This window comes from Croceibacterium aestuarii (assembly GCF_030657335.1).
Lineage (GTDB): Bacteria > Pseudomonadota > Alphaproteobacteria > Sphingomonadales > Sphingomonadaceae > Croceibacterium_B > Croceibacterium_B aestuarii.
The window spans coordinates 2,112,577-2,333,562 of the sequence record NZ_CP131039.1; the positions used below are offsets into that span (position 1 = coordinate 2,112,577).

The following is a 220,986-nucleotide window of genomic DNA, read 5'->3' on the forward strand; positions in this document are numbered from 1 at the left end:
ACATGACGCCGGTAACCACCACGCTCAAGGACTGGGAGACCGACCAGGAGGTCCGCTGGTGCCCCGGTTGCGGCGACTATGCGATCCTCAAGGCAGTGCAGCGCACGCTGCCGCAGCTTGGCAGCAATCCTGCGAACACGGTGTTCGTCAGCGGCATCGGCTGCTCGAGCCGTTTCCCGTACTACGTCGAGAGCTACGGCTTTCACACGATCCACGGGCGCGCTCCGGCCTTCGCTACCGGCATCAAGCTGGCCAATCCCGATCTCGACGTATGGATGGTGACCGGCGACGGTGACGGCCTCAGCATCGGCGGCAACCACCTGATGCACGTGCTGCGTCGTAACGTGAACCTGCAGATCCTGCTGTTCAACAACGAGATCTACGGCCTGACCAAAGGCCAGTACTCGCCGACCAGCCGGATCGGCACGAAAAGCCCGTCCACCCCATGGGGCTCGGTCGATCGTCCGGCGCAGCCCTGCGCCTTCGCGCTCGGCGCAGGCGCGCGCTTCGTGGCTCGCGGGTTCGACGTCAGCAAGCACCTTCCCGAGGTGCTCAAGGCCGCCCACGCCCATCAGGGCGCCGCGTTCGTGGAGATCTTCCAGAACTGCATCGTCTACAACAAGGACGTGTTCGACGATTTCGCCGCGCCCAAGGGCGCCGAGGCGCAGCAGCTTTGGCTGCAGGATGGCGAGCCGATGCTCTACGCCGGGGGCGCCAAGGGTATCGCGCTCGACCGCGAGGCGCTGTGCCTCAAGGTGGTCGACGTCGTCGATGGCGATTGGCAAGCGGCTGGAGTCATCGTGCACAACGTCAAGAATCGTTCGATTGCGCACATGCTGGTCGAGCTGCCGTTCGGAGAGTTTCCCATGGCGCTCGGCGTTCTCTACGACGATCCGCGCCCGACCTTCGAGGAAGGCGTCGATGCCGAGCGCCACCGGGCAGCGGATGGCAAGGTAGCGAACCTCGCCAAGCTGCTCAGCCAGGGCCAGACCTGGACCGTCGGCGGCACGGCGCAGGATCCGGTCTAGGGGACGACAATCAGCTTTCCTACAGGCTGCCCGCTGTGCCACGAGAGGCACATGGACAAGCGTGGAACGTGGCGGCGATCGGGAGGACTCAAGCCTTTCGTTCGCGGGCCGGGTTTTTGCCTCTGGACAGTGTCACAGGCGGCAACCTGGTGTCACCTTCGCCGCGCTCCGAACGGTCGCCGCCGCCGCGCGCGATTCGCACCGGCACGCTGAAGGATGGACAACTTCACCCATTCGCTAGTCGGCTGGGCGCTCGGTCAGACCGGACTCAAGAGGAAGACCCGCAAGGGGCTGGCAGCGCTGGTCCTCGGGGCCAACGCGCCCGATATCGACGTGTTCTTCGGCTGGGTGCCTTGGGCGCCGCTGGCGATCCACCGCGGAGCGACACATAGCCTCGTTGCCGGGCTTTGGGTGCTGCCGCCACTGCTGGCCGCGCTGCTCTGGCTTTATGATCGCTGGCAGGTGCGAAGAGGCGACAGTTTCGGGTCCGGACTGGAGATGCACTTCGGCTGGCTGCTGGCGCTCTCCTTCCTCGGCTGCCTGACTCACCCGCTGCTCGACTGGCAGACCAGTTACGCGGTGCAGCTGCTCTCCCCGTTTTCCAATCTGTGGTTCCACAACGACTCGCTGTTCATCATCGACGTGTGGATCTGGACCGGTCTGAGTTCTGCTATCTGGCTTTCGCGGCGGCGTGAGAGGGCGGGCGAGGGAAACTGGCGGCGGCCCCCGATGATCGGGCTGGCCGCGGTGCTGGTGTACATCTGCGGCAATGGCGTGGTGAGCGCGATGGCACGCGAAGCGCCGCGCAGGGAGATACCTTACGCCAAGCCGGACGTTACGGTCGTCTCACCCCCACCTGTTCTGTTTTGGCGCCGCGAAGTGATTTGGCGGCAGGATCACCTGATTTCGCGCGGAAAGGCCCAATTTGCCGCGTTTGCCCTTCAGCCAGATTCCCTGTCGGAACCCGTCCCCGACGGCATGACCGGCCCACTGGCCCGCAAGGTCCTGCTCGAAACGCCCTCGCTGGCGAGCTTTCGCCGCTGGTCGATCTTGCCGATGGCCTGGGTCAAGCGCGAGCAATGCGCGGTCACGGTGCAGTACCAGGACGCCCGCTTCGGCGAGCGGCCGGGGGCGGGGCGGCTGGGCACCTCCGCGACGGTGCCGACCGGCGCTGCGGGCTGTTAGCTTTTGTCGGGTCGAGTTTCTTCGCCTGCTCGCTCTGCGCAGCCTTCTGCGCCGGCCTGAATAGCAATGCGGCCGAGAGGAAGGCCCATCCCGCACCGCCGAGCCACCCGGCGATGACGTCGCTGGGGAAATGCACGCCGAGCCAGACTCGCGTCCAGGCGATCAGCAGGCTGACCACCAGGGCGGCGCCGATCACGGTGAAGCGGACCGACTGCCGCGCGCTGAGTGTCGCGAAGGCAAGCGCCATGGCGATGTAGACCACGGCCGAATTGAAGCTGTGCCCGCTCGGAAAGCTCGCGCCGCCCGCTTCGGTCAGATGCGGGACGATCTCGGGGCGGGCGCGGCCGACCAGTCCCTTGATGGCGCTTTCGACGAGCCAGGCGCCAACCACGGTGAGCGCGAACAGGATCGCCTCGCGCCGCAGCCTGAGGAACAGCAGCGCGGTGACCGCGCCGAGTGCGAACAGGTTGCGGAGCAGGATGCCGCCGAGCGAAGTCACGTCGCGTACCGATTCGAGCAGGAGCGTGGGGCCGCGCGGCCCAAGCCCGTCGCCCTCGCGCCAGAATAGCAAACCGAAGCGGTCGATCGAGTCCACGTGGCCGGTCTCGACCAGCCAGACCATGGCCGCGAAGCCGAGCCAGCACAGCGCCGCGACGATCAGCGCCTTGCGCCGGTCAATGCTCCAGCCGCGCGCGGGCATGGTCACGATTTCGGGGGATTTCGCCATTGGCAGGGCAACGGCACAATGGCAGGCCAGTTCCGTGCCTGAAGCCCGTCCGCAGATCGTCTGGTTGCGCCGCGACTTGCGGCTGAGCGATCAGGAAGCGTTCCGCGCTGCCTCCGCGCGCGGTCCGGTCATCCCGGTCTATGTGCTCGACGACGAAACTCCCAGACACCGCGCGATGGGCGGGGCGAGCCGTTGGTGGCTGCATCACAGTCTCGCCTCGCTCGCCACCGATCTGCACAAGCACAATGCGCAACTGATCCTGCGGCGGGGCCGGGCGGCCGAGGTGCTGGCGGCGCTGGTCGAGGAAACGGGTGCGAGTGGGGTCCATGCGCTGAGACATTACGAGCCATGGTGGCGCAATGCCGAGCGGGCGTTGGACAAAGCCCTGCCGGTGGGGGTCAAGTTCATTCGCCACGGCGGCCTCTACCTGCTGCCGCCAGGCACGGTGACAACCGCGGCGGGCGGGCCGTACAAGATCTTCACGCCTTTCTATCGCGCGCTCCGCGAACGAATGCCCCCCGGCGATCCTTTGCCGGTGCCGAGCCTGACCCTGCCGGAGAGCTGGCCTGCATCGGATCGGCTCGAAGACTGGAACCTGCTGCCGGACTCACCCGACTGGTCGGCGGGAATGCGCGCGGCATGGCAGGTGGGCGAGGGTGCGGCACAGGAGCAGCTTTGGGACTTCGCCGAGCGCGCCGGCAGCTACGAAGAGCAGCGCAACCTGCCATCGGTCGACGGATCCTCGCGGCTGTCGCCCCACCTTCATTTCGGCGAAATTTCCCCGCGGCAAGTCTGGAATGTCTTCACCCGGCGGAGCGGCGAAGGAGTCGAAAGTTTCCTGCGCGAGCTGGTGTGGCGCGACTACGCGGCCAACGTCCTGCTGCAGTTTCACGATTACCCCGAGCATTCCTACAAGGAGAGCTTTGCCGCGTTCCTCTGGCGCGACCATGAGAGCGAGGCCGCGGCCGATCTCCAGGCTTGGCAACACGGGCGGACCGGCTATCCGATCGTCGATGCCGGAATGCGGCAGCTCTGGGCAACGGGCTGGATGCACAACCGCGTGCGAATGATCGCCGCGAGTTTCCTCACCAAGCACCTGCTGATCGACTGGCGCGTCGGTGAGCGCTGGTTCTGGGATACGCTGGTCGATGCCGACTATGCCAGCAACGGCACGAACTGGCAGTGGGTCGCCGGGACCGGCATCGACGCCAGCATGTTCGTGCGCATCATGGCACCGCTGACCCAGAGCCCGAAATTCGAGGCCGCCGGATATATCCGCGAATGGGTGCCCGAGCTGACGGAGCTGCCTGACGCTGCCATCCACGATCCCTCGGACATCGAGCGTCCGGCGGACTATCCGGCGAAGATCATCGAACATCGGGCCGGGCGCGAACGGGCTCTCGCCGCATACCGCGAGCTCTAGCTTGCCGCGCGGCGCGGCGGGTTGCATATTGCCGCGCGTGAACAGGGAGATCGCCAGGGGTGGGGCGCTGCTACAAGGCGGACGCCGGTTCGGCATTGCGCCGGGATTCTTCGCACGCCTGTTCTTCGGCGGTTTTCACGCGCTGATTGACCGGATCGACGAGGGTCTTAACGAAGGTTCGATCGTCATACGCTTGCCCGACGGTTCGGTGCGCATGCTCGGTGGGCGCACTCCGGGTTTCGCCGGGGAGATCACGATCCATGACTGGCGTGCGCTAATTCGCTTCGCGCTCGGCGGTTCGGTCGGCTTCTACCAGGCGTGGGAAGCGGGCGAGTGGACAAGCCCGGACCCGGTGCCGCTGTTCGCGCTGTTTTCGGTCAACGGGGAAGCGCTCGGCGAAACCGGCCGCGCCAAGGGCCCCTATCGAGCCGCGGCGCGGTTTGCCCATTGGCTCAACCGCAACACGAAGTCGGGCGCGGAAAAGAACATCCACGCCCACTACGACCTCGGCAACGACTTCTACCGCCAGTGGCTCGACCCGACGATGGCCTATTCGAGCGCCTACCGCGTCGGCGACGACGGGCTCGAGCCGGCGCAGGTGCGCAAATGGGAGCGGCTCGCCGAGCGCATCGGCGACCCCGAAACCGTGCTTGAGATCGGCTGCGGTTGGGGTGGGCTGTGCAATCACCTCGCCGAGCGGGGGGCCAGCGTGACGGGCATCAGCCTGTCCGAAGAGCAACTGGCCTGGGCGCGCAAACGCTTTCCCGCGATCGAGTTCCTCAAGCAGGACTATCGCGATACCAGCGGGCAGTTCGATGCGATCGTCAGCGTCGAGATGGTGGAGGCCCTGGGGCGCGAATACTGGCCCAAATTCATGGATTGCGTCGCCCGCAACCTGAAACCGGGCGGACGCGCGGCGATCCAGTTCATCGCCATGCACGAAAGCCTCTTCGAGGGTTACGCCCGCAACGCCGACTTCATCCAGGCCTACGTCTTTCCCGGCGGGCTGCTGATCAAGGCGAGCGAATTCCGCGCCCTGGCGGAGGAGCGCGGGCTGTCGTGGCAGGATCAGGAGGACTTCCCGCTCGACTACGCCGAGACACTCAAGGCCTGGCGCGCGAACTTCGATCGGGCCTGCGATGAAGGCCGTCTGCCGCCAGGTTTCGACGAGCGCTTCCGCAACCTGTGGCGCTTCTACCTGATGTACTGCGAAGGGGGCTTCCGCGGCGGGGGGATTACCGTCAGCCAAGTCACCCTGATTAAGGACAGTTGATGCATTTCAGATTTGTTCCGGCGTTCGCCGCGGCGGTGCTGGCGGCCTGCACTCTCGCATCCCCGGCGATTGAGCGGACTTCGCCGCCGGCCACCGCCACGAGCCTGACGCGCGCTTCGACCGAAGTGCTGTTCTGGGACGACGCCACCCGCGCCGACCGCTTCCGCCATATGGAGGACTTATTCCCCGGCATCGAGGTTGCCCCATCGCCCCATCCGCGCACACTGCCTGCCGGCGCCGCGCTGCCGGCTACGGCATCGGGCGCGCTCGACACGTACCTCGCGCGGGGCGACATTGCCGGGATCATGGTCCTGCAGGGCGGCAAGGTCCGCTATGAGAAGTACGGTCTCGGCTTCGGCCCCGAACAGCGCTGGACCAGCTTCTCGATGGCCAAGAGCCTGACCTCGACGCTCGCCGGGGCGGCAATGAAGGACAGCTACATCAGGAGCTTGGACGACAAGGTTTCGCAGTATGTCCCGGGCCTCGCGGGTAGCGCTTACGACGATGTGACGCTCGAGCAGCTTCTGACGATGACCTCGGGCGTTGCCTGGAACGAGGATTACGCCGATCCGAACAGCGACGTGGCGCGAATCTTCGCGGTCGAACCCGACCCGGGGCAATCGCAGGTTGTTACGGTAATGAAGAAGCTGCCGCGCGAGGCCCCGCCGGGCGAGAAATGGGTCTACAAGACCGGCGAGACCAACCTTGTCGGTGAGCTGGTCGAGAAGGCGACCGGACGGACACTCGCTGAATATGCCAAACAGAAGGTGGTCGATCCCGCCGGACTGGCGGGCAAGCTATTCTGGCAGACCGAGCTGACCGGCGGCAACGTCGGCGGCTGCTGCATCGAGCTGTCGATGCGCGACTATGCCCGTTTCGGCCAGTTCGTACTCGAGGGTGGGCACGGCAGCGTGGCGTCCGATTGGCTGGGCCGGGCCGGGGCGCCGCATGTCGATTTGGGTCAGGGTTTCGGCTATGGCTACCAGTGGTGGACTTATCCCGCCGGGGCGTTTGGCGCAGTCGGTATTTTCGGGCAGTCGATCACGCTTTTTCCCGACGAGGAGTTCGTGGTGGTGATCCTCGGTAACTGGCCAAAGGCAACGGGCGCAGACCTCACTGGCCCGCGCACTGCATTGCTGGCGCAGGTCCACGCGGCCTTGGCCGCGGAATAATTGTCAGCCGCCGTACGTCCCGTCGCCGCGGTAGCGGGCCAGGATGTTGTCGTGAACGATGGGGCTGAGCAGGCTGGCAAAGGCGCAGCCCGCCATATTGTCTTCCCACCAGATCACTTCTGCCTGGAGCGATTCCAGACCGGGCAGGGTCAGCCAGCACACGGTGCCGGCGTGTACCCGGCTCACCGCCGTGCAGCAAAAGCCCGACAGCGAAAGGTCGTGGACCACAGTCTGGAAGGCGCGACCGCCCGACTGGCGAAACTGTGCCGGAATCGAAAGCTTGGTGCGCGGAGCGCTGCGATCTTCCTGCGCAGCGATTTCGTAGCGACCAACGACGTTCTGCATGCTCATCGCAAGCGTCCCTTTAGCGATGCCCCCACGGGCCCATCGGGGTCCGCGAAGAGGACTCTTGCCTGATTTGCTTACCAGGTTGCTACCAGACGCAGTTAACGCGAATTTTCCACCCTGATCCGCACCCCGCTGGAGAAGTCCTCGGCGACGAGAGCCACGATGCGTTTGGCCACTTCCTCGGGTGGCTTGACCGTCTGCGGATCCTCGCCCGGGTAGGCGCGGGCGCGCATCTGGGTCCGCGTGGCCCCCGGATCGACGATCGCGACCCGGGTCTCGGAAATGCGCTCGACCTCATGGGCATAGGCGGACAGCAAGTTGTCGAACGCGGCCTTGGTGGCCCCGTACGCGCCCCAATAGGCCCGCGGGTCCTTCCCGACCGAACTGGTGAGGCCTATCACCCGCGCCGCCTCGGCACGCTTGAGCAGCGGGTCGAAGTTGGCCAGAAGCGCCTGCGTCGCCAAGACATTGAGCGTCAGGGCTTTGTTGAACGCGCTCTGCTCGATCTGCGTCACCGGCGTCAGCTGCGGCAGCAGCGCGGCATTGATCACAAGCACGTCGAGCTGGTTCCAGCGTTCGGAAATGGCGTTGGCAAGACGGGCGATCGAATCGCTTTCAGCCAGGTCCATCGGCGCGATCGTCGCGGTCCCGCCGGCCTGGTGGATCGATTCTTCGACGGCTTCCAGATCGCGTGCGCTGCGTGCGGTGAGGACGACGTGCGCCCCGGCCGCGGCGAGTGCCTGCGCCGTCGCCGCACCAATTCCGCGGCTCGCGCCGGTGACGAGCGCCACGCGCCCGGAAAGCGGCTTGTCGTCGGCCATCAGGCGACCTTGTTGACGGGCAGGGTGAGCTGGGCGGCCTGGCGCCGGCGCCCGTCGAGATCGGTCAGCGCCGTCGGGTAATCGCCGGTAAAGCAGGCATCGCAGTACTGTGGGCAGGCATCGTTGCGGCCAGCCAGCCCGACGGCCCGATAGAGCCCGTCGATCGACACGAAGGCGAGGCTGTCGGCCTGGATGAACTCGCACATCGCCTTGATATCCATCCTGCCGGCGAGCAGCTTGGACCGCTCGGGGGTGTCGACGCCGTAATAGCAACCGTGGCCGGTCGGTGGGCTTGCGACGCGGAAGTGCACTTCGCGGGCGCCGGCGTCGCGCATCATCTGCACGATCTTCATGCTGGTCGTGCCGCGCACGATCGAATCGTCGATCAGGACGATGCGCTTGCCTTCCACCAAGGCGCGATTGGCGTTGTGCTTGCGCTTGACGCCGGCGTTGCGGGCGCCGTCGGAGGGCTGGATGAACGTGCGACCGACATAGTGCGAGCGAATGATCCCGAGCTCGAAAGGAATGCCCGATTCCTGGCTATAACCGATCGCCGCGGGCACGCCGCTGTCGGGCACCGGCACGACCAGATCGGCCACGACCGGCTCTTCCTTGGCCAGCTCCACCCCTATCAGCTTGCGCGACTGGTAGACCGAGCGGTCGTTGAAGATCGAATCCGGGCGGCTGAAATAGACATGCTCGAAGATGCAGGGGCGCGAGGGACGCTCTCCGAATGGACGATGGCTACGCACGGCGCCGTCGTGATCGACCTCGATGAACTCTCCGGGTTCGACCTGGCGGACGAACTCCGCACCGATCACGTCGAGCGCCACGGTCTCGCTGGCGAATACGGTTGCGTCGCCGAGCTTGCCCATGACCAGCGGGCGAATGCCGAGCGGATCGCGGCACGCGGCCATGCCGCGCGGCGTGCAGATGACCAGGGCATAGGCGCCTTCGACCTGCAGCAATGCGTCGATCAACTTGTCGAGCATCGTGCGCTGCGTGCTGGTAGCGACGAGGTGAATGATGACCTCGGTGTCCGAGGTCGACTGGAAGATCGAACCCTTCTGAACCAGGTCCTGCCGCAGCTGGCCGGCGTTCGACAGGTTGCCGTTGTGCGCTACGGCGAAGCCGCCGCTGGCGAGATCGGCATAGAGCGGCTGGACGTTGCGCAGACCCGCACCCCCGGTGGTCGAATAGCGGACGTGGCCGACGGCCATCGTGCCGGGCAGCTCGGCAATCGACTCACCGCTCGAGAAGTTTTCCGCCACGTGGCCGAGGCCGCGGCGGGTGTAGAACTCGCGCCCGTCGAAACTCGTGATGCCGACGGCTTCCTGACCGCGGTGCTGCAGCGCGTGGAGGCCGAGCGCGGTCGCGGCTGCCGCCTCGGCACCGCCAATGATGCCGAAAACGCCGCACTCTTCCCGCAGCTTGTCGCCGTCGAGATCGTTCAATTGATGCGTGAGGTTCATCTGTACCCGCAATGGTCGCCAGCCGCGCGCTTCCAATGGCGATTGGACCGTCGCATTACAAGTGCATTGCAATCGAAAGGTGTGGGGCAAGCGAGGCAATTCTGGGGCGGCTCGCTAACACGGAGCCCCTCGCTTCCGCCGGGGAGTTGTGGCGGAAAGCCGCCCCCCGGGACGGCTTTCTCCAGCCAAAACTGGTCGGGGAGAGAGGATTCGAACCTCCGGCCCCTGCCTCCCGAAGACAGTGCTCTACCAGGCTGAGCTACTCCCCGACCGGTGCCGCCGGACAGGTCCGGGGCAAGGCAGAGGCGGCCCTATAGGCAGCAGCGGACAGGGTGGCAAGCGGGCAATTGGGGTGGTAGCGCAAAGATCATGGCGAGCACCCCGCACCCGGCCGATTCTGCCCCTCGCGAGCACTGGGAATGGTCCTACCTCGAACTCATGCGGCGCATCTGGACCGAGGGCGACGAGCGGATCGACCGCACCGGTGTCGGCACGCGGGCGCTGTTCGGTACCCAGCTGCGCTGCGACCTCTCGCAAGGCCGCGTCCCGTTGCTGACCACCAAGCGCGTGTTCTGGAAGGCCGCGGCGCGCGAGACGCTGTGGTTCCTGACCGGCGAGACCAACATCCGCCCGCTGCTCGAACAGGGCGTGACGATTTGGAGCGACTGGCCGCTCAAGAAATACCGCGAGGCCTCGGGCGAGGATATCGCGCAGGAGGATTTCGAGCGGCGCATCGTCGAGGACGCCGATTTTGCCGCCAGGTGGGGCGATCTCGGCCCGGTCTACGGCAAGCAGTGGGTCGACTGGCCCACCTTTGAGCCGGCGGGCAACGGGTTGTTTCGGCCAGGTCCCGGCTTTAACCAGGTGGCCCAGGCGGTCGAGAGCCTGCGCACCAATCCCGGAAGCCGTAGGCACATCATCGAGGGCTGGAACGTTGCCGAACTCGACCGGATGGCCCTGCCGCCTTGTCACAAGACCTATCAGTTCCACGTCGCCGGCGACCGGGTCTCCTGCGTGCTCTACCAGCGCAGCTGCGATGTCGCGCTGGGGCTGCCGTTCAACCTGTTCGGCGCGGCGTTGCTGACACGGATGATCGCCCAGCAGGCCGGCTACGAAGTGGGCGAGCTCGTATGGATGGGCGGGGACACGCACCTCTATCTGAACCATGCCGAGCTCGTGGAAGAGCAACTTGGCCGGGAACCCTCGGGCGATCCGCGGCTTGCCATAAAGAGGCGACCCACGTCGATTTTCGGCTACCGGTTCGACGACTTCGAGGTGACGAATTATGCCCCGCAGGGCGCGCTTCGGGCGCCGGTGGCGGTGTGAATTCGACGGTCGCGAATCCCATCGGCGAGCGAAGTTGACGGTATCGTACGAAACTAATATTATGTCGCCTCCGTAGAATTTCGTTTCTCGCGTTGGCGAGAGTTGGGAGAGCAGCATGGCGAAGCAGGGTGAAGGCGGCGGCTACAACCGGCCGCGGCTCGCACTGCACGTTCCGGAACCGAAGTTTCGGCCCGGCGACACGGTCGACTTTTCGCATATCCCGGTGCCCGAGGCGGGCGCTCAGCCGCGGCCCGACGAGACCTGCGCGGCCAGCGAAACCAACCCGCTGTGCACCGCCCTGGTGCGCGTGCTGGGTGATGACAACAAAGCGCACGGTCCGTGGGATCCGCGGCTATCCCCCGACAAGCTGCGCGAGATTCTGCGCGACATGGCGCTGGTCCGCGCCTTCGACGAGCGGATGTATCGCGGTCAGCGGCAGGGCAAGACCAGCTTCTACATGAAATGCACCGGCGAGGAGGCGACCTCGGTCGCCGCCGCGCATGCGCTGGCCAGCGACGATATGGCGTTCCCAAGCTATCGCCAGCAGGGCGTGCTCATCTCGCGCGGGTATCCGATGGTCGAGATGATCAACCAGATCTACTCCAATCGCGGCGATAAGCTGAAGGGCCGTCAGCTGCCGATCATGTATTCGAGCCGCGGCTATTCGTTCTTCACCATCAGCGGCAACCTGGCGACGCAGCTGCCCCAAGCGACGGGTTTCGCGATGGCCAGCGCGATCAAGGGAGACAGCCGCATCGCCGCCGCGTGGGTGGGCGAGGGGAGCACCGCCGAAGGCGACTTCCACTCCGCGCTGACTTTTGCTGCAGTCTACAACGCGCCCGTCGTGTTCAACGTCGTCAACAATCAGTGGGCCATCTCGAGCTTTTCCGGCTTTGCCGGTAGCGAGCGCACGACCTTTGCCGCGCGGGCCATCGGTTACGGAATCGCCGGCCTTCGCGTCGACGGCAACGACCCCCTGGCGGTCTATGCCGCCGAACGCTGGGCTGCCGACCGCGCCCGGTCGAACAACGGCCCGACCCTCATCGAATATTTCACCTACCGCGCCGAGGGCCATTCGACCTCCGACGACCCCAGCCAGTATCGCAGCGCGCAGGAGCGCGAGGAATGGCCGCTCGGCGATCCGATCATGCGGCTCAAGCTGCACCTGATCGAACTCGGCGAGTGGTCCGAGGATCAGCAGAAGGCGATGGACCAGGAACTGGCCGAGGCGGTCAAGGCCGCGACCAAGGAGGCCGAAAAGAACGGCATCCTCGGTCACGGCATGCACCACCCGTTCCACACCATGTTCGAGGACGTGTTCGAGGAATTGCCGTGGCACCTGGAAGAACAGGCCGATCAGGCGATCCGCGAGAGGAAGATCAAATGGCCACAGCAGTAAGCGGGGACGACGTCGTCAGCCTGTCGGACGCCCCGACCCGGCCGATGAACATGATCGAGGCGATCAACGACGCGCTCGACATCATGCTCGAGCGCGATCCGGATGTCATCGTCATGGGCGAGGACGTAGGCTATTTCGGCGGCGTGTTTCGCGCCACCGCCGGCCTGCAGGACAAGTACGGCAAGACCCGCGTGTTCGACACGCCGATCTCCGAATGCGGGATCATTGGCGTGGCGGTGGGAATGGGCGCCTACGGCCTCAGGCCGGTGCCGGAGATCCAGTTCGCCGATTACATCTATCCGGGGCTCGACCAGCTCATCTCCGAGGCGGCACGGCTACGCTATCGCTCGGCCGGCGAGTTCATCGCCCCGATGACCGTGCGCACGCCCTTCGGCGGCGGCATCTTCGGCGGGCAGACGCACAGCCAGAGCCCTGAGGCGATCTTCACCCACGTTTCGGGCCTCAAGACCATCGTCCCGAGCACCCCCCACGATGCCAAGGGCCTGCTGATCGCCGCGATCGAAGACAACGACCCGTGCATCTTCTTCGAGCCGAAGCGGATCTACAACGGCCCCTTCGACGGATATTACGACAAGCCGACCAAGCCGTGGAAGGATCACCCCGACGCCAAGGTGCCGGAAGGCTACTACTCGATCCCGCTCGGCAAGGCGCGAACCGTGCGAAAGGGCGAGGCACTGACCGTGCTGGTCTACGGCACCATGGTCCATGTCGCTGAGGCCGTGTGCCGCGAAAAGGGCGTCGATGCCGAGATCATCGACCTGCGCACGCTCGTCCCGCTCGACATCGAGGCTGTGGAAAAGTCCGTGGAAAAAACCGGGCGCTGCCTGGTGATACACGAAGCGACGCGCACATCCGGCTTTGGTGCCGAACTGGTCAGCCTGGTGCAGGAACGCTGCTTCTACCACCTCGAAGCACCGGTCGAACGCGTGACCGGCTTCGACACCCCCTATCCCCACAGTCTCGAATGGGCCTATTTCCCCGGTCCGATCCGCATCGGCGAGGCGATCGACAAGCTTCTGGAAGCCTGACGCATGGCACGATTCACTTTCAACCTCCCCGACATCGGTGAAGGCATCGCCGAAGCAGAGATCGTCGCCTGGCACGTGAAGGTCGGCGACATGGTCGAGGAAGACGGCCGCCTGGCCGACATGATGACCGACAAGGCGACCGTCGAGATGGAGAGCCCGGTCTCCGGCAAGATCGTCGAGGTCGCGGGCGAGGAGGGCGATGTGATCGCCATTGGCAGCCCGCTGGTGGTCGTCGAGACCGAAGGCGAAATTCCGGAAGAGGTCGTCGAAGCCAACGAAGCGGTGGCCGAGGAGGCCGATGCCCCCGCGCCGAAGGCCGAAGCGGTCGAGCAGCGGATCGAGGTCGAGACTTCCGACGCCAGCGATGCCGAGGATGCGATTGCTGCGGAAGCGGCACCGCCAGAACCCGTTCGTCCTGAGCCTGTCGAAGGACGAAGTGCGGAGCCACAACCGTCGCAAGTTCGCGGTTCGACAGGCTCACCGCGAACGGAGAAGGACAAGCCTTCTCCGGCAAGCGGACCTTCCTCCGGCGCCAAAGTCCTCGCCAGCCCGGCCGTGCGCCAGCGCGCCGCCGAACTGGGCATCGATCTTGGCGAAGTGCGCCCGGCCGAGGACGGCCGCGTGCGCCATGCCGACCTCGATGCCTTCCTGTCCTACGGCGCGAGCAAGGGCTTTGCACCGGCGGGCAAGGCGATGCGCGACGAGACCATCAAGGTCATGGGCCTGCGCCGACGCATCGCCGAGAACATGGCGGCATCGAAGCGCAACATTCCGCACTTCTCCTATGTCGAGGAATGCGACGTCACCGATCTCGAGAAGCTCCGCGCCGATCTCAACGCCAATCGCGGCGCCAAGCCAAAGCTAACCTTGTTGCCGCTGCTGATCACCGCGATCTGCCGCGCGCTGCCCGAATTCCCGATGCTCAACGCCCGCTATGACGACGAGGCGAACGTGGTGCAGCGCTATGGCGCGGTGCATCTCGGCATGGCGACGATGACCGACAACGGGCTGATGGTCCCGGTGATCCGCGATGCGCAGGCGCGCAACCTGTGGCAGCTGGCGGGCGAGATCGCCCGTCTCGCCGAAGCCGCGCGCAACGGCACCGCGAAGTCCGACGAGCTCTCCGGCTCGTCCCTGACGATCACCTCGCTCGGCCCGCTTGGCGGCGTCGCGACCACCCCAGTGATCAACCGCCCAGAAGTGGCGATCATCGGCCCCAATCGCATCGTCGAGCGGCCCATGTTCGTGACCGACGGCATGGGCGGCGAGCGGATCGAGAAGCGCAAGCTGATGAACATTTCGATCAGCGCCGATCACCGCGTGGTCGACGGTTACGACGCCGCGGCCTTCGTCCAGGCGGTCAGGAAGTTGATCGAAACGCCGGTGCTTCTGCTCGCCGACTGAGGTGATATAGTCGCGGCATGTCCCGCGACCCGCGCATCGACGCCTATATCGCCAAGTCGGCCGAGTTTGCCCGGCCGATCCTCGCCCACTTGCGCAAGGTGGTTCATAAAACCATCCCGACGGCCGGCGAGACGATCAAGTGGGGCATGCCGCACTTCACCTACAGGGATAAGAACGTGGCCGGTATGGCGGCGTTCAAGGCGCATTGCGCGCTGACCATCCACGGCGAGGGCCGGCACGGCGACTTCGAGGGAATGGGGCAGATCGGCAAGGTTACGAGCTTGGCAGACCTTCCGCCCGACGATGCCATCGCCGCAAAGCTACGCGAGGCCGTGACCCGGATCGACGAGAGCGGGAGCGCGGTCAAACGGCCAGCCAAGGCCATAGCGCCGCAAGACTTGCGCGTTCCCGAGGACTTCGCGGACGCTCTTCGCAAGAACCCCGCGGCTGAGGCGACATTCGAGGGTTTCCCGCCGTCGCAGCGACGTGAATACCTCGAATGGGTCACCGAGGCGAAACAGGATGCGACTCGCGCCCGGCGTCTCGCGACGTCGATCGAATGGCTTGCCGAAGGCAAGCGCCGGAACTGGAAATACGAGCGCTGAGCGCTAACGCACGATCGCGCTATAGCTGAGCCGGCCCGAGCCGGCGCCGATGCGCCATCGCAAGTGCGTGACCGCTTCGGGCTGGACTTCGGCAGCGCCGCGCCAGGTGCGGCCGCCGTCGATCGAAACCTCCAGACGGTCGGAGCTCGCGCGTTCGAATTGCAGCCTGGCGGGGACCGCGCTGGTCACCGTGTAATTTCCCCGCGGGGCGTCCCAGCGCATGACCGTAACCACGCGTTCTCCGCGCGTAAAACGCACAGAAGGCTCCACCGTGCGTTCGGCGCCGATGCCGCGTTCGACGAATACAGCGCTTTCCAGAGCTAGCGGAGGCGTTTGCGCCCCCAGCGGAGCGGCGGCCAGCAACATTGCGACAGGCCCCTCAAATCGCATGGTTACCTCCGTCTGCGGCCCGCTGGGGGCGCGGCCGCAGCAATGGCAAGAAGAGGCGAAAATATGGTTAAGGAAGAGCTTGTCGGCCCGCCACCACACGATAATTTTCGGGGGTGCCGGAAGCGCTGTTGACAGCCCCCAGACCCTCCACTAGACGCGCGGCTCCCAAGAGGCGCTACCGCCGAAATGCGCGGGTGTAGCTCAGTTGGTTAGAGTATCGGCCTGTCACGCCGAGGGTCGCGGGTTCGAGTCCCGTCACTCGCGCCACTTGGGACATTTTCCAATTCACGATTGATGGTCGGCGCAGAAATAGGCCGTTCGACCGCTCACTTTGGCGGTCCTGATCTTGCCGCCGCACAGTGGGCAGGACGTGCCTTTTTCGCGGTGCCGCACGAGGTAGTCATCGGGGAGTTTGCTGTAATCGGCCTCCGCCGAAACCGCCGCGGATAACAGCGTGCGCATGGCATCGAACATTTGCTCGAGTTGTGCCCTCCCGAGGGCGGAGGCTTTGTGCTGCGGGGCAATGCCGATGCGATAGAGAATCTCGTCCGACCAGAGGTTGCCGACACCCGCGAGCTTGTGCTGGTCGAGCAGCGCACCTTTCACGGTCCCGTTGGTACTGCCAACCACCGCACAGAACCCGTCGCAGTTCATGGCAAGGGCGTCCGGCCCAAATCCCAGCCGATCCAGCTCCGCTTGGGGGTTGTCGACGACGCGCAACCAACCGAGCTTGCGCGGACAGCGGAACGCGAGGCGGCGTTTTCCCTCGAAGCGGATGACGAACTTGGTGTGGTCGGGGGGCTCCTCACCCGCGTCGAAAGGCAGCAGCTTGCCGCTCATGCCGAGGTGCACCGCAATCCACGGTCCGCTTGCGCTGCCGGCAAAGACCAGCTTGCCGTGGCGCTGGGTGGCGGTGAACTGGTGTCCGGCCAGCCGCTTGCGCTCGTTGTCGCCGGGCAGCTCGATATAGCTGGTGTCGTCGCCGAGGTCCGCGGCCTCGATCGTGCGGTGCAGGCAGCTTCGTTCGATTCGCAGTCGGTTCGCTTCCGCTTCGGGCAGTTCGGGCATGCGAGCGAAACAGGGCTGGGCAGGCCTCGGTTCCGAATCGTCCTTCTAGCGCCCGGTTTCCATCCAGATCAGGAAGCGCTTGAGCGGCAGCAGCCAGGCGACGCCGAGGACAATGTAGACGATGGTCTGCGCCCATATTGGAAGCTGCCCGATCCACTGCGACGCCCAGGCCACGCCGAGTGCGTAGGCGGCCAATCCCGCCAGCAACATGAGTATGCCCAGCGGAATGCGCAGAGTCGGTTCCGTCCTCACGTGAACGGCCCCAGGACGCGGGTGGGAGTGACCACCGCGGTCAGGTTCATGTCATGCGGTTCGATCGGCAGCTCGGGCACTTCCTGCATGTCCCAACCCATGCCGATGCGGATGACGTCGGGGTGCGCCCCGAGCCACTTGTCGTAAAAGCCGCCGCCCTGGCCGAGCCGCTCACCGCGCGCCGTAAAGGCGACCAGCGGCATGAACAGCACGTCGGGCTGGACCACGGGTGCATCCTCGCTGCCCTGCATCAGCCCGAAATAGCCCTTGGCCAGATCGCTCTCGGCATAGGGATCGCTATGGGCGCGGAAGATCATCGGCGTCTGCAGGTTCACCAGCCAGGGCAGGGCGATGGTGTGCCCGCGTTCGTGGAAGAACTTCGCATATCCGCTTGCCGGGGCTTCGCCCGGATCGGCGCGGTAGAGCCCGATCACCGCCCTATCGGGCACGAGTTCGAGCACCGCCGCGGGCGGGCGATGGAAGACCAGGGCGCTGACGGAGGCGGGCAGGCTCGCGGCGTGCTCGCGGCGCGCGCTGCGCAGCCGTTTGCGGATTTCGGCTTTCTGCTGGGCGGGATCTGCAGTCATCCGCCCCCGCTAGCCGGAAATGGTGAGTGGCGGAACCACCATGGGTCGTTTGCCTCAGAATCCTCCGACGCCTTCACGTCAGGTGGGAGCCATATACCCCGGTCCCCAGGACGAACCCGGTCGCCAGGGCAGGGACAGCTCCCTTGGATTGCTTATAGCCCCGGGGATTTTGTTGCGGCTCGTGCCGGGCAGTCCCGCCGCGCTTTAGATAGGGTGGAACCGTCCGCTCGGCAATGGCCGGATGCTACCAGCCGCCCCCACCACCGCCGCCACCGCCGCCGCCCGAGGAGCCGCCACCCCCCGATCCGCTGCTCGAACCGGGCGCAGTCGATGCCGAGGCGATGCTGCTGGCGAGCGTACCGCCCATGGCTCCGGCAAAACGCGAGGGATTGGACCAGACATTGCCGGAACCCGTATACCACGTGAAGGTGCTGCCCTGTCTCGACGGGTCGTTTTCCGCCGCGGCGAGGACGTCGGCGAACTTGTCGGCCCAGCGGTTTTCCACGTCTAGCGCGATCGCATAGGGCAGATAGCGTTCGAACAGCTCCGGCGTCTTTTCCGGGGGATGCATCGATTCCAGCCGCTCTTCCTCGGTGATCGACAGGTACTGCTCGAAGCCTGCGATGCGGTCCATCATCGCGCGGCCCTCGCGCGTGGGTGCGCTCATCCACGAGAACGCCGAGAAAACGAGCGGCAGCGACAGCAGCGGAAACAGAATCCAGGCCCAGGTCGTGACAGGTTCTGCCGCGGCCAGATTGAAGAAGATCAGGCCGGACAGGACCACGCCGAGCACGATGGGGGCAATGCCGAGAAACAGGCTGCCACGCATGCGGTGCAAGCGCTGGAACAAAAGCCACAATCCTCCAGCGATCAGGGCAAGGCCGATCAGGGCCAGCACGCGCTCGCCGTATCTCGCAAGGGTGTCGGATACGGCTATCGTGGCTGCCACGAGCCCCATCGACACGAGCAGCAACCCAAGTCCGGCCCAGGCCCACGAGAGGTTGCGCCGGAAGGTGACGCCCTTGTAGGCAGCTTCCAGCCCTTCCTGCAGCGCGCTTCCGGCAGCGCTGAAACGGGCATGATTCTCGTTGTCCATTTCGATCGTGTCGCTGCCCGCGAACAGTTCGGTCAGCATGGCCTCCTCGGGAGCGGCCAGGTCGCCGCTTCCCCCCGCGCGTGAAAGAGAGGTCTTCTTCCGCCCGAAAATTCCCGTTTCCGTCTCGGCGATCTTGAGCCTACGCGCCACGCCGCTCTCGACGACTGCCGCAGCGAAGCAGCGATTGTCGTACCCCACTTCCCTCACGTAGCGCATTGCTGCGGCGGAAAGACCGTCGGGGGGCGTGAATAGCGGCACGACGGTGCCCGCTCTTGGGCCGCGTCCGGCACGCTTCCAGGCCAAGAAGAAGTATCCCAGCAGCCCGATCAGCCCGGCCAGCGCCGCCACGCGCGGGGCGTAGCGCTCCAGCAGTTGCGCGCTGGCGGACGGGGTGGGAGGCGCTTCAACCACGCCTTTGGGCCAGCGGACCGCAATGGTCATGCCTTCGTTGGGGCCGAGCGGGGCGGTGGTCTGGAAGGTTATCGTCCCGGGTCCTTCGGCGACAACCTCGGCAGCGTGTCCGGTCGCGTCCTGCGGGCCGGTATAGACGGCTCGCTCCGGGCCGAATGCGACGGGCTCCGGCAGTTGCACGCGGGCTCTGGTGCGGTCGATCGGGAATACCCAGCCAGTGCCGGTGACGTTCCAGTAAAGCTCGTCGTAGCCGTCGAAGAAACCGAGCTGCCCCGTGGTGGAGTAGGCAATTTCATAGGTGTGCGTGCCCGGTTCGACGTCGGTGTCGGCGCTGCCCATCCTCACGCGCATGCCATTGCCGACAGATTCCGTTTCGTAGGGCGCGGCCTGTCCGTCGAGCGTGACGCTGGTCACCTCGAAGCCGACACGAACCCGCCGTCCCGACGTCGAATAAAGCGTGGGGAAATCCCGGTAGATGCCGTGCCGAATCCGGTCGCCTTCGGCGCGGATCCGGATCGTCTCGCTTACATCGAGCGCGCCAGAGCGGCGCACTTCGATGTCGCTGTTCCAGGCCAGGATCCGCTCGTCGGCCGAAGCCGCGCCCGGCAGAACGACGGCCAGCACGGCGAGCAGGAGACCAAGAAGCCGCATGGCGGTGCCGTCAGCTTTCGGCTGCGCCGAACCTGACCTGCGGCGCGTGCTGGATCGAGGCGTCGGCGTCGGTGTAGAATTCCGCCTCGCTGAAACCGAGCGGCCGGGCGAAGAGCACGTTAGGAAACGACTGAATCGAGCTGTTAAGGTCCCGCACGGTGGCGTTGTAATAGCGCCGCGCGCCTTGCAGCTGTTCCTCGATTTCGCTGAGTTCGCTCTGAAGCTGGCGGAAGTTGGCGTCAGCCTTGAGCTCGGGGTAGGCCTCGGCAACCGCCATGAGCCTGCCGAGCATTCCGGTGAAGGCGCTGTCGGCCTGGGCCGTGGCGGCGACGCCGCTGGCGTTGGTGGCATCGGTGCGATGCGCGGTAACCTCGGTCAGGACGCCCCTTTCATGCGCGGCATAACCCTCCACCGTGCTTACGAGATTCGGCACCAGGTCGGCGCGGCGCCGCAATTGGACGGTTATTCCGCTGAACCCTTCCTTCACGAGCGCGCGCAGGCGGACCAGGCGATTGTAGATCGCCACGCCCCAAACGAGTGCGATAACAACGATCGCCGCAATGATGATTGTGGTCAGCATGTCGGTCCCCCTCCCCAGTTGCCGTCAACTCCCAGTCGCGCGCGGCCAAATCGAACGGATGCCCGGCGGCTCAGCTTGCCGAGCTCTCGAGCTGCGATGCAAGATGTTCGAGCTTGTCGGCGAGCGCTTCGAGCGGTGCGGCGACGTCGGGCCGCGAATTGTTCAGCTCGAAGTTCTCGTCGGCGAGCAGCAGCGCGGCATAAAGCAGGCAGCGCGCCTCGGACTGGCTGGCGAGCCCCGGCATGTCGTGGATCTTGCCGTCGATGATCGAGGCGAGCGTCTCGATATGCGCTTCCTCGCCCGCGCCGCAGGCGACGGTGAATTTACGCCCCGCGATATCGATGGTGACATTGCTCATTGTTCGAGTTCCGCGATCAGTCTGTCGAGTTCGCGCAGCGCTGCCCCGGCTTCGCTGCGCAAGGCGGCGTGGCGGCGTTCGAGATCGGGGTCGCCGGCGGACGGGTCGGCGGAAGACGGGCGCGCGGCAGCGTCCTCGATCCGGCGCGAGGCGGCCTCAATGCGGGCCAAGGCTCGACTGATGCGGTCCCCGTCCATGGCGCGGATGCTATCCAATGGAGCCAGCTTGCGCAAAGCCTTGGACGCAAAAGCTGTGAACAGTTCTGGCCCGCTTGCGCGATGCGCGACGGGGCATTGCTTGACGCACGGCGGGCCGTCCGCAAAGGAGGCGGCGCGCGCCGAATCGAGCCGACCTGTCCCACCAAACCGGCGCCCAGCAGGAGCATATCTGCATGAGCCTCGATCCCGCCAGACTCGCGCCTATGGCCAACGCCATCCGCGCCCTGTCGATGGATGCGGTCCAGGCCGCCAATTCGGGGCACCCCGGGATGCCGATGGGTATGGCCGACATAGCCACCGTGCTGTGGTCGAAGTACCTGAAATTCGACCCCAAGGCGCCCGACTGGCCCGATCGCGACCGCTTCGTGCTCAGCGCCGGACACGGCTCGATGTTGATCTACAGCCTGCTCCATTTGTCGGGCTACGCCCATCCGACGATGGAGGAGATCGCAAATTTTCGCCAGCTTGGCAGCCCCTGCGCCGGCCACCCGGAGAACTTCCTGCTCGACGGCGTCGAGGCGACGACCGGGCCGTTGGGGCAGGGACTGGCGATGGCCGTGGGCATGGCGATCGCCGAACGCCATCTCAACGCAGAATTCGGCAGCGATCTTGTCGATCACCGCACCTGGGTCGTCGCCGGCGACGGCTGTCTGATGGAGGGCATCAACCACGAGGCGATCGGCCTTGCCGGCCATCTCGGCCTCGGCCGGCTCATCGTGCTGTGGGACGACAACCGCATCACCATCGATGGATCGACCGAACTTTCGACGAGTGACGATGTCGAGGCGCGCTACCGCGCCGCAGGCTGGCACACGGTGCGCTGCGACGGGCACGATTACGCAGACATCCAGTCTGCAATCGACGAGGCCGTGGCAGACGAGCGGCCGTCGCTTGTCGCCTGCAAGACGATCATCGGCAAAGGCGCGCCCAACCTGCAAGGCACCCATAAGACACACGGCGCCGCGCTGGGCGAGGCCGAAGTCGCCGCCACGCGCGAGAACCTAGGCTGGAGCTACGCGCCATTCGAGGTCCCCGAGGAAATCCTCGGCCACTGGCGCGAAACCGGCGAGCGGGGTGCCGAGACGCGCAAGAAGTGGGAAGGGCGCTTCTCCGCTTCGGACAAGGGCTCCGAACTGTCCCGCCGCATGGCCGGTGACCTGCCCAAGGGCTTCTCGCTCTCCGGCTACATCGCCAAGCTCTACGCCGATCCCAAAAAGGTCGCCACGCGCAAGGCGAGCGAAATGGCGCTCGAGGTCATCAACGGCTTGGTGCCCGAGACGGTTGGCGGCTCAGCCGACCTGACCGGTTCGAACAACACCAAGACCAGCCAGACCCACGGCATGACTGTCGGCAACTACGGCGGACGCTACATCTACTATGGCATCCGCGAGTTCGGCATGGCCGCGGCAATGAACGGCATGGCGCTGCACGGCGGGGTCATCCCATATGGCGGGACCTTCCTGATCTTCAGCGACTATTGCCGCAACGCCATCCGCATGGCCGCGCTGCAGCAGATTCGCTCGATCTTCGTGCTGACCCACGACAGCATCGGGCTGGGCGAGGACGGACCGACCCACCAGCCGGTCGAACAGGTGATGAGTTTGCGTCTGATTCCCAACCTCAACGTCTACCGCCCGGCCGACGTGGTCGAAACTGCCGAGTGTTGGCAACTAGCGCTCGAAGACAAGGATACGCCGGCGGTGCTCGCGCTGACTAGGCAGAACCTGCCGCAGCTGCGTCACGAGGGCCACATGCTCAGCGGCAAGGGAGCCTACCGCCTGCGCGCTGCCACAGGCGGGCGCAAGGTCGTGCTGGTCGCTTCGGGCTCGGAGGTCGAACTGGCCTGCGCCGTAGCGGAAAGCCTTGAGGAACAAGGCGTCGGTGCGGACGTCGTGTCGATGCCCTGCATGGACATCTTCGATCGACAGGACGCCGCATATAAAGCGGACCTGCTCCCCGCCGATGCGCTCAAGGTCTCGATCGAAGCCGGCGTCACCCAGGGCTGGGAACGCTACACAGGTCTGGACGGCCTCAACATCGGACTCGACCGCTTCGGCGCCTCGGCCCCGGCCGACGACCTGTTCGAAAAGTTCGGCTTTACGGCTGAGCAAATCGTCCCAAAAATTCTCGACAAGTTAAACGGTTAACAGGAGTTCCTCCAATGACGACGAAGGTGGCGATCAACGGGTTCGGGCGCATCGGGCGGCTCGTGGCACGGGCGATCCTCGAACGCGACGACCACGATCTCGAGCTGGTTTCGATCAACGACCTCGCGGACACGAAATCGAATGCGCTGCTGTTCGGCTTCGACAGTACGCACGGCCGTTTCCCGGGCACGGTCGAGACCGATGGAAACGATCTCGTCATCAACGGCAAGCGCGTCCACGTTACCGCCGAGCGCGACCCGGGCAAGCTGCCGCATAAGGCCAACGGCATCGACATCGTGCTCGAATGCACCGGGTTCTTCCAGTCCGACGAGGCGAGCCGCCCACACATCGCCGCCGGCGCCCGGAAGGTGCTGATCTCGGCCCCGGCCAGCGGCGTCTCGAAGACCATCGTATTCGGCGTCAACCAGGACACGCTGACCGCGGACGACGACATCGTCTCCAACGCCAGCTGCACCACCAACTGCCTCGCTCCGGTCGCCAAGGTGCTCAACGACACCGTCGGCATCGAGCGCGGCTTCATGACGACGATCCACAGCTACACCAATGACCAGCGCATGCTCGATCAGATTCACAAGGACCTGCGTCGGGCGCGGGGCGGAGCGCAGAACATCATCCCGACCACCACCGGCGCGGCCCGCGCGGTCGGCCTCGTTCTGCCGGAGCTCAAGGGCAAGCTCGACGGTTCGTCGGTCCGCGTGCCGACGCCAAACGTCAGCCTGATCGACCTCGTCTTTACGCCCTCGCGCGATACGACCGAGGACGAGCTCAACGCCGCACTCAAGGCCGCAGCCGAGGGCAAGATGAAGGGTGTGCTCGATTACACCGACCAGCCACTCGTCAGCAGCGACTTCAATCACTACCCGGCCAGCTCGACCGTCGACAGCCTCGAAACCGCGGTGCTCGAAGGTAAGCTTGCCCGCGTCGTCAGCTGGTACGATAACGAGTGGGGCTTCTCGAACCGGATGATCGACACCGCCGGGATGATGGCCTCGTTCCTCTAAGGACGCGTTATGGCCGGCAGGCTCGACGGAATCGCCAGGCACGCTGCTCCCAAGGGGCCGATGGAGACCGTCGACCATGTCACGGTCACCGTGGCCGAGGGCGTGCGCGGCGATTTTCGCGGCGGCCTCGCTTCGACGAAGGCAGGTCACAAGCGGCAGGTCTCGCTGATCGAGGCGGAAAGCGTCGCCGAAGCTTTTGCAGAGGCCCACGCCGCTCTCGACTGGTCGGATTGCCGCCGCAACCTGCTGGTTTCCGGCCTGCGACTGCCGCGTGCAGCGGGCGCCAGGATAGCCATCGGTGGGAGCCTCGTCATCGAGGTTACGATGGAATGCGATCCGTGCGACCGGATGGACGCGCTCAAGGACGGCCTGCGCCTGGCCCTGACGCCCGACTGGCGGGGCGGGCTGCTCGGCCGGGTAGTGAGCGACGGCGAGATCGCTGTCGGCGACGCGGTTCGCATAATCTGATGTCTTATTTGCGGTTCGTGCTGAACCTCTCGAAGCACGTCCGCGCCACGCCCTTCGATCAGCTGAGGGCGAACGGAGTCTTGTGATGGCGAACTTTCGTACCCTCGACGACCTCGGTAACATCCGCGGCAAGGTCGCGCTGGTGCGCGTCGACCTCAACCTGCCGATGAAGGACGGCCGGGCCACCGATTTGACCCGCGCCGAAGCGGTTGCGCCCACCATTCTCGAACTGGCCGATGCGGGCGCCAAGGTCCTGCTTCTGGCGCACTACGGCCGCCCCAAGGGCGAGAAGCACTCGACGATGTCGACCAGCTTCGTCCAGGGGGACCTAGAGCGCGTGCTTGGCCGCGAAGTCATGTTCATCCCCGAGGTCTCCGGTCCGGTCGCGGAGCAGTCTGTAGGCATCCTGCGGCCCGGCGATATCGGCCTACTCGAAAACACGCGCTTCTGGCCTGGTGAAGAGAAGAATGACCCGGAGTTTGCGCGAGGCATTGCCGCGCTGGGCGATTTCTACGTCAACGACGCGTTCTCTGCCTCGCATCGCGCCCATGCCAGCACCGAGGGGCTGGCGCATCTCTTGCCGGCCTACGCCGGGCGGGCGATGGAAAAGGAGCTCAAGGCGCTCGAGGCGGCGCTCGGGAACCCCGTCCAGCCCGTCGCCGCGGTAGTCGGCGGGGCCAAGGTCTCGACCAAACTGGCCGTGCTCGAACATCTCGTGGGCAAGGTCCAGCAGCTGATCATCGGCGGCGGCATGGCCAATACCTTCCTCGCCGCGCGCGGGGTCGATGTCGGCAAGAGCCTGTGCGAGCATGAGCTGACCGGCACGGCCGAGGAAATCATGGACGCGGCCGACAAGGCCGGCTGCACCGTGCATTTGCCCTATGACGTCGTGGTGGCGAAGGAATTCGCCGCCAATCCGCCGAGCCTGCGCACCTGCAACGTCCACGAGGTCGCCGCCGACGAGATGATCCTCGACATCGGCCCGCTTGCCACCGAAGCGTTGGCCGACGTCTTGAAGACGTGCCGGACACTGGTCTGGAACGGTCCGCTCGGTGCGTTCGAGATACCGCCGTTCGACGCGGCGACCGTGGCGCTGGCGAAGACTGCGGCGGCGCTGACCAAAGAAGGCTCGCTGACCTCGGTGGCAGGCGGCGGCGACACCGTGGCGGCGCTCAATCACGCCGGGGTGGCAGATGACTTCACCTACGTCTCGACCGCAGGGGGCGCCTTCCTCGAATGGATGGAAGGCAAGGTCCTGCCGGGCGTGGCGGCGCTCGCGGCCTAGCTCAGGCCGTTCGGCTTGCCCCGCTGTCAAACGCCAGGAACAGCACCAGCGCCACGCTGCCGAGGCAGACACCAGTTAGAGCCGCGAAGTGCCAGCCACCGGCGGCATAGGTGGCCGACCCGATGACCGAGCCGAAGGCGCCGAAGAGGAACATGACCGTCATGTAGGCGGAATTGATGCGTCCGCGGGCGTCTTGCGAAAGGGCGAAGATAATGCGCTGGCCCGTGACGTGGTTCACTTGCGTGGCGGCGTCGAGCACGACTGCGACCACCGCGAAGCCGAGCAGACTGCCTGCGGCAACGGTCCAGTCTGCTGCCAGAAAGGATGCAGCGGTAACGGCGAGGGCCGCAAGCGTGCTTCGCCAGGCGAAGCCACGGTCTGCGAGCCGCCCTGCGTAAGGGGCCACCAGCGCACCGCCGGCCGCGGCGAGTGCGAAGAGGGCGATGCCTTGCTGCGAGAAAGAGAACCTGTGAATCAGCAGCAGTGGCGCTGCGGTCCAGAAGAGGTTGAACGCTGCAAACAGCAGCCCCTGGTAGGCGGCGCGCATTCGCAGTGGATGCCATTTGCGCAGCTGCAAAAAGACCGATGCGACGAGCGCGCTATAGGCCATCCGCGCTTCGGGCTGGCGCCGGGGGCAGGCGGTGAATAGCGCGATGCCGATCGCAAGCATCAAGCCCGCCGAGCCGAAGAACACCGCGCGCCAGCCGAACAGGTGTGCAGTGTAACTTGCCACGGGGCGGGCCAACATGATTCCGCCGAGCAGCCCGCTCATGACGAGCCCGATAACGTGGCCCTGCCGTTCGGCCCGTGCGAGGTGCGAAGCGAGCGGCAGGAGCACTTGCGCCCCGGTCGAACAGAGCCCGGTTACAATCGAGGCGACGAGGAACGTGGCGGCATTCTGCGACAGCGCGATCGTCAGCGAGCCGAGACCTGCGCCAATGCAGGCGACGAGCGCCAGCCTCCGGTTCTCGACCAGGTCGGCGAGCGGGACGATCAGCAGCAGGCCGATTCCGTACCCGAGTTGAGTCAGCGTGGTGACGAGACCGGCCAGTGACGTGTCGAGACCGATTTGCGGCCCGATCTCGTCGATCAGCGTCTGCGCATAATAGAGATTCGCCGCCATCGCGCCGCAGGCGAGTGCGAGCACCCAGACCAGGCCGGTCGGGAGTTCGCTTCGACCGTCGTGTCTGCTGCGCGCCATCGTCTGCCAGTGGCCGCTCCGTATCGGGGATGCAAGCCGTCAGGGTGCAAGCGCTTTTTTGCTTTCCCGCGGCCCCGCAGATATGCCACCGGCCAGACACATCGTCATTTCATTTGCGCGGTCCCGGACGAGAATCGCGCCACAAGCGGAGAGCAATTCGTGAACAAGCAGGACATGACCGCCAAGATGGCCGCAGGCAACGGCTTCATCGCCGCGCTCGACCAGTCGGGCGGCTCCACCCCGAAGGCGCTACGTGGATACGGTGTTTCGGATGACGAATGGTCCGGCGACGACGAGATGTTCGGCAAGATCCACGAGATGCGCAGCCGCATCATCACCAGTCCGAGCTTTGCGAACGGCAAGGTCATCGGCGCGATCCTGTTTGAAAAGACCATGGACGGCACCGTCGCAGGCAAGCCGACCCCGCAGGCGCTGATCGATCGCGGCATCGTGACGTTCATCAAGATCGACAAGGGCCTCGAAGACACTGCCGACGGTGTTCAGCTCATGAAGCCGATGCCGGGTCTCGACGCGCTGCTCGCTCGCGCCAAGTCCCTCGGGGTATTCGGCACCAAGGAACGCTCGGTGATCCACGAGGCCAACCCGGCCGGCATCGCCGCTGCCGTGGCGCAGCAATTCGAGGTCGGCCGGCACGTCATCGAACAGGGGATGATGCCGATCCTCGAACCGGAATACACCATCACCGCCGCCGACCGTGCGGAGGGCGAGAAGATCCTCAAAGCCGAGATTCTCAAGAACCTCGACGCCTTGCCCGACGGCGAGCAAGTCATGCTCAAGCTGTCGATCCCGGTGCAGGCCAATCTTTACGCGGAGCTCATCGCACATCCGAAGGTGCTGGCGGTGGTCGCACTGTCGGGCGGCTACTCGACTGACGAGGCGTGCGAAAAGCTGGCGCAGAACAAAGGGATGATCGCCAGCTTCAGCCGCGGTCTGCTGCAGGACCTGCGCGCGCAGCAGAGCGATGACGAGTTCGACGCCACGCTGGGGGCGGCGATCGACCAGATCTACGCCGCCAGCGTCGCCTGATCCTCAGCGCGATTCGTAGACGAAGCGATATTCGCCCGGCTGGGTTTCGTGATCGGTGGTCTTCTCGGGCAAGCCCGACACCAGGGCGATGACCCGGCCGTGCGTTCCGTAGGTCTCGCCGAGCGTGATGTCCGCCGTGTCCCGCCATCCGGCGCCGTCGATCCGGGTCGTCACGATGAGGCGGCCCGCCCACACGCACCGGGCGTTCATCGGGCAGCGGCTGTCCTCGACGACCTTCATCGGCGTGGCGACGACATTCCCCACGTGCACCGGATGGCGCAGCGCGACGGGCGTGCCCTCGGCGGCGGGCGTTCCCTCGACGATTGGTGCGTCGGGGATTGTCGCGCAGGCCCCCAGAGAGGTCGACGCAATGGCGAGGGCGGCAATGGCGAAAGGCTTGTTCATCGACCCTGAGAACGCTTTGCGTGCTGACCGTTTCCTGAACAGCAGCGCGCCCGTCAGGATCGATCAGCGAACCGCTTGACGCACCATCGCCCGCAGCGTCTGCGCGTCATGAATGGCGTGGCCCTCCAGGTCGTTGTTGAAATAGGCCCATACGGGCCGCTGCTTTCGGACTTCGGCGGCGATCCAGTCCGCACATTCGAGCAGCGCCTCGTCGGGATAGCGCCCGCAGTATTTTCCTTCGCCGCCGTGGAACCGCAGATAGGCGACAGGCCCGATAGCGACGCGCGGGCTCGCCGACCCGGGCATGTCATGCGCGCAGTAGCTCGCGCCGTGCGCTTCCAGCAGAGCGAAGACTTCGTCGCAGTGCCAACTGGAATCGCGAAATTCGAACACGTTGACGGTATCGTCGGGCAATAGCTGGAGGAAAGCTTCGAGCCGTTCCAGGTTGATCTTGAACCGCGGGGGCAGCTGGTAAAGGATCGGGCCTAGCGCGGGCCGCAGTGCGTCGAACGAGTGCATCTGACGCTGGAGCGGCTCCTCGCAGTCCTTCAACTTCTTCATTTGCGTCAGGTAGCGATTGGCCTTGACCGCATAACAGAACCCTTCGGGCGCCTGACGACGCCAGGCTTCGAAGGTCTCGGGCGGTGGGAGCCGATAGAAGCTGTTGTTGATCTCGACCGTATCGAACTCGGCGGCATAGAAAGCGAACCAGCGCTTGACGGCGAGCCCTTCGGGATAGAACAGCCCGCGCCAGTGCTTGTAGATCCAGCCGGAACAACCGACCCGGATCGGCGCATTAGGAGGAGCGGTTTGAGCAGCCACAGTGGAGCAAATGCCCCCCGCGAGCTTTCGTGCCAGCTTTACCTCATTTCGCCGCTCGACGTTGCCGGGCGGTTCCCGCAGCGGCTCGAGCGCGCGCTCGATGCCGGCGAGGTCGCGGCGTTCCAATTCCGCGTCAAGGATATCGACCAGCACGAGGCTGCCCGCCTCGCCGGGCCCTTGCAGGAGATCTGCGCGGCGCGCGACGTGGCGTTCATCGTCAACGATTCGATTGCCCTGGCCAAACGCCTCGGCGCCGATGGCGTGCATCTCGGACAGAGTGATGGCAGTGTGGCCGAAGCCCGCGAGGAGCTCGGGCGCGAGGCGCAGATTGGCGTCACCTGCCATGCCAGCCGTCACCTGGCGCTGGAAGCGGGGGAGGCGGGGGCCGACTACGTCGCTTTCGGCAGCTTCTTCCCGAGCGCGACCAAGGCGAGCGAGCACCGGCCCGGGCTCGAGCTTCTCGAGTGGTGGCATGCGATGATCGAGATTCCCTGCGTGGCGATCGGCGGTATCACTCCTGGTAACTGCGCCCCGCTGGTTCGGGCGGGCGCCGATTTTCTCGCCGTGAGCCACGCGGTCTGGGGCCGTGACGAGACAGAGGCGGTCGAGGCGTTCCACGAGGCAATCCGCACCGCAGGTTAGGCTGCGAGGATATTTTCGCCGCTCCACCCGTTCCAACTGCGAACGAGGGGCCGGGGCGGCCCCTGTACTACGTGGAGAATTCCCGCATGCGTCATCTGATTGCCGCCGCTTCCGTCCTCGCCCTGGCTGCCTGCGGAATGAATGGAACCGACGATACGGACGAGAAGGAACAGTCGGCAGTGGCCGATCACATGTCGGTGGAGGAAAACGGCGCCGATGCGATGCACTCGAACGACCCTGCGCCGGGTGAGCAGGCGTCCGTCGACATCCCCGATCCGGAGGATCGACCAATCATGCAGGCGCAGGTCGTGCTCGACCGTCACGGTTTCGGCCCTGGCGTGATCGACGGCAAGATGGGCATGAGCACCAAGAACGCCATCGAGGGCTTCCAGGAAGCCAACGACCTGGAGGTGACCGGCAAGCTTGACGAAGCGACCAAGACGGCGCTGGCGCAATGGAACAACATACCTGCGACGCGTGTCGTGACGATACCGTCGGACTGGGGCGACAGGCAATACCGCGACGTTCCCGACAGCCCTGCCGAACAAGCCAAGTTGCAACGCCTCGGCTACGAGAACCTCGACGAGCGGATCGCAGAACGCTTCCACACCACGATCGACACCCTCAAGATGCTCAATCCCGATGGACGTCCGGCAGGTGCCAAAGCCGCCCCGGCCTCGCCGAGCGCGGCCTCGCCCACCCCGACCCCGACCTCCACATCGTCCGCAGGGGAGGATGTGGGGACGCAGGAGCAGGCGTCGTACTTCACGGCGGGGCAGCAGATCCGCGTGCCGAATATCGGGGCCGACCGGATCGATGGCAGCTCGATCAGGGACAAGGGCTGGCAGGCGACGCTGCAATCGCTGGGTGTGGGAACACAGCAGCCCCACCTCGCCAAAATCGTCGTCGATAAGTCCGGCGATTGGCTCAAGGGATACGATAAGGACGGCAAGCTGGTCGTCGAATTCACCGTGACCTCGGGCTCGAGCCACGATCCCCTGCCGATCGGGACGTGGGGCATCACCGGCATCTCCCACAATCCTTCTTTCTCTTACGATCCGGACCTCTTCTGGGATGTGCCCGACAGCGATGCGAAGCAGAAACTCCCGCCCGGCCCGAACGGACCGGTGGGTGTCGTGTGGATCGATCTGACCAAGGAGCATTACGGAATCCACGGCACGTCCGCACCGGAAACGATTGGCCGGGCGCAGAGCCACGGCTGCGTACGATTGACCAACTGGGATGCAGCGCGGCTTGCGCAGATGGTCGATACCCAAACCAAGGTCATCTTCCAGGCCTGACCCGTGAACGCTCTCGACCGCCTGCTGACGATTGCGGTAACCGCCACACTCACGTCGGCAGCCTGGATCCTGTTTGGAAGCAGCTTCGTCATCAAGTCGGCGGACGAGGCGGCGACGACCGCCGGTACGCCCCTGAAGCCCGGGCCGCCGCCCGCACCTGCGGTGAAGTCTCTCGATCGAGAGGACATCCAGCCGCGCGGGCGCGCTCCGGCAGGAGGACTTCTCATCCCCGTACAAGGGGTGAAACCGGACGACCTCGGCGATACCTTCAGCGACGTGCGCGGCGGCGCAAGACTTCACGAAGCGCTCGACATCATGGCGCCGCGCGGCACCCCTGTTCTTGCGGCCGCAGCCGGGACGGTCGAAAAGCTGTTCAAGTCGGAAGCCGGCGGCAACACGATCTACGTTCGCTCCCCCGACCGCCGCACGATCTATTACTATGCGCACCTTGACCGCTATGCACCGCGTCTCGCCGAAGGGCAGGCCGTCAGCGAGGGCGAGGTCCTCGGCGCGGTGGGGTCGAGCGGCAACGCAAGCCCGGATGCGCCGCACCTGCATTTCGCGATCATCCAGACGACGCCCGGCTCCGACTGGTGGGAACCGGCGACTGCCATCGATCCCTATCCGCTGCTGGCAGGGAGGTCGCGAGGTCCTTAGCGGCCAGTGCGGATGCAGCGCAGTCGCGTCGACTTGCCGTCTGCGCCGAGCGCGCGCAGGAAATTGTCGCCGACTACGAGATAGGTCTCGCCGCTGCGCGGGCCGCTGGTGAAGCGGATCACGTCGCCCTTGCGCAGATAGACACCGTTGCCTTGGGCCGATTTGTAGCGGCTGGCGCTGGAGATGCGGAAATCCTTGCTCGGCACGCGGACGCCGGCCGCGCCGGCGGCAGTGCCGGGCATCTCGCAGCTGTAACTGCCGCGCGTGGCGGTCTCGACCGGACCGGACGCGGCGACCGGGGCGGCGGTCAAAAGGGCGATCAGGGGAAGTATCGTACGCACGGCGCTGCGCATAGCACGGGCGCGTTGCGCTTGCATGAACTGTCGTCTAGGGCGCGCGGCAATCCAATCGGCTCTTTCACAAGGCAGGCACCGGCCATGAAAATCAGTGGCGTGGACATTCGTCCCGGCAACATTCTCGAATACGAAGGCGGCATCTGGAAGGTCGCCAAGATCCAGCACACGCAGCCGGGCAAGGGCGGCGCCTACATGCAGGTCGAGATGAAGAACCTGCAGGATGGGCGCAAGACCAACATCCGGTTCCGCAGCGCCGACACGGTCGAGAAAGTCCGGCTCGACACCAAGGACTATCAGTTTCTCTACGAGGACGGTGACATGCTCGTGTTCATGGATAAGGATACGTACGAGCAGATCACCTTGCCTTCCGACCTGCTCGGGGATGCTCGTCCCTTCCTGCAGGACGGGATGGAAGTCATGCTCGAGCTGTGGGACGAAAAGCCCATCAGCGTCGAGCTTCCGGCCCAGATCGAAGCCACCATCGTCGAAGCCGACGCGGTGGTGAAGGGTCAGACGGCCTCGTCGAGTTACAAGCCGGCGCTGCTCGACAACGGCGTGCGCATTATGGTCCCGCCGCATATCGGCACCGGTACGCGGATCGTCGTCGACGTCTATGAACAGGCCTACGTCGGGAAGGCGGGCTAGGATTTCATGGCTGCCATTTCCGGCCTCATTCGTGTGATGGAAAAGGCTGCCCGCAAAGCGGGCGGCAAGCTGCGCCGCGATTTCGGGGAAGTCGAGCACCTGCAGGTCAGCCGCAAGGGGCCGAGCGATTTCGTCTCCAAGGCGGATCAACAGGCCGAGCGCACGATTTGGGACGAGCTGCGCGTGGCCCGGCCCGACTGGGGTTTCGTGCTCGAGGAAGCCGGCACGATCGAAGGGGACCCGGGCAAGCCGCGCTGGATCGTCGACCCGCTCGACGGCACGAGCAACTTCCTGCACGGCATCCCGCATTTCGCAGTCTCGATCGCGGCGCAGGAACCCAAGCCCGACGGCTCGGGCTGGGGCGACGTGGTTGCCGGCGTCGTCTACCAACCCATCACCGACGAGACGTTCTGGGCCGAAAAGTCCCGCGGCGCGTGGCTGCAGGACGCGCGCCTGCGTGTGTCGGGGCGCAGCCACCTGTCCGAAGCCCTGATCGCGACGGGCACCCCCTATCAAGGCCATGGTGATTTCGCCGAATGGGCGAAGGTTTTTGCCGCGGTCGGCCCCAATGTCGCCGGAATTCGCCGTTTCGGCTCGGCCGCACTCGATCTCGCCTGGGTCGCCTCGGGCCGCTACGACGGGTTCTGGGAAAGCGATCTCAGCCCGTGGGATACCGCCGCCGGCTGTCTGCTCGTGCGCGAAGCCGGTGGCTTCGTTTCCGATTATCGAGGGCGGTCGCTGCCGATTTGCGACAAACAGGTCGTCGCCGGAAACGATACGGTTCACTCGCGGCTGCACAAGCTGGTCGCTGGCGCGCTCAAGGCATAGGGCAACTACCTACGGAAGCGCCAAGGACGGCTTAGGTCCGCTGGCTTAGCGGCCCTTGTCCCGTCAAGAGAGTCGCAACTCATGGCCACGTACCTGGCTTCCGTCTGTCTGCTGCTTGCCGTGATTTCCGCGGCGAGCCTGTGGTCGTGGCGGAAATCGCGGATTGCCCTGTCCAGAATCGAACGGCAGACCTGCGAATTGGAAGCCGCGGCGCGGCACTGCCCCCTGACGGGCCTGGCCAACCGCGCTGCGGTCTGCGAATGGCTCGTTGCCGCGCTGGACGAACCGCGCTGCCGCCCTGCGGTGATTTCCCTCGATTTCTGCCCTCTCGCCCCGGACGGAGAAAGCGAAACGAAGTTGGTGCGCCGCGTTTCCCAAATCGCTGCGCACATCGTTCCGGAAGACTGGCTGCTCGCCCGCCTTGCAGCGGGGCGCTACGTCGTCGTTCTTGGCGGTTCGCTGGAGACGGGCGATCTCGTCACGCTCGCTCGCAGTGCCTGCTCTTTGCTCGGGACGCTCGTCGCCGATTCGCAGCAGCTTCGCGTCGGCGTCTCGATCGCGCGCACCAGCGATACGCCGGACAGCCTGATCGACCGTGCGCTAGTCGCGCAGGCCCGGCATGCCGGTGGGAACGCGGTCGGGTTGACCTTCTCCGATCCCGAGCTCGTGGGCGAAATCGAGCAGCGCGCTGCTGTCGTCCATGAGCTTAAATCTGCCATTGCGGCCGGGCGCATCGAACCGTTCTTCCAACCCCTGGTCGAGCTCGGTTCGGGACGAATCCTCGGATTCGAGGTCCTCGCTCGCTGGCGCGACGTCGAAGGCAGACTCCGGATGCCGGGTGATTTTCTTCCGCTTGCAGAGGAAAGCGGTCTGGTCGGCCCGATGTACGCTTCGTTGCTCGCCGCCGCCGCGGCGCACGCGCGACAATGGCCGTCCGGGTGGAACTTCGCGCTCAATCTCTCGGCATGCCAACTCGCCGAAGAAGGCCTGGTGCAGCGAACCTTGCGAACGCTGGACGATGCCGGCGTCGGGCCGAACCGACTCGAGCTTGAGATTTCCGAGCGCGCACTCTGCGCCGATCCTGAGCGGGCCCGCAAACTGGTCGATGAGCTGCGAGCACACGGCGTCGGGGTGACGCTGGACAACTTCGGCTCGGGAAGCCTGCGCTTGCGCGACCTCGCGCGCTTTTCCTTCAATCGCATCAAGCTCGATCCAGCCAATAGCGCCGGCGGGGAAGGGGGGCATCCCGGGGTCGAGATCGGCGTCATCGTCGCGGCGGCACGGCATCTGGGTGTGCCCGTGCTCGCGCAAAGGATTGAGACGTATGCTGGCGCTGCCGCAGCCCGGGTCCAGGGCTGCGCGATTGGGCAGGGTTACCTGTTCGGTCGCCCCGATCGGAAAACGGACTGCTTCCGCCTCGATGGCGCGCTCGCCCGGCCAATGGATTTTGCTGCCTGAGTCTCCGCGCTGCCCTTCAACCGTTGTGCCGCCGCGCGCACTCGGCTAATCGCCCGCTCGTTGCGGTGGCCCCTGTGGCGGAATTGGTAGACGCGCTCGACTCAAAATCGAGTTTCTTACGAAGTGCCGGTTCGAGTCCGGCCAGGGGTACCAGCCACCGCATCTGCCGGAAATTGCTGCTCCCGCGCGGGATGCCGGGCGAACTTCGCTTGTCGAGTGCCGCGCCGACTTTGTAAGGCCGCGGGATGATACCGTTCCCTTCGTACCATGCCCTCGCGGCGATGATCGTCACGCTCGGTATGTTCGTCGGTTTCGCGCGCGGCCGCCTTTCGGCGGAAATCGTATCGCTGCTGACCATCGCGGTGATCGCGGTCGGCATGTACTTTTTTCCAATGCCGCACAGCGAGCCGAGCGACGGCCTGGTGCTGGCGTTCTCGGGGTTCGGGCATTACGCGCTGATCACCATCTGCTCGCTGATGATCATGGGGCGAGGTCTTGTCGTAACCGGTGCGCTCGATCCGGCGGCGCGCTTTCTCGAACGCGTTTTCCGGTTCAACCAGCAAGTCGGGCTGCTCTTTTCGCTCGTCGCCGCAATGGCGCTGTCGATGGCGGTCAACGATACGCCGGTGCTGGTGCTGCTTCTGCCGATCTTCGTCGGACTCGCGGCGCGGGGCGGTCTCCCCGCCTCGAAAACGCTGATCCCGCTGAACGCCGCGGTGCTGATCGGCGGCATGGCGACGACCATCGGCACGTCGACCAACATTCTGGTCGTGTCCATCGCCCGGGACCTCGGCATGCGCCCGATGAGCGTGTTCCACTTCACGCCGATCGTGGCCGCCGCCGCCGTGGTGGCTCTGCCCTACCTCTGGCTGGTCATGCCGCGGCTCTTGCGCGACAACAGCCCCGACGACGTACAGGCCCACCGCCGCTTCGTGACCCGGCTCCGTATACCGGCCGGTAGCGACTTGGTCGGCAAGCATTTCGACGAGGTTATCGGGAAGCTGCCCGACGACTTCCGCTTCGAGGAGCGGCCCGACGGACCGTTTCAGGCCGGTCAGCAACTGGTGGTTTCCGGCACGCACGATGCCATTGCGGAGGCAGGGCGCGTGCTCAAGGGTCAGGTCGCTCCGGGATGGGTCATCGACCGCATCCGCCGCAAGGGCAGCGACCTGGGGGAAGACGTTCGCGTCGTCGAGATGGTCGTCACCGGGGATTCGCGCCTCATCGGCCGGACCCTCGCCACCTCTGGCATTGCCGACCTCTACAACATCGCAATTCTCGGCATCCACAAGCCGGACAGCATGCTGCGCAACCAGCCGGGCGATCAACGCGGCGAACTTCGCATGGCCGAAGGCGATGTGCTGCTGGCGATGGGCCTCGATGACAACCTGCAGGAATTTGTCTCCAGCGACAGTTTGCTGATGCTCGAGGGCGGGCGCGAGATGCCGCGCCGCTCCAAGGCGCTGCTTTCGGCGGCGATCATGCTGTTTTCGGTCGGGATGGCTTCTGTCGGGTTGCTGCCGATTGCAATTGCCGCGCTGGGCGGGGCAATCCTGATGTTTGTCACGGGGTGCGTGAAGTTCGACCGGGTCGGTCGCGCGCTGTCGGGCAAGGTCATCGTCCTGGTCGCGGCGAGCATTGCAGTCGGACGCCTCATTTTAGAGACCGGGGCAGCGGCGTGGCTGGGGCAGGCACTGTCGCTGGGCTTGCAGTTTCTACCGCCGGCGGCGGTACTTGGCGCCATCATGCTGTTCGTCACGCTGCTGACCAACTTCGCATCCAACGCCACTGCCGCGACCGTGGGGACCCCCATTGCCTTCGCCATCGCGAGTCAACTCGGCCTGCCGCCGGAACCGCTCGTGCTGGCGGTGCTGTTCGGCTGCAACCTCTGCTACGCGACGCCGATCGCCTACCAGACCAACATGCTGATCATGGCCGAGGGCGACTACAAGTTCAGCGACTACATTCGAACCGGGGTGCCGCTGGTGCTGCTGATGACCGCGACGCTTTCGGCGCTGCTGGTGTTCACATACGGGCTTTGAACTAGCGGCGTCCACTTACCGGATTGGGGTAGTGGTAAGGGGGGCAGAAATAGTTCGGAAAGACGGGGTAGGGATCGATCGGCTCGTCGGGCGGGAAGTCGCCGAATTCGCTCAGCAGAGGGCTCGCTTCCTTGGCCCAGCCTTTGTCATAAGGGGTGTAGAGGACCTGGTAGGCCTTCAGTTTGGCGATTTTCCACACCCCATCTTCCTTGACGTAGGCATTCTCGTAGATCGCCTCCCCCCACATCGCATGGTCGCCCATCTGGCCAACCATCATCAGCGCTCGCAATCGGCCATTGCCGTGCATTCCGTCGGGATCGACGTGGATGACCGGCTGAAGCTGCATGTGATTCATCAGCAGCCCGTCCTTCGGCGGACCGAAGTGGCGCATGTATTCGCGGATCCGCTCGTGGCCGATGAAGCGGCCGCGGCCGTTTATTTCCAGCACGGCGTCGCGAGCAAAGAGGTCGGCGACGTGCTCCCACTGGCTCTTGTCGACGTAGTATCCATACATGCGCTGGAGGTTGGCTATGGCCAGATGGTCCTCGGCCGCCTGGGCGCGCCGTTCGACTGCCTCCAGCCGCTGTGCCAGGTCTGCTACCGTTGACTCGAGATCCATGTGTGCCTCCTCCGATCGAGGAAGGACATAGCGCGCGCAGGAGGCCGGCGCGAGGGGAAGCTCCTAGCGTCCAACCGAGCCGCTGCGGAGACGCGAAGCGCCTTCCAGCGAGGTCTTGCGGACGTCGGCACCGGCAGTGTTGACCGCGGCTGCCTGGGCGAGCTCGGTGCGCTCTTCGGGCGTGAATTGCGAAAGATAGTCGGGACCGTATCCGGCGTCTCGCAAGTTCCGGTCCCCGGCGAGCGGCCCCGAGCGGGCGAAGACGCTACCCGCTGAGCTGGCCGCGAAGCCGGGTCCAGACGAAGTGCCCCAGACCCCGCCCGGCTGTTGCGGCGCCGTAGTGACCGGTTGGCGGTTGGCCTCGGTCTCGAGCTGTGTGCTTCCCCGGTCGTTCGGCTGTTCGGCCCGACGGGCGACGGCCCCGGCCCCGCTACCCTCGGCCAGCATTGCCAGAAGACCGGTTGCGACCACGGTGATGACCGCGAAGTGACGATACATCTGCGTGGACGGCGGCTTTTTCTTAGCGCGGTGGGACATTGGCATGGCTCGGCGTTCCTACTCGGAGCGAGTTAACCACCCTGCGCGCGAAAATGGTTAAGACCCGCTTACCATCCTTGGGGGAACCGCTCGCCTGTCCGGTCCGTTTGGCCGCCAATCAACAAAGGACAAGGTCATGACAGAAGAACGCATTACCGAGGTTCGCACGCCGGAAGGCGATACGCATACGACGCATACCACCGTCATTTCCGACGAACCGAGGCGCGGCGGCAGCGGATGGCTCATCGCCATCGTGCTGCTCGTTGCGGTGGTGGCCGGCCTGTGGATTTTCTCGACGATGGGCGGCGCCGAAATGGCCAAGGACGACGCAGTGGCCCAGGCCGCCGACGACGTCGGCAATGCGGCCAATTCTGTCGGCGATGCTGCGAAGGAGGCTGCCGACTCTGTAGCGAATTGAACCCGGCTAGCTTCCTTGAAGTGCAAGAGGCTGAATTTGCAGCAGATTATCGTGCAGTGTAAAATTTACCGACATTTCATCACTCCCCTCTAATCCGGTGACGCCCGCAACCTGCGCGGGCGCCGCCGGTGGGAGCGATGATCCGCCTGTTCAAACACTACATTCCGCACGCCGTGCTATTGCTCGGCTTGATCGATTTCGCCCTCCTGCTGCTGGCGAACGATCTCGCGTGGAAGCTGCGAGCGGAACAGATCGGAACCGACGCCGGGCTGCTGAGCGAGCGGATGCCGGCGTTGATCGGCTTTGCCGTCGTGACGCAGACGGCGCTGATCGCCGTCGGGATCTTCGGCAGCGAAGCGCTACGCTCGCTGCGATTTGCCGGCGCGCGGCTGCTGGTCGGGGTCAGCCTGGCCGTACTGCTGCTCGCCTTTGTCGAATTTGTCCTGCCCGGCGAGACCTACTGGCGTTCGACCTTGCTTTACGCGATGATTCTCGCGCTCGCGCTGCTGTTCGCCAACCGCGTGGTGGTCGGCGGCCTGCTGGGAGCCAACGCCTTTCGCCGCCGAGTCCTCGTGCTTGGCGCCGGACCGCGCGCTCTGCGTCTGCGCGCGCTGAGCGAACGGCCGGGGAGCGGCTTCGCGATTGTCGGTTACGTGTCGATGGGCGGCGGTCACCTCGCATTCGAGGGCGCGATTCCGCGCGCCGCCATTCCCGACCTTTCGCACCACGTGCAGGCGCTCGGCGCGACAGAGGTGGTCCTGGCGATCGAGGAACGGCGCAACGCATTGCCGCTCAAGGACCTGCTGCGGGTCAAGACTGCGGGGGTCCACGTCAACGACTTCTCCAGCTTCATGGAGCGCGAAACAGGACGAGTCGATCTCGACACGCTCAATCCCAGCTGGCTGATCTTCTCCGACGGTTTCTCCTCCGGCCGGATGATATCGAGCTTCGCCAAACGGGTGTTCGACATCCTCGCCAGCGGCTTGCTGCTGCTGCTGACCTTCCCGTTCATCGGCCTCTTTGCCATTCTGGTGAAGCTCGACAGCGCCGGTCCGGCATTCTTCCGGCAACAGCGCGTCGGCCTTTATGGCGAGCCATTTTCGGTCATCAAGCTCCGTTCGATGCGCAGCGATGCCGAAAAGGACGGAGCAAAGTGGGCCGCGAAAGACGATCCGCGCATCACGCGGCTCGGCAGGTTCATTCGCAAGGTCCGGATCGATGAATTGCCGCAGACCTGGAGCGTGCTCAAGGGCCACATGAGCTTCGTGGGGCCGCGGCCGGAAGTGCCCCAGTTCGTCGCCGATCTGGAGGAGAAGCTGCCGTTCTATGCCGAGCGGCACATGGTCAAACCGGGCATCACCGGTTGGGCGCAGATCAACTATCCCTACGGTGCCTCGGTCGAGGATGCGCGGGCCAAGCTGGAGTACGATCTCTATTACGCCAAGAACTACACCCCGTTCCTCGATATCCTGATCCTGCTGCAGACCTTGCGGGTGATCCTCTGGCCGGACGGTGCGCGATGAACGGTCCGGTGGTCGGCCCGCTCGAACTGGTCGCTTACCTGCTGTCCGCGCTCGGACCGCTGGTCTTGGCGACGTGGCTGCTCGCGCGCCGCGCGCAAAATGCGTGGTCGCACGGCGCAACCGCCACCGCACTGGCGACCATGGCCGCCTGGGCGCTGGCCCGGCCGGTGTTTGGGCCCGACGCGATGTCGGCGCGGCTCCTGCTCAGCGCGAGCTATCTCGCCTGGCTATGGGCGCTCTACCGTATGTTCGCTCGCGATGGGCGTCACGAGAGCCTGGGCCCAATTCGGCCGGTGGTGCTCGCGCTGGGCTTCGTAGGCTTGATGCAAATCGCTCTTGCGCTGGCCGTCGTGGGCGAGCCGAGCGCAGCGGGGACCGGAGAACTGGTCCGTCTTGGCATCGCTTTCCGGCTGCTGTTTTGCGCAGGTGCGCTGGTCCTGGTGCACAATCTCTACACCGGGGCTTCGCTCGCCGCCCGGCGCGAACTGCGCTGGCCGGCCGCGGCAATGGCGCTGATGTGGTTCTACGACCTCAATTTTCAGACCCTGGCTTTTCTCGAGCAGGGTCTGCACGCCACTCTCGCCGGCTTCCGCGCATTGATACCGCTGGCCGTGACGCTGCTGCTGGCGATCGGTGCCCTGCAGCGCACGCCCGAGCAAGCGTTCAGCCCTTCGCGGGCCTTCGCCTTCCGGTCGATCTCGCTGCTCGTCATCGCCGGCTATTTCGGGCTGATGGTCGTGGCGTTTCGCGGCATCGCCATCGCCGGCGGCGAAACAGCCGGGCTGTTGCAGATCGCGTTCCTCGTGGTCGCAAGCGCGGGTGCGCTGGCACTCCTGCCATCGAAGCGCCTGCGCGGCTGGCTCCACGTCACCGTGACGAAAAATCTCTTCCAGCACCGCTACGACTATCGCGAGGAATGGCTGCGTTTCACCCGGACCATGGGCGACGGCGACGCGGGGACAATGCCGCTGCGTGAGCGGGTGATCCAGGCCGTGGCCGACGTGACCGACAGTCCCGCCGGGCTGCTGCTGGCGCCGGGCGAGTATGGCAGTCTTTCGCTCGCAGCGCGCTGGCAATGGCCGGGAACCGAAATCCCGGCCGAGGCGATGGACGTCGCCGGGGCACGCTTCTTCGCCGACAGCCAGTTCATCCTCGACCTCGATCATTGGAGAGCGGGCAAGAACGAAGATATTCCGGATGCCGCGGTGCCGCGGTGGCTCGTCGACGAGGCGCGGGCGTGGGCAATGGTGCCGCTGCTGCATTACGACCGCCTCCTGGGCATCGTTGTGCTCGCGCGACCGGCCTATTCGCGCACGCTCGACTGGGAGGATTTCGACCTGCTGCGCGTGGTGGGTCGCCAGCTCGCTAGCTATCTTGCGGAGGAAGCCAGCCAAGACGCGCTCGGCGAGGCGCAGCGCTTCGACGAATTCAACCGCCGCATCGCGTTTGTGATGCACGACATCAAGAACCTTGCCAGCCAGCTTTCGCTGCTCGCACGCAACGCCGAAAAGCATGCCGACAAGCCGGCTTTTCGCGCCGATATGCTGGTGACCCTCAGGAACAGCAGCGACAAGCTCAACACCCTGCTTGCGCGCCTCGGCCGGTACGGGGGCCAGGGCGGGGAGCAAGTCGGACCGGTGCCCGTCCGTTCGCTGCTGCAGTCGATCGCCGAACGTTACCGCGCCCAGCACGCCGTCATCGCCCTGCCGGGCGGCGAGTTCATAGCCCTTGCGCAGCCCGACGCACTCGATCAGGCCCTTGTGCACCTCGTTCAGAACGCGGTCGACGCCAGCCGGGACGATACCGCGGTTCTTCTCGACGCGCGGTCGGAGGGAATGGATGTCGTCATCGAAGTGAACGATTCGGGTAGCGGCATGAGCCCCGAATTCGTTCGCACCACGCTGTTCAAGCCGTTCCATTCCTCCAAGCCCGGTGGGTTCGGCATCGGCGCTTACGAGGCGCGGGAGACGATCCGCGCCATGGGCGGCAAGCTCGAAGTCGAAAGCCGCGAGGGGCTTGGCACGCGTTTCGTCGTGCGCCTCCCGCGCCTGCTCGGGGATGTGCGAATTCCCGCAAGCTACAATGTGAAAGCTGAGGTGGCATGATGGTGGAACAGCTCCCCAAACTCCTGATCGTCGAGGACGACGAGGGGCTGCAGGCGCAGCTCAAATGGGCCTACGACGATTTCGAAGTGATAATCGCCGGCGATCGCGATAGCGCGATTACCGCCTTGCGCGCCGAGAAGCCGGCAGTGGTGACGCTCGATCTCGGCCTGCCGCCTGATCCCGACGGGACCAGCGAAGGCTTTGCGGTGCTCGACGAGATCATGGCCCTCAAGCCCGACACCAAGGTCATCGTGGCCAGCGGTCACGGCGCGCGCGCCAGCGCGCTGACCGCCATCGAGCGCGGAGCCTACGATTTCTACCAGAAGCCCGTCGACATCGAGCAGCTCGGCTTGATCGTCCGGCGCGCGCTCAACCTCCATCATATCGAGGTCGAGAACCGCAAACTGGCCGAGCGTTCCGGTGACAGCAATCGCGTGCTCGGCGGTCTCATCACGGCAGCACCGGAAATGGTCCGCGTCGCCCGCACCATCGAGCGCGTCGCGAACACCAAGGCTTCGGTCATGCTGCTCGGGGCGAGCGGCACCGGCAAGGAACTTCTGGCGCGCGGTCTGCACGACGCGAGCGATCGCCGGGGCGGCAATTTCATCGCCATCAACTGCGCGGCGATTCCCGAAAGCCTGCTCGAGAGCGAGTTGTTCGGACACGAGAAGGGCGCCTTTACGGGCGCAATCAAGACCACCGAAGGCAAGATCGAGCTTGCCGGCGGCGGCACGCTGTTCCTCGATGAAGTCGGCGACATTCCGCTTCCGTTGCAGGTCAAGCTGCTGCGCTTCCTGCAAGAGCGTACGATCGAGCGGATTGGGGGACGCAGGTCGATTTCCGTCGACACCCGCATCGTCTGCGCGACGCATCAGGACCTTGAGGCGATGATCGCCGACGGGCGCTTCCGCGAGGATCTCTATTATCGTCTCGCCGAAATCGTGGTGAGGATACCCAGCCTAGCCGAGCGTCCCGGCGATGCCGCGCTGCTCGCCAAGGCGTTTCTCAAACGTTTCGCTGGAGAGATGAACCCGCAGGTCAAGGGCTTCGCACCCGACGCTTTGGCGGCGATCGGCGACTGGTCGTGGCCCGGCAACGTCCGCGAGCTCGAAAACCGGGTGAAGCGCGCGGTCATCATGGCCGACGGCAAACTGATCAGCGCCGCCGACCTCGACCTCGGCGGCACCGAGGATGGGGAGTGCGAAGCGCTCAACATCAAGAGTGCCCGCGAGCAGTCCGACCGGCGCATGATCCGCCAGGCGCTTGCCCGGGCCGACGGGAATATCTCGAGCACCGCCAAGCTTCTCGGCATAAGTCGGCCCACGCTCTACGACTTGCTCAAGCAGTATGACCTGCAGGCTTGAGCGGATCTGGCTGGCGCTGCTCCTCGCCTGCGCGGCCATCCCGGCGCTCGCGGGTGGGGGCGGCGACCCGCTGACCACGGCGCGCGAGGCGATAGCTCGAGGCGACGGTATCGCCGCCGAGGTTGCCGCGCGTCGGGCCATGGCCGAGGGGGCGCCGCGCAGCGCGGTGGCCGCCACCCTGGGCGAAGCCTATGCGCTCCAGGGAGAAACCGGCAAAGCGCTGCAATGGCTCGAGCCCGGCGAGTTCGACCGGTCGAGCGCCGAATCCGGCTTCCGCGCGCTCGGCCGCCTCAAGACCGAGCGCGGCGAATTCGGCGAAGCGGCCGAAGCCTTCGACCGTGCCATCGCGAGCGGTGCGCGAAGCTCGGGATTGTGGGTCGATATCGCCCGGATGCGCTATCGCAGCGGTGAGCAGCACATTGTCGGCGATGCGATCGACCGGGCGCTCGCCCTCGACCCGCGCGATCCCGACGCCCTGTCGCTGCAGGCCCAGCTGGTGCGCGATTCGCGCGGCCTGGTCGCGGCGCTGCCGTGGTTCAAACGCGCCGTCGGGATCGCGCCCGACGACGTCGCCCTGCTGGGCGACTACGCTGCGACCTTGGGCGAGGCCGGCCGCTACAAGTCCATGCTCAGGGTGGTCCGCCACATGTTCAAGCTGCAGCCGGACAATCCGCGCATCTATTACCTGCAGAGCGTGCTCGCGGCGCGCGCCGGGCAGGACGACCTCGCCCGGCGCCTTCTGTGGCGCGCCGGCGACGACAGCGCGGCGAGTCCGGCCGGTCTCGTGCTGGCCGGGGTGCTCGAATATCGCACCGGCCACCCGGCGCTCGCGGTCGAGCGGTTCGACGAACTGGCACGACTTCAACCTGACAATCCACTCGCCGCAAAACTGCTCGCTCGTGCGCTCCTCGCAAGCGGGGACCTTTCGGAGACGGTATCGCGGCTGACTCCGATCGCGAGCCGAGACAACGCTTCGCCCTATGTGCTGACGCTACTCGCGCGCGCGTACGAACAGCTCGGCCGCCGCGCCGACGCAGCGCCCTTGCTCGATCGCGCGGCGCAGGCTGCACCGTCGGCGCTGGCGGCCTATCCGTTCGGCGCGGCCGGCGAAGACGCGTCTTTCCGCTGGGATGCTACTGCGCGTGCCGATGCGGGCGTGGAGGAACTCAGGCGCCTGCTCGGGACCGGTCAGCTCGATGCGGCGACCGCTCTTGCGCGGGACCTCGACGCCCGCTTTCCCGGCGCCGTCGATATCGAGAACCTCAACGGCGATGCCGCGCTGCTGACCGGCAGGCCCGCTGCCGCACTGCAATACTATGCCCAGGCTGGCGAGGTCCGGCGCACGACGGCCATGATCCAGCGGGTCGCCAAGGCGCTGACCATGCTGGGGGATGCGAAGGCCGCGGACCGCCTATTGGCCGGTTCGCTGGCGCTCGATCCGCGCAACCATGTTTTGGCGGCGCAACTCGGGCGGCGGCTTGCCGCGCAGGGCAAATGGGCGGAGGCTGCCACTTTGCTGGGTCATGCGGTCCGGCTCGGCGGAGGGCGCGATCCACGCCTGTTGAGCGATCTCGCCCGGGCACAGATCGAGACCGGCGCGGCCGACGCGGCACTGACCAATGCGCGCGAAGCCTACCGCATCCAGCGCGCTCTGCCGCAAACGACTGAAGTGCTTGCTGCTGCGCTGGCAGCGAAGGGCGAGGGCGGGGCGTCCGTCTTGCTTGCCAAGATCGACCGGCAGCGCAGTTCCACCGCGTTCGCCGCCCGCTAGCGCGGCACTGCGCTGGACAGCCGGCCTGCGCTTCGCCAATCGCCGCCCATGCCTTCGCTGGGCCCCCTATTGCGAATCGACCCGCTGGTTCGGCTCCTGCTGCTGGCGATCGTGCTCGCTTCGCTGCTCCCGGTGTCCAGCGCCTGGCGGCCGGTGGCGCAAGGCGTCTCGAATGGGGCGGTCTTCCTGTTGTTCCTGCTCAACGGTCTGCGCCTGCCGCGCGCCGACGTGCTGCGCGGGATCGGCCACGTCCGTTTCCTCGTGCCGCTGGTGGCGTGGTGCTTCGGCGCGATGGCGTTGGCCGGTTGGGGACTCTCACTGGTCCTGGCGGGCTGGCTTCCCTCCGTCGTGGCGCTCGGCTTCTGCTACCTCGGAACGCTGCCATCGACGGTACAGTCCGCGACCGCTTACTGCTCGCTGGCCGGGGGCAATGTCGCCAATTCCGTGGTCGCCGCCGCGCTGCTCAACATTCTCGGCGTGTTCGTCACCGCTCTGCTGTTCTCGCTGCTGGCGGGAAGCGAGGCAGCGGCGTTCGACTTCGGTGCGCTCGAAAAGGTCGCGCTGATCCTGCTGCTACCGTTCCTGCTCGGGCAGATCGCGCAGAGCCGCTTCGGGCACTATGTGCGCGAACACCGGCAGCTTGCGACGTGGATGGACCGGACGGCAATCGCCATCGCCGTTTACGTCGCGTTCTCCGGCGCGGTCGACGAGGGCCTGTGGACGCGTGTCTCTTTCGGAGACTGGGTCGTGCTGGCCGGCGGCGTCGCGCTGTTGCTGTTGTTCGCCTTCGGCGGGGCCTGGGCGCTGGGCGGAGCGCTTGCGCTGCGCCGGGCAGACCGCATCGCCTTTCTGTTCTCCGGGGCGCAGAAGTCGATCGCGATGGGTGCCCCGCTGGCCAGCGTGCTGTTTCCCGCCGGTGTCGCCGGGCTCGTGCTGCTGCCGGTGCTGGTCTACCACCTGCTGCAGCTGGTGCTCTCGGCCCCGCTTGCCGCGCGGCTCAGCCGGGGTTGACGCGGTGGCGGCGATTGTGCCGCACCGACCACCACAGCGAAATGCCGATCAGCACCGCGCCGATCAGCCCGGTCACCGTCTCGGGAATGTGGAACCGCGCCGAGAGCAACATGATCGCGCCAAGTGCGAGGATCGCCCAAAACGCGCCGTGTTCGAGATAGCGGTATTCAGCCAGCGTTCCCTTCTGCACCAGCATGATGGTCAGCGAGCGGACGAACATCGCGCCGATCGACAGACCGAGCGCGATGACCACCATGTTGTTCGACAGCGCGAAGGCGCCAATCACCCCGTCGAAGCTGAACGAGGCGTCGAGCACGTTGAGATAGAGGAACCCGCCGAGCCCGGCGGAAACGACCGCGCCGTGCGCTCTGGCCGTCTCTTCGCGCATTTCGAGCAGCGTGCTGATCCCTTCGACCGCGACGAAGGTCACTATTCCGAGCATACCCGCGACTAGGAAGGTCAACGCCTCGTCGTCCGGCAGCATCAGCGAGATGAGGAACATCGTCACCAGCAGCAATGCGATCTCGACCGCAGCAATGCGCGAGAACTTGCTCAGCTGTTCCTCGATCCAGGCAAGCCAGTGCACGTCCTTGTCGGAATCGAAGAAGAACTTCGAACCGACCAGGGCGAGGAAGGCGCCGCCGAAGCCGGCAATGCCGACATGCGCAGAGGAGACGATCCGTTCGTATTCGCGCGGGTTGTTGAGCGACAGGTTCACCGCCTCGAACGGGTTGAGGCCCGCGGCGATGGCGACGATTGCCAGCGGGAAGGCAATGCGCATGCCGAACACCGCAATGGCCATGCCCCACGTGAGGAAGCGTTTTTGCCAGATCTCGTCCATGTCCTCGAGCACGGTGGCGTTGACCACGGCGTTGTCGAAGCTGAGCGACACTTCGAGGATCGACAGAACGGCGATGATCCACAGCATCCGCAAGGTCGCCGAAATGCTGCCGGTCGCGGACCAGCCGTACCACAGCCCGAGGGCGAGGCAGACGAGGGTGAAGACCAGCGATCCGCGAAAGTATTTCAGCATGATGCCGCGCTTTCGGAGGTCACATCGCCCGGACGGCATTGGCGCAATGCCGGATTGGCCGTCTTATCGGCGCGGAACTCACGGCCCCGCAACAGTGACGACAATCCCATATCGCAAAGTGAATCCATGGCCGCGGCGTTGGCACGGATCGAGGGTCGTAGGAAAGCGATTTTCGGCCCTATTCCGGGCGGTAGCACTGCTCGGGGCCGGGGAAGCTGCGGGCGCGCACTTCGTCGGCATAGGCCGCTGCTGCTGCCGAAATCGTGGCCGCGACGTTCTCGTAGCGTTTCACGAAACGCGGGACGCGCTCGAACATGCCGAGCATGTCTTCGGTGACGAGGACTTGGCCGTCGCACTGCGCTGAGGCGCCGATGCCGATGGTCGGGCAGGCGACCGCGCCGGTGACCGCGATGGCGATGTCCTCGAGTACGCCTTCGATGACGATGGCGAAGGCGCCGGCCTCGTCAAGCGCGCGGGCGTCGGCGACGATCTTCTCCGCCTCGGCATCGTTCTTGCCGCGTGCGGCATAACCGCCGAGCACATTGACCGCCTGCGGGGTCAGGCCAACGTGGCCCATCACCGGGATGCCGCGCTTGATGAGGAATTCGACCGTCGGGGCCATCGCCTCGCCGCCTTCGAGCTTCACCGCCGCCGCGCCGGTCTGCTTGAGCAGCCACGAGGCGCTCTCGAAAGCCTTCTCGGGCGATGCTTCGTAGCTGCCGAAGGGCATGTCGACGCAAACCACCGCGTGGTAGCTGCCGCGCACCACCGCGGCGCCGTGGTTGGCCATCATCTCGAGCGTGACCGGCACCGTGGAAGGCAGGCCGTAGATCACCTGACCGAGCGAATCCCCGACCAGCAGCAGGTCGCAGTGCGCGTCGAGCAGTTGCGCCTGCCGTGCGGTATAGGCGGTCAGCATGACGAGCGGCTCGCCCGTGACTCCATCCTGCTTGCGGGCGCGCAGCTTCGGCACGGTCAGCCGCTTCATGGGCTGCGGCGTGGGGTTGGCGCGGCTCGTCGAGGTGTCGAGCTGAAAGGTCGTGGACATGGAGGTCAGCCATAGGCCGGCTATCAAGCCGGGGAAACCCCGCACATTTCGCCTTGCCAAGCGAACTGCCCGCGTTAGCGTGCCGGGCCATAGAGGGAGGCGGGCCGCGCGCGGCCGCCCAAGAAGGGATTTTCTATGATTTTGGACCGGGTCAAACCGCTGGACGCCATTCTTGCGGCAGCGGAGAAGAAGTCGCTCAAACGCACCTTGGGCTGGTTTCAGCTGATGCTGTTTGGGATCGGCTGCGTCATCGGCACCGGCATTTTCGTTCTTACCTCGGTAGGTGCGCAGAAGGCCGGTCCGGGACTGATGCTTGCGTTCGCGATTGCCGGCGCCGTCTGTATCGTGGCGGCGCTATGCTACGCGGAAATCGCGGCGATGATCCCCGTCGCCGGAAGCGCCTATACCTACAGTTACGCGACGATGGGCGAGTTCTTCGCCTGGACCGTAGGCTGGGCGCTGATCATGGAATACGCCATCGCCGCTTCGGCGGTGTCGGTGGGCTGGTCGGGATATTTCTCGGGCACGGTGCTAGGAGGGTTGGGGATACACCTGCCGACCTGGCTCAGCGCCGGGCCCCTCGCGCTGGGCGGCGTCGAGGGCGGATTCATCAATCTGCCCGCATTGGTCATCGCCTTGCTGGTGACCGCACTGCTGGTCATCGGCACGAGCGAGAGCGCCAAGGTCAACGCGATCCTGGTGCTGATCAAGGTCACCGCGCTTACGGCGTTCGTGGCCATTACCCTGACGAGCTCGGAATTCGATGCCGAGCGGTTCAACCCGTTCCTGCCGGCCGGCGTGTTCGGCGGCTTCGGCACGGGCGTGGGCGCGGTCGGCGCGGCGGCGACGATGTTCTTCGCCTATGTGGGGTTCGACGCGGTTTCGACCGCGGCGGAGGAAACCAAGAACCCGCAGCGCAACGTACCGATCGGGCTGGTCGGGTCGCTGCTGTTTTGCACGGTGTTCTATATCCTCGTCGCCGCCGGGGCGATTGGGACCATCGGCGGCACGCCGATCTTCGATCCGTCGGGCACGTTCCCGCTTGAAACCGGCTCACCGGAACTGGCGCGCCAGTGCGCGATGCCGGAATATGCCCAATCGCTGGTGTGCTCGAAGGAACCGCTCGCGCACGTGCTCAAGGTGTTGGGCTTCACGGGAATCGGCAACCTGATCGGCCTGGCCGCCTTCCTCGCGCTGCCGTCGGTCATCTTGGTGCTGATCTTCGGCCAGACCCGCATCTTCTTCGTCATGAGCCGCGACGGCCTGCTGCCCGAAAAGCTCAGTTCGGTGCATCCGAAGTTCCGCACTCCGCACGTCGTCACGCTGATCACCGGCGTGGCGGTGGCGATTGCCGCGGCGTTCTTCCCGGTCGGACAGCTGGCAGACATCTCGAACGCCGGCACGCTTTACGCCTTTCTGATGGTCGCGGTGGCGGTGCTCGTGCTGCGCAAGACCGATGCGAACCGCCCGCGCTCGTTCCGGGTTCCCGCGGTCTGGGTGATCGCGCCGCTGACGATCTTCGGCTGCGTGTTCCTGTTCCTCAACCTGCCCGCCGCGGCGATGCTGTTCCTGCCTGTCTGGGGCGCGCTCGGCCTGGTGGTCTATTTCCTCTATAGCCGCAGCCACAGCCATCTCGGCCGCGGGATCGTGGAAGTCGTCGACGACGTCGCCGGCGAGGAGACCCAGGTGCCGATCCACCCGCCGAAGGACTGACTGCAATGAAACGGGGCCGCCTCTTGGTGGAGGCGGCCCCGACGCGGTGACGAACGCGTCCCGCTTTTATCCGGCCCTGGCAGCGTTGCGGTTGACCGATGTTCTAGAGCGTCGTTTCGGTGTGTTCCTCGCGGGCATCTTCGGTCACATCGAAGCCGAGCAGCATTTTCACGTTGTCGGTGAAGCCGAGATCGCTGTTCCAGATTTCGGCCTGGCCGAGGTCCATGCGCAGCATGATGAGGTTGGGATCGTCCTTGCCGTCGAACCATGCTTCGATGACGGTGTTCCACTGCTTGTCGCGCCGTTCGCGGCTGGTTTCCTCGCTCAGGGTGCCGGTGAAGCGGGCGAACATGTCGTGGCCCTTTCCGGCGAAGGTCGCAGTCGCCGGCCCCATTGCGGCGAGCGGATGGTCGCGGCGGGTGAAGAACCAGATTGTGCCGTTTGCGTCCTCGTCGAGCTGGGCCGTCATCGGAACCGCGGTGGCGGGATCGGCGTTGCGCTGGAGGAACAGGAAGGGGCTGTCGGCGAGGGCCGACCAGAAGCTGTTCTTCAATTCCTTGGTATCGCTCATGTCTGTCTCCTTTGCCCGTCCAACGGAGGGTCCGAGAAGATGGTTCCGCCGGGGGCGGCGGGGCGAAGCCGGGCTGCGCCCGATTGCCATGCCGCCGAATAGGGAACATAACAAGAACACAGGAGTCGATTCGTCATGGACCTTTCCACCTTGCCCACTGCCGGCGGGCTCTCTTCGCTCGGCGAGCGCGCACGCCGCTGGCGCCCGGGCCTCGCCGGTGCGCGCCATGCCGAGGTTTTTGCCCGCGGCGGTGAGGGATGCGGCGCGGCGGCGGCGCTGGCGCTGGCGCTCGACGGACTGCGGGCGGACGGGGCGGAATGGGGCCAAAGCGACAACGATCAGCGCGCCGTATTGTGGGTGCAGGATGCCGCCGCCATCCGGCTCGGCGGAAGGCCCTATCGCCACGGCTTGCCCGATGGGCTGCGCCGCCGATTGATTCATGTCGCGGCGAAGACGCCGGAGGACGCGCTGTTCGCGCTGGAAGAAGGCGTGCGCTGCCGCGACATGGCCTTCGTGCTGGGCGAGATTGCCGGCAACCCGCGCGCGCTCGATTTCGTCGCCTCGCGCCGCCTTAGCCTCGCGGCGGAAAGGCATGGCGTGCCGCTGTGGCTCGTGCGGCTTGATGCGGCGCGCGATCTCAGCTCGGCGCGAATGCGCTGGGATGTCTGTTCGGCCCCGTCACCGCGTCCGCGCTGGAACCCCGCCGCCCCCGGCCGCCCGGCCTGGCGCGCCGAGCTGTTCCGCGCCCGCTCTCACATTCCCGGAGAATGGATGCTGATGGATGGGCCCGGCGGTCTCACTGCGGAATCTTCGGCAGCCGAGCCGACTCATGGCGACACCGGTTCCGGACGGGCGGAAGACCTGCGGGAAATGACTCAAAACCGCTCGGCCTGAGGCTGCCCAAGGCACGGCCGTGGTATCCCCCAATCCTTCCCGCCGGATCATGTCGATCTGGCTGCCCCGCCTGGCGATCGATCGCTGGCGGCAGGCCGAAGGCCTTCAGGAAGGGCAGGGGGCGGACGCCGAGCCGCTCGTCCTGATTACCGAAACCGCGCACGGGCCGCGGATCAATGCCGCCAACCGCGCTGGGCTGCAGGCCGGGGCGCAGCCGGGCATGATGGTGGCCGACGCGCGCACGCTGTGCCCCGCGCTGAAAACGCTGCCGAGCGACCCGGCGGGCGATCGCGACTTCCTCGAACGGCTTGCGCTGTGGGCGCGGCGCTGGGGTCCTTGGAGTGCGATCGATCCGCCCGACGCCGTGCTGGTCGACGTGACCGCGGTGGCGCACCTGTTCGGCGGCGAGGATCGCCTGCTGGCCGATGCGGCCGAGCTGTTCGGCCACCGCGGCCTCACCGCGCGTCTCGCCATCGCCCCGACCGCCGGGGCGGCCTGGGCGCTGTCGCATTATGGGCAACAGTGCAGCATTCTTTCTCCCCCGGTCGAAGTGAATATTCCGGCGATGCTTTCCGATCTCCCGGTCGCCGCGCTGCGTCTCGATGGCGACGTGCTGACCGTGCTGCGCCGCCTCGGGCTCAAGCGGCTCGGCCAGCTCGAGGGGATCGGGCGCGACGCGTTGCAGCGCCGTTTCCGCACCCGCCGCGCGCCGGCGGCCAACCCGTTGACCCGGATGGACCAGCTGCTCGGCCGCGTGCCCGAGCCGCTGCTGCCGGTTGTCCCTGTGCAAATCCCGCTGGTCCAGCGCCGCCTGCTCGAGCCGATCCGCCACCGCCCGCTGCTCGACACCGTGCTTGCCGACCTCGCTGCCGACATGGCGCGCGAACTCGAAGGGCAGGGGCAGGGCGCACGGCGGCTCGAGCTGGGGCTATGGCGGGTCGACGGCGAGGTGGTCGTGCGCGCGCTCGAACTCGCCGCCGCGACCCGCGACGCCGCGCACATCGTCCGCCTGTTCGCCGCCAAGATCGACGACGTCGATGCCGGGTTCGGGATCGAAATGGTCCGCCTGCGCGCCAGCTGGGCCGAGCCGCTGGCGCTCGAACAAATCGATATCGAGGCCGCGGCCGAGGAGCACGGCACCAGCCTCGCGGCTTGCATCGACCGCCTGGCCGTGCGGCTCGGGCCGAAAGCGGTGCGCCGCCCGGTCCCGCGCGCCAGCCACATCCCCGAACGCGCGCAAGGCTGGCAGCCGCCGCTCGAACCCGAAGCAGCCAGCCAGGGCGAACTCGCCTTCCACGCCCGGCCCCTGAAGCTGCTCGACCGCCCCGAGCCGATCGCCGTGCTCTACGCCAGCCCCGACGGCTTGCCGCAACGCTTCCGCTGGCGCGGCGCGGTGCACGAGGTCGCTCGCGCCGAAGGCCCCGAACGCATCGCTCCCGAATGGTGGCGCGAAACCGGCCGTGCCCGCTTGCGTGACTACTACCGCGTCGAGGACGGCGAAGGCCGGCGCTACTGGATCTATCGCCTCGGGCTGGCGGGGGACGGGCGCGGCGGGCCACCCGACTGGTTCATGCAGGGGCTGTGTGGGTAGTTACCGCACCGGCGCTTCCCCGTTCACCGTCACCCGGTGCATCACCCGCCGCTCGCCGGCGTAGTCGTTAAGCGCATAGTGCAGCGTGGCGCGGTTGTCCCAGAAGGCGACGTCGCCGGCCTGCCAGCGCCAGCGGCAGGTGAACGGCTCGCGGGTCGCCTGGGCCATCAGGTAGTCGAGCAGCGGAGCGCTTTCCTCCTCGGTCATGTCGGCGAAGCGCGGGGTGAAGGCGCCGCTGACATAGTAGAGCATGCGCCCGCTTTCGGGGTGGGTGCGGACCAGCGGGTGCGGGTGCTCCCAGTGCGCCGCCGAGGTGGGCGAGGAACGAACCGAGCTGTCCTTGCCCCAGTCGAGCGCCTTCTCACCGTAGATCTTGGCGGGGGTGTGCATGACGACGAGGTTGTCGATCAGGCGCTTCATTCCCTCCGATAGATCGTCGTATGCGAGGTAAAGGTTCGACCACAGCGTGTCGCCGCCGACTTCGGGCACCTCCTTCGCATAGAGGATCGAGCCGAGCGGCGGTTCGGGCAGGTAGGTGACGTCGCCATGCCAGGCGCCGCCGAAATTGCGCGTGTCGGTCGGTTCCTGCCGCACCTCGATGATGTCGGGATAGTCCTCCATCCCCTCGACCTGGTCGTGCCGGCCCAGCGTGCCGAACCGCTTGGCGAAGGCGAGGTGCTGTTCGGGCGTCTTTTTTGTCCGCGAAAGAAGATGACCAGGTGTTCGACCAGCGCGCGGCGGATTTCGGCCACCGTCTCGTCGTCGAGTTCGGCCGCCATGTCGACGCCGTCGACCACCGCACCGAGCGACGCCGAGTAGCGGGTGACGCCGATGCGGCGGTAATCGCTCCACTGACCCTGCGGGGTGATCCGCCGTCCGACAATTGCGCTCATACAACTACCGCCTTGCGCTTGGGTTCGATCTGGCAGTCGACGATGAATGCCGCGGCGAAAATCATCACCGCAATCACCGCCAGAGTGACGAAATACCAGACGAAATTGGTGCCGAGATTCATCAGCCAGCCGCCGCCCATGACCATGGTGATCGACATGACCCGGCCCGAAGTGATGACGAAGCCGATCCCGCCGGCGCGGCAGGAATGCGGATAGCCCGAGGCCATGACGACGTAGAACACCGTGATCATCATGCTCACCAGCCCAACGGCGAGTCCTTCGAGCAGGATGATCGTCTCGCGCTGGACGGGCGTGGGTGCGCCGTCGAGCCCGCCGACCATCACGCCGAGCGCGACGATCGTCGCGAGGATCGCCGCCGCGCCGACGACCGTCACCGTTCGCGAACCGAACGTGCGGGTGGTGAAACCCGCCGAAAGGCCGCCGACAATCGAGAGAATGCCTTGCCAGAAGCTCGCCCGCAGCGCCTGGTCGAGCGGAAAACCGGCAGAAGTCAGCAGTTCGGGGGTCCAGTTGAGAATGCCGTAGACCAGCGTCGTCGTGGCGGAGAAGCTGATGACCATGCCGATGTTGAGCCGCAGGTTGCGGCGGTGGAAGACCCCGACCAGCTCGCCTTCGGGGACTCCGGCCTCTTGCAGCGATTCGGGCAACAGCTCGATATCCGCGGCGATGACCCGTGCGGCGCTCTTCTGTGCCGCCGCACGCTTGCCACGCGCCAGCAGGAACGAGGGCGGCTCGCGCAGGACTAGCACGATCAACACGCCCAGCACGATCGAGACGAGGCCGAAGATGGTGAATGCCCCGCGCCAACCATATGCGGGCAGCAGCAACGGCATGACCGCGGCGCTGATCGAGATGCCGACCGGGATGCCGACCGACAGGAACGAGACGGCGTGCGGACGCCACTTTTCCGAGACCCAGTCGCTGACCAGTGCCAGCGCGTTCGGATAGGCGGCGCCGAAGCCGAGCCCCCCGAGTACGCGCACCGCGGTCATTTCCCAGACCGTGTTCGTATGCGCCGCGATCATGGTCGAAGCGCCGAAGATGAGGCACGCGATGAACAGGGTGCGGAGCCGGCCGATCCTGTCGCCGAGCATTCCGCCGAAGAACGAGCCGAAGCCCATGCCGAACAGCGAGGCAGCCAGCGCCGGGCCGAACGATGCGCGGTCGATGCCCCATTCCTCGAGGATGACCGGGGTGACCAGCGATAGCGATTGCAGGTCGATCCCGTCGATGACCAGCAACGCCAGCCCGAAAATCATCACCACGACCTGGAAAGGCCTGAGCGGCCGGTCGGCGATCGCCGCGCTGAATGTCGACTGGCGCATGTGCTCTCCTCTTCCCGGAGCGAGTGTGTCAGCGGTTTTTGACTTCGTCCACAGCAATGCGCCGGGCGTAGGGGCTAGGCGAATCCGCCGTGAGAACATATAAGGAACAAATGTATTCGCTCGAGTCCCGTCCCAAGCCATGCATCGATCTGCGGCCCGGCGCGTTCGATGAATGTGAACATGCAGGCGAAGGAAGGAGTCATGACCGGGACAGACGAGGACGATGTGCGGCCGACGTCGCTGGCAGCTATCGACAGGGCCATTCACCAATGTCGGCGCTGCCCGATCGGCCTGCTCGACAACACCGCGGTGATGGGCGAAGGGCTCAAGCGCTCGATCCTGATGGTGGTGGGCGAGCAGCCGGGCGACCAGGAAGACCGCGCCGGCAAACCTTTCGTCGGTCCGTCCGGGCAATTGCTCGACCGCTATCTCGCCGAGGCCGGGATCGACCGCGAGGCGACCTATGTCACCAACGCGGTCAAGCACTTCAAGTTCGTCCAGCGCGGAAAGCGGCGGCTGCACCAATCGCCGACCAGTGGGGAGATCGACGCCTGTCGCTGGTGGCTCGACAGCGAGCTGGCGGTGGTGCGGCCGAAGGTCGTGCTGGCGCTTGGCGGCAGTGCGGCTCGCGGCGTGCTCGGCAAGAGCGTAACGATTTCGCGCACCCGCGGCCACCCAATCCCGCTCGACGGCGGCGGCGAGGCCTGGGTCACGGCCCATCCCTCGTATTTGCTGCGCCTGAGGGACGCGAAAAAGCGCGAGCAGGAGCGGCTGTTCAGGGCCGACCTCGCGGCGGTCGCGGAGCGGCTGGCGGAGCTTTCCGCATGATCGTCATTTTTCCTCGTCTGACTGAGGGCTGAAAGTCCGTCGGTCATGCCTGAATCCTCCGCCAGTCCCGACAAGCGGACCATCGAGCTCGATCCCTCGTCGGTAGAGCCGCCGGCGCGCGCGCCGTTCGTCGAGCTCGGCCTGATCTCGTGCTTCAGCTTCCTGCGCGGGGCTTCGGACGCGGTCGACCTGGCGCTCACGGCCCATTCGCTCGGCTACGATGCGATCGGCATTGCGGACGCCAATTCGATGGCCGGGGTGGTGCGCCTCCATGTCGAGGCCAAGACGCTCAAACTGCGCCCCCTGATCGGCTGCCGGATCGAGACGGTCGAGGGGCTCGCCTTCCTTGTCTATCCGACCGACCGCGCTGCCTACGGCCGGCTGTGTCGCCTGATCTCGGATGGGCGAATGGGCACGCTCGACGGGGGCTGGCAGGAAAAGGGCGTGTGCGAGATCTCGCTGGCGATGCTCGCCGCGCATGCCGAGGGGGTGCAGCTGATTCTGCTGCCGCCGGCGGATTTGAACCGCGAGTTCACGATTGCGGTGAAGAGCAACATTATCCCCTTTCGTCACCCCGGCCCCCGAGCCGGAGGCCAGCTTCCCTCGAACGCCGCTCCGGAAGAAAGTCGGGTCCCGGATCGAGTCCGGAACGATGAGGAAAGAGGGGCGATGTTCGTGGGCCCCCTCGCCGATATCCTCCCCCACCTGACCCGGCAGCTCCCCACGATGCGCCACCTCGCCGCATCGTATCTTTACCGCGGCGACGACATTGCCCGGATCGACCGGCTTGACGCCTTGGCCCGGGACAACGGTCTCAGTCTGTTGGCGACCAACGACGTCCACTATCACGTGCCCGATCGGCGTCCGCTGCAGGATGTGATGACCGCGATCCGCAACAAAACCACCGTGGCGCGGGCCGGACACCTGCTCCACGCCAATGCCGAGCGGCATCTCAAGGGGCCGGAGGAAATGATCCGCCTGTTCGCCCGCTGGCCGCGGGCGATCGTTGCCGCGCGCGAGGTCGCTGACGCCTGCAATTTCAGCCTCGACGAGCTGCGCTACGAATATCCCGAAGAGATTCACCCTGGCGGCATGACGCCGCAGGAATACCTCGTGCAGGAAACCTGGGCCGGGGCGGAGCGACGCTATCCCGAGGGGGTGCCGGCGAGCGTGCGTCAGACCCTCGAACGCGAACTGGCACTGATCGGCAAGCTTGAGCTGGCGCGCTATTTCCTGACCATCAAGGACATCGTCGACTATGCCCGCGGCTGCGATCCGCCGATTCTGTGCCAGGGGCGCGGTTCGGCGGCCAATTCAGCGGTCTGTTACTGTCTCGAGATCACCAGCGTCGATCCGGCGCGCCACGCACTGCTGTTCGATCGCTTCATCTCCGAGGAGCGCAAGGAGCCGCCCGATATCGACGTCGATTTCGAGCACGAGCGGCGCGAGGAGGTGATCCAGTACATCTATGCCAAGTACGGCCGCCACCGCGCCGGGCTGTGCGCCACCGTCATCCACTACCGCCCGCGCATGGCGATCCGCGAGGTCGGCAAGGCGATGGGGCTGAGCGAGGACGTGACCGGCGCGCTGGCGCGTACGGTGTGGGGCGGGTGGGGTAAGGAAATCGGCGAGGCGCATGTTGCCGAGATTGGCATGGACCTGACCGACCCCTACCTGCGGCGCGTTCTCAAGTTGACCGAGCAGATGATTGGAATGCCGAGACATTTATCGCAGCACGTCGGCGGGTTCATCCTCACCCATGGGCCTCTGACCGAGACGATCCCGATCGGCAACGGCGCCATGCCCGAACGCAGCTTCATCGAGTGGGACAAGGACGACATCGATGCGCTCGGCATCCTCAAGGTCGACGTGCTGGCGCTCGGTATGCTGACCTGCATCCGCAAGGGCCTCGATCTCCTGGCCGAGCACCACGGTCGCAGCCTGACGCTGGCCACGGTCCCGCGCGAGGACCCGGCGGTTTACGACATGCTGTGTCGGGCGGATTCGCTCGGCGTTTTCCAGGTCGAGAGCCGTGCGCAGATGAACATGCTGCCGCGCCTGCGCCCGCGCCAGTTCTACGATCTGGTGATCGAGGTGGCGATCGTGCGTCCCGGGCCGATCCAGGGCGACATGGTCCACCCCTACCTCAAGCGCCGCCGCGGCGAGGAAGCGGTCGTTCTGCCCGCGCCCGACCCGCGCCACGGCCCGCCCGACGAACTCTCCAGCATTCTCGAACGCACGCTGGGCGTGCCCATCTTCCAGGAACAGGCGATGAAGATCGCGCTCGACGCGGCCAAGTTCTCCGGGACCGAGGCCAATCGGCTGAGAAAGGCGATGGCGACTTTCCGCAGCAAGGGCATGGTCCACGAACTGGAGCAGCTGATGGTCGGGCGCATGGTCGAGCGCGGTTACGATCGCGATTTCGCCGAACGCTGCTTCAACCAGATCAAGGGCTTCGGCGAATACGGCTTTCCCGAGAGTCACGCCGCCAGCTTCGCCCATCTGGTCTACGTCTCGAGCTGGCTCAAGTGCCACTTCCCGGCGGCCTTCGCCTGCGCCTTGCTCAATTCGCAGCCGATGGGCTTCTATGCCCCGGCGCAGATCGTCCGCGACGCGCGTGAGCACGGCGTCACGGTGTTGCCGGCGGACGTGAACCGCAGCTTCTGGGATTGCACGCTGGAGGATTTGGGAGAGGAGCCGCGCGCCTGCTTCGACAAGTTCAGCACGAACGGATGCAGGGAAGACGAAAAGCAACCTCCGTTCGCCCTGAGCCTGTTGAAGGGCGTTGGCGAAACGCCGGAGAAGGGCCCTGTCGACCGCAATATCGCCTTGCGGCTCGGACTGCGCCAGGTCGACGGGCTGCCCGAGCACGTTGCCGCCCGCCTCGTCGCCGAGCGCGAGGAACGCGGGCCCTATCGCGAGGTTGCCGATTTGCGCGGCCGGGCGGGGCTCTCGCCGGCCCACGTCGAACGGCTCGCCAACGCCGACTGCTTCGGTTCGCTCAAACTGCCGCGGCGGCAGGCGCTGTGGGATGCGCGCAGCCTCGTCGCCGGACCCGACCTGCCGCTGTTTGCCCATGCCGCGGCGCGCGACGAGGGCGGCGAACGGGTCCGCACGGCTCTGCCGCACATGCCGCTCTCCGAAGAGGTCGTGGCAGATTATCAGACCACCCGGCTCAGCCTCAAGGCGCACCCGATGGCGTTCCTGCGGGCGAGCCTCGCCGAACGCGGCTTCGTGCGCGCCTGCGATCTGCGCGCACGCAAGGTCCGTTCGATGGTCCAGGTCGCCGGCGTGGTGCTGATCCGCCAGCGCCCGGGGAGCGCCAAAGGGGTGTGCTTCATCACGCTGGAGGACGAAACCGGGGTCGTGAACCTCGTCGTCTGGCCCGACCTGATGGAGAAGCAGCGCAAGGTGGTAATGGGCAGCCGCCTGATGGAGGTGCGCGGACGGGTCGAATACGACGACGAGGTGATCCACGTGATCGCCCACCATCTGGTCGATGCGACGCATGAGCTGCATAAACTGTCGGACGACCTGCTCAAGCCCTCGCTCGCCAATGGCGATCATTGCAAGAACCCGCCGGGCAAGCTGGGCCCCCGCGATGTCGATCCCGATGCGAAGGCCGCCGAACCGTGGGAAGAACCCGGACCGGGCAACCGCGATTGCGGTTACCACCGGGGGCATCCGCGCGATGTGCGGATCATTCCCAAGTCGCGCGATTTTCACTAGGCGCGATGAATGCAAGGTCGCGGTGAAGTGCCAGCTTGGGGCAAGACCAAAATCGGCGCACAATCGGCCGCGCAGGCCTGCTATACCGGCAGCCATCGCCAAACCGGAGAGGCGCCGGACCATGCCGAGAACCAGAACCGCATTGCTTTCCATCACGCTGCTGGCGATGTTGGCCGCTCCAGGCTCCGCGGCGGCGCGGCAGGACATCGTCGATGCGCGTGGCTGGCCCACACTCGACACCGCGAAGCAGGCCGGCTGTACGGCGCAAGTGCGCGGCAACGGCAAGATCTACCGCATTGCCGGGCAGGGCTTCGCGCCCGGCGCGCCGGTCTATTTTCACCTCGTCAACGACGGGATCAAGCCGGTGGAATACCGCGACATCGCCGACGGCAGCGGTGTCTGGTCGCGCTATTACGTTCCGTTCCTGTGGCACCACCGGGGCGAAACGGTGCGTGTGACGGTCGCCAGCGGCAAGTGCACGCTGGACCTCACCTTTGCCTGGCAAAGGGAGGATCCCAACCTTCGCTGACCCCGCATGGGGCGGGCGGCCCATGATCGACGCCGAAAAGCTCGTCGCCTTCGCCATGGTCACGGCGCTTACGAGCATCGTCCCGGGGCCCTCCATGCTGTTCGTCATGACCGAGACGCTGTGGCGCGGCGCCCGGTCGGGCTTTGCCGCGCTGGTCGGGATGCAGCTCGGCTACCTGTTCTGGTGGGCGCTCGCGGCGCTGGGCTTCAGCACGCTGGCGGCGCGCTTTCCCGCCGCCTTCCATGGTCTCGCTATCGGCGGGTCGCTCTACCTCGCCTGGCTTGGCATCAAGGCACTGCGGAATGCCGGCAAGGCAGCGGGCGAGACGATCGAGCCCGCCCATGCCGTCACGCGCCATGCCTTTCGCGACGGTGTATTCGTGGCGGTCGGCAATCCCAAGGCGCTGGTCTACGTCGTCGCGCTGCTGCCGCCGTTCATCGAACAGGGCCGGCCGCTGATCCCGCAGCTTGCCGTGCTGACGGTGATCGGTACCGCGCTCGATCTGCTCGTCGGCGCGATCTACATCTACGCCGGCAAAGGTCTCTCGCGGGCGATGGACCGTCCGGGCACGCGGCTGTGGATCGACCGCGGGGTGGGGGCCGCCTTCATCGTCATCGCCGCGGCAATCCTCGCCGAACTGCTGGCCGGATAATTTCGCGTGGCGCGGGACGTTTGCGTTCTGCGCGCAAATCGGGTCAACAGGGGCAGGGCGCGCCGCATACATTCCGGAAGGAAATTACGCATGGCGAGCACGGCAGATATTGGGGTCTTCCGCCCGCTTACGGAAAACCCGTTCATGCGGCTCGCCACCGTCTTCGTGTTCTACATCTTCGAAGGCGTCCCGATGGGACTGTTCTACGTCGCGATTCCGGCCTTCATGGCCAATACCGGGGCAGGCACGACGGAAATCGCCACCGTGGTCACAGCGTTCTCGCTGCCGTGGACGCTCAAGCTGATGAACGGCTTCCTGATGGACCGCTATACGTTCCTACCGATGGGCCGCCGGCGCATCTGGATCGTCGGCTCGCAGTCGGTCATGGCGCTGAGTCTGCTTATCGCGGCGTTCTTCAATCCGGTCGGAACCGACACCGCGCTCCTCTCGGTGCTCGCGTTCGTCGTCAGCACGGCCACGACATTCCAGGACGTGTCGATCGATAGCCTCGTGGTCGACATCATGAACGAGGACGAGCAGGCCAAGGCCGGCGGCATCATGTTTGGAGCTCAGACCTTCGGCATGTCGGGCGCCACGGCGGCGGGCGGATACTTCCTGCACAAGTACGGGTCCGGCGGCGCGTTCATTGCCGCTGCAGTGTTCCTGTCGTTCGGCGTCCTGTTCGCGTTACTTCTGCGCGAGCGACCGGGCGAGCGCCGCCTGCCGTGGAGCGAGGGTCGGGCGCATCCGCGCAATCTCGATATCAAGATCGACGCCTGGCTGCCCCTGCTGAGGCAGAGCTTCAAGGCGATGACCGCGCCTGCCAGTCTGATCGTGGTGCCGTTCCTGCTGGTCCGCAACGTGCCCGCGGGCATCTACGACGTCTTCAACCCGGTGCTTGCGACCCGGTATGTCGGCCTTTCGACAACGCAGTACACCAACATAACCTCGCTCAGCAGTCTGGTGGCAGGAATCGTCGGGCTGCTCGTCGGCGGCTACCTCACGGCGAAGATAGGTAAGCGCCGGGTGCTGGCAACGATGTTCGTCCTGACCGGGACCTGATCCTGGCCGCAGGCCTCCTGCCCACTTACTGGACTGACCCGGCGGTCCTCTACGCGCTCGTCTGGGGCATCGACATGTTCGGGATTTTTGTCGCCATCGCGATGATTCCGCTGGCGATGCAGGTCTGCACCCCGTCCGTGGCCGCCACCCAGTTCACGATCTATATGGCGCTGGCCAATTTCGGCCGTCCGATCGGGGCGTGGATCGTGGCCACCGCCAATTCAATCGACACCGAGTTGATTTTCTTCACCATCGGCCCGCTCATGCTCGCCGCCGCCCTAGGAACGATGTTGCTCAAGCACGGCGAGGCTTCGCAAGACGTCGAGCGGGCGACCGCTCACGGGGCCGGGGCCGGCCCGGCGGACAACTGATCAGGCGGGGTCGAACGAATACCCGGCAGAGCGCACGGTACGGATGGGGTCCTTGCTGCCCGGGAGCTCGATCGCCTTGCGCAGACGGCGGATGTGGACGTCCACCGTGCGTTCCTCGATCTCGCTGCCGTTGCCCCAGACTGCATCGAGCAACTGGTGGCGCGAGAAGACGTGGCGCGGGTGTTCCATGAAGAACGCCAGCAGGCGGTACTCGGTGGGGCCCAGTTTGAGCTCCTGGCCGCTTCGCGCGACGCGGTGCGCGGCAGGGTCGAGCCGGAGGTCGCCGAGTTCGATCGCTTCCCCGGCCAGGGCGGGCCGGACTCGCCTCAGAACGGCTGAGACGCGGGCGATCAGTTCGCGTGGGCTGAACGGTTTGGTGACATAGTCGTCGGCGCCGGTCTCGAGCCCGCGAATGCGGTCGTCTTCGGCTTCGCGCGCTGTCAGCATGATGATCGGCACGCCGGCGGTCGCCTTGCTGCGGCGCAGGCGGCGGCACACCTCTATTCCGCTGGTACCCTCGATCATCCAGTCGAGTATGACCAGATCGGGGTTGTCTTCCTCGGCCATCATCAGCGCCTCGTCCCCGTCGGACGTGGTGCGGACGTCGTACCCTTCCTTTTCGAAACGGTATTCGAGCAGCTCGGCAAGCGAACTGTCGTCCTCGACAAGCAGGAGCTTTGGCTGGGGCATGGCGGCCTAAGACAACAAAATTGTGACGCCTGCGTGACAAATCCGCGGCAACGAACGGCGCCGATCAATCGCCGCTGTCATGTTCGTCCGGCGGATATTGCCCGGTGGCGGCGTAATGCACCATCTCGGCCACGTTGGTCGCATGATCGCCGATGCGCTCGATATTCCGCGCGATGAACAGCAACTGCGCCGCGCTGCTGATGGTCTTGGGATTCTCGACCATGTGGCTGACGAGATTGCGGAAAATGCTGTCGTAGAAGGCATCCACCTTGTCGTCGGTGGCGATCACTTCGCGCGCCAGGACCGGGTCGCGGGCGGCGAACGCCGTGAGCACATCGTGTACCATTTCGGCGGCGACCTCGGCCATCGCCGGCAGCAGTGTCAGCGGTTCGAAGTGATGGCGCCCTTCGATCCGCCCGACGCGCTTGGCGATATTCTTGGCGTAATCGCCGATCCGCTCGACGACTCCGGCGATTTTCAGCGCGGCGATGATCTCGCGCAAGTCGTCGGCCATCGGCGCGCGCAGGGCGATGACGCGGACCGCGAGCTCGTCGACCTCGCTTTCCAGCCGGTCGAGCTTCTTGTCGCGCTTGACGACGCCGGAGGCGAGCTCTTCGTTGCCGCTGACCAGCGCCTGCATCGCTTCCTGGATCGCGACTTCGGCCAGCCCGCCCATCTCGGCGATCAGGCCGCGCAGACGGGTAATGTCTTCGTCGAATGCCTTAACCGTATGTTCTGCGACCATCAGCCGTACCTGCCTGTGATATAGTCCTTGGTGCGTTCCTTACTCGGATTGGTAAAGATCTGCGATGTTTCACCATACTCCACCATCTTGCCGAGGTGGAAGAAGGCTGTTCGCTGCGATACGCGGGCGGCCTGTTGCATCGAATGGGTGACGATGACGATGGCATAGCGACCGCGCAGTTCGTCGATCAGTTCCTCGATCTTCGCGGTGGCAATCGGATCGAGCGCCGAACACGGTTCGTCCATCAGGATGACTTCGGGATCGACGGCGATGGCCCGGGCGATGCATAGCCGCTGCTGCTGGCCCCCGGAAAGCGCAGTCCCCGAATCGTCGAGGCGATCCTTGACCTCCTCCCACAATCCGGCGCGGCGCAGCGATTTCTCCACGATCGCGTCGAGCTCTGCCTTGCCCTCGGCCAGTCCGTGGATGCGCGGCCCATAGGCGATGTTCTCGAAGATGGTCTTGGGGAACGGATTGGGCTTCTGGAACACCATGCCGACGCGGGCGCGCAGCTGCACCACGTCCATGCCCGAGGCGTAGATGTCCTCTCCGTCGAGCTCGATGCAGCCTTCGACCCGTGCCGTCGGGATGGTGTCGTTCATCCGGTTGAGCGCGCGCAGGAAAGTGGATTTGCCGCACCCGGACGGCCCGATGAACGCGGTGACGAACTCGGTCGGTATGTCGATTGAAACCGAATCGATCGCCTGCTTCGAACCGTAATAGACGGATACGTCGCGGGTCCGCATCTTGGCGGTGGTGGTTGTCTCGGTGGTCACCATTTCTTCTCGAAGCGGTTGCGCAGGTAGATGGCGAGGCCGTTCATGACCAGCAGGAACAGCAAAAGAACGATGATCGCGGCACTGGTGCGCTCGACGAAGCCGCGGTCGATCTCGTCGGACCACAGGAAGATCTGCACCGGCAGCACCGTAGCCGGGTCCGTGAAGCCGTCGGGGGGCGTGGCGACGAAGGCGCGCATGCCGATCATCAACAGCGGCGCGGTTTCGCCCAGCGCCCGGGCCATGCCGATGATCGTGCCGGTGAGGATGCCGGGCAGGGCGAGGGGCAGGACGTGGTGAAACACGACCTGCACGGGGCTCGCGCCGATCGCCAGCGCGCCGTCGCGAATGCTCGGGGGCACCGCCTTGATCGCGTTGCGCCCGGCGATGACGATGACCGGCATAGTCATCAGCGCCAACGTGAGGCCGCCGATCAGCGGCGCGGAGCGCATGTTGGGGAACAGCCCGAGGAACACCGCCAGGCCGAGCAGGCCGAAGATGATCGAAGGGACCGCCGCCAGATTGTTGATCGACACCTCGATCACGTCGGTCCAGCGGTTCTTCGGAGCATATTCCTCGAGGTAGAGCGCGGAGAGGACACCGACGGGGAACGCCAGCAAGAGGGTCACGATCATGGTCAGGATCGATCCCTTGAGCGCCCCCCAGATGCCCACCTGCTGCGGATCGGTGGCATCCGACCTCGCGAGAAAACCAAGGTCGAGGCGATCTTCCAGCTTGCCCTGGTCTGCGAGTTGGCGGGCGAGCGGCTTCAGGTCCAGATGGCCATCGCCGCCATAGGCATTGGCGAGATCGTCGCTCGCCGGCAGCCAGAGCACCGCTTCCTTGTCGAGCAGCGAGGGATCGGCGATGATTTGCGAGGCGGCGTTGCGCCAGGCATCGCTGTTGAGCTCGGCATAGCCCTCTGCACCGAGCGAGCGATTGCCGTAGAACTCGATGACCGCGGGCAGGCCCTGGGTCTCCAGCGCACGAATTTTTTGCGGCCCGGCCTTGATGTTCGGATCGAGGCTGAGGGCGGCCTGGCGAAAGTCGACCTTGACCGCGAGTTCGGTGCGCTGAAAGCCGCCGATGCCGTTCAGGGTCATCGTCACTAGCAGCACAAGCAATACCGCGACCGAAAAGATCACGGCCGAAAGGCCGAGGAGCTTGAAGCGCTTCTCGGCGGCATAGCGCTGGCGCAGCCGCGCCTCGTAGGCGCTCGTGCGGGTGGGGGCGACGTGTTCACTCATAGGCTTCACGGAACCGTTTTACGACGCGCAGGGCGAAGAAGTTGAGGCCCAGCGTGACGAGGAACAGCACGAAGCCGAGCGCGAAGGCGCTGAGTGTGGCCGGATGATCGAAGCTGCCTTCGCCGGTGAGCATGGCGACGATCTGGTAGGTCACCGTGGTCATGGTCTCGAGCGGGTTCGCGGTGAGATTGGCCGCGGCGCCCGCGGCCATGACCACGATCATCGTTTCGCCAATGGCCCGGCTTATCGCCAGCATCACGCCGGCAACGATGCCCGGCAGGGCGGCCGGTACGAGGACGCGGCGAATTGTCTCGTTGGTCGTGGCTCCCATCGCCAGGCTGCCGTCGCGCATGGCCTGGGGAACAGCGGCAATCGAATCGTCGGCCATCGAGGAAACGAAGGGGATGATCATCACCCCCATCACCAGCCCGGCCGCCAGCGCGCTTTCGCTCGAGGCATTCTGGATCCCGATCGCCATCGCCGCATCGCGGATCGCCGGGGCGACTGTCAGGGCGGCGAAATAGCCGTAGACCACAGTCGGTACTCCGGCGAGAATCTCGAGGATCGGTTTCAACCAGCTGCGCCAGCGCGGATCGGCGTATTGTGTCAGGTAGATTGCGCTCATCAAGCCAAGCGGAATGGCGACGATCATGGCGATGATCGCGCCAATGTAGATCGTGCCCCAGAACAGCGGGATGGCGCCATAGCGCGAAGGATCGGGGTTGGCTGCGTTGGCCATGGGGTCGGGCCCCCAGTGCAGCCCGAGCAGGAAGTCGATGGGGGAGACCATGCCGAAGAAGCGGACGGTCTCGAAAACCAGGCTGAGGAAGATGCCGAGCGTCGTCAGGATCGCCACCAGCGAGGCGAGGAGGAGCATGCCCATGATGATGCGCTCGACCTTCGTGCGCGCCGCGAAGTCGGGCCGAACCCGCAGGAAAGCGAGCCCGCCGAACAACAGGCCGATCGCCAGCGTGCCTGCCACGCCGATCAGGCGATAGCGCGCGATCGCTTCACGAAACGGCTCGACCAGGTCGGCGGCCCCGCGGTTGAACACGGTCTGAGAAGCGCCGGTCGCGACCCCGCGCGCCTCCGCCAGGATCGTTTCGCGCTGCATCCCGAACTCCGGGAGCTGGGCCGCCGCCGGGTGCGCCAATACCGATTGCATAACCAGATTTGGCGCGACCACGCTCCAGACGCCGATGAACAGCATGACCGGGATCGCAATCCACAAGGCGACGTACCAGCCATGGTAGCTCGGAAGCGCCCGCATCTGGCCCTTCGGCGACGCGCTCTTCAGGCTCCACGCGCGAGCACGCGCGGCGAGCCATCCTGCCAGTGCCAGTCCCAGACCAACCAGAAGGAGGGTTGCCCCCGACATTCTATTCCGGTTCCTTAAACATGGTGCCCGGAGCCGAAACAGGAGTGGCGCGGCAATGTCCAGCAGATAACCGGCGCGGCCTAGGCCCTGTGCGTGACAGTATCATGTCTGCTCCCCCGCACCTTCTCCGACCATCGGCATGCGGACAGTTACAGTGGTGCCTTGTCCCTGCTTGCTGGCGATGTCGAGGCGGCCGCGGTGCCTTTCCACGATATGCTTGACGATGGCCAGACCGAGCCCGGTTCCTCCCGCAGCGCGGCTGCGGCCCGGGTCGGTGCGATAGAATCGGCGGGTCAAGTGGGGTAGGTGCTGGGGCGCGATACCTTCGCCTTGGTCGCGGACCTGCAGCGAGGCCATGCCGCGTTCCGACTTCTCGAGCGTCACGTCGACCATTCCTTCCGGATCGCCGTACTTCAGAGCGTTGTCGACCAGGTTGCGGACGACTTGCTCGAGCTGTTCACTGTCGCCGCGCACGATGAGCTGTTCTTCGGGCAAGTGCAGCCTGACGCGCTCGAGCCGCTCCGGACCGGCACCGTCGCGTGCCGCTCGTTCGACGAGGATCGCGAGATCGATCTTGCTGCGCGGCTGATCGTGTTTCTCGGCCTCGACGCGCGACAGCGACATGAGGTCGTCGACCAGGCCCTGCAAGCGCTTGGCCTCCCGCAGAACCGTGGCGTGGAACTTGGCGGCCATGTCCTTGTCCGCCTTCGCGCCCTCCTCGACGAGCGTCTCGACATAGCCGATGATCGAGGCGAGCGGGGTGCGCAGCTCGTGGCTGGCATTGGCGACGAAGTCGGTATGCGCGCGGCTGATGTCGGCCTCGGCGGTGCGATTGATCAGTTCGATGAGCCAGTAGCGTCCGTCGATCGGCTGCCGGGTCATCTGCCAGGAACTGCGCGGTCCGGTCAGGCCCTGAACCGTCACGCTGCCGCCTTGCTGGCGCCCGAGCAGATCGACCGCCGCCGGGTGGCGGAAAGCGACGCGCGCGTCCTGGCCCACGATATGCCGGCCGAGAACCTCGCGCGCCTCGGCATTGGCGATCACGATGCGGCTGTCGTCGAGCAGGAGGAACGGAATGCCGGAGTGCTCGATCAGCTCGCGCATCCCGTCGCGCGTCAGCTGCATGTCCCCCTGGGGAGCGGGAATGCGCTGGGGCGGAGGGATGAGGAGAAAGACTGATCCGATCCAGACGATCACCACGCCGAGCGCCAGAAGGACATCGACGCCTTCGAACAGCAGCACCGCGCCGGCAGCCAGCGCCAGCCCTATCCCGGGCCACGGAATCGAACGGGTCTCGTCCATCGCGGCGGAGCGTTAGACACCCCGTGCCGCGGGCGCCAGCCCACCTGTCGCAAATCTGTCATGAGATGGTGACCCCTACGGGAATCGAACCCGTGTTTCAGCCGTGAGAGGGCCGCGTCCTAACCGCTAGACGAAGGGGCCAGTGTCTGGCCTTCTGCCACCGATGGTGACCCCTACGGGAATCGAACCCGTGTTTCAGCCGTGAAAGGGCCGCGTCCTAACCGCTAGACGAAGGGGCCGCATCGGATGCGTGGCGGCGCACTTAGGGGCGGCTGCGCGCGCGGTCAAGCCTGCTGGGTCGTGCGTCGCTCAGTCGGCCCAGGCGGCATCTTCGAGGTGCAGTTCGGCCTGGGGCCGGTTCCCCCAGTCGTCGATCTTGGCGCGCCCGGCGAGCCACAGCCGGCGGCCTTGCGCGCCGTGCAGCAGCGCCTGCCCCATTTCGCTTTCGGCGGCGCGGAAGGCGATGGCCTTGAACGAGGCGCCGTCGGCACCCCCGGCGATCAAGCGAACGTGATCCGTGCCGACGGTGTCCGCGCGCACCAGGCGGATGGGGCCGACGGCGATGCGCGGTGCCGGCCAGCCGACTCCGAAGGGACCGGCCTGCTCGAGCGTCTCGACCAGTTCGGGGGTGAGCCCGCGCGGCGCGATTGCCAGGTCGAGCGTCGTCGTCTGCTCGGCCGAAGCGCGCGTCACCGCGGCGCCGAGCTGGGCATCGATCCAGTCCGCGAATTCCTCGAGCCGCGCCTCCTCGACGGTCAGGCCGGCCGCCATGGCATGACCGCCGCCGGCTACCAGCAGGCCCTTGTCCTTCGCGCCGATGATTGCCGCGCCGAGGTCGACGCCGCTGATCGACCGGCCCGATCCCTTGCCCAGGTTTTGCTCATCGAGCGCGATAACGATGACCGGCTTGCCGGATTTCTCCTTGATGCGGCCCGCGACGATGCCGATCACGCCCGGGTGCCAGCCCTTGCCGGCCAGGGTTATGACCGAACGGTTGTGCTGCCGCTCGAGCTGCAGCTCGGCAGCTTCCTGCACCGCCGCCTCGATTGCCCGGCGCTCGTCGTTGAGAACGGAGAGCTGTTCGGCGATGGCCCGCGCCTCGTCGGGGTCTTCGGTCGTCAACAGCCTCACCCCCAGCGTCGACTCGCCGACTCGCCCGCCGGCATTGATGCGCGGGCCGAGCGCGAAACCGCAGTCGCTGCACGCCGGCGGGCGGGTGAGACGGCTTGCGTCGATCAGGGCGGACATGCCGACATTGCGCCGCTGGGCCATGATCTTGAGCCCCTGCGCGACGAAGGCGCGGTTGAGGCCGCGGATCGCCGCGACGTCGGCCACCGTGCCGAGTGCCACGAGGTCGAGCAGGGCGAACAAGTCCGGCTCCTTGCGAGCGTCGAAAAAGCCCCGCCGGCGCAGCGTGCGGACGAGCGATACGGCGAGAAGGAAGGCGACGCCGACAGCCGCGAGATGGCCATGAGTGGCTGCCTCGTCGGTTTCGTCGAGCCGATTGGGGTTGACCAGCGCGAGCGCCAGCGGGAGATCGGCCGCGCACTTGTGATGGTCGACCACGATGACGTCGACCCCGGCATCGCGGGCAGCGGCAAGGGCCTCGAAGGCCATCGCCCCGCAATCGACCGTGACGATGAGACTCGATCCCTCGGCGCCGAGACGCACCAGCGCTTCGCCGCTCGGCCCGTATCCCTCGAGCAGGCGATCGGGGATATAGTACCCCGCCCCGAGGCCCAGATCGCGCAGCAGGCGAATCAGCAGCGCGGCGCTGGTCGCGCCGTCGACGTCGTAATCGCCGAAGATCGTCACCCGCTCCTGCGCCAGCACCGCTTGGGCCAGCCGGTCCGCTGCAACTTCCATGTCGCAGAAGATCGCAGGATCGGGGAGAAACTCGCGCAGCACCGGGGTCCGCTGCTTGGCCAGGTCTTCCCGCGCCACGCCGCGACCGAGCAGCAGCTGGTCGACGATGCCATCGAGATGTCCGGTCAGGCTTTCGCCGATTTCCATGTTGCCGGCGCGCCAGCGCCAGGTCTTTCCGGAAAGCGAGGTCGCGATGCCGAGAACTGCCGGTTTGGTGGCCATCGGCGGACTCTAGAGCAGATGCGAGCAGCGAGGAAGAGCGAGGGGAGGGCTGTCGACAGAACGATGTCGTTGGGAAATTGCACCGATTTGGATGTATTACAGTGCTTTACCACTGGACCCGCCTGCAGTTTGAGGCCACAAATCGCGCCGGGGATGGGAAGCATTGACGAATTCACGCGCGCCAGGTTCGATGTCCGGCCGACCGCCGGCGGTCTCGTTACTGTTTGCAAGCGGCAAGAGACCGACTGCGAAGGCGATTGCCGAGCATCTTGCTGAGATCGAAGGAATCGAGCTGGCTTTCCAGGCCGACGCCGGTCGTGATTCGCCAGCCTTGCCGGCCCGGACCCAACTGCTCGCGAACGGCCTGACATTCGACATCGTCGGGCTCGCACCGGGCCCCCCGGCCGACAGGCCCCACCGCCGCAGCGACAGCCACGTCGATGGTTCCGATCTCGATGTTTGCACCGCGATCACCATCATGCCTGGTGCGCATCTGGCCGGGGGGAGGCGCATGGCTCCGGTGCTCAGATCGATGGCGTGGTTGGCCGCCGCGTGCACCGATCTTGCCGGCGTCGAGGCTGTTGTCTGGCAGGCCGCACGGTGCTGGAGCAATCCGAGGGATTTCCGCAAAGGCATCGAGAGCTGGATTGCCAACGGTGATTTTCCGGGACTGTTGCTGACGTCGCTCGCGCCCGCACCCGACGGCGGATTGCACAGCGAGGGTTTGGCGCTGTTCGTTGGCCAGGACCTGCGTATCGAGCCCGATCTCGCCAAGGATCTCGACGCGGCAACGCGGCTGGCGTTGCGCCTTTTCGATTATCTCGGCGAGCGGGGGAAAATCGTTAAGACCGAAAGGGTTGCCGGTCCGGCCGGAGAACGGCTCGAGCTTTCCCCCTCGGCGAATCGACAATTCGTGCGCGTCAGCCGCGGTTGATGGGGCAAGGGCGGAACGGGAAGCTCCGTGGTCGCTGTGAGTGGGCGAGCGTGGACCGAACCGTGGAGGCGCACGGAGGTTTCTTTCGCTTGATAGCGAAGCTCGTCACGCGCCGAGCAACCGGGCTTTCGCGGCCCGGTATTCGCGTTCGAGCCGGTCGACCAGCTCGCCTGTCGTGCCGACCGATTTGACCGCGCCGATCCCTTGGCCGGCGCCCCAGATATCCTTCCACGCTTTCGCGGAGCCGCCTCCGGCCCTGTTCAGATCCATCGAACTCGCGTCGCCTTCGGGCAAGTTGTCGGGGTCGAGCCCAGCTGCCTCGATCGAGCCGCGCAAGTAGTTGCCATGGACCCCGGTGAAGTGGCTCGAATAGACGATATCGCTGGCGCCCCCCTCGACGATGGCCTGCTTGTAAGCAGGGATGGCGCGCGCTTCCTCGGTGGCGATGAAAGGCGAGCCGATATAGGCGAGGTCCGCGCCCATGGCCTGTGCGGCAAGGATCGCCCCGCCGTTGGCGATGGCCCCCGAGAGGATCAGCGGCCCGTCGAACCATTCGCGGATTTCCTGGACCAGCGCGAAGGGTGAAAGCGTACCCGCGTGACCCCCGGCACCGGCAGCGACCGCGATCAATCCGTCGGCGCCCTTCTCGATCGCCTTGCGGGCGAAGCGGTCGTGGATGATGTCGTGCAATACGATCCCGCCCCACGAATGGACCAGGTCGTTGATCTCCTCGCGTGCGCCCAGCGAGGTGATGACGATTTTCGGCTTCCATTTGGCTAGCAGCCGCGCATCCTCCTCGAGCCGCGCGTTGGCGCGATTGACGATCAGGTTGCAGGCGAACGGCGCCGACGGCCGCCCGGGATGCGCGCCGTCGTGCGCCGCAAGGGCCTCGGTAATCTCGTGCAGCCATTCGTCGAGCTGTTCGATCGGGCGGGCGTTGAGCGTCGGAAAGCTGCCGACTACACCGGCGGTGCACTGGGCGATCACCAGGGCCGGGTGCGAGATGATGAACAGCGGTGCGCCGATCACCGGGATGCGCAGTTTTTCGAGACAGGCGGGCAGGCTCATCGGCGTTCACCAGTGTTTCGGACTTGAGGGGAGCGCTTCCTTGGCACATGGCGTTGCCGCATGACAGGCCGGATCATCGCCGTGGCCCGCGACGGGGCCCACCGTTTCGCCAAGCGACGCTGCGACAGCATCGAACTCGTCGCCGGGCTGGGGGTTTCCGGCGACGCTCATAGCGGTCGCACCGTGCAGCACCTGTCGCGGATTGCGAAGACGCCGGGTGCGCCGAACCTGCGGCAGGTCCACCTGATCCATGCCGAACTGTTCGATGAACTGGCGCAGCAGGGCTTCGCCGTTGCGCCTGGCGAGCTGGGCGAAAACGTCACGACCCGCGGCGTCGACCTGCTCTCATTGCCCCGCGGAACATTGCTGCGGCTGGGCGGTGAGGCGGTGATCGAACTCACCGGCCTGCGCAACCCGTGTGCCCAGATCGACCGGAACATCGGCAAGGGCGCCATGGCCGCCACGCTCGAGCGCCGCGCCGATGGCTCGCTGGTTCGCAAGGCGGGCGTGATGGCGGTAGTGGTCGAGGGCGGCGAAGTCCGAGCGGGCGAGCCTCTCAGCGTGATCCACACGCCGAAAGATCCGCAGCCGCTGGAGCCGGTTTAGGGCGTGCTTAGTCCGCTTGCGTTTCGGAGAGGGATTGGTCCTGCGCGTCATCCTCGGCTCGGTCCGCCTTGCGGTCCAGATCTTGTGCGGCGTCGCCTGCGGCCTCGGCGCCCTTGTTGAGGACCTGCTCGGTATTGGCCGCGGCGTCGGCGGCGGCCGACTTGGCCGCTTCTTCGGCGCTGTCCTGCGTGCGTTCGGAGCAGCCCGCGAGGGCGATTCCCGCGGCGGCGGCAGTGAGGAGGAGGATGCGCATGACGATGTCTCCTGGATGATGTTGTGCCTGCTCAACGACGCGCGGACGCAGGCGGTTCCTCCGCCGCGAGGGCGCGCCGCTATTCCGCGCCTTGGCTCGCCCCGTTGGCCGCGCTGATGATCGCTCTCACGCTGGCTGCCGCTACGTCCTCGTCGATCCCCACGCCCCAGACGGTGCGGCCGTCCGTTGTGCGGCATTCGAGATAGGTTGCCGCGCGCGCATCGCTGCCGGTGCCGAGCGCATGCTCGACGTAATCGGCCACCTCGAGCTCGAGCCCGAAGGTTTGTCTCAGCGTCGTCAGCACCGACGAGATCAGGCCCTTGCCGCGGCCCGAAACCCGTTGCGGCTTGCCGTCGACCTCGATCGTCCCGGCGAACAGGCGGGTGCCGTCGGTGGCGCGGGTTTCCTCGAAATCGACGAGGCGAAAGCGGCGCTTGTCGACCTTGACGAAGTATGCTTCGCGAAAGGTCTGCCAGATATCCGCGGCGTTCAGCTCGCGGCCGAGTTCGTCGGCGAGGCGCTGGACATGTTTCGAGAAGTCCGCCTGCAGCTTCTTCGGCAGCTTCAGGCCCTGGTCCTGTTCGAGCACCCAGGCAAAGCCGCCCTTGCCGGACTGCGAATTGACCCGGATGACGGCTTCGTAATTGCGTCCGAGGTCGGCCGGATCGATTGGCAGATAGGGCACGCGCCACAGCTCGTCGTTGCGCCGTTCCTGTGCGGCGAAACCCTTCTTGATCGCGTCCTGGTGGCTGCCGGAAAAAGCAGTGAAGACCAGCTCGCCGCCATAGGGATGGCGCTCGTGGACAGGGATCTGGTTGCAGTACTCGACGGTCTCGATGACCTCGTCGATGTTCGAGAAATCGAGGCCCGGGTTGATCCCTTGCGTGTACATGTTGAGCGCCAGCGTCACCAGACAGCAGTTGCCGGTGCGTTCGCCGTTGCCGAACAGGCATCCCTCGATGCGATCGGCGCCGGCCATCAGACCCAGCTCCGCCGCGGCCACGCCGGTACCGCGGTCGTTGTGGGTGTGCAGCGAGATGACCGCGCTCTCACGGTTCGGCAGGTTGCGGCAGAAATACTCGATCTGGTCGGCGTAGATGTTCGGCGTCGCCGCCTCGACCGTGGCCGGCAGGTTGAGGATGATGGGATTTTCGGGCGTCGGCTGCAGGACGTCCATTACCGCCTCGCAGACGGAAATCGAGAAATCGAGTTCCGCGGTCGAAAAGGTTTCCGGCGAATACTGGAAGTGCCAATCGGTGTCGGGCCGCTTCGCCGCTTCGTCGCGCATGACCTTTGCGCCTTTCATGGCAACCTCGCGCACCTCGTCGGGCGTCATGCGGAAGACGATTTCGCGCCATGCCGGGCTGACCGCGTTGTAGAGGTGGACGATGGCCGAGCGCGCGCCTTCGAGACTTTCGAAGCTGGTGCGGATCAGGTCTTCGCGGCTCTGGGTGAGGACCTGGACCAGGACATCGTCGGGTATGCGCCCCGACTTGACCAGGCCGGAGATGAAGTCGAACTCGGTCTGTCCGGCGCTCGGGAAGCCGACTTCGATCTCTTTCAGCCCGACTTCGACCAGCTGGTCGAAGAAGCGGTTCTTCTTCACCGCATCCATCGGGTCGACGATCGCCTGGTTGCCGTCGCGCAGGTCGGTCGAAAGCCAGCGCGGCGGGGACGTAATCGTACGCGAGGGCCACTGCCGGTCGGGCAGAGGCACCTGGGGGAAGGGCCGGTACTTAACCGAGGGATCGCTCAGCATCGCCATCGCAATTTGCCTTATCGCATCAATGCCGCGCGGCAAGCGCCAGCGCGGACAATTTCGACTATCGGGTGGTGAAGGGCCCTTAGGCGGGCGCCGCGCCGCGTGGGCGCAGGCAGTGGGTCGCGCCTAAGGGCGCGTAAGTCGAAGCAGCGACAGGAGCTCGCGGCGGATCATGCGGGTAGAGATAGGCGAAGGCGGTTAAGAAATCCAGTGCGAAAGGGCGGCGCGCGAACGCGCCGCCCGATCTGAATGCTTACTGCTTCTCGAACGCGGTGGTGATCGTCAGGTCGACCTCGTCGCCGACCATCGGTACGAACGTCGCGAGACCGAAGTCCGAGCGCTTGATCGTGGCCGATCCCTCGAAGCCGACGGTCAGCTTGTTGCCCATCATCGAATTGCCCGCACCGGTGAAGACCGCATCGATGGTCACCGGCTTGGTCACGCCGTTGAGCGTCAAGTCGCCGGTGATCTTGGCTTTCGTCCCGTCGACCTTCACGTTGGTCGAGACGAAGTGAGCCGGCGCCGGATTCGGGCCGAAGAAGTCCGGCTTCTTGCCGTCCTGCCCGCCGCGCAGCAGGTGATCGTGGAAGCCCTGGCTGGCGACGGTCGGGTTGATCGGGACCGTCGCTTCGACCTTGGCTCCGGCCAGGTTCGCCGGATCGATCATGAGCGTTGCGTCGACATCGCCGAAGATGCCGAAGTAGTCGTTGAAGCCGAAGTGATTGTAGCGGAAGCCGATCAGCGAGTGGTTCTTGTCGGTCTTGTAGGTTCCCGCCAGGACGCGCTTGGTGTCCATCTGGCCCGGCAACTGCGGCGGCCCGTTCTGGGCTTGAAGCGAGGTAAAGGCGGCGAGCGTGACAGCGCCGGCGAGGACGGTGGCGGTGAGTTTGCGCATGTGTGAGTTCTCCCGTGAAAAGTTGCCGGGATTCTGGCGATGGTTTTTGACATTGTCCACTGCGAAGATTGGCTGCGTAAGCTTCTGGTTCCGCAAGGCCAGGGCACCTGCCTTCGGGGCGAATCGCAATCGGCACTCCATCCACCAGGCGCTGGAACGAAAGGCGGTTCCGCGGCCTCTTGAACCCGCGGGCAATGCATCCTAGATTGCGAATGCGGGCCGGGCCCCTCTGGCGTATCGGATTCTTCAATCCGCGCGTGATGTCGGACCGCATCGGGTGTCCCCGGTGCGAGGTTCGGCTTCCCCCCTTCCTCCGAACTCGAACCGGGCGACACTCGATTGAACCAACGCGTTCACGAGGAGTGCACGATGAGTCCCAAGGTTTTCAGTCTCCTGCAGAAACACCAGCGCCTCGACGAGGAGCTGCGGATCGAACAGGTCCGCAAATGGCCGGATCATTTCCGGATTCGCAGGCTCAAGAAGCTCAAGCTGGCGGTGCGCGACGCACTGCGCGACGTCGCCCGGCCGCGCAATCCCACCCGGGCCTGACCCGGCTAGGTGCGGCCCGCTCTCGCTAGTGGGCCGCACCTAGCCTTCAAATTGGATCCGGGCCCCTCTGGCGAGCGAGCCGTCGCCCGCGATGTCGGAACCTGCGCTATCCCACGCCGCCGACGGGCGGCGCATCGATACGTGGATTGAACGATGGAATTCCTGATGCTCGATTGGCTGGGAAAACCGGTCTGGATGTGGCTGTTCTTTATCACAATTGTGCTCGCCTTGCTCGTCATCGATCTCGGCGTCATGCACCGCAAGGAGCGTGAAATCGGCGTGCGCGAGAGTTTGGCGATGTCAGCCTTCTACGTCGCGCTCGGTCTCGCATTCGGCGGTTGGCTGTGGTGGTACGCGGGCGCGGATGCGGGCCTAAGCTACGTTACCGGGTTCGCGATCGAGAAGAGCCTGGCGATGGACAACGTCTTCGTCATCGCGATGATCTTCGGCTACTTCGGCATCCCCCGTCTGCACCAGTATAGGGTGCTGTTCTGGGGCATTCTGGGCGTCATCGTGCTGCGCGCGGTGATGATCGGCTTCGGTGCCGCGGCGGTGCAGCAGTGGGGCTGGGTACTCTATCTCTTCGCGGCGTTCCTGATCGTGACCGGCATCAAAATGTGGCTGACGGCCGACAAGCAGTACGATGTCGGTGGCTCGCCCGTGCTGCGCTGGGTGCGTCGGTGCTTCCGGGTGACGGACACGCTGCACGGGCAGAATTTCTGGGTCAAGCTGCCCGATCCCGCGAGCGGCAAGGCGGCGTGGTTCATGACGCCGCTGTTCCTGACGCTGGTCATGATCGAGTTCGTGGACGTCGTCTTCGCGGTCGATTCGGTGCCGGCGATTTTCGCCATCACCACCGATCCGTTCATCGTCTACACGTCCAACATCTTCGCCATCCTCGGCCTGCGTGCGCTCTATTTCGCGCTCGCGGCGATGGTCGAGCGGTTCCACTACCTCAAGTATGCGCTGAGCGTGCTGCTGGTGTTCATCGGCTCCAAGATCTTGCTTGCCGATGCGCTGGGACTTGGCAAGTTCCCCCCGGCGGCCTCGCTGGGGATCACGTTCGCGATCCTCGCCGGCGGCGTCGCCTGGTCGCTGTGGAAGACGCGCGAGAAACCGGCGGCGGCTTAAACAAAAAAGGGGGAGCGGCAAACCGCTCCCCCCGGATTCGTCCGCATCTCGAGCCGGGTCAGTTGCGTTCCTGGTCGACCAGCTTGTTCTTGCCGATCCAGGGCATCATCGCCCGCAGGCGGCTGCCGACCTGCTCGATCGGATGGGCCTCGGCGGCCTTGCGGCTCGCCTTGAGCTCGGGCTGGCCGGCGCGGTTGTCGAGCACGAAGTTCTTGACGAAGCGGCCCGACTGGATGTCCGCAAGCACGCGCTTCATCTCGGCCTTGGTGTCATCGGTGATGATCCGCGGACCGGTGGTGATATCGCCGTATTCGGCGGTATTGCTGATCGAATAGCGCATGTTGGCGATGCCGCCTTCGTAGAGCAGGTCGACGATCAGCTTGGTCTCGTGGAGGCACTCGAAATAGGCCATTTCCGGGGCGTAGCCGGCCTCGACCAGCGTTTCGAAACCGGCCTGGATAAGGTGGGTGATGCCGCCGCACAGCACGGCCTGTTCGCCGAAGAGGTCGGTCTCGCATTCCTCACGAAAGTTGGTCTCGATGATGCCCGAGCGGCCGCCGCCGACGCCGCTGGCGTAGGCGAGGGCGACATCGTGCGCATTGCCGGTGGCATCCTGGTGAACCGCAATGAGGCACGGAACGCCGCCGCCGCGCACGTATTCGCTGCGCACGGTGTGGCCCGGCCCCTTGGGCGCGATCATGATGACGTCGATGTCGGCGGGGGGCTCGATCAGGCCAAAGTGGATGTTGAGCCCGTGGGCGAATGCCAGCGCGCTGCCCGGCTTCATATTGCCCTTGAGGTCGTTCTCCCAGATCGCCGCCTGGTGCTCGTCAGGCGCGAGGATCATTAGAATATCGGCCCAGCCGGCCGCGTCCTTGTTGCTTAGGACTTTGAATCCGGCGGCTTCGGCCTTCTTTGCGCTGCCCGATCCGGGGCGCAGAGCGATCGCGACCTCCTTGACCCCGCTGTCGCGCAGGTTCTGCGCATGCGCGTGGCCCTGGCTGCCGTAACCCAACACGGCGATCTTCTTGTCGGTGACCAGATTCAGGTCGGCGTCGGCGTCGTAATAGACTTTCACGTCACTTCCTCATTCTCTCGTCATCCCCGCGCAGGCGGGGATCCAGTGCGTTTGGGTGGTCCCTAGCTGGATTCCCGCCTTCGCGGGAATGACGAAGTTGCTTTTACGGATGAGAGATATTCTAGGCCCCCTCGGCGCCGCGCATCATGCCGACGACACCGCTGCGGCCGACTTCGACCAGCCCGAGCTCGCGCATCAGGTGGACGAAGCGGTCGATCTTCTCGCTCGCGCCGGTCAGCTCGAACACGAAGCTCTCGGTGGTGGTGTCGATGACGCTGGCGCGAAACACATCGGCGATGCGCAGCGCCTCGACGCGCGCCTCGCCGGTGCCCTTGACCTTGACCAGCGCGAGCTCGCGCTCGACGTGCGGACCGGCGTCGGTCAGGTCGGTGACCTTGTGCACCGGCACCAGCCGCTCGAGCTGGGCGATGATCTGGTCGATCACCGGCGGCGGACCGTTGGTGACGATAGTGATGCGGCTCGTCGCGTGGTCCTCGGTGATGTCGGCCACGGTCAGGCTGTCGATGTTGTAGCCGCGCGCGGTGAACAGGCCGGCGATCTTGGCGAGAATGCCCGCCTCGTTGTCGACCAGAACCGCCAGCACGTGGCGTTCGGATTCACGCTGTTGGATCTTCATCACACCAGCGCCTTCGCTTCGTCGTCCATCGTGCCGCCGACCATATCGCCGTAGAGCAGCATTTCGGTATGCGCCGCGCCGCTCGGGATCATCGGGAAGCAGTTGGCCTCCTTCGACACCTGGCAGTCGACCATCACCGGCCCGTCGTGCTCCATCATCGCCTTGATCGACGCGTCGAGGTCGGCTTCTTCAGTGATACGGATGCCTTTCCAGCCATAGGCTTCGGCCATTTTCACAAAATCAGGCAGACTGTCGCTGTACGAGTTCGAATAGCGGCTCTCGTAAGTCAGTTCCTGCCACTGGCGGACCATGCCCATGTACTCGTTGTTGAGGATGAAAACCTTGATCGGCAGGCGGAACTGGCTCGCGGTGCCCATCTCCTGGATGTTCATCTGGATCGAGGCTTCGCCGGCGATGTCGATCACCAGCTTGCCGGGGTTGCCGAGCTGGGCGCCGATCGCTGCGGGCATGCCGTAGCCCATCGTGCCGAGCCCCCCGCTGGTCAGCCAGCGGTTGGGCTTGTCGAAGCCGAAGTACTGCGCCGCCCACATCTGGTGCTGGCCGACCTCGGTGGTGATGATCGGGTCGAGGTCCCTGGTCAGCGCGAAGAGGCGTTCGATCGCCAGTTGCGGCATGATCGAATCCTTGCGCGGCGGGTAGGCCAGGCTGTCGCGCGCACGCCAGCCGGTGATGCGCGCCTTCCACTCGGTCAGGTCCTGCCGCTTGCGGTTGCCCCAGGCCTCTATCAGCTGGTCGAGCACGATGCCGCAATCGCCGACGATGCCGAGGTCGACCGGCACGATCTTGTTGATCGAGCTACGGTCGATATCGATGTGAATTTTGGCCGAATTGGGCGCGAACGAGTCGAGCCGGCCCGTCACCCGGTCATCGAAACGGGCGCCGACCGCGATAATCAGATCGGCCTGATTCATCGCCATGTTGGCTTCGTAGGTGCCGTGCATGCCGAGCATGCCGAGCCAGTCCGGGTGTTCGGAAGGAAAGGCGCCCAGGCCCATCAGCGTCGAGGTCAGCGGTGCGCCGGTCAGCGCTTGCAGCTCGCGCAACGCATTGCTGGCGTGCGGTCCTGAATTGATGACTCCGCCGCCGGTGTAGAACACCGGAGCCCTGGCATTGGCGATGAGATCGATCGCCTCGGCAATTTCGCCCGCGGTGCCCACCGTGTTGGGCGTGTAGCGCTTCGGTCGCTGCGCCGGCCCGTCGGACAGCGCCGCGGTGGCGACCTGGACGTTCTTGGGAATGTCGACGACGACCGGGCCGGGACGGCCGGTAGTGGCGATCTCGAACGCCTCGTCGATCGTCGCGGCGAGGTCCGCCGGGTCTTTCACGAGGTAGTTGTGCTTGGTGCAGTGGCGAGTGAGGCCGACGGTGTCGGCTTCCTGGAAGGCATCCGTGCCGATCAGGTTAGTCGCCACCTGGCCGGTGATGACCACCAGAGGAATCGAATCCATGAAGGCGTCGGCGATGCCGGTGATCGCGTTGGTCGCGCCCGGTCCGCTGGTGACCAGCACGACGCCCGGCTTGCCGGTGGAGCGGGCATAGCCCTCGGCGGCGTGCGCCGCGCCGGCTTCGTGGCGGACGAGGATGTGGCGGATGCGGTGATCGCCGAACAGTTCGTCGTAGATCGGCAGTACCGCCCCGCCGGGATAGCCGAACACGAATTCGACCCCCTGCCGTTCGAGGCAATCGACGAGTATCGCAGCGCCGCTGCGTTCTTCGGACACGACTGGCATTCCTTTTGCTGTTTGCGACCGACCTTGGAGGGGAAAAGATTGGCCCGGCGCGATTGGTATCGTGCCGGGCCGCTCCTCTCCAACTCCTGTCACGGGTTCAACCGTGCTTGGAAGAGCGGCTAGATGACATTAAATGTCATGTCAACTGTTAAAATGCAAATAATCTTTCAAAATGTGCCTCCATCGAGCATCTTTCCGATTGGCAGCGCGGCCATTCTTGCGATGGCTGGTTGCGGAACCAGGTGTATTGCCGCTTGGCGTAGTTGCGCGTCGTCTGCCGGCCACGGGCCACTGCCTCCTCGCGCGACCACTCGCCGCGCAGCATCCCGGCGATCTCAGGCACGCCGATCGCCCGCATCACGGGGCTGGCTGCGGGGAGATCGCGTTCAAGCAATGTCTCGACTTCTTCCACCGCACCGTTCTCGAGCATCAGCGCGAAGCGCCGGTCGCAGCGTTCGAACAGCCATTCGCGCGGCGGCAGCAGGACCAGCGGGTGGAGGTCGATCACCGGGCCGATCCCGCCGACCCGCTGCTGTTGCCAGTGCGCCAGGGGCTTGCCGGTCGAGCGAACCACTTCGAGCGCGCGGGCGACCCGGGTAGTGTCGGCGGGCTTGAGCACAGCGGCGCGCTGCGGGTCTTCTGCGGTCAGGGCGGCGTAGGCCGCGGCGACTGGCAGGGCCCGGACCGCAGCCCGCACGGCCGGGTCGATCCGCGGCACCGGAGCAATGCCGTCGAGCAGAGTGCGGATGTATAGACCGGTCCCGCCGACCAGGATCGGCACTTGCCCGGCAAGGTGGGCATCCTCGATCTCGCGCTTGGCCCGGGCGGCCCAGTCGGCGGCGGAACAGGGTTCGGCGCCGTCCCAGGCGCCGAACAGGCGGTGCGCGACGCCGCGCGTCTCCGCTTCGCTCGGACGGGCGCTGAGGACCCGCAGGTCGCTGTAGACCTGGGCGCTGTCGGCGTTGATCACCACACAGGGGCGATCCAGCGTGAGCGCCAGCTCGATGGCCAGATCGCTCTTGCCGCTCGCCGTCGGCCCTGCAATGAGCGCGACCGGTTTTGTGGAGACGTCCCCTGTGCTCATAGCCCGCCTGATAGCAGACCCGGCCGGACTGGAAACGCGCCTCGACGCGGCAACCCGCGCGCTCGAGGGAGAGGGGCTCGAACTGTCCGCCGCGCAGATGCTCGATTTCTGCGGCGACGTGCTCGAAATGCTGCTGCCGGGCGGCGATGCCGAAGTCTTGCGCCGGGTGATAGACGAGCATTTCGCTCCCTCCGACGCTATCGTGCTGGAGCGGGCGTTTGCCGTTCCGCACCTGTTCGTCTCGGACATGGATTCGACGATGATCGGGCAGGAATGCATCGATGAACTTGGGGATTTCGCCGGTCTCAAGCCGCAGATCGCGGCGATTACCGAGCGGGCGATGCAGGGCGAGCTCGATTTCGAGAGCGCGCTGCGCGAGCGAGTCATGCTGCTCCGCGATCTGCCCGAAGCGGCAATCGTCGAATGCCTCGACACCCGCATAGAGCCGATGGCCGGCGCGCGCACGCTGGTCGAAACGCTCAAGAGTCGAGGCTGCCGCACGGTGCTGGTCACCGGCGGGTTCCACCAGTTTGCCGATCCTGTAGCCGAACTGCTCGGATTCGAGCGCGTCGTCGGCAATCGCCTGGCGACCGAAGGCGGCAAGCTGACCGGCGGACTCGAAGGAGCGATCACCGACAGCTCGGTCAAGCAACGGGTCCTGCTCGAGGAGGCGGCCGAAATTGGACACGACGTGGTGACTCTCGCCACCGGCGACGGGGCGAACGACATCCCGATGCTGCAGGCTGCGACCTACGGGGTGGCTTTCCGGGCCAAGCCCAGGGCCCGGGCCGCCGCCAACGGGTGGGTCGATCGCGGCGACCTGACCTCGATTCTGAAATTGCTCGGCATCGACGAAAGCGAGTGGGTCGCGCGCTAGGTGGGGGCGACCCGCTTGCGCATCGGCTGCACCTCCCAGCGCGAGAGGCTGCGCCAGACCCATTCGAAGGGTCCGTAGCGATAGCGCTCGAGCCACCATTTCGACCACAGCAGCATGATCGCCCAGACCACCGGCACCAGCAGCCAGGCCTCACCGCGCGACACCTTGCCGTAGAGACCGCCGAACGTGCCGTAGAACACCAGCGTGCCGACGATGGTCGAGCCGAGGTAGTTGGTGAAGGCGGCGCGGCCGACCGCGGAGAAGTGATCGGCGATTGCGCTGCGATGGCCGAACAGCAAGATGATCAGCGCGGCATAGCCGACCGCTCCGACCGAGTGGAAAGGACTCACGAAAAGCCGGGTCCAGGGATAGTAGGTTACCGGATCGAAATCGGCCTTGATCGAAGCCACTGCGCCGTAGGTATGCAGCGCGAGGTCCGGCACGAGGCATGCCGCGACGACGATCCAGTAGCTTCGCCTGCTCCATGCTCCTGTGAGGAATCCTGACTTGTAGGCCGCCATGCCGAGCAGCATGAGGCCGAGCGTCTCGATCCCATAACCGAAGACGCCTTCGAACGGCTCCCACCGCACATCCTCCCGGGTCGAGGCTGCGACGTGTGCGGGGATCGATGCGTGGCTGGCTTTGTCCTCGGCGATCTTCCTGGGCAGGTCGGGATCGGGCGCCAGCAGCTGCGCGATCCGCTTTTGCTCTTCGGACGTACCTTCGCCTGCCCGCACCCGTTCAGCCATCAGCATCTGCGGGATGACCCCGGCGAATTGCGATACGTTGACGAAGAGCAGGATGGCGATCGAAAGCAGCAGCAGCCACTTCTTGTCGAGCCGCCAGAACAGGTACGCGATCATCCCGACCATCGCGTAATTGGCCAGGATATCGCCCCACCACAGCAGGTAGAAGTGGGCAAGACCGAAGCCGAGCAGCACGATCATTCGCGGATAGTGCACCTGCCAGCCCGCCTTGCCCGCGGCCACCCCGCGCTCGATCACCAGGATCGTCGAGGCGCCGAACAGGATCGAGAACAGCGACCGCCAGCGCCCGTCGACCAGGATTGAGTTGAGCGCCCACATCAGCTTGTCGTAGCCGTGGTCGAACCCGTAATCGGGTGGGTAGAAATAGGCGCTTTCGATCATCGCCATGCCGACGACGTTGACCGAAAAGATGCCCATTACGGCGACGCCGCGAATGACGTCGAGCGTCAGTATCCGGTCCGGCGAAGTCGATGCCATCTGCGTTACCCCTCATGCCCTGCGCGCGCGGTCAACGAGCGGTGTATTACTTCAGTAACACGATAAGTGAAAGCTCCATTGGCGAGGGCATCGCAAGATGGCGTGCCGTTAGCTCGCCATCCAGGTGCGAAAGAAGCTTTCGTACGCCTCTTTGAGGTCATCGAGGGGAATGCCGAACAGCGTGTCGCCGCCGACCGTGCCGAGGCGGCGAAAACCGACCAGCGCCGTGTCCTCGTTTTCGGTGCCTGTGGCGAGGGCACGATTGAGCGCATCGGTATCGGGGACGGTGACGATGTAGCGGCCCTGGTCCTCCCCGAACCACCATTGCGCTTCGGTGTAGTCCGGATGCTTTTCGATCTGGGCGCCGAGTCCGCCCGCCATGGCCATCTCCGCAAGCGCGATGGCGATGCCGCCATCCGAGACGTCGTGCACAGCGCTGACCAACCCGTCGGCAATGAGGTCGCGCACGATTCCCCCGGCGGCTTTTTCCAGCGTCAGGTCGGTAGGCGGGGTGCGGCCCTCGTCGCGGCCGTGGATTTCCTTGAGCCACAGCGATTTGCCGAGATGCGAGCGTTCCGGATCGGGTGTCGCCCAGGCCTCGGGCCAGATCAGGTAGATCGCTTCGCCCGCCGCCTTGAAGGGCATGGTCATCATGCGGTCGTAGTCGTCGATCAGTCCAACGCCGCCGATCGCCGGGGTCGGCAGGATCGCGCTGCCCCCGCCAGTCGCCTTGCTTTCGTTATAGAGGCTGACGTTGCCGGACACGATCGGGAAGTCGAGCACGCGGCAGGCCGTGCCCATGCCTTGGAGCGCGTGGACGAACTGGGCCATGATCTCGGGCCGTTGGGGATTGGCGAAGTTGAGGCAGTTGGTCACGGCCAGGGGTCTCGCACCGACTGCGCAGAGATTGCGATAAGCCTCGGCAATCGCCTGTTTTCCGCCCTCGTAGGGATCGGCGAAGACATAGCGCGGGGTGCAGTCGGTGGTCATTGCCAGCGCCTTCCTGGTGCCGTGGACGCGGACCACGCCCGCGTCGCCGCCTGTCTGCAGCGTGTCGGCTCCGACCTGGCTGTCGTACTGCTCGGCAATCCACTTGCGCGAGGACAGATTGGGGCTGGCGAGCAACTTGAGCAGGTCGCCGCCGACGTCGTCGGTATCGGGCCGGTCGGTCATCGGCGCGATCTTGGCCCAGGTCTTGTACTCGTCCTTCGACAGGCACGGACGGTCATACTCGGGTGCGTCGTCGGCGAGCGGGCCGAGCGGGATGTCGCAGACCACCTCGCCGCCGAACTCGAGCACCATGTGCCCGGTGTCGGTGACTTCGCCGATGACCGCGAAATCGAGCTCCCACTTGGTGAAGATCGCTTCGGCCTCGGCCTCGCGGCCGGGCTTGAGCACCATCAGCATGCGCTCCTGGCTCTCGCTCAGCATCATCTCGTAGGGGGTCATGCCCTCTTCGCGGCACGGCACCTTGTCCATGTCGAGGCGAATGCCGGCGCCGCCCTTGCTAGCCATCTCGACACTCGAACTGGTCAGCCCGGCGGCGCCCATGTCCTGGATCGCGACGATGGCGTCGGTCGCCATGAGTTCGAGACAGGCCTCGATCAGCAGCTTCTCCGTGAAAGGATCGCCGACCTGGACGGTCGGACGCTTCTCCTCGGCATCCTCGGCGAAGTCGGCACTGGCCATGGTCGCGCCGTGAATCCCGTCGCGGCCGGTCTTGGAGCCGACATAGACGATCGGATTGCCCACGCCGGTCGCGGCCGAGTAGAATATCTTGTCCTGGTCGGCGACGCCCACGGTCATCGCATTGACCAGGATGTTGCCGTCGTAGGCCGGGTCGAAGTTGGTCTCGCCGCCCACCGTCGGAACCCCCACGCAGTTGCCGTAGCCGCCGATGCCCGCGACGACGCCCTGCACGAGGTGCTTCATCTTGGGATGTTCGGGCCGGCCGAAGCGCAGCGCGTTGAGGTTTGCGACGGGCCGGGCGCCCATGGTGAACACGTCGCGCAGGATGCCGCCGACCCCGGTCGCCGCGCCCTGGTAGGGCTCGATGTAACTGGGGTGGTTGTGGCTCTCCATCTTGAAGATTGCCGCCTGGTTATCGCCGATGTCGATGACCCCGGCATTCTCGCCCGGTCCGCAAATCACCCATGGCGCCTCGGTCGGCAGCTTCTTGAGGTGGAGGCGGCTCGACTTGTACGAGCAGTGTTCGGACCACATGACCGAGAAGATGCCCAGTTCGACCAGGTTGGGCTCGCGATTCAGCCGCTGAACAACGATGGCGTATTCTTCGGGGCTGAGGCCATGCTCGGCCACGATTTCTGGCGTGATCTCGGTCATGGGTGCGCCCCATATCGGGCAAGCGCGATTCTCGCCAGCCCCGCGCCGCTTGACCGCACCGGGTATCCCCGCCAAAGCGCAAGCCATGGCGGACGAGGGCGAAGACCTATCGAAAATGAGCTTCGAGCAGGCCCTGAAGGCGCTCGAGGACGTGGTTCGGCAGCTCGAGGGCGGCGAAGTTCCACTCGACGAATCGATCGATCTCTACGAACGCGGCGAGAAGCTGCGCAAGCACTGTCAGGCGCGGCTCGATACGGCACAGGCGCGGATCGAAAAGATCGTCCAGGGCCCCGACGGCAGGGCCGCCGGGGCCGAGCCCTTCGACGCGGAGTAGGCGGCGATGGGGCTCGTGCTAGCCAGCGACATCCTCGCCAGGGCATTCGAGCGCATCCAGCGCGAGGTCGACGACTGCTTCGACGGGTTACTGCCGCTTCCGGACGACGCCCGCGCGCCGCTCATTGAAGCGATGCGCTACGCCGTGATCGGCGGCGGCAAGCGTGCGCGGCCGCTGCTGTTGACGGCAACGGCGGAGATGTACGGCGTCGCTCGCGACTGCGCCGTCCTTACCGGCTGCGCGGTCGAGGCGATCCATGCCTATTCGCTGATCCACGACGACCTGCCGTGCATGGACAATGACGACGTGCGCCACGGCAAGGCGACCCTGCACCGCGAGTACGACGAGGCGGTCGCGGTACTGGCCGGGGACTCGCTCCACGCGCTGGCGTTCGAAATCCTCGCCATGCCGGAAACCAGTTCCGATCCCTACGTTCGCACCGAACTGGTCTATACGCTGGCTGGCGCGAGCGGCGCGAGCGGCATGGCCGGCGGGCAGATGATGGATATCGTTGCCGAAAGCGAGAATTTCGATCTCCACACTGTAACCCGGCTGCAACAACTCAAGACCGGCGCTTTGCTTGGCGCAGCCGTCGAAATGGGCGCGATTCTCGGCCGCGTGCCGGAGGAAGGCAGGGCCCACCTCAGAGCTTACGCTCGCGACATCGGCCTGGCCTTCCAGATCGCCGACGACCTGCTCGACATTAGCGGCGACGAGGCCAAGGCGGGCAAGGCGCTGCGCAAGGACGCCGACGCCGGCAAGGCCACTTTCGTCAGCTTGATGGGAGAGGAAAAGGCTCGCGATCAGGCGCAGGCACTCGCCGCGCAGGCGGTCGGTCATCTCGCGCAGCACGGCGAGGAGGCCGACATCCTGCGCGCTCTGGCGCGGTTCGTCGTGGAGCGCGACCGGTGAGCACCGAGGCGAACGAGCGGATCGGGCTCTATCCCGGGACCTTCGATCCGATCACGCTCGGGCATGCCGACATCATCCGGCGCGGCAGCAAGCTGGTCGACACGCTGATCGTCGGGGTGACCACCAATCCTTCCAAGGACCCGATGTTCAGCCCCGAAGAACGCATCGACATGGTTCGCAACGAAGTCCGACGGCTGGGGGTGGAAAACGTTGTCGTCGAGGGCTTCAACGCGCTGCTTGTCAAATACGCCAGAAAAAAGGGCGCGACCGTGCTCATCCGCGGCCTGCGCGCGGTGGCCGACTTCGAATACGAGTATCAGATGGCCGGCATGAACCAGCAGCTCGACACGAGCGTCGAGACGGTCTTCCTGATGGCGGACGTAAGCCTGCAGCCGATCGCCAGCAAGTTGGTCAAGGAAATCGCGCTGTTCGGCGGCAACGTCGCCCCGTTCGTGAGCGCCGAGGTCTCCAAGTTGATCGAGGCGCGGGTGGCGACGCTCGGCAGGCGCGGCGACTTCTGACAGCCGGGGTTATCGCGTAATCGTTCATTGCAGCGTCAGTCGGCAGCCGATACTGGCCTCGCACCCTAGGATATTCACGGTACCACGATGATCAAAGCCCTTTCCTCTGCCATTCTGGCGTTCTCGCTCGCGTTCGCGCCGGCCCTTGCCGCTGCGCAGGACTCCGCGCCCGACAACAGCGCCACAGCGGCCGCCACGCAGAAGAAGATGCGGATTTCGGTGGATTTCGACCAGACCAAGGACCTCGAGGACATTCTCTACCTCGACCTTTCGAATGGGCAGCGGGTAGCGATCCGACTGATGCCCGACTGGGCGCCCAACGCGGTCGAGCGGATCAAGACCCTGACCCGGCAAGGTTTCTATGACGGCGTCATCTTCCACCGCGTGATCGACGGTTTCATGGCCCAGACCGGAGACCCGACCGGAACAGGGCAGGGCGGCTCCGAGCTTCCCGACCTCAAGGCCGAATTCAACCCGCTGCCGCACGTGCGCGGCACGGTGTCGATGGCCCGCGCCGACGATCCCGATAGCGCCAACAGCCAGTTCTTCATCATGTTCTATCCGCGCTTCGCGCTCGACAAGCGCTACACCAACATCGGCCGGGTGATCGACAACATGGCAGCGGTCGATGCCATCCACCGCGGCGAGCCGCCGTCAGATCCGACGTGGATCGTCCAGGCCTCGATCGCTTCGGATCACAAGCCGCAGAAATTCCCGCCGGCGAGCGCGCCGGCCCAGGCCAGCGTTCCCGCCTCGACAGCCGCCGTGGCGGCCGCTGGCGACAACTAGCCGCTCATCCTCGCGCTCGCGCGGCGACATCGGGGATTTTCTCCGCTAGGGGCGCGGCCATGAAGGTCGACCTCTTCGATTTCGAGCTCCCGTCCGAACGCATTGCGCTGCGCCCGGCGCGACCGCGCGACGCCGCCAAGCTGCTCGTTGCGGAGGGCGCCGCGCCGTTCGCCGACCGGAAGGTACGCGACCTCCCGCAAATCCTGCGCAAGGGCGATGTGCTGGTGTTCAACGACACCCGCGTCATTCCCGCCCAGCTCGAGGGTCGGCGGGGTGAAGCCAAGATCGGCGCCACGCTGCACAAGCGCGTCGATCTGCGCCGCTGGCAAGCTTTCGTCCGCAATGCCAAGCGACTGCGCCCGGGCGACACGATCGACTTCGGCGAGGGTGTGTCTGCTGTGGCAGAAGCGCGCCATGGCGACGGCAGCTTCACCCTGGCCTTCGCCGGGGACGAGCCGGTCGAAGCCCTGCTCGAACGCGCCGGGACCATGCCGCTACCCCCGTATATTGCCGGCAAGCGGGGCACCGATGCGGCCGATCGCAGCGATTACCAGACGATGTTCGCCCGCGAAGATGGAGCCGTCGCGGCGCCGACGGCCGCACTGCACTTCACGCCAGCTCTGATCGAAGCGCTCGACCGCGCCGGAATCGGCCGCGAAACGCTCACCCTGCATGTTGGGGCGGGGACGTTCCTGCCGGTCAAGGCCGACGACACGGCCGACCACGCGATGCATGCCGAGTGGGGCCGGATCGACGCGGAGACCGCCGACCGGCTCAATGCCGCGCGCCAGGCCGGCGGACGGACCATTGCGGTGGGGACCACGAGCCTGCGCCTGCTCGAGAGTGCCGCCGGCGGCGATGGGCTAATTCGTCCCATCGAGGGCGACACGGCAATCTTCATCACCCCCGGATATCGCTTCAAGGCGATCGACGGTCTTATGACCAATTTCCACCTGCCCAAGTCGACGCTCTTCATGCTGGTCAGCGCACTGATGGGGTTGGAGCGGATGCAGGCGGCCTACTCCCACGCCATTGCCCACGATTACCGCTTCTACAGCTACGGCGATTCCTCGCTGCTGATCCCCTGAGGCTTGTATTCCCCACCGCCGCCGCCATGTTCGCCGCGGTGACTGAACCGATTCTCGAGATCCGCGGCCTGGCCAAGACCTACAAGGGCGGCGTTCGCGCGCTCGACGGGGTCGATCTCGACATTCGCAAGGGCGAGATATTCGCACTGCTCGGGCCCAACGGCGCCGGCAAGACCACGCTGATCGGCGCCGTCTGCGGGCTGCTCAATCCGACCGAGGGCACCATACACGCTTTCGGCATGGACGCCGCGCATCACTGGCGCGAGGCGCGCAAGCGTATCGGCCTCGTGCCGCAGGAACTGGCGTTCGACATGTTCGAAAAAGTCGGGCGTGCCGTCGCTTATTCGCGCGGCATGTTCGGCAGCCCGGCCGATCCGGCGCGGATCGAGGAAGTGCTCCGCTCGCTCAGCCTCTGGGACAAGCGCGGCAGCCGGATTCGCGACCTGTCGGGCGGGATGAAGCGCCGGGTGATGATCGCCAAGGCGCTAAGCCACGATCCCGACCTATTGTTCCTCGACGAGCCGACGGCCGGCGTCGATGTCGAGCTACGCCGCGACATGTGGCACCAGATCGACAAGCTGCGCGCAAAGGGGACGACCATCATCCTGACGACGCACTACATTGAGGAAGCGCAGGAAATGGCCGACCGGGTCGGCGTGATCAACAAGGGCAAATTGCTGTTGGTCGACGACAAGGATGCGATCATGGCCAAGCTCGGCCGCACGGCCGCGCATTTCAGCTTCGACACACCTCTCGCCGCCATTCCGCGGGCGCTTGCCGATTATCCGCTGTCGCTCGACGAAGGCGGCACCAAGCTCATCTACCGCGGCGGCGATGGAACGGGGACGGGCAAGCGCGAAGTCGCCGACCTTGCCCGTGCCCTGGTCGCAGAGGGGCTGATGTTCACGGGGATCGAGACGGCCGAATCCAGCCTCGAGGACATCTTCGTGGGTCTCGTCGAAGGCAAGGAGGGCGCGCGATGAACGCCCGCGGCGCGCTAGCCATCCTGCGCAACGAACTCTCGCGGTTTTTCCGCACCGCGTTCGGCTCGATCCTCTCGCCGGTGCTGACCACATCGCTCTACCTAGTCGTGTTCGGCGCGGCGATCGGCAGCCGGATGGACCCGAGCCAATTCGGCGGTTCGTCATACGGCGCTTTCATCGTGCCCGGCCTGCTGATGCTGACCTTGCTCAGCGAGAGCACCTCGAATTCGAGCTTCGGCATCTACATGCCGCGCTTCACTGGCGCGATTTACGAACTGCTCAGCGCGCCCGTCGGGGTGCTCGAAACGCTGCTCGGATTTGTTGGAGCTGCGGTCCTGAAGTCGCTGATAATCGCCGGAATCATAATGGTGACGGCGCTGCTTTTCGTCGATTATTCGATCGCCCATCCGGTACTGGCATTCGGCTACATCATCCTCGTCGCCGCGGCCTTTTCGCTGTTCGGGTTCATACTCGGCATCTGGGCCGACGGGTTCGAGAAGCTGCAGATCGTGCCGCTGCTGATCCTCACTCCGCTGACCTTTCTCGGCGGGACATTCTATTCGGTGAAAGTACTCGCCGAACCCTGGCAGACGATCACCCAGTTCAATCCCATCTTCTATCTTATCAATGGTTTGCGCTGGACCTTTACCGGCAGCTCGGATGTGCCGATCGGCCTCGCCTTTGGCATGACCGTGGGTTTCATCGCGCTGTGCATCACCGTCATCGCGGTGATTTTCCGCACGGGGTGGCGACTGCGCGGCTGACGCGCTAGCGGGGGCGCATGACGAGCCGACTGCCTGCCTACGCCGCCCTGCTGACCGGGCTTTGCCTGTCAGCGCCCGCCCGGGCGGAACTGCCCGGCCCGGTGAAAGCGATGATCGAGGCAGCCATCGCCAAGGGCGACAAGGCCCAAGTCGCCACCGTGGTCGAGTTCGCCAAGGAAACCAATCCCGACGACGTCGCCGAGATCGACGCGCTGCAGAAGCAGTTCCTGGCCGGAGTCGCGGAAAAGGAAAAGGCCCGAACGCTGGCCAGGCAAGAGGCTATCCGCTCGGCGGGCCTGTTCGACAACTGGCACGGCAAGGGCGAGGTTGGCGCCAACCAGTCCTCCGGCAACAGCGAGAACATCGGTGTGAGCGGGGCTATCACGCTCGAGCGCAACGGGATCGACTGGCGGCACAAGCTGCGGTTGCGCGGCGACTACCAGCGTTCGAACGGGGCGACCTCGCGCGAGCAACTCCTGGTGGCCTACGAGCCGCAATACCGGCTGTCGCAGCGCGCCTTCGTTTATGGCCTGGCGCAATGGGATCGCGACAAGCTGCAGGGCATCGACGGCCGCTACTCCATGTCGGGCGGACTGGGTTACAAGGTGCTCGACGGTACTGCGGTGCAACTCGCGATCAAGGCGGGACCGGCTTTTCGCCATACCGAGTACAGCGCCGACAGCCAGACGAGCCGATTGGCGGCCTTGTTCGGTTACGATTTCGGCTGGAAGATCAGCGATCGGCTTGCGCTATCCCAGAACAGCAACATGGTTGCTGCAGGCGGGAGTTCGGGAACCGTGTTCGTCGATTCGCGCAGCACGACCTTCGATATCCTGAGCGCGCTCGAAGCCAAGGTCAGCGACCGCCTGACCACTCGGCTCTCCTACGAGATCAAGTACGATTCGAATCCGCCGCCAACGAAGGTGAAGACCGACACGATCTCGCGCTTCACGATGGTCTACGGCTTCTAGCCTCACCATGCCCCGCTTCGCCTTCACCATCGACGCCACCTGCGGCAAGGCGCGCACTGGCCGCATCGCCATGCAGCGCGGCGAGATCCGCACGCCGGCGTTCATGCCGGTCGGCACAGCGGCAACCGTCAAGGCGATGAAGCCGGAGACGGTGCGGGCAACCGGCGCCGACATCATCCTCGGCAACACATACCACCTGATGCTGCGCCCGGGGGCCGAGCGGGTGGCGCGGCTCGGCGGGCTGCACGCGTTCATGAACTGGCCGCGCCCGATCCTCACCGACAGCGGCGGCTACCAGGTGATGAGCCTCAGCGAACTGCGCAAGCTGACCGAGGAGGGGGTCGAGTTCCGCAGCCACATCGACGGTTCGAAGCATATGCTGACGCCCGAGCGTTCAATGGAGATCCAGCGCCTGCTCGGCTCCGACATCGTCATGGCCTTCGACGAATGCCCGCGCGCCGACCGTCCGCGCGATGAGATCGCCGCGAGCATGGAGCTGTCGATGCGCTGGGCGAAGCGCAGCCGCGATGGCTTCGACGCCGGCGGGGCGCACGCCGAGGGCGCAGCGCTGTTCGGTATCCAACAGGGCGCGCTCGACGAGCAACTGCGCCGGATTTCGGCCGAAAAGCTTACCGAGATCGGCTTCGACGGCTATGCCATCGGGGGTCTCGCGGTGGGAGAGGGGCAAGAGGCGATGTTCGCCACGCTCGATTTCGCGCCCGGCATGCTCCCCGAGGCGGCCCCGCGCTATCTCATGGGGGTGGGCAAGCCCGACGACCTCGTCGGCGCGGTGGAGCGCGGGGTCGACATGTTCGACTGCGTGTTGCCGACCCGCTCCGGCCGCAACGGGCAGGCCTTCACCTGGAACGGTCCGCTCAATTTGCGCAATGCCTTTCATGCAGAGGATACCGGCCCGCTCGACGAACGCTGCCGATGCGACGCCTGCGGCACATATTCACGGGCCTACTTGCACCATCTGGTCAAGAGCGGCGAGATGCTTGGGGCCATACTGCTGACCGAGCACAACCTCACCTTCTACCAGCAGCTGATGCAGGCCATGCGCGATGCGATATCGCAGGGCACGTTTGCCGAATTTGCCGCACGGTTTCGCGGGGGCTACCTGGAAAAACGCGATCGAGTGTGAAGTTTAGCGTTTGCGCAGATACCGCATGCCGATAGATTGATCGGTGACGCCAAGAGGAGAGGGCCATGGCCGCGAATACCGATCGCCGCTCATTGTTGAATGCGGGCGCCGTGCTGGCGGGAGCAGCCGCGGTTGCGGCGCCCGCGCAGGCGAAGGATGCGCCCGCATCGAACTGGTCGCCGACGCTCGACGCGCTTGACGACTGGATGGACAAGCCCGGCACCCGGCACCGCGTCATCTACGATACGACCGGCGCTTCGGCTGCCCGGAAGGGCGCGCATTTCGCCAACAACTTCTACGTCGCCAACAAGAGTGCGTACGGGATCCCGGAGTCCGAACTGGCTGTCATTCTCGTCTTGCGGGCCGAGTCGACGCCGTTCGGTTACGGCGACACGGTGTGGAAGCGATACGGCAAGACCTTCGCAAAGCTGATGAAGTACGATCCCAAGCAGACGAACGAAGCCGAGCGCGGGAATCCGCTACTCTCGGGCGGCGATAACGAGATGGCGCCATCGCTGGCGCTGCTCGCAGCCAAGGGAGCACGGTTTGCAGTTTGCGGCATGGCGACGCACGGCATCTCCGGCATGCTCGCCAAGCAGGCCGGCGAGGATGCTGCCGAAGTCGAAGCATTCATCAAAGCGAACCTCGTCCCCGGAGCGGTGGTTGTCGCTGCCGGAGTCGTCGGCGTGAGCCGGGCGCAAGAGCGCGGCTATACCTTCACCTATGTCGCAGACTGATCGAGCGCCCGAGCGGCCCGAACGTGGCGGGTTCTTCCGCCTGGCGGGACCGGTCTTGTTCGGCGTGGTCATGCTGGCGGTGCTGTTCATATCGCTCGGCAGGAATTCCGAACCGAAGAGTGCGCCGGCACCTGCGCCGGCCTCCGATGCACCGAACCTCGAGGCGGCCGATTTCTCGCCGCCGCCCGAATCCGCGATTCCCGACGGGCCGGACGGCGATTCGATCCGCCGCGGCGAGCAGCTTTTTCGGCAGACCGGCACTTATGCCCGCGACCACGTCGGCAGCGCGCTGACCTGCAACAATTGCCATCTCAACGGCGGGCGCGAGGCCAATTCCTCGCCGATGTGGGCGGCATGGGGAATGTATCCGGCCTACCGCGCCAAGAACGACCGCATCAATACGATGGAAGACCGGATCATGGGCTGCTTCATCTATTCGATGAACGCCCAGGCCTCGCCCAGCGGCAAGCCGCCGCCCGCCGGCGATCCGATCTACAAGGATCTCGAAGCCTACTTCCTGTGGCTCGCTACAGGGGCGCCGGCGCGGACCGAGATGAAGGGGCGCGGCTTCCTCAAGCTTGCCGACCCGCCGCTTCCCTACGACCCCGAGCGCGGCGCCAAGGTCTTCGCCGAGAACTGCACCGCCTGCCACGGCGAGAACGGGGAGGGCATGGCCGATGCCGACGGTGTCTACACCTATCCGCCGCTGTGGGGCGATCACTCGTTCAACTGGGGGGCGGGGATGGGGCGCATCGCCAACGCCGCCGGGTTCATCAAGGCCAACATGCCGTTCGGTCAGGGCTATTCGCTGACCGACCAGCAGGCCTGGGACGTCGCCGCCTTCGTCGACGCCCACGAACGCCCGCGCGATCCGCGCCAGACCGCCTCGATCGAGGAGGCGCGGGTAAAACACCACAAGTCGGGCGACTACTACGGAAAGGTCGTGCTCGGTGACCTCCTAGGCGACGGAAAGCCCTGACCCGAGACTCGCGCTCTCGTCAGCTGCATGCGGCAACGCGCCCGAGGCCATGCGCAACCTGATCTGTTCTTCGGCGGCCTCGGCCGGCGAGGCCCGAAATTCGAGCACGGTTCCGCGATAGGCGTAGAATTCCCCGGTGCTGTCGAGATAGCCCGCTCCGATCCTGCTCGCCTGGGCCTGTGCTTCCTTGAGATCGGAGTACCATTTTCCGCGGCGATGTCGGGTAATGTAGCGGAATTCCGTCATGGCGTCAGACAAACGCCCGTGATCCGAACGGGTTCCCCGGCAAAGCCCTGAAACCTATGAACAAATGATACAAAAAGGGGCGGCCCCGCGGAGCCGCCCCTTGATGTCTGGCTGGCGCCGGATCAGCGCGAGTAGAACTCGACGACCAAGTTGGGTTCCATCGTCACCGGGTAGGGTACTTCGTCCAGCGTCGGAACGCGGCTGAAGGTGACCTTGTCGGTGCCATCGGGCGAGACGTAGTCCGGAATGTCGCGCTCGGGCAGGCTCTGCGCTTCGGCGATCAGCGCCATGTCCTTGGCCTTGTTGCCGAGGCTGACGACGTCGCCAACGAGAACCTTGCGGCTGGCGATGTTGCACTTCTCGCCGTTCACGCGGATGTGTCCATGGTTGACGATCTGGCGGGCGGCAAAAATTGTCGGCGCGAACTTGGCGCGGTAGACGACCATGTCGAGACGCTGTTCGAGCAGGCCGATCAGGTTCTGTCCGGTGTCGCCTTTCATGCGGCTGGCGGCCTTGTAGGTCGCTTTGAACTGCTTTTCGGTCACGTCCCCGTAATAGCCCTTGAGCTTCTGCTTGGCGCGCAGCTGCAGGCCAAAGTCGCTCATCTTGCCCTTGCGGCGCTGGCCGTGCTGGCCGGGACCGTAGGAGCGCTTGTTTACGGGAGAGTTGGGACGACCCCAGATGTTTTCACCCATCCGGCGGTCGAGCTTGTACTTGGCGCTCTTGCGCTTCGACATGACGTCGTATCCTTCAATCTGCTGTCGCTACCCCTGTGGCAGCGCTTCAACCCGGCATCGCACCGCACGGCCATTTCGCCATGCGCGGCCACCGCTTCACCGGGGTGCGGAGCCAATTGCGAGCGGCGCCATTGGCCGCTCAAGCCAGCTATGTCAAGTGGCTGAAGCCCGCACGGTTAGCTTCCTCCGAGCGGATTCTGCCCCGGAGGGGCATAACCAGATTGCTTGCTCGTGTACTCGTCGACGTTCTTCTTAGTGTTGGCGTAGAACTCGCGCCACTCTTCCTCGGTCTTGCAGACACGATTCTTGCGGATCCGCGACCCGGTCGCACCGTCGGTCTTACAGATCAGCTTTTCCTTCGCATCCTTGCCGGAATGATCGTCTTTCGCAGCCACCGGCGCGGCGACTGCCGTCATCGCGAGCGTGGCGGTGAGAAACAACATGGCCTTCATTATACCCTCCATATTTCGCGACGACCATAGCGTTGGTGCTCCGGAATGGCCAGCGGACCGAGTCAATTGTTACAATTTGCGATGAACATAGCGGGAGCGAATTCAATCGCGATTATCGGATATTACGGCTGTTTGACTTTTCGCTTTTCCGGCCCAGTGCGGAAAGGACGCCGCGTAGCGTCCTGATTTCGAGATGGTTCCAGCCTGGCTTGGTCAGCACGCCGCGCAAGGTGCGCCGGGTCGCGGACGCCCGGCTCGCAGGTCGGAAGTAGCCGGCCGATTCCAGCAGTTCCTCGAAATGTACGATGAGGCCTTCGAGTTCGTCCTGCGGGGCGGGCGGAAGGAGGTCCTCCGCCGTAGGCTGCACGAGCGTCTGCGTCTTCGACCACTCGTAAGCGCACAGGATCACGGCCTGGGCAAGGTTGAGCGAGCCGAACTCCGGATTGATGGGCACCGTCACGATCGTTCTGGCCAGTGCAACGTCATCGGTTTCGAGACCTGAGCGCTCGGGCCCGAAAAGGATCGCGCTGCGGCCGCGATTGCTTCCAGCCATCTCGCGTGCCGCCTGCTCGGGGGTCAGCACCGGCTTGGTGACTCCGCGCTTGCGCACGGTCGTCGCGTAGACATGCGCGCAGTCGGCCACTGCTTCCGCTACAGAGGAAAAGACCTGGGCTTTCTCGAGCACCACATCGGCGCCACTCGCGGCGGGGCCGGCGGAGGGATTGGGCCAGCCGTCCCGCGGCTCGACCAGGCGCATTTCGGCGAGTCCGAAGTTGAGCATCGCGCGCGCCGCCTTGCCGATGTTCTCGCCGAGCTGCGGACGGACCAGCACGATGACCGGGGCGTCATCACTCTCCTGCATCAGCCAGGTCCGACATCGCGGACGCTGCTGGCGAATTCCTCGAAGTCCCTGGGCTCGCCGAAATCGCGATAGACGCTGGCGAAACGTATGTAGGCGACCGAATCGAGCTGGCGCAGCCCGTCCATCACCATCTCGCCGACTCGGTTCGAAGGAATTTCCGCATCTCCCATGGTTTCGACCTGGCGCTGGATACCCGAGACGAGTTGGTCGATCCGCTCCTGCTCGATTCCGCGCTTGCGACAGGCGAGGGCGACCGACTGCTCGATCTTACCGCGCTCGAAGGGTTCGCGCTTCCCGTCGGATTTGACCACGGTGACTTCGCGCAGTTGCACCCGCTCGAACGTGGTGAAACGCGCCCCGCAGCTTTCGCATTGCCTGCGGCGGCGGATCGCGGTGTTGTCCTCGGTGGGCCGCGAATCCTTTACCTGGCTATCGTCATGGGCGCAGAACGGGCAGCGCATGCCTTACGGGCGCAATCTCTTGTAGAGCATGAACCCGGCACCGGCGACGAGTCCAATCGGCCAGGTCACGACCGGCAGGAGACCCGCGGCAAGCGCCCCGACGGCCGCGCCGGTCAGCACGGGCTTGGTGGACGGATGGTGCATCCCTTCCTTGGCCATGCCCTTGATTTCTTCGCCCGCTTCGGAGAGCAGGTCGTCGCGGTGGGGCGGACGGTTCGGATCGGTCATCGGACTTATCTCCCGGGATAGACGGGAAAGGCGGCGCAAAGCTCGCCAACCCGGCGGCGGACGCTCTCTTCTACCTGAGCATCGCCTTCGTCGCCATTCCTCGAAAGCCCTTCGACGACTTCTGCAATCAGTCCGCCGATTTTCCTGAATTCGGCCGGGCCGAAACCGCGGGTCGTCCCCGCCGGAGTGCCGAGGCGCACGCCCGAGGTGACGAACGGGCTGCGGGTGTCGAACGGGATGCCGTTCTTGTTGCAGGTGAGAAAGGCGCGGTCGAGGCCGGTTTCGGCGGCCTTGCCGGTCACGTCCTTGGGGGTCAGGTCGACCAGCATCAGGTGGTTGTCGGTCCCGCCCGAGACGATCCTCAGGCCGGCTTCCTCGAGACTGGCGGCGAGAGCCTTGGCGTTCTCCACGATCGAGGCGGCATAGGTCTTGAACTCGGGCCGCAGCGCCTCGCCGAAGGCGACCGCCTTGCCGGCAATGACGTGGACCAGTGGGCCGCCCTGCATGCCGGGGAAGACCGCCATGTTAAGCGGCTTGCTGAGCTCCTCGTCGTTCCACAGGATGATGCCCGAACGCGGACCGCGCAGGCTCTTGTGAGTGGTCGTGGTGGTGACGTGGGCGTGCGGGATGGGCGAGGGATGGGCGCCGCCGGCGACGAGGCCGGCGAAGTGCGACATGTCGGCCAGCAGGTACGCGCCCACCTCGTCGGCAATCGCCCGGAACGCGGCGAAGTCCCAGTGGCGCGGATAGGCGGTGGCGCCGGCGATGATGAGCTTGGGCTTGTGCTCGTGGGCGAGGCGGCGGATCTCGTCCATGTCGAGACGCTGGTCGTCCTTGCGCACGCCATAGGGCACGGCGTTGAACCACTTGCCGCTCATGTTGACCGGCGAACCGTGGGTCAGATGGCCGCCCGACGACAGGTCGAGCCCCATGAACGTGTCGCCGGGATTGAGCAGCGCGAGGAACACCGCCTGGTTCATCTGGCTGCCCGAGTTGGGCTGGACGTTGGCAAATTTGCTGCCGAACAGCTGCTTGGCGCGCTCGATGGCCAGCGTCTCGACGACGTCGGCATATTCGCACCCGCCGTAGTAGCGGCGGCCGGGATAGCCCTCGGCATACTTGTTGGTGAAGACCGAGCCGGTCGCCTCGAGCACCGCCGGGCTGGTGATGTTCTCGCTGGCGATCAGCTCGATACGGTCGCGCTGGCGGGCGAGTTCGTTGCGGATCGCAGCATAGACCTCGGGGTCGGCCTGCTCGAGGCTGTCGTGCCAGAAGTGGCCCAACGTCTCGGACATTACAGGGCGGGGGGCTTCTTGGGCGGTGCTCATTCAGGAATCCTGCGGGGAATGGGAGAGTTTTTCGACCCGGCGAACGTGCCGATCGCCGCCGAACTGGCCGACAAGAAACGATTGTAGGCACGCTTTCGCCATGTCCAAACCTATCAGCCGCGCGCCCATGGCGATCACGTTGGCATCGTTATGCTCACGGGCGAGCGCTGCGGAGTACGGATCGGAGACCAGCGCGCAGCGCACCGCGGCGTTCCTATTCACGGCAATCGAAATGCCGATGCCGGAGCCGCACAGGGCAACGCCGCGTTCGGCATCACCCGAAGCCACGGCGCTTGCGAGCTTGTAGCCATAGTCGGGGTAATCGACGCTGTCCGGACTGTTCGGTCCAAGGTCGAGCACCTCGTGCCCCCATTCGCGCATCGCGTCCGCAAGCGCCGCCTTGAGGTCGAGCGCCGCGTGGTCGGAGGCGATGGCGATCTTCATGCGCCGCACATAGTGATTCGCGTCGCCCGGTGCCACCGCAAACGGGCTTTGTCCCCGACGAGGTGAGCTATAGGGTGGCAATCGAGCAGGAGGGGGAACCGCTATGGACTACCGCTATCTCGGCACAAGCGCGCTCAAGGTATCGCCGCTGTGCCTCGGCACGATGATGTTCGGCGGGGCGACCGACGAGACGGTGGCCAGGCGCATCGTCGACAAGGCGCGCGGACAAGGGGTCAACTTCCTCGACACCGCCGACCTCTACAACGCCGGAGCGTGCGAGGAGGTCGTCGGCCGTTGCATCGGCGGCGACCGCCACCACTGGGTCGTGGCGACCAAGTTCGGCTACAACATGAGCGGCGAGCCGAACGAGGGCGGACAATCGCGCAAGTGGATTTTTCAGGACGTCGAGGACAGCCTGCGCCGGCTCGGCACCGATTTCATCGACGTGCTCTATTTCCACCGCGCCGATCCCGGCGCGCCGTTCGGCGAACCCCTGCGGGCGATTCGCGACCTGATCGCGCAGGGCAAGGTGCGCTACTACGGCGTCTCCAACTTCAAGGGCTGGCGCATCGCCGAGGTCTGCCGGACCGCCGATGCGCTGGGCATGGACCGCCCGGTGTGCAGCCAGCCGCTCTACAACATCGTCGACCGGCTCTCGGAGGTCGAACAGCTTCCGGCGGCCGGTCATTACGGGGTCGGCGTGGTGCCCTACAGCCCGCTCGCCCGCGGGGTGCTTTCGGGCAAGTACGATCCCGGCAAGAAGCCGCCGAAGGATTCGCGTGCCGGCCGCGGCGACGTACGCATCCAGCAGACCGAATGGCGCGAGGAATCGCTCGAAATCGCCCGCAAGATCGCCAGGCGGGCGAAGCAGAAGGGGCTTTCGACCGTCGCCTTTTCAATCGCTTGGGTGCTGAGGAACCGCTTCGTCAGTTCGGCCATCGTCGGGCCGCGGACCGAGGAGCAGTGGGACGCCTACCTGCCCGCACTTGAGGCCACGCTCGACGCCGAGGACGAGGCGTTCGTCGACGCCCTGGTGCCGCGGGGTCACGCTTCCACACCAGGTTACACCGACCCAGCCTATCCCATAGAGGGGCGGGTCTTACGCTGATTATCCAACGCGAAAGTTTGCCAGCGTTCGCTGATTGCAGGTTAGTGATTGCCGCTTATGCTGCGGCGCGGCGCTCGACGACGGCGGGCGCGGTTTCGGTTAAACCTAGCGAGATCAGGCAGAACAATACTCCGACCGCCGCCAGCAGCCAGGGCAGGATGCCGAGGCCGAGACTGTCGGCGGCCATGCCGACGAGCACCGGCATCAGCCCGGCGCCCAGGATTTCCCCGACGCCGGCGTTGAAGCCCATCGCGGTTCCCCTGAGATGCGCCGGGGCGGACTCGCCCGGGATGATTGCCATGATCAGCGCCCCGGTGCCGGCGCCACCTGCTGCGGCGAGCAACGTGCCGCCGAACACTATCGGCGACGAGCCTTGCGCCAGCGCCATCATCAGTGCGCCGACCACGGTGATGGCGTAAGCCGCGAAGATGATCGGCTTGCGCCCGTACTTGTCCGACAGCAGCGGGCAGACGAAAGCGAAGAACACGCCGACCACGCCGACGCCGGTCATCGCCGCGCCCATCGTCACCGCGTCCATCCCGGCGACGTTGACGAGGTAGAGCGGGCCGAAGCCGAGCAGCGAGGCATAACAGGTCATGTTGAGCGCCGCGAGGAGGACCGCGAAGCGGATGTTGCGGACCTTGAGCAGCGGCCCGATCGCACCCTTCGGCGTATCGCTGGTCCGCGTGTGCGGCGGATTGCGGATCAGCAGCCAGATGGCGCCGGCCATGATGAGCCCGGGAATGCCGGCGACCCAGAACGCCTCGCGCCAGCCGAAAGCGGCGCCGACCCCGACGATAACCAGCGGCCCGAGCAGCGGGATGGCCTGCAATCCGATCGTGGAAGTCATACCGACCGCCAGCCCGCGCCGCCCGGGCGCCACTTCGCTCGTCACGATGTGGAAGGTCAGCGGCGGCAGCCCGCCCTCGGCAAATCCCATCAGCATGCGTGCCGCGGCCAGCGTCAGGAAACCGAGCGCCAGGCCCGAACTGATCGAGGCGAGCGAAAAGACCGCCGTCGCGATGACGAGGAGCAGCTTGGCCTGGCCGGTCACGTCGGCGGCGCGGGGCAGGGCGAAGCTCGAGAGTGCCCAGCCCACCGCAAGCGCCCCGGTAATGAGGCCGACCTGAGTGTTGTCCAGTCCGAATTCGGGCTGGATCATCGGCGCCAGCAGGCCGAACGCGGTGCGGTCGAGGAAAACGATTCCGATATTTACACCCAGCAGCCCGACCAGCAGCGTCTGGTAGCGCCCGCTCGGCGCGGCCGACTTCATTCCCACGTCCACGGCTGTGGCCATAGTCCCTCTCCTCTTGCCCGCCGCCTGCGTATCACGCAGGGGCAATTTGCGCGCTTCAAAAATGCGCGGCGGTCGCTTCGGTGGCCGGGATCTTCCGGCCGCGGATCAGGTCGGCGGCCTTCTCGCCGATCATGATGCACGGCAGGTTCGTGTTGCCCGAGGTGATCGTCGGCATGATCGAGGCGTCGGCGACGCGCAGGCCTTCAATTCCGCGGACCCGCAACTCGGCGTCGACCGCTGCCTGCTCGTCAACCCCCATCCGGCAGGTTCCAACCGGGTGCGAGCGGGTCGCGGCGTTGCGGCGGATATAGTCCGCGAGGTCGTCCTCCTCGCCGCCGGGTTTTACTTCGCGGACGATCATGCCGGCCAGCGGTCCCCGCGCGTAGAGGTCGCGGCTCACCTGCAGCGCGCGGATCATGCCGGCGAGATCGTCCGGCTCAGCGAACATGTTAAACTGGATGCGCGGCGGGTCGCGCGGATCGGCCGAGCGCAGCTTGATCCAACCGCGCGATTTCGGCTGCAGAAATCCACAGCGCGCCGAGAGCCGGGCCGGGAAGGATCGCTGTAGCCCCGGCAGCCACATCCGTGCATCGCCGCTCATCGGCAGGCACATCATCTGCACGTCGGGACGGTCGAGGCCGGGCAGCGTGCGGACGAACAGGTTGGCCAGCGTGCCGGTCTGGGCGAACGGGCCATCCTGCCGGGCGAACCAGCGCATCGCCGCCAGCGCCGCGCGGTCGATGCGCAGATGCCGGGTCAGGCCAAGGTTCTCGCGCAAGTCGTATTCGTTGATGATGTTGGGATGTTCGATGAGATTGCGGCCGACGCCGGGCAGGTCGTGGACCGGCTCGATCCCGATGGCGCGCAGCTCGTCGGCCGGGCCGATCCCCGAGAGCAGCAGCAGTTGCGGAGTGTTGATCGCTCCGCCGCAGGCGACGATCTCGCGTTCGGCCCGCGCGACCTCGCCCCGGCCGTATTCGACCGCCACCGCGCGGCCTCTTTCGACGAGGATGCGGCGGGCGAGCGCGCCGGTGACGATGGTCAGGTTGCCCTGCCGCGCCGCGGGCCTGAGGTAGGCTCGCGCCGTGCTCGACCGCGCGCCGCCGCCGACGGTCGATTCCATCCGGCTGATGCCGTCCTGCTCGGCGGAATTGGGATCGGCGTTGAAGGCTATTCCGGCGTCCTGCGCGGCGGCCAGCGTCTCGTCCCACAGCAGGTCCGGCCCGCCCATCGGCTCGATCCGCACCGGACCATCGCCGCCATGCCATGCGCTTGTCCCGCGCCAATGGCTTTCGAGCCGCCGGAAATAAGGCAGGACCTCGGCGAAACCCCATCCCGAGAGCCCCATCGCCGCCCAGTCGTCGTAGTCGCGGGGGTTGCCGCGGATTGCGATCATCGCATTGATCGAGGAAGTTCCGCCGAGCGTGCGCCCGCGCGGGACGGGCAGGGTGCGGCCGCTTAGCCCGGGCTCCGGCTCGCTCACGTACTGCCAGGTGCCGATCCGCCCCATCGCCAGGCGCGGGAACGCCAGCGGCATGGCCTGCAACGGGTGGCGGTCGGGCGGACCGGCCTCGATCAGCAGGACGCGCACGTCTGGCTCCTCGCTCAGCCGCGCGGCGAGCGGTGCCCCGGAGGAGCCCGAGCCGATGACGATATAGTCGTACCCTCCTGCCATCGCCGTCGTTGTGCCCGCGCCGTGGAACCTCGTCCATCCCGCTCGGGCTTCTCGGCGAGCAGGCTGCGACGAGCGGTTACACTTTGCGCCAATTTGCCGCCCCTGCGGGACAATGCTGCGACAGCGGCGGCTTATGCGAGTAACATTGCAGCAGTAGGAGAGGATGCGATGCACAAGGCATTGGTGGTTTCGATCCTGGGCGGAACGGCGGCAATCGCCCTGTGCGCCGCAAGCGAGGGATCGGCGGCGCAGCCGGATTACGAAAAGTTTGCCGGCATCTGGGAAGTCAGCCCGCACCGGCCGGGCCCGGCCCCATTCGGCGGGGAACGACGCAGGCCGGCGCCGGGCAGGCCGGGGCAGGGCGGCGCGCAGCCCGGAGGAGACGGACCGGAAGGCGACGACGGCCGGGAACTCGGCGGGCCCGATATCGAGGGCCTCGACCGCGGCGACCGCATGACGTACAGGCAGATGACACCGGCAGGGAAGGCAGCGTTCGAGGCAATGGACCCGCATGACCTGCCGGCCAACAACTGCCGGTCCAACGGTCTGCCTTCACTGATCGCGATTCCGGATGTTCAGCAGTGGTCGTTCGACGGCGACGTGCTGACGATCCACTACGCGGACTTCAACACCCGCCGCACAATTCACCTGAACGGAGCGGCGGCGCCCGCCGGCCAGCACACGATGTACGGCTACTCGGTCGGTTCTTTCGACGGCGGAGTGCTGACCGTCACGACCACCGGCTACACCGCCACGCCCGGCGGTCTCGGTCGCAATGCGCCGGGCAGCGCCTCGCGCAGAACCGTCGAGACCTATCGCCTGTCACCCGACGGCCAATCGATCGGCGGCACGCTGACGGTGCATGACCCGGAGTACCTGACGCACGATCTGGTCCTGCCGATCGCGCTGACCCGAAATGCCGATCTCACCTCCATCGAAGAGGTGCCGTGCGACGTCGGGGCCTCGCAGCGCTACCTGGAATAACGTCAGCGCGACGGCTTAACGAGAAAGGCCCTCGACAATCTCCTTCATTGCGTAGGGCTTGGTGATAGTCGGAACGGCCTTGAACTCCTCCGGATGCAGCGCATCGCCGTATCCGCTCGCGAAGACGAAACGGGTGCCCTGAGCCATCAGGGCCTGCGCCACCGGGTAGCTCTTTTCGCCATGAACATTCACGTCCAGCACCGCGGCGTCGACGGTGTTTTCTTCGAGGGCCTTCAGCGCATGGGCCACCGTGGAGGCGAGAAGCGGCCTCGCGCCAGCATCCAGCACAAGGTCCTCCAACACCAGGCCGATGATCGGTTCATCTTCGACAATGAGGACTGTCAGTCCGGCAATGCTCAAGGCTCGATACCTTCCTGCGCAGATATGATGCGGCAATGCAGGCCGCCCGGCGAGAAATCGAGAGACACCGAAGTGCCGCCGTCGCCGGTCAAGCCGCGTTCGATCAGACGAGTGCCGAAGCCGCGCCGCTGGGGCGGAGTGACCTCGGGACCGCCGCTTTCACACCAATCGATCTTGATCGCGGCAACGCCATCGTCTCGTTCGAGCGTCCAGACGACGTCCACCTTGCCGACGTCGTTGGACAGCGCCCCGTACTTGATTGCATTGGTCGACAGCTCGTGCAGCGTCATGGCGAGCGAAACCGCGGTCTGCGGAGGCAGCGAAATGTCTGGTCCGCTCAACGTAAACCGCTCGATGTCGGCGCCGGCGCTCGCTTCGATCGAGCTGCGGACCATCTCGCGCAGCTTGGCGGATTCCCAGTTGGTCTGAGTCAGCAGGCTGTGTGCGGCTGCCAGCGCCGAAAGCCGCGCGTCGAACGTAGCCCGTGCGTCGCCGGCATCATCGATCTGGCGGAAGGATTGGGCGGCAAGCCCTTGCACGATCGCCAGGGTGTTCTTCACCCGGTGGTTGAGTTCGTTGATCAGCAGCTTTTGCGCCTCGGCGGATTCGACCTGCTCGGTCACGTCGTGTCCTTGGACGAAAATCCCCGTCACGGCACCGCCGGTGGCAAAGATCGGCTGATAGATGAAGTCGAGGTAACGTCTCTCGGCGCGATCCTCTGCTTCGTTCTTGAGCACCACTTCAACCGCATGCCCGGCATACGCCTTCCCGCTGGCATAGACCTTGTCGAGCAAATCGACGAAGCCCTGGCCCACCACTTCCGGCAGTGCCTCGGCAACCGTCTTGCCGACGATGTCTTCCTTGGAAACAAGTCTAAGGTAGGCGTCGTTGGCAAGTTCGAAGCGATGATCGTGGCCGCCAAGCAGAGCCATGAATCCGGGCGCCTGCTCGAACAGCGAGGTGAGGCGCTCCGCCTCGGCGCTCAGATCGAGATTTCGCGCCTGCACCGCATTGGCGCGTTCGACCAGCCCCTTCTCGTCCCGCAGGCGCCGCAGACCGTGGAGTTCGGTAACATCGACGGTGTGCTGGAGGATGAAGGCGACGTCGCCTTTCTCGTCGAGCAGGGGAGTGTGGGTGGCACTCCAGTAGTGCTCCTCGACGCCGCCGTCCGGATTGGGGATGTCGTAGCGGATGAGGGCGATTTCGTCGGTCTCGGCGCTGTCCAGGACGCGCTCGAACGAACCGCGCAGCAGTCGGTGGCTTTCCGAACCTGGATCGCTCGGAAAGGCGTCGAACATATTGCGGCCGATGATCTCTTCGCGCCGGCGCATCGTGACGTCGAGGTAAGCCTCGTTCATCCAGACGATGGCGAAGTTCGGATCGAGCACGACGTAGGGATTGGGCGAGCGCGAAAACAGCGTCTCGAAGTCGATATTTATGGAATAGTCCCCCTGCAGTGCTGCGGAGTGCGCAGCTACTCCGCAAACGGAAAACCGGGCAACCGTGTTCCGGTTCCCGATTTTACCGATCAAGTGGAGCGCGGGGGCGAGCCCGCGCCGTTCCTACTGGTCGAGGAAACTGCGCATCTTGCGGCTGCGGCTCGGGTGCTTGAGCTTGCGCAGCGCCTTCGCCTCGATCTGCCGGATACGTTCGCGGGTGACCGAGAACTGCTGGCCGACTTCCTCTAGCGTGTGATCGGTGTTCATGCCGATGCCGAAGCGCATGCGCAGGACGCGCTCCTCGCGCGGGGTCAGGCTGGCAAGGACGCGGGTGACCGTTTCCTTGAGATTGGCCTGGATCGCCGCGTCGACCGGGATGACCGCGTTCTTGTCCTCGATGAAATCGCCCAGATGCGAATCCTCCTCGTCGCCGATCGGCGTTTCGAGGCTGATCGGCTCCTTGGCGATCTTCATCACCTTGCGCACCTTCTCGAGCGGCATGGAGAGACGCTCGGCCATTTCCTCGGGCGTGGGCTCGCGGCCCTGCTCGTGGAGGAACTGGCGGCTGGTGCGCACCAGCTTATTGATCGTCTCGATCATGTGGACCGGGATGCGGATCGTGCGCGCCTGGTCGGCGATCGAGCGGGTGATCGCCTGCCGGATCCACCAGGTGGCGTAAGTGCTGAACTTGTAGCCGCGGCGGTACTCGAACTTGTCGACCGCCTTCATCAGGCCGATATTGCCTTCCTGGATCAGGTCGAGGAACTGCAGCCCGCGATTGGTGTATTTCTTGGCGATCGAGATCACGAGCCGCAGGTTCGCCTCGACCATTTCCTTCTTGGCGATGCGCGCTTCGCGCTCGCCCTTCTGGACCATGTTCACGATGCGGCGGAATTCGCCCAGGCTCATGCCGGTGGCGGCCGCGATGTCGGCGATCTCGGCGCGAATGCGCTCGACCGTCTCGGCTTCCTTCTCGGCGAAGGCAGCCCACTTCTTGTCTTTCTTCGCCATGGCGGCGAGCCAGGTCTCGTCGAGCTCGTTGCCGACGTATTCGTTGAGGAAGTCGAGCCGCTTGACCTTGTGGCGTTCGGCCAGCCGGAGCATCTGCCCGCCGAGCGCGGTCAGGCGCCGGTTGAAGGCGTAGAGATTGTCGACGAGATATTCGATCTTTGTCGCGTGGAACTGCACCGATTCCACCTCGGCGGTCAGCTCCTCGCGCAGCTCTTCGTACTTCTTTTCCTTAGCGGCCGAGAACTCCTCGCCGCGGCCGAGCACATCGACGCGCTCGCCCTGGATCTTCTCGAATTTCTTGAACAGATCGGTGATGCGGGCGAAGCGCTCGAGCGCGTCCGGCTTCAGCGCCGCCTCCATCTGCGCGAGCGACATGGTGTTGTCTTCCTCGTCGTCTTCCTCGCGGCGACGCTTGGAGGCACCATCGCCATCTTCGTCCTCGTCCTCGTTCTCTTCCTCGTGATCCTCGACCTCGTCGTCCTCGCGGATCGAGGGGCCGGCGGTGGCTTCGGAAATCTCGCCGTCGTCGTCGTCCTCGGCGCCTTCCTCCATCTTGTCGACGGGCGGCTCCTTGGACAGCATCGCGTCGAGATCGAGAATCTCGCGAAGCTGCATTTCTTCGTTGTTGAGCGCTTCGGACCACATGATGATGGCGTGGAAAGTGATCGGGCTTTCGCACAGGCCCATGATCATCGTGTCGCGACCGGCCTCGATACGCTTGGCGATGGCGATCTCGCCTTCGCGGCTGAGCAGCTCGACCGCGCCCATCTCGCGCAAGTACATGCGCACCGGGTCGTCGGTCCGCTCGGTCGAAGCGGCCTTCTTCTTTTCGGGGACGTGCTGGCTGGCCTTGGGGCCGTCGTCGCCGGACTCGTCGTCATCGGCGGCGTTGATCTCGTCGGGACCGTCGTTGGCGTCCTCTTCCTCTTCCTGCGCGTCCTCGTCGCTTTCGACGATGTTGACGCCCATCTCGGAGATCGCCGACATGACGTCCTCGATCTGCTCGGAAGACAGTTCGTCCTCCGGCAGCGCCGCATTGAGCTCGTCTACGGTGATGTAGCCCTTGCGCTTCGCCTTCGCGATGAGCTTCTTGATCGATGCCTCGTTGAGGTCGATCAGCGGCGCATCGTCGTTGTCGTTCTTGCTGGGCTTGGTGGTCGTTTCGTCCGACGCCATCGCTTCGATCAATCCGTTTCTTGTTCGCCGACAGACCGTTGGGCCTGCCCATCGTTATTGTTGTCTGCCGGTCCGGCGGCGCGCTTCCGGGCCATTTGCCCGAGTCGCGACTCGATTTCCAGCTTTCGTTCGCGCAGCCGTTGCTGCTCGGCGAAAGCGCCTTCGGGATCGGTGTCGAACCGTGCCGTCGCCTCGGCAATGGCCGCCTCGAGTGCCGGCCTTTCGACCAGCAAGGCGACCGCTTCGGCCAAGTCCTCGCGCGCGGCGTCCGGATCGGAACCTTCCATCAGGAAGGAGAAGCGGGCTTTATCCGGCGGCGGCGCGACGGCCTCAGTTCGCGATATGGTGTCGCCGCGCCCGGCTTCAAGCGCCTCCGAAACGTCGAACAGGAATTCGATTGCGGGGGCAGCATCCGGAGTAGCGCGGGCGAGACGTGCCAGCGCCTCCGCGTGCCGGGCGATTTCGCACGGGTGTCGGGCGAGGCCGGCGAGAACCGCGCGGGTGAACTGGTCGCGCGACTGGCCCGAGACCCGGCGCAGCTCGGTCGTGTCGGAGCGCGCCCGTACAGCCTGCGGACGGGCACTGAACTTGCGCGGCTGGAACTCGCGCCTTGGGAAGGCGAACGCGGAATAGCGCTCGAGTAACTCGCGGCGGTACAGCGCGCGAATGTCCTTGTCGGCGATGGTCTCGGCGAGGTCGATCAGGCGCTGCTTGAGCCCGGCCTTGTCTTCGGGAGAGTCGAGCGGCTGGGCATCGCGCTCGTAGTGCCACAGCATGTCGAGCAGGCTTTGCGGTTTGTCCAGCAGCCGCTCCATCGCCGCCTTGCCCCGCTGGCGCACGAGGTCGTCGGGGTCGAGCCCGGCGGGCAGGGTGACGAAAGCCAGCGAACGGCCGGGCCGAAGCAGCGGCAGGGCGCGGGTGGCGGCGCGTATCGCGGCGCGCTGTCCCGCCGCATCGCCGTCGAAGCACAGCAGCGGCACATCGACGAGCCGCCAGAGCAGTTCGATCTGGTTCTCGGTCAGTGCCGTGCCCATCGGCGCCACTGCTTCCTCGATGCCGGCCGCCGCCAGCGCGATCACGTCCATGTAGCCCTCAACCACGACGATTCGCCCGCTCTGCCTCGAAGCCGGTCCCGCGCGATGCAAGTTATAGAGCGTCCTGCCCTTGTCGAACAGAACAGTTTCCGGCGAATTCAGATACTTGGGAGCATCAGTTTTCACCCCGTCGAGAATGCGCCCGGCAAATCCGACGATCCGACCGCGGATGTCGTGGATCGGCAGCATCAGCCGGGAGCGGAAGCGGTCGTAAGGTTCCTTGCCCTCGACCTCGATCCTCAGGCCGGTCTCCAGCAGCATGGCGTCATCGAACTGGGCCAGCGCCTTCTTTAGGGCACTACGGTCGTCGGGCGCCAAACCGAAGCCGAACTTTCGTGCCGTCGCCGCGTCGAGGCCGCGCCGTGCCAGATATTCCCGGGCGCTTTTGCCTTCATCCGATAAGAGGTTGTTTTCGAACCACTCCTGCGCCGACGTCATGACGTCGTGCAGCGTCGTCCGGCGTTCGGCTCGGGCCGCCTCGCGGGGGTCGGGCTGGGGCACGTCCATTCCGGCCTGCGACGCCAGCTCCTTGACGGCATCCATGAACGACAGCCCGCGCTGGTCGGTCATCCAGCGGATGACGTCGCCATGCGCGCCGCAGCCGAAGCAGTGGTAGAAGCCCTTTTCGTCGCTGACGGTGAAGCTCGGCGTCTTCTCGTTGTGGAAGGGACAGCACGCCTTCCACTCGCGCCCGGCCCGCGTCAGCTTGGTCGTGCGCATGATGACGCTGGACAGCGTCACCCGGTCGCGCAGTTCGTCGAGCCATTGCGGAGAGAGCATCGAACGACCCTATAGGCCGAGACGGGCCGGCGCTAGTTGGCGGGTGTCTCCACCACCGGCTTTTCCTTGGGCGGGAAGGGACCGGTGCCGAGCGCGGTCGAACCGTCGGCTTCGAACTGGTAAGCTTCCCGCGGGCCTTCGGGCGGCAACGTGGACTGCCAGTAAAAGGTGATCGTCTCGCCGGCCTTCCAGCCGTCGCCGCCAATGACCCGCCAGACCAGAGCGCCGTTGTCGGAGGCGACGTCGATCTTGCCGTCCTCGCCCAGCGCGGCCTTAGCCTCGGCCGCGTCGTAACCGACGAGGTTGGCGAACCCGGCCGCTGCGCGCGCGGTGCGGAACAGGGTCGCGCTTTCGACGCCCTTGGCCGGGGTGACTTCGTGGACGTAGGTGTAGACCGTGTCGGCGGGCAGGTCGTCCGGCTTGCACGCGCTTATGCCGTCGGGGCAGGCGACATAGCTGGTCACCTCGGCGAGCTTTTGTCCTTCGAGCGAAAAGGTGCTCTCGATCTCCGGCCCGCGCGGGCCGTCGATCTTCGGGCCCAGCGTCAGTTCGGCGAAATCGGCCGGGACGAGGGTCTTGGGCTTGTCGGGCGTCGGGATCGCGCTCGGCGTGGGCGAGGGCGCGGGAGCGGGTTCGCTGGAGCAGGCCGCCAGCGCCAGGCACACGAAGGCGGCCGACCCGCGTCTCATTGCAGTGCTTCCTTCACCCAGCGGCTGGCCCGGCTCATGTCGAGCACCGTGCCGTGACGCGCCTTGAGCTCGCCCATGACCCGGCCCATGTCCTTCATTCCCTCAGCGCCGATCTCGGCCTTGATCGACGCGATCGCCGCCCGGGTCTCGTCCTCGCTCATCTGGCGGGGCAGAAATTCCTCGATGACCGCGAGCTCGCCCTTTTCCTTGTCGGCCAGTTCCTGCCGTCCGCCGCTCTCGTACATCTCAATCGATTCGCGGCGCTGCTTGGCCATTTTCTGCAGCACTTCGACAACCAGCGCGTCGTCCTCGACCGGCTTTGCGCTGGTGCGCAACTCGATGTCGCGGTCTTTGATCTTGGCGAGGATCAGGCGGACGGCGGCAAGGCGATCCTTCTCGCCGGCCTTCATGGCCGAAATCTGCGCCTGCTTGAGATCGTCGCGAAGCATCGGGTAACTTTCTTGTCAGTGATACGGATTGCGGCCGGAATAGCGGGATAAATCGCGCTTGGACAGGTTGACGCGAACCGGGGCGACCTCTAGCGCCCACGACTTAGCACACATCGCCGGAAAACCTGACTCGGAGCGCCCCATGGCCGACCCCGCCAACACGCCTGCACAACCCAAAGGGGCGACCGGCGTTCTGATCCTCGCGGACGGCACTTTGGTGTGGGGCAAGGGCTTCGGCCACGTCGGCGCCGCCGTCGGCGAAGTCTGCTTCAACACCGCGATGACCGGTTACCAGGAAGTGATGACCGATCCCTCCTACGCAGGGCAGATCGTCACCTTCACCTTCCCGCACATCGGCAACGTCGGCGCCAATGCCGAGGACATCGAGTCGAATGTCGAAGGCGCGGTGGGATGCGTGGTGCGCGAGGATCCCACGGTACCGAGCAACTTCCGCTCCGAGCGTAGCTTCGACGACTGGATGAAGGGCCATCTCAAGATCGGCCTTGCCGGCATCGACACCCGCGCGCTGACCCGCCGCATTCGCCTCGCCGGGGCGCCCAATGCGGTCATCGCCCACGATCCCAAGGGCCATTTCGACATTCCGGCGCTGCTGAAGCAGGCGAGGGACTGGCCGGGGCTCGAGGGCATGGACCTCGCCCAGCGCGTGTCGCGCGAGAAGAACGAGGGCTGGGAGGGCGGGCCGTGGACGCTCGGCGCCGGATACGCGGGCGCGCAAAAGGACGGCCGCCCGCACGTCGTCGCGATCGACTATGGCAGCAAGGACAACATCTTCCGCAATCTGGTGAAGGCCGGCGCCTGGGTGACCGTGGTCCCGGCCAAAACCTCGTTCGAGGACATCATGGCGCTCAAGCCCGACGGCGTGTTCCTGTCGAACGGCCCGGGCGATCCGGCGGCGACCGGCGAATACGCGGTGCCGGTAATCCGCAAGCTGCTCGACGCAGACGTGCCGATCTTCGGCATCTGCCTCGGCCACCAGATGCTCGCCATCGCAGCGGGCGCGAAGACGGTGAAGATGCACCAGGGCCACCGCGGCGCCAACCACCCGGTCCAGCGCGTCGGCGGCGTCTGGGACGCGACCGAGGACCTGGTCGAGATTACATCCATGAACCACGGCTTCGCCGTCGACGGTGCGACCCTGCCCGCAGGCGTGATCGAGACCCACCGCAGCCTGTTCGACGGCTCCAACTGCGGGATTTCGATCAGCGGCAAGAAGGCCTTCGGTGTGCAGTACCACCCCGAGGCGAGCCCCGGCCCGCAGGACAGCTTCTACCTGTTCGAGAAGTTCGTGGGGATGTTGTGATGGAAAACGAAACAGCTTCCTCGTTGCCGATGGTAGCCGGGTTAATCCCGAGCGAGTGGCTGACCCTCTTAGCAATCGTGTTGGGTCCCATCATCGCGGTTATCATAACGTTGGTCGTCGAGGCTCAGCGCCGGTCTCGGCAGCAACGCCTTGAGATTTTCCGAACGATCATGACGACACGTCATTTGCCCGGTGATGCGCGTTACTCCAGTTCAATCAACCTCGTGCCGGTTGAGTTCAACCGAAACAGGGCGGTCGTTGAGGCTTATAACGACTACATCGAAGAGACCCGCTTCAAGCCTCAGGCGGGTGATGAAGAAAAGAAATTCCGGCTCTTAGCCTCAAAGCAAACCAAGCTGATTGCCGCGATGGCCAAAGATCTCGGATTTCGTCTCAGAGAATCTGATCTCGAGGTCCAAGCATACGCCGCTGACGGCTTCATCCAGCGTGACAATATGGTTCTCGACGCTTTGACAGGATCCGCGAGGTGGCGGAAATCTTGAAGGTTCAAACCCGGATCATGATTGGAGACCCAGCCGCTGGGGACGCGCCAGTCATTGCCCAAACCGACGAGGCTGAAGAAGGCCAATAATGCCCAAACGCACTGACATCTCCTCGATCCTCGTCATTGGCGCCGGTCCGATCATTATCGGCCAGGCCTGCGAGTTCGACTATTCGGGCACCCAGGCGATCAAGGCGCTGAAGGAGGAGGGCTACCGGGTCATCCTGGTCAACTCCAACCCGGCCACCATCATGACCGATCCGGACATGGCCGACGCGACCTACGTCGAGCCGATCGTGCCGGAAATCGTCGCCAAGATCATCGAGAAGGAGCGACCCGACGCGCTGCTGCCGACGATGGGCGGGCAGACCGCGCTCAACTGCGCGCTGAAACTCGACGAGATGGGCGTGCTGGAGAAATTCGGCGTCGAGATGATCGGCGCGCGCGCCGACGCCATCGACAAGGCCGAGAACCGCCAGCGCTTTCGCGAGGCGATGGACAAGATCGGCCTCGAATCCGCCCGCTCGGGCACCGCACACTCGGTCGACGAGGCCTTCGCGGTGCTCGAGCACACCGGCCTGCCGTCGATCATCCGCCCCAGCTTCACCCTCGGCGGGACGGGCGGAGGCGTCGCCTACAATCGCTCGGAGTTCGAGGCCATCGTGCGCTCCGGCCTCGATGCCAGCCCGACCAACGAGGTGCTGATCGAGGAATCGCTGCTCGGGTGGAAGGAATTCGAGATGGAGGTCGTGCGCGACAAGCACGACAACGCCATCATCATCTGCGCGATCGAGAACGTCGACCCGATGGGCGTCCATACCGGGGATTCGATTACAGTCGCCCCGGCACTGACGCTGACCGACAAGGAATATCAGATCATGCGCAGCGCGAGCATCGCCGTGCTGCGTGAAATCGGCGTCGAAACAGGCGGTTCGAACGTGCAGTTCGCGGTCGATCCCAAGTCCGGGCGGCTGATCGTCATCGAGATGAACCCCCGCGTCTCGCGTTCCTCGGCGCTGGCCTCGAAGGCGACCGGCTTTCCCATCGCCCGCGTCGCCGCCAAGCTGGCGGTCGGCTACACGCTCGACGAGATCACCAACGAGATCACCGGCGCGACCCCGGCCAGCTTCGAGCCGACCATCGACTACGTCGTCACCAAGATTCCGCGCTTCGCGTTCGAGAAGTTCAAGGGCGCCAAGGCCGAATTGTCCACCGCGATGAAATCGGTCGGCGAAGTCATGGCGATCGGCCGCAACTTCAAGGAATCGCTTCAGAAGGCGCTGCGCGGTCTCGAAACCGATCTCGACGGCTTCAACCGCCAGGTTGCGCTCGAAGGCTGCACGCGCGATGAAATCACCGCGGCGCTGTCGAAGCAGACGCCCGACCGCATTCTCAACATCGGCCAAGCCTTTCGCGAAGGCTTCACGGTCGAGGAAGTCCAGGCGATCACTCACTACGACCCGTGGTTCCTGCGCCATATCGAGGAGATCATCTACGAAGAGGCGATGATCGGCCAGCACGGGCTACCCAACGATGCCGCCGAACTGCGCCGGCTCAAGGCGATGGGCTTCTCGGATAGACGCCTGGCCACGCTGGCGGTCCGTTCGGTCGGGGTGGCGGGCGGCCTGGGCGAGACCCAGGCGCGCCGCTCGGGCCTGCTCCACGATGCCCTGCGCGCCATGGCCGGGGCGACGAGCGAGGACGAAGTGCGCCAGTTGCGCCAGAAGCTCGGCGTGTTCCCGGTCTACAAGCGCATCGACAGCTGCGCCGCCGAGTTCGAGGCTGTCACGCCCTACATGTACTCGACCTACGAGGCGCCGAGCTTCGGCGAGCCGGAGAACGAGGCCTGGCCGAGCGATCGCCGGAAAATCGTCATCCTCGGCGGTGGCCCCAACCGCATCGGGCAGGGCATCGAGTTCGATTACTGCTGCGTCCATGCCTGCTTCGCGCTGAGCGAAGCCGGCTTCGAGACGATCATGATCAACTGCAATCCGGAAACGGTCAGCACCGATTACGACACCTCCGACCGGCTCTATTTCGAACCGCTGACTGCTGAGGACGTGCTCGAGATTCTGCGCGTCGAGCACACCAAGGGCGAGCTGGTCGGCGTGATCGTCCAGTTTGGCGGACAGACTCCGCTCAAGCTCGCCGGCGCGCTCGAGAAGGCCGGCATCCCGATCCTCGGCACCAGTCCCGATGCCATCGATCTCGCCGAAGACCGCGAACGCTTCGCCAAGCTGGTCAACAAGCTCAAGCTCAAGCAGCCCGACAACGGTATCGCCTATAGCCGCGACGAAGCCGCCGCGGTGGCCGCCCGGATCGGCTATCCGGTGCTGTTGCGGCCGAGCTATGTGCTCGGCGGGCGGGCGATGGAAATTGTCGATTCCGAGGCCCAGCTCGACGATTACGTCGCCACCGCGGTCCACGTCTCGGGCGAGAGCCCGGTCCTCGTCGACCAGTACCTGCGCGACGCTATCGAATGCGATGTCGACGCGCTGTGCGACGGCGAGCAGGTGGTCATTGCCGGGGTCATGCAGCATATCGAGGAAGCGGGCGTCCACTCGGGCGACAGCGCGGCAACTCTGCCGCCTTACAGTCTGCCCGACGAGATCATCGCCGAGATGGAGAAACAGGCCGAGGCACTGGCCATGGCGCTCGGCGTGGTCGGCCTGATGAACGTCCAGTTCGCGGTCAAGGATGGCGAGGTCTACCTGATCGAGGTCAATCCTCGCGCCAGCCGCACCGTGCCTTTCGTGGCCAAGGCAATCGGCACGCCGATCGCCAAGATCGCCGCCCGCGTGATGGCCGGAGAAAAGCTCGCCGACCTGCCGCCGATCAACTGGCGTATCGGCTACATGACGGTGAAGGAGGCGGTTTTCCCCTTCGCGCGCTTCCCCGGCTCCGACCCGGTGCTGACGCCCGAAATGAAGTCGACCGGCGAAGTCATGGGCATCGACCGCGATTTCCCCACTGCCTATATCAAGTCGCAGCTGGGCGAGGGGACGCGCCTGCCCAAGTCGGGGGTATTGTTCGTATCGGTCAAGGACAGCGACAAGCCGCACATCGTCGAGCCGGTGAAGATGCTGATCGATCTCGGCTTCAGCATCATCGCCACCGGCGGGACCGAAACCTTCCTCTCCGAACAGGGCGTGCCGGTGGAGCGGGTCAACAAGGTCGCCGAAGGGCGCCCGCACATCGTCGACAAGATCATCGACGGCGAGGTGGCGCTGATCTTCAACACCACCGAAGGCTGGCAGAGCCACAAGGACAGCCAGTCGATCCGCGCCAGCGCACTGGGGGCCAAGGTTCCCTACTATACCACCGCCGCAGCATCGGCGGCGGTTTCGCAAGCGATTGCCTCGGTGGAAGCGAGCGAGCTTGAAGTGCGTTCGTTGCAAGACTATTATAGCTCAAACTAGTCACTCCTCCCCGACATTTCCGCAACAAGTTCTGCTCCTTTTTGAGCGGTCAGGGTGGTTTTGACGGGGCCTGCTGGAAAGACAGGGACCGAAATGGAAAAGTTTCCAATGCTGGCGGAAGGCTATGAAAAGCTGACTGCCGATCTCAAGGCTCTCCGCGCCGAACGGCCCAAGATCGTCGATGCGATCGAAGAGGCGCGTGCGCACGGCGACTTGTCCGAGAATGCCGAGTACCACGCGGCGAAGGAACGCCAGGGGCAGGTCGAGGCGCAGATCGCCGACATCGAAGACAAGGTCAGCCGGGCGCAGATCATCGATCCGACCTCGCTGTCGGGCGACCGGATCGTATTCGGCGCCACCGTCACCGTGCTCGACGACGACGACAAGCCGTGCCGTTACCAGATCGTGGGCCAGGTCGAGAGCGACGCCAAGAAGGGCCGGATTTCCTACGATTCGCCGATGGGCCGCGCGCTGATCGGCAAGTCGGTCGGCGACGAGGTCGAGGTCACCGTGCCGAGCGGCGACCGCTTCTACCTGGTCGAAAAAATCGAGTTCATTTGAACGCGCTTGGCCGGGCGGGGCCGGCGATGTAGCTAAGGCGCATCGCCACGCCCCGAGAGGTTTTCCCCGTGCCCGTACCTCCAGTAGCTATCGCCCGCCGCAGAATCGTCGCCAAGTTCTTTGCAGCCGACGCCGTTCGGCCGGAGGATGCGATCATTTTCGAGCCGCGCCGCTTCCTTCAGGAGCGGGTGTTCGAGCGCTTTCTCGATGCCGGGATCGTCAAGCGCGCCGGTAACGGCAAGTACTGGATCGACGTGCCCGCCTACGGAGCCTACCGCCGCTCGCTGCGCAAGCGCGCGCTCATGGGGGTGGGGATAGCGTTGGGAGCCGGGGCTGCGATACTCGCTATCGGAAACTGACTTATTTTCCGGGCAATTCCGGCTCGAGCAGTCGATGCAGGTGGACGATGACGTATTTCATCTCGGCGTCGTCGACGGTGCGCTGGGCCCATCCGCGCCAGGCTTCTTCCGCTTCGGCATAGCTGGGATAGAACCCGACAACGTGGATATCTTTCAGGTCCTGGAACTCGGTGCCCATGGGATCGGCCACGCGGCCGCCCATGACGAGATGGAGGAGCTGTTTGTCAGGCATGCCGGTTCCCTTGCGAAGCGTGAATCGCTGTCACCCGCTCCTTAGGGGATCGAACGGCCGCCGCAAGTGGGACGCTCCTCAGTTGAGGCGGGCGCGAATCGCCTTGCGCACCGACTTGCCGCCCTTGACCACGCTATCGAGCGCCTCGCCCGCGTAATCGGCGGCTTCGTCGCCCAGGTCCCGAGCGCCTCGGCCAAGGCTGCGGCCGGCTTCCTCGAGCCATTCGAGCCCTTCCTTGCCGCCTTCGCCCGCCGCTTCGAGCGCCTTTGCGGCATAGGCCAGGGCGAGTTCGGCGCCGATCGTGGCTAGCCCGGCGACCTTGGTGCCGCCCTTGGCCGCGGCGCGGCGCGGGCCGCGGAACATCCCGGCGATGATGACACCGGCGGCGAGGCCGCCGACGACCGTGGCCACGGGGTGTTCCTTGGCGAACGCTGCGACCTTATCCTTCGCCTCGATGGCGGTCTCGCCGGCGCGGTCCAAGAAGCTGCTTTCGCGCTCCTCGTTGCGCGCCTCGGCGGCGGCGACCTTGTTCTTCAGGGTCTCGCGCTTGGCATCGGTCATGTAATTTCTCCGTTGAAGATCAGTCGTCGTCCGAACGATCCGCGTCGCCGTCCGGTTCCGCTTCGTCGCTCTCCAGGCCGAACAGGTCGGCCAAGCCGTTGAGGATCGGAACCCGGGCAAACCAGATCGCCACCGCGGCAACGGCGGCGCCGATCTGGCCCTTGTTGCTCTCGGCGTAGTCGACTGCGTCGTCGACCATGTCGAGCGCGCTGTCGCCCAGGCGGTCGGCGATCCGGCCGCCGACCCCGCGTGCGGCCAGGTCTTCCTTGATGAAGCGCAGGTCGGCCTGGAAAACCGCTAGAGCTGCGTCGCGCAGCGCCCTGTCGTCGGCCAACTGGCGTTCGAGTGCGCTCATGTGCCCGCCGATCCGTCGCTACTCAGCGCGTTCATGATGCGCTGCCAGCGCGTGGCGGCCATTCTGCCGAAGACAAGCGCGAGAATGAATTCCGCTCCGACGACCACCGCACTCGATCCCCAAGGGGTGAGCACCGGGGCCAGGGCAATGATCAGGCCGACTGTGAGGCCGATCAGGGCGATGAAACCGAAAGCCCCGGCAATCGAACCGTAGATCGCCGCCGACTTTGCCCCGTCGAGGACGAAAATCGCGCGGCTCTTCTGGAAATGCGCTTCGGCTTCGAGATAGGTCTTGCCGTCCTCGACCAGCGTTTCGATGTCGTTGAGCAGCGAGCGTGCCGCGGCGCGCTCCTCCGCATCCGACGACGCGCGGTCGCCCTGCGCATCGGCCACGCCGCTCACGCTTCCACCGCCCAGCGGCGTGAGGCGTACGTCCTCCCCGGACTCCACCGGCGACTACTTGCCGCGGAACAGGCGGGCGAGGAAGAAGCCCGCGATCGCGGCGATGCCGACGGCCTTACCAGGGTTGCGGCGGACGGCCTCGCGGGCGTCTTCGCTCAGTTCCTCGACGCTCTTGGAGTCGAGCTTGGCGGCGGTCTCCTGCAAGGAGCGCGATGCGCTACGTGCGTAATCGCCGTATTTCGGGCCCAGCTTCTCGTCGAGCGTGGCAGCATTGTCCGCCACGGCCTTGCCGAGCGAGGACAGCGCGTCACTCGTCTTGGCCTTGCCGTCGCGCGCCAGTTCGCCGGCCTTGACGCGGGCCTGGGCGTAATAGTCTTCGCCCTTGGCCTGGACCTCGCCCTTGTAACCTGCGCCCCGCTGCTTCGCTTCGGCCGTCAGCGCGGCTGCGCCGGCCTTGGCTTCGTCGAGCGCGGCATTGAAGCGCGACTTGGCTTCCGCGGTGTTGCTCGTCGGTTTTGCGACCTCGGTCGCGGCGGGCTTCTTGGCCGCGCGCGGCTTGGTCGTCTTGGGAGGTGTCGTAGCTGCTCCAGCCATGTGTATGCCCTTTCGTGTTATCCCCGTGGGGCTCGAATACTATTGCTGTGCCGAACGGCAAACCCCGCCCGACCCTCGTAACCCCGAACGCGGCTTGCACCGCATTGTTCCGCGGTATAGGCGGCGCCGGTCGCCCCCGACATGGGTAGTGTCGTACCCGAATACAACACCGGACCGGAGCCTGCCAGACATGACCGCGATCATCGACATCCACGGCCGTGAAATCCTCGACAGCCGGGGCAATCCCACGGTCGAGGTCGACGTCCTGCTCGAAGACGGCAGCTTCGGCCGCGCGGCGGTGCCCTCGGGCGCTTCGACCGGGGCGCACGAGGCGGTCGAACTGCGCGACGGCGACAAGAACCGCTATCTCGGCAAGGGCGTCCTGAAGGCGGTCGACGCGGTCAACGGGACGATTTCCGACACCCTCCTCGGCCTCGACGCCGAAGACCAGCGCGACATCGATATGGCGATGGTCGCGCTCGACGGGACCGACAACAAGAGCAAACTCGGCGCCAACGCCATCCTCGGCACGAGCCTGGCCGTGGCCAAGGCCGCGGCCAATGCGCGGGGCCTGCCGCTCTACAGCTACATCGGCGGCGTTGCGGCGCACGTCCTGCCGGTGCCGATGATGAACATCATCAACGGCGGCGAGCACGCCGACAACCCGATCGACATCCAGGAATTCATGATCATGCCGATCGGCGCGCCGACGCTGGCCGAGGCGGTTCGCTGGGGCTCGGAGGTGTTCCACACGCTCAAGAAAGGCCTCGCGTCCAAGGGCCTGGCAACCTCGGTCGGCGACGAAGGCGGCTTCGCCCCCGACCTCGCCAGCACCCGCGACGCGCTCGACTTCATCATGGCCTCGATCGAGCAGGCGGGCTTCAAGCCGGGCGATGACATCGCCCTCGCGCTCGACTGCGCCTCGACCGAATTCTTCCGCGGCGGCAAGTACGAGATCAGCGGCGAGAAGCTGTCCCTCGGCGGCGAGGAGATGGCCCGCTACCTCGCCGACTTGTGCGACACCTACCCGATCCGCTCGATCGAGGACGGCATGAGCGAGGACGACCTGGCCGGATGGAAGGCTCTGACCGACCTCATCGGCGAAAGGATTCAGCTGGTCGGCGACGACCTGTTCGTGACCAATCCGAAACGCCTCGAGATGGGCATCGGCAAGGGGCTGGCCAATTCGCTGCTCGTCAAGGTCAACCAGATCGGCACGCTCACCGAGACGCTCGAGGCGGTCAGCATGGCCAACCGCGCCGGCTACACCGCGGTGATGAGCCACCGCTCGGGCGAGACCGAGGATTCGACCATCGCCGACCTCGCCGTTGCCACCAACTGCGGCCAGATCAAGACCGGCTCGCTGGCGCGCTCGGACCGGCTCGCCAAGTACAACCAGCTCATCCGCATCGAGGAAGAGCTGGGCGATGCGGCGGTCTATGCCGGCAGGAGCTGCTTCGGCCGCATCGGCGGCTGAGCGCTTCTCGACCGGCGGCCCATTGCTTCGGACGAAAGGCGTTTCGCAGAACTCCGCCTTGCGCTAGGCGGTTTCACGCGAAACCGTTTCCTCACTGCCCGGAGTTCCCGATGAAATCGCCCGTTCTCGCCGCCCTCCTGCTCGGCACCGCCACCGTCATGCTCGGCCCGGTTGCCTGCACCCAGGCCGCCGACCAGGATCAGGCTGCGGCCCCTTCGCCGGGAACCGAGATCGGCATCGAGCCAGGCTGGATGGACACCTCGGCCAAGCCGGGCGACGATTTCTACGCCTATGCCAACGGCAACTGGTCGCAGGACATTCCGGCCGACCGCTCGAGCGTCTCCGCCTTCTGGCTGGCGCAGCAGCAGACCGAGCGGCAGATGGATTCGCTGGTGCAGGACATTCTCGCCTCCGACCCCGAGCCGGGCAGCAACGAGGCTTTGCTCAAGACGTTCTACCAAAGCTTCACCGACACCAAGGCGATCGACGCCGCCGGGATGAAGCCGGTCCAAGCCGACCTGCAGCGCTTCGAAGCGATCGCCGACAAGCAGCAACTGGCCAAGGTTCTCGGCAGTCAGGTCCGCGCCGACGTCGACGCGCTCAACAGCACCGATCTCGAAACCGAAAACCTGTTCGGCGTCTTCGTGACCCAGGCGCTCAAGGGCGGCGAGGTCGTTCCCTACCTGATGCAGGGCGGCCTGGGCATGCCGAGCCGCGAATACTATCTCTCCGACGATCCCAAGATGGCCGCGCTGCGCAAGCAGTACCGCAGCTATATCGAGGATCTCTTCAAGGCGGCGGGACTCGACGACGCCGCAGCACGCGCGCAGCGGGTCTACGACCTCGAGATCAAGATCGCCAAGGCGCACGAAAGCTACGAAGAGCAGAACGACTGGACGACCGGCGCCGGGCTGTGGTCGCAGGCCGATTTCGCCGCCAAGGCGCCGGGGATGGACTGGCAGGCCTTCTTCGCCGGGGCCGGGCTGGGCGATGTGAAGACCTTCGACGCCTTCGATCCCGAGGCCACACCGCGCCTCGCCGGGCTGGTCGGCTCCGAGCCGCTCGCGGCCTGGAAGGACTGGCTCGCGTTCCACCAGATCAATGCCAACGCCGCTTACCTGCCCGGCAAGATCGACCAGCTGCATTTCGGGTTCTACGGCACCGCGCTGCAAGGCAAGGAAGCCCAGCGGGCGCGCGACAAACGGGCGCTCGATGCGATCGACACCTATCTCGGCGACGCGATGGGCAAGCTCTACGTCGAGCATTTCTTCCCCGCCTCGTCGAAGCAGCGCATCCAGGGCATGGTCGAGGAGATAAAGGCCGCCTTCGTCAAGCGGCTCGACGGCATCGACTGGCTCGATCCCAAGACCCGCGAGGAAGCCAAGAAGAAGGTCGCGGCAATGGAAATCGGCGTCGGCTATCCCGACACCTGGACGACCTACAGCGGCGTCGACCTTCAGCCGGGCGGGGCCTATGCCAACAAGCAGGCGCTCGAAAAGCTGCACTACCGCCAGCAACTCGCGAAGATCGGCAAGCCGCAGGACAAGGGCGAGTGGTGGATGAACGCCCAGCTGGTCAACGCGGTCAACCTGCCGGTGCAGAACGCGATCAATTTCCCCGCCGCGATCCTGCAGCGCCCGTTTTACGATGCCAAGGCCGACGCGGCTTCCAACTATGGCGGCATCGGTGCGGTGATCGGGCACGAGCTGAGCCACAGCTTCGATTCCTCGGGCGCCGATTTCGACGCCACCGCCGCCATGCGCAACTGGTGGACCGACAAGGACCGGGCGGCCTTCGACAAGGCCGGCGACAAGCTCGCCGCGCAGTACGATACGTACGAACCGTTTCCCGGCGTCCACGTGCGCGGCCGCCAGGTGCTGGGCGAGAATATCGCCGACGTTGCCGGCCTTGTCGCCGCCTACGACGCCTATCGCTCCTCGCTCGGGGGCAAGGAGGCGCCGGTGATCGACGGCCTGACTGGCGACCAGCGCTTCTTCATTGCTTACGCGCAGAGCAACGCGAACAAGACGCGCGAAGCGCAGTTGCGCAAGCAGATCGCCACCGACGGCCACGCCCCCGCCGCCTACCGCGCGCTGACGGTGCGCAATCTCGATGCCTGGTACAAAGCCTTCGGCGTCGAGCCCGGAGACAAGCTCTACCTCAAGCCCGAGGAGCGGGTCACGATCTGGTGATCGGCGGCGCGGACCGGCAGGCCCCAGCCCGCCGGTCGCCCTGACCTGCGCAGCCAGGACCTGCGGCAGCTGAGAATCCTATCGCAGTTGTCCCCTCAATCTCACCCTGAACTCGTTTGGAGTTTATCCCTTTCAATCATGTAATCCAAGATGTAGTGTCCCGAGCCAATGGGCAAGGGGGATTCGGGAATCGTGGCGAAGGTGGCAACCTGGGCGGGGAGAGCCGTGATCGGCACCTTCCTGTTCATAAGTGGTGTCGGGCCGCGAGAGGCGCATTCCAATGTCAGCCATTGGCTTGACGTGATTGGCTGGCAGTCGGCTTCTCAGGCAACGAGAGGGCTTGTCGTCCACCCAGCGATCATGTGGGCCTGCGCCATTCTCCTGTTGCTGTCGTTCGCGCCGCAAGCCGGGCGCGCTTTCGCAGCGACCGGGTGGCCAGCAAAGCGGCCGCAAAGAACCACCCCGGAGGAGGAGGCGCGGGCGTTGGCGCTCAAAGGAAACACCATCGTCCGGAGGCTAAATTTACATTGGCACTCGATGATTGCTGCGGAACGATTAGACCCTCTTGGGGGCGTAATAAGTGACGCGATTTCGCTAATGATCACGTATGAAAAATGTGGCCTTACGGTTCCTAATCTGTCCGGCTTGGAAGAAATGGAGCGCAAAGCGATGGCAATTATGGAGTATTTTGAGCGGATGACCCCGCTCTTGCGTGATGGCCACATAGACGAGGCGAGAGAGGTTGCCTCGCACGTAGCTCAGCAGGTGGCTGAACCTTGACCGACGATCCTAGTATCCGCTTTCACAAACTCCTACGCGCGATGCTGGGACCACGCGCGTTACCAGTTCGCCGCCGCGTTCCAGCATCCCAAGAACGCAGGTCTTATTGCCCTTGTAGCCCTAGCCTTTGCCCGAAACCGAGCCACCGATCAGCGTCTCGTCGATTTCGACATGCGAGCCGGAACCGCCAAGGGGATCGTCGCTGTCGAACGCCGCCATGTACTTGCGGATTTCGTGGCACATGCGCCACGCGGTCTTGTAGGTCACGCCGATCTGGCGCTCGACTTCCTTGGCAGCAACGCCGTTCCGGCTAATCGAGAACATGTGCATCACCAAAAACCAGTCGCGCAGGGGAGTGCGGGTGCGCTCGAAAGGCGTTCCGGCCATCGGCGCAATCTGATTGCCGCAATGCTCGCACGAATAAACCTTGCGGGTGCTGACGCGATAATAGTGCGCGTCCTTGCCGCATTTTGCGCAGATGTGACGGTCGCCATAGCGCGTGCGCATGAGGTGTTCGAGACAGCTATCCTCGGTCGGAAACTGGTCGAGGAATTTGCGGAGGGGGATGGGCTTGCTCATACATATTGTATAGCAGGGAGCCCTACATGACGCAATGGGATAATCCCCAACTCGTTTCAGGGTCCATTTCTCGCCACGCGGAAACCGCGCCGGTGAACATGGATGCTGAAACAGGTCCAGGATTATGCTCGGCAGGGGAAGTCCTGAACGGCCAACGCCGGCGAGCGGTCAGCGCGTGACGACGAGGCGGTAGCCGGCGTCGAACTCATCGAGCGTCAGCAGGTCTCCATAGCGGCGCCGCCACGCCCCGCTCGCGAGGTCGTCAGTCAAGCGCGCCAGGCCCGGTTCCAGCCCGGTGAGGACATGGAACGTCGAACTGCCCGAACGGACCTGCGGATCGAGATAGGCTTCCGGCCGCCGCCAGTAGGCGTAGAGGAACCCGTCGCTGCAATCGTGCGGGATCGGCACAGTCTGGACGTCGATCTCGCCCAGCGCGCGGCGATAGTCCTCGAACGGGATCGTCTGCCCGGCATCGAGCGCGCGGATCTCGGGCAGGTAATCGCCGAGCCAGGTGCCGGGGTGGCCCTGCTCGAAGGTCAGGACCGCCACCGGCCCGCGCGCCACGCGGCGCATTTCGCGCAGGCCCTGCAGCGGGTCGGTCCAGTGATGCACGGTCAGCACGGCCATCGCCGCATCGAACGAATCGTCGGGGAAGGGCAGGGCCTCGGCGCGCGCCTGCACCACCGGAGCGCTGCCGGCCGGGCGCTGGGCGATCATCGCCGCCGAGGGCTCGACCGCTGTGACCTCGCGCCGTGTCGGCTCGTACGATCCGGTTCCTGCACCGACGTTGACGATGGTTTTCGCATCGCCGAGCGCCGCCTCGATCCGGGCGGCAATGCGCGGGTCCGGCTTGCGCAGGTTGGCGTAGTCGAGGCCGATCCGGTCGTAGAGCGGCGCGGCCTCGCTCATGACCGCAGGATTTTTTCCATCGCTCGCCCTTTGGCGAGTTCGTCGATCAGCTTGTCGAGCTGACGAACGCGCTTTTCGCCTTCGTCCTCGATCTCCTCGACGCGAATGCCGCAGATCGCACCGGTGATTCGCTCGCGCGCCGGATTGAGGGCAGGGGCCTCGGCGAAGAACGTCTCGAAGTCGTTGCCCGACGCGGCCTGGCGTTCGAGGGCGGCCTTGTCGTAACCGGTCAGCCAGGCGATCACTGCCTCGACCTCCTCGCGCGTCCGCCCCTTGCGCTCGGCCTTGGCAACCAGTGCCGGATAGACTTTGCCGAACTCGAGCTTCTTCGCCTCGCGCCGCGCCATCACGCGCCCTCCCTTTCCTGCTCCTCGATCTCGTGCTCGACCTGCTTTTCGATTCTTTCCTCGATCGGCGCGACGCGCTCCATCACCTCGCGGTTCTTGCGGCTCAGCAGGTACTGCCACACGCCCCAAGCGTTGATCAGCAGGAGAATCGCGTTCATCGCCGCGATCGGCAGAGCGTCTTCGGTCAGGCCGGAAACGATCCACGTCACCGAAACCGCGCAGAACAGGACGAAGCCATAGCCGGTGACCTTGCGCCCGAGGTCGGCTGCGATCAGCCCCGCGGCCATCATCGTGCCGATCGCGGCGACCCATTCGAGCGGTCCGTTCATCGGGACAAGCAGCGCTCGACCGTGCGTCTTGTTCCCGGCCACAGGGGACCGAATGTGCACAGTGCGATGTGAATCCGGTAGGAAATCGCGTTGCCTGGATCCACGCCAACCCGCCGCGTGCGCGCGCCGAAGTCTCCGGCCGGTGCCGCTCGGCGCGTGCTGGGTGCCGTTGTGCTGTCGCTGTGTGCCGGTCTGCCCCTCGCTCGCGGCGAGCGACAGGGCCCTCCCGGGAGGCGGCCCGAAGCCACTATTGCAGCGCTGCCGTCAGCCGTTCGACTTGCGCGTCCGACAGCTCGAGCCGGGTGAACTCGAGGTTCGCCTGGAGCTGCTCGACCGTCCGCGCGCTGGCGATCGGGGCGGGAATGCCCGGCTGGCGGACGAGCCAGGCCAGGGCGATCGCCGGCAGACTTGCGCCGGTCTCGGCAGCGATGCGGTCCATTTCGGCGAGAACCGGCTTGCCGGATTCCTGGTAATCCTTGACCCGGTAGGCGCGGTCGCCCTGCGCGAAGTCCTCGTCGTTGCGGTACTTGCCGGTCAGATAGCCCGCGGCGAGCCCGAAGAACGGCAGCATGGCGATCCCGCGCGACGTGCACAGCTCCTGCAACTCCGCCCCGTAGGCCTTGCGCGCGACGAGGTTGTATTCGTTCTGCAGCGCGGTGAACGGGGTCGCGCCCCGCGCATCGGCCGTTTCGAGGGCGGCAGCGAGGCGCTCGGCGGTGAAGTTCGAAGCGCCCAGCGCGCGGACCTTGCCGCTCTTGACCGCGCCGTCGAAGGCATCGACGATCTGGCCGATGTCGAGCTGCTCGTAGTCGCGGTGCGCATAGTAGAGGTCGAGATAGTCGGTCTGCAGCCGTTCGAGCGAGGCGCCCAGCGACTGCAGGACTTCTTCGGGCTCGTAGAGTGTGGGATCGCCGTCGGAGCCGATCTGGATCGGGACCTTCCGGCTGAGCATGCCGGTCTTGGTGTGGATCTTCATCTCGCCGCGTACCCCGCGGCTGGCGAGCCATTCGCCGATGAAGCTCTCGGATTCGCCGCCCTTGTGACCCGGGATCCACGCCGAATAGACGTCCGCCGTGTCGATCATCCGCCCGCCGGCCTCGTAGAAGGCGTCGAGCACGGCGAACCCGTCGTCGCCCTTGGCGGTCCAGCCGAAGACGTTGCCGCCGAGGACGAGCGGGATGCCGGCGATGAAGGTCTGGTTACGCTCATCCTGAGCTTGTCGAAGGGTCAACGGAATTTCTCCTGCAGTTTCAGCAGTGCCATGGCGGCTTCGGCCGCGCCTGCCCCCTTGTTGCCCTGCTTGGGATCGGCGCGGGCCACGGCCTGGGCTTCGTTCTCGACGGTCAGGATGCCGTTGCCGACGGCCATTCCGTCCATCGTCAGCGCCATGACGCCGCGTGCGCTTTCGCCGGCGACGATCTCGAAATGATAGGTCTCGCCGCGGATGACGACGCCGAGGGCGACGTAGGCGTCGTAAAGCTCGGTTTCCGACGCGAGCACGATCGCACCGGGAATTTCCAGCGCTCCGGGCACGGTGACGATCTCGACCTTGTGGCCCTGCGCCGTTAGCGCCTCGCGCGCACCGGCGATCAGCATGTCGTTGAGATCGTCGTAAAAGCGGGCTTCGACAATCAGGAACTTGGCCATCAGGCGTCTCCGGTTTCGATCGGTTCTTCGCCGACGATGGAAAGGTCGTACCCGTCGAGCCCGACGAGCGAATGGGTGGTATTGGTGAGCAGGACCATGTCGTGCACGCCGAGCTCGGCCAGAATCTGCGCGCCCACGCCATAATCGCGCTGCTCGGCCGGCATGGCCTCCGGATCGCGCGGCCCGGTGCTTTCGAGATTGTCGACCAGCCGCGTCAGGAAGCCCGGGTTGGGGCGATTGATCAGCACGACGACGCCGCTGCCTTCGGCGCCGATGCGGCGCATCGCCCCCTCGAGCAGCCCGGCGCGGTCGGTGTCGTGCGCGAAGATGTCGTCGAAGAACGACAGCGCGTGCATTCGCACCAGCGTCGGCTTGGCGGGATCGATGCGGCCTTTGACGAGGGCGATGGTCTCGGTCTTCGTCGCCTTGTTGTAGAACGTAATCGCCCGCCAGTCGCCGCCCCAGCGGCTGGTGAAGCGCGCTTCCGCCTTCTTTTCGACCAGATGGTCGTGCTTGCGGCGATAGGCGATGAGGTCGCGGATGGTGCCCATCTTGAGGCCGTGCTTGCGCCCGAAGCGGATGAGGTCGTCGAGGCGGGCCATCGAGCCGTCCTCGTTCATGATCTCGCAGATCACGCCCGAGGGGTTGAGACCGGCGAGACGGCTGATGTCGACCGAGGCCTCGGTATGACCGGCGCGGATCAGCACGCCGCCTTCGCGGGCGACCAGCGGGAAGACATGGCCCGGCGTCACGATGTCGTCGGCACCCTTGGACGAATCGATCGCCACCGACACGGTCCGCGCGCGGTCGGCGGCGCTGATCCCGGTGGTGACGCCTTCGCGCGCCTCGATCGATATTGTGAAGGCGGTCTCGTGACGGGTGCCGTTCTTGCGGCTCATCGGCGGGATGCCGAGCGCCTCGACGCGCTGCGCGGTCAGGGCGAGGCAGATCAGGCCGCGGCCGTGGGTGGCCATGAAGTTGATCGCGTCCGGCGTCGCCATCTGCGCCGGGATGATCAGGTCGCCCTCGTTCTCGCGGTCCTCGTCGTCGACGAGGATGAACATGCGCCCGTTGCGGGCCTCGTCGATGATCTCCTCGATTCCGACGAGCACCGGCGTCTCGTCGTTCTCGGCCAGGAAGCGCTCGATCTTGCCTAGCGTCTCGGCCGTGGGGTTCCACCCCTCCTCGGTGCAGTCGCGCAGGGTGTTGGCATGCAGACCCGCAGCCCGCGCCAGCCCCGCCCGCGACATCCGCCCGCGACTCACAAGATCCCGAACCCGCCCAATCGTATGTGCATTCATTCCCGAAGCGAATATCACATTTCGATGTGAGGGCAAGGCGGAAATCACATCGAACCGGCCCGTACTTCAATCACCCACAACTTGCCACTCCGCGCGCATCGCTTCATGTAGGAACAGTGACCGACAGCCCGCAGCCCGAAGCCGACTTACTGGAATCGTTTCGCGCTGCCATGCGGCACGTCGCGGCGACCGTTTATGCGGTGACGACAGGATCGGTCGGGGAGCGGCACGGCATCCTGGCGACGGCGGTCAGCTCGCTGAGCTTCGAACCTCCATCGCTGCTGGTTTGCATCAATCGGGCTGCCTCTTTGCATGAACCGCTGGCCTGCGCCGAAACGTTCTGTGTCAACGTGCTGGGAATGGCCAATCGCGACGTCGCAGACGCTTTCGTCAGCAGTCGAGGCGAAGAGCGCTTCGTGGTGGGAGAATGGGCTGAAATGCACGGCGTTCCCGTCTTGCAAAGCGCCCAGTCGAGCTTCGTTTGCCGGACAGCTCATCGGCACGAGTTCGGCACCCACACGATCTTCATCGGCGAGCTGCTGGCGTGCCATCACCGCGCCGACGCGCGGCCCCTGACGTATTACGACAGACGCTATATCGATCTGGATGCGACCCCCGCGGAAGATTAGCTCGACGAAACGCCCCCGCTAACGCCGGGCTAGAAGGTGCCCTGGCCAGCTTGGCGCGCCACCGGCCAGATATTCGTCAATTTCTCGTTCGAGCATTGCTGCACGGTCTGCCGGCGAGGCGTAAATCCGGCTGCGGAACAAACCGCCGCCTATGGTTTGCCCGAGGTGCGAGCGCCAGAACGCGACAGCCGCGCGCGGGTCGTAGCCGGCGTTGGCCAGCAGATGGACGCTCAGCCGGTCGGCTTCGATTTCCGCCTCGGCGTTGAGCCTGCGGTCGCGGCCGAACTGCCCGCCGAGCCCTTTACTTACATTCTCCGAGGCAAGGCGGTCGCGGTGATGCAGCACGGAATGCGCGAGTTCGTGCGCGAAGACGACCGCAAGCTGTGCGTCGCTGGTCTTCTGCGCGAGGCCCAGACCGATCTGGATCACCCGTCCGTCGGAGCGCGCTTCGGTTCCACCATCTGCCAATACTTCAACCAGCGCACGGCATTGCGGCAATGGATCGAGCGAGACGTCCCGCGTCGCTCCGGCGTGCGTGACCGTAAGCTGCAAACTCTGTCCCGCTGGGTGGTCCGCCAACATTGCGAAGGCGGAATCTCGGAGCGGCATTTCTGCCAGGTCCGGAAGTTTGCGCACAGCGACGCCGTCTACCGCAACAAGTCCGTCTCCCTCGGCGATCCCTGCGCGGGCAGCGGGGCCGTCGGCAAGCAGCACGGCAAATGCAACATCGGCAGCGAAGCCGGGGTCGGCGTCCGTCGCGTACTGGTCGCGGCTCTGCAGCGCTGCCCCGAGGGCAGGAGCCAGCCGGTCGCACATGGCGGCGTTCGAATCCTGCAGTTTCTCCGCCACTGCGAGCAGGCGCAAGTCGGCGGCTCGAAGCGCGGCCTGCGCGCTTGCGCTTGACGGGAAAAGCAGCGCCAAGGCACCGGCTAGACAGATAGTCGCACGGGCGGGCCATTTCATCGAGATTGTTGAGTCTGAAGGTGCGGATGCGTTAAGCAATGTTTCACCAATGTCGGTCATTTGGCGCTGGCTCGCAATGCAGATCGCTACGGCGGGACGGCGTTGTTAGTAAAGCCAAGTTTTTTGTGCGTTGCAAAATCAGCACACCGGTTCGATAGGCCGGTTTCGAGCATTTGACCGGGTTGACGGAACGCGTAAACGAACATAACGAAGCTACGAAGCAAAGGAAGGGCAGCCAAATGATTATTCGTAATTCGATTACCGGCCTTGCCGCTGCCGGTCTGATCCTGGGATCGACGGCTGCTGCAGCGGCTCCTGCATCGGCCGATCGCGCCGGTTCGAAGGTTTCTTCGTCCGAGAAGCTCGCGGGAACGGGGACTTTCACCCTGCTTCTCGGTCTCCTCGTCGTCGCGGGCGTCATCGCGGTCGTCGCCTCGAACGACAACAACGACGCGCCGACCAGCCCGTAGTTGGTGGCTACAGAATAAAGAAAAGCGGCGGGCTTTGCCCGCCGTTTTTTTTTGCCAGTGCCGCTCAGCTCAGCGACTGACGTAGCTCCCCAATAGACCGCGCGCCCATCATCGCCATCGTTCGCACCAACTCGGTGCGCAATATCTCGAGTGCGCGCTCGACGCCGGCCTGACCGAATGCCGACAGACCGTAGAGCGGCGCCCGCCCGACCATGACGAAGTCGGCGCCAAGCGCCAACGCTTTGGCGATGTCGCTGCCCCGCCGCACTCCGCTGTCGAGGATTACCGCAGATCGGTTGCCCACGGCTGCGACGATGGCGGGAAGGGCGTCGATCGATGCAATCGAGCAATCCAGCGCTCGGCCACCGTGATTCGATACGACCACCCCATCCGCGCCCGTGTCGAGCGCCCGGCGGGCGTCGTCCGGGTGGAGCACTCCCTTGAGGATGAACTTGCCCGGCCAGCGCCGCCGAAGCTCGCTTACGCCCGCCCAATCCAGATCGTCCTGCTTGAAGAAAGCCCCCGGCATCGCGCCCTGGGTCACTTTGGCCCGAAGCTGGTCGGGCAGGTTCGCCTGGGTCGGGATTCCCCCCGACAGCGCGTAACGGCCCATGACGCCAGTCAGCCAGCGTGGGTGCAGGAGGACGTCTGCAATATTGCGCGGATTGAGCTTGAACGGCGTCGCGAAGCCGTTGCGTAAGATGTATTCACGATTGGGCGGCACCGGCAGGTCGAGCGTAACCATGAGCGTGTCGCAGCCCATGCTGGCCGCTCGATCCATAACCGCGTGCGACAGGGCGCGGTTCTCCCACAGGTAGAGCTGAAACCACCGCCTTCCGCCAGCGGTGGCGATCTGCTCGATATCCATGGTGCTGGCGCTGGAAATCGTGAAGGGCACTCCGGCCTCTGCGGCCGCACGGGCAAGGGCAAGGTCGCCTTCGTGCCACATCATTCCCGCTGCCCCGGTGGGAGCGATGGCGAGCGGCAGCGGCGCCGAGATGCCGAGGATTTCGCAAGCGGTGTCGATCTTATCGACCCCCCGCAGCACGCGCGGCCGCACCGTCAGGGCATCGAACGCGGCGCGGTTGCGCGCCAAACCTAGCTCGTCCTCGACCCCGCGTTCGAGATATTCCCACACCCCGAGGGGGAGCCGCCGCCGCGCCTTCTTCCGCAAGTCGGCGATATTGTGGCAGCCAAGGTGCGCGGCCATGACCGTCTTCAACCGCGTCCGAGGAACGGCAGCTTGTTCTGCACCATCAGAGCTTCGTAAAAGTTGAGGTGGTCGGGCATATCGCACATGTGGACGATGATACCCGCCGCTTCCTCGGGCGTCGCCGCGAAGTTGTCCGGCAACTTGACCGAACCGGGCATGATCTCGGTCGCCACGATACCCGGGTGGAAGATCGACACGGCGATATTGTGATCGCGCCCGTCGAGCGCCAGCGCATGGGTCAGTCCCGACAGGCCGAACTTGCTCGCGGTATAGGATGGACATTCGCTGCGCGGCACTTTTGCCGAGATCGAGCCCACGTTGACGATCCGCCCGTGGCCGCCCTTCTTGAAGATCGGCCACGCGTATTTCGAACACAGGAATGCGCTCGTGAGGTTGGTCGCGATGACATTGTTCCAGTGTTCGAGCGAGGTCTCGTCAACCGGGGTGTTCTCGGCAATGCCGGCATTGTTGACTAGAACGTCCACGGTGCCGAAGCTCGACACGGCCTCCGCGAAAAGATTTTCGACCGCAGCTTCGTCGGTCACGTCGGTGGTCACTGCCAGCGCCTTGCCACCCATGTCCTCGATCTTCCGGACCAGGCCCGAAAGCCGCTCGGCCCGGCGAGCCGCGAGCACGACCCGTGCGCCCTTGTCGGCGAAACCGAGGGCACAAGCCTCGCCAATTCCCGAACTGGCGCCGGTTACCACGGCGACGCGGTCTTTCAGAATGCTCAAGCCATTTCCCCTCGATTGGTGCTGAGGGTCCGCTTAGCCAAGCTCGGGTCGGCAGGAAACCGTCAATCGGCAAGAGGGAAAGTGGTGGACGCACTAGGGCTCGAACCTAGGACCCGCTGATTAAGAGTCAGCTGCTCTACCAACTGAGCTATGCGTCCACATGCCGATTTCGGCAGACCCGCGAATCGCGGAGAGCGGCTCATATAGCTGGGCTTTCAAATCAGGCAAGGCCTGTGGAGCCGCCGCGCTTGCTGCTGCGGTCGATCATCATGAGGGTGCCGACGCAAATCATGTTGGTCATCATCGATGAACCGCCGTGGCTCATGAAGGGCAGGGGGATTCCGACCACCGGAGCAAGGCCCATGACCATCATCAGGTTGATCGCGACATAGAAAAATATCGTCGCCGTCATTCCCGCTGCGAGCAACTGGCTGAAGCGATCGGGTGCGCGGCGCGCGACGTTAAGTCCCCAGCGCAGCAGGATGCCGAACACCAGCAACACGAAAAGCCCTCCAATCAGGCCCCATTCCTCCGCCATTGTGGCAAAGACGAAATCGGTATGCGGCTCCGGCAGGTAATCGAGGTGACTCTGCGATCCGTTGCCGAATCCCTTGCCGGTTATCCCGCCTGAGCCGATTGCGATCTTCGACTGCGTGATGTGATAGCCGGCACCGAGAGGATCGCTTTCCGGATCGAGAAAGGTTGTCACGCGGTTACGCTGGTAATCCTGCAGGACGAAGAAGTAGGCAAGCGGTACCGCGAGGATGCCGGCCCCTGCGGCCCCTGCGAACCACTTGCCAGGCAAGCCGGCGAGGAACATGATCACCACGCCGCCGAACATGATCGCGAGCGAAGTGCCCAGATCTGGCTGCAGCAAAACGAGCCCGGTAGGGATACCGATCAAGAGGGCGGGGGGGACAAGCGGGCGAAACTGGCTGGTCATGCCAGCCGGTAGCTGGTGATAATAGGTCGCCAGTACGAGCACGATGGTCGGTTTCATCAGCTCAGACGGCTGAAGCACGAGCGGGCCGATATTGAGCCAGCGCTGGCTGCCCCCTCCAACTTGGCCCACGATTTCGACCCCGAGGAGAAGCAGCACGATGATCGCGTAGAGCGGGTAGGCCACCGTTCGCGCCAATTGCACGGGCAGGTACGAGATAGCTAGGGCAGCCGCGAGGAAAAGGGCGAAGCGGATCAGCTGCGAGGACGCATAAGGCGACATCGAGCCTCCGGCGGCCGAGTAGAGCACCGCGGCGCTGAAGCAGACCAGCATCGTCAGAGGGATCAACACACGCCACGGCTGGTCGGCGATGATCGGGGGCAGAATCTGCTGCTTCATTGCGGTGCCGCTCCAGCAGCGGCGGTACCGGGCTCGGCGCCGGGTTCGATCGCCCCCGTGTTTGGCTGCGCGGGGAGGACGGCGGCGCGCGCTTCCGCGTCGACCTTCTGCGACACCGTAACGAGATCTTCGGGGGCCGGCGGAACGTCAACCCCTGATGCGGCAGCGAACCGGGCGTACTGCGCGTCGAGCCGTTGCTGCGCCGTGCCGCCCCATTGTGCTTCGAAGCCGTGCAGCGTCTCGAGCGCTTTTCCCGGATCGAACAGGTAGGTCATCACGTCGCGGGCGACGGGGTAGGCGGCGCCAGAACCGCCGCCGTGCTCGATGACCACGGCGCAGGCATAACGTGGATTGTCGAACGGGGCGAAACAGATGAAGAGGCCGTGGTCGCGATACTTCCATTGGCCGCCTTTACCGCCGCCGACGTTGAGGCTGACCACCTGGGCGGTTCCTGTCTTTCCGGCCAGCAGGACATCGTCGATCGGCAAGCGGGCGCGGCCGGCAGTGCCGGGGCCGTTGACCACGTCCTTCATCGCATTTTGGATGATCTGCACGTGGTCGCCGTGGAAGTTCATGTTCTCGAAGTGCGGCTGCTTACCGTCGAGCAGGAGTCGGGGCATCACCTTGTTGCCCGTGGCGATGCGCGAAGCGTAGACACCCAACTGCAGCGGATTGAAGAGCATGTAGCCTTGGCCGATCGTGGCGTTGACGGTGTCGAAGGCCTGCCATTCGCGCCCGTACTTCTTGAGCTTCCATGCGGGATCGGGAACCGTGCCATAGAACTGGCTCGCGACCGGCAGTGGGAATTCCTGGCCCAAGCCCACCCGGCGGGCCATGGTGGCAATGGCATCCATCCCCATCTGCTGCGCAAAATAGTAGAAATAGACGTCGCACGACTGGTAGATGCCCTTGGACATGTTGACCCGGCCGTGGCCGCGGCGGTTCCAGCAGTGAAACACCCGGTTGCCCACGCGCAGGCCGCCGGTGCACACGGTCGACGCCTCAGGATCCAAGCCCGCTTCCAGGAAGCTCATCGCCACCATCGGCTTGACGGTCGAGCCCGGCGGGTAGAGTCCCTTGAGTATCTTGTTGCGGAGCGGAACGCGCTCGTCCTGGCTCAGCATTTGGTATTCGACACGGCCGATTCCATCGGAAAAGCTGTTGGGATCGAAGCTCGGCATCGAGGCCATGCACATCAGGTCGCCGGTCTTGCAGTCGATCACCACCACCGAACCGGATTCAAGGCCTAGCCGCCTCGCGGCATAGTCCTGCAGCGGGCCGTCGATGGACAGCTTGATCGATTGACCCTGGACATCTTCGCGCGTCTCGAGATTGCGCACGATGCGCCCGCTCGCCGTCACTTCGGTGCGGCGCGCGCCAGGTTCGCCGCGCAGAACCTGCTCGAACTGCTTTTCGAGCCCGTCCTTGCCGATCTTGAAACCGGGCGCGAGCAGGAGCGGGATCGGCTCGTTCTCGTATTCCTCGCGCGAGGCCGGGCCGACATAGCCAATGAGGTGCCCGACGGCCGGGCCGGTGGGATAATAGCGGCTGAAGCCGCGCTGGGGGATGACACCGGGCAGTTCGGGCAGGCGCACGCTGACCGCGGCGAAGCGGTCGTAGTCGAGACCGCTGGCAACCGGGACGGATTGGAAACTGGCTGACTTGTCGAGCTTGGTTCTCAGATCCGCGACTTCGTCGGCGGAAAACGAAAGGAGATTGCCCAGCACTTCCACCGTACGCTCCTTGTCGATCACCCTCTCGGGCAAGATATCGACGCGGAAGTCGGCCCGATTGGAGGCAAGGGGCGCACCGTTGCGGTCGAGAATCCAGCCGCGACGTGGTGGAATGAGCGTCAGGTTTACCCTGTTGCTCTCCGCCTCCATCTCGTACTTTTCGTTCTCGGCCACCGCGATATAGCCCATGCGTGCAGCGAGAAGCAGGCCAATGCCGCCCTGGACCGCTCCGACCACGAAGGTCCGGCGATCGAAGGTCTGACGGAGCGAAGAGGCGCTGTACTTTGCCACGCCTCGTTCAGCGGACCCGGCGGACGCGAAACAGGCGCATTCTATCCAGTTGCGACACCATGCGAGCAATGATGGGGTAGGTAAGCAGGGAGAGCAAGAACTGCGGCAACATGGCGGAAAGCTGTTGGAAACTGACTTGTGCGCCCGAAAACAGCGCTGCCAGAACGAGATAGGCAGCGAGAAAGCCCGATGCAACGAACCAGTCCTGCCAGAATCCGCGCCAGGGAAAACGCATGTCGAGCAGGTCGAGGCCGATCAGCGCCAGCGAGAAGAGCAGTATCCCGCTGCCGAAGGGCTGGCCGGAAAACAGATCGTCGAATGCACCGAGCGGTAGCCCGGCCCAGAGCGGCAGCAGGCCCGGTCGCAACTGCCGCCATGCAAGCATGATCACGAAGGCGATGGGCGGGAGGAGGGGAGCAGGCGCAATGATCGGCAAGAGCGGCGTCAACGAGCCGAGAAGAATCGATACCCATGGCAGACCGAAGGCGAGTGCCGGCGAATGGTCACGATTGATCTTGCTGCCAAAAGCATCTTGCCGAGCGCGCGGGTTGATCGGGTTGATCATTCGCTCTCCGCCAGGCTCTTCTCGGGCGGAGTGCGCAATAGCTCGACCGCTTCCGGCTTCCACACAGGTTCGATGCTGACGAAATCGGTGGCCGCGGGATTGCTCAGCAGGCGCGCAATGGCGCCGTCCTTGTTCGGCTCCTCGACCACTGCGACCGGAATATTCGGCCGGAACAGCCCGCCGGCACCGGAGGTGACGAAGACGTCCCCCTTCTTGAGCGGGTTGATACCCAGGTTGATCAGCCTCAGGCGCAAGGAGCCGTCGGGACGTCCCTCGGCGAAAGCGACCACGTCATCGGTGGCGCGGCGCACCGGCACCATGCTTTCGCTATCGGTGAGCAGAAGGACGCGGGCGCTATGGCGACCGGTTTCAAAGACACGCCCCACGAGACCCATCGGTGAAACGACCGGCATTTCCGGTTTCACGCCATCGGCGCTGCCCGAGGACATGTAGGCGAAACGCCGGGTGCTCGACGAGGTCGAGCCGATCAGCCGGCCGAGAGCCACGGGCTCAACTTCGCTCTCGCTCAGGGCGAGCGCGGCCTTGAGTCGCTTGTTTTCCTGGGCGATGGCTTGGGCTTCTACCAGTTTGACCCGCGCGACCTGCATTTCGCGCTCAAGCGCAGCGTTCCGGCTGCCGGCGCGGTAGTAGCCCGCGATGGCCTCGAAAAAGTTCCTGCCGCCGGTCCGTGCGGAGGCGCCGGCCTCGCCGGCGGATGAGGTCGCATCGACCGCCATCGACCGCAGGCCCGATATCGCCTGCGGCTGCCATAGGGAAATGATCAGCAGCGCCGCGCCCAGAAGCGCGCCGACGCTCGCCAGAACGTATGCCGTGAAGACGCTCAGTTGCGCCTTGCGGTTCGTGCCAGAGCGGTTCGAGGGCGGAGCCATTGCCGCCTAGCCTCCTTGCAATTCCGGAAGGTCAGGCGGTCATCAGCACGCCGCGATAGACCGGATCCTCCATCGCCCGCCCGGTACCCAGCGCCACGCACGAAAGCGGATCTTCCGCCACGCTGACCGGCAGGCCGGTTTCTTCCTTCAGGTGATCGTCGAGACCGCGAATGAGCGCCCCGCCGCCGGTCAGCACGATGCCCTGGTCGACAATGTCGGCAGCGAGTTCCGGGGCGGTGTTTTCCAGCGCGATGCGCACGCCTTCGACGATCGCGCCGATCGGTTCGCTCAGCGCTTCGGCGATATGGCCCTGGTTGATGGTGATTTCCTTGGGAACCCCATTGACGAGGTCTCGCCCCTTGATGGTCACCGCTTCGCCCACGCCGTCTTCCGGCACCGTGGCGACGCCATAATCCTTCTTGATCCGCTCGGCCGTCGCATCGCCGATCAGCAGGTTGTGATGTCGTCGCACGTAGGAGACGATCGCTTCGTCCATCTTGTCGCCGCCGGTGCGGACCGAGGTGGTGTAGGCGAGACCGCGCAGCGAGAGCACCGCGACCTCGGTGGTGCCCCCGCCGATATCGACGACCATCGAACCGACGGGTTCGGTCACCGGCATGTCGGCGCCGATCGCCGCGGCCATCGGTTCGAGGATCAGGAAGACTTCCGAGGCGCCGGCGTTGGAGGCTGCGTCGCGGATCGCGCGGCGTTCCACCGAAGTTGAGCCCGACGGCACGCAGATCACGATCTCGGGATGGCGGAACATGCTGGTGCGCTTGCCGTGGACCTTGCGGATGAAATGCTTGATCATCTCCTCGGCGATTTCGATGTCCGCAATGACGCCGTCGCGCAGCGGGCGGATCGCCTCGATGCTGTCGGGCGTCTTGCCCATCATCAGCTTGGCGTCGTCGCCGACGGCTTTGACCCGCTTGATCCCGTTGATCGTTTCGATCGCCACGACCGACGGTTCGTTGAGCACGATCCCCTGATCCTGCACGTAAACCAGCGTGTTCGCCGTGCCGAGGTCGATCGCCATGTTCTGGGATCCGAAGGAAAAGAGGCGCGTGAAGAAAGAACTCATCGGAATTCCCGTATTTTTCCGGGCTTTGCCGCGGAATGTTGGTGTGGGGCTGGACCGGTCGGGCCGGCGCGTGGCGCCCCCTTAATGCAATGCCCCGGCAAACACCAAAAATTTGTAACTCAATCGACGGGTTTTTACCCCGCTCGGCTCGAATTTCGTGCGTCCTGCCGTTAGATTGCACGCTATGCCGCAAATTCGCCGCCTTCCGGAGACGCTCGTCAACCGCATCGCTGCGGGCGAAGTCGTCGAACGCCCGGCATCGGCGCTGAAGGAGATCCTGGAAAACGCCATCGATGCGGGAGCCACCCGGATTGCCGTGTCCCTCGGCGAGGGCGGCCTGGGCAAAGTCGAAGTCACCGATGACGGCTGCGGTATGGATGCGGACCAACTGGCCCTCGCGCTCGAGAGGCACGCGACCTCCAAGCTGCCCGACGATGCCATCGAGAAGGTGGTCACGCTCGGCTTTCGCGGCGAAGCGCTGCCATCGATCGCCAGTGTCGCCCGGCTGACGATAGAGAGCCGGGTGCGCCAGTCGGTACAGGGCTGGCGCCGTGTGACCGACCACGGTGCGGTGGTCGACGAGGGTCCGGCCGCCTTGCCGCCGGGCACGCGCGTCCGGGTCGAGCAGCTGTTCGCCAAGGTCCCCGCACGGCGCAAGTTCCTGCGCACCGAGCGCAGCGAGTACGCCGCCTGCCTCGATATCGTCAGGCGCCTGGCGATGGCTCGACCCGATGTCTCGATCCGCCTCGAGCACAACGATAGAACCATTTTCGACCTGCAGGGCGGGGAGGGGTTGGCCTCGCGCGTGGCGATGATCGTCGCGAGAGAACTGGCAGACAATTCGGTCGCCATCGATCTTGAGCGCCCGACTCAGAGCGGGACGATGCGGCTCACCGGGATCGCCGGCTTGCCGACCTACAACCGCGGGGTTGCGGATCACCAATATCTGTTCGTCAATGGCCGCCCGGTGAAGGACCGGCTGCTCGTCGGCGCTGTGCGCGGTGCCTATGCCGACATGCTGGCGCGCGACCGCCACGCAGTGCTGGCGCTATTCCTCGAACTGCCAAGCGAAGAAGTCGATGTGAACGTCCACCCGGCCAAGACGGAGGTGCGTTTTCGCGATGCGCAGGCCGTGCGCGGCTTCATTGTTTCGGGATTGCGGCAGGCGCTCTCGACCGGCGATCGTCGCAGCGCTCAGGCGCCCGACGCGGGCGCGATGGGGCGGTGGCAGGTGGAGCCCGAGATCGCCCCCGCGCTCGGTTCGATCTTTGGCGGGCGCGACTGGTCGGCGCCATCTCACCATGTCCGCTCGCCCGGCACGCCCTATCACGGATCGGACGCGCAGGTCATGGACGCTCCAATCGGCCGGGCGGAAGCGGCGGAGCCAATCTCGGACGATGCCACACAGTATCCCCTCGGCGTGGCGCGCGGACAGATCGCCAGCACCTACATCGTCGCCGAAGCGGCCGATGGGCTCGTGATCGTCGACCAGCACGCAGCGCACGAACGCCTCGTGCTCGAACGGCTCCGCGCGGCGGGCGCGGGCGACAAGGTCGCCGCCAGCCAGGCGTTGCTGATTCCCGAGGTCGTCGAACTCGACGAACCAGCCTGTGACCGGCTCGACGAGCAGGTCGATAGATTTGCCGAATTCGGCCTCGTAATGGAGCGTTTCGGACCCGGCGCAATGCTCGTGCGGGCCCTGCCGGGCGCGTTCAAGGGCGGCGATCCCGAGCGCCTGCTCCGCGACCTCGCCGACGACATCGCCCAGCACGGCGAAGGCTTGCTGCTCGGTGAAAAGATTGAGCATGTTCTCGCGACGATGGCCTGCCACGGCTCAGTGCGCGCCGGGCGTACGTTGGGCGTCGCGGAAATGAACGCGCTCCTGCGCGAGATGGAACGCACTCCGCGCTCGGGCCAATGCAACCATGGCCGGCCGACCTGGGTCAAGCTGTCGATGGGCGATGTCGAAAAGCTCTTCGGGAGGCACTGATGCGCCGCGCGGTTCCCCTCCTGCTCCTGTTGCTTGCCGGCTGTGACCGTTCCCCCGCCGGCGATAAGTCCGGTCAGCCGGTCGCCCCACCGGCCCAGTCGCTGGCGCTGCAGTCGATCGGCTTTCCGGACATCGAGGCGAACGACCTCTATGGCGCAAGCTGCGCTTATGCATCGGGCAAGTCGATGGCCCCGCTCGTCATCGCATTCGACGACGAAGCCGTGATCAAGGTCGATGGGCAAATTCAGCGGTTCAAGCTCGATCCGCAATGCACTGAGGTGAAGCTCGGCACCGGGTCACGCTACCTTGCCGACCGTCAGGTGCTCGATCTCGCTATCGAAGGCGAGGGCAAACAAGTGGGCTACGAAACCGTGAATTACGCCGGCTCGGTCAAACTCAGCACGGCAGATGGGCGGGTTCTCTATAAGACCAGTGGCGCGGTGCAGTGCGGCAGTTGATCGCTCGTCGTCAGCGATGCGACGATCGGCCCAGAGCGCGAGAGAGGATCGCAGCTCTGGATGAACAACTCGCCACGCTCGAAACTGCCAGAACATCGCTCGACAAGCTTGCCGACGACTGTGCGAAGAACGAGGCCGGGTTATGCCGATCCCTGCCGCTTTTCGATCCGGGCTAACTAGCGAAAGCTTGGCTTCAAGCCTTCCGAGCCGAAGTCCGGTATGATGCGGTAGCGCGATACGGCCATGCTGAAGGCACCGAACAGCATCAGCCCGATACAGACCGCGGTATAGGCGATGCCGCTGCCGCGCAGGCTCATGAGCGCTTCGCCAAGTCCGCTGACCTGCGTTCCGCTGTCGAACCAGGCCGCCTTGACGATCGACCAACCGACCAGGGCGAAGACCACTGCGCGGGCGCCGTATCCGGCGCGCCCGACCGGTTCGATGGCGCCAGGGGCACGCGAACTGACCCGGTGCATGAAGCTCGCCGTTATCGCGCCCTTCGCCTGCATGAATGCGGCCGCGAGGAACCCAAGGCCTACCGCACCGACCACGACGCTTCCCAATGTCCAGTCGAGGACCGTCGCCGCCGCTTGTTCGCTCTGACCGGAATCAGCGGCCTGTTTGGTGCCTTGCGCAAACTGAAACGCCGCCAACGCAAGGATTGAATAGGCGACCGCGCTTGCTGCGTCTCCGATGCGCTTGGCGACTCCCGTGGTGTCGGTGCCACGGTGCTGCACGTCGCCCACCGCGGAGGCGAGCTTGAAAACAACATACGCTACCAATCCCAGGGCAATCAGATAAAGCAGGGGCGTCCCCAAAGGAACGTCCTGCAACATGTCGAACACCGCTTGGTTGCCCTCGTCCGGACGGGCCCGGGTACCCAGCGCCATATAACCGAGCAAGAAGTAGGTCAGCCCCCGCGAGGCATAGCCGAGCCGCACCAGCCAGCGAAATTTTTCCGACTTGTCGACCAACTTCCGCTCCATCGTTGTTTGCTTTGCCAGCCCAACGGCGGAGGTTTGGAAAAGTGCCCTAACGCAAGCGCTTGACGTAGAGTTGGCCGTTGCGGCGCTCGAGTTTGAAGTTGTCGCTCGCTGCCTGGACCAGGTCGGACAAGCGCTTGTAGCCGTGATTGCGGACGTCGAAGCTCGACCTGTTGCCGGCAAGTTGTCCGACTTCCTGCAACTTGGCAAAACCATCCTCATCGCGGTTCGCCGCTTTCCAGGCCGCGCCAAGCAGTTCGATGATTTCTGCATCGACCGGGTCGCTGTCGGACTTTCCGTCATCCTTGGCGGACGTCTTGATCAGCTGGTCGACGTCTATGTACCGGGTGCAGGCCGTCTTGAAGGCCTCGGGCGCCTTGGCGCTGCCGAAACCGTAGACGATCAACCCGTCCTGCCGCAGCCGGGTGACAAGCGGGGTAAAGTCGCTGTCGCTGCTCATGATCCCGAAGCCGTCGACCTTGCCGGCGTTGAGCAAATCGATGGCATCGATTGCCATCGCGATATCTGTCGCATTCTTGCCCTTGGTCAGGTCGAACTGTTGCATCGGCTGCAGGCCGTAGCGATGCGTGATCTTGTTCCAGTTGCTGAGTGCAGGCTTGGCCCAGTTGCCATAGGCGCGGCGGATGTTCACCTGGCCGAGCTCGGCCAACACCGTCAGAACCGGGTCGATACCCGCGTGGCTGGCGTTGTCGGCATCTATCAACAGGGCGATATTCTTGAGTTCTGCTTCGGGCATCGCGGCTATGTGGCCGCCGGCCCGCCCCATGGCAAGACGTCAGGCTGCTTTGAACTCGCCGGAACTCTCATCGAGCAGATGCAGGACGCCGTCCGAAATAGCGAAGTAGGCCCCGCGTAGGGTGACTTCGCCGGTCGGCTCCTTCTCCTGAATGCAGGGAAATGTGCGCAGGTTGGCAAGGCTGACCTTGACCGCGGCCAGCTCCATCGCCCGCTCGGCCTCGCGTCCGGACGTGCCAAGCTTTTCGGCGATGGGTTCGCGCACGTCGTCGAGCATGTCGATCCAGTGGGCAACGAAGCCGCCTTCGCCGAGGCGATTGCCGTGCAGGTCCTGCGTCAGCGCCGCTTGGCAACCGCCGCACATCCCGTGGCCCAGGACGACCACTTCGCGCACCTTGAGGAACTGAACGGCGAATTCCAGTGCGGCGGAAACGCCGTGGCGGCCGGGATTCGTTTCGAACGGCGGGACCAGCGCGGCGACGTTGCGGACCACGAACAGCTCGCCCGGGGCGACGTCGAAAATCTGCGAGGGATCGACCCGGCTATCGGAGCATGAAATTACCATCGTCTTCGGCGACTGGCCTTCTGCCAGCGCGGCCCATCGTTCGCGCTCCTCCTCCCAGTGGCCTTCGCGGAAACGGCGGTAGCCTTCGAGGAGGCCGAGCAGGGGAGAAGAGTCGCTTGTCATGCCCCGGCCATGCCGCGCGGCATTGCCTCTTTCAAGTCACATCCCTAAGTGCACCCGCATGAACGACCTAGCGTCCGCACCTCGCCCAGAGCGGCAACGCAAGCCCGACTGGATCCGCGTCAAGGCGCCGGTCAGCAAGGGCTACAACGAGACGCGTCAGTTGATGCGCGATCTCAACCTCAACACGGTTTGTGAGGAAGCCGCTTGTCCGAACATCGGCGAGTGCTGGACCAAGAAGCACGCGACCGTGATGATCCTCGGCGACGTATGCACCCGCGCCTGCGCGTTCTGCAACGTCAAGACCGGCATGCCGCGTATCGTCGATCCGCTCGAGCCCGAGCACGTCGCGACCGCCGCGGCCAAGCTGGGCCTGGAACACATCGTGGTCACCAGCGTCGACCGCGACGACCTCCCGGACGGGGGCGCGGGGCAGTTCGTCAAGGTCATCGAGGCGCTGCGCCGCGAAACACCGGGCACGACGATCGAAATTCTTACGCCCGACTTTCGCGGTAAGATGCGCCCCGCGGTCGAGGCCATCTGCGCGGCCGGTCCCGACGTCTACAACCACAACCTGGAAACCGTGCCGCGGCTCTATCCGACGATACGTCCGGGGGCGCGCTACTACGCCTCGTTGCGCCTGCTCGAGGAGGTCAAGGCGCACGATGCGGCGATTTTCACCAAGTCCGGCATCATGCTCGGTCTGGGCGAAGCGCGGCTCGAGGTGCACCAGGTCATGGACGACATGCGCAGCGCCGATGTCGACTTTCTGACCATGGGCCAATACCTGCAGCCGACACCGAAACACGCCAAGGTCGAGGAATTCGTCAGTCCGCAAGTATTCGATGCCTATGGTTCGATAGCTCGCGCCAAGGGTTTCCTCCAAGTTGCCTCGAGTCCGCTAACACGGTCGAGCTATCATGCCGGCGACGATTTCGCCGAGATGAAAGCTGCACGCGAAGCCAAGCTGGCAAACCAGCGGGTCTGATGCCGGGAATTCGCGAGACCCGGCGGCTGCCGTACAGCTGCGAGGAGATGTTCGACCTGGTGGCCGATGTCGAGCGCTATGGCGAGTTCCTCCCCTGGGTCGTCGCCACGCGGGTGAAGTCCGACAGCGAGACGGAAATGGTCGCGGATATGCTCGTGGGCTTCAAGGCACTGCGCGAAAAGTTCACTTCCAAGGTCTTTAAGAAGCGCCCGAACGAGATCGAGGTCGTCTACGTCGACGGCCCGTTAAAGGATCTCGACAACACCTGGACATTCGAGCCCACCGGCGACGGCGGATGCGAAATCCACTTCTGTGTGGATTTCCAGTTCAAGAATATGATGTTCGAGGCGCTGGCCGGACAATATTTCGATCGCGCGTTCCGCAAGATGGTCGCTGCATTCGAAACCCGCGCTGAAGAACTTTACGGCAAGAGGAGTTCGAGCGCGCAGAGCGTCGCCTGATAGCGCACGCCGCTGCGGTCCTCGTTTTCGAACAGTCTCGATTCCGCTTCGCGTTCTTCGCTGTCGCGCAGCGCGCGTGCGAATACGACCGTGCCGACCGGCTTGTATTCGCTTCCCCCCTCGGGGCCGGCGATGCCGCTGATCGCGACCGCCACGTCCGCATCGCTATGGGCCAGGGCTCCCTGCGCCATAGCGTAGACGCAAGCGATGGATACGGCGCCGAACGCATCGATCACGTCGCTGGAAACCCCGAGCGATTCTTGCTTCGCCTCGTTGGAATATGTGACGAATCCGCGGTCGAGGACCGCAGACGAGCCAGGAATCTCGGTCAGCGCGGCCGCGACCAGGCCGCCCGTGCAACTTTCGGCCAAGGCGATCTTGCGTCCGATCGCGCGGTTTTCCTCGATCACGCGGCGCGCGAGGGTGATGACGTCGTCGGGAAGCATGGATTGGCTCATTTCTTGCCCGCTGGGCAGGCCAAGGGCTTCTCATCCTTGAGAGCCAGGACAGCGATCACGCCGGCAAGGTCCCCGAGCTCGGAAGGGTCCAGCGGGGAGATCGCTTCGGCCACCCGTTCGATGCTCGAACACGATCCGGGTTTGATGCTTTCAGCAAGTTTCTGCTGGATGAGCGCGTCGACAAGCGGGCGGATCGCTTCGTCCGGCAAGTCGGCCAGCGCGGCAATGTCCTTGTCCTTGGAGCCGCCGGCGATCTTGAGCAGGGCGCTCTTTGCACCTGGCCAAGTTGCATCCTTCTCCACGGCGTAGCGCGACGCCAGTTTGTCGCCTCGAGTTGCGAAAAACCCGTTCGACGCAAGCGATTGCGAACAACGGACGCGGGAAGCAGCGATGGCTTGCGGCATGGCATAGCGAACCATTGCCGACACCTCTGATTCAGAAACACATGGCGTCACGGCGACAGTCTGCGCGCCCGCCGAAGTGGCCAGGGCGAGCGATGCCAGCAGCGCCCCGATCGAATATTTGGTCATCATTGGTCTTGATTCTCTCGCGAATAAAGCGTTGCGACCGCTTGCGCGGCAATTCCTTCGCCCCTCCCGGTGAATCCCAGTCGTTCCGTCGTGGTCGCCTTGATACTCACCTGCGACCTATCGACGCCCAGCAATTCAGCCAGCTTGCCGCGCATTGCCTCACGATGTGGGCCAATTTTGGGCGCTTCGCAAATCAGGGTGAGGTCGACATTGCCCACCGCATAACCGGATTGTGCCGCCAGGGCGACGGCATGGGCCACGAAGCGGGCGGACGGCGCGCCTTTCCATTGCGGATCGCTTGGGGGGAAATGATCGCCGATATCTCCCAGGGCAGCCGCGCCCAGAATCGCGTCGACGACGGCATGCAGGCCGACATCGGCGTCGCTGTGTCCGCACAGGCCCTTGTCGTGCTCGATACGCAGCCCGCAGAGCCAAAGTTCCTCGCCCTCCGCCAGTCGGTGGACGTCGAAACCGGAGCCGGTGCGCATCATGGCAGCGCCACTGCGGAAGTCCCGCGAGTAGGTCAATTTGTGAAGTCGTTCGTCGCCCTCGATCATTTCCACCTCGACTCCGTGTGCCTTTGCGACCTGGGCATCGTCTCCGGCATTCGGTTCGCCCTGCCAGGCACGATGTGCGGCAAGGATCTCGGTGAAACGAAACGCCTGCGGCGTCTGCACCCGCCACAATTCCTCGCGAGGCGCCACTCCGGTCATCATTCCCGAGCGGCCGATAGCAAGACTGTCGACGACCGGAAGGACTGGAATGGCTCCGCCGAAACGCTCCAACGCTGCCAGCAAGCGGCCGACCACGGCGGTCGGCAGGTCAGGCCGGGCAGCGTCGTGGATCAGCACGGCGGGGGCGGGGGAAGGCGTCATCGCCTCCAGCGCAAGGGCGACCGATTTCTGTCTCGTCGCGCCACCTGCCACGAGCCGAACTGCTTCGATGCCGGTTAGCGCCTCGCCGGCTAGGTCTTCGTAGTCGGCGGGAATCGCGACGGTGATTGGCTTCGCCCCCAATCGTGCAAACGTTTCGACCGAGTGCCGTATCACCGGCTTGCCGCGCCAGCGCGCGAATTGCTTCGGCACACCTTGTCTAGCGCGCGATCCCCTGCCAGCGGCGACGACGACAGCGGCGAAAGGCGGGAGGCTGGCCATCAGCCGCGCGCCTACCGCCTTGCAGCACTCCTCGCAATCCACTATGCGGCTGCCCATAATTTAGGCATTCCTTCGAATGAGCGCGCTTCCACCCCCTCCGCCCATGCGGCCGATAAAGGTCGGCCCAGTGCAGGTAGACTGCCCGGTGCTGCTGGCGCCGATGACCGGCGTGACCGATCTACCCTTTCGCACGCTCGTGAGGCGCTACGGCTCTGGCCTCAACGTCACCGAGATGATCGCCAGCGAAGCCGCCATTCGCGAGACGCGCCAGTCGGTTCAGAAGTCCGCGTGGCACCCGACCGAGGAGCCGGTTTCAATGCAGTTGGTCGGCTGCGACCCCGCCTCGATGGCCGAGGCCGCGAAGCTGCAGGAGGGGAGCGGCGCGGCGATCATCGACATCAATTTCGGCTGCCCGGTGCGCAAGGTCGTCGGGCAATATGCCGGCTCGGCACTGATGCGCGAAGTGCCGCTGGCTATCCGCCTGATGGAAGCTACGGTGAACGCTGTCTCGGCGCCCGTCACGGTGAAGATGCGCATGGGGTGGGATCACCAGAGCCTGAACGCCCCGGACCTGGCGCGCATTGCCGAGGATCTGGGGGTCAAGATGATCACCGTCCACGGACGCACGCGCAACCAGATGTACAAGGGCTCGGCCGATTGGGCCTTCATCCGCAAGGTGAAGGACGCCGTGTCGATTCCGGTTATCGTCAATGGCGATATCTGCGGTGTCGAAGACGCCGCCCGGGCGCTCGAACAATCGGGAGCCGACGGCCTGATGATCGGGCGTGGCGCCTATGGCCGGCCCTGGTTGCTCGGTCAGGTCATGCACTGGTGGCGCACTGGCGAGACTCTGCAGAGTCCCGGCTTCGGCGAGCAATACGAGACGCTGGTAGAGCACTATCGAGCCATGCTCGATCACTACGGGCGCGACGTCGGCACGAAAATTGCCCGCAAGCACCTCGGTTGGTACACCAAGGGGATGCACGGTTCGGCGGAGTTCCGCCACAAGGCCAACTTCATCGACGATGCCGATCAGGTGCTCGGCGAGATCGACCGCTTCTACGAGCCGTTCCTGCGGCAACGAGCGGCGTGAACGACCCGCTCGACGGCGCGCCGGGCGCCGACGCGCAGGTTGCCGGTCTGATCTTCGGGTGGCTGTTGCTTGATGAAAATCTCGTAATCCAGTCCGCCAATCCGGCCGCCGAAGATCTGCTGGGAGCCTCCGCACGCAGGATGATCGGGCAACCGCTCGGCGCCATCATCGACTTTGGGCCCGAGGGAATGCTCGAACGATTGGCGGAGCCCGATGCGCAGCTGACTGCGCGCGGCGTCGATATTCAGGTCGGCGACCGCGAGCTACGCGTCAACCTGACGCTATCGGAGATCGCTTCGCATCCGGGTTGGGGCGTTCTCACACTCTCCGACACCGGCCACGGCGAACGGATGGCGGACGACGAGCGCCCCGCACCGCTGCGGGGCCCGGCAATCCTTGCGCACGAAATCAAGAATCCGCTCGCCGCCATCCGCGGAGCGGCGCAATTGCTGGCGAAGAAGGTGGGGCCGGGCGACGTGGCAATGACCGCCCTCATTACCGACGAGGTCGATCGCATCGCGCAGCTCATCGACCGAATGCAGAAGCTCGGGCGCGAGCAACCCGAACCTGTGGCCCCGCTCAACCTGCACTCGGCAATACATCGCGCCTGCGACACAGTGTTCGCGGCAAACTGCGGTGACGTCACCCTTCGCGAGGAATTCGATCCTTCTTTACCGCCGGTGCTCGCCAACGAAGGGGCCCTGGTGCAGGTCCTGGTCAACCTCATTGCCAATGCCCGGGATGCTTGCTCCGGCGAAGCCCAACCCGAGGTCGCCATTCGCACGCGCTTCGTCAGCGGCATGGTACTCAATGTCATCCGCCTGGGCCGCCCGGTCAAACTCCCGATAGAAATCCAGGTCAGCGATAACGGTCCGGGTGTCGATCCGGGATTGGCCGACTATATTTTCGAACCGTTCGTGTCGAGCAAGGCGAACGGCCAAGGCCTCGGCCTCGCGCTCGTTCGCAAACTCGTCCGCGACATGGACGGACGCATCACGCACGAACGCGACGAAGGTGCCGGACTAACCCATTTCCGCATCCACCTGCCGATGGCACGCTAGGAAGGGGAGACATAATGAAGAAGGCCGCGCTGCTGGTCGAAGACGACGAGGCGATCGCCAAGGTCATCGTCACCGCGCTCGAAAACGACGGGTTCGAAGTCGCCCGGTGCGATAGCGTGGCGGGCCGCGATTCGCTGCTTGCCCAGCGCCATTTCGACGTGATGCTGACCGACGTCTTGCTGACCGACGGCGACGGTATCGAAACGCTCGGCCGCGTGCAGAATGCGTGTCCGGACATGCCGATCATCATCCTGTCGGCACAAAATACCCTCGATACGGCCGTGCGAGCAACCGGGACGGGAGCGTTCGAATATTTTCCCAAACCGTTCGATCTCGATGAACTGGTCAGGACGGCGCGACAGGCAGCGGGGAGCGGTAGGCGTGGCGGGATTGATCAGGGCGACGCCGCGGAAGGGCTGCCCCTGATCGGGCGCAGCCCGCCGATGCAGGAAGTCTACCGGATGATCACCCGGGTCCTGAACAACGACCTTTCGGTGTTGATCCTAGGCGAATCCGGCACCGGCAAGGAACTCGTCGCCGAGGCGATTCATCAACTCGGCCATCGCAAGGCCGGCCCCTTCATCGCGGTCAACACGGCAGCGATCCCGCGCGAACTCATCGAAAGCGAGCTCTTCGGCCACGAGAAAGGGGCGTTCACAGGCGCGGTCACACGGTCGATAGGCAAGTTCGAACAGGCCAGCGGCGGCACTTTGTTCCTCGACGAAATTGGCGACATGCCCGCCGAAGCGCAGACGCGCCTCCTGCGAGCGCTCCAATCCGGGCAAATACGCCGCGTCGGCGGGCGAGAGGAGATTGCCGTCGACGTGCGCATCATCGCCGCCACCAATCGCGATTTGGCGCCGATGATAGCCGAAGGCTCGTTCCGCGAAGACCTCTTCTACCGGCTCAACGTCGTACCTCTGCGCCTTCCACCGCTTCGAGAAAGACCGGGGGATGTCGGCGCGCTCGCCCAGCATTTCCTCAGACAAGCGGTGGCCGAGGGCCTCCCTTCGCGCGCATTCACCGACGAGGCGATCGATATTCTGGCGCAGCAGACGTGGCGGGGAAATGTGCGCGAATTGAAGAACCTCGTCTTTCGTGCGGCGTTGCTGGCCCGGGAAGAGGAGATCGACGGCTATGCCATTTCCAGTCTGCTCGAAACAAACGCTCCGGCTCAGGGCGGCGGTATTGCCGACTTCGACAGTGCGCTACGCGCCTGGCTGGCTGCGGAACGTCCGGCCGAGGGCGACCTCTACCATGCGGCCCTTGCCGCATTCGAGCGTCCACTGTTCGCGCTTGCCCTGCGGAGGACCGGCGGAAATCAGCTCCGCGCCGCCCGCCTGCTCGGCATTAATCGCAACACGTTACGCAAGCGGTTAAGCGATCTCGATATCGAGCCGGAGCGGTTTTCTGCCGCGGATTGAACGCTCAAGCAAAAACTCCTTGCAAATCTGCAACAGTGACGTTGTAAGCTTGCAACGTGGCTGAGGTCGTCCCCCATCCGCCTCCTTCACGGACCAGGCATTCACCCCGCTGGTGGAGACGCGCGCTAGTCACGTCGCGCCGGATGAACCTGTTTTTCTGGCTCGAAGTCTTCGCCGCGGTCGTGCTGGTCGGGATGCTCGCCAGTTCATGGCTAGCCCTGAGACGCAGCGGAGAAACCAGCGATCCGCTGCCTTCGCTGCAAGCTGCCGCCCTTCTGGTTGGTACGCTGATCCCAGCGCTGGCCCTGGTGGTCTTGTGGGGCCGCCGCATGGCCATTCGCCGTGCCGGCGACAGCAGCGCGAGGCTGCACGTCAAACTGGTGTTCTTCTTTTCCTTGGTCGCCGCCGTGCCGACGCTGCTTGTCGCCGTTTTCGCGTCGATCCTCTTCCAGTCGGGCGTCGAATTCTGGTTTTCCAGCAGCAACCGCGGGATCCTTGAAGATGCAAGCCGGTTGGCACGCGGCTATTACGACGAGAACCAACGCTCGCTCGCAAACAATACGACGACGATGGCCGGTGACCTGCGTTACGTGATCGAGCGGATTCCGCTCACCAGCCCCGATTTCTCCGAACAGTGGGTTGGGCAGATACTTCAGCGCGAACTCAGCCGCAGCGCTATCGTGCAAGTCGGGCGTGATGGGGAAATGGTCATTCCCGCAATCGTCGACCCGGACGACGGCGAGCTCGTCAAGCGAGCGGTCCGCAATGCACTTCCGGCTCTTCGTGCCGGGGAGGGCGTTGTCGTGGCACTGGGACAGGACCGCGTGGAGGCGGTCACGCCGATCGACCGCGACGCGGGAATCTACCTCTACAATGCTCGCAACTCGGACGCGCTGGCGCGCAACCAGTGGGAACGCGCCCAGTCGGTCCTCGCGGCCTACGACCAGCTGACGGGACAGGCCCGCAGCAGGCAGCTGCAGTTCAACGTGGCCCTGTTCGCGTTTTCGCTCGCGCTCGTCCTGCTCGCCGTGTGGTTCGCCTTGCGATTTGCCGATCGGCAGGTGCGTCCGCTGACCGACCTCGTCGCCGCGGCACGCCAGGTCGGCGGCGGCAATTATGCCTTGCGGGTCGAGGGTCGCACCGGACCCGACGAAATCGGTCTGCTCAACCGCGCCTTCAATCGCATGACCGGACAGATCGAACAGCAGACCGCGGCGCTCGTGGGTGCCAACAAGCAACTCGCCGAACGCCGCGCGTTCATCGAGACGGTGTTGCAGTCCATCACGGCGGGGATCGTTTCGGTCGACCGGGCGGGCGAAGTGCAATTGATCAACACTTCGGCGCAGCAACTTCTCCTCGGCCGCACCGGACCTTCGGCCGTGGGGCGCAAACTCGAAGACATTTCGCCCGAAATCGACGCGTTGATGCGCAGTGGATCCGATCACGGACTGGTCCAGAAAAGCCATGAGGGCGAACTGTTGACGCTTGCGGTCAGGCTCGCTCCGGCCGCGAACGGATGGGTCATCACCTTCGAGGATATCACGCGCCAGCTGATCGACCAGCGGCAAGCGGCCTGGTCGGACGTCGCGCGGCGCATTGCCCACGAAATCAAGAATCCGCTCACCCCGATCCAGCTCGCCACCGAGCGACTCAATCGGCGCTATCGGAAGCAGATCGAACAGGACGTCGAGCTGTTCGACGAGCTGACCGGCACGATCATCCGCCAGGTCGGCGACCTCAGGAAGATGGTCGACGAATTCTCCTCGTTTGCGCGTCTGCCCAAACCGGTGTTCCGGCAGGAAGATGCCGTCGACCTGGTGCGGCAGGCGATGTTCCTGCAGGAAGTCGCCAGGCCCGAAATCGATTACCGGTTCAGCGCCCCGGAGCACATGCCGTTACTCGCGTGCGATCGGCACCAGTTCGGGCAAGTCATGACCAATGTGCTGAAGAACGCGGCCGAAGCGATCGAGGCAAGGCGCAAGGATTCCGAGCCGGACTATCGCGGCAGGATCGGTGTGGAGGTCGGGCTTAGCGATCGGTTCTTCAGTGTAACGGTTACGGACAACGGCGTCGGTTTACCAAGCCACGGCAGCGATCGGATCCTCGAGCCTTACGTGACGACGCGGGAGAAGGGCACCGGACTGGGCCTGGCGATCGTCAAGAAGATCATCGAGGAACACGCCGGAGACATGACTTTTGCGAGCAACGGGGATGGGGAGGGCACCACGGTAACCCTGCGCTTTGCGCGCGATCCGGTTGCCAACGGCAAGGCCGAGGCAGCCGAATGACTATCATGGAGAATACATAATGGCGCTCGACATCCTTGTAGTCGACGACGAGCATGACATCCGCGAGCTGGTCGCCGGGGTCCTGAGCGACGAGGGCTACGAGTGCCGCACGGCTGGCGACAGCACCAGTGCACTCAAAATGATCGACGAGCGTCGTCCCAGCCTCGTGCTGCTCGATGTCTGGCTCCATGGCAGCCAGATGGACGGTTTGGAACTGCTCGACGAAATCAAGCAGCGCGAACCCGCGCTTCCGGTGATCATATTCTCCGGCCACGGCAATATCGACACGGCAGTCTCCGCGGTCAGCCGAGGGGCCATGGATTTCATCGAAAAGCCGTTCGAAGCCGAACGCCTGTTGCTGCTCGTTGCCCGCGCTACCGAAACCGAACGGTTGCGGCGGGAGAACGAGCGATTGCGCGAAGGCTTCGTCCAGACCGACGAATTCACAGGCAACTCGAGTGCGATCAACGCAGTGCGCGCAACGCTCAAGCGCGTGGCGGGCACCGGAAGCCGCGTGATGATCACCGGGCCGGCGGGCGCCGGCAAGGAAGTCGCCGCGCGGCTGCTCCACTCATGGAGTCCGCGGACGGACAAGGCCTTCGTCACCGTCAACTCGGCTCGGATCACGCCCGAGCGCTTCGAGCAAGAGCTGTTCGGGGAAGAAGAAGACGGCAAGCTCGTTCGCGCCGGCCTGCTGGAGCTGGCGAATGGGGGAACGCTCTATCTCGACGAAGTGGCCGATATGCCGGCGAGCACGCAAGCCAGGATTCTGCGCGTCCTGACCGACCAGAGCTTTGTCCGCGCCGGCGGCAATCGCCAGATCGGAGTCGACGTGAGAGTCGTTTCTTCGACCTCGCGCGATCTCGAAAAGGAGATAGAGGAAAAGCGCTTTCGCGAAGACCTGTTCTATCGTCTCAACGTCGTCCCGGTTGCGATCCCTCCGCTGGCCGAGCGGCGCGACGACATTCCCGCGCTGGCGGAGCATTTCTTCACCCGTTACGCCAGAGAACAGGGTGTGCCGGCTCCCGGCGTCGCTCCGGAAGCGCTCGCCGCGTTGCAGGCTTACGACTGGCCGGGGAATGTTCGCCAACTGAGAAACGTCGTCGAACGCACCGTCATCCTGGCACCGCGCGATCGACTTGAAACGATCGAGGCCGATATGCTCCCGGACGAAGTAACCGGTCGGTCCGCTGACAGTGGGCAGAGCATCTCGGCCTTGATGGGCGTGCCTCTGCGCGAGGCGAGGGAAAGCTTCGAGCGCGAATATCTGCGGATCCAGATCCGCCGGTTCTCCGGCAATATATCGAAGACTGCCGGGTTCATCGGGATGGAGCGGTCGGCCCTTCATCGCAAGCTGAAGTTGTTGGGAATGGGCGACCGCGACGGTTCGAGTTGACATTCGGTTCAGGAACCGCATCAACTGTCACAGATTGGAAAGACTGACTCTCTAGCAGAGGGCAGAGTTGGACCATGGCCGGCCCGGGAATCCGGGCCAGAATGCGGTCGCCCCGATGCGGCCGCCAATAACGAAGAAGGAAGAATGGCCCATGAACAAGCCGACCCTTTCCGCGCGGCCGCGCGCTCCCCGGGAAACAGCAGCACCCGATCCGGCCCCTGCGGCTGGCAACAAGGGCGCCAACCTCCAGGACATGTTTCTCAATCACCTGCGCCGCGAGAAGATGCCGGTGACGATGTTTCTGGTGAAGGGCGTAAAGCTGCAAGGCATTGTCACTTGGTTCGACAATTTCTCGATCTTGCTGCGGCGGGACGGCCAATCGCAGCTGGTCTACAAGCACGCCGTCTCCACCATCATGCCCAGCCAGCCACTCGACGCGGGCCAATTCGCCACCGGACCGGACGCGCAGCGCAAACAGCGATTGCTGCAGGACGTGTTTCTCAGCCGCGTGCGCGAGGCGACGGTGCAAGTGACGATGTTTCTGGTCAACGGCGTCATGCTTCAGGGCCGGATTGCCGCCTACGACCTGTTCTGCATTCTCCTCGAACGCGAAGGTTTTGTCCAACTGGCCTACAAGCATGCCGTGTCGACAATCCAGCCAGCGGCGCCGGTCGATCTGACCAGCGAGTGGGATGACGAAGACGGGGGCAACGACTCCTGAGCTTCGATGATGAAATAGGGGAAGTCTCCCGGGGCGCGCGAGCGTTGGTGCTGTGTCCCGACATCCGCGGTTCGCGCAACGACCAGGATCCGGAGTCGCGCCTCGAAGAGGCCAAAGGGCTAGCGCTGGCAATCGGCTTGGTCGTGGCGGATGCCGAGATTGTACCGGTGCGTGAAGTGCGCCCGGCGACTTTGTTCGGGCAGGGCCAGATCGAGCGTATCGCCAGCAATTGCGAACTGCACGAAGCCGATCTCGTCATAGTCGACGGCGCGTTGTCGGCTATCCAGCAGCGCAACCTCGAGGAAAAGCTCAAGCGCAAGGTCATCGACCGAACGGGTCTGATTCTCGAAATCTTCGGCGAGCGCGCGGCAACGGCGGAGGGCCGCTTGCAGGTGGAACTCGCGCACCTCGACTATCAGCAGAGCCGGCTGGTCAGGAGCTGGACCCACCTCGAGCGCCAGCGCGGTGGTTTCGGGTTCCTCGGCGGCCCAGGGGAAACGCAGATCGAGGCCGACCGCCGCATGATCCGCGACCGAATGGCCCGGCTGCGCCGAGAACTAGAGCAGGTCAGGCGAACCCGCGCCCTGCACCGCAAGCGGCGCGATCGGGCCCCGTGGCCCGTCGTCGCCCTCGTCGGGTACACCAATGCCGGAAAGTCCACGCTCTTCAACCGTTTGACCGGTTCCGATGTCATGGCGGAAGACCTGTTGTTTGCCACGCTCGATCCAACCATGCGGGCGATCTCACTGCCCGGCGTCGAAAAGGCCATATTGTCCGATACCGTGGGATTTATTTCCGACTTGCCAACCCAGCTCGTCGCCGCCTTCCGCGCCACGCTCGAAGAGGTCACCGAAGCCGATCTCATCCTTCACGTACGCGACATCGCCAATCCCGACAGTGCGATGCAGAAGCGCCAGGTCCTTTCCGTGCTTCAGGACCTCGACGTCATCGGCGGGGAGGGGGGCGAAACCTCGATTCCGATACTCGAACTGTGGAACAAGTGGGACCTGCTCGGTGCAGACCGCAGCGCCGAGCTCGCCCCGCTTGCGGATGCCGATCCCGACATATTGCCGCTTTCGGCCATTAGCGGTTTCGGCATCGATGCAGTGCTCGCCCGGATTGGCGCCATTCTTACCGAAGGCGCCAAGGTCCACAGCATCACCCTGCCTGCCGGCGACGGCGCGCGCATCGCATGGCTGCATGCGCATGGCGAGGTTCTCGACGAGGTCGAGGCGGGAGAAGGGGAGCGCGGACCGCTGCGCCGTCTCGACGTACGCCTCAGCAAAAAGGACCTCGGGCGTTTCGAGACCCTATGAGCCGAGCTTGGGTTCGCCGCGTTTGACCAGTTGCCAGAGAGCTTCCTGCTCATCGAGCGACAGGCCGGCGAACGTCTGCTGCCCGCCCGCCGCATGTTCCATCGCCCTGAAGCGTCGCTCGAATTTGGCATTTGCCTCGCGCAAGGCATCTTCGGGCGCGATGCCGTAGGCGCGGACCAAGTTCACGGCGGCAAACAGCAGGTCCCCCGCTTCCTCCACCTGTTCGCTGGGTTCCGCTTCGGCAAGCTCGATCATCTCTTCGGCGAGCTTTTCGGCCGGTCCGATCGCGTCGGGCCAATCGAAGCCGGCTCTGGCAGCTCGCTTTTGCAGCTTGTCGGCGCGCATCAGCGCCGGCAGCGCGCGCGCGACGCCGTCAAGTGCGCTTTGCGCCCCGCCGGAAGCGCGTTCCTCCTCCTTTAAGGCTTCCCAACCGGGAGATTCCGCAACGTCGCCAAAGATGTGCGGGTGCCGCGCTTCCATCTTGTCCGAGATAGATCGCGCGATGTCGGCGAAATCGAATACCCCGGCTTCTTCAGCCATCCGCGCATGGAACACCACCTGGAGCAAGAGGTCGCCGAGTTCGTCGCGCAGTGCGAGCATGTCCTCGCGTTCGATAGCGTCGGCGACTTCGTAGGCTTCCTCAATCGTATAGGGTGCGATCGTCGCGAAATCTTGCGCGCGGTCCCATTCGCACCCGGTTTGCGGATCACGCAGGCGCGCCATGATCGAGAGGAGGCGGTCTAGCTGGTTCGACATACTACGACGATAATATATATTATGTTAATTACAAAAGAGGATGGCGGCACCCTTCAGGCCCCCATGGTCCGAAAAACTATCGCGACGACAACGAAAATCGATGCCCAGATAAGCACATAAAGCAGGACCTTGCGCCCGGAAACGCGATAGGATCTGAAGCCGGCCACCGCCAGGATCAGCCAGCCGACGAGCACGATGATCGACAGGACGTCAGGTGTCATCCGAGATCGATCTCAAGGCCGTCGTATCCCACAATCACATCGTCGGGCGTCTCAGCCGACAAGGTTGCGTAGTCCATGCTCTTGTCGAGATGCGTCAGCACGGTCAACCTGGCGTCGGTTCGAGCGGAAAAATCCAGAGCCACATCGAGACTTGCGTGGGTCGGATGGTTTTCGCGCCGCAGACAGTCCGTAACCAGGATGTCCACGTCCGAAAAGAGCTCGACCATCTCATCAGTAATTTCGCAGAAATCCGTCGTATAGCCAATAGACTTGCCATCGGTTTCGAACCGGAAACCCGTGGTGTTCATATTGCCGTGCGGCATCTCGCAGCTGGCGACTCCAAAGCCTGCGACAATCTTGACGCGATCGAGCGTCTCGAGCTGGACGATCGAGGGATAGCCGTACTGGCCGGCGAAGACATAGCTGAAGCGCTGGCGCAAGCGCCGGACGGTTTCGGTCGAGGCGTAACCAGGCAGCGCCGCATCGCGCCCGAACCGCATCGGTCGCAAGTCGTCGATCCCGTGGCAGTGGTCCGCGTGATCGTGCGTCCACATCACGGCATCGACCGAGAGTATGCCGGCGCTCAGGAGCTGCTGGCGCAGGTCCGGCGAGGTATCGACCAGAATGCGCTGGCTCGCGGCGCTTTCGACGATGATCGACACCCGGGTTCGGCGATTCTTGGCTTCGTTTGGATCGCACAGGCCCCAGTCATTGCCGATCCGCGGCACCCCAGTCGAGGTGCCGGAACCAAGCATGAGAAGCTTCACGATCGAGTCTTCTTGAACAATCGGTGGAAGTTGTTCGTCGTCGTCTCGGCAATCGTTTCAACCGTTTCGCCGCGTAACTCGGCGACGAATTCGGCGGTGCTGCGCACATAGGCCGGCTCGCACCTCTTTCCGCGGTAGGGCACGGGCGCCAGGAACGGGCTATCCGTTTCGACCAGGAGGCTGTCCGACGGGATTTCTTTCGCGAAATCCTGCAGTTCGCGGGCATTCTTGAAAGTTACGATACCCGACAGCGAGATCGTCAGGCCGAGGTCGAGCATCTGGCGGCCGAACGGCGCCGATCCAGTGAAGCAATGGATAACCGCCGGGAAAGCCCCCTTCCCCAGTTCCTCGCGCAGAATCTGGTAGGTATCGTCCTCGGCATCGCGAGTGTGAATGATCAGCGGCAAGCCTGTTTCGCGCCCGACGGCGATGTGCGTGCGGAACAGCGCCTGCTGCACGGCCCGGTCCGACTTGTCGTAGTAGTAGTCGAGCCCGGTCTCGCCGAGGCCAACCACGCGCGGGTTGCTCGCAGCTTCGCCCAAGGCCCCGGCGCCCAGATCTGCATGCTGGTCGGCTTCATGCGGATGGATTCCAACCGTAGCCCACACGTCGCTCTCGCGCTCAGCCGTGCCGACGACCCGGTTCCATTCGCTCTGCCTGGTGGAAATGTTGAGGAAGCCGCCAATCCCCGCCGCCCGGGCCCGATCGAGGACACCCTGCTGGTCCTCGGCTAGGCCTTCGTATTCGAGGTGGCAATGACTGTCGATGAGCATCACGCGTCCGCCTCTGCAGGCATTTCGATCCGCGGAAACAGACCTTTGGGCTTTACGAGACGGAAGTCGCTCTCGGCCAGCTGCGGATACCAGTGCGAACGGATGCCTTCAAAATCGCGCAACTCGGAGGCAAGGCCCATTGCGTCGAGCAGCTTTGCCGAAGTTTCGGGCATGACCGGCTGCACCGCCACTGCGAGCTGCGCAATCACGATGTACAGCGTCGCCAAGACCGTCTGCATCCGCTCGAAATCGGTCTTGCGCAGCGCCCACGGAGCTTGCTCGTCGATGTAGGCGTTGCAGGCGTAGACTGCGCCGATCCAGGCCTCGAGCGCCTGAGCGAAGGCGAGCGTATCGTAATTTGCCGGCATCTCCTGAAAGATCACCCGGTCGACGTGCCCGAACAACGCGGTGTCCGCGTCGGTGTGGCCAGAGATCGGCGGAACGACCCCGTCGCAGTTCTTGAAGATCAGCGATAGCGTCCGCTGCGCGAGATTGCCGAAACTGTTCGCCAGTTCCGAATTCGACCTGTTTACAATTGCTTCGACCGAATAACTTCCATCCTGCCCGAAGGTGAACTCGCGCAGCAGGAAATAGCGCAACTGGTCGACCCCGAAGCGATCGGCAAGCTCGTGCGGATCGGTCACATTGCCGAGCGACTTGGATTCCTTCTGGCCGCGGTTGAGCAGGAAACCATGGCCGAATATCGCTTTCGGCAAAGGCAGGCCGGCGCTCATCAGGAACGCCGGCCAGTAAACTGCGTGAAAACGCACGATGTCCTTGCCAATGAGGTGGACATCGGCGGGCCAGAAGGTCGCGAAGTCTTCCGTCTCGTCGGGATAGCCGAGCCCGGTCAGGTAATTCGTCAAGGCATCGACCCAGACGTACATGACGTGGTCTTCGGTGCCGGGAACGCGCACACCCCAGTCGAAACTGGTGCGGCTTACCGAGAGGTCGCGCAGTCCCCGCTCGACAAAGCTGCGCACTTCGTTGAAGCGCGTCGCCGGGCGCACGAATTCAGGGTTGTCGCGATAGAACCGCAACAGCGGCTCCTGGTATTTCGAAAGCCGGAAGAACCAGCTTTCCTCCACCGTCCATTCGACGGGAGTGCCCTGCGGCGAAAGCTTCTCGTCCCCTTCCCCCTCGGTCAGCTCGCTCTCGTCGTAGTAAGCCTCGTCGCGGACCGAGTACCAGCCCTCGTAGCGGTCGAGATAAAGGTCGCCGCTCTTCTCCATCGCTAGCCAGATCGCTTGGCTCGCGCGGTGGTGCTCGTCCTCGGTGGTGCGGAAAAAACGGTCGTAGGAAATATTCAGCCGGTCGAACAGAACGCGAAAGTGGCTCGACATCTCGTCGGCCAGTGCACGCGGCGTAATGCCGAGGTCGCGCGCCTTCTGCGCCATCTTCAGGCCGTGCTCGTCGGTTCCCGTCTGGAACCGCACCTTGCGTCCGCGCATCCGCTGGAAGCGCGCAGCGACATCGGCCGCTATTGTTTCGTAGGCATGACCGATGTGCGGCTTGCCGTTCGGATAATGGATCGCCGTGGTGATGTAATAGGGCTCAGCCATGGGCCGGCTCCCTACGGGTGCCGAGGGCGGCGAGCAAGCTGCCGATTTCCATCACTAGGAGACCGGGGTCGAAATTGTAGGTCGGCGCCTGCGCCGAAAGGACGCATAGTTCGGTGTGCGCTTCCGCCAGCGCAGGAAGGGCAGGAACCTCGGTTGCATTCATGGCATCGGCGACCACCGCCCTGGCGAGTTCGATGGCGGCCATTTGTTGCTGCCGGTCGGGACGTGCACCGATGGCTTCCGCCAATCGGCCGCGGATCGTGAAATCCTCGTCGCCCTCGCGAACGAGCCGCTCCATGAGCTGGTGAAGGTCGCCGAGACCCAGTTTGACGAAATCGAGCGCTGCACCCGGGGAACCGGCGGCGGCGGCAATGGCCGCCATGCGGGTTTTCTGATCTGCCTGTGGCACTTCGCGTTGTAGGATTCTGTCGATCTCCGATGCTTCGACGAGCGGGAACCGAAGAATCCGGCACCGCGAGCGGATGGTCGGCAGCAACCGTCCGATACGATGCGCGATGAGCAGGAAGAAGGTGCCCGCAGGCGGCTCCTCGAGGCTTTTGAGCAGCGCGTTCGAGGCGTTGGGCTCCATGTCGTCGGACGGGTCGATGATCACCGCTCTGCGCTCGCCGAGGGTGGGCCGGGTCGTGAGCCGCCGTTGCATCGCGCGTACCTGGTCGATGGTGATGTTGCGCTTGCTCTCGAAGGGCTTTCCCTCGTCGCGCTTTGCCGCTTCCTTCTCATCCTTCGGCAAATGCGTCAGGACGATGATGTCGGGATGATCGCCGGTTACTGGGCCGCCGACCAGTTCACGCGCGGCGGCGAGGGCGAAGGGGCCCTTCCCTACACCCCGGCGGCCGGACAGCAGCCAGGCGTGGTGCATTCTCTCCCCGGCGAGTGCTGCACGCCAGGTGCGCCAAGGCTCGTCGTGCCCGACGTATTCCATCAGCTGCCGGCCAGAAGCGGTTGGATTGCCTTAACGATGGCTGCCTGGGTGGCGCCGATCTCACCTGAACCGTCTATTGTCGCAAAGCGATTAGGTTCAAGGTTTGCAAACCGCGCGAATGCGTCGCGCACCCGGCGATGGAAGGCCCCATCGCGGCCGCCGATGCGATCGCTTTCGCCGCCGTCGCGGCGCGCCAGCCGCTCGGCTATGTCACCCTCGGGTACGTCGATCAGGATCGTCAGGTCGGGCAGCAGACCGTTCGAGCCGAACCGGTGCAATTCCATGATCGCCTCGTCGTCAAGACCTCCGCCACCGCCCTGATAGGCACGGCTCGAATCGAGGAAGCGGTCGCTCACTACCCACGCGCCGCGGTCCAGTGCCGGGCGGATCAGCCGCGCCACATGGTCGGATCGGGCCGCTGCGAAAAGCAGCGCTTCCGCCTCCGCCTCCCACCCGTCGCCGGAAGGATCGAGCACGAGACCTCGGATAGCCTCCCCCCCGGGGGTTCCACCCGGTTCGCGCGTTACGACGACCTCGAAACCCTGCCCGCGCAGGTGCTCGGCGAGCAGTTTCGCCTGTGTCGACTTGCCGGCGCCTTCGCCGCCTTCGAACGCAATGAACCGCCCGCGCGCCATCAGAACAGGCCCGCAACACCGTTGCGTAGACGTTGCCAGGCGTTGGCCGGATCCACAGCTTCCGCGGCGACGAGCGGAACGTCGTGTGGCTCCTGACCCGGAACCGTAACGCGCAGCGTGGCAATCCGCTCGCCCTGCTTTATCGGCGCCTCGACCGGGCCTGTGTAGCGTAAGGAAAAACCCGCGCGCGACCCCGGTGAGCGCGGCAGATTGGCGAAGACTTCTGCTTCCGTGCGGACCGGCACGGCCAGCACCGAGCCATCCTGCACCTCAACCTCGCCAATCGCTGCACCCGCAGGGAGCAGCCGTTCGCTGGTGAAGTTGTCGAAACCCCATTCCATCAGCCGGCGAGCGGCACGATTGCGGATCGGGGCGGTCGGAGCGCCGGCGAGTACGAGGGTCAGGCGACGTCCGCCGCGCACGGCGGAGCCGACGAAGTTGTAACCTGCCTGCCGGGTATAGCCGGTCTTTATGCCATCGGCGCCGGGCACCACGCCGGTGATCGGATCGTGGTTGTTCTGGGTAATCTCGTGGAAGCGCAACTGCTTGTGCCCGATGAAGCGCTTGTAGAGCTTGGGAAACCGGGTCGTCAGCGCTTCCGCCAGGATGGCGAGGTCGCGGGCGCTGGTCCAGGTTCGCCCCTCATCGGGATAGCCGTTCGGGCTCCCGAAGTGACTGTTGCGCATGCCGAGTTTACGGGCGTTCTCGTTCATCAAGGCGAGCCAGCCGCTGTCGCTCCCCGCCGCAGCGCGTCCGACGGCCACGGCTCCGTCGTTGGCGGAGACTGTCGTTACTCCGAGCAGAAGCTGGCCGATGGTCAGCTCGTCTCCCGTTTCCAAGAAAAGCGTCGAGCCCTCCCCGCCCCACTCGTCGGCGAGATCCTTGTCGATAACGACCTTGCGGTCGAGCGACAGCTTGCCGCGGTCGATCAGGTCGAAAGCGGTGTAGACGGTCATGATCTTGGTGACCGATGCCGGAACAAAGCGCCGATCGGGTTCGCGCGAAAACAGCGTTTGGCCGGCCGACTGATCGACGAGCAGGGCAACGGGGATTTCCGGATCGACCGGGCTCTCGCCCTCGGCCTGCCTGCCAGACTCCAGGGTCTCGGGCGGCGCGGAATAGGCTGTCGTCGCCAGCAGCGCAGTGCCCAGAATCGTCGCAATAAAGTGTTTCAATCTCGCTCCCACCGCCGGGCGATGGAGCCCGGCGCGTCAGCCGTTGGTGAAGATTCGTGCCCCGCTATAACCCGCGGCCCGAACCTTTGCGAGGCTCGCCTCGGCCTGTCCCCGGGTTGAGAACGGGCCCGTGCGGATGCGGTAGAGCGAACCGCTCTGCGTAACCTGCCCACCAATCGCCTTGGCCACCCGCTGGGCATTGGCGAAGGAGCTGAGTGCGGCCGCCTGCACGACGTAGACACCGTCGCTGGCCGGTTGAGGCCGCGCTGCGGGGGGCTGGCGCGGTACCGCGGTCTTCGGGGGCAAAGCCGAAGCCTGTGACGACCGGCTCGCTCCCTGGGGAGCCTGAGCCCGCTCGAGCGGCGGAAGTGCCGGGGCGGTCACTGTGCGCGGCGGGCTGGCGGTGGCTTGAGCCGCAAGCGGCGCCGATGGCGCAGGAGGCCGGCCCGCTACGCTCGGTGCGACTGGTACGCTGGCAAGCGGTTTGGGGGGCTCACTGCGCGTAAGTTGCGCCGATCCGCTCTGCGGCAGCCTGCGTTTGAGCACCGCGAGCAAAGCTTCGGGCGTATCCATGCGCGGCGGAACGTTCCGCTTGGCGCGCAGCATGGCGCGCTCGTCCTCCGGCGGATTGACCCGGCGCACGCGGACCGGCGCGCCAGGGGCAATGCCAAGCTGCGCAAAGGCGGCAGGCGAGAGCGCGACCAGGGCATCGCTGTCCATCGGACCGCGCCGCTCTATCCGGACCAAGACGGTCTTGCCGCTATCGAGCGAGGTAACCTCGACATAGCTCGGCACCGGAAGCGTGTGATGCGCGCCCGAAACGCCTGCGGCCTCCTCGGCGGCGGCATAGCCGACTTCGTCGTAATTGAGCGTGTCGCTGGGCGTGAAGAGCGTCGCGCCGATGCGGTAGGGATCGCCCACGACCACGGGGTAGTCGGCCGCCGGACCGATGCTTGCGGATTGATAGGCTGCTCCGCCGGGCGCCGAAGCGACGTCGCTCTCAGCGCCTCCGGCGCAGCCGCTCAGCGCGGCCGAGGCGAGGGAAACCAGACCGATGCACAGGGCATGGCGGGGGAAATGATCAACGGGCAATCTCATCTGCAAGCAATCCCACACTCATCGCGTAGTAATTCGAACAGTTATATTCGAGGATAACCCTATAATTCTGCGTTAAGAGGTAAGCGGGCGCCGCGGGTCCATCGGGTTCGAACAGCGATGCGATCACGTCGTCGGCGATGGCGGCCTGCGGAATTACCCCTCTTTCGCGCCATTCTCTGACGCTCATCCACTTACTGTGGCGGATGTGAACCCGCGGGCAAACCGGCGAGACGAGATTGCTCTCGATGGCACCGCGCTCGACGCTGTTAGGGGCATAGGCGCGCACGCCCCAGGGCTGGCCTTTGCGCCAGCCGGCGTCGCGGAAGTAGTTGGCGATCGACGCCAGCGTATCGGCCTCGTTGTTCCAGATGTCCGCCTGGCCGTCCCCGTCGCCGTCCTGAGCAAGCCGCAGGTAGACGCTCGGCAGGAATTGCGGGTTGCCGAAAGCGCCGGCCCAGCTGCCGACGAGACGGCTGCGCGGGACGCCGCGGTCGACCATCTTGATGGTGTCGATCAGTTCGGCTTCGAACAGATCGCGGCGGCGCCCTTCCCACGCCAAAGTCGCCAAAGCGCCGGGCAGGTCGAACCCGCCTTTGACCGCGCCGTAGCTCGTCTCGTGGCCCCAAATTGCCAGCAGGATCGGTGCGGGCACGCCGTACTCGCTTTCGACCCGCCGCGCGATCGGCCCAAGTTGCGCGTACATGCGCTGCCCCTGCTCGATCCGCGCGCGAGTGTTATGGCTCGCGATATAGGGAGCAAGCGGGGGGAACCCGCTCACGCTGCCGCCCGACGAGAGGTTGCCGCGATCGAGCGAGATTACTCTCTGGTTCGGCTCAAGCCCATCGAGCACCATCCGAATCGCGGACTCGCTTGCGCCTTCGGCCCGCGCCTTGGCGGCAACGAGCTGGAGATAGGAATCGAACGGCAGGTCCTGGGCATCGGCGACGCCGCCGACTGCGAGCAGGGCCAGGAGCGGAGCGAGACGAACGGGAAGCTTCATGCGCGCCACCCTCGCACGCCTCGCCCGAGCTGTGAATCCCCTCCGCTCTGAAATGCGCCGAACCGCGGCCCCGTTGCGCCTAGTCCTTGAAATCCGGGTGCATCTTCGGGTTCTTCTTGAGCATCTCGGCGAAAGAATCGAAGCCGCAATTGTCGTCACCGAGGCAGTTGGTGACGGTGTGGACGTAGCGAATCTTGCCGTTCTCGATGCGGAACAGGTGGCTGTCCGGCCGTTTGTTCGGGCCCATCTTGAGGAACACGTCGACCGCGCCGATCACCGGGTCGATGACGTACTCCCGATCCGTCATGTCGATGTTGTCGGGCACACCGACGTTGCAGGTCTCGGCGGTGGTGTAGACCGAACCTTCGAGCCGGTTGCACGGCGTGCCCCATGGCACCTGCACGGATTTGTCCTTGAACAGGTCGAGATAGGCATCGGCCGCGGCCTTGAGCTCGGCCGGGGTGTTGCGCTTGTCCTCCGGGATTTCCGACCACTCCTCGCGGCGGGCGTATTCGTAGGTGTACTTGGCGTCGAACAACCAGTCGCCCGTGGTCGTGGAGATGACCTCGAAATTGCCGGCATTGCCTCCGCGAGCGCCGAACTGCACGGCGATTACGTAAGGTTTCTCGCCCTCGTAGCTGACCAGTTCGAGGAATACCTTGCACTGGTCCGTATCGAGCAGCGCGCGGTGGAAATTGACCGGCATCGCGGTCGAGAGCGTGCCCTGCGACATCGTCGAGAGCTCGCCGTTCTCGTGATAGGTCACCCAGTTGCCCATCGGGATGTACAACGGCAGGCCCTCGGTCTGAGCCTTGACGTACTTGTCGGCCATCTCCTGCAGTTCGGCCCGCGTGCACGTTCCCCCGAAGAACTGCGCCGCGGCGGGACTCGCCGTCGCCATCGTTGCCGTCGCGACCACGACGGCGGCCAATTTCGAAACCTTCACTTCGCTCTCCTCAGCAGAGTCTTCATCTGTTTGCCCACCGCCGACGCTTTATTGCGAGGGGGTGACTGCATGAACGTGGCGGATCTTGCCGTCCTCGATCCGGAAAATTCGTGAATCCTGAGGACCCTCGGCCTCGCCTCGGTTGGACACCACGGCGACCGCGCCCTTGGCTTCGTCGACGGTGAACTCGCGGTCGACGAAGGCCGCGCCCGGCGCAGGTTCGCAATTCGTGCTGTAGGCGCCATTGTCGATCCTGTCGCACGACGGTGCGAGCGCTACGTCGGCAGCGCCGCCGCCAGCGCGATCGAGATAGGCGTTGGCCAGCGCCAGAAGCGCTTGGCGCGTGTCCCGCTTGCCGGCCGGGATTTCGCTCCAGTCCTCCTTGCTCGCATACGCATAGGTCTTCTTCGCGTCGAAGTTCGCATCGCCTTCGCGCACGACGGTCGAGCGGATCTGGCCGAGGCCGTTGAAAGTCCAGGCCAGCTGCGTGGTCACGACATAGGGCACGGGCTTGAGAATCACGCCGTGCACCAGCACGTGACAGGTGCCGGTGTCGACCAGGGCGAGATGCCAATCGAAGTCGGACGGCTGCGAGATAACGCCGGTCGCAGTGGAGACGAGCTGGCCGTTTTCGCGGTAGTCGACCCATTCGCCGACCGGCAGGGTAAAAATCGAACCCTGTTTTTGTCCCTCGACATACTTGGCGGCGATGTCGTCGAGCGTGTCGCGCGAGCACTGGCCTTGCGCTGCGGCCGACGAGGCCGCGCCGAGCGAAACCACGGCGCAGGCCGCCGCGATCCCTGTCCTGACACCCTTCAGGTTCATGTCGTCGATCCTCTCTCCCTGCCGCGCGGGTCGGCGTGCGACAGCCCGATTGATTTTGTCTAATTGATCGTAGAACCAGAGTCACGGGTGACAAGTCCGCATTTCGGCGATAGCCGCGGCACGGACGGATGGGTGGCCGAGTGGTTTAAGGCACCGGTCTTGAAAACCGGCGTGGGTTCACGCTCACCGTGGGTTCGAATCCCACCCCATCCGCCAACCCTCTGTCAGGCCAGCTGGTCGTCTTCCTCGGGAATCCGCTCGCCCTTCTGCGGTTTGAACCCTCCCCACCGCGGGGCCGGCCCTTGCGCGGCGTGGCGCCGGCGATGATCTAGGCTGGGATTGCTGCTCGAGAGGTCGAACAGCAGGACGTCTTCGTGGGTCTCATATTCCATCGCTGCTCTCCTCATTCCCGAAATGCCGCAACGGCGGGGCGGTTCCGGGGCGAGAAAGGCAAATGCGACGAACGGTTTACCGCGCTCAGATATGCAGCGCGCGGCCGTATGCGGCGAGCACCGATTCGTGCATCGATTCGGAAATTGTCGGGTGCGGGAAAATCGAATTCATCAGCTCCGCCTCGGTGGTCTCGAGCGTCTTTCCGACGACATAGCCCTGGATCATCTCGGTAACCTCGGCTCCGACCATGTGCGCGCCGAGCAACTCGCCCGTCTTCGAGTCGAACACCGTCTTGGTGAAGCCCTCGGCCTCGCCCAGCGCGATCGCCTTGCCGTTGCCGATGAACGGGAACATGCCGACCTTTACTTCGTAGCCGGCCTCCTTCGCCTTCGCCTCGGTCAGGCCGACGCTGGCGATCTGCGGATGGCAGTAGGTGCAGCCCGGGATGTTGTTGCGGTCGAGCGGGTGCGGGTGGACGTCCTTGTTACCCAGTTCCTTCGCGATCGCTTCGGCGGCGGTGACGCCTTCGTGGCTCGCCTTGTGCGCCAGCCACGGCCCAGGGACGCAGTCGCCGATCGCCCACAGGCCCTTCGACTTCGTGCGGCCGTAGGGATCGATCCGGATGAACCCGCGGTCCATCTCGACCAGGTTTTCCAGTCCCACATTCTCGGTGTTCGGGACGATGCCGACGGCCACGATACAATGGCTGAATTCGGCGGTCTGAACCTTGCCGTCCTTGCCCTTGATCTTCGCGCTGACGCTCTTGTCGGAAACCTTGAGTTCCTCGACCCCGGCACCGGTCAGAATCGTCATGCCCTGCTTAGTCAGCGATTTCTCGAGGAAGGCGGAGACGTCCTTGTCCTCGACCGGCACGACGCGGTCGAGCATTTCGACCACGGTCACCTCGGCGCCCATGTCGTTGTAGAAGCTGGCGAACTCGATGCCGATCGCGCCCGAGCCGATGACCAGAAGCTTGGTCGGCATTTCGGGCGGGGTCATTGCGTGGCGGTAGGTCCAGACGCGTTTGCCGTCGGCAGGAGCGAACGGCAGGTCGCGAGCGCGGGCGCCGGTGGCGACGATCACGTGCTTGGCGGTGATCTTCTCTTCGCCCTTCTCGCCTTTCACGGTCAGGCTGTTCGGGCCGGTCAGCGTGCCCGTGCCCATGTGCACCGCGATCTTGTTCTTCTTCATCAGGTGAGTGACACCGGCGTTGAGCTGCTTGGCGACGCCGCGGCTGCGCTTCACGACCGCCTCGAGGTCGGCCTCGATCTCCTTGGCCTTCAGGCCGTAATCGCCAGCGTGCTGCATGTAGTGGAATATCTCGGCCGAGCGCAGCAGCGCCTTGGTCGGGATGCAGCCCCAGTTGAGGCAGATACCGCCGAGCAGCTCGCGCTCGACGATCGCGGTCTTGAGTCCGAGCTGCGCGCAGCGAATCGCTGCGACGTAGCCGCCGGGCCCGGAGCCAAGAACGATGACGTCGTATTGTTCAGCCATTTACCTTCAACCTGTCGCTACGCGTGAGACATGGACCGGGTGTTACACGGTCCAGGGGAGAAAAAATTCGTCCCGCTGCGAGCGCTGCGACGAGCGCGGCGAAGCGGCGGGAATCCGGGCGGACACGAGACATGGGCGGGAGATGGACGTTTCGCGCCGTGTAGGAAAGCAGTTTGCCTGCCTGTCCTGTCATCGGCTGCGGCACTCCGCCGGCGCATTGGCCGCCACCAGGCGCTCGTCCCTGAACGCGGTCACCGCAAGGTGCGAAGCGAGCTCGGCCTCGGGCTGGAATTCGAACCTGCCGCCGTTGTAGATCACCGGCTTTGCAAGCGAGGGGATGTCGAACCCGTGGTGCGCGCCGGGATAGTGCATGACGGTAAACTTGGCCGGGTCCGCCGAAGCCTTGACGAAGGCATCGAGCCTGGCTGGCGAGACCAGCTGGTCCTCGTCGCCCTGCAGCACCAGCACCGGCACCTTGGCGGCGAACCCTTCCCCCGAACCGGGAAGCGCCGGGTAGAACCCGATCGCGCCGATCAGGTTGGCCGGCGGTTCGGCAGCAAGTTGCATCGTGCCGTTGCCGCCGAACGAGAAGCCCATCACGAAGCCCGGGCATTGCAGGTCGAGCCAGCCCTTGGCCTTCGCAGTGGCCAGCGCGTCGATGGCGACCGCCTGCTCCATCTTCGGGGGAGGAGCCTGCCCCGCCCCGGGGATCAGCGGTGCGGCGGCCTGGTAGTGGAGCACCAGGACGTCGTAGCCGGCCTCGTTCCACTCCCTGGCAACGTCGAAATAGAAGTGCCCGTCGCCAAACACATCGATCCCGCCGCCGCCTGGCAGCATGAGCAGCCACGGATGCGCCGCGCCGGGCGTCTTGGCTTCGCTCGGGTAGTAGTGGCTGGCCGCGGTCTGCGCATCCTGCGCCGGCGCGGACGCGGCGGTGAGTGCAAGAGCAAGCGAGGCGACAAGAGCAAGTTTCATCATCGCCTCAGCGCTCGATCACCCGCGGGCGCTTGTCGGCGTCGACCGCGACGAAGGTGAAAATCGCCTCGGTCACCTTGACCGCGTCGTCCTCGTGCCGGTGGCGGCGCCAGGCTTCGACCGCGATCTTCATGCTCGTGCGGCCGATCGACTGGATCTCGCAATAGACCGAGACTTCGTCCCCCACGGTGACCGGGTGGTGGAACTGCATCCCATCCATCGCCACGGTCACCGCCCTGCCCTTGGTCCGCCGCGCGGCGACGAGCCCGCAGGCCGAATCCATCAGGCTCATCAGCCAGCCGCCGAAGATGTCGCCATAGGCGTTGGCGTCGGCCGGCATGGCGGTGACGCGGATGGCGGGGTCGCGAAATTCAGTCAATTCGCGCTCCTTGCGATCAAGCCACCAGCCCCAACGGCTTCTCGCACAGTTCCTTGAACACCTTCATCAGCTCGGCGCCGTCGGCCCCGTCGATGGCGCGGTGGTCGAAGCTGCCGGTGGCGCTCATCACGGTGGCGATCTGCAGCGCGTCGTCGACCACGTAGGGGCGCTTCTCGCCTGCGCCGATGGCCATGATCATCGCCTGCGGCGGATTGATCACCGCCTCGAACTGCTTGATACCGAACATGCCCATGTTGGAGATGCTGGCGGTGCCGCCCTGGTATTCCTGCGGCTGCAGCTTGCCCTCCCGGGCGCGGCCGGCGAGGTCCTTCATCTCGGCGGAGATCTGCGACAGCGACTTCATACCCGCATCGACGATGATGGGGGTGATAAGTCCGCCTTCGATCGACACCGCGACCGAGATATCGGCGCGGCTGAACTTGAGCAGAGTATCGCCGGCGAACTGCACGTTGCATGTCGGAACGCGAAGCAGCGCCTTGGCCAGCGCCTTGATCAGCATGTCGTTGACGCTGACCTTGACCCCGTCGCCCTCGAGCGCGGCGTTGATCTGACTGCGCAGCTTGAGCAGCGCGTCGAGCCGGATGTCCACGGTGAGGTAGATGTGCGGGATCTGCTGCTTGGATTCGGTGAGACGACGCGCGATGGTCTTGCGCATGCCGGAGAGCTTTTCGACCTCGTGCGGAATGCCGAAGTCCTGAGCCGCAGCGGGCGCAGCGGCGGGCGCTGCTGCTGGCGCCGGTGTTGCGGCGCCGGGCTTGGCGCCTTCGACGTCGGCCTTGACGATGCGGCCGTTCGGCCCGCTACCGGTGAGCGAGGCGAGGTCGATACCCTTGTCGGCCGCGATCCGCTTCGCCAGCGGCGAAGCGATCACGCGGTCGCCGCCGCTCGTCGCCCCAGCGGAAGCTGGGGCCGCTTTCGGCTTGGCAGGAGGCTGCTCGGTTTCGACAGCGGTCCCAGCTTTCGCTGGGACGACGGATTCTTTCGCAGCTTCCGCCTTGGGCGCCGGGGCCGGCGCGGCATCGCCGCTTGCCGGCTTCACTTCGGACGGATCCTCGCCCTCTTCCGCCAGCGTCGCGATGACGGTCCCGACCTTCACGCCCTCGGTGCCCTCGGCCACGGCGATGTCGGCAATCGTGCCTTCGTCGACCGCCTCGAATTCCATCGTCGCCTTGTCGGTCTCGATCTCGGCCATGATGTCGCCGGAACTGACCTTGTCCCCCACCTTGACCAGCCAGCGGGCAAGCGTGCCCTCCTCCATGGTCGGCGAAAGTGCGGGCATCTTGATGGCAATCGGCATGGGTTCGCGTCGATCCTGTCGGTCGGTCCTTGTTTGGCCCGTCTCTGGCGAATTCGCAGGCCATCGGCAAGGTTCTTGCTAGCGGCGGTTTCGGCAGATACCACCGGCGGCCGGGGGACGAGAACATATGCGGGTCTATCTGGCGATCATCGACGAGACCGAGGAAGCCCACCTGGCGCTGCGCTTCGCCGCGCGGCGTGCGGCCGACACCGGCGGGTCCGTGCACATCCTGGCACTGGTCCCGCGCCAGCAGTTCAGCGCCTTCGGCGGCGTCCAGGCGACGATCGAGGAAGAGGCCCGCGACCGCGCCGAGGTGATGGCCAATTCCGCGGCCGGCGAACTCTTTTCCGAAAGCGGCCGAATGCCGCAAATCGCCGTGCGAGTCGGCGAAGGGGTGACCGTCATCAACGAATATCTCGACTCGCACCCCGAGGTTGCCGCGTTGGTCCTCGGCGCGGCCAAGGAGGGCAACCCAGGGCCGCTCATCAGCCACTTCTCGGCCCATTCGGGTTCGCTGCGCTGCCCGCTGTTCATCGTGCCCGGGGGCCTGGGCGAAGAACGGATCGACGAGCTGAGCTAGTTTTTTCCCCGCGATGGGGGAAAGGTCTACCGCTTCTTGCCCTTGCCCTGATGACGGATGTTGCCCGGGCGGCCGCGCTTGCCTTGCGGGCGGCGCGGCTTGTCCTTCCCGTCCTTGGCTTTCGGCCTGCCCTGCCCCCTGCCCTTCCTCTCCGGGCGGTTACCGCGCGGTTCGATCCTGTCACCCTTGCCGTGCGGCAATTCGAACTTGAGCGCGCCGGTCAGCGGGTTGGCCTCGCCGAGCCGCAGCTCGAGCCGCTGGCCGACGACGTATTTCTCTCCGGTCTTTTCGCCGATCAGCGCCTGTGCGGCCTCGTCGTAGCGGAAATAGTCCTGGCCGAGGGTCGAGACGGGGACCAGCCCATCTCCGCCGAAGCCGAGGATCGTGGCGAAGAAGCCGAAGCTCTGCACCCCGGTGATCCGAGTCTCGAACACCTCGCCGACCTTGCCGGCCAGCCAGGCGGCGACATAGCGGTCGATGGTATCGCGTTCGGCCTCCATCGCCCGGCGCTCGGTCACGCTGATCAGGTCGGTGACCTTGGAAAGGTCGGCGCGGTCCTGCTCGGACAGTCCGCTATGCGCGGGGATGCTCCCCTTTGGGGCGGGCTGCTCGAGGTGAAAGCTGTCCACCAGTGCGCGGTGAACCAGAAGGTCCGAATAGCGCCGGATCGGCGAGGTGAAGTGGGCATAGCTGCCCAGGGCGAGGCCGAAGTGACCGGCGTTCTGCGGGCCGTAATAGGCCTGCGTCTGGCTGCGTAGCACCGCCTCCATCACCAGCGCCTTCTCCGCCGGGTCGGCAACGTCCTTGATCATGCGATTGAACAGGCCGGGAGTGATGACCTGGCCGAGCGCAAGGTTCTTGCCGATCGACTGGAAATAATCCTTGAGCGACAGAAGCTTCTCGCGCGTGGGCGGCTCGTGGATACGGTAGACGACCGGGCTGGCCTTGCTTTCCAGCGCCTTGGCCGCGGCCACGTTGGCGGCAATCATGAAGTCCTCGACCACGCGGTGGGCATCGAGCCGTTCGCGCACCGCGATCTCGGCGATCTTACCCTCCTCGTCGAGCACCACCCGGCGCTCGGGCAGGTCGAGATCGAGCGGGTCGCGGTTCTCGCGCGCCTTGTTGAGCAGCTTCCACGCGCCCCACAGGTTGCGCAGCTGGACCTCCTCGCCCTCCCCGTCGAAACGCGCCTGGGCATCCTCGTAGGCGACGACCTCGGCAATGCGGACCAGGGCGCGGGTGAAGCGGAAATCCTTCACCCGGCCGTGCTTGTCGATCGACAGGTGGCACGCCATCGCCGCGCGATCCTCGCCCTCGCCGAGCGAGCAGACGTCGGCGCTGAGCACTTCGGGAAGCATGGGAACGACACGGTCGGGAAAGTAAACCGAGTTGCCGCGCTTCCTCGCCTCGCGGTCGAGCTTGCTGCCGGGGCGGACGTAGAAGCTCACGTCGGCAATCGCGACGATGGCGCGGTAGCCGCCTTCGCCGTCGGGTTCGGCCCAGATCGCATCGTCATGATCGCGCGCGTCGGCCGGGTCGATGGCGATGATCGGCACATCGCGCAGGTCCTCGCGCTTGTCCTCGCTCAGCGGCAGCTTCGCCGCCGCTTCGGCCTCTGCCAGCACCTCTTCGGAGAAGACGTGGGGGATGCCGTACTTGTGAATGGCGATGAGGCTGTAGGAGCGCGGGGCGAGCGGGTCGCCGAGCACTTCGGTCACCTTTACTCCCGCCTTGGCCCCGCGGCCGATCGGCTCGGCGAGCACGAGGTTGCCGGTCTCGGCGGCTCCGATGTCCTTGACCGGGCTCGACGTGCGAATGCGCTTGTCGACTGGCGCGAGCCAATGCCGGCCCGATGCATCGGTCTCGATCACGCCGAGCATCGACTGTTCGGCAGCGGGCAGCTTCTTGATCGGATGCGCGCGCCAGCCCTTGCCTGCTTCCTCGGTCCGGGCGAGGACGCGGTCGCCCTTCTTCAGCGCCCCGCCCTTCTTGCTCTCGACGATCCGCACCCGCGGCGGCGGCGTTGCGTCGTCGGGCTCCCAGGTGTCGGGGATCGCCAGCGGATAGCCCTCCTCGACGTCGACCACGCGCAGCACGGTGACCTTGGGCAAACCGCCCATCCGGTGATAGGCGCTCTTGCGACCGTCGATCAGGCCCTCGTCGGCCATGTCGCCGAGAAGCTTCTTGAGGGCGATCTTCTCCTGCCCCTTGAGCCCGAAGGCACGGGCGATCTCGCGTTTGCCGGCTGGGCCATCGGCGGTGCGAATGAATTCAAGGACCTGCTCCTTGCTGGGCAGGCCATGGGCTTTCTTGCGCTGTTGCATCGGCGCGATATGGCGAGCACGCAGCCTCGGCGCAAGGCGACGGGCGGTCGGCGGGTGGCGGCGGGCTTCATTTGCAAGTCAGCTTTACGTTTCTATGGAAACCGCATTCTTCCCTCAGGAAAGCGCACCTTGGCCGATGAAATCCTTGCTCTCCGGCGCCCTGCTCGCCGCCACTGCCCTCACCGCAGCTCCCGCCATGGCCGCTGACGCCAGCGCGCTCGGCACGATGGGAACGGTGCTCGCCACTGCGGCAAGTCCGGACGAGATCGCCGCCAAGTGCAAGGTCTATGTCGACGAAATCGAGCGCCGCAAGGCGGAGCTGGCGGGAGAGACCGGGCCGGCGTCGATCGGCGGGACGCTCGAGCGCTACGACGCGATCGTCGGACTGCTCAACGCCGGACTTGGCGAATTCGAGCTCTACAAGCAGGTCATGGCCGACCAGGAGCGGCGCGACGCCGGCGGCGCCTGCGCTGTCGAGCTGGCCAAGCTGGCCAGCGAACTGAGCCTGTCGCGCCCGATCTATGAGCGGCTAAAGGCGATCGACACGACCGAGGCCGATCCTGCCACGGCCTGGTATCTGAAGCGGACGCTCGGCGACTTCGAACGCGCCGGCGTAGCGCTCGACGCCGACAAGCGCGGCCATGTCCAGGCGCTCAACGAGGAAATCGCCAAAGTCGGCGACGCCTTCGACACCAACATCGCCAACGCCCGCAAGGTCATCAAGGTGAAGCCGGAAGAGCTCGCCGGCCTGCCGCAGGACTACATCGACGCGCACAAGCCGGGCGCCGACGGCCTGGTGGAGATCTCGACGGACTATCCCGACTACCAGCCGGTCATGGCCTATGCCGATAGCGACGCCCTGCGCCGCCGGCTCAGCGAAGCCTACATGCAGCGCGCCTATCCGGCCAACGACGTCAAGCTGAAGGAGCTGTTCTTCCTGCGCCAGCAGCTCGCCGATCTGCTGGGCCGGCCGAACTACGCCACGCTCGTGCTCGAGGACAAGATGGTCGACAGCCCGGCCAAGGTGCAGTCGCTGATCACCGAGATGGCCGAAGCTGCCCGCCCCGCGGCGATGCGCGACTACGCCAAGAGCCTCGCCGTACTCAAGACGATCGAGCCCGGAGCCGACAAGGTCGATTACTGGCAGGTCCAGTGGCTCAAGGGCAAGGTCCAGCAGAAATACTACGACTACGATCCGCAGGAGGCGCGCAAATACTTCGCCTACAACGACGTGCGCGACGGCATTCTCAAGCTGACCGAAGACCTGTTCGGGGTCGAGATTCGTCCGTGGGACACGCCGACATGGGACCCGCTGGTCGAGACCTATGAGATGGTCGACCACGGCAAGGTCATCGGCCGCTTCTACTTCGATTCACACCCGCGCCCGGGCAAGTACACCCACGCCAACATGATCCCGATCTACCCCGGCGTGGAAGGCAAGGCCCCGCCGGTAGCGGCGCTGGTCATGAACCTGCCGACCGGCGATCACTCGACCGGACTGATGGAACATCGCGACGTCGAGACCTTCCTGCACGAATTCGGCCACATGCTGCACGGCATGTTCGGCGGCACGCAAGAATGGTTCGCGCAGAGCGGGGTGACGACCGAGTGGGACTTCGTCGAGGCCCCCTCGCAGATGCTCGAGAACTGGGTCTACGACTACGACACGCTGGCCAAGTTCGCGCGCGACAAGGATGGCAAGCCCATCCCGCGCAAGCTGGTCGAGAAGATGAACAAGGCGCGCTATTTCAACCTGGGCATGGATGACATGACCCAGCTTGGTTATGCGAACATCTCGCTTCAGTTCCACCAGAACCCGGTACCGAGCGACCTGGGCGCGGCGACGCGGTCCTACTACGACAAGTACGCCACGATCCCGATGCCCGGCTACGTGCAGATGCAGGATTCGTTCGGCCACCTGAACGGCTATTCGGCCATCTACTACACCTATCGCTGGTCGAAGGTCATTGCCGACGACCTGTTCACCCGGTTCCAGGCCGATGGCTTGCGCAATGCCGGGACTGCCGCCGAGTACCGCGCCAAGATCCTGGCCAGGGGCGGCACCGCTCCCGCGGCGGAGCTGGTCCGCGACTTCCTCGGCCGCGACATCAGCCTCGATGCCTACAAGGCCGACGTGGCCAAGGACCAGTAAGGCGGAGGGTCAGTAGGCGCGGGCGACGTAGATCCGTTCCACGGCGGGCTGGCCGGTGAACAGGCAGGTGCCGTTCGCCGGCTCCGCATCGAGCGGCACGTTGCGAAAGGTCAGCTTGCGGGCCTTGAGCAGTTCGACGACCTGGTCGAGCGCCGCGCCCTCGGGCCGCGACCACTGGACTTCGGCCCAGCCCGGATATTTCCGGCCGGCACTGTAGAAAGCGTCGAGCGCTTCGATGCTCTCGATGTCGCGGACGATGTTGGCTTCGCGCCGCTGGCGGGCCTCGGTAAAAAGTACCTGTTGGATCTGCTCCAGCATGGCTGGAGCGTTGTTGGCGAATTCGTCTTTCGCGGTGAAGGCGAAGGCGGGCTTGCCGTTCTGCGCGTTCCACAGCGCATCGCGCCCCAGTACGGCAACCTTGCCGTTCTCCATGTCGCGCGGGCCGACCTCGACGATCACCGGGGCCCCCTTGCGGACCCAGTCCCAGCGCTTGGCAGCAGCCTTGCCCGGCTTGGCGTCGAGCAGGACGCGCAGCGGTTCGCCAAACGCCGATTGCTGCAGCAATGTTGCGCGCAGCGACGCACAGTAATCGAGGATCGCCGCGTCGCCATCGTCCTCGCGCAGCATCGGCACGATGACCACCTGGAACGGCGCCAGCGCCGGCGGCACGCGCAAGCCGTCGTCGTCGCCGTGAGTCATGATCATCGCCCCGACCATGCGGGTCGAAACGCCCCAGCTGGTGGTGTGGCACAGTTGCTGGGCGCCCTCGCGATCCTGGAAGCGGATGTTTGCCGCATCGGCGAAGCTGGTGCCGAGATAATGGCTGGTGCCCGCCTGCAGCGCCTTGCCGTCCTGCATCATAGCCTCGATCGACCAGGTGCCGACCGCGCCGGGAAAGCGCTCGTTGGCCGGCTTCTCGCCGACGATGACCGGCAGCGCGACATCCTCTTCGGCAAAGGCGCGGTACATTTCGAGCGCGCGCAGCGTCTCGGCCATCGCGTCCTCGCGCGTCTCGTGCGCGGTATGACCTTCCTGCCAGAGGAATTCGCTGGTGCGCAGGAACATGCGGGTACGCATTTCCCAGCGCACCACGTTGGCCCACTGGTTGAGCATGAGCGGAAGGTCACGCCACGACTGGATCCAGCGGCTCATTGCATCGCCAATGATCGTCTCGGACGTCGGCCGCACGATCAGCGGCTCTTCGAGCTTGGCTTCGGGATCGGGGATCAGCCCGCCCTTGCCGTCGGCGATCAGGCGGTGGTGGGTAACGACCGCCATTTCCTTGGCGAAGCCCTCGACGTGCTCGGCTTCGCGGACGAAGTTGCCGAGCGGGATGAACAGCGGGAAGTAGGCGTTCTGCACGCCCGCCGCCTTGATCCGGCGATCCATCAGCGCCTGCATCCGTTCCCAGATGCCGAAACCCCACGGCTTGATCACCATGCATCCGCGCACGCCCGATTCCTCGGCCATGTCGGCGCTGGAGACGACTTCCTGGTACCACTGCGCGAAATCGTCGTCGCGCCTGTTGGTCAATGCGTGGCGAATGGCCGTCACGAGGAGTTTTTCCGAATCTGTTTCCGATAGAAGTGGCAGGCAGTGGCCCGCCGCAAGCTATTTGCCAAGCTCGTCGAGCTTCTTCTGCATCGCTGCCATCTGCTTCTTGAGCGCATCGAGCTCGCTTTCGGCGCTACCGCCGGCCGATGTCGGTTCGGCATTCGCCTTGGGCATGAAGGCGCTGGCCGCAGCCTTGAACATGGCCATGTTGGTTTCGGCGAGCTTGCCGAAGGCCTCGGGCCCGACGCTGGCTTTCCAGGCGTCCTGCAGCTTCTGCTGGTTGGCGCGGAAGTTGGTCATCGAAGCTTCGAGATACTGCGGCATCATCGACTGCATCGAATCGCCGTACATGGCGATGAGCTGGCGCAGGAAACTGATCGGCAGCAACTGCTCGCCGCTCGACTCCTCGTCCATGATGATCTGCGTCAGGATGGTGTGGGTGATGTCGTTGCCGGTCTTGGCATCGAGCACGACGAAGTCGGTGCCCTGCCGCGTCATTCGCGCGAGATCGTCGAGCGTGATGTAGCTTGAGCTGCGCGTGTTGTAGAGCCGCCGGTTGGCGTACTTCTTTACGATGACCGGATCTTCGGCCGCTGGTTGTGCGGTTGCCACGACCTGATGTTCTCCGTGTACGATGAGCGCCCCAACGCATTTAGCACTTGCAGCGAGTGCAGCGCAACATATGCCTCAATTTATTGCCGAGAACCGGTTGCCGAGGGTGGTCAGCAGTTCGTACTGCGACATGCCCGTCTGGCGCGCGACCTCGGGTAGGTCGAACGGGACGTCGAGCCAGTCTCCCTCGGCGAGTTCCGGCGCAGCGCTGCAGTCGACCACCACCATGTCCATCGAAATCTTGCCGAGCAGGGGCAGCTCGGCGTCGCGAAACTGCAATGCGCCCTGCGCAGCGCGACTGCGCAAGAAGCCGTCTGCATAACCGAGCGAGACGGTTGCCGCCCGGGTCGGCTGCTCGGCGGTCCAGGCGGCATTGTATCCCACCCGGTCGCCGCGGTGCAGGTCACGCAACTGGATCACCGCCGCCTGCGGAAATGCCACCTGGCGGATAGCGTCGGCAAGTTCTGGCCGCGGCACGCCGCCGTAAAGTGCCAGCCCCGGCCGGGTGAGATCGAAGGCATAGGCCGCGCCCAAAGCAATGCCGGCGCTGTTGGCTATGCTGCGGCGCTTGTGCGCGACATGGCCGGCAAGCTCGCAGAACAAGGTGCGCTGCGCCTCGTTCTGCGCACTGTCCTCGTCGGCCGAGGCGAGGTGCGACATCAGCGTCTCGACTTCGAGCCGGGCAATTGTTTCGTCCCCGATCTCGGATGGCGGCAGTCCAAGTCGGTTAATGCCGGTATCGAGCATCAGGTCGCACGCACCGCCCCCGCCTTCGAGCCACAGGCGCGCCTGGCGCACGCTGTTGATCACCGGCCGCACGCCCCGGGAGCGGGCGAAGGCGACGTGCTCCGGAACGTGCGGGCCGTGCAGGACCGCGAGTTCGCCCGGCCCCGTGTGCGTCAGGACGGGCTCGACCTCGCTCCAGTGGGCGACGAAGAAGTTGCGGCACCCGGCGGCGCGCAGCACCGGAACGACGCGCTGAGCGCCGAGGCCGTAACCATCGGCCTTGACCGCGGCGCCTGCAACCGCAGCGCCCGACAGCGCGTCGAGCGTGCGCCAATTGCCGGCGAGCGCCGCTTCGTCGAGACGAAGGCGGAGGGTGCGCGGGCAGGTTTCACTCATTCGTTGACGAAATCGCGTGGCGGCCCGTCGCGCAGACCCCACCAGGCGACGGCGAGACCGAAAGCGACCACCGCCCAGGTGTACCACAGGCCCGAATAGGGGTTGCCGCTCGTGGCGACGATGTAGCTCGCGATCAGCGGCAGAAACCCGCCGAGGTAACCGGCGCCAATGTGATATGGGATCGACATCGAGGAATAGCGGATCTGCGGCGGGAACATCTCGGCCAGCAGCGCCGCAACCGATCCGTAAGTCAGCGCCGAGAGCACGCCCATGACCAGCACCAGCGCGACGATGCCGAGGACGTTCGCGAGCGGCGGAGACTGCCGGGAAAAGTCGTAGCCAGCCGCCTCGAGCGACGACTTTACGAGATCGCCCCGCGCTGCTGCGTCATCGAACAATGCCGTCGGTATCGCGAGGTCGGTTCCCCCGATGCGCAGCAAGAGCGGGGACGGCCTTTCGCTGTCGAGATCGATCGATCTGCCTCGTGCGGCCCCTCGCTCGTCGACGTTGTAGCTCACGCCCAGCGACGTCAGATCCTGCAGCACGCGCCCGCAGAGGCTCGCTTGCTGATTTGCGAACGGATCGTAATTGCAGTCGATCCCGTTTACGACGACCGGGGCCTCCTCCGCACTTCGGGCAAGACCCGGATTGGCCAGCGATCCCATCGCCCAGAACGTCGGAAACAGCAGCAGCAGGGTGAGCACGCTGCCGATGATGATCGGCGTCTTGCGCCCGACCCGGTCGGACCACTTCCCCACCACCACATAGAACGACATCGCGATGAGCCCGGCGATCATCAGCACCCATTCGACGAGAGTCTCGTCCATCCGCATGGGTCCGCGCAGGAACGACAGCCCCGAGAAGAAGGCAGTGTACCAGATCGTCGTCAGGATCCCGGTCACGCCGAACAGCGCGACGAAAATGCGCTTCTTGTTGCCCGGGTAGGTGAAGCTGCGCACGAACGGGTTGCCGGAGAGCTCGCCCGCCTCCTTCATCGCCTTGAACACCGGGCTTTCCGAAAGCTTGAGACGCATCCACAGCGAAATGGCGAGCAGGACGAGCGAGAGCAGGAAGGGAATGCGCCAGCCCCATGCGGCAAACTCTTCCGCCGGGATCAGGGCGCGGCAGGCAAGCACGACGGCGATCGACAGCACGAACCCGCCGACCACGGCAGCCTGGATGAAGCTCGTATAATAGCCGCGCTTTTCCTTGGGCGCGTGTTCGGCGACGTAGATCGCCGCCCCCCCGTATTCGCCGCCCAGCGCCAGCCCCTGCAGGATGCGCAAGACGATCACGATCGCCGGCGCCACCAACCCGATCGACGCTGCCCCCGGGACCAGCCCGACACCGGCCGTGGCCACGCCCATCAGAGTGACGGTGATGAGAAAGGTGTACTTGCGCCCTAGTCGATCGCCAAGGAAACCGAAGAGAATCGCACCAAGCGGGCGGAAACCGAAGCCGACGGCGAAGCCGGCCCAGACGAGCAGCAATTGCAGCGTCTCGTTGTCGCTCGGAAAGAAGGCCGCGCCAATCAGGCTGGCGAGCGTGCCGTAGATGAAGAAATCGTACCACTCGAAGATTGTGCCGGCCGAACTGGCGGCAATCACGAGCCGGATTTCGCTGACGCTCGGTTCGTGCGTGGCAATCGCGGCGCTGGCCATGTCGGTTTCCCTCGTCCCCTGCTCTGACCCCCCGATTAGCGGGCGGGCAGAAGACTGCAAAGGGCATCGCGCGCCGCCGTCCACGGCAGCATGATCGCGCCGTGGCGTGCCGGATAGTCGCGTGCAGCGGCGATCAGGGCCAGTTCCGGCCAGTCAGGCACCTCACCGCCCTCCACCAGCCAGCGCTCGATTCTCTCGCTGGCCGCGGCGATTTGCGTTGCAGTCCGGCCAGCAGCCGAGCGCGCGAACAGTGCCGCAGCGGCCTGACCGACGGCGCAGGCCCGCACCCGCATGCCAAGGGCGTCGATCCGCCCGGCGTCGTCGACGCCAAGGGCCATGTCGAGCGTGCTACCGCAGCTCTTCGAACGTGCCGAACCGCGCAGCGGCAGGCTGTCGTCGAGCGGATGCTCGGCGAGTTCGACTGCAAGGGCGAGCAATTCCGGTGTGTAAAGACGCTCGGCGCCGGCCACTACTGTTCGCCGCCGATCGCGTCGCCTTGTTCACGCAGGAGGTCGCGCCGCTCCTGGATCAGCTGAACCATGGCCTCCGAAGCGGCGTTGACGAAAGTGTAAGTGCGCGCTTCCTTGATCCACAGCGGCCGGCCTGTCGGGCCCCAGATCGTGTCGTAGCCCAGCACCACCAGCGAGAAGGCGATGATTACGATGATCACTCCCTTGATCGCGCCGAAACCGAAGCCCAGGACGCGGTCAATCGGCCCGATCACCGACCCCCGCGAAGCCTTGCCGATATTGCCGGCAATCACCTTCATCGCCGCGTAGGGAATCAGCAACAGCAGCGCGAAGGCGAGGATCGCCGCGCTGGTCGGCGAACCGATGTAGTCGAACAGGAACTGGGTGAGGTCAGTGTGCAGGTAGCGGATGGCGAATACCGCCAGCACCCAGGCTAGGAGCGAAAGCACTTCCTGCAGAAAGCCGCGCGTGAACCCGCCGATGGCCGCGACACCCACGATCACCAGGACGATAATGTCGAAACCCGTCATTGGCGCTGATCTAAGAGGCCCCGATTATCCGGTCAACGAGCTTGGGCAGTCGATCGGCCGCTTCATAGCGCAGCGCTTCAGGCGCCGGACCGATGTCTCCCGGTCCGCACGCCGCATCGAAGCCGAGCTTGGCCGCCTCGCGGAGGCGGAGCCCGGCATGCGCCACGGGCCGAACTTCGCCGGCCAGCGAGACTTCGCCGAACCACGTGCTGCGTAGCGGCAGCGGCTTGTCGGAAAGCGCCGAGACCAGCGCCGCCGCGACCGCAAGATCGGCCGCCGGGTCGGACAGGCGATAGCCGCCCGAGACGTTGAGATAGACTTCGGCGGAGGAGAAATTGAGCCCGCAGCGTGCTTCGAGCACCGCCAGCAACATGGCGAGACGGCTCGAATCCCAGCCCACCACGGCGCGGCGCGGCGTCGCGCCCGATTGCAGCCGTACGATCAGCGCCTGGACTTCGACGAGCACCGGGCGCGTGCCCTCCAGCGCGGGGAACACTGCACTTCCGGCAATCGGCGCCTCGCGGCCGGTGAGAAAGAGCGAGGAGGGGTTCGGGACTTCTTCCAGCCCCTGTCCGGCCATGGCGAAGACGCCGATTTCGTCAACCGCGCCGTAGCGATTCTTGAGCGCGCGCAGGATGCGGTACTGGTGGCTGCGCTCGCCCTCGAAGCTCATGACCACATCGACCATGTGCTCGAGCACACGCGGCCCCGCGATCGTGCCGTCCTTGGTCACGTGACCGACCAGGACCAGCACGGTGCCGCTTTCCTTGGCGTAGCGAATCAGCTCGAAGGCGCAGCCCCGCACCTGGCTGACCGTGCCCGGTGCGCCCTCGATGGTGTCGGAATGCATCGTTTGGATCGAATCGATGACCAGCAGCGAGGGCGGTTTCCCCTGCCCGAGCGTGGTCAGGATATCGCGCACCGAGGTGGCCGATGCGAGCCGGAGCGGCGCCTTGGCATGGCCGAGCCGTTCGGCGCGCAGGCGCACCTGTCCGGCCGCTTCCTCGCCGCTGACATAGACGACGTCGGCGCCGTCCTGCGCGAGCCTGGCCGAAGCTTGCAGCAGCAGCGTCGACTTGCCGATTCCGGGATCGCCGCCCATCAGGATCGCCGCCCCCGGGACCAGCCCTCCGCCGAGGGCGCGGTCGAATTCGGGCAAGCCTGTCGAGCGGCGCTGCAGCGTTTCGCCCGGCGCGTCGAGCGGGACGAACTCGATCGGCCGGCCGCCGTTCGACAGGTCGTGCTTGGCTGAAAAGACGCTCGCCGGCGCATCCTCGATCAGCGAGTTCCACTCCGCGCAATCGGGGCACTGGCCTTGCCAGCGGTGCGACACCCCGCCGCACGCCTGACAGATGTAGCGTCGCTTGGTCTTTGCCATGGTCGGTCCATATATATGGAACAAATACGGAACGCAATTGCCTTTGCCGGCGCCATGCGGCTAGGCCCTGCGCGATGCGGCAGAAGGAACTTCGGATTGCGCTGATTTGCTACGGCGGGGTCAGCCTCGCCGTCTACATGCACGGGGTCACCAAGGAGGTGTGGAAAGCCGCGAAGGCGAGCCGCGGGCTGCATGCCGCCGAAGCGCCCTCGGGCGGGACCGAGGCGGTCTATCACGAACTGCTCGGCGAGATCGAAGACCGCGACGGAATCCGGCTGCGGGTCTTTTCCGACATCCTCGCCGGAGCCAGCGCGGGCGGCATCAACGCGGTGTTCCTCGCCCAGGCGATTCATTCAGGGCACAGCCTCGAGCCGCTGACCGACCTCTGGCTCAAATCGGCCGACGTCGACGCGCTGCTCGATCCGGCGGCGCGGCCGGGATGGAAGTTCTCCAAGTACTGGGCGCAGCCGCTGGTCGAATGGGTGCTGAGCCGACCGGGCAACGCCGTTTCGGAGAGCGTTTCTCCCGAAACGCAGGCCGAAGTGCGGCGCAAGGTTTCCCACTTCATGCGCGGGCGCTGGTTCGAGCCACCGTTTTCCGGGTCCGGCTTCTCCCGCCTCATTTACGACGCGTTGCAGGCCATGGCCGAAGGCGATGCGGGCCCACCGCTTCTGCCGCCAAACCACCCGCTCGATCTCATGGTCACGGCCACGGATTTCCGCGGCTTTCTCGAACCGCTACATATGCACAGTCCGCCGGTGGTCGAAGAGAGCGAGCACCGCCTGCAAATCCAGTTTCGCTCGCGCGCGCCACTCGCGGGCGGGAAGGACCTTGCCGACCTGCTCGAGCTGACATTCGCCGGTCGCGCCACGGCGAGCTTCCCGGGCGCGTTTCCGGCGCTGCAACTCGGCGAAATCGACGCACTGGCCAAAATTTGCGGCAGCGACTGGCCCACCCGCCGCGCCTTCCTCGAACGCGTCATGCCCGTGCACGTGCGCAACGGCAACGAGGCCAACGTATCGCTGATCGACGGTTCGGTGCTGGTCAATGCGCCCTTTGCCGCCGCCATCGCCGCCCTGCCCGCGCGCCCGGCACAGCGCGAGGTCGATCGGCGTTTCGTCTATATCGACCCGCGCCCCGACCGCTTCGACGCCCTCGCCGGCCGACAGAACGAGCCGGTCAGCTTTTTCGGGGCCATTTTCGGCTCGCTCTCGACCATCCCGCGCGAGCAACCGATCCGCGACAACCTCGAACTGCTCGAACAGCGCAGCCGCGAAGCTGAGCGCACCCGGCAAATTGTCGCCGGGCTGCGCCCCGAAGTCGAGGCGGCGGTCGATCGCCTTTTTGGACGCACCCTGTTCCTCGACCGGCCGACCCCCAGGCGCCTGTCGGGCTGGCGGGCGCGTGCCCAGCAGGCCGCGGCCGAAGAGGCCGGTTATGCCTTCGGCGCCTATGCTCAGTCCAAGATCGCGGGGATCGTCGAGCGAATGGCGCAAATCGTCATGCAGGCAGCGCCCAAGCTGGCCCTGGCCTCCCCCAACCCGATCATCGCGGCGCTTCGGCGCGAGATGGCCGAGCGCGGGCTCGAGCGATCCGGCACGCCCGGCGGCGGAGCGACCGACGAGACCATCGCCTTCCTGCGATCACACGACCTGAGCTTCAGAGTGCGCCGCCTGCGTCTGATCGCGCGGCGTCTATCGCGAGACTGGGAATCGGATCCGGCAATTTCCGACGTCGCGCTCGATGAGGCGCGCGAGCAGATCTACGGCATCCTCGCCATCTACTTCGCCCGCGACGGGCTCGATGCCCTGGGCGACGACTTTCCTGCGCTCGCTGCCGAGGTTCTGTCGAACCCCGGTGCGGTGCTCGACGCGCTCGCCGAACGCCGCGCGCTCGCTGCGGCGGACGTCGAGGCCGAGGTGCTGCTGACCGCCGCGCTGGAAGCCATGCCGAAAGATCTGCGACGCAAGACGCTGCTGACCTATCTCGGCTTCCCGTTCTATGATGTCGCCACCCTGCCCCTGGTCCAGAACGAGGGACTGACGGAGTTCGAAGGCGTCAAGGTCGATCGTATCAGCCCCGACGACGCCCGCACTATCCGCGAGGGCGGCGCCCGGACGACGCTGCGCGGTACGGAGTTCTACAATTTCGGCGCGTTCTTCAGCCGCAGTTACCGCGAGAACGACTATCTCTGGGGTCGCCTGCACGGAGCGGAGCGGATGATCGACCTGATCTGCTCGACGGTCGCCGACTTCGATCTTGCACGGTGCCGCGAGTTCAAGCGGCGTGCGTTTCTCGCCATCCTCGACGAGGAAGAAGCTCGGCTGACTGCCGACCCGGGCCTTGTCGCGCAAGTGCGCAAGGAAGTGCTGGCGATCACGCCCGCGGGGTGAGCCTTCGTGCGGTGTGGCGGCGCACGGTTGCAGGAGCTATCCGCCGAAGGTGCTGCGGATCTTCTCGAAGAAGCTACGGTTTTCCGGGCATTCCTCGCCGGTTTCGGTTTCGCGGAACTGTTCGAGGATCGCCTTCTGCTCCTTGCTGAGCTTGGTCGGCGTCTCGACCACAACCTCGACCACGAGGTCGCCGCGGCCGCGACCCTGCAGCACCGGCATTCCGGCGCCGCGCTTGCGTAGCTGCTTGCCCGACTGGATTCCCGCAGGGATGTCGATTGCACTGACTTCGCCATCGAGCCCGGGGATCTCGATCGTGTCGCCCAGCGCCGCCATGGTGAAGCTCACAGGAATACGGGTGAACAACGTCGTCCCTTCGCGCTCGAACAGCGCGTGCGGCGTAACGTGCATGAAGATATAGAGATCGCCGGCGGGTGCGCCCTGCGGACCGGCCTCGCCCTTGCCGGCAAGACGGATGCGGGTTCCGGTATCGACGCCTGGAGGCACTTCGACGGTCAGCCGCTGCACCTTGTCGACCCGCCCTTCGCCGCGGCATTCGCGGCACGGGCTCTCGATGATCTCGCCAGTGCCGTGGCAGTTGTGACAGGGCTTTTCGATGACGAAGAAGCCCTGCTGAGCGCGGATCTTGCCGTGGCCGCGGCACAGGTTGCAGGTTCTCTTGCCCGTGCCGGGGGTCGCCCCGGTGCCGCCACACGGGTCGCAGGCGACCGACACCTCGACCTCGATCTCGGTATCTTTGCCGTGGAAGGCCTCCTCGAGCGTAACGTGCATATCGTAACGCAGGTCGGCGCCGCGTCGCGGCCGTGCGCGCGCGCTGGCCCCTCCGCCGCCGAAAGCGCCGCCGAAAATGGTCTCGAAGATATCGCCGAGATCGGCGAATTCGGCGCCGCCGAAGCCTTGACCGCCGCCGGGCCCGCCGTTCTGGAACGCGGCATGGCCGAAGCGATCGTAGGCGGCGCGCTTCTGCGGATCCTTGAGGCAATCGTAGGCGACGCTGATCGCCTTGAACCTGGCCTCGCTTTCGCCGCACCCGGGGTTGCGATCCGGATGATGCTCCATCGCAAGCTTGCGATAGGCAGCCTTGATTTCCTTGTCGTCCGCGGACCGCGAAACGCCAAGAAGTTCGTAGAAGTCTACTTCAACTGACATGGTGATGATCCCGCCCTAGACCGGGCCGCCACCGGTGCGGAAGCACCGATGGCGGCCAAGGTCCGCACCAGGCGTCTCAGCCCTTGTTTTCTTCGTCGACTTCGGAGAACTCGGCGTCGACGACTTCTTCGTCGCCGCTGCCCTGCTCGCCGCCGGCGTCACCGGCCGGAGCTTCGGCCGACGCGGCCTGCTCCTGCTGGTAGATCTGCTGGCCCATCTTCATGGCGAGGTCGGTCAGCGCCTGGCTCTTGGCCTTGATCGTTTCGACGTCGCCGCCTTCGATCGCGGTCTTCGTCTCGGCGACGGCAGCTTCGATCTCGCCCTTGAGGCCGGCGTCGATCTTGTCGCCGTGCTCTTCAAGCTGCTTCTCGGTGGCGTGGACCAGGCTGTCGGCGTTGTTCTTAGCCTCTGCCGCTTCCTTGCGCTTCTTGTCCTCTTCGGCGAACTTCTCGGCATCCTGGACCATCTGGTCGATGTCGGCGTCGCTGAGCCCACCCGAGGCCTGGATGCGGATCTGCTGTTCCTTGCCGGTGCCCTTGTCCTTGGCAGACACGTTGACGATGCCGTTGGCGTCGATGTCGAACACGACCTCGATCTGCGGCACGCCGCGCGGCGCCGGGGGAATGCCGACGAGGTCGAACTGGCCGAGCAGCTTGTTGTCCGCGGCCATCTCGCGCTCGCCCTGGAACACGCGAATGGTCACCGCCTGCTGGTTGTCCTCCGCAGTCGAGTAGACCTGGCTCTTCTTGGTCGGGATCGTCGTGTTGCGATCGATCATGCGCGTGAACACGCCGCCGAGCGTCTCGATGCCCAGCGACAGCGGGGTCACGTCGAGCAGGAGCACGTCCTTCACGTCGCCCTGCAGCACGCCGGCCTGGATTGCCGCGCCCATCGCCACGACTTCGTCCGGATTGACGCCGGTGTGCGGCTTCTTGCCGAAGAACTCTTCGACCACTTCGCGCACCTTCGGCATGCGGGTCATGCCGCCGACCAGGATGACTTCGTCGATACCGCCCTTTTCAAGGCCGGCGTCGGCCAGCGCCTTCTTGCACGGTTCGAGCGTGCGCTTGATGAGATCGCCGACCAGCTGCTCGAGCTTGGAACGGGTAATCGTTTCGACGAGGTGGAGCGGGGTCGAGCTGCCGCCTTCCATGCGCGCGGTGATGAACGGCAGGTTCACTTCCGTCTGCTGGCTGGAAGAAAGCTCGATCTTGGCCTTTTCGGCCGCTTCCTTGAGACGCTGCAGCGCGAGCTTGTCGTTCCGGAGATCCATGTTCTCCTTCTTCTTGAACTCGTCTGCCAGGTACTCGACGATGACGCTGTCGAAGTCCTCGCCGCCGAGGAAGGTGTCGCCGTTGGTCGACTTCACCTCGAACACGCCGTCACCGATCTCGAGCACCGAGATATCGAAGGTGCCGCCGCCGAGGTCGTAGACCGCGATGGTCTTGCCGTCTTCCTTGTCGAGGCCGTAGGCCAGCGCCGCCGCGGTCGGTTCGTTGATGATGCGCAGGACTTCGAGGCCGGCGATCTGGCCGGCGTCCTTGGTCGCCTGGCGCTGCGCGTCGTTGAAGTAGGCGGGAACCGTGATGACCGCCTGGGTGACGGTTTCGCCGAGATAGCTCTCGGCCGTTTCCTTCATCTTCTGCAGAATGAAGGCCGAAATCTGGCTCGGCGAATAGTCTTCGCCGCCGGCTTCGACCCAGGCGTCGCCGTTCTTGCCCTTGACGATGTCGTAGGGAACGAGACCCATGTCCTTCTTGGTCAGCGGGTCGTCGAACCGCCGCCCGATCAGGCGCTTGATCGCGAACAGCGTGTTGTCCGGATTGGTGACCGCCTGGCGCTTGGCCGGCTGGCCGATCAGGCGTTCGCCGTCCTTAGTGAAGGCGACGATCGAAGGCGTGGTACGCGCGCCTTCCGAATTTTCGATGACCTTGGGCTTGCCCCCATCCATCACGGCGACGCACGAGTTGGTGGTGCCGAGGTCGATACCGATAACTTTGGCCATGGTTTCCCCAATTCCTCTTCAAGTTGGACGCCGCTCGGTCGGTCTCCCGTCCCTGGCAAGACCACTCGGCAGCTCGTTAAGAACTTCGATTACGCGGCGGATATAGGTGCGGTTTCCCTTGGCACAAGGGATGTACAAGCCTAGAAAATCGCCTTCGGAACGGGGGAGGAATGACAATGAAATCGCCACTTTTGACCAGTCTTGCACTTGGCTTGAGCACCTTGGCGCTTGCCGCTTGCGGCGGCGGCGACTCGACGGAGGCGACCGCAGACGATGGCTCCAAAGAGGGTATTTCCATCACCGACGGGCGCCTCGTGCTGCCGGCAGTCAAGGGCAACCCCGCGGCGGTCTACTTCACGGTTCATAACGACGGCGACCGCGATGCCTTCGTTCGCGCGGCTACCGTGAAAGGTGCCCAGAGCACCCAGTTGCACGAGATGACCACGGCCAACGGTTTCGAGGAAATGGGCGAAGCGACGCAGATCGCCGTGCCGCGGGGCCAGGCTGTGGAATTCAAACCGGGCGGCATCCACGTCATGGCGTTCAAGCTCGACGACACCCTCAAGAAAGGCGACACCACCGAGGTGACGCTGACCTTCATCGGCGGGCGCACCGCCGCCTTCCCGGTCGAGGTCCTCGCCGCGGGCGACGCGCGATAGAAACGGGCGGCGCCTCCTGCCCGGTGGGCGGAGAGCGCCGCCTGACCGAGGGCGAAGTTGCGCTCGCGCGGAGCATGTTCGGCAGCGCCATCGACTATGCCAAGGTCACCATCCGGCGGCGCAAGTTCTTTCCGCTGCAGCCCAAGCGGGTGACAATGGCCCCGCGAGGCCACCTCCATTTCCACCCGCTGGGCGACGCCTATTGCGACGACTTTGCGCAAGTGTCGATCCTCCGCCAGGGCCATTTCATCCACGAGATGACTCACGTCTGGCAGACGCAGCAGCGCGGCGATTGGTACCTGCTGCTGCACCGCCATCCCTTCTGCCGCTACGACTACAGCCTCAAGCCCGGATGGCGGCTCGAGACGTATGGAATCGAACAGCAAGCCGAGATCGTCCGCCATGCCTTCTTGCTCCGCGGCGGGGTCCGGTTGGCCGGCTGCACGGATGCCGGAGCCTACGAATTGCTGGTCAACTTTCCTGGGGCGGCCTGAACCGGCCACTTGAGCTAGTTCGTTTCACTTGTTACTAGCGTCGCCATTGATCCGGGCGGCCCAACCCGCGCCCGGCGCGATGGTTCAATCATGCAGCTATCCGACTACGGCATGTCGCGGGCACGCGGCTTCCTCTCGCATTATGAAATCGACGCAATCGGCCTTCCGGCCATGTTCAACGGCGCCTTGCAGGCCGCAAACAACCTGTCTGCGCTGCTCACCACGGGCCGCGTGCGCCACTGGCTCGGCGAGCTGGCCGACCCCGGCCTTGAAGACTGGGCCCGCGAAGCGCCCGAAGAGGAAGTCCGCACGGCGATGGTTCACTACTCGTTCCTCGTTCAGGCCTATGTCTGGGGGGAGGACGAGCCGCCCGAATTTCTCCCCGCCAACCTCGCCCGGCCCATGGTCGCGGTCGCCGACCGGCTCGGACAGGCGCCCCTGCTGCCCTATTCGGGTTATGTCCTCGACAACTGGTACCGTCTCGACAAGGGCGGTCCGATCGACTTGTCCAACGTGGCGATGTTCCAGAATTTCTACGGCGGCGTCGACGAGAACTGGTTCGTGCTGGTCCACGTGGCGATCGAGGCCGAAGCGGGGGTGCTGCTCGACAACGCCGCTAAGCTCGTCGCAGTCGCCAGACAGGGCGATGCTGGCGAAGCCGAACGACTGCTGATCGAGATGGATGCCGCATGGGAGCGGATCTACGGCCACTTTGCGCGAATGCCCGAGCGCTGCGACCCATACATCTACTTCAACCGCGTGCGGCCCTATATTCACGGCTGGGCCAACAACCCGGCGCTCAACGGCGGGCTGGTCTATCAGGGCGTCGAGAAATTCGGCGGCGCGCCGCGAGCCTTTCGCGGGCAGACTGGCTCCCAGTCGAGCATCGTCCCGGCGATGGACGCGCTGTTCCAGGTCGGACACAGCGACGACCCGCTCAAGCACTTTCTGACCGAGCTGCACGAATACCGCCCGGTGGCGCATCGCCGTTTCATCGAAGATCTTGCCGCGCAATCGACTCTCCGCGACTTCGTGGCCGCTGCGAAATCGCCGAGTTTGACACTGGCCTTCAACGCCTGCGTCGAGCAGGCCGCGCGCTTTCGCACCAGGCATCTCGAATACGCCGCGAGCTACATCAATAAACAGATGACCGACAAGGCCGGAAATGACCCCGACGTCGGAACCGGCGGGACGCCCTTCATGAAGTACCTGAAGAAGCACCGCGACGAAAACCGGGCGCAACTGGTTTAGCCCGGACCCTCGCGGCGTCTTGCGCATTGGAGGTGCATGGCATCGGGAAGAAAGCTGGCAATCTACGCGGCGCTCGGCGGCAATGTGGCCGTCGCGATTACCAAGTTCGTCGCCGCGTTCATTGCCGGCAGTTCCTCGATGCTCACCGAGGGAATCCACTCGCTGGTCGACAGCGGCAACGAGGTGTTGCTGCTGTACGGCGAGCACCGCGCCGAGCGACCGCCCGACGAGCTACATCCGCTCGGCTACGGCCGCGAGGTGTACTTCTGGAGCTTCGTCGTCGCGCTGCTGATCTTTACCGCCGGCGCGGGCGTCTCGGTGTACGAGGGCATCCTGCACATCCTGCATCCCGAGATGCTGGAGAAGCCCCTGATCAACTTCGCGGTCCTGGGCGCCTCGATAATCTTCGAGGCGGCCTCGATGTATTTCGGGCTCAAGGAATTCCGCAAGTCGCAGCGCAAAAACGAAGGCGCCTGGCGAACCTTTCGTACGAGTAAGGACCCGACGATATTCGTGGTGCTGCTGGAAAATCTCGCCGCCCTGATCGGACTCGTCATCGCTGCAGCATTCATCGGCCTCACGGTGCTGACAGGAAATCCGGTCTATGACGGCATCGGTTCGGTTCTCATTGGGCTGCTGCTCGGCGCCGTTGCCATAATTCTTGCCATCGAGTGCAAGCACTTGCTCATTGGAGAGCGAGCCAGTCCGCAGCTGCAGAAGGCGCTCAAGCAGTTCGCCGAACGAGAAAAGGGCGTCTGTCTAGTCAACGAAGTGATCACCATTCACCTATCGCCGAAAGACGTCGTGGCAATGCTGAGTCTCGACCTCGAAGACGAATTGCCGGTGGGCGAGGTGGAAGGAATCTCCCAACGCATCGAGCAGACGATCAAGGCGCAGTACCCCGAGGTGCGACGAATCTTCATCCGCCCGCAATCGCGCCATGAGGCGGGAGCGGAGCTGGCGGCACTGCGGAACAGCGCCGCTCCCGCCTGAGCCTGCCGCAACGCCCGGACGGCGGACCTCATTTTGCTTCCTTGCGTTGGGCATGCATGGCGTCCGGCGGAAAACTGGTTCTCTTTGCGGCCTTGGGGGCCAACTTCGCCATCGCAGCGGCAAAGTTTACCGCAGCCGCGGTTGCCGGCAGTTCTTCCATGCTCACCGAGGGCATCCACTCGCTCGTGGACAGCGGGAACCAACTGCTGATGCTCCACGGCCGCAAGAGGGCGAAGATCCCTCCGGACGACAACCATCCTCTGGGCCACGGCCGGGAGGTCTATTTCTGGGGTTTCGTGGTAGCGCTGCTGATCTTCACCGGCGGCGCCGGCATGTCGATCTACGAAGGCTACGTGCACATCCGCAATCCCGAGATGCTGAGCCGGCCGCTGGTAAATTTCGCCGTATTGGGTGTCGCCGCGGTCGCGGAGAGCATCTCGCTCGTCTTCGCCGTTCGCGAATTTCTCGCGAAGAAGAAGCGGGAAGAAGGCTGGTGGGAAGCGGTGCGCAGCAGCAAGGATCCGACGATTTTCGTCGTGCTCATGGAAGATAGCGCAGCCCTTGCGGGGTTGTTTGTCGCTGCTGCGTTCATCGGGCTCACGCTCCTCACCGGCAATCCGGTTTGGGACGGAATTGGATCGGTGATCATCGGGCTGATCCTGGGCGGCGTGGCCATACTCCTCGCCACGGAGAGCAAGAAGCTATTGCTCGGCGAACAGGCGAGTCCCGAGGTTCGCCAGTCGATAAGGAACATCGCCGGCTCGGCGCGCGGGGTATGCCAGGTGAACGATGTCATCACCATTCACCTCGCGCCGGAACAGGTGGTCGTACTGATCAGCCTCGATTTCGAAGACGACCTGCCGATCGACGAGGTGGAAGGCGTTACCGAGGACATCGAGCGGCGAACCCGCGCCCATCACCCGCAAATATTTCGCTTTTTCGTCCGCGCCCAGTCCCGCGCAGCCGCGGAGGCCGAGCGGGAGAAGGTGTCCGAAGCTGCCACGAACCCGATCGAACCCGGCTGATGCATCCTAGAAGGAGCCGGCATTCGGCAGACTTGCTGGAAAGTGGCCGCGCGCGAGAGCGCGGCCCCACCCGGCGAAACTCAGCTTAGCGCGGGTCGGCGGGATAGCCCCGCGTCCCGAAGCAGTCGTCATCAAGATAGCCGTTGCTGTTGTATCCGTCGCAGCCGTCGTTCTTGTCGACAAAATAGCCGGCAAGTCCGCCGGCCGCCGCCCCGGCGAGAGCGTAAGTCTTGATGTCCGCGCCCGTGAGGGCGGCGAGGCCGGCGCCTGCGGCGGCACCGCCCAGTGCGCCTTCGGCGGCATAGTTGTTGGCGCAGGCGCCGAGGGTCAGGGCCGATCCGAGGAGGACCGGGGCAAGCAACTTGCGGGTATTCATGATCTTAGCTCCGTTTCTCCCTGTCGGGGTAATTACGGGCATCTTCTGCCATGGTTCCTCGCCCCGGGCGGAAAGGAATTGCGTGATGGACGGAAAGGCCGGAATATGCCTGCAGGAGAGTGCCATGCCCCATGCCGTCGACCATCATGCCATCCTCGCCCGCTACCGCGACGCGCGCGGTCGCGAGCGCAACATCTGGGACCGGATCGACCCGCCGCGAACCGCGCATCTCGTTGTCGACATGCAGAACGGCTTCATGGAGGAAGGTGCGCCAGTGGAAGCGCCCGAAGCGCGCAACGTGGTCGAGGAGATCAATCGCCTGAGCCGGGCGATTCGTGCCGCGGGCGGGCACAATGTCTTCCTGCGCTTCACCACGCCCGCAGACGGCCCGATGGCCTGGCCGGTGTTCAACGAGCGCATGGGGGCCGGCATCGGCGCGCACCGCGACGCCTTCCAGCCCGGCGCGCACTACTGGCAATTATGGGAAGGGCTGGACGTCGCGCCCGAGGATGCGCTGCTCGAAAAGCACCGTTTCAGCGGCTTCACCCCCGGCACCAGCGATCTCGACGCCCACCTGAAGGCGCGCGACATCGACACGCTGATCATCTCGGGCACGCTGACCAACTGCTGCTGCGAGAGCACCGCGCGCGACGCGATGCAGCGCAACTACAAGGTCATCATGGCCGTCGACGCCTGCGCCGCGCTGACAGACGCAGCGCATGCGGGGACGCTCGATTCGATGGCGCTGGCCTTTGCCGATCTGCGTTCGGTGGCCGAGCTGGAAGCGATGCTCGCGCCGGCCGCCTCGCAACGCGAGACAGCCTAGTCGGGCTTCTTCGCCACTCCAACCATTGCCGGGCGCAGCAAACGGTCCCTGATCATCCAGCCGGACTGCATTTCCTGCACCACGGTGCCTGGCTCGGCTTCGTCGGAGGAGACTTCCATCATCGCCTGGTGCTGGTTGGGATCGAGCGGCAGCCCCATCGCGGCGATGCGGCTGATGCCGTGCTGGGCGAAGACCTTCTCCAGTTCGCGCTGGGTAGCCTGGATGCCCTGCACCAACCCCTTGAACTTGCTGTCCTCACGCAGATCCTCGGGGATCGCCTCGACCGCGCGCTCGAGATTGTCGGCAACCGAGAGGATATCCCGGGCAAACCCGGTGGCGGCATAGGCCCGCGCGTCGGAAATGTCCTTTTCCGCCCGGCGGCGCACGTTCTGGGTGTCGGCGCGAGCGTAGAGGACGTCCTGCTTGGCCGCTGCGAGTTCCTCGCGCAGCCGGGCCAGTTGGTCATCCTCGCCGGCCTTGGCGTCCTCGTCGAGCAGGTCCTTGTCGACCATCTCTTCCGGAACGCCCTTCAATTCCTCTTCCACCGCGGCGTCGCGCGGCTTGTCATCGTTGCTCATGAAGTCCTGTTATCCGATCAGTTTGCCCAGCGAACGGGCGGTGAAATCCACCATGGGAACGACTCGCGCGTAATTCAACCGCGTCGGCCCGATAACGCCAAGCACGCCGACGACGTTCCCCTCGCGGTCGCGGTACGGCGAGGCGATAACCGACGAGCCGCTGAGCGCGAACAGCCGGTTTTCGCTGCCGATGAATATGCGAGTCGCCTGTGCCTCGCGCGCCGAATCGAGCAGCCCGGCAATCGACTGCTTGTTCTCGAGGTCGTCGATGAGCGAGCGGACTCGCTCGATATCCCCAAGCGCGGTCTCGTCGAGCAGGTTGGCCTGCCCGCGCACGATCAGCACCGGGCGGCGCTCCGCATCCTCGCTCCATACCGCCAGCCCGCGCTCGACCAAATTGCGGCTGACTTCGTCGAGCTGGCTGCGGCCCGAGGCGATCTCATCGCGCATGGCCCGCGCAGCCTCGGCCAGCGTGCGCCCGGCAAGCCGCGCCGAAAGATAGTTGCTCGCGCGTTCGAGAGTCGCCGCCGCATGAGGCCCGTCGAGTGCGACGACGCGGTTTTCGACTTGCCCGTCCTCCCCAACCAGGATTGCCAGCGCTCGCTCGGCCGAGAGCGGCACCAGGGTCATCTGGACGAGGCGCGGCTCGCGGCGCGGGACCAGGACCATGCCCGCGGCGCCCGAGAGATCGGAAAGCATGGTGCTGACCTGTTCGAGCGCCTGTTCGATCGGTCCCGGCGAGGACAAGCGACGCTCGATCGCCGCGCGCTCGTCGGCGCTGGGCTCGGCCACCTGCATCATCCCGTCGACGAACAGCCGCAAACCGGTCTCGGTCGGCATGCGCCCCGCGCTCGTATGCGGCGCCGCAAGCAGGCCGAGCGACTCGAGTTCGGCGAGGACCGAGCGGATGGAAGCAGGCGATAGGTTGAGCGCGCCCTCCCCCGCGAGCGTCTTGGACCCAACCGGCTGCCCGCTGGCGAGATAGTTCTCGACCACGAGACGGAAAATCTCGCGGGTTCGCTCATTCAGTTCGGAAACTGGGGGTGACGACATGACAGGGACCTATCTAGCCGCTAGGCGAGCACGCGAAAAGGAGAACCCCATGCGTCCATCCGGCCGCGCGCCCGACGAAATGCGCGTCATCACCATCGAGACCGGCTTTACCAAGCATGCCGAAGGCTCGTGCCTGATCAGCTTCGGCGACACCAGGGTTCTTGTCACCGCCAGCGTCGAAGAGCGCGTCCCGCCGTGGCTTCGCGGCAAGGGCCAGGGTTGGGTCACGGCCGAATACTCGATGCTGCCGCGCGCGACTCATACCCGCGGACAACGCGAGGCGGCCAAGGGCAAGCAGAGCGGCAGGACGCAGGAAATCCAGCGCCTTATCGGGCGCTCCTTGCGTGCCGTGACAGATATGGCAAAGCTCGGCGAACGCCAGATCACGCTCGATTGCGACGTCATCCAGGCCGACGGCGGCACCCGCACCGCCTCGATCACGGGCGCATGGGTGGCCCTGCGCCTCGCGGTCGACAAGCTGCTCAAGGATGGGAAGCTGAGCGAGGACCCGATCACCGCCAAAGTGGCGGCGATTTCCTGCGGTATCTACCACGGCACGCCAGTGCTCGATCTCGACTACGTCGAAGATTCGGGCGCCGATGCCGACGCCAATTTCGTCCTGATCGAAGGCGGCCAGATCGCCGAGGCGCAGGCCACGGCCGAAGGCGCCACATACGACGAGGAAGGCCTGCTGCGCCTGCTGCGACTGGCCCAGATCGGCTGCGCGCAGATCTACAAGGCGCAGGGAGAGGCGGTCGCCAAGTGACCCGCCGCATCGGCTCGGCAAAGCTGGTCATCGCCACGCACAACGCGGGCAAGCTCAAGGAAATCGCCGCACTGCTCGCCCCGCACGGCGTCGAGTGCATCTCGGCTGGCTCGCTCGGCCTGCCCGAGCCGCCGGAGACCGGCCGGACCTTCGTCGAGAACGCCCTGATCAAGGCCCGCGCCGCCGCCGAAGCCTCGGGCATGGTCGCGCTCGCCGACGACAGCGGACTGTCGGTGGCGGCGCTGGGCGGGCGGCCCGGTGTCTACACTGCCGATTGGGCCGAGCGGCAATGGTTCGAAGGCGATCCGGGGCGCGACTGGTACATGGCGATGGGCAAGGTCGAGGGCATGCTCCAGGCCAAGGGGGCGGAGACGCCGCGCGATGCCTGGTTCACCAGCGTCCTGGCCCTCGCCTGGCCCGACGGCGAGCACGCCGTTTACGAAGGCCGGGTCGATGGCGCGCTGACCTGGCCGCCGCGCGGCACCCTGGGTTTCGGCTACGATCCGGTGTTCGTGCCGGAGGGGCGCGAAATGACCTTCGCCGAACTCGATCCGGCGGAGAAGCACCGCATCAGCCACCGCGCCGATGCCTTCGCCAAGCTGGTCGCGGACCAGTTCGCAGGGTAAGCTCGGGCGATGGCCCGCGCGCTCTACATCCACTGGCCCTTCTGCCTCGCCAAGTGCCCGTACTGCGACTTCAACTCGCATGTCCGCGGCGGCATCGACGTGCCCGCTTGGCGCGAGGCGATGCTCGCCGATATGCGCCACGAGGCGGGAATAGCTGCGAACGAAGCTCTCGATTCGGTGTTCTTCGGGGGCGGAACACCCTCGCTCATGCCCCCTGCCCTCGTTGCCGACCTGCTTGAAGAGGCCGAGCGGCTGTGGGGCTTCGCACCCGGGATTGAGATCACGCTCGAGGCCAATCCCTCGTCGGTCGAAGCGGCCAACTTCCGCGATCTCGCCGCCGCCGGCGTGAACCGCGCGTCGCTCGGCCTCCAGGCGCTCGATGACCGAACGCTGCGCTTCCTCGGGCGCCTTCACGACGCAGAGGAGGGCCTGAACGCGCTCGAGACGGCGCAGAGCGCGTTCGAGCGGGTCAGCTTCGACTTGATCTACGCCCGCCCCGGCCAGAGCGCCGAGCAGTGGGCTGCGGAACTCGAACGCGCGCTTGGCTTCGGCACCGGTCACCTTTCGCTGTACCAGCTGACCATCGAACCGGGCACGCGCTTCGCCACCGACGTTCGGCAAGGCGCCTTCAGCCCGCTCGACAACGACCCCGCGGCCGACCTGTTTGCGCTGACCCGGGAGATGACCGAGGCCGCGGGGCTCCCCGCCTACGAAGTGAGCAACCACGCCCGCCCGGGCGAGGAGAGCCGCCACAACCTCGCCTACTGGCGCTACCGCGATTATGCCGGGATCGGTCCCGGGGCACACGGGCGGCGCGGCGGCGTGGCGACCTTGCGGCACAAGAAGCCGGAGAACTGGCTCGCCGCCGTCGCGGAGACCGGAAGCGGCCTCAAGGACGAACGCTCCCTCGCCTCGCGCGAACAGGCCAGCGAGGCGCTGCTGATGGGCCTGCGGCTTGGCGAGGGGGTGGACCTTGCGGACCTGTCGCGGCGGTTCGGCATCGCCACGGCCGACCTCATCGACCGCGAGAAGCTCGCCTTTCACGAACGCCTCGGCCTGGCCTGGAGCGACGGCGCGCGGATCGGCGTCACGCCGCACGGCATGCCGCTGCTCGACGCGCTGCTCGGGGAACTGGTACCCGCCGCGCTGGTCGCGGCATGAGCGGGGCCGACCTGCTCGAGGCCTGGCGCGAGCACCTCACCAAGGGCCGCCGCCGCTCCCCGCACACCGTGCGCGCCTATTGCGCCGCCGCCGCCCGGCTAATCGCCGCGACGGGTGCCGAGGAATGGCCCGAAATCGCCGCGCTGGATGGACGTTCGTTGCGCGGCCAGCTCGCCGCCCGGCGGGCCGACGGCATCGGCAATGCCTCGACCGCGCGCGAGCTTTCGGCACTCAGGGGCTTCATCGCCTTCGCCCGCGAACAGACCGGGCAAGCCGACGCCGCCGCCCCACGCCTGCGCGGGCCCCGGATCAAAAAGGGCCTGCCGCGCCCGGTTACCCCCGACGATGCAGAGAACCTTGCCGACTGCGTGCACTCGCTCGCCGCCGACGACTGGATCGGCGCCCGCGACCGCGCGGTGCTGCTGCTGATGTACGGCAGCGGCCTGCGCATCGCCGAGGCGCTATCGCTGACCGCCGCGGCGTTGCCCCTGGGCGAGACTCTGACGGTTACCGGCAAGGGGGGCAAGCAGCGCGTGGTGCCCGTTTTACCGATCGTGCGCGAGGCTGTGGCCGACTATGCAGGCCGCTGCCCCTGGCCCCTGAAGCCGGACGAGCCGCTATTCCGCGGCGCCCGGGGCGGACCGCTCGGGCAAGGCATGGTCCAGAAGGCGGTGGCCAAGGCTCGAACTATGCTCGGCCTCCCGGCCACTGCCACGCCGCACGCGCTGCGGCACAGCTTCGCCACCCACCTGCTCGGCAACGGCGCGGACCTCAGGAGCCTGCAGGAACTGCTCGGCCACGCGAGCCTGGGCTCGACGCAGATCTACACTAAGGTCGATGCGGCGGTCCTGCTCGACACGTATCGCAATGCGCATCCGCGTGAGCGGGACTAGCGGCGATCCTCGCGCGGCTTCCAGGTCGCCACGCGGTAGATGTACCATGCGGCCATTGCGACGATCAGCGCAATCACGAACCAGTTGGCGTAACCTTCGTATTTCGTGATTAGCGGCGCGAGCCGCCGGCCCCCCTCGATCAGCACCGCATTCCAGATTGCCGACCCGGCAAAGGTGAAGACCAGGAAGCGCCACAGGCTCATGTGCGAAAGGCCCGCAGGAAGCGAGACGATGGTCCGCAGAAACGGCGAAAAGCGCAGCGCGAAGACGACCCACTGGCCGTGACGCTGGAAGAAGCGGGCGGCCTTTTCGACGTCCTCGAAGTCGACGGTGAACCAGCGGCCGTGCCGCTCGATGAACTCGCCGAGGCGCTGATATCCCCATTTATTGCCAATCCAGAACCAGAAGTAATTGCCGACGGTAGCGCCCGCCGTGCCGACAACCAGCAAGGTCCAGAATTCCATTTGCCCGCGCGCGACCAGGACTCCGCCCAGGCCCATGATCACTTCGGAGGGGATCGGCGGAATGACGTTTTCGAGCGCCATCAGCAGGAAGATCCCGAGGTAGCCTCCCTGCGCGATAGCCTGGATGATGAGATCGTGCATTGGAGTTTCAACGGGCCGGCGGGAAAAAGGTTCGCACCGCCTGCTCAGCCGTTGGGCCACTCGTCCGTATCGTGGTCGGGATGCTGACGATTTGTGACGCGTATCGCGGCCGCCCAGGCTTCCTGGCCTGCGCTCTCGGTTTGGCCACCGTCCTCCACGTCGGGAAGAGGCTTGAGCCACGACACACGCGCCTCGGTCCCCACTTCCGCGATTGGCGGAAAGTCCGACGGATCGTCTAGCGAGCCGATCGTGAGGTTCGTGCGTCCGGTGTTGCCACGGTAGAAGAGCGGTGTGCCGCACCTCTCGCAAAACCCGCGCTCCACATGCTCGGAACTGCGGAATATTGCGGGCTCGCCGCGAGTGAAGGTCAAAGCTGGGTTGGGAGCGGCAACGAGAGCAGCAAAGACGTTGCCCACCGCTTTCTGGCACATGCGGCAGTGGCACAGGTGTGAATTGTCGAGCATTTCCGTAGCCCGGTATCTGACAGCACCGCACTGGCACCCGCCGGTGACGGTCTTTGAAATTCGGTCCACCGCTTCGCTCCCGTCTACAACCGTGCTTCGATGGCATCCCAGATCAGCGCCGCCGTATCGGTGCCGTTGAACGCGTCGATGGCGACGATGCCGGTCGGGCTGGTGACGTTGATTTCCGTCAGCCATTTGCCGCCGATCACGTCGATGCCGACGAAGATCAGGCCGCGCTTCTTGAGCTCGGGCCCCATTGCCGCACAGATTTCCTCTTCGCGCGCCGTCAGTTCGGCCTTCTCGGCATAGCCGCCTTGCGCAAGGTTGGAGCGGAACTCGCCCTTGCCCGGCTTGCGGTTGATAGCGCCCGTGACAACGCCGTCGACGAGCACGATGCGCTTGTCGCCCTCGGAGACTTCGGGGAGGAACGGCTGGACCATGTGCGGCTCGGGCCAGGTCTGGTTGAAGACCTCGAACAGCGCGGAAAGGTTGGTCCCGTCGGCGCCAATCTTGAAAATCGCCTTGCCGCCGTTGCCGTGGAGCGGTTTCACCACCACCGCGCCATGCTGCTCGAGGAAAGGCCGTACGTCGGCGATATTCCGCGTCACCAGCGTCGGCGGCATGAAGCGCGCAAAATCGAGCACGAACATCTTTTCCGGCGAATTGATGACCCAGTGCGGATCGTTGACCACCAGCGTTTCGCCCTTGAGCCGGTCGAGCAGCATGGCCGCGCTGATGTAGCCGAGATGGAACGGCGGATCCTGCCGCATCAGGACGACATCGATGTCTTTCGCCAGATCGATGCGCTGCGCTTCGCCCTGCCACTCGAAGTGATCGCCCTCGACCCGGCGAACGTGCAGCGGGCGGGCCCAGGCGGTGATCCGGCAGTTCTCCCAGGTCAGGCTGCGCACGTCGTAGTGCCACACGCTGTGCGCCCGCGCCTGCGCGGCGAGCATCAGCGCGAACGAGCTGTCGCCGGCAATGCCAATGCTCTCGATCGGATCCATCTGGACGGCTACTCTAAGCGGCACTTGCCTCATCCCCGTTCATCGTGAGCCTGTCGAAGGGCGGAGGCGCGGCGTTCATGGTGCGACAGGCTCACCACGAACCGGAACCGGCAGCGCTATGGCTGCCAGGCGTTGACGATGTGGCGCGGCCAACGCCCGGGCGCAAGCAGCAGCACGTCGATGCGCGGCAAATCTCCGGCGCGCAGGAAACGATGGGCCGTCGCCTCGACCGCGGCGGCGACGCGGCGCAGACGCCAGGGATCGATCGCCTCGTCGAGCTCGACCGCCGTGCGGCGCCACTTCACTTCGGCGAAGACGACGGTGCGCCCGCGCCGGACGACGAGATCGATCTCGCCGCGCGGGGTCTTCACCCGCCGAGCGAGCACGCGGTAGCCGTGGAGCCGCAGCCACAAGGCGGCGGAGCGCTCTCCCCGCCGGCCGCGGCGCTCGGCTTCGCGGCGGTTCACTTGAGCTCGAGCGCGCGGGCGTAGAGCGCTTTTCGATCGAGCCCGGTCGCCTTGGCCACCGCTGCCGCCGCCTGCGACGCCTTGTGTGTCAGCAATGCCTCGCGCAGCAGCCCATCGGCATCCTCTGCGCTTGTTCCACCCTCGCCCGGCGGGCCCACCAGCAGGACGATCTCGCCGCGCGGCGGGTGCGCGGCGTAGTGCTCGGCCAGCTCGGCGGCGCTGCCGGTGCGACATTCCTCGTAGAGCTTGGTCAGCTCGCGCGCGACAGCGACCTCGCGGTCCGGCAGCGTCTCGCCGATGGCGTCGAGCGATTTCGCCAGGCGCGGCGCGGTCTCGAAGAACACGAGCGTCGCGCGCAGGCCGGCCAGTTCGGCGAGCATTTCGCGCCGCGCCTTGTCCTTCGCGGGCAGGAACCCGGCAAAGAGGAAGCGATCGTTGGGCAGGCCCGACAGCGTCAGCGCCATGACCGGGGCGCTCGGCCCGGGGAGGCTGGTCACCGGAATGCCCGCCGCGCGCGCGTCGCGAACCAGACGATAGCCCGGATCGGACACCAGCGGCGTACCCGCATCGCTGACCAGCGCCACGGCCCGCTCGCGCATCGAATCGATCAGCTTCGCGCGGTCTCTTTCACCGGCGTGGTCGTCATAGCGCCACAGCGGCTTCGAAATCCCGAGATGCCGGAGCAGCTTGGCGGTGACGCGCGTATCCTCGCAGGCAATGGCATCGCAGCGGCCAAGCACGTCGACCGCGCGCCGCGTGACGTCGCCGAGATTGCCAATCGGCGTCGCGACAATATAGAGACCGGCATCGAGAGGTTCGGGAGGAGGGTCGCGCTCTTCGCTCACAACGAGCCTTGTGGACCATCCGCAGCAGGAGCGGCAAGCATGTTCGGTAACTGGAAACGCCTTCTATCCGTGGGCTTGCTCGCGCTGACACTCGCAGCGTGCAAGATCATCCCCGGCGGCGGGCGGCCTCCGGTCGTCACGCCCACGCCCTCGCCCGGGTCCGAGCAGCCGGTTTTGCCGACCGACGAGACGCGCCACCGCGTGGCGCTGCTGGTCCCGCTTTCGGGCAGCAACGGCGAAGTCGGCCAGTCGATTGCCAACGCCACCACGATGGCGCTGCTCGACACCAACGCCGCCAACCTGCGCATCACGACCTACGATACCGCGACCGGAGCCGCGACCGCGGCGGCGCAGGCGATTCGCGACGGCAACAAGCTGATCCTCGGGCCGCTTCTCGGCACCGATGTCACCCCTGTCCTCGCCCAGGCCCGCCCGGCGGACGTGCCGCTCATCAGCTTTTCGAACGACACCTCGGTCGCCGCTCGCGACGTCTTCGTGATGGGCATCATGCCCGAGCAGTCCATCGCCCGGACGGTCGATTACGCCATCGGCAAGGGGGCCAAGCGCTTCGCCGCCATCGTGCCGAACGGCGAATACGGCCGCCGCGCCGAAATCGCCCTGGCCAACCGCGTCTCGGCCAGCGGCGGGGTCCTCGTCGCCACCGAGCGCTACGACCGCGGCAATACTTCGATCATCAGCGCGGCCGAGCGGCTCAAGGCGCGCGGCGGGTTCGATACGGTCCTGATCGCCGACGGCGTGCGCCTGTCGGCGCTGGCGGCGGGATCGCTCAAGGATGCCGGCGTGGCTCTGCCCCGCCTCCTCGGCACCGAGCTATGGAGCGGCGACGACGACCTGACCCGCGCCTCGGCGCTGCGCGGCGCCTGGTTCTCGACCGTCTCCGATGCGCGCTATCGCCAGTTCGTGACGAGCTACAAGACGCGGTTCGGCGAGCAACCCTATCGGATCGCCACTCTGGGATACGATTCGGTCCTGCTGGCGCTGCGCATCGCCCGCGACTGGAAACCGGGCCGCGATTTTCCGACCGCGGAGCTGCTCGACGACGGCGGATTCCTCGGCATAGACGGGCCGTTCCGGTTCCGCCGCGACGGCGTGGCCGAACGGGCGATGGAGGTCCGGCAGGTCGGCAACGGCACCGTCTCGGTGGTCGACCCGGCGCCGTCGCGCTTCTGACGATCCTCGGTTCGGCGGAAAACCGCCGCGCCGAGCTTGAACCGGCGAGAATCCGCGCCCTATAGCAGTTCGATGCCAGACGACCTGTTCGACAAGCTGCCCGCCGGCGGCGGCGATTACGACGCCTCCTCGATCGAGGTGCTGGAAGGGCTCGAGCCGGTCCGGCGGCGCCCCGGCATGTACATCGGCGGGACCGACGAACGCGCGCTGCACCACCTCGCCGCCGAAGTGCTCGACAACGCCATGGACGAAGCGGTAGCCGGCCATGCCAGCCGCATCGAGGTCACGCTGGAGGAAGGCAATCGCCTGACGATCAGCGACAACGGCCGCGGCATGCCGATCGACGAGCATCCCAAGTTCCCCGGCAAGTCGGCGCTCGAAGTGATCATGACCACGCTGCACTCGGGCGGGAAGTTTTCCGGCAAGGCCTATGCCACCAGCGGCGGCCTGCACGGCGTCGGCGTTTCGGTGGTCAATGCCTTGTCCTCCGATAGCCGGGTCGAGGTGGCGAAGAACAAGGAAGTCTTCGCGCAGTCCTTTTCGCGCGGCATCGCGCAGGGCAAGCTGGCGAAGGTCGGCGACACGCCCAACCGCCGCGGCACCACGGTCAGCTTCACGCCGGATACCGAGATTTTCGGCGATCGCCAGTTCATCCCCAAGCGGCTGTTCAAGCTCGCCCGCTCGAAGGCCTATCTCTACGCGGGGGTGGAAATCCGCTGGAAATGCGCCGCCTCGCTCGCCTCGGAAGAGGTGCCGAGCGAAGCGGTGTTCCAGTTCCCCGGCGGCCTCGCCGACCACCTCGCCGAACAGATCGGGCAGCGCGAATGCGTGACCAGCGTGCCCTTCGGCGGCCGGCAGGATTTCCCCGATGAGCAGGGCCGCGTCGAGTGGGCCGTGGCCTGGCCGCTGTGGTCGGACGGAGCCTATTCTTGGTACTGCAACACCGTGCCCACGCCCGACGGCGGCACCCACGAGCAGGGCATGCGCGCGGCGCTGGTCAAGGGCATCCGCGCCTTCGGCGAGCTGGTCGGGCAGAAGAAGGCCAAGGACATCACGGCCGACGACATCGTCACCGGCAGCGAAATCATGCTCTCGGTGTTCATCCGCGATCCGCAGTTCCAGAGCCAGACCAAGGACCGCCTGACCTCGCCCGAAGCCGCGCGGCTGGTCGAGAACGCGGTGCGCGACCACTTCGACCATTTCCTGTCCGACAACATGGAGCGCGGCCGCGCGCTGCTGGGCAGCGTGATGGAGCGGATGGACGAGCGCCTGCGGCGCAAGGCCGAGCGCGAGATCAAGCGCAAGACCGCGACCAGCGGCAAGAAACTGCGCCTGCCGGGCAAGCTCACCGACTGCAGCGGGGAAGGCAAGGGCGAGACCGAGCTGTTCATTGTCGAGGGCGACAGCGCCGGCGGCAGCGCCAAGCAAGCGCGCGACCGCAAGACCCAGGCGATCCTGCCGATCCGCGGCAAGATCCTCAACGTCGCCAGCGCCACCGCCGACAAGATCCGCGCCAACAGCGAGATTGCCGATCTCACGCTCGCGCTCGGCTGCGGCACGCGCAAGGACTGCGACCCGGAAAACCTGCGCTACGACCGCGTGGTCATCATGACCGACGCCGACGTCGACGGCGCGCATATCGCCACGCTGCTCATGACCTTCTTCTTCCAGGAAATGCCCGAGCTGGTGCGCCGCGGCCATCTGTTCCTCGCCCAGCCCCCGCTCTACCGCCTGACCAACGGCAAGGAGAGCCACTACGCCAAGGACGAGGAGCACCGCCGCGAGCTGGAAGAGACGGTGTTCCAGGGCAAGAAGGTCGAAGTCTCACGCTTCAAGGGCCTTGGCGAAATGAACCCGGCGCAGCTGCGCGAGACGACGATGGATCCCAAGAGCCGCAGCCTGATCCGCATCACCCTGCCGGCCGAGCACGAACAGCGCTACGCCATCGCCGAACTCGTCGACCAGCTGATGGGCCGCAATCCGGAACATCGCTTCAACTTCATCCAGAACCGCGCCGGCGAGCTCGACCGGGATTTGATCGATGCTTGAGCCCCGCGGCGGCAAAGGGGTGGAAAGCGGACGGATCAATCGCCGCCAAATCGGTCCCAGATGAATGGGCTCTTTCCCCTCTTGTGTGACCGCAAAACGCGCCAACCCTGTCCCACGCCCAACGCGATCACAACGCCCAAGACTACAAGGAGCGACATGCTCATCTGGGAATATTGCAGCAAGGGGCTAATGACCACAATGGGTCGTTAGCCGACAGTCCGCTCTGAAGCTGCGCGGCGGCACCGGTCGCCAAGTTGCAAAGCCCGAAGCGCGCCCGGCATAGCGCGGAAAAAAAACACTTTCCTACAAGCACCGAGATCGGGCTTATGATCGGGATGAACCGCAACTCACCCCCGATCGCCCTCGGCCCTCTGACAGGCCGCCCACCCCGTCCCTCGCCGCGCGTGCCTGCGTTCTACCCCGTGCCGCTGCGCGCGATCCATAATGGCTGGTCGCCCGAGCGGCAGGCGCATTTCATCGGCTGGCTGGCCGAGACAGGCTCGGTCAGTGCGGCCTGCGAACGGGTCGGCATGAGCCGCAAGGGCGCCTACCAGCTGCGCAAGAAGCCGCATTCGGAAAGCTTCGCCGCGGCGTGGGACGCCGCGCTCGGCTGGCCGGTGCGAAAGGTGACGGCCGACGAGTGGGATGTGCTGGTCCACGGCACCCTGTACGAGCCGCGCTTCCGGCGCGGCCGCTACATCGGTTTTCGGCGGAAATCCGATGCGGCCGGTCTATCCCGCATGCTCAACGGGCTCGCGCGGCAGCCGCGCAAGGTGTGGCCCTGAGGGTTGCACGTTTTCCCGCGAAAACTGGTTTTTCGGAACCCTGAGGGTAACACCAACCTGCCGAATTGGAGCCATCGTACGTCGATACGAGTGCCGCAAGAATTGTCGAAGCGTCCGGCTGCGTCTGGGCGTCATATTGCTCACGAATTGCTCACTTGCCGAGGTCACGGCGGGCGGTCAGCGCATGGGGCATGACTCAGCCAAGACCCTCATCGTCACACACCCGTTTCGCCCGCGTACGCGAGCGGCTCGAGGCATACGCGCCTCCGCCGGGCTGGCCCGCCTGGATCTATGAATTCGCGCTGTTCGGGTTCAAGCAGGGCTGGGCCTGCCTGTTCGGCGCGTCGATGCTGGCACTGCTGCTGGCGACGCACCTGTTCTACCCCGACCATGCCGCCCTCGCCCGCTACGATTTCCTGACCCTCGCGGCGCTCGCCATCCAGCTCGCCATGCTCGGTTTCCGGCTCGAGACCTGGGACGAGGCCAGGGTGATCTTCGCCTTCCACGTCGTCGGTACGGTGATGGAGCTGTTCAAGACCAGCGCCGGATCGTGGATCTATCCCGAGGACAGCCTGCTCAGGATCGGCGACGTACCGCTGTTTTCCGGCTTCATGTACGCCTCGGTCGGCAGCTACATCGCCCGCGTCTGGCGCATCTTCGATATGCAGTTCGAGCCTTGGCCACGGAGACCCTGGCCGCAGCTGCTGGCGGCGGCGATCTACGTCAATTTCTTTGCCCACCACTGGCTGCCCGACGTTCGGCTGGCCCTGTTCGCCGCGATGGGCCTGCTATTCTGGCGCACGCGGGTCTATTTCACGGTCTGGCGCAGGCGCCGCTGGATGCCGCTGCTGCTGGGCTGGTTCCTCGTCGCGCTGTTCATCTGGTTTGCCGAGAACCTTGGCACTTTTGCCCGCGCCTGGAGCTATCCCGACCAGGCTGGGGGATGGCATCCGGTCGCGCCGATGAAGCTCGGCGCCTGGTACCTGCTGATGTACATCAGCTTCGTGCTCGTCGCGGCGGTGCATCGCCCGGTGGGCGAGAGGCCGATCAGTCGAAACTGTAGGCCAGCTCGACGTCGCCCCAGCGGCGCCCGTCGATGACCAGCGGGACGTAGACGTTGCGCACCACGCGGTAGGTCCGTCCGTCGCCCTCGTGGCGATAGACCGCCATCATGTAGGGATCCGCGCTCGCCTTGGCCTTCTGGTCGATGGCGTCGAGAATCTTGCGGCCGTTGCGGCAGAACTGGGTGTCATGAGCCACATCGCCGGTCGGCGGGCGCGAATGCTTCGAAAGGTGGGTCGGCAAGAAGCCGTTCATGTCGGTGCAGGCGCTTGCGGTAATCCGCGGGTCGGCTTGACTGAAGCGGTCGAGCATCGGCTGCCAGACGCGGTCGGCCCAGTCGTTCAAACGCGTACGGAACCGCTGCGGATTGCTCCCGGCGATCTCGCGATAATCGCGGTCGAACAAGGCCTCGGCGCTCAGCTCTCCCGCGGCGATCGCCTGCTCGGTGCGCTCGGCCACTTCGCGGGCATAGCCCTGCGCGCGTTCGACCATCGCACTGTCCTCGGGGGAGAGGCCGGCCTTGACCAGCGCATCGAACATGCCGCTGGCAGTCAATTCGAGCGCCTCGATCCGCTGCTGGGCGTGGCGCAGCCGGTCCTCGTTGTCTTCGGCCGCCTGGTCGTAATCGGCAACGACCTCCCGCACCTGGTGGACATGCGAACTGATCGTGCCGGTATTGCGGGAAATCTGATCGTTTTGCCTGTCGACCTCGACGATCAGGTCGCTGACGGTCTCGATGGTGCGTTCGATGCTGTTGACCGAGGCCTTGGCCTGCGCGCTCGCTTCGGCGCCGCTCTTGATCCGGTTGACGACCTGATCGCCCTCCCCGGCCAGCGTGTCGATCGTGCGGGTGATTTCGTAGCTGGCGCGCTGTGCGTCTCCGGCCAGGCTCTTCACCTCGTTGGCGACGACCGTGAAGGTGCGTCCGGCCTCGCCCGCACGGCGCGCCTCGATCGCGGCGTTGAGTGCGAGGATGTTGGTCTTGTCGGCAATCTGCTCGATCTCGCGCGACGAGCGTTTGACCTGCTCCATCGCCGCGGCGAAACCGGTGACGTGGCGGGTCAGCGTCTGCACGGTGTCGAGCAGGTCGGTGATCTGCGAGAGCGAAGTGTGGATATGCTTGCGGCCTTCGCCGAGGCGATCGATGGCCCGCTGCGAAAGCAGGCGCGCCTCGTCGCAGGCGTCGGTGACCTTTTCCTGATCGGAATCGAGCGCCTTGACCGTGCCTTTGAGCGCGTCGTGCCGGACGCGAAGCGCGGAGAACGATTCGAGCACCTTTTCGACCACGCCGGCCACGTCCGAGCAGCCCACCGTGACTTCCCCGCAGTGATGCGAAATGCCATCGATACTCGTATTGCTGCTGCCACCTGGAATTGCGACGTGTTCCATCGGGGTCCGGACCTTTCCTTCGTTCGGTCACGGCCTAGGACGACGTGGTTACCTCCCTCTTAAGCTGGAGGAATATTTCTCTCTACTATCGGGAGATTGCGCGAAATCAGAATTCGCGCGGGACCTCGGCGAAGATCTTCTTCACGGCCGGACGGGCGTTGATCTGCTCGATCCACCGCAGCAGGTGAGGCGTCTTCTCCTTGCTGACGAACTCGGGAAAACCGAACTGCATGCCGTTGGCGGTCGAGAAATTGCAGATATCCGCCAGCGAATAGACCTCGCCGGCGAGCCATTCATGGTCGGCGAGGTGGTCGTCGAGCTTGCGCACCGAGACGCCGATTTTGCGCATTTCCTCGTCGATCATGTCCTGCGGAAAGCCCTGGCGTGCGCGGCGCCATTTGACCTGCTGTTCGGGCACCGGGATCTTCTTGACCATCTCCTCGAACTCGTCATCCGAGAGGTGCTGGACCATCTTGCCGACATGGCGCTGCCAGCCGATCGTCGAAACGCACCAGCAGAAATATTCGTCGACCCACTTCGTCCATATGCGCATTTGCGCGACGTCGTAGGGATCGCTCGGCCGCAGCTTGACCTCGGTGGGGTGCGCGTCCTCAAGATATTCGCAAATCACCGTGCTCTCGGTGACAATCCGGCCATCATCGTCGAGCGCGGGGACCTGGCCGCGTGGGTTGATCTTCTTGTACCAGTCCGAATGGTGTTCGAACTTGCGCGGGTCGAGCAGCTTGTGCTCGAATTCCAGTTCCTTCTCATAGAGCGCCATCATCGGCTTCAAGGAATTGGCGCCGGGTCCGAAGCTGTAGAACGTAAGCATGAGAGTCTCTCCAAGGTTGCGATAGCTTGTGTAGCGCATGTCGGACGGAGTCAATTTGGCCTTGGCATCGTGTGGTGCTATTTTTGCGACCTCGAAGGAGAGGTTGGATGCGCAAAATTCTCGCCCTCGCGGCACTGACTGCCTGCACCGCAGGCTCGCCTCCGCCGTCAGGCGGTCCCGTGCCCACGATCGAACGGCTTGAGGGTCCCTCCGCGGCCGATTCTGCCAACTGCCGCGACAAGGTCTATCGCGTGCGTGAAGAACGCGGGTTGCCAGCTCTGGACAAGAAAGGCGCCGACCCCGCCGAACCGTTGTTCATCGCGGCGGTGGACAAGCGGATCGACGGCTGCGCAGTCCTGGTGATGCGCAACGACACCAGCGACATCCGGCCGCTGCCCGAGCCCGAGGCGCCGGCCATGCGGCCGGCTCAGTAGAGCAACAGGTCCGCAACATCCCCTCGCCATTGCGCTTCCCCGGGCGAGGCGATGGCATCGAGATCGCCCGGACCCGCGGCGGGATCATCGACCCATTCGCGCAGGGCCGGTCCGCCGTTGATGACGTCGATGGCCAGCCGATCGAACTCGTACTCGTAGGGAAAGTCGCGCCAGATCCCGTATTCCGGGTAGAGATTGCGGATCGCCTTGAAGGCAAGCGCCTGGAGCCGCCACGGCTTGAACGCGCCGTGATCGTAGAACTTGCCTTCGGCGTGGATCATCAGCGCGTTGCACAGTTCGCCGGCGTGTTTGTGGAACGTCGGCGTGAACCAGCAATCGCGCAGCGCGCAGCCCTCGAGCCATTGCGGAGCGATGCGCTCCATTTCTGTCCTGACCTGCGCGGCATCGATGTCGGGGGCTCCGAAGAGGACCTCGAGCGGGCGGGTGGTGCCCCGCCCCTCGCTCAGCGTGGTCCCTTCGAGCATCACTGTGCCAGCATAGGCCCGAGCCATGTTGACGTTGGCGGCATTGGGGCTCGGATTGATCCAGATCCGATCGTCGGGCCACCCGTACCCTGGCGCGGCCTCGGGCAGCCAGTAATGCATCTCGACGACCCGGTAATCGACCTCGAGGCCGAAGTGACGAACGAACCAATGGCCCATCTCGCCCATGGTCAGCCCGTGGCGCATCGGCATGGGTGCAGCGCCGACGAAACTTTCCTGTCCGGGCTGCAGCAGCGTCCCTTCCACCGGGCGCCCCGCCGGGTTCGGGCGGTCGAGCACCCACACGGCCTTACCGTGCTTGGCCGCTTCCTCGAGCAAGTAGAGGAGCGTCGTAACGAAGGTATAGATGCGGCAACCGAGGTCCTGCAGGTCGAACAGGAAAACGTCAGCGCTGGCCATCATCTGCTCGGTCGGACGGCGCACTTCGCCGTAGAGACTGAAAACCGGGATGCCGTACACGGGATCCTGTTCGTCGGCCGTTTCCACCATGTTGTCCTGCTTGTCCCCCTTGAGTCCGTGTTGCGGGCCGAAGGCGCTGGTCACGTCCACGCCGGCAGCCATCAGCGCGTCGAGCGAATGGACGAGATCGGCAGTAACCGACGCCGGGTGGGCGACGAGGCTCGCGCGCCGTCCGGACAATTGCTTCAGGAGATCCGGCTCGGAAACGAGCCGGTCGATACCGAATTTCATGACACGGCGGGTGCCGCAAGCGTGGCAGTGAAGCAAGCCGGATCGTGGAAATCGGGCTTCAGCCCATTGTGCGCCAGCGCCCAATAGGAAGGGCGCCCGCCCTCTTCCTCGATGACCATCGCCAAGCCGGCCCTTTCGGCCCCGCCGGCGATTGCCATGGGCAGAAAGACCGTCTGAACGTAGACGCTCGCGCCGGTATCGTGCTTTATCTCCGGCCAATCGCGCAGCGACGCTTCGCCGTCGCGGTTGCGGTAACCGGAAAAGGCGTATCCGGCCCACTGCCCGCTCGGCGAGAAGTTGAATTCGCGATAGTGCCCGCCGCCGTCATAAACGAACAGCTCGCAGCAGGTGGTCTTCCAGAGTTCGTCGGCCCGACCGATGCCGCGATAGGGGGGTATCACCAGATCGGTGCAACCGTCGACGCGGTACCGCAGCATGAGCCGCCCGTTCGGCAATGGCGCGACGCGGACCCTCACGCCCTTCACTTTTCCTGGCTGGAAGGCCGGATGGGGTTTCAGATCGTACGTTTGCAACCCTCGCCCCCCGTGCTAACCGCCCGCCGCGATGACATACCAGTCCGACCTCCTGCGCCTGCTCGAAGAGCGCGGCCATATCCACCAAGTAACCGACCCGGTGGCACTCGATGCGCTCGCGAGCAAGGAGATCGTCACCGGTTACGTCGGCTTCGACCCGACCGCGCCGTCGCTGCACATCGGCAATCTTGCCTCGATCATGCTGCTCAGGCGCGTGCAGCAGGCCGGGCATCGGCCTATCGTCATCATGGGCGGCGGCACCGTCAAGGTCGGCGACCCATCGGGCAAGGACGACATGCGCAAAATGCTGTCCGACGAAGCTCTGCGCTCCAACATCGCCTCGATCCGGGACAGCTTCGGCAAGATCCTGCGCTTCGACGACAGCGAGACTGGCGCTTTGCTGGTCAACAACGACGACTGGCTGAGCCAGCTCGGCTACATCGAACTGCTGCGCGATGTCGGCAGGCACTTCACCATCAATCGCATGCTGACCTTCGATTCGGTCAAGCTGCGGCTCGACCGCGAGCAGCCGCTGACCTTCCTCGAATTCAATTACATGATCCTGCAGGCCTACGACTTCCTCAAGCTGTCGCGCGACTACTGTTGCAAGCTGCAGCTTGGCGGCAGCGATCAGTGGGGCAATATCGTCAACGGCATCGAGCTCGGCCGGAGGATCGACGGCGAAGAGCTTTACGGGATCACCGGGCCCCTGATCACCACGGCCGACGGCAAGAAGATGGGCAAGTCGGTCACCGGGGCCGTTTGGCTCAACGAGGACATGCTCCCGAGCTACGACTTCTGGCAATACTGGCGCAACACCGACGACCGCGATGTCGGCCGCTTCCTGCGCCTGTTCACCGACGTGCCGCTCGACGAGATCGCACGGCTCGAAATGCTCGAAGGCAGCGAGATCAACGCCGCGAAAGTCGTGCTCGCGAACGAGGTGACGAAGATGGTCCGCGGAGCCGATGCGGCCCAGGCGGCGCAAGACACCGCCGCTGCGACCTTTGTCGGCGGCGGACTTGGCGATGACCTCCCAGTGCTCGACGTCCCCGTGGACGGAATCCGGCTCGGTGCGGCCTGCACGGCAATCGGCTTCACCGCCTCGGGCGGCGAGGCAAAGCGCAAGATTGCAGAGGGAGCGGTGCGCCTGGACGATGAACCGGTGAAGGATGCCGGTTTCCTGATTTCTCTCGCCCCCGGTGAGGAGCGCAAGCTTTCGCTCGGCCGCAAGCGCCACGGGATTCTTCGCAGAAGCTGACCGCTCCGACCTTTACCGTTTATCCAGCATTTGCTGGCAAAAGCTCCGTTCCACGCAGCAAACGGAGGGGACGTGGCTCTATGAGCGGCGCACAGCTTTCGGTCACCGACCAGCGTCGCGCGACGCGCCATCCGGTCGATTTCCCCGTCATTGGCGAACATCGCGCCCGCGGTGACCTGCCGCTGCACGTCAGCAATATATCCGCCCATGGGTTCATGGTCGACGCGGCTCCCGCTCTCGAGCGCGGCGACCGAGTGATTATTCGCTTGCCGCACATCGGCCGCATCGAGGCTTACTGCATCTGGATTTCCGACGATCGCGCCGGTTTCCAGTTCGAACGCATCATCCGGCTCGACGACTTCGTGTCGATGATCGAAGCGCTGCAGCCCAACCCGCGCCTGCGGCGTCGGAGCTAGAATTCGGACCTAAAGCGCGGCTCTGCGCCGCAATAGTTTCAGCCGCTTGGCAGGTGCCGGCGCGCCTGCCATGGCAAAGCCGTGAGCGAGCCCACGTCACCCCTGCAGATTGGCGACTACCGACTCTACTGGCTGGCGCGGCTGTTCGCCGTCTTCGCCACCATCTCGATGGTCGTGCTGCTCGGGTACCAGGTCTACGACGTGGCCCGCAGCGACTATGGCATGGCGCGCCCGGAAGCGGCGTTTCAGCTCGGCCTGCTCGGCTTGGCGCAGTTCGTTCCATTGCTGCTGCTGACGCCACTGGCCGGGATTGCCGCCGATCGCTTCGACCGCCGCCGGGTCGTGCTTGCCGCCAATCTCACCGATGCCCTGATCGCCACCGCACTGGCAGTTCTGACCTGGCAGGACGCACTCAATCTGCCGATCCTGTTCACGCTCGCCGCGATGCATGGCGGAGCGCGGGTCTTCAACGGGCCAGCGCTGAGCGCCATCGCGCCCAATATCGTCCCGGCGAAACTGCTGCCGCGCGCCATCGCGATGGGCTCGATCGCCTGGCAGGCCGGTTCGGTCAGCGGGCCCTTCATCGGCGGCTTGCTGTTCGAACGGATGAACGCCCTGCCGCATTTCCTCAGCGCCTTCTTGCTGCTCGCTTCCGGACTGCTGATCTCGCTGGTGCGGCCGGTGCGAGCGAAACACGAGGGGCCGCCGCTACACCCGGTGCTGCAAATGGTCGAGGGCTTCCGTTTTGTAAAAAGGGAGCGCTTTCTCGTCGGTTGCATTACGCTCGACCTCTTCGCTGTCCTGCTGGCCGGGGCAACGGCGCTGCTTCCGGTCTATGCACGCGATATCCTGCAAGTCGGTGCCGACGGGCTGGGCCTGATGCGCGGCGCGGTGGCGTTCGGTGCAGCCGGAATGGCACTGTTCCTCTCGTTCCGCCCGCTTGAGCACAATGTTGGGGTCAAGATGCTGTGGGCGGTCGCAGTATTCGGGCTCGTGACCTGCGCTTTCGCCGTATCGACCAACTTCCTTCTGTCGCTCGGCCTGCTCGCACTGCTCGGCTCGGCCGACATGATTTCCGTGTTCATCCGCTCGAGCCTGGTCCAGCTCTATACGCCCGACACGATGCGCGGCCGCGTGTCCTCGATCTCCGGCCTGGCGATCTCCGCGTCCAACGAACTCGGCGAATTACAGTCGGGTATTGCCGCCGCGTTGCTTGGCACGGTGGGCGCGGTAATATTCGGCGGCGTTGGAGCGATAGCGGTGACCGCGGCCTGGGCGTGGATTTTCCCGGAACTTCGCCATGCGCGGACATTTGCTGCTAAGTACGACGAGCAAACTCCGGAGAGGGAGATCACGACATGAAGGCCGACAACGTTCTCGCCACCATCGGCAACACGCCGCACATCCGGCTTGCGCGCCTGTTCCCCGACCACGAGGTCTGGGTGAAGAGCGAGCGGGCGAACCCCGGCGGGTCGATCAAGGACCGCATCGGCCTGGCCATGGTCGAAGCGGCGGAGAAGGACGGAAGCCTCAAGCCCGGCGGAACGATCATCGAGCCGACCAGCGGCAACACCGGCATCGGTCTGGCGATGGTCGCCGCGGTGAAGGGCTACAAGCTGATCCTCGTCATGCCCGAATCGATGAGCGTCGAGCGCCGCCGCCTGATGCTCGCCTATGGTGCGAGCTTCGACCTGACACCCAAGGAAAAGGGCATGAAGGGCGCGCTCGAACGCGCAGCGGAACTCGTTTTCACGACACCCAATTCGTGGATGCCGCAGCAGTTCGAAAACCCGGCGAACATCGCGGTTCACGCCCGGACCACCGCGCAGGAAATCCTCAAGGATTTCGCCGACGCCCCGCCTTCGGTGCTGATCACCGGCGTCGGCACCGGGGGCCACCTCACCGGCTGCGCCGAAGTGCTCAAGAAGGAATGGCCCGAACTCAAGGCCTATGCGGTCGAGCCGACTCTCTCGCCGGTCATATCCGGCGGCCAACCCGGCCCGCACCCGATTCAGGGAATCGGTGCCGGCTTCGTCCCGGAAAACCTCCACACCCGCGCAATCGACGGTGCAATTCAGGTCGACCCGGAAGATGCGAAGGAAATGGCCCGTCGCAGCGCCCGCGAGGAAGGTTTGCTGGTCGGTATCTCGAGCGGCGCGACGCTCGCCGCGATCCAGCAAAAGCTTGCCGATCTCCCCTCCGGCGCCCGCGTTCTCGGTTTCAATTACGACACCGGCGAGCGCTATCTCTCGGTGCCCGACTTCCTGCCGGTGGAATAGCGCGGAACCCCCGCGCCGCGCGGCCACGGGACGCCGAATGAGATTTACATTTTTGTTACAGAAGGAGATAGAGAGCGCTCTCCTGAACCTCTAGCCTTGCCTGCCACGCGCAGACCCGAAAGGTCCTTCCCATGGCTGCGCCGAACACTGCTCCCGCCAAGCCGATCAATCGCATCCAGGAGAACCTGCTCGCGCGCAACGAGCGGCGCCTGCTCAACTGGCTTTGCGCCCGCATGCCGCCGTTCGTAACCCCCGACCGACTGACCTGGACCGGCATGGTCGGCGCGATCTGCGTCTTCGCGGGTTACGTCGCCAGCAATCGCGGCGACGCCTGGCTCTGGCTCTCGATCGCGGGGTACTTCGTCCAGTGGTTCGGTGATTCGATGGACGGCAGCCTGGCCCGGTTCCGCAAGATCGAGCGGCCGCGGTACGGCTATTTCCTCGATCATTCGTGCGACGGACTGGCCACCGCGCTGGTGGTCGTCGGCATCGGATTGAGCAAGTACGTCCTGCTGGAAGTGGCCCTCGTCGCACTGGTAGGTTACCTGCTCCTGTCGATTCACGCCTTCCTGTCGGTCCGCGTGCTCGGCGAACTCAAACTGTCCTATCTCAATGCCGGGCCGACCGAACTTCGGCTGATCCTGATCGCGCTGACGCTGGCGATGATGGCGTTCGGCTCGCAGCCTGCGCTGTTTGGCATCCTGACCTGGTTCGACGTGTTGGTCGGCGGGATCGGCAGCCTGCTTATCGTTCTGTTCGTGCTTCAGACCGCGATTACCGCGCGGCGGCTGGCGCGTGACGAACCTCCGATCGACTGGCGCGGCTAAAGCGCCGCATTCCTCTTGCCCTTGGCACCACCGATGTTACCTTTTGCCAAATGCAAAAGAGGGAGCGGGCAATGCGGAACAAATTATGGTGGGTCATTGCGGCCGCGATCCCACTGACGCCAGCCGCGGCACATCACTCGTTCGCGATGTTCGACAACAGTCGCTCGATCACGCTGCACGGGTCGGTTACCAAGTTCCAGTGGACCAATCCCCACGCATTTCTCGAGGTCGACGCCGAACAGCCGGGCGGCGGGACGAAGCACTACACGCTGGAAATGACGAGCCCGAACATGATGAGCCGCGGCGGCTGGACCTCGCGAACCATCAAGACGGGCGATAACGTTACCGTCTACGTCTCGCCGCTGCGCGACGGGAAGCCTGGCGGGCTGGTACTCGAAGTCGTGCTGCCGAGCGGTAAGCACATGCTGCCCGGCGTCCCCAACGCCGCGCGCTACAAGCGGACCGAGGGATGATGCGCCGCGTCGTTGCCGCCCTACTCGCCGGCGCGGTCGGCGCCTCGCCCGCCGCCGCCCAGTCCGCTGCAGATCATCCTGATTTCTCCGGTTCGTGGTGGCGTTATCCAGCCTACAGCGGCGATCCGGTCGATCCGCGCTATGCCCCCACGCCCATTCCCGATCCGCCGCT

At 65.3% G+C, this 220,986-nt stretch carries 222 protein-coding genes, 7 tRNA genes, 1 other RNA gene and 1 pseudogene (2 of these 231 cut by a window edge); 105 read left to right on the forward strand and 126 right to left on the reverse strand.

The window, feature by feature from the left end; all coding sequences use genetic code 11:
- Both Q7I88_RS10430 and Q7I88_RS10435 read left to right on the forward strand, forming a co-directional pair.
- On the forward strand, nucleotides 1–1,028 hold the 3' portion of the coding sequence (locus Q7I88_RS10430) for a 2-oxoacid:ferredoxin oxidoreductase subunit beta (protein WP_305095856.1). It extends 7 nt beyond the left edge of the window; only the last 1,028 of its 1,035 coding nucleotides appear in the window; its start codon lies beyond the left edge, outside the window; its stop codon occupies nucleotides 1,026–1,028.
- 216 nt (nucleotides 1,029–1,244) lie between these two features.
- Nucleotides 1,245–2,213 carry a metal-dependent hydrolase gene (locus Q7I88_RS10435; protein ID WP_305095857.1) on the forward strand — a complete coding sequence of 323 codons (969 nt, stop codon included), beginning with the start codon at nucleotides 1,245–1,247 and terminating at the stop codon, nucleotides 2,211–2,213.
- Here Q7I88_RS10435 and Q7I88_RS10440 read toward each other — a convergent pair.
- Nucleotides 2,116–2,940 (reverse strand): phosphatase PAP2 family protein, encoded by an 825-nt coding sequence (locus Q7I88_RS10440; protein ID WP_305095858.1) that lies wholly within the window; start codon nucleotides 2,938–2,940, stop codon nucleotides 2,116–2,118. The two genes, Q7I88_RS10435 and Q7I88_RS10440, sit on opposite strands and share 98 nt — an antisense overlap.
- A gap of 34 nt (nucleotides 2,941–2,974) precedes the next feature.
- On the opposite strand from Q7I88_RS10440, the gene Q7I88_RS10445 reads away from it, so the two are divergent.
- From Q7I88_RS10445 to Q7I88_RS10455, 3 genes are read left to right on the forward strand one after another with little or no spacing between them, the layout of a single operon-like run.
- Nucleotides 2,975–4,363, forward strand: coding sequence for a cryptochrome/photolyase family protein (locus Q7I88_RS10445; RefSeq protein ID WP_305095859.1), 1,389 nt, complete (start codon nucleotides 2,975–2,977; stop codon nucleotides 4,361–4,363).
- 37 nt (nucleotides 4,364–4,400) lie between these two features.
- Complete coding sequence (locus Q7I88_RS10450) at nucleotides 4,401–5,636, forward strand: SAM-dependent methyltransferase (RefSeq protein ID WP_305095860.1); 1,236 nt, start codon at nucleotides 4,401–4,403, stop codon at nucleotides 5,634–5,636.
- Nucleotides 5,636–6,808, forward strand: a complete 1,173-nt coding sequence (locus Q7I88_RS10455; protein WP_305095861.1) for a serine hydrolase domain-containing protein — start codon at nucleotides 5,636–5,638, stop codon at nucleotides 6,806–6,808. The genes Q7I88_RS10450 and Q7I88_RS10455 overlap by 1 nt, the downstream gene beginning before the upstream one ends.
- A 3-nt stretch (nucleotides 6,809–6,811) precedes the next feature.
- On the opposite strand, the gene Q7I88_RS10460 is transcribed toward Q7I88_RS10455, so the two are convergent.
- The 4 genes from Q7I88_RS10460 to Q7I88_RS10475 form a co-directional block, all read right to left on the reverse strand.
- A complete protein-coding gene (locus tag Q7I88_RS10460) occupies nucleotides 6,812–7,159 on the reverse strand; it encodes a PilZ domain-containing protein (RefSeq protein WP_305095862.1) in 348 nt (115 codons plus the stop codon).
- Nucleotides 7,160–7,254: 95 nt separating this feature from the next.
- The gene (locus Q7I88_RS10465) at nucleotides 7,255–7,977 is read right to left on the reverse strand and encodes an SDR family NAD(P)-dependent oxidoreductase (protein WP_305095863.1); all 723 of its coding nucleotides are present in this window, start codon (nucleotides 7,975–7,977) and stop codon (nucleotides 7,255–7,257) included.
- Nucleotides 7,977–9,449, reverse strand: coding sequence for an amidophosphoribosyltransferase (gene purF / locus Q7I88_RS10470; RefSeq protein WP_305095864.1), 1,473 nt, complete (start codon nucleotides 9,447–9,449; stop codon nucleotides 7,977–7,979). Before purF ends, Q7I88_RS10465 begins: the two co-directional genes overlap by 1 nt.
- A 192-nt stretch (nucleotides 9,450–9,641) precedes the next feature.
- Nucleotides 9,642–9,718: transfer RNA gene (locus Q7I88_RS10475), tRNA-Pro, on the reverse strand.
- 100 nt (nucleotides 9,719–9,818) lie between these two features.
- On the opposite strand from Q7I88_RS10475, the gene thyA reads away from it, so the two are divergent.
- The 5 genes from thyA (at nucleotide 9,819) to Q7I88_RS10500 (ending at nucleotide 15,232) form a co-directional block, all read left to right on the forward strand.
- Nucleotides 9,819–10,775 (forward strand): thymidylate synthase, encoded by a 957-nt coding sequence (gene thyA, locus Q7I88_RS10480; protein WP_305095865.1) that lies wholly within the window; start codon nucleotides 9,819–9,821, stop codon nucleotides 10,773–10,775.
- Between the two features lie 115 nt (nucleotides 10,776–10,890).
- Nucleotides 10,891–12,174, forward strand: coding sequence for a 3-methyl-2-oxobutanoate dehydrogenase (2-methylpropanoyl-transferring) subunit alpha (locus tag Q7I88_RS10485; RefSeq protein WP_305095866.1), 1,284 nt, complete (start codon nucleotides 10,891–10,893; stop codon nucleotides 12,172–12,174).
- On the forward strand, nucleotides 12,159–13,223 hold the full coding sequence (locus Q7I88_RS10490) for an alpha-ketoacid dehydrogenase subunit beta (protein WP_305095867.1): 1,065 nt from the start codon (nucleotides 12,159–12,161) through the stop codon (nucleotides 13,221–13,223). Before Q7I88_RS10485 ends, Q7I88_RS10490 begins: the two co-directional genes overlap by 16 nt.
- A gap of 3 nt (nucleotides 13,224–13,226) precedes the next feature.
- On the forward strand, nucleotides 13,227–14,627 hold the full coding sequence (locus Q7I88_RS10495; RefSeq protein ID WP_305095868.1) for a dihydrolipoamide acetyltransferase family protein: 1,401 nt from the start codon (nucleotides 13,227–13,229) through the stop codon (nucleotides 14,625–14,627).
- Nucleotides 14,628–14,644: 17 nt separating this feature from the next.
- A complete protein-coding gene (locus tag Q7I88_RS10500; protein WP_305095869.1) occupies nucleotides 14,645–15,232 on the forward strand; it encodes a YdeI/OmpD-associated family protein in 588 nt (195 codons plus the stop codon).
- Between the two features lie 3 nt (nucleotides 15,233–15,235).
- On the opposite strand, the gene Q7I88_RS10505 is transcribed toward Q7I88_RS10500, so the two are convergent.
- Complete coding sequence (locus tag Q7I88_RS10505) at nucleotides 15,236–15,598, reverse strand: hypothetical protein (protein WP_305095870.1); 363 nt, start codon at nucleotides 15,596–15,598, stop codon at nucleotides 15,236–15,238.
- 214 nt (nucleotides 15,599–15,812) lie between these two features.
- On the opposite strand from Q7I88_RS10505, the gene Q7I88_RS10510 reads away from it, so the two are divergent.
- A tRNA-Asp gene (locus Q7I88_RS10510) sits at nucleotides 15,813–15,889 on the forward strand.
- Between the two features lie 18 nt (nucleotides 15,890–15,907).
- On the opposite strand, the gene Q7I88_RS10515 is transcribed toward Q7I88_RS10510, so the two are convergent.
- From Q7I88_RS10515 to Q7I88_RS10550, 8 genes are all read right to left on the reverse strand, one after another.
- On the reverse strand, nucleotides 15,908–16,690 hold the full coding sequence (locus Q7I88_RS10515; RefSeq protein WP_305095871.1) for an Fpg/Nei family DNA glycosylase: 783 nt from the start codon (nucleotides 16,688–16,690) through the stop codon (nucleotides 15,908–15,910).
- A gap of 45 nt (nucleotides 16,691–16,735) precedes the next feature.
- Complete coding sequence (locus Q7I88_RS10520; RefSeq protein WP_305095872.1) at nucleotides 16,736–16,942, reverse strand: DUF2842 domain-containing protein; 207 nt, start codon at nucleotides 16,940–16,942, stop codon at nucleotides 16,736–16,738.
- Nucleotides 16,939–17,529 (reverse strand): 5-formyltetrahydrofolate cyclo-ligase, encoded by a 591-nt coding sequence (locus tag Q7I88_RS10525; RefSeq protein ID WP_305095873.1) that lies wholly within the window; start codon nucleotides 17,527–17,529, stop codon nucleotides 16,939–16,941. The genes Q7I88_RS10520 and Q7I88_RS10525 overlap by 4 nt, the downstream gene beginning before the upstream one ends.
- A 28-nt stretch (nucleotides 17,530–17,557) precedes the next feature.
- Nucleotides 17,558–17,727, reverse strand: a non-coding RNA gene (gene ssrS / locus Q7I88_RS10530) — 6S RNA.
- A 46-nt stretch (nucleotides 17,728–17,773) separates the two neighbouring features.
- A complete protein-coding gene (locus tag Q7I88_RS10535; protein WP_305095874.1) occupies nucleotides 17,774–19,687 on the reverse strand; it encodes a DUF2207 domain-containing protein in 1,914 nt (637 codons plus the stop codon).
- A gap of 10 nt (nucleotides 19,688–19,697) precedes the next feature.
- Nucleotides 19,698–20,267, reverse strand: coding sequence for a LemA family protein (locus tag Q7I88_RS10540; protein WP_305095875.1), 570 nt, complete (start codon nucleotides 20,265–20,267; stop codon nucleotides 19,698–19,700).
- Nucleotides 20,268–20,337: 70 nt separating this feature from the next.
- Nucleotides 20,338–20,625: a cell division protein ZapA gene (gene zapA / locus Q7I88_RS10545; protein ID WP_305095876.1), complete on the reverse strand. Its 288-nt coding sequence runs from the start codon at nucleotides 20,623–20,625 to the stop codon at nucleotides 20,338–20,340.
- On the reverse strand, nucleotides 20,622–20,840 hold the full coding sequence (locus tag Q7I88_RS10550) for a hypothetical protein (protein WP_305095877.1): 219 nt from the start codon (nucleotides 20,838–20,840) through the stop codon (nucleotides 20,622–20,624). The genes zapA and Q7I88_RS10550 overlap by 4 nt, the downstream gene beginning before the upstream one ends.
- Before the next feature lie 176 nt (nucleotides 20,841–21,016).
- On the opposite strand from Q7I88_RS10550, the gene tkt reads away from it, so the two are divergent.
- The 4 genes from tkt (at nucleotide 21,017) to Q7I88_RS10570 (ending at nucleotide 25,765) form a co-directional block, all read left to right on the forward strand.
- Nucleotides 21,017–22,990 (forward strand): transketolase, encoded by a 1,974-nt coding sequence (tkt, locus tag Q7I88_RS10555; RefSeq protein WP_305095878.1) that lies wholly within the window; start codon nucleotides 21,017–21,019, stop codon nucleotides 22,988–22,990.
- Nucleotides 22,991–23,004: 14 nt separating this feature from the next.
- Nucleotides 23,005–24,012, forward strand: coding sequence for a type I glyceraldehyde-3-phosphate dehydrogenase (gene gap, locus Q7I88_RS10560; protein WP_305095879.1), 1,008 nt, complete (start codon nucleotides 23,005–23,007; stop codon nucleotides 24,010–24,012).
- Between the two features lie 9 nt (nucleotides 24,013–24,021).
- Entirely contained in the window at nucleotides 24,022–24,480 is a 459-nt protein-coding gene (locus Q7I88_RS10565) for an MOSC domain-containing protein (protein WP_305095880.1), read from the forward strand.
- A gap of 85 nt (nucleotides 24,481–24,565) precedes the next feature.
- Nucleotides 24,566–25,765: a phosphoglycerate kinase gene (locus tag Q7I88_RS10570; protein ID WP_305095881.1), complete on the forward strand. Its 1,200-nt coding sequence runs from the start codon at nucleotides 24,566–24,568 to the stop codon at nucleotides 25,763–25,765.
- 1 nt (nucleotide 25,766) lies between these two features.
- Here Q7I88_RS10570 and Q7I88_RS10575 read toward each other — a convergent pair whose 3' ends face one another.
- A complete protein-coding gene (locus tag Q7I88_RS10575; protein WP_305095882.1) occupies nucleotides 25,767–26,966 on the reverse strand; it encodes an MFS transporter in 1,200 nt (399 codons plus the stop codon).
- A gap of 174 nt (nucleotides 26,967–27,140) precedes the next feature.
- Here Q7I88_RS10575 and Q7I88_RS10580 point away from each other — a divergent pair, with 174 nt between their 5' ends.
- Nucleotides 27,141–28,013 (forward strand): fructose bisphosphate aldolase, encoded by an 873-nt coding sequence (locus Q7I88_RS10580; protein ID WP_439648388.1) that lies wholly within the window; start codon nucleotides 27,141–27,143, stop codon nucleotides 28,011–28,013.
- Between the two features lie 3 nt (nucleotides 28,014–28,016).
- Here Q7I88_RS10580 and Q7I88_RS10585 read toward each other — a convergent pair whose 3' ends face one another.
- Together Q7I88_RS10585 and Q7I88_RS10590 are read right to left on the reverse strand one after the other, a co-directional pair.
- Nucleotides 28,017–28,418 carry a hypothetical protein gene (locus Q7I88_RS10585; protein WP_305095884.1) on the reverse strand — a complete coding sequence of 134 codons (402 nt, stop codon included), beginning with the start codon at nucleotides 28,416–28,418 and terminating at the stop codon, nucleotides 28,017–28,019.
- Between the two features lie 63 nt (nucleotides 28,419–28,481).
- Nucleotides 28,482–29,240 carry a DUF72 domain-containing protein gene (locus Q7I88_RS10590; protein WP_305095885.1) on the reverse strand — a complete coding sequence of 253 codons (759 nt, stop codon included), beginning with the start codon at nucleotides 29,238–29,240 and terminating at the stop codon, nucleotides 28,482–28,484.
- Between Q7I88_RS10590 and thiE the strand changes: the two genes are divergently transcribed.
- The 3 genes from thiE to Q7I88_RS10605 all read left to right on the forward strand — a co-directional run bounded on the left by thiE (nucleotide 29,229) and on the right by Q7I88_RS10605 (nucleotide 31,840).
- Nucleotides 29,229–29,882 (forward strand): thiamine phosphate synthase, encoded by a 654-nt coding sequence (gene thiE / locus Q7I88_RS10595; RefSeq protein ID WP_305095886.1) that lies wholly within the window; start codon nucleotides 29,229–29,231, stop codon nucleotides 29,880–29,882. The two genes, Q7I88_RS10590 and thiE, sit on opposite strands and share 12 nt — an antisense overlap.
- Nucleotides 29,883–29,968: 86 nt before the next feature.
- Nucleotides 29,969–31,183: a L,D-transpeptidase family protein gene (locus Q7I88_RS10600; protein ID WP_305095887.1), complete on the forward strand. Its 1,215-nt coding sequence runs from the start codon at nucleotides 29,969–29,971 to the stop codon at nucleotides 31,181–31,183.
- Between the two features lie 3 nt (nucleotides 31,184–31,186).
- Nucleotides 31,187–31,840, forward strand: coding sequence for a M23 family metallopeptidase (locus tag Q7I88_RS10605; protein ID WP_305095888.1), 654 nt, complete (start codon nucleotides 31,187–31,189; stop codon nucleotides 31,838–31,840).
- Here the strand turns inward: Q7I88_RS10605 and Q7I88_RS10610 are convergent.
- Nucleotides 31,837–32,181 (reverse strand): elongation factor P, encoded by a 345-nt coding sequence (locus tag Q7I88_RS10610; protein WP_305095889.1) that lies wholly within the window; start codon nucleotides 32,179–32,181, stop codon nucleotides 31,837–31,839. The two genes, Q7I88_RS10605 and Q7I88_RS10610, sit on opposite strands and share 4 nt — an antisense overlap.
- 96 nt (nucleotides 32,182–32,277) lie before the next feature.
- Between Q7I88_RS10610 and efp the strand changes: the two genes are divergently transcribed.
- The 5 genes from efp to Q7I88_RS10635 all read left to right on the forward strand — a co-directional run bounded on the left by efp (nucleotide 32,278) and on the right by Q7I88_RS10635 (nucleotide 37,169).
- Nucleotides 32,278–32,841: an elongation factor P gene (gene efp, locus Q7I88_RS10615; RefSeq protein ID WP_305095890.1), complete on the forward strand. Its 564-nt coding sequence runs from the start codon at nucleotides 32,278–32,280 to the stop codon at nucleotides 32,839–32,841.
- A gap of 6 nt (nucleotides 32,842–32,847) precedes the next feature.
- A complete protein-coding gene (locus Q7I88_RS10620) occupies nucleotides 32,848–33,669 on the forward strand; it encodes an inositol monophosphatase family protein (protein ID WP_305095891.1) in 822 nt (273 codons plus the stop codon).
- Nucleotides 33,670–33,750: 81 nt separating this feature from the next.
- Entirely contained in the window at nucleotides 33,751–35,127 is a 1,377-nt protein-coding gene (locus Q7I88_RS10625; RefSeq protein WP_305095892.1) for a GGDEF domain-containing phosphodiesterase, read from the forward strand.
- A 68-nt stretch (nucleotides 35,128–35,195) separates the two neighbouring features.
- Nucleotides 35,196–35,280, forward strand: a tRNA-Leu gene (locus Q7I88_RS10630).
- Nucleotides 35,281–35,372: 92 nt separating this feature from the next.
- Nucleotides 35,373–37,169: an SLC13 family permease gene (locus Q7I88_RS10635; RefSeq protein ID WP_305095893.1), complete on the forward strand. Its 1,797-nt coding sequence runs from the start codon at nucleotides 35,373–35,375 to the stop codon at nucleotides 37,167–37,169.
- A 1-nt stretch (nucleotide 37,170) separates the two neighbouring features.
- On the opposite strand, the gene Q7I88_RS10640 is transcribed toward Q7I88_RS10635, so the two are convergent.
- Nucleotides 37,171–37,788 (reverse strand): nuclear transport factor 2 family protein, encoded by a 618-nt coding sequence (locus Q7I88_RS10640; RefSeq protein WP_305095894.1) that lies wholly within the window; start codon nucleotides 37,786–37,788, stop codon nucleotides 37,171–37,173.
- Nucleotides 37,789–37,851: 63 nt separating this feature from the next.
- On the reverse strand, nucleotides 37,852–38,325 hold the full coding sequence (locus Q7I88_RS10645) for a hypothetical protein (protein WP_305095895.1): 474 nt from the start codon (nucleotides 38,323–38,325) through the stop codon (nucleotides 37,852–37,854).
- A gap of 136 nt (nucleotides 38,326–38,461) precedes the next feature.
- Between Q7I88_RS10645 and Q7I88_RS10650 the strand changes: the two genes are divergently transcribed.
- From Q7I88_RS10650 to Q7I88_RS10675, 6 genes are all read left to right on the forward strand, one after another.
- Nucleotides 38,462–38,743, forward strand: coding sequence for a hypothetical protein (locus Q7I88_RS10650; RefSeq protein ID WP_305095896.1), 282 nt, complete (start codon nucleotides 38,462–38,464; stop codon nucleotides 38,741–38,743).
- Nucleotides 38,744–38,880: 137 nt separating this feature from the next.
- Nucleotides 38,881–40,266, forward strand: a complete 1,386-nt coding sequence (locus tag Q7I88_RS10655; protein WP_305095897.1) for a TIGR03013 family XrtA/PEP-CTERM system glycosyltransferase — start codon at nucleotides 38,881–38,883, stop codon at nucleotides 40,264–40,266.
- Nucleotides 40,263–42,371, forward strand: a complete 2,109-nt coding sequence (gene prsK, locus Q7I88_RS10660) for an XrtA/PEP-CTERM system histidine kinase PrsK (RefSeq protein WP_305095898.1) — start codon at nucleotides 40,263–40,265, stop codon at nucleotides 42,369–42,371. The genes Q7I88_RS10655 and prsK overlap by 4 nt, the downstream gene beginning before the upstream one ends.
- Complete coding sequence (gene prsR / locus Q7I88_RS10665; RefSeq protein ID WP_305095899.1) at nucleotides 42,371–43,735, forward strand: PEP-CTERM-box response regulator transcription factor; 1,365 nt, start codon at nucleotides 42,371–42,373, stop codon at nucleotides 43,733–43,735. The genes prsK and prsR overlap by 1 nt, the downstream gene beginning before the upstream one ends.
- Complete coding sequence (locus Q7I88_RS10670) at nucleotides 43,719–45,506, forward strand: tetratricopeptide repeat protein (RefSeq protein ID WP_305095900.1); 1,788 nt, start codon at nucleotides 43,719–43,721, stop codon at nucleotides 45,504–45,506. The genes prsR and Q7I88_RS10670 overlap by 17 nt, the downstream gene beginning before the upstream one ends.
- Nucleotides 45,507–45,554: 48 nt before the next feature.
- Complete coding sequence (locus tag Q7I88_RS10675; protein ID WP_305095901.1) at nucleotides 45,555–46,517, forward strand: bile acid:sodium symporter family protein; 963 nt, start codon at nucleotides 45,555–45,557, stop codon at nucleotides 46,515–46,517.
- Here Q7I88_RS10675 and Q7I88_RS10680 read toward each other — a convergent pair.
- Both Q7I88_RS10680 and panB read right to left on the reverse strand, forming a co-directional pair.
- Entirely contained in the window at nucleotides 46,504–47,550 is a 1,047-nt protein-coding gene (locus tag Q7I88_RS10680; protein WP_305095902.1) for a DUF475 domain-containing protein, read from the reverse strand. The two genes, Q7I88_RS10675 and Q7I88_RS10680, sit on opposite strands and share 14 nt — an antisense overlap.
- Before the next feature lie 178 nt (nucleotides 47,551–47,728).
- Nucleotides 47,729–48,598: a 3-methyl-2-oxobutanoate hydroxymethyltransferase gene (gene panB, locus Q7I88_RS10685; protein WP_305095903.1), complete on the reverse strand. Its 870-nt coding sequence runs from the start codon at nucleotides 48,596–48,598 to the stop codon at nucleotides 47,729–47,731.
- Nucleotides 48,599–48,733: 135 nt separating this feature from the next.
- Here panB and Q7I88_RS10690 point away from each other — a divergent pair, with 135 nt between their 5' ends.
- On the forward strand, nucleotides 48,734–50,311 hold the full coding sequence (locus Q7I88_RS10690; protein WP_305095904.1) for an amino acid permease: 1,578 nt from the start codon (nucleotides 48,734–48,736) through the stop codon (nucleotides 50,309–50,311).
- Nucleotides 50,312–50,414: 103 nt separating this feature from the next.
- On the opposite strand, the gene Q7I88_RS10695 is transcribed toward Q7I88_RS10690, so the two are convergent.
- On the reverse strand, nucleotides 50,415–50,882 hold the full coding sequence (locus Q7I88_RS10695) for a pyridoxamine 5'-phosphate oxidase family protein (protein ID WP_305095905.1): 468 nt from the start codon (nucleotides 50,880–50,882) through the stop codon (nucleotides 50,415–50,417).
- Nucleotides 50,883–51,017: 135 nt separating this feature from the next.
- Here Q7I88_RS10695 and Q7I88_RS10700 point away from each other — a divergent pair, with 135 nt between their 5' ends.
- Both Q7I88_RS10700 and Q7I88_RS10705 read left to right on the forward strand, forming a co-directional pair.
- Nucleotides 51,018–51,776, forward strand: coding sequence for a hypothetical protein (locus Q7I88_RS10700; protein ID WP_305095906.1), 759 nt, complete (start codon nucleotides 51,018–51,020; stop codon nucleotides 51,774–51,776).
- 49 nt (nucleotides 51,777–51,825) lie between these two features.
- Nucleotides 51,826–53,367 (forward strand): DUF6504 family protein, encoded by a 1,542-nt coding sequence (locus Q7I88_RS10705; protein WP_305095907.1) that lies wholly within the window; start codon nucleotides 51,826–51,828, stop codon nucleotides 53,365–53,367.
- Here Q7I88_RS10705 and Q7I88_RS10710 read toward each other — a convergent pair whose 3' ends face one another.
- Complete coding sequence (locus Q7I88_RS10710) at nucleotides 53,368–54,015, reverse strand: TauD/TfdA dioxygenase family protein (RefSeq protein WP_305098599.1); 648 nt, start codon at nucleotides 54,013–54,015, stop codon at nucleotides 53,368–53,370.
- Here Q7I88_RS10710 and Q7I88_RS10715 point away from each other — a divergent pair.
- The gene (locus tag Q7I88_RS10715; protein WP_305098651.1) at nucleotides 54,004–54,186 is read left to right on the forward strand and encodes a hypothetical protein; all 183 of its coding nucleotides are present in this window, start codon (nucleotides 54,004–54,006) and stop codon (nucleotides 54,184–54,186) included. The two genes, Q7I88_RS10710 and Q7I88_RS10715, sit on opposite strands and share 12 nt — an antisense overlap.
- 70 nt (nucleotides 54,187–54,256) lie before the next feature.
- On the opposite strand, the gene Q7I88_RS10720 is transcribed toward Q7I88_RS10715, so the two are convergent.
- Nucleotides 54,257–55,606, reverse strand: a complete 1,350-nt coding sequence (locus Q7I88_RS10720; protein WP_305095908.1) for an MFS transporter — start codon at nucleotides 55,604–55,606, stop codon at nucleotides 54,257–54,259.
- Nucleotides 55,607–55,807: 201 nt separating this feature from the next.
- Here Q7I88_RS10720 and Q7I88_RS10725 point away from each other — a divergent pair, with 201 nt between their 5' ends.
- The 6 genes from Q7I88_RS10725 (at nucleotide 55,808) to Q7I88_RS10750 (ending at nucleotide 62,777) form a co-directional block, all read left to right on the forward strand.
- Nucleotides 55,808–56,434, forward strand: coding sequence for a UdgX family uracil-DNA binding protein (locus tag Q7I88_RS10725; protein ID WP_369426046.1), 627 nt, complete (start codon nucleotides 55,808–55,810; stop codon nucleotides 56,432–56,434).
- A 45-nt stretch (nucleotides 56,435–56,479) separates the two neighbouring features.
- A complete protein-coding gene (locus tag Q7I88_RS10730) occupies nucleotides 56,480–60,163 on the forward strand; it encodes an error-prone DNA polymerase (protein WP_305095909.1) in 3,684 nt (1,227 codons plus the stop codon).
- Between the two features lie 121 nt (nucleotides 60,164–60,284).
- Nucleotides 60,285–60,692: a hypothetical protein gene (locus tag Q7I88_RS10735; RefSeq protein WP_305095910.1), complete on the forward strand. Its 408-nt coding sequence runs from the start codon at nucleotides 60,285–60,287 to the stop codon at nucleotides 60,690–60,692.
- Between the two features lie 22 nt (nucleotides 60,693–60,714).
- A complete protein-coding gene (locus Q7I88_RS10740; RefSeq protein ID WP_305095911.1) occupies nucleotides 60,715–61,344 on the forward strand; it encodes a LysE family translocator in 630 nt (209 codons plus the stop codon).
- 90 nt (nucleotides 61,345–61,434) lie between these two features.
- Nucleotides 61,435–62,406: an MFS transporter gene (locus tag Q7I88_RS10745; RefSeq protein ID WP_305095912.1), complete on the forward strand. Its 972-nt coding sequence runs from the start codon at nucleotides 61,435–61,437 to the stop codon at nucleotides 62,404–62,406.
- A gap of 74 nt (nucleotides 62,407–62,480) precedes the next feature.
- The gene (locus tag Q7I88_RS10750; RefSeq protein WP_305095913.1) at nucleotides 62,481–62,777 is read left to right on the forward strand and encodes a hypothetical protein; all 297 of its coding nucleotides are present in this window, start codon (nucleotides 62,481–62,483) and stop codon (nucleotides 62,775–62,777) included.
- Here the strand turns inward: Q7I88_RS10750 and phoB are convergent, their stop codons facing one another.
- The 9 genes from phoB to recJ form a co-directional block, all read right to left on the reverse strand.
- Nucleotides 62,778–63,467 (reverse strand): phosphate regulon transcriptional regulator PhoB, encoded by a 690-nt coding sequence (phoB, locus tag Q7I88_RS10755; RefSeq protein WP_305095914.1) that lies wholly within the window; start codon nucleotides 63,465–63,467, stop codon nucleotides 62,778–62,780. It abuts the gene before it with no gap.
- A gap of 64 nt (nucleotides 63,468–63,531) precedes the next feature.
- Entirely contained in the window at nucleotides 63,532–64,212 is a 681-nt protein-coding gene (phoU, locus tag Q7I88_RS10760; RefSeq protein WP_305095915.1) for a phosphate signaling complex protein PhoU, read from the reverse strand.
- Nucleotides 64,212–64,991: a phosphate ABC transporter ATP-binding protein PstB gene (gene pstB / locus Q7I88_RS10765; RefSeq protein WP_305095916.1), complete on the reverse strand. Its 780-nt coding sequence runs from the start codon at nucleotides 64,989–64,991 to the stop codon at nucleotides 64,212–64,214. Before pstB ends, phoU begins: the two co-directional genes overlap by 1 nt.
- Nucleotides 64,985–66,235, reverse strand: coding sequence for a phosphate ABC transporter permease PstA (gene pstA / locus Q7I88_RS10770; protein ID WP_305095917.1), 1,251 nt, complete (start codon nucleotides 66,233–66,235; stop codon nucleotides 64,985–64,987). Before pstA ends, pstB begins: the two co-directional genes overlap by 7 nt.
- On the reverse strand, nucleotides 66,228–67,613 hold the full coding sequence (gene pstC / locus Q7I88_RS10775; RefSeq protein WP_305095918.1) for a phosphate ABC transporter permease subunit PstC: 1,386 nt from the start codon (nucleotides 67,611–67,613) through the stop codon (nucleotides 66,228–66,230). The genes pstA and pstC overlap by 8 nt, the downstream gene beginning before the upstream one ends.
- A 102-nt stretch (nucleotides 67,614–67,715) precedes the next feature.
- Nucleotides 67,716–68,915, reverse strand: coding sequence for a sensor histidine kinase (locus tag Q7I88_RS10780; RefSeq protein ID WP_305095919.1), 1,200 nt, complete (start codon nucleotides 68,913–68,915; stop codon nucleotides 67,716–67,718).
- 66 nt (nucleotides 68,916–68,981) lie between these two features.
- A tRNA-Glu gene (locus Q7I88_RS10785) sits at nucleotides 68,982–69,056 on the reverse strand.
- A gap of 23 nt (nucleotides 69,057–69,079) precedes the next feature.
- Nucleotides 69,080–69,154, reverse strand: a tRNA-Glu gene (locus tag Q7I88_RS10790).
- A 70-nt stretch (nucleotides 69,155–69,224) separates the two neighbouring features.
- The gene (gene recJ, locus Q7I88_RS10795; protein ID WP_305095920.1) at nucleotides 69,225–71,003 is read right to left on the reverse strand and encodes a single-stranded-DNA-specific exonuclease RecJ; all 1,779 of its coding nucleotides are present in this window, start codon (nucleotides 71,001–71,003) and stop codon (nucleotides 69,225–69,227) included.
- A gap of 190 nt (nucleotides 71,004–71,193) precedes the next feature.
- On the opposite strand from recJ, the gene Q7I88_RS10800 reads away from it, so the two are divergent.
- Nucleotides 71,194–71,937, forward strand: a complete 744-nt coding sequence (locus tag Q7I88_RS10800) for a hypothetical protein (protein ID WP_305095921.1) — start codon at nucleotides 71,194–71,196, stop codon at nucleotides 71,935–71,937.
- 105 nt (nucleotides 71,938–72,042) lie between these two features.
- On the opposite strand, the gene Q7I88_RS10805 is transcribed toward Q7I88_RS10800, so the two are convergent.
- Nucleotides 72,043–73,005: an NAD(P)H-dependent flavin oxidoreductase gene (locus Q7I88_RS10805; RefSeq protein ID WP_305095922.1), complete on the reverse strand. Its 963-nt coding sequence runs from the start codon at nucleotides 73,003–73,005 to the stop codon at nucleotides 72,043–72,045.
- Between the two features lie 60 nt (nucleotides 73,006–73,065).
- On the opposite strand from Q7I88_RS10805, the gene Q7I88_RS10810 reads away from it, so the two are divergent.
- Nucleotides 73,066–73,611: an MOSC domain-containing protein gene (locus tag Q7I88_RS10810; RefSeq protein WP_305095923.1), complete on the forward strand. Its 546-nt coding sequence runs from the start codon at nucleotides 73,066–73,068 to the stop codon at nucleotides 73,609–73,611.
- Between the two features lie 7 nt (nucleotides 73,612–73,618).
- Here the strand turns inward: Q7I88_RS10810 and Q7I88_RS10815 are convergent, their stop codons facing one another.
- The 3 genes from Q7I88_RS10815 to Q7I88_RS10825 all read right to left on the reverse strand — a co-directional run bounded on the left by Q7I88_RS10815 (nucleotide 73,619) and on the right by Q7I88_RS10825 (nucleotide 76,521).
- Nucleotides 73,619–73,864, reverse strand: coding sequence for a hypothetical protein (locus Q7I88_RS10815; RefSeq protein WP_305095924.1), 246 nt, complete (start codon nucleotides 73,862–73,864; stop codon nucleotides 73,619–73,621).
- A gap of 79 nt (nucleotides 73,865–73,943) precedes the next feature.
- Nucleotides 73,944–75,629: a 2-isopropylmalate synthase gene (leuA, locus tag Q7I88_RS10820; RefSeq protein ID WP_305095925.1), complete on the reverse strand. Its 1,686-nt coding sequence runs from the start codon at nucleotides 75,627–75,629 to the stop codon at nucleotides 73,944–73,946.
- A gap of 250 nt (nucleotides 75,630–75,879) precedes the next feature.
- Nucleotides 75,880–76,521 (reverse strand): YceI family protein, encoded by a 642-nt coding sequence (locus tag Q7I88_RS10825; protein ID WP_305095926.1) that lies wholly within the window; start codon nucleotides 76,519–76,521, stop codon nucleotides 75,880–75,882.
- A gap of 369 nt (nucleotides 76,522–76,890) precedes the next feature.
- Between Q7I88_RS10825 and Q7I88_RS10830 the strand changes: the two genes are divergently transcribed.
- Both Q7I88_RS10830 and Q7I88_RS10835 read left to right on the forward strand, forming a co-directional pair.
- Nucleotides 76,891–77,070 carry an HP1242/YdcH family protein gene (locus Q7I88_RS10830; RefSeq protein ID WP_305095927.1) on the forward strand — a complete coding sequence of 60 codons (180 nt, stop codon included), beginning with the start codon at nucleotides 76,891–76,893 and terminating at the stop codon, nucleotides 77,068–77,070.
- Nucleotides 77,071–77,223: 153 nt separating this feature from the next.
- Nucleotides 77,224–78,201 (forward strand): TerC family protein, encoded by a 978-nt coding sequence (locus Q7I88_RS10835; protein WP_305095928.1) that lies wholly within the window; start codon nucleotides 77,224–77,226, stop codon nucleotides 78,199–78,201.
- A 58-nt stretch (nucleotides 78,202–78,259) separates the two neighbouring features.
- Here Q7I88_RS10835 and ilvC read toward each other — a convergent pair whose 3' ends face one another.
- From ilvC to miaA, 4 genes are all read right to left on the reverse strand, one after another.
- A complete protein-coding gene (gene ilvC / locus Q7I88_RS10840) occupies nucleotides 78,260–79,279 on the reverse strand; it encodes a ketol-acid reductoisomerase (protein ID WP_305095929.1) in 1,020 nt (339 codons plus the stop codon).
- A 121-nt stretch (nucleotides 79,280–79,400) separates the two neighbouring features.
- Nucleotides 79,401–79,916 carry an acetolactate synthase small subunit gene (ilvN, locus tag Q7I88_RS10845; RefSeq protein ID WP_305095930.1) on the reverse strand — a complete coding sequence of 172 codons (516 nt, stop codon included), beginning with the start codon at nucleotides 79,914–79,916 and terminating at the stop codon, nucleotides 79,401–79,403.
- Nucleotides 79,916–81,658: a biosynthetic-type acetolactate synthase large subunit gene (gene ilvB / locus Q7I88_RS10850; protein WP_305095931.1), complete on the reverse strand. Its 1,743-nt coding sequence runs from the start codon at nucleotides 81,656–81,658 to the stop codon at nucleotides 79,916–79,918. The genes ilvN and ilvB overlap by 1 nt, the downstream gene beginning before the upstream one ends.
- A 157-nt stretch (nucleotides 81,659–81,815) precedes the next feature.
- On the reverse strand, nucleotides 81,816–82,751 hold the full coding sequence (miaA, locus tag Q7I88_RS10855) for a tRNA (adenosine(37)-N6)-dimethylallyltransferase MiaA (RefSeq protein WP_305095932.1): 936 nt from the start codon (nucleotides 82,749–82,751) through the stop codon (nucleotides 81,816–81,818).
- On the opposite strand from miaA, the gene serB reads away from it, so the two are divergent.
- On the forward strand, nucleotides 82,744–83,628 hold the full coding sequence (gene serB / locus Q7I88_RS10860) for a phosphoserine phosphatase SerB (RefSeq protein ID WP_305095933.1): 885 nt from the start codon (nucleotides 82,744–82,746) through the stop codon (nucleotides 83,626–83,628). The genes miaA and serB overlap by 8 nt on opposite strands.
- Here the strand turns inward: serB and Q7I88_RS10865 are convergent.
- Both Q7I88_RS10865 and purL read right to left on the reverse strand, forming a co-directional pair.
- Nucleotides 83,625–84,872: a DUF418 domain-containing protein gene (locus Q7I88_RS10865; protein ID WP_305095934.1), complete on the reverse strand. Its 1,248-nt coding sequence runs from the start codon at nucleotides 84,870–84,872 to the stop codon at nucleotides 83,625–83,627. The genes serB and Q7I88_RS10865 overlap by 4 nt on opposite strands.
- Nucleotides 84,873–84,980: 108 nt before the next feature.
- The gene (gene purL / locus Q7I88_RS10870; RefSeq protein WP_305095935.1) at nucleotides 84,981–87,215 is read right to left on the reverse strand and encodes a phosphoribosylformylglycinamidine synthase subunit PurL; all 2,235 of its coding nucleotides are present in this window, start codon (nucleotides 87,213–87,215) and stop codon (nucleotides 84,981–84,983) included.
- 85 nt (nucleotides 87,216–87,300) lie between these two features.
- Between purL and Q7I88_RS10875 the strand changes: the two genes are divergently transcribed.
- The 11 genes from Q7I88_RS10875 to Q7I88_RS10925 all read left to right on the forward strand — a co-directional run bounded on the left by Q7I88_RS10875 (nucleotide 87,301) and on the right by Q7I88_RS10925 (nucleotide 96,437).
- Nucleotides 87,301–87,549, forward strand: a complete 249-nt coding sequence (locus Q7I88_RS10875) for an exodeoxyribonuclease VII small subunit (protein ID WP_305095936.1) — start codon at nucleotides 87,301–87,303, stop codon at nucleotides 87,547–87,549.
- A gap of 6 nt (nucleotides 87,550–87,555) precedes the next feature.
- Nucleotides 87,556–88,461: a polyprenyl synthetase family protein gene (locus tag Q7I88_RS10880; protein WP_305095937.1), complete on the forward strand. Its 906-nt coding sequence runs from the start codon at nucleotides 87,556–87,558 to the stop codon at nucleotides 88,459–88,461.
- A complete protein-coding gene (gene coaD / locus Q7I88_RS10885) occupies nucleotides 88,458–88,982 on the forward strand; it encodes a pantetheine-phosphate adenylyltransferase (RefSeq protein ID WP_305095938.1) in 525 nt (174 codons plus the stop codon). Before Q7I88_RS10880 ends, coaD begins: the two co-directional genes overlap by 4 nt.
- An 87-nt stretch (nucleotides 88,983–89,069) precedes the next feature.
- The gene (locus Q7I88_RS10890; protein ID WP_305095939.1) at nucleotides 89,070–89,771 is read left to right on the forward strand and encodes a peptidylprolyl isomerase; all 702 of its coding nucleotides are present in this window, start codon (nucleotides 89,070–89,072) and stop codon (nucleotides 89,769–89,771) included.
- A 59-nt stretch (nucleotides 89,772–89,830) separates the two neighbouring features.
- Nucleotides 89,831–90,859, forward strand: a complete 1,029-nt coding sequence (queA, locus tag Q7I88_RS10895; protein ID WP_305095940.1) for a tRNA preQ1(34) S-adenosylmethionine ribosyltransferase-isomerase QueA — start codon at nucleotides 89,831–89,833, stop codon at nucleotides 90,857–90,859.
- Nucleotides 90,860–90,897: 38 nt separating this feature from the next.
- Nucleotides 90,898–91,842: an ABC transporter ATP-binding protein gene (locus tag Q7I88_RS10900; protein WP_305095941.1), complete on the forward strand. Its 945-nt coding sequence runs from the start codon at nucleotides 90,898–90,900 to the stop codon at nucleotides 91,840–91,842.
- Nucleotides 91,839–92,606 (forward strand): ABC transporter permease, encoded by a 768-nt coding sequence (locus Q7I88_RS10905; protein ID WP_305095942.1) that lies wholly within the window; start codon nucleotides 91,839–91,841, stop codon nucleotides 92,604–92,606. Before Q7I88_RS10900 ends, Q7I88_RS10905 begins: the two co-directional genes overlap by 4 nt.
- Nucleotides 92,607–92,623: 17 nt before the next feature.
- Nucleotides 92,624–93,577, forward strand: a complete 954-nt coding sequence (locus Q7I88_RS10910) for a DUF481 domain-containing protein (RefSeq protein ID WP_305095943.1) — start codon at nucleotides 92,624–92,626, stop codon at nucleotides 93,575–93,577.
- A 7-nt stretch (nucleotides 93,578–93,584) separates the two neighbouring features.
- The gene (gene tgt, locus Q7I88_RS10915) at nucleotides 93,585–94,721 is read left to right on the forward strand and encodes a tRNA guanosine(34) transglycosylase Tgt (RefSeq protein ID WP_305095944.1); all 1,137 of its coding nucleotides are present in this window, start codon (nucleotides 93,585–93,587) and stop codon (nucleotides 94,719–94,721) included.
- Between the two features lie 65 nt (nucleotides 94,722–94,786).
- Nucleotides 94,787–95,458, forward strand: a complete 672-nt coding sequence (locus Q7I88_RS10920; RefSeq protein WP_305095945.1) for a hypothetical protein — start codon at nucleotides 94,787–94,789, stop codon at nucleotides 95,456–95,458.
- Nucleotides 95,445–96,437 (forward strand): c-type cytochrome, encoded by a 993-nt coding sequence (locus Q7I88_RS10925; protein WP_305095946.1) that lies wholly within the window; start codon nucleotides 95,445–95,447, stop codon nucleotides 96,435–96,437. The genes Q7I88_RS10920 and Q7I88_RS10925 overlap by 14 nt, the downstream gene beginning before the upstream one ends.
- On the opposite strand, the gene Q7I88_RS10930 is transcribed toward Q7I88_RS10925, so the two are convergent.
- The 8 genes from Q7I88_RS10930 to rpiB form a co-directional block, all read right to left on the reverse strand.
- Nucleotides 96,417–96,683 carry a hypothetical protein gene (locus Q7I88_RS10930; protein WP_305095947.1) on the reverse strand — a complete coding sequence of 89 codons (267 nt, stop codon included), beginning with the start codon at nucleotides 96,681–96,683 and terminating at the stop codon, nucleotides 96,417–96,419. The genes Q7I88_RS10925 and Q7I88_RS10930 overlap by 21 nt on opposite strands.
- A 122-nt stretch (nucleotides 96,684–96,805) precedes the next feature.
- On the reverse strand, nucleotides 96,806–97,420 hold the full coding sequence (gene rpsD, locus Q7I88_RS10935) for a 30S ribosomal protein S4 (RefSeq protein ID WP_305095948.1): 615 nt from the start codon (nucleotides 97,418–97,420) through the stop codon (nucleotides 96,806–96,808).
- Between the two features lie 176 nt (nucleotides 97,421–97,596).
- Nucleotides 97,597–97,872 carry a hypothetical protein gene (locus Q7I88_RS10940; RefSeq protein ID WP_305095949.1) on the reverse strand — a complete coding sequence of 92 codons (276 nt, stop codon included), beginning with the start codon at nucleotides 97,870–97,872 and terminating at the stop codon, nucleotides 97,597–97,599.
- Between the two features lie 112 nt (nucleotides 97,873–97,984).
- Nucleotides 97,985–98,734, reverse strand: a complete 750-nt coding sequence (locus Q7I88_RS10945) for an RNA methyltransferase (RefSeq protein WP_305095950.1) — start codon at nucleotides 98,732–98,734, stop codon at nucleotides 97,985–97,987.
- Nucleotides 98,734–99,195, reverse strand: coding sequence for a transcriptional regulator NrdR (gene nrdR, locus Q7I88_RS10950; protein WP_305095951.1), 462 nt, complete (start codon nucleotides 99,193–99,195; stop codon nucleotides 98,734–98,736). The genes Q7I88_RS10945 and nrdR overlap by 1 nt, the downstream gene beginning before the upstream one ends.
- A gap of 3 nt (nucleotides 99,196–99,198) precedes the next feature.
- The gene (locus Q7I88_RS10955; protein ID WP_305095952.1) at nucleotides 99,199–99,423 is read right to left on the reverse strand and encodes a hypothetical protein; all 225 of its coding nucleotides are present in this window, start codon (nucleotides 99,421–99,423) and stop codon (nucleotides 99,199–99,201) included.
- A 5-nt stretch (nucleotides 99,424–99,428) separates the two neighbouring features.
- A complete protein-coding gene (glyA, locus tag Q7I88_RS10960; RefSeq protein ID WP_305095953.1) occupies nucleotides 99,429–100,718 on the reverse strand; it encodes a serine hydroxymethyltransferase in 1,290 nt (429 codons plus the stop codon).
- A 33-nt stretch (nucleotides 100,719–100,751) separates the two neighbouring features.
- On the reverse strand, nucleotides 100,752–101,195 hold the full coding sequence (gene rpiB / locus Q7I88_RS10965; RefSeq protein WP_305095954.1) for a ribose 5-phosphate isomerase B: 444 nt from the start codon (nucleotides 101,193–101,195) through the stop codon (nucleotides 100,752–100,754).
- A 103-nt stretch (nucleotides 101,196–101,298) separates the two neighbouring features.
- Between rpiB and Q7I88_RS10970 the strand changes: the two genes are divergently transcribed.
- Nucleotides 101,299–102,303: an aldo/keto reductase gene (locus Q7I88_RS10970; protein ID WP_305095955.1), complete on the forward strand. Its 1,005-nt coding sequence runs from the start codon at nucleotides 101,299–101,301 to the stop codon at nucleotides 102,301–102,303.
- Nucleotides 102,304–102,358: 55 nt separating this feature from the next.
- On the opposite strand, the gene Q7I88_RS10975 is transcribed toward Q7I88_RS10970, so the two are convergent.
- Together Q7I88_RS10975 and Q7I88_RS10980 are read right to left on the reverse strand one after the other, a co-directional pair.
- Nucleotides 102,359–103,600, reverse strand: a complete 1,242-nt coding sequence (locus Q7I88_RS10975; RefSeq protein WP_305095956.1) for an MFS transporter — start codon at nucleotides 103,598–103,600, stop codon at nucleotides 102,359–102,361.
- A gap of 55 nt (nucleotides 103,601–103,655) precedes the next feature.
- Nucleotides 103,656–105,275 carry a GMC family oxidoreductase gene (locus Q7I88_RS10980; protein WP_305095957.1) on the reverse strand — a complete coding sequence of 540 codons (1,620 nt, stop codon included), beginning with the start codon at nucleotides 105,273–105,275 and terminating at the stop codon, nucleotides 103,656–103,658.
- 168 nt (nucleotides 105,276–105,443) lie between these two features.
- Here Q7I88_RS10980 and Q7I88_RS10985 point away from each other — a divergent pair, with 168 nt between their 5' ends.
- Nucleotides 105,444–106,259, forward strand: coding sequence for a hypothetical protein (locus Q7I88_RS10985; RefSeq protein ID WP_305095958.1), 816 nt, complete (start codon nucleotides 105,444–105,446; stop codon nucleotides 106,257–106,259).
- Between the two features lie 15 nt (nucleotides 106,260–106,274).
- Here the strand turns inward: Q7I88_RS10985 and Q7I88_RS10990 are convergent, their stop codons facing one another.
- The 6 genes from Q7I88_RS10990 to Q7I88_RS11015 form a co-directional block, all read right to left on the reverse strand.
- Nucleotides 106,275–106,619, reverse strand: a complete 345-nt coding sequence (locus tag Q7I88_RS10990; protein WP_305095959.1) for a response regulator — start codon at nucleotides 106,617–106,619, stop codon at nucleotides 106,275–106,277.
- Complete coding sequence (locus tag Q7I88_RS10995) at nucleotides 106,616–108,076, reverse strand: sensor histidine kinase (protein ID WP_439648389.1); 1,461 nt, start codon at nucleotides 108,074–108,076, stop codon at nucleotides 106,616–106,618. Before Q7I88_RS10995 ends, Q7I88_RS10990 begins: the two co-directional genes overlap by 4 nt.
- A 105-nt stretch (nucleotides 108,077–108,181) precedes the next feature.
- Nucleotides 108,182–110,245, reverse strand: a complete 2,064-nt coding sequence (rpoD, locus tag Q7I88_RS11000) for an RNA polymerase sigma factor RpoD (protein ID WP_305095961.1) — start codon at nucleotides 110,243–110,245, stop codon at nucleotides 108,182–108,184.
- A gap of 8 nt (nucleotides 110,246–110,253) precedes the next feature.
- On the reverse strand, nucleotides 110,254–112,119 hold the full coding sequence (dnaG, locus tag Q7I88_RS11005) for a DNA primase (RefSeq protein WP_305095962.1): 1,866 nt from the start codon (nucleotides 112,117–112,119) through the stop codon (nucleotides 110,254–110,256).
- A gap of 32 nt (nucleotides 112,120–112,151) precedes the next feature.
- The gene (locus Q7I88_RS11010; protein ID WP_305095963.1) at nucleotides 112,152–112,808 is read right to left on the reverse strand and encodes a hypothetical protein; all 657 of its coding nucleotides are present in this window, start codon (nucleotides 112,806–112,808) and stop codon (nucleotides 112,152–112,154) included.
- Nucleotides 112,805–113,257 carry a GatB/YqeY domain-containing protein gene (locus Q7I88_RS11015; RefSeq protein ID WP_305095964.1) on the reverse strand — a complete coding sequence of 151 codons (453 nt, stop codon included), beginning with the start codon at nucleotides 113,255–113,257 and terminating at the stop codon, nucleotides 112,805–112,807. Before Q7I88_RS11015 ends, Q7I88_RS11010 begins: the two co-directional genes overlap by 4 nt.
- A gap of 142 nt (nucleotides 113,258–113,399) precedes the next feature.
- Here Q7I88_RS11015 and carA point away from each other — a divergent pair, with 142 nt between their 5' ends.
- The 5 genes from carA (at nucleotide 113,400) to Q7I88_RS11040 (ending at nucleotide 119,419) form a co-directional block, all read left to right on the forward strand.
- Nucleotides 113,400–114,578: a glutamine-hydrolyzing carbamoyl-phosphate synthase small subunit gene (gene carA, locus Q7I88_RS11020; RefSeq protein ID WP_305095965.1), complete on the forward strand. Its 1,179-nt coding sequence runs from the start codon at nucleotides 113,400–113,402 to the stop codon at nucleotides 114,576–114,578.
- A complete protein-coding gene (locus Q7I88_RS11025) occupies nucleotides 114,578–115,081 on the forward strand; it encodes a DUF6680 family protein (protein WP_305095966.1) in 504 nt (167 codons plus the stop codon). The genes carA and Q7I88_RS11025 overlap by 1 nt, the downstream gene beginning before the upstream one ends.
- An 88-nt stretch (nucleotides 115,082–115,169) precedes the next feature.
- A complete protein-coding gene (gene carB, locus Q7I88_RS11030; protein ID WP_305095967.1) occupies nucleotides 115,170–118,499 on the forward strand; it encodes a carbamoyl-phosphate synthase large subunit in 3,330 nt (1,109 codons plus the stop codon).
- A 93-nt stretch (nucleotides 118,500–118,592) separates the two neighbouring features.
- The gene (gene greA / locus Q7I88_RS11035) at nucleotides 118,593–119,060 is read left to right on the forward strand and encodes a transcription elongation factor GreA (RefSeq protein ID WP_305095968.1); all 468 of its coding nucleotides are present in this window, start codon (nucleotides 118,593–118,595) and stop codon (nucleotides 119,058–119,060) included.
- A 68-nt stretch (nucleotides 119,061–119,128) separates the two neighbouring features.
- Nucleotides 119,129–119,419, forward strand: coding sequence for a hypothetical protein (locus tag Q7I88_RS11040; RefSeq protein ID WP_305095969.1), 291 nt, complete (start codon nucleotides 119,129–119,131; stop codon nucleotides 119,417–119,419).
- Nucleotide 119,420: 1 nt separating this feature from the next.
- On the opposite strand, the gene Q7I88_RS11045 is transcribed toward Q7I88_RS11040, so the two are convergent.
- The 5 genes from Q7I88_RS11045 to Q7I88_RS11065 form a co-directional block, all read right to left on the reverse strand.
- Entirely contained in the window at nucleotides 119,421–119,651 is a 231-nt protein-coding gene (locus Q7I88_RS11045) for a DUF4170 domain-containing protein (protein ID WP_305095970.1), read from the reverse strand.
- A gap of 78 nt (nucleotides 119,652–119,729) precedes the next feature.
- Nucleotides 119,730–120,212, reverse strand: coding sequence for a hypothetical protein (locus Q7I88_RS11050; protein ID WP_305095971.1), 483 nt, complete (start codon nucleotides 120,210–120,212; stop codon nucleotides 119,730–119,732).
- A gap of 19 nt (nucleotides 120,213–120,231) precedes the next feature.
- On the reverse strand, nucleotides 120,232–120,567 hold the full coding sequence (locus Q7I88_RS11055) for a hypothetical protein (RefSeq protein WP_305095972.1): 336 nt from the start codon (nucleotides 120,565–120,567) through the stop codon (nucleotides 120,232–120,234).
- Nucleotides 120,564–121,016: a phage holin family protein gene (locus Q7I88_RS11060; protein WP_305095973.1), complete on the reverse strand. Its 453-nt coding sequence runs from the start codon at nucleotides 121,014–121,016 to the stop codon at nucleotides 120,564–120,566. Before Q7I88_RS11060 ends, Q7I88_RS11055 begins: the two co-directional genes overlap by 4 nt.
- Before the next feature lie 6 nt (nucleotides 121,017–121,022).
- Nucleotides 121,023–121,562 (reverse strand): hypothetical protein, encoded by a 540-nt coding sequence (locus Q7I88_RS11065; protein ID WP_305095974.1) that lies wholly within the window; start codon nucleotides 121,560–121,562, stop codon nucleotides 121,023–121,025.
- A 190-nt stretch (nucleotides 121,563–121,752) separates the two neighbouring features.
- Here Q7I88_RS11065 and eno point away from each other — a divergent pair, with 190 nt between their 5' ends.
- From eno to Q7I88_RS11080, 3 genes are all read left to right on the forward strand, one after another.
- Complete coding sequence (gene eno / locus Q7I88_RS11070; RefSeq protein WP_305095975.1) at nucleotides 121,753–123,039, forward strand: phosphopyruvate hydratase; 1,287 nt, start codon at nucleotides 121,753–121,755, stop codon at nucleotides 123,037–123,039.
- A 110-nt stretch (nucleotides 123,040–123,149) separates the two neighbouring features.
- Complete coding sequence (locus tag Q7I88_RS11075) at nucleotides 123,150–125,231, forward strand: M13 family metallopeptidase (RefSeq protein WP_305095976.1); 2,082 nt, start codon at nucleotides 123,150–123,152, stop codon at nucleotides 125,229–125,231.
- A gap of 225 nt (nucleotides 125,232–125,456) precedes the next feature.
- Entirely contained in the window at nucleotides 125,457–126,011 is a 555-nt protein-coding gene (locus Q7I88_RS11080; protein WP_305095977.1) for a hypothetical protein, read from the forward strand.
- A 42-nt stretch (nucleotides 126,012–126,053) separates the two neighbouring features.
- Here the strand turns inward: Q7I88_RS11080 and Q7I88_RS11085 are convergent.
- The 7 genes and pseudogenes from Q7I88_RS11085 to ribB all read right to left on the reverse strand — a co-directional run.
- Nucleotides 126,054–126,590: pseudogene (locus Q7I88_RS11085) on the reverse strand (IS1595 family transposase); the annotation flags it as partial.
- Between the two features lie 168 nt (nucleotides 126,591–126,758).
- Complete coding sequence (locus Q7I88_RS11090) at nucleotides 126,759–127,499, reverse strand: class I SAM-dependent methyltransferase (protein ID WP_305095978.1); 741 nt, start codon at nucleotides 127,497–127,499, stop codon at nucleotides 126,759–126,761.
- Complete coding sequence (locus tag Q7I88_RS11095; protein WP_305095979.1) at nucleotides 127,496–127,846, reverse strand: DUF2200 domain-containing protein; 351 nt, start codon at nucleotides 127,844–127,846, stop codon at nucleotides 127,496–127,498. Before Q7I88_RS11095 ends, Q7I88_RS11090 begins: the two co-directional genes overlap by 4 nt.
- Nucleotides 127,846–128,175, reverse strand: coding sequence for a hypothetical protein (locus Q7I88_RS11100; RefSeq protein ID WP_305095980.1), 330 nt, complete (start codon nucleotides 128,173–128,175; stop codon nucleotides 127,846–127,848). The genes Q7I88_RS11095 and Q7I88_RS11100 overlap by 1 nt, the downstream gene beginning before the upstream one ends.
- Before the next feature lie 247 nt (nucleotides 128,176–128,422).
- Nucleotides 128,423–129,406, reverse strand: a complete 984-nt coding sequence (locus Q7I88_RS11105; RefSeq protein ID WP_305095981.1) for an aldo/keto reductase — start codon at nucleotides 129,404–129,406, stop codon at nucleotides 128,423–128,425.
- Nucleotides 129,403–129,822: a 6,7-dimethyl-8-ribityllumazine synthase gene (ribH, locus tag Q7I88_RS11110; protein WP_305095982.1), complete on the reverse strand. Its 420-nt coding sequence runs from the start codon at nucleotides 129,820–129,822 to the stop codon at nucleotides 129,403–129,405. The genes Q7I88_RS11105 and ribH overlap by 4 nt, the downstream gene beginning before the upstream one ends.
- Nucleotides 129,822–131,123: a 3,4-dihydroxy-2-butanone-4-phosphate synthase gene (ribB, locus tag Q7I88_RS11115; protein ID WP_305095983.1), complete on the reverse strand. Its 1,302-nt coding sequence runs from the start codon at nucleotides 131,121–131,123 to the stop codon at nucleotides 129,822–129,824. The genes ribH and ribB overlap by 1 nt, the downstream gene beginning before the upstream one ends.
- Nucleotides 131,124–131,239: 116 nt before the next feature.
- Between ribB and Q7I88_RS11120 the strand changes: the two genes are divergently transcribed.
- Nucleotides 131,240–131,752, forward strand: coding sequence for a flavin reductase family protein (locus Q7I88_RS11120; protein WP_305095984.1), 513 nt, complete (start codon nucleotides 131,240–131,242; stop codon nucleotides 131,750–131,752).
- Between the two features lie 18 nt (nucleotides 131,753–131,770).
- Here the strand turns inward: Q7I88_RS11120 and Q7I88_RS11125 are convergent, their stop codons facing one another.
- Nucleotides 131,771–132,775 carry a M48 family metallopeptidase gene (locus tag Q7I88_RS11125; protein ID WP_305095985.1) on the reverse strand — a complete coding sequence of 335 codons (1,005 nt, stop codon included), beginning with the start codon at nucleotides 132,773–132,775 and terminating at the stop codon, nucleotides 131,771–131,773.
- Nucleotides 132,776–132,954: 179 nt separating this feature from the next.
- Between Q7I88_RS11125 and Q7I88_RS11130 the strand changes: the two genes are divergently transcribed.
- Nucleotides 132,955–133,185: a hypothetical protein gene (locus Q7I88_RS11130; RefSeq protein ID WP_305095986.1), complete on the forward strand. Its 231-nt coding sequence runs from the start codon at nucleotides 132,955–132,957 to the stop codon at nucleotides 133,183–133,185.
- A gap of 64 nt (nucleotides 133,186–133,249) precedes the next feature.
- Here the strand turns inward: Q7I88_RS11130 and Q7I88_RS11135 are convergent, their stop codons facing one another.
- The 8 genes from Q7I88_RS11135 to Q7I88_RS11170 form a co-directional block, all read right to left on the reverse strand.
- Complete coding sequence (locus Q7I88_RS11135; RefSeq protein WP_305095987.1) at nucleotides 133,250–134,395, reverse strand: alpha-hydroxy acid oxidase; 1,146 nt, start codon at nucleotides 134,393–134,395, stop codon at nucleotides 133,250–133,252.
- An 8-nt stretch (nucleotides 134,396–134,403) separates the two neighbouring features.
- Nucleotides 134,404–135,132 carry an SDR family oxidoreductase gene (locus Q7I88_RS11140; protein ID WP_305095988.1) on the reverse strand — a complete coding sequence of 243 codons (729 nt, stop codon included), beginning with the start codon at nucleotides 135,130–135,132 and terminating at the stop codon, nucleotides 134,404–134,406.
- An 82-nt stretch (nucleotides 135,133–135,214) separates the two neighbouring features.
- Nucleotides 135,215–135,290, reverse strand: a tRNA-Lys gene (locus Q7I88_RS11145).
- 62 nt (nucleotides 135,291–135,352) lie between these two features.
- Nucleotides 135,353–136,471: a rod shape-determining protein RodA gene (gene rodA, locus Q7I88_RS11150; protein WP_305095989.1), complete on the reverse strand. Its 1,119-nt coding sequence runs from the start codon at nucleotides 136,469–136,471 to the stop codon at nucleotides 135,353–135,355.
- Nucleotides 136,468–138,495, reverse strand: a complete 2,028-nt coding sequence (mrdA, locus tag Q7I88_RS11155; RefSeq protein ID WP_305095990.1) for a penicillin-binding protein 2 — start codon at nucleotides 138,493–138,495, stop codon at nucleotides 136,468–136,470. Before mrdA ends, rodA begins: the two co-directional genes overlap by 4 nt.
- Before the next feature lie 7 nt (nucleotides 138,496–138,502).
- Nucleotides 138,503–139,060, reverse strand: coding sequence for a rod shape-determining protein MreD (locus Q7I88_RS11160; protein ID WP_305095991.1), 558 nt, complete (start codon nucleotides 139,058–139,060; stop codon nucleotides 138,503–138,505).
- Nucleotides 139,057–139,797, reverse strand: coding sequence for a rod shape-determining protein MreC (locus Q7I88_RS11165; protein ID WP_369426049.1), 741 nt, complete (start codon nucleotides 139,795–139,797; stop codon nucleotides 139,057–139,059). The genes Q7I88_RS11160 and Q7I88_RS11165 overlap by 4 nt, the downstream gene beginning before the upstream one ends.
- A gap of 184 nt (nucleotides 139,798–139,981) precedes the next feature.
- A complete protein-coding gene (locus tag Q7I88_RS11170; RefSeq protein WP_159792751.1) occupies nucleotides 139,982–141,031 on the reverse strand; it encodes a rod shape-determining protein in 1,050 nt (349 codons plus the stop codon).
- Nucleotides 141,032–141,215: 184 nt separating this feature from the next.
- Between Q7I88_RS11170 and mutL the strand changes: the two genes are divergently transcribed.
- The gene (gene mutL / locus Q7I88_RS11175; RefSeq protein WP_305095993.1) at nucleotides 141,216–143,021 is read left to right on the forward strand and encodes a DNA mismatch repair endonuclease MutL; all 1,806 of its coding nucleotides are present in this window, start codon (nucleotides 141,216–141,218) and stop codon (nucleotides 143,019–143,021) included.
- The gene (locus Q7I88_RS11180) at nucleotides 143,021–143,479 is read left to right on the forward strand and encodes a hypothetical protein (RefSeq protein ID WP_305095994.1); all 459 of its coding nucleotides are present in this window, start codon (nucleotides 143,021–143,023) and stop codon (nucleotides 143,477–143,479) included. Before mutL ends, Q7I88_RS11180 begins: the two co-directional genes overlap by 1 nt.
- A gap of 176 nt (nucleotides 143,480–143,655) precedes the next feature.
- Here Q7I88_RS11180 and Q7I88_RS11185 read toward each other — a convergent pair whose 3' ends face one another.
- The 3 genes from Q7I88_RS11185 to Q7I88_RS11195 form a co-directional block, all read right to left on the reverse strand.
- Entirely contained in the window at nucleotides 143,656–144,420 is a 765-nt protein-coding gene (locus Q7I88_RS11185) for a DUF1206 domain-containing protein (RefSeq protein WP_305095995.1), read from the reverse strand.
- Nucleotides 144,421–144,511: 91 nt separating this feature from the next.
- Nucleotides 144,512–145,219 carry an NYN domain-containing protein gene (locus Q7I88_RS11190; RefSeq protein ID WP_305095996.1) on the reverse strand — a complete coding sequence of 236 codons (708 nt, stop codon included), beginning with the start codon at nucleotides 145,217–145,219 and terminating at the stop codon, nucleotides 144,512–144,514.
- 39 nt (nucleotides 145,220–145,258) lie between these two features.
- On the reverse strand, nucleotides 145,259–145,906 hold the full coding sequence (locus Q7I88_RS11195; protein ID WP_305095997.1) for a carbonic anhydrase: 648 nt from the start codon (nucleotides 145,904–145,906) through the stop codon (nucleotides 145,259–145,261).
- A 58-nt stretch (nucleotides 145,907–145,964) separates the two neighbouring features.
- Between Q7I88_RS11195 and lipA the strand changes: the two genes are divergently transcribed.
- Both lipA and Q7I88_RS11205 read left to right on the forward strand, forming a co-directional pair.
- Nucleotides 145,965–146,891, forward strand: a complete 927-nt coding sequence (lipA, locus tag Q7I88_RS11200) for a lipoyl synthase (protein WP_305095998.1) — start codon at nucleotides 145,965–145,967, stop codon at nucleotides 146,889–146,891.
- Nucleotides 146,891–147,352 carry a type II toxin-antitoxin system RatA family toxin gene (locus tag Q7I88_RS11205; RefSeq protein WP_305095999.1) on the forward strand — a complete coding sequence of 154 codons (462 nt, stop codon included), beginning with the start codon at nucleotides 146,891–146,893 and terminating at the stop codon, nucleotides 147,350–147,352. The genes lipA and Q7I88_RS11205 overlap by 1 nt, the downstream gene beginning before the upstream one ends.
- Here Q7I88_RS11205 and Q7I88_RS11210 read toward each other — a convergent pair.
- From Q7I88_RS11210 to Q7I88_RS11220, 3 genes are read right to left on the reverse strand one after another with little or no spacing between them, the layout of a single operon-like run.
- Nucleotides 147,313–147,810 carry a CinA family protein gene (locus Q7I88_RS11210; RefSeq protein WP_305096000.1) on the reverse strand — a complete coding sequence of 166 codons (498 nt, stop codon included), beginning with the start codon at nucleotides 147,808–147,810 and terminating at the stop codon, nucleotides 147,313–147,315. The genes Q7I88_RS11205 and Q7I88_RS11210 overlap by 40 nt on opposite strands.
- Complete coding sequence (locus Q7I88_RS11215) at nucleotides 147,807–148,343, reverse strand: hypothetical protein (protein WP_305096001.1); 537 nt, start codon at nucleotides 148,341–148,343, stop codon at nucleotides 147,807–147,809. Before Q7I88_RS11215 ends, Q7I88_RS11210 begins: the two co-directional genes overlap by 4 nt.
- The gene (locus Q7I88_RS11220; protein WP_305096002.1) at nucleotides 148,340–149,494 is read right to left on the reverse strand and encodes a bifunctional 2-C-methyl-D-erythritol 4-phosphate cytidylyltransferase/2-C-methyl-D-erythritol 2,4-cyclodiphosphate synthase; all 1,155 of its coding nucleotides are present in this window, start codon (nucleotides 149,492–149,494) and stop codon (nucleotides 148,340–148,342) included. Before Q7I88_RS11220 ends, Q7I88_RS11215 begins: the two co-directional genes overlap by 4 nt.
- Nucleotides 149,495–149,570: 76 nt before the next feature.
- Between Q7I88_RS11220 and dusB the strand changes: the two genes are divergently transcribed.
- The 7 genes from dusB to hflX all read left to right on the forward strand — a co-directional run bounded on the left by dusB (nucleotide 149,571) and on the right by hflX (nucleotide 158,793).
- Nucleotides 149,571–150,587 carry a tRNA dihydrouridine synthase DusB gene (dusB, locus tag Q7I88_RS11225; RefSeq protein WP_305096003.1) on the forward strand — a complete coding sequence of 339 codons (1,017 nt, stop codon included), beginning with the start codon at nucleotides 149,571–149,573 and terminating at the stop codon, nucleotides 150,585–150,587.
- Nucleotides 150,584–151,648: a two-component system sensor histidine kinase NtrB gene (locus tag Q7I88_RS11230; protein WP_305096004.1), complete on the forward strand. Its 1,065-nt coding sequence runs from the start codon at nucleotides 150,584–150,586 to the stop codon at nucleotides 151,646–151,648. The genes dusB and Q7I88_RS11230 overlap by 4 nt, the downstream gene beginning before the upstream one ends.
- A gap of 14 nt (nucleotides 151,649–151,662) precedes the next feature.
- The gene (locus tag Q7I88_RS11235; RefSeq protein WP_305096005.1) at nucleotides 151,663–153,072 is read left to right on the forward strand and encodes a sigma-54-dependent transcriptional regulator; all 1,410 of its coding nucleotides are present in this window, start codon (nucleotides 151,663–151,665) and stop codon (nucleotides 153,070–153,072) included.
- 143 nt (nucleotides 153,073–153,215) lie between these two features.
- Nucleotides 153,216–155,360 (forward strand): sensor histidine kinase, encoded by a 2,145-nt coding sequence (locus Q7I88_RS11240; protein ID WP_305096006.1) that lies wholly within the window; start codon nucleotides 153,216–153,218, stop codon nucleotides 155,358–155,360.
- 19 nt (nucleotides 155,361–155,379) lie between these two features.
- Nucleotides 155,380–156,756, forward strand: a complete 1,377-nt coding sequence (ntrX, locus tag Q7I88_RS11245) for a nitrogen assimilation response regulator NtrX (RefSeq protein WP_305096007.1) — start codon at nucleotides 155,380–155,382, stop codon at nucleotides 156,754–156,756.
- A 151-nt stretch (nucleotides 156,757–156,907) separates the two neighbouring features.
- Nucleotides 156,908–157,477, forward strand: coding sequence for an RNA chaperone Hfq (hfq, locus tag Q7I88_RS11250; protein ID WP_305096008.1), 570 nt, complete (start codon nucleotides 156,908–156,910; stop codon nucleotides 157,475–157,477).
- Between the two features lie 44 nt (nucleotides 157,478–157,521).
- Entirely contained in the window at nucleotides 157,522–158,793 is a 1,272-nt protein-coding gene (gene hflX / locus Q7I88_RS11255; protein ID WP_305096009.1) for a GTPase HflX, read from the forward strand.
- On the opposite strand, the gene mazG is transcribed toward hflX, so the two are convergent.
- The 12 genes from mazG to Q7I88_RS11315 form a co-directional block, all read right to left on the reverse strand.
- Nucleotides 158,788–159,549 carry a nucleoside triphosphate pyrophosphohydrolase gene (gene mazG, locus Q7I88_RS11260; RefSeq protein ID WP_305096010.1) on the reverse strand — a complete coding sequence of 254 codons (762 nt, stop codon included), beginning with the start codon at nucleotides 159,547–159,549 and terminating at the stop codon, nucleotides 158,788–158,790. The two genes, hflX and mazG, sit on opposite strands and share 6 nt — an antisense overlap.
- A 53-nt stretch (nucleotides 159,550–159,602) precedes the next feature.
- The gene (locus Q7I88_RS11265; protein ID WP_305096011.1) at nucleotides 159,603–159,770 is read right to left on the reverse strand and encodes a hypothetical protein; all 168 of its coding nucleotides are present in this window, start codon (nucleotides 159,768–159,770) and stop codon (nucleotides 159,603–159,605) included.
- On the reverse strand, nucleotides 159,767–160,537 hold the full coding sequence (locus Q7I88_RS11270; protein ID WP_305096012.1) for an MBL fold metallo-hydrolase: 771 nt from the start codon (nucleotides 160,535–160,537) through the stop codon (nucleotides 159,767–159,769). Before Q7I88_RS11270 ends, Q7I88_RS11265 begins: the two co-directional genes overlap by 4 nt.
- A complete protein-coding gene (locus Q7I88_RS11275; RefSeq protein WP_305096013.1) occupies nucleotides 160,534–161,310 on the reverse strand; it encodes a TatD family hydrolase in 777 nt (258 codons plus the stop codon). Before Q7I88_RS11275 ends, Q7I88_RS11270 begins: the two co-directional genes overlap by 4 nt.
- Nucleotides 161,310–162,872, reverse strand: coding sequence for a methionine--tRNA ligase (gene metG, locus Q7I88_RS11280; RefSeq protein WP_305096014.1), 1,563 nt, complete (start codon nucleotides 162,870–162,872; stop codon nucleotides 161,310–161,312). The genes Q7I88_RS11275 and metG overlap by 1 nt, the downstream gene beginning before the upstream one ends.
- Nucleotides 162,865–163,815: a DNA polymerase III delta subunit-related protein gene (locus Q7I88_RS11285; protein WP_305096015.1), complete on the reverse strand. Its 951-nt coding sequence runs from the start codon at nucleotides 163,813–163,815 to the stop codon at nucleotides 162,865–162,867. The genes metG and Q7I88_RS11285 overlap by 8 nt, the downstream gene beginning before the upstream one ends.
- On the reverse strand, nucleotides 163,815–164,450 hold the full coding sequence (tmk, locus tag Q7I88_RS11290; protein ID WP_305096016.1) for a dTMP kinase: 636 nt from the start codon (nucleotides 164,448–164,450) through the stop codon (nucleotides 163,815–163,817). The genes Q7I88_RS11285 and tmk overlap by 1 nt, the downstream gene beginning before the upstream one ends.
- Nucleotides 164,450–165,625, reverse strand: a complete 1,176-nt coding sequence (locus tag Q7I88_RS11295) for a D-alanyl-D-alanine carboxypeptidase family protein (RefSeq protein WP_305096017.1) — start codon at nucleotides 165,623–165,625, stop codon at nucleotides 164,450–164,452. The genes tmk and Q7I88_RS11295 overlap by 1 nt, the downstream gene beginning before the upstream one ends.
- A gap of 36 nt (nucleotides 165,626–165,661) precedes the next feature.
- Nucleotides 165,662–166,723 (reverse strand): SPOR domain-containing protein, encoded by a 1,062-nt coding sequence (locus Q7I88_RS11300; protein WP_305096018.1) that lies wholly within the window; start codon nucleotides 166,721–166,723, stop codon nucleotides 165,662–165,664.
- Complete coding sequence (locus tag Q7I88_RS11305; protein ID WP_305096019.1) at nucleotides 166,707–167,723, reverse strand: lytic murein transglycosylase; 1,017 nt, start codon at nucleotides 167,721–167,723, stop codon at nucleotides 166,707–166,709. Before Q7I88_RS11305 ends, Q7I88_RS11300 begins: the two co-directional genes overlap by 17 nt.
- A 79-nt stretch (nucleotides 167,724–167,802) precedes the next feature.
- Nucleotides 167,803–168,669: a DUF8021 domain-containing protein gene (locus Q7I88_RS11310; RefSeq protein ID WP_305096020.1), complete on the reverse strand. Its 867-nt coding sequence runs from the start codon at nucleotides 168,667–168,669 to the stop codon at nucleotides 167,803–167,805.
- Nucleotides 168,670–168,717: 48 nt separating this feature from the next.
- Nucleotides 168,718–169,494 carry a DUF8021 domain-containing protein gene (locus Q7I88_RS11315; protein ID WP_305096021.1) on the reverse strand — a complete coding sequence of 259 codons (777 nt, stop codon included), beginning with the start codon at nucleotides 169,492–169,494 and terminating at the stop codon, nucleotides 168,718–168,720.
- Between the two features lie 126 nt (nucleotides 169,495–169,620).
- Here Q7I88_RS11315 and Q7I88_RS11320 point away from each other — a divergent pair.
- Nucleotides 169,621–169,710 (forward strand) — tRNA-Ser (locus Q7I88_RS11320).
- Nucleotides 169,711–169,718: 8 nt separating this feature from the next.
- Here the strand turns inward: Q7I88_RS11320 and Q7I88_RS11325 are convergent.
- The 5 genes from Q7I88_RS11325 to Q7I88_RS11345 form a co-directional block, all read right to left on the reverse strand.
- Nucleotides 169,719–169,886: a hypothetical protein gene (locus tag Q7I88_RS11325; protein ID WP_305096022.1), complete on the reverse strand. Its 168-nt coding sequence runs from the start codon at nucleotides 169,884–169,886 to the stop codon at nucleotides 169,719–169,721.
- Nucleotides 169,887–169,971: 85 nt separating this feature from the next.
- Entirely contained in the window at nucleotides 169,972–171,381 is a 1,410-nt protein-coding gene (lpdA, locus tag Q7I88_RS11330) for a dihydrolipoyl dehydrogenase (RefSeq protein ID WP_305096023.1), read from the reverse strand.
- A gap of 189 nt (nucleotides 171,382–171,570) precedes the next feature.
- Nucleotides 171,571–172,359 (reverse strand): dienelactone hydrolase family protein, encoded by a 789-nt coding sequence (locus tag Q7I88_RS11335; RefSeq protein ID WP_305096024.1) that lies wholly within the window; start codon nucleotides 172,357–172,359, stop codon nucleotides 171,571–171,573.
- Nucleotides 172,360–172,363: 4 nt separating this feature from the next.
- A complete protein-coding gene (locus tag Q7I88_RS11340; RefSeq protein WP_305098600.1) occupies nucleotides 172,364–172,696 on the reverse strand; it encodes an acyl-CoA thioesterase in 333 nt (110 codons plus the stop codon).
- Nucleotides 172,697–172,751: 55 nt separating this feature from the next.
- A complete protein-coding gene (locus Q7I88_RS11345; protein ID WP_305096025.1) occupies nucleotides 172,752–174,053 on the reverse strand; it encodes a pyruvate dehydrogenase complex dihydrolipoamide acetyltransferase in 1,302 nt (433 codons plus the stop codon).
- A 127-nt stretch (nucleotides 174,054–174,180) separates the two neighbouring features.
- Here Q7I88_RS11345 and Q7I88_RS11350 point away from each other — a divergent pair, with 127 nt between their 5' ends.
- Entirely contained in the window at nucleotides 174,181–174,633 is a 453-nt protein-coding gene (locus Q7I88_RS11350) for a universal stress protein (RefSeq protein WP_305096026.1), read from the forward strand.
- A 26-nt stretch (nucleotides 174,634–174,659) separates the two neighbouring features.
- On the opposite strand, the gene rnr is transcribed toward Q7I88_RS11350, so the two are convergent.
- Nucleotides 174,660–176,957, reverse strand: coding sequence for a ribonuclease R (gene rnr / locus Q7I88_RS11355; RefSeq protein ID WP_305096027.1), 2,298 nt, complete (start codon nucleotides 176,955–176,957; stop codon nucleotides 174,660–174,662).
- A 136-nt stretch (nucleotides 176,958–177,093) separates the two neighbouring features.
- Between rnr and Q7I88_RS11360 the strand changes: the two genes are divergently transcribed.
- Nucleotides 177,094–179,109: a M3 family metallopeptidase gene (locus Q7I88_RS11360; RefSeq protein WP_305096028.1), complete on the forward strand. Its 2,016-nt coding sequence runs from the start codon at nucleotides 177,094–177,096 to the stop codon at nucleotides 179,107–179,109.
- Nucleotides 179,110–179,118: 9 nt separating this feature from the next.
- On the opposite strand, the gene Q7I88_RS11365 is transcribed toward Q7I88_RS11360, so the two are convergent.
- The 7 genes from Q7I88_RS11365 to radA all read right to left on the reverse strand — a co-directional run bounded on the left by Q7I88_RS11365 (nucleotide 179,119) and on the right by radA (nucleotide 186,436).
- The gene (locus Q7I88_RS11365; RefSeq protein ID WP_305096029.1) at nucleotides 179,119–180,663 is read right to left on the reverse strand and encodes an aminoacyl--tRNA ligase-related protein; all 1,545 of its coding nucleotides are present in this window, start codon (nucleotides 180,661–180,663) and stop codon (nucleotides 179,119–179,121) included.
- Nucleotides 180,664–180,720: 57 nt separating this feature from the next.
- Nucleotides 180,721–181,275 carry a polyhydroxyalkanoate synthesis repressor PhaR gene (gene phaR, locus Q7I88_RS11370; protein WP_305096030.1) on the reverse strand — a complete coding sequence of 185 codons (555 nt, stop codon included), beginning with the start codon at nucleotides 181,273–181,275 and terminating at the stop codon, nucleotides 180,721–180,723.
- Nucleotides 181,276–181,350: 75 nt separating this feature from the next.
- Entirely contained in the window at nucleotides 181,351–182,397 is a 1,047-nt protein-coding gene (locus Q7I88_RS11375) for an alanine racemase (RefSeq protein ID WP_305096031.1), read from the reverse strand.
- Nucleotides 182,394–184,058, reverse strand: coding sequence for an MFS transporter (locus Q7I88_RS11380; RefSeq protein ID WP_305096032.1), 1,665 nt, complete (start codon nucleotides 184,056–184,058; stop codon nucleotides 182,394–182,396). Before Q7I88_RS11380 ends, Q7I88_RS11375 begins: the two co-directional genes overlap by 4 nt.
- A 35-nt stretch (nucleotides 184,059–184,093) precedes the next feature.
- A complete protein-coding gene (locus tag Q7I88_RS11385) occupies nucleotides 184,094–184,528 on the reverse strand; it encodes an iron-sulfur cluster assembly scaffold protein (RefSeq protein WP_305096033.1) in 435 nt (144 codons plus the stop codon).
- Nucleotides 184,528–185,058, reverse strand: coding sequence for a CvpA family protein (locus Q7I88_RS11390; protein ID WP_305096034.1), 531 nt, complete (start codon nucleotides 185,056–185,058; stop codon nucleotides 184,528–184,530). The genes Q7I88_RS11385 and Q7I88_RS11390 overlap by 1 nt, the downstream gene beginning before the upstream one ends.
- A gap of 10 nt (nucleotides 185,059–185,068) precedes the next feature.
- Nucleotides 185,069–186,436 (reverse strand): DNA repair protein RadA, encoded by a 1,368-nt coding sequence (gene radA / locus Q7I88_RS11395; protein ID WP_305096035.1) that lies wholly within the window; start codon nucleotides 186,434–186,436, stop codon nucleotides 185,069–185,071.
- Nucleotides 186,437–186,510: 74 nt separating this feature from the next.
- Here radA and Q7I88_RS11400 point away from each other — a divergent pair, with 74 nt between their 5' ends.
- Nucleotides 186,511–188,829 carry a patatin-like protein gene (locus Q7I88_RS11400; protein WP_305096036.1) on the forward strand — a complete coding sequence of 773 codons (2,319 nt, stop codon included), beginning with the start codon at nucleotides 186,511–186,513 and terminating at the stop codon, nucleotides 188,827–188,829.
- Nucleotides 188,830–188,865: 36 nt separating this feature from the next.
- On the opposite strand, the gene dnaJ is transcribed toward Q7I88_RS11400, so the two are convergent.
- Entirely contained in the window at nucleotides 188,866–189,996 is a 1,131-nt protein-coding gene (dnaJ, locus tag Q7I88_RS11405) for a molecular chaperone DnaJ (RefSeq protein ID WP_305096037.1), read from the reverse strand.
- Nucleotides 189,997–190,072: 76 nt separating this feature from the next.
- The gene (dnaK, locus tag Q7I88_RS11410; RefSeq protein WP_305096038.1) at nucleotides 190,073–192,001 is read right to left on the reverse strand and encodes a molecular chaperone DnaK; all 1,929 of its coding nucleotides are present in this window, start codon (nucleotides 191,999–192,001) and stop codon (nucleotides 190,073–190,075) included.
- 176 nt (nucleotides 192,002–192,177) lie between these two features.
- Between dnaK and Q7I88_RS11415 the strand changes: the two genes are divergently transcribed.
- The 5 genes from Q7I88_RS11415 (at nucleotide 192,178) to Q7I88_RS11435 (ending at nucleotide 196,423) form a co-directional block, all read left to right on the forward strand.
- Nucleotides 192,178–192,660 (forward strand): copper chaperone PCu(A)C, encoded by a 483-nt coding sequence (locus Q7I88_RS11415; protein WP_305096039.1) that lies wholly within the window; start codon nucleotides 192,178–192,180, stop codon nucleotides 192,658–192,660.
- Between the two features lie 23 nt (nucleotides 192,661–192,683).
- Complete coding sequence (locus tag Q7I88_RS11420; RefSeq protein WP_305096040.1) at nucleotides 192,684–193,154, forward strand: vgr related protein; 471 nt, start codon at nucleotides 192,684–192,686, stop codon at nucleotides 193,152–193,154.
- A 90-nt stretch (nucleotides 193,155–193,244) separates the two neighbouring features.
- Nucleotides 193,245–194,405, forward strand: a complete 1,161-nt coding sequence (locus tag Q7I88_RS11425; protein WP_305096041.1) for a PrnB family protein — start codon at nucleotides 193,245–193,247, stop codon at nucleotides 194,403–194,405.
- A gap of 36 nt (nucleotides 194,406–194,441) precedes the next feature.
- Complete coding sequence (locus Q7I88_RS11430) at nucleotides 194,442–195,398, forward strand: cation diffusion facilitator family transporter (protein ID WP_305096042.1); 957 nt, start codon at nucleotides 194,442–194,444, stop codon at nucleotides 195,396–195,398.
- Nucleotides 195,399–195,454: 56 nt separating this feature from the next.
- A complete protein-coding gene (locus Q7I88_RS11435) occupies nucleotides 195,455–196,423 on the forward strand; it encodes a cation diffusion facilitator family transporter (RefSeq protein ID WP_305096043.1) in 969 nt (322 codons plus the stop codon).
- An 85-nt stretch (nucleotides 196,424–196,508) separates the two neighbouring features.
- On the opposite strand, the gene Q7I88_RS11440 is transcribed toward Q7I88_RS11435, so the two are convergent.
- Nucleotides 196,509–196,799 carry a YMGG-like glycine zipper-containing protein gene (locus Q7I88_RS11440; protein ID WP_305096044.1) on the reverse strand — a complete coding sequence of 97 codons (291 nt, stop codon included), beginning with the start codon at nucleotides 196,797–196,799 and terminating at the stop codon, nucleotides 196,509–196,511.
- Nucleotides 196,800–196,923: 124 nt separating this feature from the next.
- Between Q7I88_RS11440 and Q7I88_RS11445 the strand changes: the two genes are divergently transcribed.
- Nucleotides 196,924–197,625, forward strand: a complete 702-nt coding sequence (locus Q7I88_RS11445) for a cysteine hydrolase family protein (RefSeq protein ID WP_305096045.1) — start codon at nucleotides 196,924–196,926, stop codon at nucleotides 197,623–197,625.
- Here the strand turns inward: Q7I88_RS11445 and grpE are convergent.
- Both grpE and hrcA read right to left on the reverse strand, forming a co-directional pair.
- On the reverse strand, nucleotides 197,622–198,203 hold the full coding sequence (gene grpE, locus Q7I88_RS11450; protein WP_305096046.1) for a nucleotide exchange factor GrpE: 582 nt from the start codon (nucleotides 198,201–198,203) through the stop codon (nucleotides 197,622–197,624). The genes Q7I88_RS11445 and grpE overlap by 4 nt on opposite strands.
- Nucleotides 198,204–198,212: 9 nt before the next feature.
- Nucleotides 198,213–199,256: a heat-inducible transcriptional repressor HrcA gene (hrcA, locus tag Q7I88_RS11455; protein WP_305096047.1), complete on the reverse strand. Its 1,044-nt coding sequence runs from the start codon at nucleotides 199,254–199,256 to the stop codon at nucleotides 198,213–198,215.
- A 49-nt stretch (nucleotides 199,257–199,305) separates the two neighbouring features.
- Here hrcA and rph point away from each other — a divergent pair, with 49 nt between their 5' ends.
- From rph to Q7I88_RS11475, 4 genes are read left to right on the forward strand one after another with little or no spacing between them, the layout of a single operon-like run.
- The gene (gene rph, locus Q7I88_RS11460; RefSeq protein WP_305096048.1) at nucleotides 199,306–200,022 is read left to right on the forward strand and encodes a ribonuclease PH; all 717 of its coding nucleotides are present in this window, start codon (nucleotides 199,306–199,308) and stop codon (nucleotides 200,020–200,022) included.
- Nucleotides 200,019–200,648, forward strand: coding sequence for an RdgB/HAM1 family non-canonical purine NTP pyrophosphatase (rdgB, locus tag Q7I88_RS11465; protein WP_305096049.1), 630 nt, complete (start codon nucleotides 200,019–200,021; stop codon nucleotides 200,646–200,648). Before rph ends, rdgB begins: the two co-directional genes overlap by 4 nt.
- Before the next feature lie 9 nt (nucleotides 200,649–200,657).
- Complete coding sequence (hemW, locus tag Q7I88_RS11470; RefSeq protein ID WP_305096050.1) at nucleotides 200,658–201,809, forward strand: radical SAM family heme chaperone HemW; 1,152 nt, start codon at nucleotides 200,658–200,660, stop codon at nucleotides 201,807–201,809.
- Nucleotides 201,806–202,702, forward strand: coding sequence for a tyrosine recombinase XerC (locus Q7I88_RS11475; protein WP_305096051.1), 897 nt, complete (start codon nucleotides 201,806–201,808; stop codon nucleotides 202,700–202,702). The genes hemW and Q7I88_RS11475 overlap by 4 nt, the downstream gene beginning before the upstream one ends.
- Here the strand turns inward: Q7I88_RS11475 and Q7I88_RS11480 are convergent.
- The 5 genes from Q7I88_RS11480 to rsmI all read right to left on the reverse strand — a co-directional run bounded on the left by Q7I88_RS11480 (nucleotide 202,699) and on the right by rsmI (nucleotide 206,090).
- Nucleotides 202,699–203,307 (reverse strand): DedA family protein, encoded by a 609-nt coding sequence (locus tag Q7I88_RS11480; protein WP_305096052.1) that lies wholly within the window; start codon nucleotides 203,305–203,307, stop codon nucleotides 202,699–202,701. The genes Q7I88_RS11475 and Q7I88_RS11480 overlap by 4 nt on opposite strands.
- A gap of 44 nt (nucleotides 203,308–203,351) precedes the next feature.
- Nucleotides 203,352–203,840, reverse strand: coding sequence for a GFA family protein (locus Q7I88_RS11485; RefSeq protein ID WP_439648339.1), 489 nt, complete (start codon nucleotides 203,838–203,840; stop codon nucleotides 203,352–203,354).
- Between the two features lie 14 nt (nucleotides 203,841–203,854).
- On the reverse strand, nucleotides 203,855–204,802 hold the full coding sequence (gene gshB / locus Q7I88_RS11490) for a glutathione synthase (RefSeq protein ID WP_305096054.1): 948 nt from the start codon (nucleotides 204,800–204,802) through the stop codon (nucleotides 203,855–203,857).
- A 92-nt stretch (nucleotides 204,803–204,894) separates the two neighbouring features.
- A complete protein-coding gene (locus Q7I88_RS11495) occupies nucleotides 204,895–205,245 on the reverse strand; it encodes a YraN family protein (protein ID WP_305096055.1) in 351 nt (116 codons plus the stop codon).
- On the reverse strand, nucleotides 205,242–206,090 hold the full coding sequence (gene rsmI, locus Q7I88_RS11500; protein WP_305096056.1) for a 16S rRNA (cytidine(1402)-2'-O)-methyltransferase: 849 nt from the start codon (nucleotides 206,088–206,090) through the stop codon (nucleotides 205,242–205,244). The genes Q7I88_RS11495 and rsmI overlap by 4 nt, the downstream gene beginning before the upstream one ends.
- A 39-nt stretch (nucleotides 206,091–206,129) precedes the next feature.
- Between rsmI and Q7I88_RS11505 the strand changes: the two genes are divergently transcribed.
- From Q7I88_RS11505 to Q7I88_RS11520, 4 genes are all read left to right on the forward strand, one after another.
- Nucleotides 206,130–207,281 (forward strand): penicillin-binding protein activator, encoded by a 1,152-nt coding sequence (locus tag Q7I88_RS11505; RefSeq protein ID WP_305096057.1) that lies wholly within the window; start codon nucleotides 206,130–206,132, stop codon nucleotides 207,279–207,281.
- Between the two features lie 72 nt (nucleotides 207,282–207,353).
- Entirely contained in the window at nucleotides 207,354–209,330 is a 1,977-nt protein-coding gene (gene parE / locus Q7I88_RS11510) for a DNA topoisomerase IV subunit B (RefSeq protein WP_305096058.1), read from the forward strand.
- A gap of 404 nt (nucleotides 209,331–209,734) precedes the next feature.
- On the forward strand, nucleotides 209,735–210,115 hold the full coding sequence (locus Q7I88_RS11515; protein ID WP_305096059.1) for a hypothetical protein: 381 nt from the start codon (nucleotides 209,735–209,737) through the stop codon (nucleotides 210,113–210,115).
- A gap of 191 nt (nucleotides 210,116–210,306) precedes the next feature.
- Nucleotides 210,307–211,215 carry a DUF817 domain-containing protein gene (locus Q7I88_RS11520; protein ID WP_305096060.1) on the forward strand — a complete coding sequence of 303 codons (909 nt, stop codon included), beginning with the start codon at nucleotides 210,307–210,309 and terminating at the stop codon, nucleotides 211,213–211,215.
- On the opposite strand, the gene Q7I88_RS11525 is transcribed toward Q7I88_RS11520, so the two are convergent.
- On the reverse strand, nucleotides 211,163–212,566 hold the full coding sequence (locus Q7I88_RS11525) for a methyl-accepting chemotaxis protein (protein ID WP_305096061.1): 1,404 nt from the start codon (nucleotides 212,564–212,566) through the stop codon (nucleotides 211,163–211,165). The two genes, Q7I88_RS11520 and Q7I88_RS11525, sit on opposite strands and share 53 nt — an antisense overlap.
- A gap of 106 nt (nucleotides 212,567–212,672) precedes the next feature.
- The gene (locus Q7I88_RS11530; protein WP_305096062.1) at nucleotides 212,673–213,437 is read right to left on the reverse strand and encodes a glutathione S-transferase family protein; all 765 of its coding nucleotides are present in this window, start codon (nucleotides 213,435–213,437) and stop codon (nucleotides 212,673–212,675) included.
- Nucleotides 213,438–213,505: 68 nt separating this feature from the next.
- On the opposite strand from Q7I88_RS11530, the gene Q7I88_RS11535 reads away from it, so the two are divergent.
- Nucleotides 213,506–213,832 carry a hypothetical protein gene (locus Q7I88_RS11535; protein ID WP_305096063.1) on the forward strand — a complete coding sequence of 109 codons (327 nt, stop codon included), beginning with the start codon at nucleotides 213,506–213,508 and terminating at the stop codon, nucleotides 213,830–213,832.
- On the opposite strand, the gene Q7I88_RS11540 is transcribed toward Q7I88_RS11535, so the two are convergent.
- On the reverse strand, nucleotides 213,826–215,025 hold the full coding sequence (locus Q7I88_RS11540) for an exo-beta-N-acetylmuramidase NamZ family protein (RefSeq protein WP_305096064.1): 1,200 nt from the start codon (nucleotides 215,023–215,025) through the stop codon (nucleotides 213,826–213,828). The two genes, Q7I88_RS11535 and Q7I88_RS11540, sit on opposite strands and share 7 nt — an antisense overlap.
- A complete protein-coding gene (locus Q7I88_RS11545) occupies nucleotides 215,022–215,501 on the reverse strand; it encodes a DOMON-like domain-containing protein (RefSeq protein ID WP_305096065.1) in 480 nt (159 codons plus the stop codon). The genes Q7I88_RS11540 and Q7I88_RS11545 overlap by 4 nt, the downstream gene beginning before the upstream one ends.
- Nucleotides 215,502–215,589: 88 nt before the next feature.
- Between Q7I88_RS11545 and tyrS the strand changes: the two genes are divergently transcribed.
- From tyrS to Q7I88_RS11580, 7 genes are all read left to right on the forward strand, one after another.
- Nucleotides 215,590–216,819 carry a tyrosine--tRNA ligase gene (gene tyrS / locus Q7I88_RS11550; protein ID WP_305096066.1) on the forward strand — a complete coding sequence of 410 codons (1,230 nt, stop codon included), beginning with the start codon at nucleotides 215,590–215,592 and terminating at the stop codon, nucleotides 216,817–216,819.
- Nucleotides 216,820–216,899: 80 nt separating this feature from the next.
- Nucleotides 216,900–217,235 (forward strand): PilZ domain-containing protein, encoded by a 336-nt coding sequence (locus Q7I88_RS11555; protein WP_305096067.1) that lies wholly within the window; start codon nucleotides 216,900–216,902, stop codon nucleotides 217,233–217,235.
- 81 nt (nucleotides 217,236–217,316) lie between these two features.
- Nucleotides 217,317–218,597: an MFS transporter gene (locus Q7I88_RS11560; RefSeq protein ID WP_305096068.1), complete on the forward strand. Its 1,281-nt coding sequence runs from the start codon at nucleotides 217,317–217,319 to the stop codon at nucleotides 218,595–218,597.
- Complete coding sequence (gene cysK / locus Q7I88_RS11565; protein ID WP_305096069.1) at nucleotides 218,594–219,514, forward strand: cysteine synthase A; 921 nt, start codon at nucleotides 218,594–218,596, stop codon at nucleotides 219,512–219,514. The genes Q7I88_RS11560 and cysK overlap by 4 nt, the downstream gene beginning before the upstream one ends.
- Before the next feature lie 131 nt (nucleotides 219,515–219,645).
- Nucleotides 219,646–220,341 (forward strand): CDP-alcohol phosphatidyltransferase family protein, encoded by a 696-nt coding sequence (locus tag Q7I88_RS11570; protein ID WP_305096070.1) that lies wholly within the window; start codon nucleotides 219,646–219,648, stop codon nucleotides 220,339–220,341.
- Nucleotides 220,342–220,412: 71 nt separating this feature from the next.
- Nucleotides 220,413–220,814, forward strand: coding sequence for a DUF6152 family protein (locus Q7I88_RS11575; protein ID WP_305096071.1), 402 nt, complete (start codon nucleotides 220,413–220,415; stop codon nucleotides 220,812–220,814).
- A protein-coding gene (locus Q7I88_RS11580) for a hypothetical protein (protein WP_305096072.1) crosses the window boundary here: on the forward strand, nucleotides 220,811–220,986 show its 5' portion. The gene runs 568 nt beyond the window's last position; the window shows 176 of its 744 coding nt (coding positions 1–176); the start codon lies at nucleotides 220,811–220,813; the stop codon falls past the right edge of the window. The genes Q7I88_RS11575 and Q7I88_RS11580 overlap by 4 nt, the downstream gene beginning before the upstream one ends.

Excerpts from the sequence above, each read along its gene's own strand:
- Q7I88_RS10490 (WP_305095867.1), top strand. The coding sequence starts at position 12,159 with ATGGCCACAGCAGTAAGCGGGGACGACGTCGTCAGCCTGTCGGACGCC.
- Q7I88_RS11305 (WP_305096019.1), bottom strand. The coding sequence starts at position 167,723 with ATGAAGCTTCCCGTTCGTCTCGCTCCGCTCCTGGCCCTGCTCGCAGTC.
- Q7I88_RS10500 (WP_305095869.1), top strand. The coding sequence starts at position 14,645 with ATGTCCCGCGACCCGCGCATCGACGCCTATATCGCCAAGTCGGCCGAG.
- Q7I88_RS11570 (WP_305096070.1), top strand. The coding sequence starts at position 219,646 with ATGGCTGCGCCGAACACTGCTCCCGCCAAGCCGATCAATCGCATCCAG.
- Q7I88_RS10705 (WP_305095907.1), top strand. The coding sequence starts at position 51,826 with ATGTCGATCTGGCTGCCCCGCCTGGCGATCGATCGCTGGCGGCAGGCC.
- carB (WP_305095967.1), top strand. The coding sequence starts at position 115,170 with ATGCCCAAACGCACTGACATCTCCTCGATCCTCGTCATTGGCGCCGGT.
- Q7I88_RS10745 (WP_305095912.1), top strand. The coding sequence starts at position 61,435 with ATGGCGAGCACGGCAGATATTGGGGTCTTCCGCCCGCTTACGGAAAAC.
- Q7I88_RS10940 (WP_305095949.1), bottom strand. The coding sequence starts at position 97,872 with ATGAAGGCCATGTTGTTTCTCACCGCCACGCTCGCGATGACGGCAGTC.
- parE (WP_305096058.1), top strand. The coding sequence starts at position 207,354 with ATGCCAGACGACCTGTTCGACAAGCTGCCCGCCGGCGGCGGCGATTAC.
- hrcA (WP_305096047.1), bottom strand. The coding sequence starts at position 199,256 with ATGTCGTCACCCCCAGTTTCCGAACTGAATGAGCGAACCCGCGAGATT.
- Q7I88_RS11275 (WP_305096013.1), bottom strand. The coding sequence starts at position 161,310 with ATGCTCATCGACAGTCATTGCCACCTCGAATACGAAGGCCTAGCCGAG.
- Q7I88_RS10875 (WP_305095936.1), top strand. The coding sequence starts at position 87,301 with ATGGCGGACGAGGGCGAAGACCTATCGAAAATGAGCTTCGAGCAGGCC.
- tkt (WP_305095878.1), top strand. The coding sequence starts at position 21,017 with ATGAGCCTCGATCCCGCCAGACTCGCGCCTATGGCCAACGCCATCCGC.
- prsR (WP_305095899.1), top strand. The coding sequence starts at position 42,371 with ATGGTGGAACAGCTCCCCAAACTCCTGATCGTCGAGGACGACGAGGGG.
- zapA (WP_305095876.1), bottom strand. The coding sequence starts at position 20,625 with ATGAGCAATGTCACCATCGATATCGCGGGGCGTAAATTCACCGTCGCC.
- Q7I88_RS10465 (WP_305095863.1), bottom strand. The coding sequence starts at position 7,977 with ATGGCCGACGACAAGCCGCTTTCCGGGCGCGTGGCGCTCGTCACCGGC.
- Q7I88_RS11345 (WP_305096025.1), bottom strand. The coding sequence starts at position 174,053 with ATGCCGATTGCCATCAAGATGCCCGCACTTTCGCCGACCATGGAGGAG.
- Q7I88_RS11400 (WP_305096036.1), top strand. The coding sequence starts at position 186,511 with ATGCGGCAGAAGGAACTTCGGATTGCGCTGATTTGCTACGGCGGGGTC.
- Q7I88_RS10635 (WP_305095893.1), top strand. The coding sequence starts at position 35,373 with ATGATACCGTTCCCTTCGTACCATGCCCTCGCGGCGATGATCGTCACG.
- Q7I88_RS11525 (WP_305096061.1), bottom strand. The coding sequence starts at position 212,566 with ATGGAACACGTCGCAATTCCAGGTGGCAGCAGCAATACGAGTATCGAT.
- ilvN (WP_305095930.1), bottom strand. The coding sequence starts at position 79,916 with ATGAAGATCCAACAGCGTGAATCCGAACGCCACGTGCTGGCGGTTCTG.
- glyA (WP_305095953.1), bottom strand. The coding sequence starts at position 100,718 with ATGTCCGAGACGTTGGGCCACTTCTGGCACGACAGCCTCGAGCAGGCC.
- Q7I88_RS11240 (WP_305096006.1), top strand. The coding sequence starts at position 153,216 with ATGAACCTGTTTTTCTGGCTCGAAGTCTTCGCCGCGGTCGTGCTGGTC.
- Q7I88_RS11125 (WP_305095985.1), bottom strand. The coding sequence starts at position 132,775 with ATGACCGACATTGGTGAAACATTGCTTAACGCATCCGCACCTTCAGAC.
- Q7I88_RS10750 (WP_305095913.1), top strand. The coding sequence starts at position 62,481 with ATGTTCGGGATTTTTGTCGCCATCGCGATGATTCCGCTGGCGATGCAG.
- Q7I88_RS10865 (WP_305095934.1), bottom strand. The coding sequence starts at position 84,872 with ATGGCATCGACTTCGCCGGACCGGATACTGACGCTCGACGTCATTCGC.
- Q7I88_RS11350 (WP_305096026.1), top strand. The coding sequence starts at position 174,181 with ATGCGGGTCTATCTGGCGATCATCGACGAGACCGAGGAAGCCCACCTG.
- Q7I88_RS11135 (WP_305095987.1), bottom strand. The coding sequence starts at position 134,395 with ATGGCCGCGCACCTTGGCTGCCACAATATCGCCGACTTGCGGAAGAAG.
- Q7I88_RS11010 (WP_305095963.1), bottom strand. The coding sequence starts at position 112,808 with ATGAGACGCGGGTCGGCCGCCTTCGTGTGCCTGGCGCTGGCGGCCTGC.
- Q7I88_RS10945 (WP_305095950.1), bottom strand. The coding sequence starts at position 98,734 with ATGCAGGAGAGTGATGACGCCCCGGTCATCGTGCTGGTCCGTCCGCAG.
- Q7I88_RS11215 (WP_305096001.1), bottom strand. The coding sequence starts at position 148,343 with ATGATGACCAAATATTCGATCGGGGCGCTGCTGGCATCGCTCGCCCTG.
- Q7I88_RS11505 (WP_305096057.1), top strand. The coding sequence starts at position 206,130 with ATGTTCGGTAACTGGAAACGCCTTCTATCCGTGGGCTTGCTCGCGCTG.
- Q7I88_RS10975 (WP_305095956.1), bottom strand. The coding sequence starts at position 103,600 with ATGGCCACAGCCGTGGACGTGGGAATGAAGTCGGCCGCGCCGAGCGGG.
- metG (WP_305096014.1), bottom strand. The coding sequence starts at position 162,872 with ATGGCTGAGCCCTATTACATCACCACGGCGATCCATTATCCGAACGGC.
- Q7I88_RS11390 (WP_305096034.1), bottom strand. The coding sequence starts at position 185,058 with ATGACGGGTTTCGACATTATCGTCCTGGTGATCGTGGGTGTCGCGGCC.
- Q7I88_RS10580 (WP_439648388.1), top strand. The coding sequence starts at position 27,141 with ATGACCGCCAAGATGGCCGCAGGCAACGGCTTCATCGCCGCGCTCGAC.
- Q7I88_RS10585 (WP_305095884.1), bottom strand. The coding sequence starts at position 28,418 with ATGAACAAGCCTTTCGCCATTGCCGCCCTCGCCATTGCGTCGACCTCT.
- Q7I88_RS11190 (WP_305095996.1), bottom strand. The coding sequence starts at position 145,219 with ATGCCCGAAGCAGAACTCAAGAATATCGCCCTGTTGATAGATGCCGAC.
- Q7I88_RS11335 (WP_305096024.1), bottom strand. The coding sequence starts at position 172,359 with ATGATGAAACTTGCTCTTGTCGCCTCGCTTGCTCTTGCACTCACCGCC.
- Q7I88_RS11360 (WP_305096028.1), top strand. The coding sequence starts at position 177,094 with ATGAAATCCTTGCTCTCCGGCGCCCTGCTCGCCGCCACTGCCCTCACC.
- Q7I88_RS10835 (WP_305095928.1), top strand. The coding sequence starts at position 77,224 with ATGGAATTCCTGATGCTCGATTGGCTGGGAAAACCGGTCTGGATGTGG.
- rpsD (WP_305095948.1), bottom strand. The coding sequence starts at position 97,420 with ATGTCGAAGCGCAAGAGCGCCAAGTACAAGCTCGACCGCCGGATGGGT.
- eno (WP_305095975.1), top strand. The coding sequence starts at position 121,753 with ATGACCGCGATCATCGACATCCACGGCCGTGAAATCCTCGACAGCCGG.
- Q7I88_RS10800 (WP_305095921.1), top strand. The coding sequence starts at position 71,194 with ATGTCCGGCCGACCGCCGGCGGTCTCGTTACTGTTTGCAAGCGGCAAG.
- Q7I88_RS11425 (WP_305096041.1), top strand. The coding sequence starts at position 193,245 with ATGCAGCTATCCGACTACGGCATGTCGCGGGCACGCGGCTTCCTCTCG.
- Q7I88_RS11575 (WP_305096071.1), top strand. The coding sequence starts at position 220,413 with ATGCGGAACAAATTATGGTGGGTCATTGCGGCCGCGATCCCACTGACG.
- Q7I88_RS11480 (WP_305096052.1), bottom strand. The coding sequence starts at position 203,307 with ATGCACGATCTCATCATCCAGGCTATCGCGCAGGGAGGCTACCTCGGG.
- Q7I88_RS11315 (WP_305096021.1), bottom strand. The coding sequence starts at position 169,494 with ATGAACCTGAAGGGTGTCAGGACAGGGATCGCGGCGGCCTGCGCCGTG.
- Q7I88_RS11065 (WP_305095974.1), bottom strand. The coding sequence starts at position 121,562 with ATGGCTGGAGCAGCTACGACACCTCCCAAGACGACCAAGCCGCGCGCG.
- purF (WP_305095864.1), bottom strand. The coding sequence starts at position 9,449 with ATGAACCTCACGCATCAATTGAACGATCTCGACGGCGACAAGCTGCGG.
- Q7I88_RS10825 (WP_305095926.1), bottom strand. The coding sequence starts at position 76,521 with ATGCGCAAACTCACCGCCACCGTCCTCGCCGGCGCTGTCACGCTCGCC.
- leuA (WP_305095925.1), bottom strand. The coding sequence starts at position 75,629 with ATGGCGATGCTGAGCGATCCCTCGGTTAAGTACCGGCCCTTCCCCCAG.
- Q7I88_RS10525 (WP_305095873.1), bottom strand. The coding sequence starts at position 17,529 with ATGACTGCAGATCCCGCCCAGCAGAAAGCCGAAATCCGCAAACGGCTG.
- Q7I88_RS10495 (WP_305095868.1), top strand. The coding sequence starts at position 13,227 with ATGGCACGATTCACTTTCAACCTCCCCGACATCGGTGAAGGCATCGCC.
- Q7I88_RS11195 (WP_305095997.1), bottom strand. The coding sequence starts at position 145,906 with ATGACAAGCGACTCTTCTCCCCTGCTCGGCCTCCTCGAAGGCTACCGC.
- purL (WP_305095935.1), bottom strand. The coding sequence starts at position 87,215 with ATGACCGAGATCACGCCAGAAATCGTGGCCGAGCATGGCCTCAGCCCC.
- lipA (WP_305095998.1), top strand. The coding sequence starts at position 145,965 with ATGAACGACCTAGCGTCCGCACCTCGCCCAGAGCGGCAACGCAAGCCC.
- Q7I88_RS11415 (WP_305096039.1), top strand. The coding sequence starts at position 192,178 with ATGAAATCGCCACTTTTGACCAGTCTTGCACTTGGCTTGAGCACCTTG.
- Q7I88_RS11555 (WP_305096067.1), top strand. The coding sequence starts at position 216,900 with ATGAGCGGCGCACAGCTTTCGGTCACCGACCAGCGTCGCGCGACGCGC.
- pstC (WP_305095918.1), bottom strand. The coding sequence starts at position 67,613 with ATGTCGGGGGCAACCCTCCTTCTGGTTGGTCTGGGACTGGCACTGGCA.
- mutL (WP_305095993.1), top strand. The coding sequence starts at position 141,216 with ATGCCGCAAATTCGCCGCCTTCCGGAGACGCTCGTCAACCGCATCGCT.
- Q7I88_RS10650 (WP_305095896.1), top strand. The coding sequence starts at position 38,462 with ATGACAGAAGAACGCATTACCGAGGTTCGCACGCCGGAAGGCGATACG.
- Q7I88_RS11170 (WP_159792751.1), bottom strand. The coding sequence starts at position 141,031 with ATGAGTTCTTTCTTCACGCGCCTCTTTTCCTTCGGATCCCAGAACATG.
- pstA (WP_305095917.1), bottom strand. The coding sequence starts at position 66,235 with ATGAGTGAACACGTCGCCCCCACCCGCACGAGCGCCTACGAGGCGCGG.
- Q7I88_RS10910 (WP_305095943.1), top strand. The coding sequence starts at position 92,624 with ATGACGAGCCGACTGCCTGCCTACGCCGCCCTGCTGACCGGGCTTTGC.
- lpdA (WP_305096023.1), bottom strand. The coding sequence starts at position 171,381 with ATGGCTGAACAATACGACGTCATCGTTCTTGGCTCCGGGCCCGGCGGC.
- Q7I88_RS11265 (WP_305096011.1), bottom strand. The coding sequence starts at position 159,770 with ATGACACCTGACGTCCTGTCGATCATCGTGCTCGTCGGCTGGCTGATC.
- Q7I88_RS11440 (WP_305096044.1), bottom strand. The coding sequence starts at position 196,799 with ATGAATACCCGCAAGTTGCTTGCCCCGGTCCTCCTCGGATCGGCCCTG.
- Q7I88_RS10830 (WP_305095927.1), top strand. The coding sequence starts at position 76,891 with ATGAGTCCCAAGGTTTTCAGTCTCCTGCAGAAACACCAGCGCCTCGAC.
- hemW (WP_305096050.1), top strand. The coding sequence starts at position 200,658 with ATGGCCCGCGCGCTCTACATCCACTGGCCCTTCTGCCTCGCCAAGTGC.
- Q7I88_RS10955 (WP_305095952.1), bottom strand. The coding sequence starts at position 99,423 with ATGACCGATCCGAACCGTCCGCCCCACCGCGACGACCTGCTCTCCGAA.
- Q7I88_RS11025 (WP_305095966.1), top strand. The coding sequence starts at position 114,578 with ATGGAAAACGAAACAGCTTCCTCGTTGCCGATGGTAGCCGGGTTAATC.
- Q7I88_RS10780 (WP_305095919.1), bottom strand. The coding sequence starts at position 68,915 with ATGGACGAGACCCGTTCGATTCCGTGGCCCGGGATAGGGCTGGCGCTG.
- Q7I88_RS11445 (WP_305096045.1), top strand. The coding sequence starts at position 196,924 with ATGCCCCATGCCGTCGACCATCATGCCATCCTCGCCCGCTACCGCGAC.
- Q7I88_RS11220 (WP_305096002.1), bottom strand. The coding sequence starts at position 149,494 with ATGGCCAGCCTCCCGCCTTTCGCCGCTGTCGTCGTCGCCGCTGGCAGG.
- hfq (WP_305096008.1), top strand. The coding sequence starts at position 156,908 with ATGAACAAGCCGACCCTTTCCGCGCGGCCGCGCGCTCCCCGGGAAACA.
- pstB (WP_305095916.1), bottom strand. The coding sequence starts at position 64,991 with ATGGTGACCACCGAGACAACCACCACCGCCAAGATGCGGACCCGCGAC.
- Q7I88_RS10985 (WP_305095958.1), top strand. The coding sequence starts at position 105,444 with ATGCACAAGGCATTGGTGGTTTCGATCCTGGGCGGAACGGCGGCAATC.
- Q7I88_RS10670 (WP_305095900.1), top strand. The coding sequence starts at position 43,719 with ATGACCTGCAGGCTTGAGCGGATCTGGCTGGCGCTGCTCCTCGCCTGC.
- dnaG (WP_305095962.1), bottom strand. The coding sequence starts at position 112,119 with ATGCTCTCTCCGCAATGGCTCGACGAACTGCGCGACCGGGTGACGCTG.
- Q7I88_RS10805 (WP_305095922.1), bottom strand. The coding sequence starts at position 73,005 with ATGAGCCTGCCCGCCTGTCTCGAAAAACTGCGCATCCCGGTGATCGGC.
- prsK (WP_305095898.1), top strand. The coding sequence starts at position 40,263 with ATGAACGGTCCGGTGGTCGGCCCGCTCGAACTGGTCGCTTACCTGCTG.
- Q7I88_RS10725 (WP_369426046.1), top strand. The coding sequence starts at position 55,808 with ATGACCGGGACAGACGAGGACGATGTGCGGCCGACGTCGCTGGCAGCT.
- Q7I88_RS10460 (WP_305095862.1), bottom strand. The coding sequence starts at position 7,159 with ATGAGCATGCAGAACGTCGTTGGTCGCTACGAAATCGCTGCGCAGGAA.
- Q7I88_RS11235 (WP_305096005.1), top strand. The coding sequence starts at position 151,663 with ATGAAGAAGGCCGCGCTGCTGGTCGAAGACGACGAGGCGATCGCCAAG.
- carA (WP_305095965.1), top strand. The coding sequence starts at position 113,400 with ATGGCCGACCCCGCCAACACGCCTGCACAACCCAAAGGGGCGACCGGC.
- radA (WP_305096035.1), bottom strand. The coding sequence starts at position 186,436 with ATGGCAAAGACCAAGCGACGCTACATCTGTCAGGCGTGCGGCGGGGTG.
- Q7I88_RS11130 (WP_305095986.1), top strand. The coding sequence starts at position 132,955 with ATGATTATTCGTAATTCGATTACCGGCCTTGCCGCTGCCGGTCTGATC.
- Q7I88_RS10620 (WP_305095891.1), top strand. The coding sequence starts at position 32,848 with ATGGCTGCCATTTCCGGCCTCATTCGTGTGATGGAAAAGGCTGCCCGC.
- Q7I88_RS10880 (WP_305095937.1), top strand. The coding sequence starts at position 87,556 with ATGGGGCTCGTGCTAGCCAGCGACATCCTCGCCAGGGCATTCGAGCGC.
- Q7I88_RS11535 (WP_305096063.1), top strand. The coding sequence starts at position 213,506 with ATGCGCAAAATTCTCGCCCTCGCGGCACTGACTGCCTGCACCGCAGGC.
- ribH (WP_305095982.1), bottom strand. The coding sequence starts at position 129,822 with ATGGCCAAGTTCCTGATTGTCGAAGCCCGCTTTTACGACGATCTCAAC.
- greA (WP_305095968.1), top strand. The coding sequence starts at position 118,593 with ATGGAAAAGTTTCCAATGCTGGCGGAAGGCTATGAAAAGCTGACTGCC.
- ntrX (WP_305096007.1), top strand. The coding sequence starts at position 155,380 with ATGGCGCTCGACATCCTTGTAGTCGACGACGAGCATGACATCCGCGAG.
- Q7I88_RS11325 (WP_305096022.1), bottom strand. The coding sequence starts at position 169,886 with ATGGAATATGAGACCCACGAAGACGTCCTGCTGTTCGACCTCTCGAGC.
- Q7I88_RS10485 (WP_305095866.1), top strand. The coding sequence starts at position 10,891 with ATGGCGAAGCAGGGTGAAGGCGGCGGCTACAACCGGCCGCGGCTCGCA.
- Q7I88_RS11100 (WP_305095980.1), bottom strand. The coding sequence starts at position 128,175 with ATGAACGGACCGCTCGAATGGGTCGCCGCGATCGGCACGATGATGGCC.
- rodA (WP_305095989.1), bottom strand. The coding sequence starts at position 136,471 with ATGAAGCAGCAGATTCTGCCCCCGATCATCGCCGACCAGCCGTGGCGT.
- Q7I88_RS10535 (WP_305095874.1), bottom strand. The coding sequence starts at position 19,687 with ATGCGGCTTCTTGGTCTCCTGCTCGCCGTGCTGGCCGTCGTTCTGCCG.
- rpiB (WP_305095954.1), bottom strand. The coding sequence starts at position 101,195 with ATGAAGATCGCCATCGCCTCCGACCACGCGGCGCTCGACCTCAAGGCG.
- Q7I88_RS10515 (WP_305095871.1), bottom strand. The coding sequence starts at position 16,690 with ATGCCCGAACTGCCCGAAGCGGAAGCGAACCGACTGCGAATCGAACGA.
- Q7I88_RS10600 (WP_305095887.1), top strand. The coding sequence starts at position 29,969 with ATGCGTCATCTGATTGCCGCCGCTTCCGTCCTCGCCCTGGCTGCCTGC.
- Q7I88_RS10675 (WP_305095901.1), top strand. The coding sequence starts at position 45,555 with ATGCCTTCGCTGGGCCCCCTATTGCGAATCGACCCGCTGGTTCGGCTC.
- nrdR (WP_305095951.1), bottom strand. The coding sequence starts at position 99,195 with ATGCGCTGCCCGTTCTGCGCCCATGACGATAGCCAGGTAAAGGATTCG.
- dnaJ (WP_305096037.1), bottom strand. The coding sequence starts at position 189,996 with ATGTCAGTTGAAGTAGACTTCTACGAACTTCTTGGCGTTTCGCGGTCC.
- Q7I88_RS10735 (WP_305095910.1), top strand. The coding sequence starts at position 60,285 with ATGCCGAGAACCAGAACCGCATTGCTTTCCATCACGCTGCTGGCGATG.
- Q7I88_RS11055 (WP_305095972.1), bottom strand. The coding sequence starts at position 120,567 with ATGAGCGCACTCGAACGCCAGTTGGCCGACGACAGGGCGCTGCGCGAC.
- Q7I88_RS10730 (WP_305095909.1), top strand. The coding sequence starts at position 56,480 with ATGCCTGAATCCTCCGCCAGTCCCGACAAGCGGACCATCGAGCTCGAT.
- Q7I88_RS10905 (WP_305095942.1), top strand. The coding sequence starts at position 91,839 with ATGAACGCCCGCGGCGCGCTAGCCATCCTGCGCAACGAACTCTCGCGG.
- Q7I88_RS10565 (WP_305095880.1), top strand. The coding sequence starts at position 24,022 with ATGGCCGGCAGGCTCGACGGAATCGCCAGGCACGCTGCTCCCAAGGGG.
- Q7I88_RS10700 (WP_305095906.1), top strand. The coding sequence starts at position 51,018 with ATGGACCTTTCCACCTTGCCCACTGCCGGCGGGCTCTCTTCGCTCGGC.
- Q7I88_RS11050 (WP_305095971.1), bottom strand. The coding sequence starts at position 120,212 with ATGACCGATGCCAAGCGCGAGACCCTGAAGAACAAGGTCGCCGCCGCC.
- Q7I88_RS11540 (WP_305096064.1), bottom strand. The coding sequence starts at position 215,025 with ATGAAATTCGGTATCGACCGGCTCGTTTCCGAGCCGGATCTCCTGAAG.
- efp (WP_305095890.1), top strand. The coding sequence starts at position 32,278 with ATGAAAATCAGTGGCGTGGACATTCGTCCCGGCAACATTCTCGAATAC.
- Q7I88_RS10440 (WP_305095858.1), bottom strand. The coding sequence starts at position 2,940 with ATGGCGAAATCCCCCGAAATCGTGACCATGCCCGCGCGCGGCTGGAGC.
- Q7I88_RS11205 (WP_305095999.1), top strand. The coding sequence starts at position 146,891 with ATGCCGGGAATTCGCGAGACCCGGCGGCTGCCGTACAGCTGCGAGGAG.
- Q7I88_RS10920 (WP_305095945.1), top strand. The coding sequence starts at position 94,787 with ATGGCCGCGAATACCGATCGCCGCTCATTGTTGAATGCGGGCGCCGTG.
- Q7I88_RS11475 (WP_305096051.1), top strand. The coding sequence starts at position 201,806 with ATGAGCGGGGCCGACCTGCTCGAGGCCTGGCGCGAGCACCTCACCAAG.
- Q7I88_RS11530 (WP_305096062.1), bottom strand. The coding sequence starts at position 213,437 with ATGCGCTACACAAGCTATCGCAACCTTGGAGAGACTCTCATGCTTACG.
- Q7I88_RS11380 (WP_305096032.1), bottom strand. The coding sequence starts at position 184,058 with ATGGCCAGCGCCGCGATTGCCACGCACGAACCGAGCGTCAGCGAAATC.
- panB (WP_305095903.1), bottom strand. The coding sequence starts at position 48,598 with ATGTCCACGACCTTTCAGCTCGACACCTCGACGAGCCGCGCCAACCCC.
- Q7I88_RS11165 (WP_369426049.1), bottom strand. The coding sequence starts at position 139,797 with ATGGCGGTCGATGCGACCTCATCCGCCGGCGAGGCCGGCGCCTCCGCA.
- Q7I88_RS10575 (WP_305095882.1), bottom strand. The coding sequence starts at position 26,966 with ATGGCGCGCAGCAGACACGACGGTCGAAGCGAACTCCCGACCGGCCTG.
- Q7I88_RS10925 (WP_305095946.1), top strand. The coding sequence starts at position 95,445 with ATGTCGCAGACTGATCGAGCGCCCGAGCGGCCCGAACGTGGCGGGTTC.
- queA (WP_305095940.1), top strand. The coding sequence starts at position 89,831 with ATGAAGGTCGACCTCTTCGATTTCGAGCTCCCGTCCGAACGCATTGCG.
- rph (WP_305096048.1), top strand. The coding sequence starts at position 199,306 with ATGCGTCCATCCGGCCGCGCGCCCGACGAAATGCGCGTCATCACCATC.
- Q7I88_RS10640 (WP_305095894.1), bottom strand. The coding sequence starts at position 37,788 with ATGGATCTCGAGTCAACGGTAGCAGACCTGGCACAGCGGCTGGAGGCA.
- tmk (WP_305096016.1), bottom strand. The coding sequence starts at position 164,450 with ATGGCGCGCGGGCGGTTCATTGCGTTCGAAGGCGGCGAAGGCGCCGGC.
- grpE (WP_305096046.1), bottom strand. The coding sequence starts at position 198,203 with ATGAGCAACGATGACAAGCCGCGCGACGCCGCGGTGGAAGAGGAATTG.
- Q7I88_RS10980 (WP_305095957.1), bottom strand. The coding sequence starts at position 105,275 with ATGGCAGGAGGGTACGACTATATCGTCATCGGCTCGGGCTCCTCCGGG.
- tgt (WP_305095944.1), top strand. The coding sequence starts at position 93,585 with ATGCCCCGCTTCGCCTTCACCATCGACGCCACCTGCGGCAAGGCGCGC.
- Q7I88_RS10720 (WP_305095908.1), bottom strand. The coding sequence starts at position 55,606 with ATGCGCCAGTCGACATTCAGCGCGGCGATCGCCGACCGGCCGCTCAGG.
- Q7I88_RS10645 (WP_305095895.1), bottom strand. The coding sequence starts at position 38,325 with ATGTCCCACCGCGCTAAGAAAAAGCCGCCGTCCACGCAGATGTATCGT.
- Q7I88_RS11090 (WP_305095978.1), bottom strand. The coding sequence starts at position 127,499 with ATGAGCGAGGCCGCGCCGCTCTACGACCGGATCGGCCTCGACTACGCC.
- Q7I88_RS10435 (WP_305095857.1), top strand. The coding sequence starts at position 1,245 with ATGGACAACTTCACCCATTCGCTAGTCGGCTGGGCGCTCGGTCAGACC.
- recJ (WP_305095920.1), bottom strand. The coding sequence starts at position 71,003 with ATGGCCACCAAACCGGCAGTTCTCGGCATCGCGACCTCGCTTTCCGGA.
- cysK (WP_305096069.1), top strand. The coding sequence starts at position 218,594 with ATGAAGGCCGACAACGTTCTCGCCACCATCGGCAACACGCCGCACATC.
- Q7I88_RS11160 (WP_305095991.1), bottom strand. The coding sequence starts at position 139,060 with ATGATCAACCCGATCAACCCGCGCGCTCGGCAAGATGCTTTTGGCAGC.
- dusB (WP_305096003.1), top strand. The coding sequence starts at position 149,571 with ATGAGCGCGCTTCCACCCCCTCCGCCCATGCGGCCGATAAAGGTCGGC.
- Q7I88_RS10695 (WP_305095905.1), bottom strand. The coding sequence starts at position 50,882 with ATGAGCGATACCAAGGAATTGAAGAACAGCTTCTGGTCGGCCCTCGCC.
- Q7I88_RS10970 (WP_305095955.1), top strand. The coding sequence starts at position 101,299 with ATGGACTACCGCTATCTCGGCACAAGCGCGCTCAAGGTATCGCCGCTG.
- phoU (WP_305095915.1), bottom strand. The coding sequence starts at position 64,212 with ATGGTCGCAGAACATACGGTTAAGGCATTCGACGAAGACATTACCCGT.
- rpoD (WP_305095961.1), bottom strand. The coding sequence starts at position 110,245 with ATGGCGTCGGACGAAACGACCACCAAGCCCAGCAAGAACGACAACGAC.
- Q7I88_RS11210 (WP_305096000.1), bottom strand. The coding sequence starts at position 147,810 with ATGAGCCAATCCATGCTTCCCGACGACGTCATCACCCTCGCGCGCCGC.
- rnr (WP_305096027.1), bottom strand. The coding sequence starts at position 176,957 with ATGCAACAGCGCAAGAAAGCCCATGGCCTGCCCAGCAAGGAGCAGGTC.
- Q7I88_RS10625 (WP_305095892.1), top strand. The coding sequence starts at position 33,751 with ATGGCCACGTACCTGGCTTCCGTCTGTCTGCTGCTTGCCGTGATTTCC.
- Q7I88_RS10740 (WP_305095911.1), top strand. The coding sequence starts at position 60,715 with ATGATCGACGCCGAAAAGCTCGTCGCCTTCGCCATGGTCACGGCGCTT.
- Q7I88_RS10890 (WP_305095939.1), top strand. The coding sequence starts at position 89,070 with ATGATCAAAGCCCTTTCCTCTGCCATTCTGGCGTTCTCGCTCGCGTTC.
- Q7I88_RS11430 (WP_305096042.1), top strand. The coding sequence starts at position 194,442 with ATGGCATCGGGAAGAAAGCTGGCAATCTACGCGGCGCTCGGCGGCAAT.
- Q7I88_RS11435 (WP_305096043.1), top strand. The coding sequence starts at position 195,455 with ATGGCGTCCGGCGGAAAACTGGTTCTCTTTGCGGCCTTGGGGGCCAAC.
- Q7I88_RS11095 (WP_305095979.1), bottom strand. The coding sequence starts at position 127,846 with ATGGCGCGGCGCGAGGCGAAGAAGCTCGAGTTCGGCAAAGTCTATCCG.
- thyA (WP_305095865.1), top strand. The coding sequence starts at position 9,819 with ATGGCGAGCACCCCGCACCCGGCCGATTCTGCCCCTCGCGAGCACTGG.
- Q7I88_RS11015 (WP_305095964.1), bottom strand. The coding sequence starts at position 113,257 with ATGCTTCGCGACGATCTCAAGCAGGCGCAGATTTCGGCCATGAAGGCC.
- tyrS (WP_305096066.1), top strand. The coding sequence starts at position 215,590 with ATGACATACCAGTCCGACCTCCTGCGCCTGCTCGAAGAGCGCGGCCAT.
- Q7I88_RS11180 (WP_305095994.1), top strand. The coding sequence starts at position 143,021 with ATGCGCCGCGCGGTTCCCCTCCTGCTCCTGTTGCTTGCCGGCTGTGAC.
- Q7I88_RS11300 (WP_305096018.1), bottom strand. The coding sequence starts at position 166,723 with ATGAGATTGCCCGTTGATCATTTCCCCCGCCATGCCCTGTGCATCGGT.
- Q7I88_RS11045 (WP_305095970.1), bottom strand. The coding sequence starts at position 119,651 with ATGCCTGACAAACAGCTCCTCCATCTCGTCATGGGCGGCCGCGTGGCC.
- Q7I88_RS11285 (WP_305096015.1), bottom strand. The coding sequence starts at position 163,815 with ATGGAATACGTCGGGCACGACGAGCCTTGGCGCACCTGGCGTGCAGCA.
- mazG (WP_305096010.1), bottom strand. The coding sequence starts at position 159,549 with ATGTCGAACCAGCTAGACCGCCTCCTCTCGATCATGGCGCGCCTGCGT.
- Q7I88_RS10690 (WP_305095904.1), top strand. The coding sequence starts at position 48,734 with ATGATTTTGGACCGGGTCAAACCGCTGGACGCCATTCTTGCGGCAGCG.
- ribB (WP_305095983.1), bottom strand. The coding sequence starts at position 131,123 with ATGAATGCACATACGATTGGGCGGGTTCGGGATCTTGTGAGTCGCGGG.
- phoB (WP_305095914.1), bottom strand. The coding sequence starts at position 63,467 with ATGCCCCAGCCAAAGCTCCTGCTTGTCGAGGACGACAGTTCGCTTGCC.
- Q7I88_RS10815 (WP_305095924.1), bottom strand. The coding sequence starts at position 73,864 with ATGCGCATCCTCCTCCTCACTGCCGCCGCCGCGGGAATCGCCCTCGCG.
- Q7I88_RS10455 (WP_305095861.1), top strand. The coding sequence starts at position 5,636 with ATGCATTTCAGATTTGTTCCGGCGTTCGCCGCGGCGGTGCTGGCGGCC.
- Q7I88_RS10930 (WP_305095947.1), bottom strand. The coding sequence starts at position 96,683 with ATGACGGAATTCCGCTACATTACCCGACATCGCCGCGGAAAATGGTAC.
- Q7I88_RS10680 (WP_305095902.1), bottom strand. The coding sequence starts at position 47,550 with ATGCTGAAATACTTTCGCGGATCGCTGGTCTTCACCCTCGTCTGCCTC.
- gap (WP_305095879.1), top strand. The coding sequence starts at position 23,005 with ATGACGACGAAGGTGGCGATCAACGGGTTCGGGCGCATCGGGCGGCTC.
- Q7I88_RS11340 (WP_305098600.1), bottom strand. The coding sequence starts at position 172,696 with ATGCCGGCCGACGCCAACGCCTATGGCGACATCTTCGGCGGCTGGCTG.
- dnaK (WP_305096038.1), bottom strand. The coding sequence starts at position 192,001 with ATGGCCAAAGTTATCGGTATCGACCTCGGCACCACCAACTCGTGCGTC.
- Q7I88_RS11075 (WP_305095976.1), top strand. The coding sequence starts at position 123,150 with ATGAAATCGCCCGTTCTCGCCGCCCTCCTGCTCGGCACCGCCACCGTC.
- Q7I88_RS10810 (WP_305095923.1), top strand. The coding sequence starts at position 73,066 with ATGACAGGCCGGATCATCGCCGTGGCCCGCGACGGGGCCCACCGTTTC.
- Q7I88_RS10505 (WP_305095870.1), bottom strand. The coding sequence starts at position 15,598 with ATGTTGCTGGCCGCCGCTCCGCTGGGGGCGCAAACGCCTCCGCTAGCT.
- Q7I88_RS10540 (WP_305095875.1), bottom strand. The coding sequence starts at position 20,267 with ATGCTGACCACAATCATCATTGCGGCGATCGTTGTTATCGCACTCGTT.
- miaA (WP_305095932.1), bottom strand. The coding sequence starts at position 82,751 with ATGAGCACAGGGGACGTCTCCACAAAACCGGTCGCGCTCATTGCAGGG.
- Q7I88_RS10655 (WP_305095897.1), top strand. The coding sequence starts at position 38,881 with ATGATCCGCCTGTTCAAACACTACATTCCGCACGCCGTGCTATTGCTC.
- Q7I88_RS10570 (WP_305095881.1), top strand. The coding sequence starts at position 24,566 with ATGGCGAACTTTCGTACCCTCGACGACCTCGGTAACATCCGCGGCAAG.
- Q7I88_RS11375 (WP_305096031.1), bottom strand. The coding sequence starts at position 182,397 with ATGAGTGAAACCTGCCCGCGCACCCTCCGCCTTCGTCTCGACGAAGCG.
- Q7I88_RS11520 (WP_305096060.1), top strand. The coding sequence starts at position 210,307 with ATGACTCAGCCAAGACCCTCATCGTCACACACCCGTTTCGCCCGCGTA.